The organism is Janthinobacterium sp. 1L-D-8-B-C4 (assembly GCF_057291295.1).
In genome coordinates, this window is sequence record NZ_JBXAVX010000007.1 from 168992 (window position 1) to 334317 (window position 165326).

Sequence of the window (165326 nt, forward strand, 5' to 3'; positions counted from 1 at the left end):
GGGCGTGCCGGTGCCCCAGTCCTTGAAGTGAATCACGGTGCCGTCCTTGACGGTGATGCTGTTGACGGTCTTGCCAGCAGCGGCGGCAGTAGCAGCAGGCTTGGCGGCGGCAGCAGCACCGCCGGTGGCCAGCAGGCCTGCGCCGGCGGCAACGCCAGCCACGCTCACCAACAGTTTGCGGCGCGAGGTGATTTCTTCGGCTTCGATTTTCTTGGACATGATGTTTCCTTCAGAATGGGGTGGGGGACAACATGGACCAGTGTAGTCAGGCGCATGCTGAAATGCTCCTGCCAAAAGGCCAGTCGGCACGCTTTTTTCACCTCCGGCGCTGGCCTTTTGGCAGGGGCAGGAGGCGCGGCTGCTGCCTATGATGGGCAGTCATGGCGCGTGGCGCCTTTCCTGGAGCAAGACGATGAAACAATCTCGGTGGCTATCCAAGCTGATCGGCCCTTTTACCCCTGACGCCGGCCTGCTGTTTGCCCGCGTGACGGGCGCGCTGCTGGTGCTGCACGTGCATGGGCTGCCCAAGCTGCTGCACTTTTCCGATGAACTGGCGCATATCGACGATCCACTGCACCTGGGCCGCGCGCTGACCCTGTACTGCGCACTGTTCGCCGAGCTGGTGTGCCCGGTGCTGATCGCGGTCGGCCTGCTGACGCGCCTGGCCGCCTTGCCCTTTTTGTTCCTGCTGCTGGTGTCGATGCTGCTGGTGCACCCTGACTGGAGCATCGCCGACGGCCAGTTCGGCTGGCTTTTGATCATCGTCTTCGGCACCATCGCCATCAGCGGCGCGGGCAAGTATTCTGTCGATGCGCACTGGCGCGGGATGTAAACCCGGAGGAAAAAGCAGCCAGCCGCCCATGCCAGCGTGGGCGGCGCCTATCCGCGAAAATCCCTGCAAGCCGAGATTGTTTTCTCCCATGCTGCGCACTGTGCTTGCCAGCGCCGCCAGCCTGGCGCTGGCCGATATGGCGCGCAAGGGGCCGCTCACCGACGCCGAGGCGCTCGCCTCAGCTAACTATTTCCCCCCGGAATCTTACTGTTGTCCACTAGGTGAGGCAGCGCACGGTTATTGCTACAGGAAGGCGTTAATGTAGCAACAACAGCTCGCTGCTGATGAGGTTGATACGCATCAGCCCGGCAGCGTTTAGTCGCCTCGGCTTGACAAGAGGCGAGGAAAATCATGATTCGGTCAGGCATCGAGCATGGTTGGATTTTATTGACCTTTAAAAGGAAACCATCATGAACGCAAACGCAATCGACAAAGCCGCCAACGACATCAACAACACCGCCCAGGATGCCCGCAAGGATGCGCATGCCGCCGTCGACAAGGTGGCCGACAAAGCCCAGCCCGTAATCGACAAGGTCGCATCGAGCGTACATAGCGGCGTCGACCAGGTCGGCGAAAAAATCAATGCCGCCAGCGCTTCGATCGGCTCGGCATCGGAAAAACTGATGGAACGCAGCAAGGAGTGGGGCGCCGCTTGCCAGCGCGCCGGCGAAACGGGCCGCACCTATGTGCGCGAACGTCCCGCCACTTCGCTGCTGGTCGCCCTGGCAGCCGGCTACGGCCTGTCGAAACTGCTCGGTGCGCGTAAATAAGCGTCGTTACTGACGCAGTGCAGGCAGCAGTCTGTCATGGGCGCTGGCCCGGCTTGCCTTCGTGGCGAGCTGGTCCGGCGCCCATTGCTATTGAACGCAGTATTCGTGCGTAGTGAAACTGTTGGTTTTGTTCATTATTTTTGCTTTTATCTATCACAGGAGATGTATGGCTACCAATCAAAACGCCCCATCGGTCGATGGCGCAGGTTCCGTCTTGAGCAGCTCGGGCGGCCCGTCCGACCCGACCCCGCCGCAAAGCCTGGGCAGCAGCAATGACGCGGCAGACACCTTGTTGCGCAAGGTTGCCGCCAGCCAAGCCTTGTCCGACGCCATGCCGGAAAACCCGAATGTCGCCGGCCAGTATGGCGAGGCGGCGCGCAGCCCGGAAGAAGGCGTGCATGTGTCCGCCAGCGACCCGGCCGCCACCGGCAGCACCACCGGCGAAACCACGGCCTCGCCGAAAACCGGCAGCGGCCAGCCTGCGCTGGGCGCCAATGCGGGCACGGCGCCACTGGACCGCGCGCGCGCCGATGACAGCGGCCGCGTGCTGACCACCAACCAGGGCGTGCCAGTGGGCGACAATCAGAACTCGCTGAAAGCCGGCCTGCGTGGCTACACCCTGATGGAAGACTTCATTCTGCGTGAAAAAATCACGCACTTCGACCATGAGCGCATCCCCGAGCGCGTGGTGCATGCGCGCGGTTCGGCCGCGCATGGCTACTTCGAATGCTACAAGGAACAAAGCGACCTGACGCGTGCCTCGCTGTTTGCCAAGGCCGGCAAGCGCACGCCGGTGTTCGTGCGCTTTTCCACCGTTGCCGGCGAGCGCGGTTCGACCGATACGGCGCGCGACGTGCGCGGCTTTGCAGTCAAGTTCTATACGGACGAAGGCAACTGGGACCTGGTCGGCAACAATATTCCCGTCTTCTTTATCCAGGACGCAATGAAGTTTCCCGACCTGGTGCATGCGGTCAAGCCCGAGCCGCACAACGGTATTCCACAGGCAGCCAGCGCGCACGACACCTTCTGGGACTTCGCTTCGCTGATGCCGGAAATCACGCACATGCTGATGTGGGTGATGTCCGACCGCGCGATTCCGCGCAGCTACCGCACCATGCAGGGTTTCGGCGTGCATACCTTCCGCCTGGTCAATGCCGAAGGCCAGTCCGTGTTCTGTAAATTCCACTGGTCGCCGATGGCCGGTACGCATTCGCTGGTATGGGACGAGGCCGTCAAGATCAGTGGCGCGGACCCCGATTTCCACCGCCGCGACCTGTGGGAAGCCATCGAATGCGGCGAGTATCCCGAGTATGAGCTGGCGCTCCAGGTCTTCACCGAAGAGCAGGCCGAAGCGTTCGACTTCGATGTGCTGGACCCGACCAAGCTGATCCCCGAGGAAATGATCCCCTTGACGCCGGTCGGCAAGATGGTACTGAACCGCAACCCGGACAATTTCTTTGCCGAGACCGAGCAGGTTGCCTTCTGTACCGCGCACATCGTGCCCGGCATTGATTTTTCCAACGATCCGCTGCTGCAGGGCCGCATCCACTCCTATGTGGACACGCAACTGACGCGCCTGGGTGGTCCCAATTTCCATGAGATCCCGATCAACTCGGCCATTGCCCCGGTGCACAACAATCAGCGCGACGGCTTTCACCGCCAGGCCATCAACCGTGGCCGCGTGGCCTATGAACCGAATTCGCTGGCCGGCGGCGCGCCGTTCCAGGCCGGCAGCAGGGGTTTCAACAGCTTTCCGCAGCCGAGCGACGGCGACAAGGTGCGCGGCAAGCCCGAGAAATTTGCCGAGCATTATGGCCAGGCGCGTTTGTTCTTCATCAGCCAGACGCCGCACGAGCAGGACCATATCGCCAACGCCTTCCGCTTCGAGCTGAGCAAGGTGCAGACGGTGGCCATCCGCAAGCGCATCGTGTCCATGCTGCGCAATGTCGATGAAACCCTGGCGCAGAAGGTGGCAGATGGCCTGGGCCTGGCCTTGCCGCCCGCCATGCCGGCGCTCGACCTGGTGCCGATTCCCGACTATGCGCCAGCGCCATCCTTGTCGCTGACCTTCCGTCCGGGCAAGACCGGCATCCATACGCGAAAAGTGGCGATTCTGGTGGGGCCGGGCAGTGATGCGGCGCAGGTGCGCGCCATCTACGGCTCGCTGCTGGCCGATGGCGCCGTGCCGCGCCTGGTGGGCAGCGCGCTGGGCCAGGTCGATACCAAGGCTGGCGCGCCGCTGGCGGTCGAAGTGACGCTGGAAACGGCGCCATCGGTGCTGTTCGACGCGGTCGTCATCCCCGATGGCGAAGCGGCCGCCCAGCAACTGGCGATGGACGCCAATGCGCTGGACTTCGTGCGCCAGCAATACCGCCACTGCAAGCCGATGCTGGTGATCGACGCCGGCAAGAGCCTGCTCGACAAGGCCGGCGTGCCCACCACCTTGCCGGACGGCAGTGACGACCCGGCCATCATCGTTGCCGCCGCTGGCGACGTGAAGGCGGTGGCCGCGTTCAAGCAGGCGCTGGCAGGGCACCGCGAGTATGCGCGCGAGACCGATCCGCCACGCGTGTAAGTTTTAAAACCCCAGAGCAAAGACTGGGGTCGGTTCCTTCGGAATCGGAATGCCTCCCACTGGGAGGCATTCCCCCTCAGGGTCCGACCCCGGCCCTTCGTGTTGGGTTCAAGTATTTTCTCGCATCAACTCCCCATCTCGCAACATAAACAATAAAAAATCCCTGCGGTGATATGCTGCTGCCTGTAGTGGTTGATGCGTGCAAACAGCCATGAACCGCTCAGCAAACACTATCAAGACAGCCGCATGGACAAGTACACACCACGAACCTGGAATCCGGGAGAACGCCCGACTTTGCCCGGTTCGCCATCGACGCCCGAACACTCGATGCCGAAACGCGTCGCGTACTTTATCGTCGGCCTGATCGTGGCGCTGACCGGTGGCCTGGGCAATGGCCTGGTGACGGCCAATATCCTGAACCTGCAAGGCTCGCTGGGCGCCTATGCCTACCAGATGCAGTGGTTGCCGGCCGCGTATGTGATGACGGCTGTTTCCATGAACCTGCTGCTGGTGAAGTTTCGCCAGCAGTTCGGCCTGCGCCTGTTTACGGAAGCGTTCCTGATCCTGTATGCGGTCGTCACGTTTGCCCACCTGTATGCCAATACCCTGTCCTCGGCGATCGCCGTGCGCGCCGCGCATGGCATGGTCGGCGGCGCGCTGGGGGTGCTGGGCCTGTATTACACCTTGCAGGCGTTTCCCGCCAGGCACCGCCTGAAGGGCGTGGTGCTGGGCCTGGGCTTTGCCCAGCTGGCGCTGCCGCTGGCGCGCATCTTTACCTCCGAACTGCTGGAACTGGGCGAGTGGCACGGCCTGTACCTGTTTGAACTGGGCCTTTGCCTGCTGGCGCTGGGCTGCGTGCTGGCGCTGAAACTGCCGCCGGGCGACCGCTTGCAGACCTTCGAGCCGCTCGACTTCCTGACCTTCATATTGTTTGCGCCGGGCGTGGCGCTGCTGTGCGCCGTGCTGGCGCAGGGCCGCACGGCGTGGTGGATGGAGTCCGAATGGGTGGGCCTGTGCCTGGCCGCGTCCATCGTGCTGATCACCGCCGCGCTGGCGATCGAGCACAACCGCATGCGCCCGCTGCTCAATACGCGCTGGCTATCAACCGGCAAGATCGCCAAGCTGTTCCTGTCGGTGCTGCTGTTTCGCATCGTGCTGTCCGAGTCCACCGGCGCCGTCGGCTTCTTGCAGGCGCTGGGCCTCAATACCGACCAGATGCAGAACCTGTTCGTGGTGGTGCTGCTGGGCAGCGTGGCCGGCCTGTCGCTGAGCGCGGTGATGATCAATCCGGCCAGGGTCAACCGCTCGCTGATGTTCGCGCTGCTGCTGATCGCGGCCGGCGCGATGATCGACGCGCACGCCACCAGCCAGACGCGGCCGGCCAATATGTACATCAGCCAGTTCCTGCTGGCCTTTGGCGGCACGTATTTCCTGGGGCCGACCATGGTGGCCGGCATGGGCGCCGTGATCGCCGAGCCGCGCAACCTGGTCAGCTTTTCCGTGATGTTTACCATGACGCAGAATATGGGCGGCCTGCTGGGGTCCGCGATCGTCGGCACCATCCAGACGGCGCGCGAAAAATACCATTCCAGCTACCTGGTTGAAAACCTGACCCTGCTCGACCCCAACGTGGCCGCGCGCGTGCAGTCGGGCGCGAATGCCTATGGCAGCGTGCTGACCGACCCGGTGCTGCGCAGTGCCGCCGGCGTGGCGCGCCTGGGTGCGGCCGCCACGCGCGAAGCCAATGTGCTGGCCTATAACGATGTTTTCCTGATGATCGCCGTGGTTGCCATCGTCACTTTCCTGTGGATGCTGGTGAGCCAGTTCTGGACCAGCATCACCACTGGCGCGCGGCGCCTGGTCGGCCCCGTGCGCGACGCGCAGACCGCCATGTCCATCGTCCCCATTACCAATTCGGAACCGAGCAATGACAGAAAATAACAATCCGCCGCCCGCCGCCACTGTTGCATCGACACCGTCGCCTGCGCCGGCCGCTTCCACGCCACCGCCGCCGGAGCGCCGCCTGCAGTGGCTCTCGACCATCGCCTTTGCCGCGGTGGCGCTGGTCGGCGTGCTGATCGTGCTGTATGCCTGGCGTTTGCCGCCATTCACAAGTCCCATCGTCACCACCGAAAACGCCACCGTGCGCGGCCAGGTAACGGTGATTGGCACGCAGTTGTCCGGCTATGTGGTGGAAGTGAATGTGCAGGACTTCATGGACGTCAAGGCGGGCCAGCTGCTGGTGCGCATCGACGACCGCATCTACCAGCAGCGCTACGAGCAGGCGCTGGCGCAACTGGCGGCACAGGAGGCGGCGCTGTCGAACTGGGCGCAGCAGCGCGCCAGCTCGGAAGCTGGTATCGCGGTCAGCCGCGCCGCGCTGGCGAACGCCGAGGCACAGGCGAAAAAGGCCAGCGCCGACCTCAATCGCGTCGAACAGCTGGTGGCCGACGGCTCGCTGTCGCAGCGCGAATTCGACCAGTCGCGCGCCACCCAGGCGCAGATGGTGGCTGCGCTGGCGCAGGCCAGGGCCAATGTCGATATTTCGCAGCAAAGCGTGCAGTCGGTGGTGGTCAACAAGCAGGCGCTGGCCGCCGCCGTGGCGAATGCGGAAGCGGCCGTGAAAGCAGCGAAAATCGATCTCGACAACACGCGCATCGTCGCGCCGTCGGACGGCCAGTTGGGCCAGGTGACGGTGCGCCAGGGCGCGTTTGTCAATTCCGGCTCGCAGCTGATGGCCGTGGTGCCGCGCCAACTATGGGTGATGGCCAACTTTAAGGAAACCCAGATGAACGGCGTGCAGGAAGGGCAGAGCGCCACCTTTCATGTCGACGCGCTCGACGGCGCCATGCTGACCGGCCAGGTCGAGCGCATTTCGCCGGCCACCGGTTCCGAGTTTTCCGTGCTGCCGGCCGATAACGCCACCGGCAACTACCTCAAGATCGCCCAGCGCATTCCGGTGCGCATCCGCATCGACACGGGCCAGGCAAATGCGCGCCGGCTGGTGCCCGGCATGTCGGTGGTGGTGAGCGTCGACACCTCGGCCGTGCTCAATGATTCGGCCGAAAACCCGGCGCCGCCGCCACCGCCGAAGAAGGCGAAGCCATGATGCGGCCATCTTTGCTCAGCGCTGCGATTTGCCTGGCGCTGGCCGGCTGCGCGGCCAAGGCGCCACCACAACCGGCCTCAAGCTTGCAGTTGCCGTCTGGCTGGCGCGCGCAGGCCGCCGGTGCGCCGGCGGCGGGCGCTCACGTCGAGCAACTGTGGTGGCAGGCCTTTGGCGACCCGGTATTGAGCAATCTGGTGGCCACCGCGCTGGCCCACAATGGTGATTTGCGCGTGGCGCGCGCCCGCGTCGAGGAATTTCGCGCGCGCCTGGCGCAGGCTGGCGCCAACCATGCGCCCACGCTGTCGTTTGACGGCTCGCCCACGCGCACGCACACCCTGGCCTCGAATGGCGTGCCGTATGTAACGAATGTGTTCCAGGCCGAGCTGCAGGCCAGCTATGAAATCGATGTGTGGGGGCGGCTCGGCAAGCTGACCGAAGCGGCTGGCGAAAGCTTTCGCGCCGAGCAGGCCAGCCTCGACGCGGCGGCGCTGTCGATTGCCGCCAGCGTGGCCACGGCCTACCTGAATTTGCGTGGCCTGGACGCCCAGCTGGAACTGACGCAGGCGACCCTGGCGCTGCGCGTGCAGTCGCGCGAACTGGCGCGCAAGCAGTACGAGGTGGGCTACAGCTCGCAGCTGGAATGGCAGCAGGCGCAGTCGGAATACCATGCGGCTGCCGAACAGATACCGCAGCTGCAGCGGCAGATATTTGAACAGGAAAACGCGCTGGCGCTGCTGGTCGGCGGCAATCCCGGTCCCATCGCGCGCGGCCTGCCGCTGCAGGACCTGACGCCGCCTTTGGTGCCGGCCGGCCTGCCGTCGGAACTGCTGCGGCGCCGCCCGGACATCGCACGCGCCGAACATAACCTGGCCGCTGCCAACGCCGGCCTGGCCGCCACGCGCGACCAGCTGCTGCCTTCGTTCAAGCTGACCGCCACCGGCGGCGGCCAGGCCACCACCCTGAGCGACTTTTTGCATGCACCGACGGCTTTGTGGCGCCTGACGGCGCTGGCGGCCGGCCCGCTGTTCGACGGCGGGCGCGTGCAGGCGCAAACCGATATCGCCGGCGCCCAGCGCGACGAGCTGGTCTACACCTATGAAAATGTGGTCAGGAACGCTTTTTCCGAAACCGAGAACAGCCTGGGCGCAATCTACCGGCTGCGCCAGCAGGCGGTGGAAAACGACGCGCGCCGCGCCACCTCGGCCGAGACGCTGCGCATCGCGCACAACCGCTACCGCAACGGTTATGCGTCCTACCTGGAAGAACTCGACGCCCAGCGCAGTTTGTACAACGCCGACGTCGGCTTGCTGCAACTCAAAACCCGCATGCTGGTCGCCTCGGTCGATTTGTATCGCGCCATGGGCGGCGGCTGGCAGCCGGCGCCTTAAGTTTCGGAGCATGGCTCAATGCCACACGCCGGTGTAACATCGGCAATCATGAACAGGAATGGAGAAAGAAGGGCATGGAGATTTTTGGCGTAGGCTTGCATATTCTGGTCGCATTGTTTTTCGCGGTGCATGCGGTGCGCAATGGGCAGCCTATCTACTGGCTGCTGATCTTGTTCATCTTCCCCCTGCTGGGCAGCCTGGTGTATTTTTTCGCCATTTTCCTGCCCAATTCACGCCTGCCGCAAGGCGCGCGCAAGGTGGCGTCAGTGGCGGTGCAGGTGCTGGACCCGAACCGCGAACTGCGCGAAGCGCGCGCCGCCTACGACTACACGCCGACGGCGCAAAACCAGATGCGCCTGGCCAGCGCGCAGCTGGAAGCGGGCGACCCGCAGGCCGCCGCCGGCACCTACGAGGCTTGCCTGCAGGGCGCGTTTGCGTCGGACCTGGAAATTCGCATGGGCGCCGCGCGCGCCTATCTTGAATCCGAGCGCGGCGCTGATGCGCTGACGCACCTGGAATTCATCCGCCGCAGCGACATCCATTTCCGTCCCGAGATCGTGTCATTGCTGACGGCGCGCGCGCTGGCGCAAAGCGGCCGCCAGGCCGAAGCAAAGGCGGAATTTGACGACGCGCTGACGCGCCACGGCAGCTTCGAGGCGCGCGCCGAATACGCGATCTGGGCGCTGCAGCAGGGCGATACCATTTTGTCGGAACGCCTGTGCAAGGATATCGACAGCGCCATGCAGCGCTGGAACAGCCATACGCGCGCTATGTATGCGCCGCTGCTGGCGCGGCTGGCAGCGGCGCGGAAGTAATTTATACGCCCGGCACGATATTCTTGCCTTCGACCAGTTTGTACTTCTTGCCGTCAAACGCATAGCGCGCCCGCCCGTTCATCTGCGTGACCAGGCGCGGCGGCTCTTCGTCTTCCTTCACCTTCACGCCCGGCTTGATCTTGCGTGAGGCGCCCGTGAAGTCGATCAGCAGGTCGTCGTAGGCGCCGCCATCGCGGGCGGCCGCAAAATGCCAGTTGCCGTCGACCATCCAGCAGTCCTGCGTCTCGGGGCCGCAGGCGCCTTCATTATCGGAATGCAGGTCGATGCCGCCATCGAGTTCGGTGACCTTGTCGGCGCCAAGCTCGAACAGCGCCAGCTGGGTGATGGTATAGCCCTGGCCCGTGTAGCCGTGACGAATCGCCATCCCCTGCTTGCCGGCGCCCAGCATCACCCAGTGCACTTCACCGAGCTGCCCGGAAGAACCCAGGGTGGCGATATTTTCCAGCCGCGTCACCACCTGCCATGCTTCGTCGCCGGGCTTGCCCTTGGGCGCCAGGTAGAACACATTGAGCAGGCCGGGCGAGGCGTGGCCCGACTCGGCCGAGCCTTCGGTGTTGGCCGTTTCCGCATTGGCGACCAGGATGGCACGCCCGTCCGGCAGCAGCTTGTGGCTGACGGCGCTGACCACGTAACTGAGCTTTTCGGCCCTGGCTTCCTTGCTGTCCGGGTCCGGCAGGTCGGCCAGCGCGTCGTCGCTGTCGGGACGGTAGTTCTTGCCGAAGATGGCCAGCATCATGGCCGCTTCGAGCTTGCTGTCGCGCGCACGCGCCTCCGGGGTTTTCATCTCGTCGTTTTTTGCGGCGACCGGTGCGTTGGCGGCAGGTGCTTCGGCCGGGGTGGCCGCAGGGGCGGCGGCAGGGGCTGGCACAGGCGCCGGAGCCGCTGGCGCGGTGGCGGTTTTGTCAGAACAGGCGCCCAGCAGCGAGCAGGCCAGCAGCAGGGACAGCGGAGTAGATACATTCATGGATGATGCCGATATGCGTAATGATCAATGGCCGCAGTATGCCAGATAGACAAAAGCGATGGCGCAGGCTCGCCGCCTGACCATCGCTTTTCTTGACTTGCAGTGTTGCTGCCTTAATGCTTGTCGAGCGCCACCTTGCCTTCAATCGACGGCGCCGGGTGGCGGCGCAGCTTGTCGCGGACACGCTTGAGCAAATGTTCCAGGTCGTCGATATAGGTGAATACGGCCGGCACTACCAGCAGGCTCAAAAGCGTCGAGGTGATCAGGCCACCGATTACCGTGATCGCCATCGGCGAGCGGAAGCTGGGATCGGCGCCCCAGCCCAGCGCCAGCGGCATCATGCCGGCGCCCATCGCAATCGTCGTCATCAGGATCGGCCGGCTACGCTTGTGGCAGGCGTCGACCAGCGCGTCGAAACGGTCCATGCCCGCTTCGCGCGCCAGGATCGCGTAGTCGACCAGCAGGATCGAGTTCTTGGTAACGATCCCCATCAGCATGATCAGGCCGATCATCGACGGCATCGACAGCGCGCTGCCGGTAATGAGCAGCGCGACAAAGGCGCCACCGATCGACAGCGGCAGCGCCGCCAGGATCGTTACCGGCTGCATGAAGTCCTTGAACAGCAGCACCAGCACGCAGTAGATGCACAGCACGCCGATCAGCATGGCCAGGCCAAAGCTGGCAAACAGCGATGCCATTTCCTGTGCATCGCCCAGTTCGGCGATTTTGACGGAAGCGGGCAGGTTCTTCATCGACGGCAGCGCGCGCGCTTCCTCGTTGAGTTCACCGAGGGTGCGTGAACCGAGTTCCACGTCCAGGGTCACGTTGCGGCTGCGGTTCAGGCGGTCGATCTGCGCCGGGCCGCTTTCCATGGTGACGGTCGCTACATTGGCCAGGCGCACCGGGCCATTCTTGCCAGGTACGGTCAGGCGCTCGATGGCGGCCAGGTCGGCGCGCACGCTGTTGGGCAGTTTCACGCGGATCGGCACCTGGCGTTCGGGCAGGTTCATTTTCGTCAGGTCGGTGTCGTAATCGCCGGCCGTGGCCACGCGTACGGTTTCGCCGATAGACGCCGCCGTCACGCCCAGGTCGGCTGCCTTGGCAAAGTCGGGCCGCACGATGATTTCAGGGCGCACCAGCGAGGCGCTGGAATTGACGTTGCCGATGCCGTGCAGGCCGCGCAGTTCGCGCTCGACCTTTTGCGCGGCCGCCATCAGCGCCACCGGGTCTTCCGAACGCAGCACCAGCTGCATCTTGACGCCGGTGTCGGGCGGGCCGACCGTAAAGCGCGCGCCGGGGATGCCATCGAGCTTGCTGCGCAATTGCGACTCCAGCCCCGCCATCGATTCCTTGCGGTCGGTGCGGTGCACGGTGGTCAAGGTCAGCACGGCGCGGCGCGCTTCGGCGGCCGCGCCCGGCGCGAACGCGTCGCCGCTGGAGCCGCCACCGATCGAGCTGAACACGCCCTTGATGCCGGGCACCTGCATGGCTGCGCTGCGCGCCTGCGCCGCCACGGCACGCGTTTCGGCCAGGGTGGAGCCGGGCGGCAGTTCCAGGTTGATCTGCGTCTGCGCGCGGTCGGCGGCCGGCACAAAGCCGGTCGGCAGCAGCGGCACCAGCATGATCGAGCAGACAAAGAACACCAGCGAGGCGAGCGCCGTGATGCCGCGATGATTCAGACACCAGCGCATGGTGGCCAGGTAGCGCGTCATCAGCCAGCCGTCCTGTTCTTCCTTGTGCGCCAGCGGCTTCAAAATATAAGCCGCCATCATCGGCGTCAGCAGGCGTGCCACCACCAGGGACGCCAGCACCGCCAGCACGGCAGTCCAGCCGAACTGCTTGAAGAACAGGCCGGGAATGCCGCTCATGAAGGCGGTCGGCAAAAACACCGCCACCAGCGCAAAGGTGGTGGCGATTACTGCCATGCCGATTTCATCGGCCGCTTCCATTGCCGCTTCCATCGGCGACTTGCCCATGCGCAGATGGCGCGAGATGTTTTCGATTTCCACGATGGCGTCGTCGACCAGCACGCCGACCACCAGCGCCAGCGACAGCAGGGTCACCGTATTGAGCGTATAGCCGAACCAGTAAATGCCCAGGAAAGCCGGCATCACCGACAGCGGCAGGGCGGCGGCGGCCACCAGGGTGGCGCGCCAGTCGCGCAGGAACCACCACACCACCAGCACGGCCAGCAAGGCGCCTTCGTACAGCAGCTCCATCGAGCCGTCGAAGTTTTCCTCGACCGGGAAGGCGTTGTCGATCGACTGCTGGATCACGATGCTGGGATTTTCCTTCTGCAGGTCCGCTACCGCGGCGCGCGCGCCATTGGCCACCGCCACTTCGCTGGCGCCCTTGGTGCGGAATACTTCAAACGCCACCACGGTCTTGCCGTCCTGCTCGGCCAGCGCGCGCGGTTCGGCGATGGTGTCGCGCACATTGGCCACCTGGTCTAGGCGCACATGGCGTCCGTCCGGCAGCGGAATATCCACGCGCGAGAGTTCTTCGGCCGTTTTCACGGTAGCGATGGTACGCACCGACTGTTCGGCGCCGCTGACGTCGCCACGGCCGCCCGGCGCTTCGCGCTGCACCAGGCGCAGCTGGCGCGACACGTCGAGCGCGGACACTTTCAGGGCCGCCATGCGGGCGTCGTCGAGTTCCACCTGGATTTCACGGTACACGCCGCCCAGGCGCGTGACGGCGCCCACTCCCGGCACCGTCAGCAAGCGCTTGGCAACCGTATTGTCGACATACCAGGACAGGTCGGGCGCGTCGAGCGGATTGTCGACGCCGGCCTTGGGCGAGGCGATAAAAGTGAGCACCACCCGGCCAGCGGTGGAGGCTTTGGTGACGGTCGGATCGCGCAATTCGGCCGGCATGTCGGCCTTGACGCGTGCCACCGCATCGCGCACGTCGTTGACGGCTTCGGCGATCTGCTTTTCCAGCACGAATTCGACGGTGACGGTGGCCACGCCGTCAAGCACCTTGGTATAGATGTTTTTCACGCCTTGCAAGGTGGCGACCGAGTCTTCGATCTTGCGCGCCACCTCGGTTTCCAGCTGGGCCGGCGCGGCGCCCGGCAGCGAGGCGCTGACGGTGACGATGGGCAGTTCGATGTCCGGGAAGTCCTGCACCGGATTGGCTTTGTACGCCAGCAGCCCGGCCAGGGTCAGCAGCGCGAACAGCATGATGGCCGGGATCGGGCTCTTGATCGACAAGGAGGAGAAATTCATGATTCTTCCTTATTTCCTGGCCGGCGTGGTCGCGGCGACCGGGGTTGCCACCGGGATGGCCACATTCTTGACCAAATCGCCGTCATTGAGGAAGCCGGCGCCATTGACCACAATCGTGGTATCGGCCGTGATGCCCGAGACGATCTCGATGCTGTCCGCCAGGCGCCGCCCTGGCTGTATCTTGATCTGGCTGACGCGCTGGTCGCGGTTCAGACGGAACACATAGCTGAAGCCATCGCGCACGGCAATTGCCTGTTGCGGCACGGTCAGCGCGCCCGAGGTGCCCAGTTCAAACGCGCCGCTGGCATACATGCCGGCCTTGAACGGCGCATTGCCGGCGGCGGTCGCCGGCAGGTCAACATAGACCAGCGCCGAGCGCGTTTGCGGGTCGACCGTGGGCGCGATCATGCGCACCTTGCCGGTCAATACGCTGCCGTTGGCGGCCTTCACTTCGGCCAGGGTGCCCGGTTTCAGATTGAGCAGTTCGGCCGCCGTCACTTCGGCGCGCCACTCCAGGCGGCCCTGGCGGATCATGCGGAACAGTTCCGTGCCGGCAGCCACCACCGAACCGACGGTGGCCGAGCGCGACGAGATCACGCCGCTGTCGGGTGCCACCACCTGCGTGTATTTCAGGCGCAGGTGCTGCGCCGCCAGCTGCGCCTTGGCCGACGCAATGCGGGCGTTCGCCGTCTGTTCGGCCGTCAGGTACTGGCTGATCTGCTGGGCGCTGATGGCGCCGGTGGTTTGCAGCGAGCGGGCGCGCGCCGCGTTGGCCGACGCTTCGGCCGCATTCGCTTCCGCTTCCAGTACTGCCGCCCTGGTTTGCGCCACGTCGGCGTTGACGGTGTCGCTGGAGAACACCGCCAGCACCTGCCCGGCGCGCACCACGTCGCCCACGTTGACGCGCACGTCGGTCAGGCGCAGGCCGTTCGATTCGCTGCCGATAATGGCTTCCTGCCAGGCGGCCACGTTGCCGTTGGCGGACAGCTTGATCGGCAGTCTGGATGTCTGCGGCCTGGCGGTGGTGACGGTCAGGGCCGGCTTTTGCACGGCGTTTTTTTCATCGGCGGCGGTGGAGGCGGGCGAATATAGCGACAGCGCCACGCCGGCGCCGGCCAGCACGCAAGCGGCCGCGATGGCCATGGTGATAGGTTTGAGTGTCATTTTTTTCATGTTCTTGTCCGTCGTGAGGGGAGGGCGGAAATCAGGGAGCCGTTGCGGCCTGGCTGGCGTTCCAGCCGCCGCCGGCTGCGCGGTACAGCGCCACCCAGGCGCTGCTGCGGTCGCGCTGCAGATTGACTACGGTGTTTTCGGCGGCCAGGCGCGTGCGGCGCGCATCCTCCAGTTCGATCAGGCTGGCCAGGCCATTTTTGTAGCGGTCTTCGGTGGCGACAAACGACACGCGGTAGCCTTCCAATGCCGTCTGCGCATGGCTGCTGCGCGCGTCCGTGCTTTGCAGGTTCAGCAGCGCTTCTTCCACTTCGCGCACGGCCTGGCGCACGCCGGCGCGGTACTTGACCACCGCTTCGTCATAGCGGGCCACGGCCGCGTCGACCTGGGCGCGGCGGCGCCCGCCGTCGAAGATCGGCAGGCTGACGGCCAGCGGGCCGATGCTCCAGGTGCTGCCGGTGATGCTCTCGCCGCCGGCGCGGATATTGCCTTTGCCGATGGAACCGGCCAGGCTCAAACGGGGGTAGCGCTGGGCTTTTGCGCCGCTCACTTCAAAGCTGGCGGCCGCCACTTCGCGCTCGGCGCTGAAGATGTCGGGCCGCTGGGCCAGGGTCTGCGCCGGCAGGGCGGCGATCGCCACCGGGGCCGGCGTGACCAGCGCGCTGGCGGCCAGTTTTGTCCGCAGTGTTTCTTCCGGCATGGCCGACAGGGCCACCAGCGCCTGCACGCCAATATCGCAGACTGCCCGCTGTTCGATGGCGCGGCTGGCGCCTTCGGCGGCGCTGGCGCGCGCCAGTGCGGCGCTGGCCGGTGGCTGGAAGCCGGCGTCGGCGCTCAATTGCGTCAGGCGCGCCGAGTCGCTGCGCGAGGCGGCGTCCTGTTCGGCCACGCTTTGCAGTGCACGGCAGGCGCGCAAGCTGTAGTACTGGTTCGCCACTTCGGCGGCGACCGATACGCGCGCGTCGTGCCAGCCGGCTTGCGCGCTGTCCAGCCGCTCTTGCGCGGCGTCGCGCGTGGCGCGGTTGGCGCCGAACACGTCGATTTCCCACGACGCCTGCAGCGCCGCCTGCGAGGTGGTGCCGCCAGGCTGGCTTGATTGCTGGCTGGTGCGCACCACGCTGCCGGTGGCGTCCAGCACGGGGCCGAGCGCCGCGCCGCTGGCGACGCGGTCCGCGCGCGACTGCACGATGCGCGTGCGGGCGGTGGCAATCGTCGGGCTGACCTGCTGCGCATCGGTGATCAGTTCGACCAGCAGCGGGTCGCCCTGCTGTTGCCACCAGTTGGCCAGGTCGACCATATTGCCGTTGTGCGGCAGCGGGGCATGCCAGTTGGCGGGGGCGCTCGCCGCCACCGAGGCGGGCGGCCCCTGCACGGCGCAACCTGCCAGCGCCAGCAGCATGCTGGCTGCCAGGGCGTATTCAGACTTCCTCATGCTGGTCCTTTTGCGGTATCAATGGTTGAAATGGAGTGCAATCGTGCGCGTTCAACTTCGGCCATGGCCAGCCCATAGTCGACCATGCGCCCCAGCCAGGTCTCGGCGGCCTGCGGCGTGGCCATCAGCTGCGGGCGCAGCACCTGGATCACGTCGGCGCCGACCATGTGCTGCAGCGCCAGCGAGGCGATCGAAAATGCCAGCCGGTGCATGTCGTCGCTGTCGGCATCGGCGCCCAGGTGGCGCGCCAGCACGCGCGCAAACGCCTCGTGCTCGGGGCGGATATTCTGGTCGATCTCGCGCGCCCACAGGCCCGTGGGTTCGAGCATTTCGCGGCACCACAGGCGCATGGCGTCGCGCGCCAGTTCGCCCTGCTGCATCGGCGCGAGCATTTGCGCATAAAAGCCCTGCAGGCTCTGGCGCAAGGTGAAGTGGGGCTGGTCGAACAGGGCGATATTGGTGTGCGGGTCGCTCGATTGCTCGGCAAAGGCGGCGCGGTACAGGCCCGCCTTGTCGCCGAAATAATAGCTGATGGCAGCGGCGTTGGCGCCGGCCGCCTGCGCCAGTTCGCGCGTGGAAGTGCGGGCATAGCCTTGTTCGGCAAACAGGCGGATGGCGCTGCGCAGCAGCCGCTCGCGCGACTGTTCGCCATCGGAGCGCGGCTTGCGCGCCACGCAGTGGCCGAACAGATTGCGCCAGCCAGGCTGGCACGCCGGCTCGTCCTTGGCCGTGGTTTGCGGCATTGGCGGTGGTGAAGGTTTTCTCATGCCGGGAATTAAATCACATAACTAAAACAAATGATATAACTTAATCGTTTGATTTAACTATGAGCAGAGAGAACAATTTGTTGGCGTCACGACGTCGAACAAAACCGTAGCGAGCGGCAGTGATTTGTGGCCGAGAAGCGCAGCCGTACTCAAGTACGGTGAGCATCGCCGGCCGCAAAGCGCGACGCGCAGTAGGTTTGGTTCGATGGCCAATGGACAAAAAAAAGCCCGCGAGTTGAATCGCGGGCTAAATCCAAATGTTCGGAGAACGACTTGGAGGAGACAAGTACACTATAGCGCTAAAAATGGTGCAGTGCAATACCGTAGAACTACGGTGACGATTCGACCATGTTATCGAAACGCTTGTATTGCGCCGCACATAGCGCTGCCCTCAGCTGCGCAGCGCCAGCGTGAAGGTACTGCCTTGTCCGTAGTCGCTGTTGAAAAACAGGGCGCCGCCGATGGCATTGGCCAGGTTCTGGCACAGGTACAGGCCCAGGCCCGCGCCTTCCACGTGGCGCGTGGAGGTCGAGTCGAGCTGGGAGAAGGCCTGGAACAGCCTGGCCTGGTCTTCTTGCTTGATGCCGGCGCCGCTGTCGGTAATGCTCATTTCGGTGACGCGCGCGCCGTCTTCCTCGCGTTGCGCCAGGCTGATGCGCACGCTGCCCTGGTCGGTGAACTTGATGGCGTTGTTGAGCAGGTTGATCAGGATTTGCGTCAGCGCGCGGCGGTCGGTGTCGATCACCACCGGTTGCTCGCCGGCGTCCACTTCCAGCACCAGCCCCTTTTGCTGGGCCAGCGGACGCAGGGTTTCGGCCACTTCGGCGATCAGCTGGTGGCACGCCACGGGCTCGATCGACAGGGTGAGTTTGCCCGCTTCGATCTTGGCCACGTCGAGGATGTCGTTGATCAGGGACAGCAGATGGCGCGCGCTGGCGCGGATGGTGGTCAGCTGCTTGTCCTGGTCGGCCGTCAGCGGGCCGGGCAGCTTCATCAGCAGGGCGCCGGTAAAACCGATGATGGCGTTCAGGGGCGTGCGCAGTTCGTGCGACATATTGGCGATAAAGGCCGACTTCATGCGGCTCGCTTCGGCCAGCTCCAGGTTCTTCAGGGCGATTTCGCGGTTGGTCGTTTCCAGCTCGGCCGCATGGTGGGCCAGGCGCATGTTCAGCTCGATCACCTGGCGCTCGCGCGCCTGCAGCTCGCCATTGACCTGCACTGCCTGTTCATAGGTCGAGATCAGCAGGTCGAGGATCTGCTGGCGCTCGGCATTGATGAAATGTTTCTGGTCGCCCAGGTACAGTGCAATGCCGATTTCAACGTTCTGGTTCTTGCGCAGCTTCTGGTTCATCAGCATGTGGCTGATGCGGTTGAGCAGATAGTCTTCCGCATACGGCTTGCGGATGAAGTTGTCGGCGCCGCACTCGATGCCGCGGATGATGTCCTTCGGGTCGTTGAGCGAGGTAACCAGGATCACAGGGATATCGCGCAGGGTCGGATCAGCCTTGATGGCGCGGCACAGGTCGTAGCCGTTCATTTCCGGCATGACGATATCGGACAGCACCAGGTGCGGCTTGCGCTCGCGGATGGCGGCCAGGGCCAGCTGGCCATTGGCGGCCACGCGCGCGTTGTAATGCAGCGACTGGATCAGGCGGCGTAATCGCTCGGCTTGGGTCGGGCTGTCTTCGACGATCAGGATTTCGATTTCGTCGGGTTTGATCTGGTTGTTGGAGTCCACGGACCTCTCCTCGCTTCAGTGTATTTGAATGCCAGGCGCGGTCGGCGCCCAGTATAGACATACTGTGACTATATCGGATTTAAGCGCTCAAAAGTAACTTCAAGGTAACTATTTCGGACGTCTTGCAGCAGGCGGCGGCCGCTCAGTTTTCGCCCTGGAACTGGCCTGCGCGGTAGGTCAGCACCAGCGTGTCGCGATGGCCGGCCGCGCCTATCGGCTGGATCGGCGTCGATTCGTGGATGACGGCGGCGTCGTCGAGCAGCAGCAGCGACCATGGCTCGGTCAGGGTAAAGCGCTTGCCGTTGGGACCAATCGCTTCGAAAATGCGCGTCTCGCCGCCCTTGATCGACTCGCGGCCCACCAGCAGCACGGCGACGAAATCGACGCCGTCGCGGTGCGCGCCTTCCGGCGTAGGGCGCCCGATGCCGTCGGTGGTGTCGATGCGGAACTGGTGCGCCTCGATGAACCACGGCTGCGCGCCCTTCACTTGCGAGCAAATGTCGCCGAGGGCGACGATCAACTGGCGCCAGGCCGCCTGCGCCACGACGGCCGGCTCGACCGGTTCGAACAGCCGATGCATGCCGCCGTGCAGGGCGTTGTACTCGACCGGCTGCCAGTGCGCGCGGTGCGGCGTTTGCGTCAGCGCGGCGCCGTCCTGCATGAAGCAGGAGTGGCGCCGGCGGCGGTAGCGCCCGCCATCCTTCAGGTAGTTGTCGAGCGCCAGGTCATCCCAGCTCGGTTCCAGCGCGCGCAGGTCCGGCAGGGTGCAGCCGGCCAGGGCCGCCACATCCTGCGGGCGAAGCACGGCATAGCCATCGTCGCGCAGTGCGCTGGCAAGGTGGGACGGGTCGTTGAAGATCGGTGCGGCAGTGCTCATGTCGGTGCCGGCCGCGGGGCGGCCGCTATCAGGTTGTCCAGGCAGGCATTCTAATACCTGGATGACAATCGTGTGCCGGCGGGCTTGCAAATGCTTTACCTGACCGGCAATTCCACGTTTTTCTGGTCAAAGAACAGCGTCTGGATCTTTTCGCCATCCTGCACATTGAGCGTATTGCGCTGGCTGGGCAAAAAATCGCTCAGTAGCTGGTTGTGGATGCGTGCGCCGGGTGCCAGGCGGGTGCGGGGGATCTCCTGGAAGATCACCACATTGTCGGCATTGACCTTGATGCCGACCCAGTCCAGGCGCAGGCGCTTGCCGTTGGCGCCGACGATATAAAACTGCTTTTCCACGTAGCGGCGCAGCGCCGCTTCGCTGTCTTTCTGGCCCAGGTCGAACTGGCGCTGGTAGACCTGGGTCAGCAACGCCTCGACGTCGTGGCCGGTGTAGGTATGGACGATCTCCGTGCTGCCGCTGGCCGCGTTGTAGCTGATGTCGGCGATGCCCATATGGTAGTTATGGGCGCCGGCCACGCTGCTGGCCAGGGCGAAGGTCAGGGCCAGCAGGCCAGCCTTGATCACGACTCGCTGTCCTTGTCGCCTGCTGCTCCCTTGCCTTTGAGCGGCGTATTAAAGTCGCGCATCAGGTTTTCCTTGGGCGACTTCTCGCTCTTGAACAGTTCCAGGCGCGACGGCGTCAGCTTGCGCGGCCAGCTGTTGTTGCTGGTGTCGATGTCGGCCGTTTCCCAGTACGGGTCCTGCACCAGGCCCACCATCGGCTCGTCCGTGATCAGCACCTTGGTGATTTTCTTCGGCGAGTAGCGCCACACTTCGGCCGGCACGCGCTCGATGTATTTCTTGCCGCTTTTCAGTTCGATTTCCAGGATCAAGGGCATCACCATGCCGCCCAGGTTTGACAAGTCGACCAGGTACAGATGCTTGCCCTGTTTCAGCAGCTCTTTTTCCCATGGCTCCAGGCTGGCCAGCGCTTCGGCGTAGGTGTTGCGGTCCTTGTTGGTGACGGTGTAGTCGTCGTGCTGGTTATAGAAATCCTTCAGCTCCGGATGCGCGTCGACACGGCGCGGCATGCCCTTGTTGGCGCGGTCGGTAACCGATTCGGGCTGCGCTGCTTTCTGTGTCTTTTTCCAGGCTTTTTCGGTTTCCGGGTTTTTCGAACTCACGCCATATTCGCTGATGTCGTCGATGCTGATGTCGACCGCATCGGTGGTGTAGAACCAGCCGCGCCAGAACCAGTCCAGGTCGGTGCCCGAGGCATCCTCCATGGTGCGGAAAAAGTCCGCCGGCGTGGGGCGCTTGAACTTCCAGCGCTGCGCATATTCCTTGAAGGCGTAGTCGAACAGCTCGCGGCCCAAAATGGTTTCGCGCAGGATGTTCAGGCCGGCCGCCGGCTTCGCGTAGGCGTTGTTGCCGAATTGCAGCAAGGATTCGGAATTGGTCATGATCGGTACCTGGTCGCGGCTACGCATGTAGTCGACGATCTCGCGCGGCTCGCCACGCGAGGCCGGATAATTTTCTTCCCATGCCTGCTGCGCCAAATACTGCACGAAGGTGTTCAGGCCCTCGTCCATCCAGGTCCACTGGCGCTCGTCCGAGTTGATGATCATCGGGTAGTAGTTGTGGCCCACTTCATGGATAATCACGCCGATCAGGCCATATTTGGTGCGCTTCGAATAGGTCAGCTCACCGGTTTTCTTGTCCTTCACCGGGCGCGGGCCGTTGAACGAGATCATCGGGTATTCCATGCCGCCCACCGGGCCGTTGACGGAAATGGCGGTCGGGTACGGGTAGTCGATGCTGTACTTGTTGTACTGTTCGATGGTGTGGACGATTGCTTGGGTGCTGTATTTTTCCCACAGCGGATTGCCTTCCTTCGGATAGTAGGACATGGCCATCACGTCGCTGCCGCCCTGCTTGTAGCCCTGCGCATCCCAGATGAACTTTCGGCTTGACGCCCACGCAAAGTCGCGCACATTGGCGGCCTTGAAGTGCCAGGTTTTCTGCGCGCGGCTGACCGATTTTTCGGCCGCTTCGGCTTCCTTCTGCGTGACGATGATCACCGGCTTGTCGCTGCTGCGGGCTTTTTCCAGGCGCTCGCGCTGGGCCGGCGTGAGAACATCTTGCGGATTTTGCAGCTCGCCCGTGGAGGCCACCACATGGTCGGCCGGTACCGTCAGCTGCACGTCGTAGTCGCCGAATTCCAGCGTGAATTCGCCCGATCCCAAGAACTGCTTGTGCTGCCAGCCGGCCGCGTCGTAATAGGCGACCATGCGCGGGAACCACTGGGCGACCTCGAACAGGGCGTTCTTGTCTTCGGCAAAATACTCGTAGCCGGCGCGCCCGCCCAGCACCTTCTGCTCGTTGATGCGGTAGTCCCACTCGATCTGGAACACGAAATCCTGGCCCGGTTTCAAGGGCTGCGGCAGGTCGATGCGCATCATGGTGCGGTTGATAACATGCTTCAAAGGCTGGCCGTCGGCCCCTTTCAATGCGCGGATATTGAAGCCGCCCTGGAAGTCGCCGCGCGCCAGGATGCCGCGCAGGCCTTCGAATTTCATGGTGTCTTCGCCGGCCGTCTTGGCCCAGGCCTGGCGCGACGGCGCGGTGGCCATGCGGCGCGCGTCGGAGTCCGGCTTGTAGATATTCTGGTCCAGCTGCACCCACAGGTAGCCGAGGGTATCTGGCGACTTGTTGTGATAGGTGACGGTGCCGCTGCCGGTGATTTCGCGTTTCGCTTCGTCGAGCGTGGCGCGGATCGTATAGTCGGCGCGCTGCTGCCAGTAGGCGTGGCCGGGCGCGCCGGAGGCGGTGCGGTAGGTGTTCGGGGTAGGCAGCAATTCTTCCAGCTGGCGGAATTTGTCGTCGAAGGGCTCGGCGGCAAAGGCGGAAACGGTAAAGCAAAGAGCCAGGCAGGCCGCAGAGCCGGAAAGAATGCGCATGTTCACCCTGATATTGTTGTAAAGAAATAGTGGGGACTATTCTAAACGCAGGGGAGGGTCTGGCTTGTATCGATTTGTAATAAAGAAAGGCGGATTTTGCGCCAGCTTTTGCCTGGCGCGGTACACGCCAGGATTCACCTTATTTTGCTCGGGAAAAGCGCTGATTTACTCACTTTTCATCAGGCTGGCACGCAGCTGGTCCAGCTGTTGTTTCATATCTACAACTTGCGCCACGCTGCACTGGCTGGCCGTCAGTATCGCTTCCGGCAGCAGCGCCGCCTGCTGGCGCAGTTCGCTGCCCGCTGGCGTCAGCGTAATGAGGACTTGCCGCTCGTCGCTGGCGGCGCGCGCGCGGTTCAGCAGGCCTGCCTGCTCCATGCGCTTGAGCAGGGGCGTCAGGGTGGCCGAGTCGAGGAACAGGCGCTCGCCCACCTCGGACACGCTCAGCCCGTCGCGTTCCCACAGCACCATCATTACCAGGTATTGCGAATAGGTCAGGCCCAGCTTGCGCAAAAGCTTGCGGTACAGCTTGTTCATCGCAAGCGAGGTCGAGTACAGCGCAAAGCACAGCTGGCTGTCCAGGCGTGGCACCTGGTGCAGAGGGTTGTTGGTATCCATCTGCACAGTATATATAGTGCGCTACTTACTTGCAAGCGAGTTACGAGCGGCCTGCGATCGACTCCAGCGCAGCCAATGCCGCAGCATCAAGCGTCAAGGCGCCAGCCGCCACATTCTCGCGCAAATGCGCCACCGACGAGGTGCCGGGGATCACCAGCATGTTCGGCGCGCGCTGCAGCAGCCAGGCCAGCGCCACTTGCAGCGGTGTCGCCTGCATGCTGGCCGCCACCTGGCTCAGGGCATCTGACTGCAGCGGCGAAAAACCACCGAGCGGGAAGAAGGGCACATAGGCGATGCCTTGCGCGGCCAGGGTGTCGATCAGCGCGTCGTCGACCCGGTGCGCCAGGTTGTACTGGTTCTGCACGCAGACAATCGGCGTGATTGCCTGCGCTTCGGCCACTTGCGCCGCATCGACATTGGACAGGCCGATATGGCGCACCAGCCCTTCCTGCTGCAGCTGCACCAGGGTCGCCAGCGATTCGGCAAGCGACGAGCCATCCGGGCCGGCAATGCCGGGTGCGCGCAGGTTGACCACGTCGAGCACATCGAGGCCCAGGTTGCGCAAGTTGTCGCGCACGGCGTCGCGCAACTGTTGCGGCGCGGCGGCGGGCTGCCAGGACTGGTCGTCACCACGCAGGAAGCCGATCTTGGTGACGATGGTGAGACCATCGCGGTAAGGGTGCAGCGCTTCGCGGATGATCTGATTGGTGACGTGCGGGCCGTAAAAGTCCGAGGTGTCGATATGGTTGATGCCCAGTTCGATGGCTTCGCGCAGCACCGCCACGGCGGCAGCGCGGTCTTTCGGCGGACCCCACACGTGCGGACCGGCCAGCTGCATGGCGCCGTAGCCGAGGCGATTGAAAACCAGGCTGCTGTGGGCGGGCGTGAATTGGTCACTGGCGGGGGAATAGGTGGTCATGAGAGCTCCTGTGTCATGGTTGGGGTACCGGAGCAGCCATGGTAGCGACGATTGCGCTGTATGATAATCGGGTCAATCCTGCACAGGCTGTGCAGCAATACGCACAATGAAAGTGACACGCATGAATCCAGCCAGCCCCTCCATGATGGACTTGTCCGCCTTTTCCCTGGTGGCGCAGCATAACGGCTTTCGCCAGGCCGCGCGCGCCAGCGGCCAGTCGGCGTCGGCGCTGAGCGAGGCATTGCGCCGGCTGGAGCAGCAACTGGGCATCCGCCTGCTGGAACGCACCACGCGCAGCGTGACGCCCACCGCTGCCGGTACGCTGTTGCTGGAGCGTTTGCGCCCGGCGCTCGATGAAGTTACCAGTGCGCTTGATGTGCTGAACGACCTGCGCGTCAGCCCGCGCGGCAGCTTGCGCCTGAACGTGCCGGTCAACGCGGCGCGCTTTTTTCTGCAGCCGATGGTCGACCAGTTCCTGCGCGCCTATCCGCACATCGTGCTGGAACTGGTGGTCGATAATAATTTCGTCGATATTGTCGCCAGCGGCTGCGACGCCGGCATCCGCTATGGCGAGCGGCTGGAACAGGACATGATCGCCATTCCGATCGGTCCGCGCACGCAGCGCTTCATGGTGGCGGGCGCGCCGTCGTACCTGGCGCAGCATGGCGTGCCGAAGCATCCGCATGAACTGCTGCAGCATGCCTGCCTGCGCGGAAAATTCCTCAGTGGCGCGATTCCGCCGTGGGAGTTCGAGCGTGATGGCGAGCGTGTCGACATGGAGCCGGGCGGCCCGCTGATCGTCACGCCGACGGCGGCCGACATCGCCGTCGCCATGGCCATCGCCGGCCATGGCCTGGTGTATCTGTTTGACGATTGGCTGCAGCCGTATGTCGCTGCGGGCCAGCTGCAACCGGTGCTGGAAGAGTGGGTGCTGCCTTTTCCTGGCCCATATTTATACTATTCGGGCCGGCGCCACCTGCCGGCGCCGCTGCGTGCCTTTATCGATTTCGTGCAGGCGAACTTTGCTCAGGCTTCGCAATAACGCGCGCGCAGCAGCTGCATCATCGCCACGTTCTGCTGCCATGCGTCGGCCACCGGCTGCTGCGTGTACGGCAGGGTTTGCAGGTAAGGCGCCGGGCCGAATTCGGGCGTAAACGTCAGCAGCTCGGCGCCGGCCGCGCGGCGCAGCGCCACCACCGCATCCCACCAGCCCAGGTGGGTGGCCAGCGCATCGCTGGCTTCAGGCGCGCGGAAGTCGGCCACTTGCGGCCCCTGTGCATGGCCCACGCGCGCATGGATATGGCGCACCTGGGGCAGGGTGCGGGCCAAAGTGCGAGGCTGATCCGCCAGCAAGGATTCGCAGGCGCAGCACCAGTGCGACAGGTCGGCCGTCAGCGGCAGGTCCGGATACTGGTCCAGGTAGGGCATCAGCAGCATCGGGTGGCCGCTGAACCGGCTGCGGTGGATTTCATGGACGATGGGCACGCCATGCTGCTGCGAAATGGCCGCTGCCAGTTCGATCAGTTCCGCGTTTTGCGCCTGGGTGTAGTAATCCTTGCCGGTATGCGTGTTGACCAGCACCGGGCGTGCCAGGCAGGCGTTCTCCAGCAACTCGCCGAGGGCGGCGCGGTGCTGCGCAAAATCGCTGTGGAACACGGTTTCCCATTGCGCCGCGATCAGCGCCAGTCCCGCGTCGGCGATGCGCCCGCGCCACTCCTCGCGCAGGGCCGCATCCTGCGGCAGCGACATTTCGATGCCGTCAAAACCGGCCGCCACCACCTTGTCGATAAAGACGGCGGCCGGCAACTCGTTATTGCCCCATTGCGGCGCAAAGACTTGAATCCGCATTATTCAAAACCCCGTACCGGAAAGGATGCGTCGCGCTGTATCCAGTTGTGCTTTGCATACTCGGTTTGCCCGTCGGTGGCGTGCAGGGTGTAGGCATGGCGCGACACGGGCGAGCGGTTCGGCGCGCTGTAATGCGGCAGCAGGCCGTGGAAGCAGACCAGGGCGCCGGCTTTGACTTCCAGCGGCACGGCGGTGCTGTCGTCGGGCCACGGCATGGCGTCGAGTTTTTCCACGCGCACGGCGTCGCCGTCGCGGATAAAGCGTTCGCGCAGCGGGCCGCGGTGGCCGCCCGGTTCGGCCCACAGGCAGCCGTTGTCCAGGGTTGCGTCTTCCAGCGCGAACCAGAAGGTGGTCACGCTGATCGGCGTGGTTTCAAAATAGGTGGCGTCCTGGTGCCAGCGCACTTCGCCGCCGATGCCGGGCTGCTTGAAGATATACATCGACTGCCATACCTGCGCCTCCATCAGTCCCAGGTCGCGCGCCACTTGCGCCAGTTTCGGGTCGGCGGAAAAGGCGCGGAACACCGGGTCCAGGTCGTGCATGGCGTGGCCGATCTTGTTGATCGACAGCGACTTGGCCTGCTTCAGCTGGCCGTCCGGGCCGAAGGCCTCTTCTTCAAAAAAGCAGCGGATGGTGTTGTCGGAGGCGAGGAAATAATCGTTGCTGTTCTTGACCTGGTCGCGCGTGGTGAAAATCGACTGGCTGGCGCCGGCATCGAATTGGTTGACAATCTCCTCGGCGCGCGCGCGCAGGGCGGCGATTTCATCGGCGCTCTTGAAACCGGGCAGCACCAGGTAGCCGTCGCGTTGGTATTGTTCTTGTTGTTGAGAGGTAAGCATGGCGGCGGCTCCGGACGGTGATGGAAGACGCCATTGTAGGTTGGGCGAGGGCGCCAAACAATCGATCATCAGTTGACAGATTGTCGCCAAAACGCAGACAATCTTTGACATGGATCAATTGCAAGCAATGGAAATTTTCGTGGAGGTGGCGCAGCAGCGCAGCTTCACCGTGGCCGGCCAGCGCCTGGGCCTGTCGCGCGCGATGGTCAGCAAGACCATCATGCAACTCGAAGAAAAGCTCAACGCCCGCCTGCTGCACCGCTCGACGCGCGAAGTGAGCCTGACGGACGCGGGCCGCGCCTATCTGGCGCCATGCATGGCCACCGTCAGCCAGGCGCAGGAAGCGGCCCGTTCGGTGGCGCAGGTGGTGCAAACGGGCGCGCCGCTGGCCGGACCCTTGCGCATCCAGGCGCCGTCCAGCTTTGGCAGCGCCTGGCTGGCCGACGCGGTGGCCCGTTTCAGCCTGCTGCACCCGCAGCTGCGGGCCGAACTGTTTGTCGACGACGCACTGCTCGATCCGATACGCCATGGCTTTGATTTGACCATCCGCGTCGGCGGCATTCCCGACAGCAGCGCGCTGGCCATGCGCCCGCTGGCGCCGTGCCGCGCCGTGCTGTGCGCCAGCCCGGCCTACCTGGCGCAACACGGCATGCCGCAAACGCCGCAGGATCTGTTAGATCACCAGTGCCTGCATTTCAGCCACCTGACCGATGGCACCAACTGGCATTTTCAACGGGGACAGGGAGCGGATCTGGAAGATGTGAGCGTGCGCGTGCAGGCCGGTTTTACGGCCAATAACGGCCTGGTGCTGCAGCAGGCCGCAAAGCAGGGCCTGGGCATCGTCTACAGCACTACCTTCCTGGCCTGGCGCGCCTTGCTCGACGGCAGCCTGGTGCCGGTGCTGGCCGGCTGGTCGCTGCCGCTGAACTACCTGAGCGCGCTGTACCCGGCCAGCCGGCAACTGTCGCCCAAGGTGCGCGCGCTGATCGACTTCCTGGTGCTGGAGTACCAGCCGGCGCCCAGCTGGGACCGCGAACTGGCGGCGGCCGGCATCCTGTAATTACGCTGCCAGGCGCTTGCGTGCAGCCTTCGGTGGCGCCAGGCGCTGCGTGGCGCCGGCCGTGGCGGCCATCTTGAACACCGCCATCGCCTGCGCCAGCGCACCGGCCTGCTGCTGCATGCTTTCGGCCGCCGCCGACGATTGCTCGACCAGCGCCGCGTTCTGCTGCGTCATCTGGTCCATCTGCGTGATGGCCATGTTGACCTGTTCGATGCCGGCGCTTTGCTCGGCGCTGGCGGCCGTGATTTCCGCCATGATGTCGGCCACCTGGCGCACGCTGGTGACGATTTCTTCCATGGTCTTGCCCGCCTCGTCGACCAGCGCGCCGCCCTGGTCGATCTGGCTGACGGAGTCGCCGATCAGGGTCTTGATTTCCTTGGCCGCACCGGCGCTGCGCTGGGCCAGGTTGCGCACTTCGTTGGCCACCACGGCAAAGCCGCGGCCCTGTTCGCCGGCGCGCGCCGCTTCCACGGCCGCATTCAGGGCCAGGATATTGGTCTGGAAGGCGATGCCGTCGATCACGCCGATAATGTCGGCGATCTTGCGCGAGCTGTCCTTGATGCCGTTCATGGTGGTCACTACCTGCTCGACCACGCTGCCGCCGCGCCCGGCCACGCCGCTGGCCGAAATCACCAGCTGATTGGCATGGCGCGCATTGTCGGCATTCTGGCGCACGGTGGAGGTCAGCTCTTCCATCGAACTGGCGGTTTCTTCCAGCGAACTGGCCTGCGATTCGGTGCGGTTCGACAGGTCGGCATTGCCGGCAGCGATTTCCTGCGAGGCCGTGTTGATGGTGTCGCTGGACTGGCGCACGCCGCTGACCATGCTTGAGAGCTTGCCATTCATGTCGCCCAGCGCGCGCAGCAACTGGCCCGCTTCGTCGCGTGCCGTGCTGGTGACGGTGGAAGTGAGGTCGCCATCGGCCACCTGGCGCGCCAGGTGCACCGCCTTGGCAAGCGGCACGGTGATCGAGCGCGCCAGCAGCGCGGCGCACATCAGCACGAACAGCACCATCAGCACCGTCAGGGCCAGCATCAGGTTGCGGCTGGTTTCATAGATCTGCTGGATCTCTTGCGCGCGGCGGTTGATATCGTCGCGTTCGTATTGCAGCAGTTCCTTGATCTTTTCGGCGTAGTTCTTTGCTACCGGAGAAAATCTGCTGTCGACCAGGCTTGAGGCTTTTTCCGATTCGCCCTGCTTTTTCAGCGCCAGCACTTCGTCGCGTGAAGACAGGTATTGCTTGCGCAGTTCGCTCAGCTCGCCCCATATCTTCTGTTCTTCCGGCGTATTGATGGACGGCTCGATCAGCTTTTGCAGTTCCGACGAGTTGCGCGTCGATTCGGCGATATCGGCAGCAAAGAATTCATTGAGCGAACCGTCACTGCTCTTGGCAATGGCCAGGCTGCGGCGCACGCCGGCAAACACATTGCGGTACCAGTCGCTGATATGGCGTTCGCTGGCCAGCGGTTCGTCCAGCAGTTGCCGGGTCGATTCGGCCACCGTGTGCAGGCGGGCAATGCCGATGCCGATCGCCAGCAGGGAGCACAGAAGTACGACGGCAAAACCCAGCAGCAAGCGCCTGCCGATGGGGAGGTTATTGAGAAAAGAACGCATTGCAGCTGACTCCAGAGATGAGTTTGTTCGGGATGCAGTGGGCCTGCCTGCTCCTGATGGGGGCTGGCGCTCGATTGACGGGGGTGGGGTCATCACTGCGGAGCGCAGAATATATATCAACTATTTTCCCTGCGGAAAATTTTATGTAATTAATTTCATTTTGATACGTATGTGTTGTATTAATGTTTAATATCGGCGCAGAAGAGAACTTTTCCCTGCCTTTTGGCAGGGAAAGCGGAAGAAAAATGGCGTGGCAGGAAGGGACGCGGTGCCGGCTCAGGCTTGCCAGGCACCGTCGGCGTAGACGCGCTCGTCATCGAGGTAGACCGCTTCGGTGACGGCAAAGATATCAACGTGATAGCGCGCGTCCTTGCGCTTGAATTGCGGCTTGGTGTAGACGCCATGCTTGGCGCCCAGCGACAAATGGATGCCGCACATGCGCTCGTAGGTGCCGATATCGTTGACCAGCTGTTCGCGCGTAAAGGCACGGTTCATGCCGAAGCCCAGTTCGCGCACCCACACTTCGCCTTCGTGGGCGCGGATGATCTCGAGCATGTCGAGGAACTCGGGCGTGGCGTTTTCGGTGCCGGCCACGCGGCCCTTTTCGATGATCAGGATGATCGGCGCAGCAGGGCGGTTGACCATGAACTTTGTATCGCCAAACACGAATATGCGCACGCGGCCGTTGACCGCTTCCAGGTCTTGCGCCTCGGTGAATACTTCGCCAAGCGGAAACTGGCCGCCGATATTGTTCATGCCGCTGTAGTCGCCGATATTGAGCTTGGCCGATTCGAACGGCGAGGCGAACACCAGCTGTTCGCCGCCGCTGTCGACCATGCCGTGGCGGGCGCGGTCGATGCGCGCCTTCAGGGCGTGGCCGACGCCACGGTAGTAAGCGGGGTCGTAGGCCAGCGAGGCAATATAGTGCAAGCCCTGCACGCCCGGCATGCGCGACAGATGCACGTGTTCGATCACTTTCAGGCCGCGCTTGAACAGTTCGATGCGAATGCGGAACGCTTCCAGGCGGAAGCTGGTCGACTGGATCAGCACCACCAGGCTGCCGGCCGGCAGCGCGGCAAACGCGGCCAGGACGGCCTCGGGCGTGACCTCGTCGAAATCGATCAGGGCCGCCTCCGGCAAGGCTTGCCGGTAGGCGTCGGTCAGCACGACATTGAGCCAGCTGCGCTTGTCGCAGACGATCAGCGCCGGTTCATCGGGCCGGTGGCAGATGGCCATGGCCAGCAGGTCGGCCACGTTTTGCGCGGCCACTTCGGTGGCGGCGGCGCTGATGGCGTCTAACCGGCTGGTGTCATTGTCTGGAAGCGTCATGGTGGGAACGTCGGGGCGGGTAGCTGGAACTGCGCATTATAAAGCGCAGGCTGCCAGCCTTGCCATTGGCCATCAGAACATGCCTGCCGCCTGATTACCTTGTGTAGTGCCTGGTGGCAATGTATTATTTGTGAAACAGCCTGCCGCCGACGGTGGCAGTGCGACATCAACAGAATAATGTTATGAGTGCTGCGATGAGCTTGATTGGACAAGATATCCCGATGGAACGGCCCGATACCGATGGCCGCGCTGCCCTGCTGGTGCCCGTCACCGGCGTCAAGGAAGATGTCCTGATGACGATACGCAAGGGTGCCGCCATTGTCGGCTTCGCCAATCACGACCGCACCCTTACCGTCTATTTCGAGAGCAACCGCTTCGACGATCCGGTGCTGGCCAAATGGGAGCACAAGGCGCGCAAAGCCTATGACCGCCTGGTCGAGAACGCGCCCACGGTATCGAAACTGACTGCCAGCCAGACCAATTTCGAGCAGATCGGCTATATCAACGGCAAGGGCATCACGATCCGCCGCATGGACAGCCTGAAGCGCTGGCTCGAGTATTCCGACGCGATGGCCTCGTGCCCGGAGACCGAGATTGTGCCGCGCACCGTTATTGCCAAGGTCGACGTCGTCAAAGCCTAAGGGCGGTTGATAAAAAGCCCATGGCGGCGTTGCGTTTGCCTCGCCGTACTGGCGTACTGTCTTCGGCGCCGCGCCTTGCCCTGAGCATTTTCTCAAGCGCCCTTGATAATGCCGCTTGGACCTCCCTATACAACAACGATACTGGCCTGCGCCTTGAGCGGGCAGGGCAGGCTGTCGTCGAAGGTCAGTTCGATGGCGCTGGCGACGAACATGCCGCCGATATGCTGGGCGGCGATTTCAGGCGGGGTGCCGGGCTTGGTCAGGTTGACGTCCTGGGCAAACACGAACACCCTCCAGGTGCCGTAGACCTGCTGGCCATACTTCAACAACAATCGATAGGCTTCTTTCAGGTTCAGGCTGGCGGCATAGACGCCATCGTTGGCGCCGGGATCGAAACCGAGCCCATCATCGGCCAGCGGCCGCACGAAATACAGGCCCTGCGGCGCCTGGAACAGGGCAAACGCGTACAGTTCATTGCCACGGAACAGATCGTCATTGTCGCGTCGGAAGCTGGCGCGCAGCCATAGCGGTTCGAACGCCTGCACCATCGCCGGCGTGTCGGTCTCCACCGGGCCGGCAACATGGATATTGACCTGGGTTTCGCTCACGCCATGCTGGTAGTTGCCGCCGCTGGTAAAGCGTTCATAGTCCCATTTGACGTCGGCCGTATAGGCCCGGCCAGCGTTCGGCGCTTCCGGCAGGACCCATTGCGCCACCACCCGCTCGCCCAGGGTCAGCTCGCCTGCGGCGGGAGGTGTCGCCTCCTGGCCACGCCAGAACGGGTCGGCCTGGTCCGACAGGGCCACCACGATGGCGCCCGAGGCAATTGCCGAAGCCACGCCGGCCACCGTGAACTCCGCTTCGCCAGGATTGGCGCCTTCCGGCGTGCAGCAGTTGACGCTGGGGTCGGTTTCCTCGAAGGTGCCGCCCACGTTGAAGCTGGCCTGGCCCGCGCCCTGGGCCGCCGCAATAATGGCTACCAAAGCGGCGATGATGGCGATGATAATGGCCAGCACCTTCCACCACGGATCGGAAAACGGCAGCTCGCCATGCGTGCCGGCATAGGCGGGGTTCGGCGTCCAGGCCAGGGTAAAGCCGGTGGGGATGACCGGTCCCAGGCCGGGCGGGCAGCGGCAGTCCTTGCCCTCGCCGGAGCTGCCCCACCCCTTGCCGGGCAGGTGGCCCTGCGGCTTCGACAGGCTCAAAGTGCCTTCCTCGATGGTGCAGGTATAGCTGTTGCTGGTGCTGTCGAAGCGGGTCTGCGACACGAAGATCTGCTGGATCGAGCGGCGCGGCGTGTGGCCGTCGGCTTTGGCGACAAAGCTGACCAGGCGCTTGCCGGGCGCCGCATGCTGGAAGTTGGCGTCCCACATCACCAGCATGGCGGCGCCAGCCGGGATACTGGCAAAGAAAAAGGTGCGCGCCACGGGCACGATGCCGGGGTCGCCCACGCTTTCCAGGTAGACGGTGACGTTGCTGAGCGCCGTGCCCGACATATTGGTGACGTGGGCGGCGATGCGCAGATGGTAGAGGGCATTGTCGAAGATGCCGTCTGGCATCATGATATTGGTGACGGGCTCGATCGCGAACGGCCGCGTCAACACCTGCATGGGCGTGTCGCTCATGATGCGTTCTCCTGGTTGCCATTATCGTCGGCAGCGACCAGCACAAAGCTGACGCCGCCCATCACCTTGCCTTCCACGGTTTCCAGCATGCGCAGCAGCACATAGTCGCCCTGCGCCAGTTCGCCGGCGCGCACGCTCAGGTAGACCGGCACGGCGCGGCCACGCGGCACTACCACTTCCAGCTTCTGCTCGCCTGCATGGCCGCCATCACAATACGGCGTGCGCACCAGGCCGGCCTCGACCTTGGCCGCTTTCGCAGGCCGCCACTTTTGCATTCCCAGGGTGGCCAGCAGGCGTTCGGGCAGCTCACCGCCCTGTTCCAGCTGCAGCACCACTTGTTTGCCCTGGCGCGGCATGGCCGCCACGCTAATGGCCAGCAACTGCGCGCGCCGCGCCGCCTGCACCACGGTAATGTTGCGCTGGGCGATCTGTTCATGCTGTGGCGGCTGGAAGGCAAAGCCGCTGGGCAAGGGATCGGCCAGCGGGTTGACGTCGCCCGGCCCGTGGGCCACGGCCAGCAGGCATTCATGGCCGCCATTGACGATGACGGGCAGCCAGGGCACCAGGCACAGCACGTCTTGCGTGGCGCCGGGCGCCAGGTCGGCAAACGCCGAGCCGATTCTGGTGGCAAAACCGACGGCGATCTGACCGGACGGATCGGCCCAGTAAAAATCCACGCGCACGCCGTTCGAGCTGTTGTTGCCCGTATTGTGCACGCGGCCCCACAGGAAGTTATTGGCGCCGGCCACCGGTGCGCCCGGCGCGCCGTTCGGGTCGTTGCCGGGCACGACCCAGATATCGGCGCTGTCCCACCACCAGGGCTGGCCGTCTTCAATGATCAGGTGGGCTGGCATGGCGTTCTCCGTTCTGTTCGTCCGAGTGCTACCAGCTTAGGCGGCAGCGCCAGGTGGCGATTGATCCGTGTCAAAGCTCGGGAAGCTACGGCGCTGGCGTCGCCGGCATGCCTGCGTAGGGTAATATTGCAAGGGAGCGCAGCCGGGATCTGGCGACAGTATTGGCCGCAGCGTTCGTCACGATGGATGTCTGAAAAGGTAGTAACGTGCTTGAACCCGTAAATGATCGTTGTATCAATGCCGCTTGCGGCAAGCAGTTGCCGCTGCGCGTGGCGTATTGCCCGTTTTGCGGCGCTTCCCAGTCAACGGCCGTGCCGGAACCGGTGGTGGCTGCGGCAGCCGTTGCGCCTGCCGTGATGCCGCCGCCGGTGCCGCCGCAATGGCGTCCGATGCCCCCTGCGGCCGCCGTGGCGCCGCCAGCCATGCCGGAATCTGCGCCGCAGCCGCCGAAGCCTGCCCCGCCAAAAGCCGCCGTGGCCCGCTCCGTGCCGCCGCCGCGCGCGCCGGTGCGCCTGCGCACCTGGCTGCTGGCAGTGGCCGCGCTGGCGGGTATCTGGTTTGTCAACAAGCCCGCCGACAAGCCGGCCAGCGTGGCCGAACAGGTGCAGGCAGCCACCGTGCTGGCGCAGCAGTGCGACCTGGACGGTGCGCGCAGCGCCCTGGCGCTGCTGAAAAGCGCCAGGGCGCCGGCGGCGCAAGTGAAGCGCTTGCAGGCCAGTATCACCGGTGCGGCGGCCACCTGCGACAAGCGGCAAAAGCGTGCGCTGGCGTGGGAACAGGTGGTGCTGGCCTCCGCTCAAGCCTTCGATGCAGGCAAGCCCGAGCAGGCGGCCACGCGGCTGGCAGCTTATGTAAAACGCTGGGGCGAGGATGCCGATACGATAGAACTCGATGCGCGCATCAAGGTGGCGCAGGCGAGCCGTGAACTTGATACGGCCGATGCCTGCCTGGCCAGGCGCGACCATGGCTGCATGGAAAAGAGCCTGCTGGCGGCCGAACGCTACAAGCGGCCTGAACTGGCAGCGCGTACCAGGACGCTGCGCTCTGCGCTGTCGCAGTTGCTGGAGCGCGCCCTGCTGGAAGGCGAAGCGCTGCCCTGAGCGTGTTTGACCTTTGAAACCATTGCTTACAACTGCATACCAAAAGGCGCATTCTTATGTGCGTTGGCGTACGCTGGAAAAAAATTCCCTGGGGTATATTGAACACTGACCTGTTTATTTTGATAACAACGAAAGGGAATATCATGAAAGCCACCAAACACCTGATGACACTGTGCGCCGCCGGCATGATGGTCGTGGCGCTGGCCGCTTGCCAGAAGAAGGATGACATGTCGACCAAGGGTCCTGCCGAAACGGCTGGCGCGCAAATCGACGCCACCGCCGCCAAGGCCGAGGCCGATATCAAGGCCGCTGCCGCCAATGCCGATGCCAAGATGAGCCAGGCCGCAGCGGACACCAACGCCAAGATGGACCAGGTTGGCGCCGACGCCAGCGCAAAAATGAATGAAGCGGCAGACGCGGTCGGCAAGAAAGTCGAACGCGCGGGCGAAAAGATGCAAGAGTCCGCCAAAAAATAAGCTTCTGCATGATGGCCGGCACGCCCGGCCATCATGAACGCACTCAGGCGACCGCGCGCGGCAGCCCGTTCTGCGGTCCCAGCACCACATTCAAATCGACCACGCCGTTGCGCCAGGCGCGTTCCAGGTCCTGCTCGACCATTTCCAGGGTCGTGCCTTCCATCTGTTGAAAACCCCGCACGCCGTAGGCGCGGTTGCGTCCGTGCGCCTTGGCCAGGTATAGCGCCATGTCGACCAGGTTGACACTGCGCTCCCAGGACAGCGGCTGCCCCAGCGGCGCCAGAGAGTAGGGCGCAAAGCCGATCGATACCTGCACATGGATGGCCTGGCCTTGATAAGTCACGCCTTGTGCAGCGATGCCGTCCAGCACTCTTGCCGCGATATGGTCCAGGCTGCCGCGCGTGACGGCCGGCAAAAAGGCGAGGAACTCTTCGCCGCCCCAGCGCACGATCATGTCGGTTTCGCGCAATACCTGATGCAAGGTGGCGGCGATGGTGATCAGCACCAGGTCGCCCGCCGCATGGCCGTACTGGTCATTGATCTGCTTGAAATGGTCGACGTCGAGCAGGAATAGGGCGCCCACCAGGTCACTGTCCTTCTGCACGCCCTCAGGCGGCAGGGTAACGGCGTGGCGGCGCATGAAGTCCTGGAAGTGGCGGCGGTTGTATAGTGCCGTGAGGGGATCGCGCGAGCTCTGGTGCGCCAGTTCCTGGTTCTTTTCCTTCAGTTGCACATTCGCGTGGCGCACCCTGCGGTACAGCAGGCCGACGATGACGGCCGCCAGCGCCATCACCAGTGCCAGCAGCCACCACACGCGCTGCTGCAGGCGGCGATTGTCCAGTTCTGCGCTCTTGACCTGGTTTTCACGGCTCAGCAGTTCAATCTGGCGCTGCTTCTTCTCTGTTTCGTATTTTTCCTGCAATTCGTACACGGCTTTTTGCCGCTGCTGTTCAAACAGCTGGCTGGAAATCTTGCGTTCGCGGTGATAGGCCGTCACGGCGCCCTTCATGTCGCCGGCCTTTTCCAGCGCCATGCCGTATTCCAGCAGCACCGCCTGCAGATCGGGTTTGTTGTCCATCAGGTCGTAATAGGCCAGCCCGGCTTCCACGCTGCGCTTGCCTTCCTCGTGGCGCCCCAGGCCGATCAGTGCCTGGCCGATATTGAGGCGCGCCGTCGCCTGCACATCGTCATTGCGCACCAGGCGCGCAGCGGCGATGGCCTCGCTGGCATAGCTCAGGGCGCGATGGAAATCGCCCTGCTTCAGGTAGCTGTCCGACAGGTTGACGAGGGTGGTGGCCACCATGCTCTTGGCGCCCAGCTGGCGCTCCAGGGCCAGCGCTTCGAGCAGGGCGCGCAAGCCGCGGCGTGGCTGGCTGGCGTCCAGCGCCAGCCCGTATTCGGTATTTTTTGCCTGCGCCAGGCGCCCCGGCGACTCCAGCTTGCCGGCCACGGCCAGCAATTCATCGAGTACCTTGAAGCCTTTTTCATAGTCGCGCATCTGCGTGTACAGCAAGGTCAAGGCATTCAGGGCCGCCGCCAGAGTGGCGGGCGACTTGCTCAGGCGCGCCAGGTCGACCGCGGTCTGCAACTTGGCCAGGGCGGGAGGAAAGTTGCCTTCCTCGGCCCAGGACTGGCCGGCGCTGATGGTGGCCTGCACGCGTACCTGCAAGTCGTCGGTACGGTTGGCGATGGTTTCCGCTTCGAAGGCGAACAAATGGGAGGCGCGGCGCTCGCTGAGGGCAAAACTGATATACGCCTTGCTGAGCATGGCCTTGGCCAGCGCCACGTCATTATGGTGTCTGGTGGCGTCAAGAATCAGGTCTTCGACCAGTTGCAGGGCGATATCGTTCTGCCCCAGGCGCATATGGGCGTTGCTCAGCTGGGTGATATATTCGGCGCGCAAGGTCAACGGCGCGCTGAAGGCCTCGATTTCGATCTCTTTCAGGTGCTGCAGGGCGCGTTCCGGCACGAAGCGGCCATCCTCGCGCAAGGCGTCCAGGCGCTGCTGCAACTGGGGACTGGCGCCAGCGGCCACGGGCAGCAGGCAGCCCAGCGCCAGCAGCCATCGTGCTGCGCGCCGACTACCTTGCCGTGCTGACCACTTCATTCTGCCTGCCAATGCGCCACTCCCGACTTGCATCTTGTTTGCAGGTGATTATATTCTGTTGCAATCAAGAAATTCCAAGCGGGTGCTGCATTTTCAGCAAAATGCACACTTTATTGTGCCAGTTGTTGCAACAAATAAAGACGCTGGTACAAGCCGCCGTCGATTTGCATCAGCTGTTCGTGCGGTCCCGCTTCCGTGATGCGGCCGTGGTTGAGCACGATGATGGTGTCGGCGTCGCGGATGGTCGACAGGCGGTGCGCAATGGCGATAATGGTGACCTTGCCGCGCAATTCGTTCAGCGCCAGCTGCACGATCTGCTCGGTCTGGCTGTCGATGCGCGAGGTCGCTTCGTCGAGCAGCAGGATACGCGGCTGGCCGGCCAGCGCGCGGGCGATCGCAATCAGCTGCTTCTGGCCAGACGACAGCCGCGAGCCGCCTTCGCCCAGTGGCGTGTCGTAGCCGTGTTCGAGCGCCGCGATAAAGTCGTGCGCATGCGCTGCGCGCGCTGCCTGCTCGATCTGCGCCTGGCTGTAGCCACGGCCCATGTCGATGTTTTCGCGCGCCGACGCCGCCAGCAGGAACGGGTCTTGCGGCACCAGGCCCACATCGGTGCGGAAGCGCTCGTTGTCGATGCTGTCAAGCAGCATGCCGTTGATGGCGATGCGGCCTTGCGCCACGGGATAAAAGCGCAGCAGCAGCGACAGCAGGGTCGACTTGCCGCTGCCGGTGTGCCCCACGATGCCGAAGAAGGCGCCTTGCGGAATGGTCAATGACAGGTCGTGCAGCACCGGCTGGTTTTCCACGTAGGCGAACGTCAGGTGTTCGATGGCCACCGCCGGCGTGCCGGCGGCAATCGCGCCTGCCGCTTCGGCGGCGGCCTTGCCCGGCGCGTGTTCCAGCGCCTGCGTTTCATCGAGCAGGGCCGAGACGCGCGCGGTGGCCACTACCGACTGCTGCAACTGGCTGAACTGCATGGTGATCTGGATCAGCGGCTCGATCACGCGCGCGATATAGCTGATGAACGCGTACAGCACGCCCACTTCGACGGCGCCCATCTCGCGCTGGCCGAAGCTGAAGATGACCACCGCCAACAGCACGATATTGAGCATGTCGAGCGCCGGGCGCAGCAGCCAGGCATTGGCGCGCAGTTCGTGCATGCGTGCCGCGTAATGGTCCTGGTTGATGCCGGCAAAGCGCTGGCCGAAGCGGCGCTCGGCATTGTTTGCCTGCAGCACGCTCATGCCGCCGATCGATTCGGCGACCTGGCCATTGATCTCGCTGCGCAGGGCGCGCGCGCGCGTCACGGCCGGCGCGCTCCAGCGCTGGTACAGGAACACGATCACCAGCACCGCCGGCAGCAGCGCCAGCACGATCAGCATCAAGCGCCAGTCGAGGAAAGCCATGGCGGCCATGGTGCCGATCAATACAATCGAGCTGTCGAGAATCACGAACAGCACCTGCACATACAGCGACTTGACCGCCTCGGTATCGTTGGTGACGCGGCTGACCAGCTGGCCAGTGATGGCGCGGTCAAAAAACGCCATCGGCAGGCGCAGCACGTGCTGGTACACGGTTTCGCGCAGCCGCTGCACCGAGCGCATCGCCAGGCCCGATAATCGCACCAGTTGCAGGTAGCGCAGGCCCGAAGCGATCCAGCCCGTCAGCAGGCAGCCGCCCAGCAGCAGCGACATGCGGGTCCAGTCCAGGTTGCGCGGCAGCAGGTGCTGGTCGATCAGTGCCTTGCCCAGGATCGGGCCCGTCACTTCGAGTGCGGCGGCGATGATCAGCCACAAGGTGGCCCAGTACAGGTGGCGCAGGTCGGGCGCGGCGGCGCGGCGCAAGAGGCCGATCGCCTGCATCGCCTGGCGGCGCACGGTTTGTGTATCCGCTTGCACGGTGTCAGTTGGCGTCAAGGCTGGCCTCCAGTTGTTGATAGCGCCACTGGCTGGCATACCAGCCATCGTGCTGCAGCAGTTGTTCGTGGTTGCCCGCTTCCGTGATGCGCCCGTCGCGCACGACCAGGATCAGGTCGGCGTTGACGACGGCGCTCAGGCGGTGGCTGGCGATAATGGCGCTGCGTCCGGGGCGCGCGCGCCGCAGTGTTTCCAGGTGCTGCAGGATGCGCGTTTCGGTGCCGGTGTCAACCGCCGACAGGGCGTCGTCCAGCAGCAGCAGGTCGTTGTCGGCCAGCAGGGCGCGGGCAATCGCCACGCGCTGGCGCTGGCCGCCCGACAGGGTGATGCCTTTTTCGCCGACATGGGTTTCATAGCCATCGGGGAACTGCAGGATGTCGGCATGGATGTCGGCCAGTTCGGCCGCATGTTCCACTTCCTGGCGCGTGGCGCCGGGCCGGGCCAGCGCGATATTGTCGGCAATCGTCGCCGAAAACAGGAACGACTCCTGCGGCACCCAACTGATCGCCGCGCGCAGTGCATGCAAGGTGTAGGCATCGAGCGGCTCGCCGCTCCAGCTGGCCTTGCCGGCTTGCGGCGTGACCTGGCGCAGCAGCACGCGCAGCAGTGTCGACTTGCCGCTGCCGGTCGGGCCCACCAGGCCCAGGGTCTGGCCCGGTTCCAGGCGCAGCGCGATATCCGCCAGCGCAGGCGTGCTCTGGCCCGCGTAGGCAAAGCGAACCTGGTCCAGCAGCAAGGGGCCGGGCGGCACTTCGGTAATCGTGCCATGGTCGTCGATGGCCAGCGGCGCGTCCAGCATCGGTTGCAGCCGCTGCCAGGCGGCGCGGCCCCGTTCGATCAATGACAGCACCCAGCCGGCGGCGAACATCGGCCAGATCAGCTGGCCCAGGTACATCGAAAAGCTGGTCAGCGCGCCGATGGTCAGCTGGTTATGCCACACCAGGTAGCCGCCCAGGCCCAGGGTCAATGCGGTAGCGGCCGTCAGGGTCAGGCCGACGGCCGGTTCATACGCCGCTTCCCAGCGCTGCGCCGTCAGGCTGGCGTCGGCCGCGTGGCCGGCCAGGGTCGAGAACTGCGCGCTGCTGCGCTGTTCCAGGCCCAGCGCGCGCAAGGTGCGCACGCCCGACAAGGACTCCTGCACATGGCCGTTCAGCGCCGAAAAGCGTTTCAGCGAATCGGTCGAGGCGGTATGGATATGGCTGGAAATGCGCCAGAAGGCCAGGCCCATCAGCGGAAAGGGCAACAGGGCGATGCAGGCCAGGCGCCAGTCCACGCCCAGCAGCATGATGCCCAGTACCATCAAGAGGGTCAGGGTACCGTCGAAGCCGGCCAGCATCGCTTCGCCGGCCGCCATTTCGATGGCGTCGATATCGTTGGTGGCCAGCGCCATCAGGTCGCCCGTGCGCTGGCCCTGGTAGAACGCCGCGCCCTGCTGCGACATGCGCGTGTAGAAACGCGTGCGCAGCATCACGCCCAGTTGATAGGCAGCCTTGAACAGGGTGATGCGCCAGCCGACGCGCAGGAAATAGATGGCCACGCCGACCGCGAGCAGGGTCAGCAATTCGAGCCACAGCTGTGACGTGCTCATGCGGTGAGCGGCCAGTGCGTCGATGATGGCGCCGATGCGGCGCGGTATCCACACGGTCAATGTGGCCACGCCGGTCAGCATGACGGCGGCGGTGGCGTAGGCCGGCCAATGCTGGCGCACGAAGCCGGCGATGAGCCTCGATAAACTCATGGTTACCTTTGTCTTGTGTTGGTTTGTTAGCGGGGTGTCGCGGGGCGGACGGAAGAGGCGCGCGGACGGAAAGTTCGCACAGGATACAACAAGGCAGGAAAACGCGCTGCACGCGCAGGGGTGAAAAGGGCGCAAAAAACGGGCCGTAGCCCGTTATGGTCTTGCCTCGGCTTGCCAGCTGGCGGCTATTTGCGCTTGCCTTTCGGAGCAGGCTGGGTCACGGCTTTGCTGGCCGTGGTGGGGCCCTGCTTGAGGGCCGGCTTGCTGGCAACCGGTGCCGCGGCCTTCGCTGGCGCTGTCACGGCTGCGGCCACGTTGGCCGGTGGCGGTGCAATCGCGGCCGGCGCCGAAGCGGCGATCGGCAAGGTGGCCACCAGGGGCAGCGGCGCTGGCGCAACGGGCTCCGCTTCGGCAAGCGGCGCCAGGACGGCGGCCGGGGCTGCCTCGGGCTTAGGTTCAGGCTCAGGTGCGATCGCAGGCGCAGCTGCGGGAATCTCGACGATGGCTTCCACCTCGACCGGCGCGCTCACGGGCGCGGCTGGCGCCGCGGCAGCCGGGCTGGCGGTGTCGAGCCTGGCCTTGGCCGCTTCCAGCAACTGCGCCTGGGTGCCCGAGGCAATGCCGAACAACTGGCGGCTGTAGGCCAGTACACTTTCTATGCCGGGCTGGGCCTGGCTGGTGCTGTAGCTGAGGAATTCACGCGCATCGTGCGCCGCCAGCAGGTGCTGCGCCGTGTCCGCCGTCCTGGCGATGGCGGCCTTGCTGGCATCGAGGTTGAGGGCGATGATTTTCTCGGCGCCATCGAAGACCTGATTGCTAAGGGTACTGAAAATCTGCAACTGGGTTTCCCATTGCGATTTCGCCGCGCTGGATAACTGTTCTGGAAGCGGAAACATATTTACTCCTTGGTCCGGATTAAAATGCTGGCAAAACGCTGGTCACATCCTGTCCGCGTTTTGTAGGGTTTTGAGCATGATCGAGCGTTGTGCCTGCCTGTTTTGATGCAACGCAATATGAATATTCTAGCGGTGATTCGTATTGGTTGAAAGCTATTTCGAACGGTGCGGTGGTCGTTCCACATGCCTGTTCTTCAGGTTTGCGCGTTTCAGGAGCTATTTGCGACCGCGCAAGATGCTTGTTTTATGTTTATGCTTGTAAAGAAATTTTACTTTATATTAGTGCAGTGCAACATTTTGCCACTCTCTTGCCAGGAACACCATGGACCTCGTTATCCGCAACGCCAGCCTGCCCGATGGGCGCACCGCTATCGATATCGCCATCGAACAGGGCCGCATCGCCGCCGTCGGCCCCGCCTTGCCCGTCACGGGCGCGCAGGAAATCGACGCCCAGGGCGACCTCGTCACGCCGCCGTTTGTCGACGCCCACTTTCATATGGACGCCACGCTCAGCTACGGCTTGCCGCGCGTCAACGCGTCCGGCACCTTGCTGGAAGGCATCGCGCTGTGGGGCGAGCTGAAACCCGACCTGACGCAGCAGGCGCTGGTCGAGCGCGCGCTGCAGTATTGCGACTGGGCCGTGGCGCGTGGCCTGCTGGCCATCCGCTCCCACGTCGATATCAGCGACCCCAGCCTGCTGGCGGTCGAAGCGCTGCTCGACGTCAAGCGGCAGGTGGCGCCCTATCTGGACTTGCAGCTGGTGGCGTTTCCGCAGGACGGCATCCTGCGCAGCGCCGGTGCTTTCGACAACCTGAAACGCGCCATCGCCATGGGCGTCGAGGTGGTCGGCGGCATCCCGCATTTCGAGCGCACCATGGCCGATGGCGCCGAATCGGTGCGCCTGCTGTGCGAATATGCCTGTGAACAGGGCTTGATGGTCGACATGCATTGCGACGAATCGGACGATCCGCTGTCGCGCCATATCGAAACGCTGGCCTTCCACGCGCAGCGTCTCGGCATGCAGGGCAGGGTGACCGGCTCGCACCTCACTTCCATGCACTCGATGGACAATTACTACGTGAGCAAACTGCTGCCCTTGATACGCGAAGCGGGCGTGGCGGCGATCGCCAATCCGCTCATCAACATCACCCTGCAGGGCCGCCACGATACCTATCCAAAACGGCGCGGCATGACGCGCGTGCCTGAAATGCTGGCCGCCGGCATTCCGGTCGCTTTCGGCCACGACTGCGTGATGGACCCGTGGTACAGCCTGGGCTCGGGCGACATGCTGGAAGTGGCGCACATGGGCTTGCACGTGGCGCAGATGACGGGCCAGCAGGCGATGCACGACTGCTTTTTGGCGGTAACCGAAACGCCGGCCGCCATTCTGGGCCTGGACGGCTATGGCATCGCACCGGGCTGCCACGCCGACCTGGTGATCCTCGATTGCGGCTCCACGGTGGAAGCGCTGCGCCTGCGCGCGGCACGCCGCCTGGTGCTGCGGCGAGGCAAGGTCATCAGCGAGTCGCCGCGCGCCGGCGCCCGATTGCAATTGCCGGGCCGGCCCGAAACGGTCAACTTTCGCCTGGGGCGCTGATACAATCAGCCACGACTTGTTATCGGGAGCTTCGCCTTGAAAGAAATTGAACTTCGCCCGGCCGTCGAGGCCGACTTCGACGCCATGTGGGCCATCTTCCAGGTCCTGGTGGCCGCTGGCGACACCTATGTATTTGACGCCGGCACCACGCGCGAAGACTGCCATGCCTACTGGTTCGGCCCCGGCGTGCAAAGCTTTGTTGCCGTGATGGGCAGCGAGCGCCTGCTGGGCATGTACAAGCTGATGGCCAACCAGGTCGGTCATGGCAACCATGTGTCCAATGCCTCCTTCATGGTCGACCCGGCCGCGCAGGGCGTGGGCGTGGGCCGCATGATGGGCGTGCACTGCATGGAAGAAGCACGGCGCGCGGGCTTCCTGGCGATGCAGTTCAACTTTGTCGTCAGCACCAACCTGGCCGCCGTCACCCTGTGGAAAAAACTGGGCTTTACCGTGGTCGGCACTTTGCCGATGGCGTATCGCCACGCGCAATTGGGCTATGTGGATGCCTATGTGATGTACCAGCTGCTCAGCGATCCGATGCAGTGGCCGGCATGACCGTGATTGAAACCCCGCGTTTGCGCCTGCGCACCGCCGGCGTCGATGACGCGGCATTTTTCCTCGGGCTGGTGAATGAGCCGACGTGGCTGGCCACCATCGGCGACCGCAACATCCATACCGTGGACGCGGCGCGCGCGGCGCTTGAAACAGGCCCGATTGCGCAGCAGCAGGAACTCGGCTACTCGTTTTATATCGTCGAACACCGCGCTGACAAGGTGGCGATCGGCATGTGCGGCCTGATCAAGCGCGCCACCATGCCCGGTCCCGACATCGGCTACGCTCTGCTGCCCGCGTATTGCGGCCAGGGCCTGGCTTGGGAAGCGGCAGCCAGCGTGCTGCACCATGCACGCGATGTGCTGGCGCTGCCGGCCGTGTATGGCCTGGTGTCGCCGCAGAACCAGCCGTCGATCAAGCTGATCAACAAGCTCGGTTTGCGCTTCGAGCGTTTTTCGCGCCAGCCTATCGTTGGCAAGGACATCAATGTCTATCGCAAGAGTTTTCTTCGTCTCTGTAGAAAACAAGGCCACAGAACCCTTACTTGAGGAACAGGTCGCGGTCCGGCGCGAAATGCGCGTACAGGGGCAGGAAGGCGCCGCCGACGGCGCGCGCGTCGGAGCCGACGGTGCCGCCGAGCACTTGCGGACGGGCGACGCCCTCCCAGCTGTAGCATTTCAGCGCGCGCTCGACTTCGGCCAGCAACTGATCGAGCAGGCCGCGGTCGAAGGAGCCGTCGATAATCACGCCCTCCAGGTCGAGCAGGCAGGTGGCGCTGTTGATGCTGAGCGCAATGGCCCGCGCTGCGTCGTCGAGCCAGGCCTCGGTGTGCGTGACGAACGGTTCCTGCAGCGCCCGTGCGTCGTGGGCGGCGGCCGGGTCCAGTCCGGCCAGCATGAATAATTGTTCGAGGTTGAACAGGGAGGCGTCGCCCAGCAACTGGCCCGGCGGGTGTTTGGCGCCGGGCGTGGCCATGCCGAGCGGCAAGGAGCCGACCGCGCCGGCGTTGCCGTGCAGGCCGCTGTGCAAATGGCTGTTGATGACCAGGCCGCCGCCGATGAAGATATCGACGAAGACGTACAGGAAGTTCTTGATGCTGCGCCCGCGCCCGAGCAGCAGCTCGGCAACGCAGGCGGCTGCCGTGTCCTTGGCGAATTCGACCGGCAAAGCCGTCATCGCCTGCACGCGCTGGCCGATATCGATGCGGTCCCACTCGTTGGCTTGCTCCGGCGCCATCTCGAGCAGATTCTGCCAGCCACCCAAGCCCAGCGGCGCGGCAATGCCGATGCCGCACAGGCGCGGCAACAACTTCGGTCCCAGCCGCACAGCCATGCTTTTCAGCGCCGACTCGATCTGGCCGAACACGGTGTCGGCGACGGGAAAGGGATAGGTCCAGGACATGCGCTCGCGCGTGTTGCCGACGAAATCGACCAGCAACACGTCGAGGCTGCGCCGGCCGATCTTGATGCCGATCGAGAAGGCGCCGTCCGGATTGAGCATGATCGGCACCGACGGCTGGCCGACCTTGCCGCGCACCGGCGCGCGCTTGCTGACCAGGCCTTCCTCGAGCAGCCGGTTGATGATCAGGGAAATCGTTTGCGTGCTCAGGTTGGTCAGCCGGGCCAGGTCGGCCTTCGGCATGCTGCCGTGCAAGCGCACCGCCTGCAGCACCACCCGTTCATTGAACTGGCTCATGCCCATCTGGTTCGAGCCGCGCGGCTGCAGCCATGGCACATCATTGATGGCCGCCTGCGGCGCGCCCGATTCTTCGGTAAAGCTGTCTGACATGGTGGGGCGGGTCCAATTTCTACAGGCGTAAAGAAGGACATTTTATTACATATCCGCCGCCCCACCAGTGTAGCTCCGCATGCACGGAGCTCCCGTGCCGCGTCAGCGCTTGGCCCAGATCGACTTCAACGGCCAGATGGTCAGCTCTTTCAGCGTTGCCGCGCCGCCCACGGCGAACAGCGCGACACCGTTGCTGGACGGTTGCGGGAAGATCTGGTCGGTCAGCACCACCTCGTTGCCCGCAAATACCATCACCGACGAAGTATCGACCACGATGCGCAGCTCCACCGTGCCGGTGCGCAGCGGCAGCGGGGCGGTATGGCGGGCGGCAAAGCTGCTGTTGAAACTGGCGTCGCCCGATTTGCTGCGGTCGATATACACCGTGCCGGCCACCGCGTCATAGCCGATGACGGTTTCTTCGCCATTCGCGCCGGTGCGCACCTTCAGGCCGAAACCGCTGGCGCTGCCGGGTTGAAGCTTGGCCACGATGTCCAGCGCCTGGCCCGGGGCGGGGGCGATATCGAGCTTTTGCACGCCGTCGGGCACCGCACGGTCCTTGACGCTGTACAGCGCCTTGTCGCGCAGCGTGCTGAAGTTGTCCACCGGCTGCTGCACCAGCCGCACCTGGCCGGCTATGGTGCGCAGCGTGAATTCCCGGGCGAAGGTCTGGGCGCTGCGCCATGGGGTGGTGGGCGTGTTGCCGGCGTAGTCCCAGTTGCTCATCCAGCCCAGGCCGATGCGCTTGCCATCGGGGATGCCGTTCCAGGTCACGGCGGCATAAAAGTCGGCGCCGTAGTCGAGCCAGTTGGCTTCTTCTTTCGCGCTGTCCGAAAAGACGATATGGTCGACCAGGATATGGCCCCAGCCGCCGGTGTTTTTGTCCACCACCTGGATCTGCGCGCTCTTGCCCCGGTAGGCGTCCACGTTCCAGTTGCGCCAGTTCAGGGTTTCGGCATTGGCGCCGGTCTCGCTCTTGACCACCTGGCCGTTCACCAGCAGGTTGACCGTCGTTTCATAGCTGACGGGTTTGGCCGGCTGGTCCGACGCCTCGAACACGTCGGCAACGATGTGTCCCCAGGCGCCGTCGTTGTCGTCGATGATGACAATCTGGGCCTGCTGTCCGGCGAACTCGCGCACGTCCCAGTTTGTCCAGTTCAGTTCGGAGTCCGCTCCGGTGGCGCTGCGCACCACCTTGCCATTGACCTTGAGCACCACCGCCGTGGGATTGGGGCTGCTGTAGGGATGGTTGCCGCCGCCGACGAGGAAGTTGATATAGGCCCTGGAGATGGTGAAGGTGGGCGACGTCAGGCTGCCCTTGGCCACGTCACCGGCGCCGATGAGGGAATTGAACACACCCGCGCCCAGCTTGCCGGCTGCCGCTTGCCGGTCGGCGTCGCTTCCGGCGGCAACCTTTTGCCCCACCACGTCGCCGGCAGGTATCCAGCCCAGGTCGGCGTAGGTGGCATTGGCCGGGCCTTCAAAACCGGCGCCCGGAAACAGCAAGGTTCCCGCCGGAACCGTGCCGTCGCCCGCATCGGGCACGCGTGGATGGCGCCCGCCGCCGACCATCAGATTGATGTACTTGCTCGATATGGTAAAGCCGGGCGAGGTGAGCGTGCCCATGGCGCCGTCATCTTTGCCCAGCCGGTAGGTGTCGAGCAACTGGCGGCCCTGGTTGTCGGCCACGCCATGCGAAGGGACCACCGGCGGCTTGCCGGCAAAGTCGCCCGTCGAGGTCCAGCCGGTGGCGTCGAAGCTGGCCGCTTCGAAGTCCTGGTAGACGGTGCCCGCAGGGGGCTTCTTGTCGATCACGCTGCTGGCGTCGGCCACGAATTGCTTGCCGTCGAATTGCCCCACAAAATAATGCGCTCCGGAACCGCCGGCCACCGAGCCGGGGTTGATGTTGATGTTCATCACCCATTTGCGTTTGCTGGCGTCGCCATCGACGGGCAGTTCGAACAGGTCGGGACATTCCCAGATGCCGCCGACCGCGTTGGCCGGGCCAAAGGCGCTCATGTAGGTCCAGTCGCGCAGGTTTTTTGACGAGAACAGCAGCGCCTGGTGTCGCTCCGAGGCCACGGCAACCATGACCCATTTTTGCTCCGGTGCATACCAGAAGACTTTTGGATCGCGGAAATTTTGCCCTTCGTTTTCAAACGGCGCCGGTGGCACGGCAATCACCGGGTTGGCGGCGTACTGGGTCCAGGTGCGTCCCCGGTCCAGGCTGTAGGCGATCGACTGGGCCTGGGCATTGGGGGCGAGCACTTGTCCGTTGGCCAGGGTTTTCCCTTGCGGATACACGCTGGTGTAGACGGCCACCATGGCAGGCTTGCCGGCGCTGCCAAGGCCGCTGGTATTGTTGGTGTCCACCACCACGCTGCCGGAGAAGAACATTTGCGTGAGCTTGCCGCCAGCGTCTTTTTCGGCCGCCAGGGCGACTGGCAGCTCGTTCCAGTGCAGCAGGTCGGTGCTGACGGCGTGGCCCCAGGACATGTCGCCCCAGGTATTGCCGTTCGGGTTGTACTGGTAGAACAGGTGGTATTCGCCGTCGTGGTAGACCAGTCCGTTCGGATCGTTCAGCCAGTTTTTGGCGGCGGTGTACGACAGCTGGGGGCGGTAGGTTTCAAGGTAGCTGGATTGGGCCGGTCCGCTGCTGCTGTCGTTGTCGTGGCCGCTGCTGCAGCCGACGAGCAGGGTGGCAAGGCAAGAGGCGAGAACAGGAAGTTGATACGACATGGTGTCTCCTTTATAGGCATGTTTTATTCAGGCGTGTGCACCCCCGCGCCGATACCGCCAGGCGCGTCCGAATCGGGGATGTGTTTCTTGCGGCTTGCTCAAGCTGCCAGCGGATCGCTGATCACACCCTTTTTGAACAGGAAATTGGCGTAAGGTTGCATTTCGCCGGTCTGCACGATGGCGTAGGCACCCTTGACGCGTTCGTAGAAGGCGAAGCGCTCGACGGCCTCGCATTGCTCGGGCGTGGCGGCGCCGGAGGCGGCGATCTGATCGAGCATGGTGCGCTGCACGGCCGACAGATAGCCGTCGGTGGTGTTGCATACCTTCATGAAGGCGACCGGCCGGTCCACCATGGCGTCGAGCGGAAACACCGACAGCAGCGCCGCGCTGGCGCGCTGCAGGTCGATGCCGGGCAGGCGCACCAGCGGCTTGCCCTGGCCCAGGGTCTGGCTGGTGAAGTTGGCGTCGACCAGCACGATTTCCTCGCCATGCCCCATTTCGCACAGGATCTTCAGCAATTCCGGGCTGAGCAGTGGATCGATTCCTTTAAGCATGAGCTTCCTCCGGAAAGTCTGCGGCGCTCTTCGCGCCCGTCATCACCGCCACGGTGTCGGACATGCTGATGTGCTTCGGGTTCAGCACGGCGACGCGCTTGCCCAGGCGCTGGACGTGGATGCGGTCGGCGATCTCGAACACGTGCGGCATGTTGTGGCTGATCAGAATCACCGGCAGGCCGCGGTCGCGCACATTGCGTATCAGTTCCAGTACCATATTGCCCTCCTTTACGCCGAGCGCGGCGGTTGGTTCGTCGAGAATGACGACGTGCTTGGCAAACGCCGTGCTGCGCGCCACCGCCACGCCCTGGCGCTGGCCGCCCGACAGGGTGCCAACGGCTTGCTTCATCGAACGGATGCCGATCTTCAGATCGCGCATATGGGCTTCGGCCTCGGCCAGCATGCTCTTCTTGTCGATCAGGCGCAAAAACCGCGACAGCATGCCCTTGCGCAGCAGTTCGCGGCCCAGGAACAGGTTCTCGGCGATCGTCATGGCCGGCGCCACCGCCAGGTCCTGGTACACGGTTTCGATGCCGTAGCGGCGGGCGTCGATCGGCGACTTGAGGTGGAGCGGCTTGCCATCGAGCAGCATCTCGCCCTCGTCCGGGACCACGGCGCCCGACAGGGCCTTGATCAGCGAGGACTTGCCGGCGCCGTTGTCGCCGATCACGGCGAGTATCTCGCCCGGCAACAAATCAAAATCGGTGCCGTCGAGGGCGGTCACGCTGCCGTAGCGCTTGACCAGGCCGCGGGCCTGGAATACGGCTTGTACATGGGTCGTCATGCTCGTCAACCTTTCTTGTGTGTCAGTTGATCGGTGGCCACTGCCAGGATCACCAGGATGCCCGTCACCAGGATCTGGTACACCGAGGACACGCCCATCAGGGTCAGGCCGTTGCGGAACACGCCGACGATCAGCACGCCGACCAGGGTGCCCATGATCGAGCCGCGCCCGCCAAACAGGCTGGTGCCGCCGAGCACGACCGCCGTGATGCTGTCGAGGTTGTCGGTCTGGCCGCCCTGCGGGTCGCCCACGCCCATGCGCGCCACCGACATCAGCGCGGCGATGCCGTAGCACATCCCGGCGATCATGTAGACGCCCAGCAAAACTTTATTCGTGGCGATGCCGGTCAGGCGCGCCGCCTCCGGATTGTTGCCGACGGCGTAGAGGTGGCGGCCGGGTGCGGTCTCGCGCAGGTACAGCCAGGTCAGCACATACATGCCCAGCATCAGCACGGTGCCAAAGGTGAAAGTCGCCTGGCCGAGCTGGAAAGTGGTGCCGAAAAAACCCATCGCTTCCGGCAGGCCGGTGACGGTCTGGGCCTGCGAGTACAACTGCGTGACGGCAAACGCAATGTTCATCGTGCCCAGCGTGACGATAAACGCCGGCAGCTTGATCGAGGTGACCAGCGCGCCGTTGATGAAGCCAATCAGCACGGTGACGGCGATGCCGCAGCCGATCGCGAGATACGGGTTCATGCCGAGGTCGACGGCGAATTTGGTCATGACGACCGAGCCCAGCGCCATCGCCATGCCGCAGGACAGGTCGATGCCGGCGGTCAGGATGATCAGGGTCTGGCCGATGGCAATAATGCCGACGACCATGACTTGCTGCAAAATCAGGGAAAAATTCTGGCTGCTGAGGAAGCGGTCGCTTTGCGACGCGAAGAATGCGCAGGCGGCGAGCAGGGCGATGACCGGGCCCAGTTTCGAGAGCGGCGGCATAAATGTCGGGACGGTGGAACTCATCTGTTATCCATATTCAAGAGGGGAAAAGGAGACGCGCAGGCGGCCGCGCGCCGGCAAGGCAGTCAGCCTCGCCGAACGCGTCCGCCTGGGTAGGCTTATTTACCCCAGCAAGCGTTCAGGCCGAACGCCGTGTCGCGGCTCTCGACGCCTGGCTGCTGCTTGTCGCTGATCAGGGTGACGCCGGTATCGACGTAGCCGCTGGCCTTCTTCCCGTTCTTGGCGTACTCGACGCCGGCTTCGACGCCCAGGCCCGCCATGTTCAGCGGATACTGCTGCGAGGTCGCCGCGATGACGCCGGCCTTGACGTCGCGCACGCCGGCGCAGCCGCCGTCGACCGAGACGATCATCACGTTCTTTTCCTTGCCCAGCGCCTTGAGCGCCTTGTAGGCACCGGCGGCGGCCGGCTCGTTGATGGTGTACACCAGGTTGATGTCGGGATTTTTCTGCAGGCAGTTTTCCATCGCCGTCTGGCCCTTGCCCTGGTCGCCGAAACTGTCGGCCATGCATACCACGTCGGCGGTTTTCGCCGGTGCTACCGTCTTGGCGCTGATGCCCGGCGCGCCGAAACCGGCCAGGAAACCGTTGTGGCGGGCAATCCCCACCGGATGGCCCGGGAACAAGTCCAGCATGGCGATCTTGGCAGGCTTGCCGGCGAAGGCGGCCTTGGCGTATTGGCCGATCAGGATGCCGGCCTTGTAGTTGTCGGTGGCGAACAGCGCGTCGGTCGCGTCCTGCGGCTCGGTCGGGCTGTCGAGGGCGATCACCAGCACGCCGGCGGCGCGCGCCTTCTTGATGGCCGGCACAATGGCTTTCGAATCGCTCGGCGTGATCATGATCGCCTTGGCGCCGGCGGCCACCATGTTTTCAATCGCCGTGACCTGGCCGGCGTTGTCGCCGTCGGCGCGCCCGGCCGCCGTCAACAGCTTGGCGCCCTTCAGTTTTGCGCGTTGCTGCGCGCCTTCTTTCATCTTCACGAAGAAGGGGTTGGTATCGGTCTTGGTGATCAGGCCGACGATCGGTTCCTCGGCCATGGCGACGCTGCCGGTTGCCGCAAGAATGGCCAGTGCGATGCATTGTTTGACGTTCATTGTGTTGTCTCCAGATCTATTTATTTTTTACCGGCAGGGCGTATGCCTCGGCCTGGGGGTGCCCGGCTATCGCGGTACCCGGGCCAAATATACTCCCGGAAAATTAATAAATCAAGCGGATTTATATATTGTTTTGGCCGAAAAATATCAGTACAGCGCGACCGGCATCGATGTGTTTTGCTGAAAAATAGTATTTGAAAACTGGCCGCTTTTGCAGTGGTGGCGGGTCGTCTTTGTTTCTATAGTGGCCTTACCGGTGGAAGACCGCCGGACTATAAAAATGGAGACGTGTTATGAAAATCATGACTGCTATTGCATGGGGCACCCTCATGTCCGCCGGGTTTGCCGACGCCTCGGCGCAAAGCTGCAAGGTGCCGGTACTGAAGGTGCTGGCGCAAAAAAGCCTGGGGCTGACGGTGATGGAAAAGACCCTGGCCGACTATGAAAAGGCCAGCGGCACCAAGGTGCAAATCAGCTATTTCGGCGAGAACGACCGCCGCTCCAAGGCCAGGCTCGACGCTTCCACCAAGGCCGGCTCGTACCAGGTCTATTACATCGACGAAGCCAACGTGGCCGAATTTGCCACCGCCGGCTGGGTCGTGCCACTGCTCAAATATTTGCCGAAAGAGGCCGACTACGACGACTTCCTGCCGGGCCGTCGCGCCGTCGCTTCGTACAATGGCGTGGCGTATTTTGCGCCGCTGATCGGCGGCAGCGACTTCCTGTTCTACCGCCGCGACCTGCTGGAAAAGGCCGGTGTGGCGGTCCCCAAGACGCTCGACGAACTGGTGGCGGCGGTGAAAAAAATGCACAGTCCACCGAACGTGTATGGCTGGGCGGCGCGTGGCCAGCGCGGCTCGGGCATGAATGTCTGGCGCTGGGCGCCGTTCATGCTGGCCGCCGGCGGCAAGTGGGAAAACAACGGCGTGCCAAGCTTCAATTCGGCGCAGGCCGTGAAAGCCACCACCCTGTACCGCGACCTGTTCAAGTACGCGCCGCCCGGTGGCGCCACCTACGACTGGAGCAATGCGCTCGAAGCGTTCAGGTCGGGCAAGGTCGCCTTCATGATCGAGTCGACGCCGTTTGCCGACTGGATGGAAGACCCGAAAAAATCCTCGGTGGTCGACAAGGTTGGCTATGTGCGCCCGCCAGCGCCGCTGGCCTCGGCCGCCTATGGCCACGGCCTGGCCATTTCCACCTCGGGCGCGAAAGACGAATGCACGCGCCAGGCGGCCGGCAAGTTCATCGCCTTTGCCACCGGCAAGGAGCAGGAACAGGCGCGCCTGAAGGACAACGTCTTCAGCGACTACAACCGCACCAGCACCATCAACAGCGACTACTTCCGCAAGCATGTCAAGCCGCAGATCCAGGCCGGCCTCACCGACACCACGCCGGTCTCGCGCGTGACCATCTGGCCTAGTCCCGAGTGGCCCGATATCGGCGACAACCTGGGCGTGGTACTGGAAGAGGTGTTTACCGGCACGCGCGGCGATGTGCAAAGCGCGCTCGATGAGGCCAATGAGTATGCGACCGATGTGATGGCGCGGGCGAAAAAACGTAAATAAGGCGGTAACACTAGCGATCCCCGCAGCTTAAATCAGGGGTCAGTCGCTTCGCGATCGGATTGCGCCCCACTGGGGCGCAATCCCCCGGCGGGTCTGACCCAGCTCTACGCTAACGTGCCTGAGAACCTTTCTATGCCGCATACCATCCGAAAAAAACGCCATACCTGGCTGCCAGCGGTATTCCTCACGCTGCCGCTGCTGGTATTGCTGGTGCTGGGCCTGGTGCCCAGCATCGCCGCCATCAACCTGGCCCTGCAAAACCGCGTGCTGCGCTACAGCGACAGCGAATACGTAGGGCTGGCCAATTTCATTCGCCTGTTTGGCGACCGCCGCTTCATGAACGCCGTGCAGGTCTCGGCCGTGTGGGAAGTGGTAACCGTGGCCGGCTCGCTGGTCGTCGGCGTGCTGCTGGCCGTATTCCTGTTCGAGAAAGTCAAGGGCCGCACGCGTGACGTCATCGCGCTGCTCTTGATCGTGCCGGTGCTGCTGCCGCGCGTGTCGGCGGCGTTTATCTGGAAGTTCATGTATTCGCCGCTGATGGGCATCCTCAACTGGATGCTCGAATGCGTGGGCCTGGGCGGCACGGCGCTGCTGTCCGACCCGGCCACGGCGCTGTATGCGGTGGCGCTGGTCGATATCTGGCAATGGGGCCTGTTCTTCGGCGCCGTGATATTGAAACTGCTCGAAACCCTGCCGCCCGAACCGCTGGAAGCGGCCCGCCTCGATTACGCCGGCACGGTGCAGGTGTATGCGTATATCGCGCTGCCGATGCTCAAGGTGCCGATCATGAGCCTGGTATTCATCAAGATGGTCGAGTCGCTGCGCTCGTTCGACCTGATCTACGTGATGACCAAGGGCGGTCCCGGCATCGCCACCGAAACGCTGGACATGTATGCGTATGCGCAGGGGATCGGCCTGATGGGCAAGATCTCGTATGCGTCCAGCATGGCCGTGCTGATGATGATCGCCACCACCATCATCTTTACCCTGCTCTGGAAGCGAGTCGCCAAATGGGAAAACTGACTTTGACACGCGGTGCGGACCGTGCCGCCACCACCGCCATCACCACCGCCATCGTGCTGGTGGCGCTGTTCCCGATCCTGTGGGCCGTGCTCAATTCCTTCAAGGAGCTGATGGACATCGTCACGCCGGTGCCGCGCTTTATCTTCAGCCCTACTTTGGCCAACTACCGGCAGGTGCTGGCCAGCCCCGAAGTATTGACGGGCCTGGGCAACAGCGTGGCCATTGTCGGCATTGCCGTGTTGCTGGGCGCCGTGCTGGGCGTGCCGGCCGCGTATGCGATTGCGCGCTATCCGGTGCCGGCCAAGAAGGATATCCAGTTCTTTTTGCTGTCGCTGCGCTTTTTGCCGCCGGTGGCCGTGGCGATTCCATTGATCTCGATCTGGATCGACCTGGGCCTGTACGACTCGCGCCTGTCGATGGTGGTGACGTATCTGCTGGTGACCCTGTCGACGATTATCTGGCTGTCGATTCCCGCCTTTGCGCGCATTCCGAAAGAGATCGAGGAAGCCGCTGCGCTCGATGGCTACGGCCCTTACCAGGTGTTCTGGAAGGTGGCCCTTCCTGTGGCCTCGAAAACCCTGATGGGCGGCATCGTCTTCAGCTTCGTGCTGGTCTGGAACGAACTGATGATCGCACTGGCGCTGACCTCGTCGAAAAGCGTGACCTTGCCGGTGATCGCCTCGGCCTTTACCTCGATGGGCCAGGAAGTGCCGTGGGGCGTGGTCAACGCCTCCACCGTGCTGCTGGCGCTGCCGCCGCTGCTGTTCGTCGGTATTTTGGGACGGCTGCTCAACTCCATGCTCAAACATAAATAAGGATTTATCATGCAAGCTCTCGTACTGGAACAAGCGCATTCCATCACCCTGCGCGACATCGATATCGCCCTCGCGGTCGGCCCACGCGACGTGAAAATCAAGATCCACACCGTCGGCATCTGCGGCAGCGACGTGCACTACTTCAAGCATGGAAAAATTGGCCCGTTCGCGGTCGAAGAGCCGATGGTGCTCGGTCATGAAGCGTCGGGCGTGGTGGCCGAAGTGGGTGCCGAGGTGACGCACCTGAAGGTGGGCGACCGCGTCTGCATGGAGCCTGGCGTGCCGCAGTTCGATTCGCCCGCCACCATGCGCGGCCTGTACAACCTCGACCCCGCCGTGCGCTTCTGGGCCACGCCGCCGATCCATGGTTGCCTCACGCCCTATGTGGTGCATCCGGCCGCGTTTACGTTCAAGCTGCCCGACAACGTCAGCTTCGGCGAAGGCGCGATTGTCGAACCCTTGGCGATTGGCCTGCAGGCGGCAAAAAAAGCCGCGATCAAGCCCGGCGACGTGGCGGTGGTGATCGGCGCCGGCACCATCGGCGCGATGAATGCGCTGGCCGCGCTGGCGGGCGGCTGCTCGCGCGTGATCCTGGCCGACCTGGTGGCCGAAAAGCTGGCGCTGTTTGCCGACAACCCGGCCGTCACCACGGTCGATATACGCCACGCGAATCTGGCTGACACCGTGCGCGAACTGACCGATGGCTGGGGTGCCGACATCGTCTTCGAAGCCAGCGGCAGCATGCGCGCCTACGACAATATCATCGACCTGCTGTGCCCCAACGGCTGCCTGGTGCTGGTCGGCATGCCGCCCGATAAAGTACCGTTCGATATTGTCGCCATCCAGGCCAAGGAAGTGCGCATCGAGTCGGTGTTCCGCTATGCGAACATCTTCCCGCGCGCGATCGCCTTGCTCGGTTCGGGCAAGATCGACGTGAAACCCTTCATTTCGCGCACCTTCGGCTTTGCCGATGGCGTGCAGGCCTTCGACGAGGCGGCCAAGGCCTTGCCCGGCGACGTCAAGATACAGATAGAACTGGCCTGAGCCAGTCATCAAGGAGACAACAAGATGGCCAATATCGCCTGCAGGCAGCTGTACAAGACCTATGACCACAAGACGGCCGTGCTGCAGCCGTTCGACCTGGAAATCGACGACGGCGAATTCATCGTCCTGCTGGGGCCTTCGGGCTGCGGCAAATCGACCCTGCTGCGCATGATCGCGGGCCTGGAAGACATCAGCGGCGGCGAGCTGCATATCGGCGGCGCGGTCGTCAACGACCTGCCGGCGCGTGCGCGCAACGTGGCGATGGTGTTCCAGAACTACGCGCTGTACCCGCACATGACGGTGTACGACAATATCGCCTTCGGCCTGCGCCGGCTGAAGGTGCCTGCCGGCGAGATCGAGCGCCGCGTGCGCGAGGTGGCGGCGATCCTCAGCCTCGACACTCTGCTGGAGCGCAAGCCGCGCGCCATGTCGGGCGGCCAGCAGCAGCGCACGGCGATTGCGCGCGCGATGATCAAGACGCCGCAAGTATTTTTGTTCGACGAGCCGCTGTCGAACCTGGACGCCAAGCTGCGCGCGCAGCTGCGCGCCGATATCAAGCGCTTGCACCGGCGCTTGCGCACCACCACCCTGTATGTCACGCACGACCAGCTCGAAGCGATGACCCTGGCCGACCGGGTAGTGCTGATGAAGGGCGGCCATATCGAGCAGATCGGCACGCCGGCGCAACTCTACAACCATCCGCGCACCCTGTTTGCGGCTGGCTTTATCGGCACGCCGGCCATGAATTTCATCGATGGCGTGATTGAACAGGAGGGGGATAAACCTGTGCTGGCGTGCGCCGGCCGGCGCTGGCGCCTGGCCTCCAGCCGTTTTGCATCTTTAGTGGCCGGCACCAGGGTGGTATTCGGCCTGCGCCCGAACCACTTGCGCACCGCCACTGCGCAGGACCGGCAGCAAGGCAGCAGCAGCCATGGCCTGGACTGCACCATCGACCTGGTGGAATTGCTGGGCGCCGAAGCGCTGACCAGCTTCCAGTGCGGCGACTTGAGCCTGTCGGCGCTGCTGCCGGCCAATGCCGCCAACAGCGTGGCGCAAATCGGACAGTCGCTGGCGCTGGCCTTCGATGAAGAGCATATCCACCTGTTCGACGCCGAAAGCGGTTTGGCCCTGGCGCCAAACCGTTAGAATACCGCCATCGAGACCGTGCAGGGGAAACGCCGTGACACCAGACCTGGAAGTGATCTACAAGCCATTGCACGAATCGTTTCGTGCGTGGGCGCACGGCTTTCCGCATACGGTGGCCAAATGGCATTTTCACCCCGAGTATGAGCTGCACTTCATTATCACCTCGACCGGCAAGTTCTTTATCGGCGACCATATCGGCAGCTACGGCCCGGGCAACCTGATACTGACCGGGCCGAACTTGCCGCACAACTGGGTCAGCGAACTGCCGGAAGGCATGGTGCTGCCCGAGCGCGACCTGGTGCTGCAGTTCTCCAGCGACTTCATCGAGCGCTGCACCTTGCTGTTTCCCGAGCTGGCGCCATTGAAGTCGCTGATGGGCGAGGCCTCGCGCGGCCTGCAGTTTCCCGATGCGCTGGGCCTGCGCCTGGTGCCGCTGATGCGCGAGCTGACGACGGCGCAGGGCCTGCGCCGGGTCGAGCTGTTCGCGCGCCTGTTCGGCACCCTGTGCGAGTGCCGCGAACGCCGTCCGCTGGCCAGCGTCACCTATATGGCGCAGGCGGGGCGCTACATGTCGTCCACCATCAACCAGGTGCTGGCGTATATCAAGCAGAATATCACCCTGGACTTTTGCGAGCAGGACGTGGCCGACGTGGCCGAGATGAACACGCTCAAGTTCACGCGTTTCTTCCGCAAGCACACCGGCACCTCGTTTATCCAGTACGTCAACCAGGAGCGCATTGCGCTGGCCTGCGAGCTGCTGATGAACACCGACCTGAAGGTGACCGATATCTGCTACCGCACGGGATTCAATAACCTGTCCAATTTCAACCGCCAGTTTTTGGCGCACAAGCAGATGTCGCCCTCGAAGTTTCGCTCCTGCCTGTTGATGAATATGTCCGAACCGTCAGCCTGACGGCCCCTACAATATTTTTTGGAATCACATGACTTATCTTGGTATCGATATAGGCACTTCCGAAGTCAAGGCCATCCTGCTTGACGACGCGCAAACCATCCTCGCCAGCAGCGGCGTGAGCCTGCGCGTGGCCAGCCCCCATGCGGGCTGGTCGGAGCAGAATCCCGAGGACTGGTGGCACGCCACGCTGGACGTCATCGCGGCCATCCGCGCTGCCCAGCCGGTGGCGTTTTCGGGGCTGCGCGGCATCGCGCTGTCGGGCCAGATGCATGGCGCGACCCTGCTCGACAAGCAGCAGCATGTGCTGCGCGCGGCCATTTTATGGAACGACACGCGTTCGTTTGCCGAATGCGTGGAACTCGAAGCGCTGGTGCCCGAATCGCGTGCCATCACCGGCAACCAGGCCATGCCGGGCTTTACCGCGCCAAAGTTGCTGTGGCTGCAAAAATACGAGCCGGCGCTGTTCCGCGCCACCGCCACCGTGCTGCTGCCCAAGGATTACGTGGCGCTGCGCCTGACGGGCGAATGCGTGTCCGACATGTCCGACGCTTCCGGCACCTTGTGGCTGGACGTGGCCAAACGCGACTGGTCCGACCGCATGCTGGCGGCCACCGGCCTTTCGCGCGAGCACATGCCGCGCCTGGTCGAAGGCAGCGCCGCTGCGGCCCAGGTGCGCAGCTCGCTGTGCCAGGAGTGGGGCATCAGCCACCCGGTGATATTGGCCGGCGGCGCCGGCGACAATGCGGCCGCAGCCGTCGGTCTGGGCGTGGTCGAGCCGGGCGCCGGCCTGCTGTCGCTGGGGACCTCGGGCGTGCTGTTTGCCGGCAGCGACGGCTATGCGCCCAATCCGGGCCAGGGCGTGCATGCGTTCTGCCACTGCCTGCCCGAGCGCTGGCACCAGATGAGCGTGATCCTCAGCGCGGCGTCCAGCCTGTCCTGGGTGGCGCAGCTGACGCAATCGAACGATATCGGCGAACTGGCCAGCCTGGCCGAAAAAGTCGACGCGCGCAAGGCGCCGATCTTCCTGCCTTACCTGAGCGGCGAGCGCACGCCGCACAACGACGCCACCGCGCGCGGCGTCTTTTTCGGTTTGTCGACGGAGCACGGCCGCGCCGACCTGGCCTATGCGGCGATGGAGGGCGTGGCTTTTGCCATGGCCGACGGCAACGAGGCGCTGCGCAGTGCCGGCACGCACCTGACGGAAGCGTCGTTTGTCGGCGGCGGCTCGCGCAGCCGCTTCTGGGCGCAGCTGTGCGCGAATGCCTCGGGTTTGAACGTGCTGCGCCACGACCACGGCGTGGCCGGCGGCACCATGGGCGCGGCGCGCCTGGCGCAGATGGCCGTTACCGGCCGCGCGCCAGCCGAGGTGTGCAGCCGCCCGGCGGTGCAGGAAACCATCGCGCCGCAGGCGTCCGCCATGCTGGCCGACCGCCTGGCGCGCTACCGCCGCCTGTATCCGCTGCTGCGCGAGGAGTTTGCGGGCGCGACGGCGGCGGCGCGCTGATAGTGGAAATGGCGCTGACAGCGCCTTTTTTTTAAAACGTATATTTCGCCGTCAGCACGGCGCTGCGCGGTTCGCCAAACGCATTGCCGCTGTCGATGCTGCTGATGGCCTGGTAGTAGCTGCGGTCAAACAGATTGGTCAGGCTCAGGCGCACGTCGAGCTGCTTGCTGACCTGCCAGCCCGCGTTCAGGTCGGCAATCGCATAGCCGCCCTGGCCGATGGGGGCGTTGGTCTTGTATATCCGGTTTTGCGCGCGCAACGCCGCACCGACGCGCCAGGCGCTCCATGCGCCCGGCAGGCGATAGCTGGTGGCCAGGCGCAACAGGCGGCTCGGGCGTTCGGCCGCATAGCGCGCGCCGGCCTGGTTGCTGCCCTGGGCCTTGGTGTATTCGGCCGTGTTGTAGGTCAGGCCCGCGCTGACCTGCCAGCGCGGCGTGATCGCCCCGGCGATGGTCAGCTCCACGCCCTGGCTGCGCACTTCGCCGGCCGCTTCCGAACACGACAGCAGGCCCGGGCTGCACTGCGTCAGCGGCAGCGAGGTGGCCAGGTTTTCCTGCACGATGCGAAACACGGCGGCCGACGCATTCAGCGCGCCGCCGAAGTATTCGCCTTTCACGCCCACTTCCATATTGGTGCCGGTGACCGGGTCGAGCAGCATGCCATTCTTGTCGAGCGCGCTTTGCGGATTGAAGATGCTGGTCCAGCTGCCGTACAGCGAGTGGTGGGCGTCAAGGTCGTACACCAGGCCCACATAGGGCGTCACTTCCTGGCTGACCTTGTAGCCAGAACGCACCTGTGTCAGCGGATTGAGGGCGCCGTATTCATACCAGTCGACGCGCCCGCCCAGCAGCAGGGCCAGCGGGTCGGCCAGGCTGAAGCGGGCCGTCGTGTAGACGCTTTTCTGGGTGACCTCGGTATTTTGCCCGTAGTAGAAAGTTCCGATCACGGGCTTGACGGGCGCCGCCGTATTCCAGCTGACAGGGTCGAACGTATAGCTGTAGTCGGGCACCGATTTGTAGCCCTTGTCTTCCGTGTCGCGCGTGCGGTAGTTGGCGCCGAAGACGATTTCATGGCGGCGGCCCAGCAGGCTGAATGGCCCGGACGCCTGCACGTCGAGGATGCGCTGCTGGCGGTCGTAGATAAAGGCGTTGGCCGCGCTCAGGCGGAACAGATTCGTGCGCGGCACGCGGGCCACGCCGGTGACGATGGAATCGAGTTCATCGTCGAGCGCCTGGGCGGCAATCTTGAGCTTCCAGCCGTTGCCCAGGCGGTGTTCCAGTTCGGCGAACAAACGCGTGTTCTTCTTGTTCCAGAAGGTCCAGTCGGGCGCATTGCTGGCCGAGCGGTCGAGCGGCAAAAAGCTGCCGTCGAGTGAGGTCGGCAAGCCATACCAGGTCGAACCGGGATTGCGCTCGTCGTTGACGTGGAAGCCCACGCTGAGGGTGGTGTCGCGCGTGATGTCGGCGTCGATGGTGGCGTACAGCAGGGCGCGCTTGTGGCCGTAGTTCGAAATGAAGGTGTCGCCATCCTGGTAGGCGGCCACCGCGCGTGCGCGCACGGAACCGTTGTCGTTGATCGCGCCGCGCGCATCGACTTCGCCGCGGTAGTCGTGGTAGCGCCCGACGCTGCCGGTAACCGAGACTTCACTCTCGGCGGTCGGGCGCTTGCGCACGAAATTCATGGTGCCGGAAGGGTTGCCCACCCCATTGAGCATGCCGGCAGCGCCGCGCAGCACCTCCACCCGGTCGTACATGGCCAGGGTGGCGAAACCGAGCGTGTCGCCGTCGCTCGACATGGTCAGCCCGTCTTCGGTGAAATTGCTGATGGCGAAACCGCGCGAATAGAAGCTGGCGCGTTCGGTGGCGCCCTTGTTCAGGCTCAAGCCCGGCGTGATGTTGACGATGTCTTCCACCGAGCCGATATTCATGTCATCCATCTGCTGGCGCGTGACGACGCTGACCGACTGCGGCGTTTCGCGCACCGACAGGTTCAGGCGCGTGGCCGCGTTCATGCTGCCGGTGGTATAGGAGCCGCTGCCTTCGGTGGTGGCGCCAGGCGCGGCCTGCGCGCTGACCTTGACTTCAGGCAGGCTCTGTTCTTGTGCCTGGGCCTGGACTGGGCCGCCAAAGGCGGAAAAAATGGCTACGGCCATGAGCTTTGGCGCCAGGCTGGCGCGTTTGTTCGTTATTGTCATTGGAACTTCCCCGTATCGCTGTATGAAAAGCAGGCGTGTGCCCGCCGCTGTCGTTTGCGTCGCTGGGGTGGTGCTGCGCCTGGCTAGCATGGCCATGCCGCTGTGTTCCCGGACCAGCCGTGGAAGCGCGGTAATGAACCGTCTCAATAATGAGAATCATTCGCATTTTAAGTGAATGCGGGTATTGCAGCAATTTTTGGTGGGATTTGGTGAGAATGCTGGCCTATCTTGTTGGGCGTTTACAACAAGCGTGGAGCGGATGAGCCGCTTGAGCGCCATCAAGCGCGGCGCCATCAGGCAAAAAAGCAGGGCGGATTCTTATATTATTTCCTTTAGGCATCTTTTTTACTCCATCCCGTCGCGAGGAAAGCCATGAGTTTCCCATCCTGTCCCGCTGGTGATCCATGATGGCGCTGCTGCTGGCGCTATGCCTGTTGCTGGTCGTGCTCAGTGCGCTGCTGGCCGGGCAGTGCTGGGGTGCGCGGCAATGGCGTGCCCGGCATGCGGCGGGTGAAGCGCAACTGGCGGCGCAGGCGCCCAGGCTGGCGCTGCTGCAGGCGCTGCCGGCGGCGGTGATCGGCACCGACCGCGATGGCGTGGTGCGCTACCTGAATGCGCGCGCGCTGGCCCTGGGCGGCATGCCGGCGGCGCACGGCGTGGGCGCCAGCGTGGCGCAGCTGCTGCCGCTGTTCCAGGACGGCGCCGCGATCGACGCGGCGCGCCAGGTACGCGACTGCGTGGCGCAGCAGGCCGTGCTGGAAGTGGCGCGCGGCGCGGTGCTGCTGCGCGAAAGCGACGGCAAGCGCATCGACGTGCACTACAGCTGCGCACCGCTGGCGCAGGATGGCGCGGTGCTGCTGCTGCACGATGTGTCGGCGCGTCGGCGCGCCGAGCAGCAGCTGGAATTCATCGCCCACCATGACGGTCTGACCGGCCTGCCGAACCGCCTGCATTTCCAGATCCGCTTCGAGCACGGCATCGCCTATGCGCGCCGCCACCAGGGCTTGCTGGCGGTGCTGTTTGTCGATATCGACCGTTTCAAGGCCATCAACGACCGCCTGGGCCACGACGTGGGCGATCAGGTGCTGGCCGAATTCGCGCGCCGGGTACAGCAGTGCGTACGCAAGGTCGACACGGTGGCGCGCCAGGGCGGCGATGAATTCATTGTCCTGCTGACCGAACTGCACGATCATCACGATGCGACGCGCGTGGCCGAGAAAATCATCGCCGCCATCGCCGCGCCCTTCGTGATTGACCAGTACAGCCTGTCGGTGGCCGCCAGCGTGGGCATGGCGCTGTATCCGGACGACGGCGACGATGTCGATGCACTCATCGAAAAGGCCGATCTCGCCATGTACGCGGCCAAGCGGCGCGCGCCCGGTACCTGTTTGCGCTACGCGCCGCGCATGCAGACGCAGTCGTATTCGCGCACCATCCTGGAAACGGCGCTGCGCCACGCGCTCGAGCGCAATGAATTCATGCTGCATTACCAGCCATGCATGGACCTTGCCACCGGTGCCATCACGGGAGTAAAGGCGCTGCTGCGCTGGAAGCACCCGGAACTGGGGCTGATGATGCCGCTGGACTTCTTGCCGGTGCTCGAAGAGAGTGCGTTGATCCTGCCGGTCGGCGCCTGGGTGCTGGCCACCGCCGTCGAGCAGGCGAAACTCTGGATCGCGCAGGGACTGAGCCTGACGATTACCGTCAGCCTGTCGGCGCGCCAGTTCTACCAGCGCGACATCGCGCGCAATGTCGGCGCCGCCTTGGCGACGGCCGGCGTGCCGGGGCACTGCATCGAACTGGAAATTGCCGCCGGCACGCTGATCGACCATAGCCACGATGGCGAGGCGATTTTGCGCCAGTTCCGCCAGCTGGGCATGGCCATCTGCCTCAGCGACTTCGGCACCGGCGACGGCCCGCTGCATTACCTCAAGCGCTTCCCGGTCGACGCCGTCAAGATCGAAAAATGCTTTATCGATGAATTGGGCGACGGCCAGGAAGACGGCGCCATGGTGCACGCGATGGTGGCGATGGCGCACACCTTGAAGCTGCGCGCGATCGCCGGCGGCGTGGAAAACGCGGGCCAGCTCGAAATGCTGGCCGCCATGGGCTGTGACGCTGCCTTCGGCTATCACCTGGGGCGCGCGATGGCGCCGGAAGGGGTGGAAGCGCTGCTTGGGCCAGGCTCAGGCCACGGCCTGGCGGGCGTGACGGCGAATCACGACCGTGCCGGCAAGCTTGTCGTGCCAGCCCTGCTTGCGGGCGTCAAGACCGATCCAGATAAAACCCAGGAACAGGGGCAGGGCTGACAGATAAGAGGCCAGGCTGCGGATGACGAACTGCCCGGCGGAAGGTTTGCCACCCGTGTGCGCATCGACAATGACCGCCTTGACGGCCATCTTGCCGGGCGTGGTAGCAAGCCAGATCCACAGCGCCAGTTGCAGCACGGTAGGCAGCACATAGGAAATCAACACATGGGCCGGCCCATGGATCCAGACATCCTCCGCCCAGTAGTAGCGGCCATAAACGGCCAGCATCAGCGGTGTCGTAATCAATAACAACAGCACGGTATCGATCAGGGTCGCGCCCAGGCGCGGCCAGAAGCCGACATATTCAATCTCGGTTGCGGGGTGCAGCATGTTTTCTCCCGGTTGAAAAAATCATGGCATGACCGCTTGCAGCTTGGCCAGGAAGCGCCGCAGATGGGGCTCGCTGCGCTCGAATGGCACTTCGTCAAACGCAAACCAGCGTATCGACAGGAATTCTGTTTCATCCCAGCTGATTTTTTGCCGGCGGTCGGCATGCACAACATACCACAGCGACACATCGGTGTGGCCTGCGGTCAAGCCCACGGTAGTGGTCACGGTCAGCATCAGCGGCGCTGCGATGGCATGCGCGGGCGCCAGGCCCAGTTCCTCGGCCAGTTCACGCATGACGGTGGTGCGTGGATGCTCGCCGGGATCGGCATGGCCGCCGGGCGGCAGCCACAGCTGGGCATTGCGATGGTCGACCAGCAGCACATGCCCGTCATCGACGACGACAAAGTAAGAGACCAAGTGTTTCGGTGGCGTGGCCGGCTTGGCCAGGCGGAACAGTTCGGCGCCGCTATCGATCCAGGTCAAGGTCTGTGCAAGCTGGGTGCGTTCGAGTTCGTCCAAGGGCACGATGGCGGAGACTTCTTCCCGGATTTGCTGGCGCATCTGCTATGCCTCTGACGAATGATATGCCGTGAGCGTAGCAGATGTCCTGGCAAAAAGTGCAGTTAGAACTTGTAGCGCAGCGACAGCATGGCGTTGCGCGGGTCGCCGAAATAGCCGCCCATGCCGGTCGAGTAGTAGCGCTTGTCGAACACGTTGTTGAGGTTCAGGGTCGCCACCAGGCGCGGATCGAACTGGTATTGCGCCATCAGACCGGCCACCGCGTAGCCGTCTTGCGTGAAGCGCTCGCCGTTCGGGCCGCGGTCGTCCATGTAGATGCCGCTCTGCCAGTTCACGCCGGCGCCCAGCACCAAGCCTGGCAGGCCTTGCGACAAGCGATAGGTGCTCCACAGCTTGGTCATCGCTTGCGGCTGGCTGGTCTGGATGCGCTCGCCGGCGGCGTTGCGGATGCGGCTGTATGCATAGCTTGCCGTCAGTTGCCAGTCCGGGCGCAGCTGGCCCGACACTTCAGCTTCGAAGCCGCGCGTGGTGGCGCCCTTCACGGTGTGATAAGCGTACGAGCCGCCGCCGGTGCCGATGATCCAGATATTGCCCGGATCGGCTTCGGCCAGGTTTTCCTGGCGCAGCTGGAACACGGCGGCGCTGGTGTTCAAGGCGCCGTTGAAAAATTCGCCCTTCACGCCGGCCTCGTAGTTCTTGCCTTCCAGCGGCGCCAGGAAGCGGCTGTTGACGTCGCGCTGGCTTTGCGGCGTGAAAATGCTGGTGTAGCTGGCGTAGGCCGACCAGTGCCGGCCCAGGTCGTAGACCAGGCCCGCATACGGCGTGATCTTGCCGCTCTCGCGCATGGCGTCGTACAGGTCGGTGTCGGCATCGTAATCGCTGCGGATATCGCGCTTCCAGTACGACAGGCGCGCGCCAAGGATCACCGACAGCGCGTCCGTCGGGCGCAGGCGCAAGGTCGAATACAGGCCGCTTTCGCGCTCCTTGTCGTACGACGTACCCAGCCGCGTGCCGCGATAGTCGGGCACCGGCATGGCGCCATTCCAGGCATTGATGTCGGGGATGCTGTAGTCGTAGCCGGCCAGGCGCCAGCTCGGGTAGATCGGGCTGTTGGTCTGCAGTTCGGAGGCGCTCACGCCGAATACCAGTTCATGTTTGCGGCCGAAGGCCTGGAACGGCCCGCTGACATACGCGTCGAGCGAGGTTTGCTGCGGCTTGCTGTGCCAGTTGGCCAGCCACAGTTTCAGGTTGGCGCCGCTGGCGCGGTCCGCATAGCCGTTGCCGGCAAAGCCCTGCAGCGCATCATACTGATTGCTGCTGCGGCTGACGGCCAGCTTGGCGATCCAGTCGTTGTCGAAATAATGATCGAGCGTGGCGAACAGCATGGTCTGCTCGCGGTCATACGTGCTCCACGCCGTGGTACCGTTCATCGAACGCTTGAAGTGGGTCAGCGAGCCGTCGCTGTAAAAGACCGGAAATTCGCGGCCCGCGCCGTTCAGCTTTTCCTTCTGGTAGTTCACGCCCGCGCTCAGTACCGTCGACGGCGACAGGTCGGCTTCGACGATGGCGTACAACACGTCCTTCTTCTGGCGGTAGCGCTCGATGAAGGAATGCTGGTCTTCATGCGCAGCCACCACCCTTGCGCGTACGCTGCCGTCCTGGTTCAGTGGTTTTGACAAGTCGCCGTCGATGCGGTAGCGGTCCCACGAGCCAGCCTGCACGCCGGCCGAGGCGGCGAACGTGCGGCCCGGGCGTTTGCGCACCAGGTTGACGGCGGCCGACGGGCTGCCGGTGCCGCTGATCAAACCGGTGGCGCCGCGGATGATTTCGACCCGGTCGTAGATGGCGGCGTCATAGGTGCGTGCTTCGAGGTTCTTGCTGGTCGGAATGCCGTCGAACATATACGACGTCACTTCAAAGCCGCGCGAGAACACCTGGTCGTATTCACGCGTGCTTGACGAGCGGTCGACCGTGATGCCGGGCGACTGCACCAGCACGTCCTGCAAGGTGCGCAGGCCCTGGTCTTCGATCTGCTGGCGCGTGATGACGCTGACCGCTTGCGGCGTTTCGCGCAGCGACAGGTTCAGCCGCGTGGCGCTGGTCAGGCCGGCGTAGCTGCGCTTGCCTTCGGTGGTGCCATCGCGCAGCGCGCTCGAGCTGACGGCCACTTCGCCAAGGGTGGCGGCAATTGGCGCACCGGCGCCGCTTTTGCGCAGCACATAGCTGTTTGCGCCACCCGGTACTGCTTCCAGTCCGGTGCCGGCCAGCAGTTGCGCCAGCGCCTGCGGCACCGTATAGCTGCCTTGCAGTCCAGGCGAGCGTACGCCTTGCAGCAGTTCGGCCGCCGCGCCCACGTTGACCCTGGCGTTGATGGCAAAGGCGGTGATCGCAGCAGACAGTTCGCCGGCCGGCACGCTGTAGTGGTTTTGGACGGCGCCGGCCGCAGCAGGCGCATCGGCCGCAATGGCCGGCGCATGCGCCAGCGACAGCAGCAACAGGGCGCCGCCAACGGCGCGGGCGAGGGGAGTCAGGTGCAAATGCTGCAGATGCATGATGGTGCCTTTCCGGTGAAGTTAAGTGACAGACATCCACAGGACAGGCAGGTCATGAAAAAGGGGCCAGAAAAAGCGGATTATTTTTTTGCCGCAGCGATGGTGACCCAGTAGCCGCTGCGATACAGCACGTCGACCGGCAGCATGCGCGCCAAGTCACCCAGCACCGTGTCGGTGTCGTCCAGACGGAAGGCGCCGGTCAGGCGCAGGCCCGCCACCTGCGGTTCGACGCGCAGCAGGCCGGGGCGGTAGCGCGCCAGTTCGGCGGCAAACGCGTCCAGGCGCATGTCCTGCGCCATCAGCATGCCTTGCGCCCAGGCGCCTGCCTGCGGCGTTGCCGCCACCGGCAGGCTGGCGTGGTCGGCGTCGAAGCGGCTTTGCCAGCCGGCCTCGATGCGGCGTACGGTGGCCGAGGGTGCGCGCGGCGCGATCTGCACCGCGTGTTCCAGCACCGTCACGCAACTTGCCTCGTCGTCCAGGCGCACGATAAAGCGCGTGCCAAGCGCGCGGATGCGGCCATGGGCAGTAGCGACGATAAAGGGGCGGTTCCTGGCAGAGTCGGGCCGGGTTTCCACCAGCAGCTCGCCGCGCCGCAGTATCAGCAGGCGCTCGTGCCCGGCATAGTCGACATCGACGGCGCTGTCGGTATTGAGCACCAGCCTGCCGCCATCGGGCAGGGTCAGCTCGCGGCGCTGGCCGATGGCGCTGCGGTAGTCGGCCAGCAACTCCTGGCGATACAGCATCCAGGCGCCCGGCACCGTCATCAACACCAGCAGCGCCTGCATGGCGGCGCGGCGCTGCGGACGGCGCAGCACCGGGGCTGCCACGCCTGGCGGCAGCAGGGCGGCGGCATGCTCAAACTGGCCGCTGACCTGCTGCACCTTGTGCCAGGCGCGCAAGTGTTCCGTGTCGCACGCGCGCCAGCGGGCGCTGGCCGCCAGCTCGGCTGGTGTGGCCTGGCCCGACTGTTCGATCAGGAACCATTCGACGGCCTGACGCGCGATCTTGCGTGACAATGGTGCCGGCAGGTCGGCGCTGCTCATGCCAGCAGCACGCATTCGGTCAGTGCCTCGGCCATGTAGCGCTTGACGGAGCGCTCGCCGATATCGAGCCGTGCGGCGATCTCGGCATAGGTATGGCCTTCGATCTGCGCCATGATGAAGACAGCGCGCACCTTCGGTTTCAGGCCGTCGAGCATGGCGTCTACCGCTTGCAGCGACTGCAGCATCTCGGCCTGCTGCTGCGCCGACGGCACATGCGGTTCAGGCAGGGCCGCCAGCGCTGCCAGCCAGGCGTGTTCCAGCGACTGGCGCCGCAGGTGATTGATCAGCAGGTGCTTGGCGATGGTAGCCAGGTAAGCCCTGGGCGCGCGCAGGGCCGGGGTTTGCGGCTGGGCCGGCGCGCCGGCCAGCAGGCGCGCAAAAGTGTCCTGCATCAGGTCGGCCGCATCGAAGCCATTGCCGAGGCGCCGTTGCAGCCAGTGCGCCAGCCAGCCGTGGTAGGCGCTGTAGCAGCTTTCCAGCTGCATTACAGTACGGCCAGCAGTAGCGCCGCCACCAGCGCCGCCGCGCCGATCACGCGCGCCAGGCGCATTGCCTGGTGCGGTGCATAAGGCAGCAGCCAGATCAGCAGCAGGCCGCAGCCGGTCAGGCTGCCGACCCAGAACACGCTGCCGTAGCCGGCGCCGGCGATGTGCATGGCCCAGGCCAGGGCGAACGCCAGCGCCAGAGCGCCGCCCCATTGCAGGCGGCGGCGCAGCTGCTGCGGCGGTTCTGCGCCACGTCCGTGCAGATCGGCGTAGTGGCGGTCCATCGCCAGGCACAGACATGACAGTCCCGCATAGCACAGGGCGAAGACGAGGAAGTTGGACAGGAACTCCATCATGCGGCTCCTTGCAGCGGGGTGTTGCTGGTGGCTGGCGCGGCTTTCTTTGCTTTTGCCGCCAATGGCTTCAGTTTCCAGGCCGCATAGCCCAGCAGCAGGCCCAGTGCCAGCACCACCAGATCAAAAGCGGCCACCGAGACCGGGCCACGGCCCAGGAACAGGGTCACGCCCAGGTGCGACTGCGTGGTGAACACGTTCAGCACCGGCAGGCCGGCCAGCAGGACCGCGCCGGCCGTCAGCTCGATACGCCACATGGCGCGCGTCGGGCGCAGCTGGGCAACGATGGCGGCCAGCGCCCAGGCGCCGAAGAAGCAGGCGATTTCTTCTTTCGGGCGCTCTTCCATCACCACCGGCAGCAGGCGGTTGGCCCAGAAATAGGCGCCAAACGCGATCGGGATGCCGGAGATGGCGCCGATATTGAGCGCTTCGACCAGGCGCAGGCCAAAGCTGGCGCGCTTGCCGGCGGCCAGCGCCTTGGCTTGCTTCTGGCGCGTCTTGACGGCCCACAGCAGGGCGCCGGTGGCGACCATGGCGCAGCCGGCCAGGCCGGACAGGAAGAACAGGGCGCGCAGCAGCGGCCCGCCGAAGTGGGCCACATGCAGGCCGACCATCACGCCTTGCGTGGCGGCCGCGCCGGGCACCGTTTCGCCATTCGACGACAGCAGCTTGCCGGTGACGCCGTCAAAGTCCATCGATGGCTGGCGGGTCGACATGTCGCGGCCCGAGGCACGGCTGAGGGTAATCACGGCGTTGGCGTCGCCGGGAGCGTTGACGGAGATGCGTTCGACCTTGCCGCCCCATTGCTGTTCGGCCTGGCGCACCAGCGGCGCGAATGGCGTCAGAGGTGCGGCCACCCCGGCCGCCTTGCGCTCTTGCGCGCGCGGGAACGCTTCGGCAAAGAAGGTGTCATTGTCGCCCTTGTAGGCGGCGGTGGCGCCGGACGGCATATACAGGAACATCAACGTGACCAGGCCGGTATAGGTGATCATCAGGTGGAAGGGCAGCGCCAGCACGGCCGTCACGTTGTGCGCGTCCAGCCACGAGCGCTGGCCTTTTTTCGGCCGGAAGGTGAACAGGTCCTTGAAGATGCGCTTGTGCGTAATGACGCCGCTGATGATGGAGACCAGCATGAACATGGCGCAAAAGCCGACGATCCAGCGGGCCCAGATGGCCGACATGTAGTGCAGGTCGAAATGCAGGCGGTACAAAAATTCGCCGCCGCGTGTCTCGCGCGGCCTGGACAGTACTTCGCCGGTCGCCGGGTCGGTCTTCTCGCTATGGAAGTTGCCGCGCCGACCCTTCTTCTTTTCGCCCGGTTTCGACGGCTTGCTCCAGCCCAGCTGCGTCGCTTGCGTGCGCTTGTCGGGCAGGCTGATGAACCAGCGCGTGGCACCGGCCGCGCGCTGGTTCATCGCCGCCTGGGCAGCGCTGGCGGCGACTTCGCTGCTGACCGGGTTGGCCGCCACGGCGTGCAGTTCGGGCTGCATCCACAAGGTGATTTCGCTGCGGTAGTAGCTGGCCGTGCCGCCGCAAAATACCAGCAGCAGCACCCAGCAGACCAGCAGGCCCGACCAGGTATGCAGCCATGCCATCGACTGGCGGAAACCTTCTTTCATGCGAGACTCCAGGATAGTACGTCCATCCATTGCAGGATGGCGGCGAGGACGGCGCACGGTATCAACAGGCCCAGCCAGGCGCGCAGGGCGCTGCCGGTGGCAAAGACCCACAGTACGGCGCAGGTGTAGATGGTGAATGACAGCAGGGTCGCCGTCGTGACGGCTTCCGAGCGCGCCATCGGCAGGCTCACCGACAGCAGCATGGTGACCAGCGCCGCCAGCACATAGCCGCCGACGATGGCGGCCACGGCGCGCGAGGCCACGCCGAGGCGGTAGAGTGCCCCGGCGGACAGCCGCAGGCGCGGCAGTGTGGATGTGATGGCGGGCGCTGGCATGATCAGCCGTGGTCCTTGCTTGGCGCCACGGGAGCTGGTGCCGGCAATGGCGCCACGCCTTGCGTCTGCACCAGGCTCAGGGTGGTGACGTAGCTGGCGTGGTCGTATTTCTTGCCATCGCGTTCGCCGCCGGTTTTGTCCTCATGGTGCACTTCCAGCACATAGCCGCCCTGCCATGGCAGCGGGAAGCTGACCAGGCCCTGCTCGTCGCTGTAGGCCTCGCGCATCCAGCCCGATTGCACCACCGCGCCGACCTTGGCTTTCGGCAGCGGCTTGCCCTGGTAGGTGACCTTGAACTGGCCCGGCGTGCCGGTTGGCAGCAGGTCCAGCGTCAGCGCCGGCGCCTGGGCGCTGTGGTCGGCAACGATGCGCGCGGCCGGGGTCCAGATCGAGAACAGCACCTTGCCGTCCTTCTTGCTCTCCCAGCCCGGATAGCTGTTTTCTTCGGCGATGATGGTTTCGCCCGGCGCCACTTTACCGTTCAGCACGAATGCGCCGGCCGTCTTGCTCGCCTGCAGCGGCTTCCTGGTGCCAGCCGAAATCCAGGTAACGTTTTTCAGGGTGAATTTGTCGAGCAGGCCCGGCGACGCTTCGCGCAGGTTGTCGCCGAATTCGCCGAAGTAGATGCTGGCGGCCTGGCCGTTCTGTTCCAGCCAGATCTGGTGGGCGCCAGCCGCGCCGGACAGCAGCGAGCCGGCCACGAGTGCCGTGGCAAGGGCGGACAAGCGCGCGATGGAAGTGATGGTCATGGTGTATCCCTTGGTGGTGTTGTTATTTGCTGTCGTGAAATGGACGCTGTTCCGGGTCAGAAGCTGAATGTAAATGAGAACGATTCTTATTATATTGCGACGTTGCGTGTCCTGCAAGAGTTCTATGGTGCAATTGCACACGGTGTTCGCACAAAAGCCGGCGATGCAGACAAGACTATGCGGGCTGGCACACTGTCACGGCTGTGCGCCACTTTCCCCGGCAGGCCTCTTCGGCTAACATGGCACGTTATTAAGGAGGCAAGATGACTATTCAACGGATCAATACGGCACCGATCGCCGGCCAGCAGCCGGGCACGTCGGGTTTGCGCAAGAAGGTGGGCGTGTTCAGCGAACCGCAGTACCTGGAAAATTTCGTGCAGAGCGTGTTCGACACCCTGGGCGACTGCCATGGGCAGACGCTGGTGCTGGGCGGCGATGGCCGCTATTACAACCGCACCGCGATCCAGTCGGTGCTGCGCATGGCGGCCGCGCACGGCTATGCGCGCGTGCTGCTGGGGCAGGGCGGCATATTGTCGACGCCAGCCGTCAGCTGCGTGATCCGCAAGCGCGGCGCTAGCGGCGGCCTGATCTTGTCGGCCAGCCATAATCCGGGCGGCCCTGACGGCGACTTCGGCATCAAGTACAACATCGCCAATGGCGGCCCGGCGCCCGAAAAAATCACCGACGCCATCTTCGCGCGCACGAAAGAACTCACCGAATACCGCATCAGCGATGCGGCCGACATCGATCTCGATACCCTGGGCGAAGTGCGCATCGAGCAGATGGTGGTCGAAGTGATCGACCCGGTCGCCGACTACGCCGAACTGATGCAGGAGCTGTTCGACTTCGACGCCATCCGCGCCCTGTTCACCGGTGGCCTGCGCATCTGCTTTGACGGCATGCATGCCGTCTCGGGACCGTACGCGACGGCCATCCTGGAAGGCCTGCTGGGCGCGCCGAAGGGCAGCGTCATCAACGGCTTGCCCCTGGAAGACTTCGGCGGCGGCCATCCGGACCCGAACCCGGTCAATGCACACGAACTGATCGCGCGCATGTCGCAGGACGACGCCCCCGACTTCGGCGCGGCATCGGACGGCGACGGCGACCGCAACATGATCGTCGGCCGGCGCTTCGACGTCACGCCGTCCGACAGCCTGGCGATCCTGGCCGCACACGCCACGGTGGCGCCTGGCTACCGCGCCGGCCTGACGGGCATTGCCCGTTCAATGCCGACCTCGGGCGCGGCCGACCGCGTGGCCGCCGCGCTGGGCATCCCCATCTTTGAAACGCCGACCGGCTGGAAGTTTTTCGGCAACCTGCTCGACGCCGGCATGGCCACCTTGTGCGGCGAAGAAAGCTATGGCACGGGCTCGAGCCACGTGCGCGAAAAAGACGGCCTGTGGGCCGTGCTGTTCTGGCTCAACCTGCTGGCCGCGAAACAGCAATCGGTGGAACAGATCGTGCGCGCGCACTGGGCCACGTATGGCCGCAACTACTATTCGCGCCACGACTACGAAGGCATCGACAGCGCCGCCGCCGCCGAACTGATGGACGCCGTGCGCGCCCAGCTGGCCGGCTTGCCGGGCCGGCAGCTGGGCGACTATACGGTGGCGCTGGCCGACGACTTCAGCTATACCGACCCGGTCGACGGTTCCGTGTCGCACAAGCAGGGCATCCGCGTCATCATGACGGACGGCTCGCGCATCGTGCTGCGCCTGTCGGGCACCGGCACCGAAGGCGCCACCCTGCGCCTGTACCTGGAGCGCTATGAGGCCGACACGGCCCAGCACGATATCCCGACCCAGCAGGCGCTGGCCGGGCTGATCGCGATTGCCGAGCAGCTGGCGCAGATCCGCAGCCGCACGGGGCGCGATGCGCCGACGGTGACGACGTAAAAAAAGGGCGCACAGTGTGCGCCCTTTCTTGTTGCGACTTTGTCAGGCTTTGCGGTAGTTGTCGACCATCTTGTAGTTCCTCGCATACAGCCCAAAGGCGAGCATGGCCACCGCGGCAAAGGCGGCGAAGAAGAACATCTGGAAGGCCGTCACGCTGATACCGCTTTCGGAAATCTTGCTGATCACGCCCGGGTTCATGACACTCTTGTTGACGATCAGCACCCACAGATTGCCGACCGTGGTCGACAGATTCCAGAAGCTCATGATGGCGCCTTTCATCGACGCCGGCGCCTGGCTGTAGGCAAACTCCAAGCCCGTGGCCGACACCAGTACTTCGCCCAGTGTCAGCAGCGCATAAGGCAGGATCTGCCAGAAGATCGATACCGAGTTGCCGCTGTCGAGCGCCAGTTGCAGCATGCCGATGACCACCCACGACAGCGAAGAAAAGCCGATGCCGGCCGTCATGCGGCGCAATGCCGTCGGTTGCCAGCCGAAACGCTGCAGCGAAGGGTAGAGTACCAAGTTGTTGAAAGGGATCAGCAGCATCACCAGCAGCGGATTGAGTGCCTGCATCTGCGATGGCAGGAAGTTTTCAGGCCGTGTCATCGATTCGGCCTGCACGATCCAGGTCGAGGCTTTCTGGTCGAACAGCGAGAAGAACGGTGTGACCAGGGCGAAGATAACGAGGATGCGCAGGACCGCGCGCACGCCTTCGACCGCTTCGTCAGGATGCGCGCCGCGTGCGCGCTCCAGTTGCATGGCCGTGCCGATACTGCCGAAAGCGAGCAACAGCACCAGCGCCAGGCAGGCTGAAATGACAAAGCCCAGGTCGGGCATGCGGTAGAACGCATAGATCGCGCCGATCACGCCGAAATAGGCCACGTACAGGCCTGGGCGCGAACCGCCGTTGACCTGCGCCAGCAGCGCGGTACGCGCCACGCGCGTGAACGAATGCGGGTTCGGCGGTGCCGGTGGCACGTGCACGTATTTCTTACTGCCCATCCAGAAAACGATGGTGGCGGCCAGCATCATGATGCCGGGAATGCCGAAGGCGACGGCCGGACCGTAGTCACGCAGGAACATAGGCATCAGCCACGAAGCAAAGAACGAGCCGAAGTTGATGATCCAGTAAAACAGTTCGAATACCACCTTGGCCTTGTGCTTGTTGGTCTGGTCGAACTGGTCGCCGACGAACGACGCCACCAGCGGCTTGATGCCGCCCGAGCCGAACGCGATCAGGAAAAGGCCGAAATAGAAGCCCTTGACATTGTTTTCAAAAATCGCCAGCGAGGCGTGACCGGCGCAGTAGACCAGGCTGAGCCACAAGATGGTGTTGTACTTGCCAAAGAAACGGTCGGCCAGCCAGCCGCCCAGCAAGGGGAAGAAATACACGCCAATGACAAACGTATGAAACACATGCTTGGCCTCGCCCGTGCGCTGTTCGGCCGGAAGTTGCAGCAGCAAGGTACTGATCAGGAATACGGTCAGAATATTGCGCATGCCATAAAAGCTGAAGCGTTCGCAGCCTTCGTTGGCGATGATGTACGGAATCTGCCGGGGCATCTTGCCCGTGGCGGTTTGTGTCTCGGCCGTTGACATTGGCTCTCCCAGGTAGTTTTTTTGTAAGCCGCGATGCTAAGGCCTGCCGCGTTTGCTGGCAACAGAAAAAACGGCTTCAGCCCTATTTCGCAGGTATTTGTAAAGGTTTGATTTTCAGAAAGACACTACTTTGTGGCACTTTCGCGGCAGGCATGGCAGGGCGCGGCAGCAGCAATTGAAGGTGCAGCATGTCGCCTTGCGGCACAGCACCATCGAGCACGAAACCGCACGCCAGGTAGAGCGTCAATGCTGCCTGGTTGTCCTGCGCCACGGCCAGCCGCACGGTGGCCAGCTCCGAGATGGCGCAGGCATGGGCTATGGCCGTCTGCACCAGTTGCCGGCCCAGTCCCTGGCCGCGCGCTGGTGGCGCCACGTACACGCCCCACAGGCTGGCCTTGTCGTGCACCACGGCGATCGCTTCCCGGCGCAGGCCCGCCATGGCGATCAACTGCACATCATCAAAAATGCCAAATATTATTTGGAGCGGGGTGGGCTGCAGGCGCTGGCGCATCTGCGCCATCGGCAAGCTGCTTTCCAGCGCATGCGTAGTGCAAAAGGCGGACGGCATTTCTGCGATGCCGGCCAGCCGCAACGCGCGGTAGGCGGGCGCGTCATCGGCAGCGAGCGGCCGGACAAGGGGATGGAAGGATGGCATGCGCCGAGTATCGGATGTTGTGGCCGTAAAGTAAACCTTGCGCTGGGCTCGCTGTTTCTCCAGGATATATCTTTTATGATATATCTGGATAATGGCATGACGCCTCTCCCTACCGCTGTATTGAGCCCGGCGCGCGAACGCTGGCTGTTGTGGCTGCTGGCGCTGACGCAATTTACGGTCATCATGGATTTCATGGTGATGATGCCGCTGGCGCCGCAGCTGATGCAGGCTTTCAAGATTGGCCCGGCCGCCGTCTCGGGCGCCGTGTCGGCCTATGCCTGGTGCGCCGGCCTGTCGGGCTTGTTGGCTGCTACCTATATCGACCGGTTTGACCGCAAGCGCCTGCTGCTGGTCATGTTCTGCCTGTTTACGGTGTCGAACCTGGCCTGCGCGCTGGCGCCGAACTTTCATGTGCTGCTATGGTCGCGTGCGTTTGCCGGCCTGACCGGCGGCGTGCTGGGCGCCATCACCATGGCCATTATCGGCGACGTGATTCCGGCCGAGCGGCGCGGCGCGGCCACGGGCGTGGTGATGACCTCGTTTGCCATGGCGGCCGTGGGCGGCGTGCCGCTCGGCGTGGTGCTGGCCGCGCATTTTGGTTGGGCTTCGCCATTCTTCTTGCTGGTGCTGCTGTCGCTGCTGGTCTGGCTGGGTGCGGCGCGCGTGCTGCCGTCCTTGCGGTCGCACCTGGCCGGCACGCCCACGCCGCTGCGCGAAGTGCTGCCGAACTTGCTGGCGCTGTTGCGTGAACCGCGCCATCTGCAGGCGTTTGCCTTATCGGTAGTGAACATGGCGGCCGGCATGCTGCTGATTCCGTTTGTCTCGCCGATGCTGGTGGGCAACCAGGGCCTGGCGCCGCTGGACGTCACCTGGGTCTACCTGGCGGGCGGCTGCGCCACTCTGGTGACGGCGCGCATGGTGGGGCGCTGGGCCGATCGGGCCGGCAAGCAAACTGTCTACCGCTGGATGGCGCTGTTTTCCATCGTGCCGATGCTGCTGATCACGCATCTGCCGCAGTTGCCCTTGGTGGCGCTGATGCTGGTGTTTCCGCTGTTTATGGTCTTCGTTTCCGGGCGTACCATCCCGCTGCAGGCGCTGCTGACAACCATCCCCGCGCCGCAGCAGCGCGGTGCATTCCTGAGCGCCAACTCGGCGCTGCAAAGCGTGGGCAATGGCCTGGGAGCCTGGCTGGGCGGACTGACCTTGCACACTGACGCCGCCGGCCATATCAGCGGCTATGGCGTCAATGGCTGGCTGGCGGCGGGCTTGTCGCTGCTGACGGTGTGGTGGGCCTCGCGCGTCAGCGGCGCTGTCCAGCCGCCGCTGCCGGCCAAGTTTTAATTTGGCACGCGTTTCATGGGAGCTTTTTCCTTGCGCCAGCGCTCCAGGCTCAGCAACTCGCCTTCGACATCATCCTCCACCAGGATGCGCTTGCCGTCGGGCGTGACCAGAAAGCTTTCCCAGCGGTGCGCCGCATCCGGGCCGTTCTCAAAAAAACTCAGTTGAAAATAGGCCTGGCCATCGACCAGGCGCTGTTCGGGCGTCGTTTCCATCACGGCGCCATGCGAACGTCCGCCCGAGGCCTTTTCGATATGCGCCGACCAGGCACGGATTTCCGGCAGCGCCAGCAGTGCATTGACCGCCTTGTCATCTTGCTGTGCGGCGGGGGCGTCCTGTGATGCCGGGCCTGTCGACGGCGGCTGGTACACATAATAAGCGCCCAGTGCGGCGGCCAGCAGGCCGGCCAGGATGCCGGCGGTAATGGCGGTTTTGGAAGACGAGGCGCGTGGCGGCATGGTGGCGTGCAGGAGGTGGATGATGGCGGCCATGCTAAAGCAAAATGCGGGCGCGGGCAATCGCCGTTGCGCTCTCTTGAGTATCCCCAACAGCAGGGAGAATACATGGAGTACGCTCGGCAAAGGACTGCTTCAACCAGCTGGCGGCAAGTCCAGAAACGCGAATGGCCCACCGAAGTGGGCCATTCTGACTCTCTTGTTCCCGGGGGGAGGCTTGCGCCAACAAGTCCCGAAACACACAAGGTGATTATATACCTTTCTTAAAAAAGTGCACCGCTTTCGAAGCTGACCTCATATGGCATTGTCACCACAACAAACCGCAGCCATTACCGTTGCCATTTCTCCGGCACGGCTGGGTACTTATATCAATGCTACCGGCTTCGGGCCTGGCGCGACGGCGCTGGACATTTATATCTGGAACGCCTTGGTATCGTGCGCGTTTTTTTCGGCGCTGCATATCTGCGAGGTTGTGATGCGCAACGCAGTCGCCCATGCATTCGAACTGAAATATGGCGCGAACTGGCCCTGGCATACGGGTTTTGAGCGCTCGTTGGCGAGCTGGGCCAAGGGCGAATTGCAGTCGGCCAGGCAAGGCAAACCGGTTGGATCGAGCGGTAAAGTCATTGCCGAATTGAAGTTTGCATTCTGGTGCAAAATGTTTACCGCAGGGCAGGACCAGCACATCTGGAACGCCCATCTGCATACCGTGTTTCCATGCCTTCCATTACCACTGACGGTAGCGTCCGCCCGGCAAATGATCTACGACGATATGGAGGCGCTGCGCAGCCTGCGCAATCGCATCGCCCATCATGAGCCGGTCATCGGCTATCCGCTGATGGCACAACAGTTTCGCATGCAACGTCTGCTCAAACTGCGCTGCGGGCATACCGAGGCCTGGATGTGCGAATGGGAGATCGTCAGCGCGGCGCTGGCGGCGCGGCCTTGAGCAGGGCAGTTTCATGTTGAACAGACGAAAAAAAGCCACCTTCCGTGGAAGATGGCTCTTTCGGGTTGCCGCAGATGACTGAACAGCTTTTGGCCTGCCCGTCATGCTGCGGCTTGTGCGGCCCGGCGACGCCGTCGCCTGCGCGCCGGGCCGCAGGACATTACATCATGCCGTCCATGCCACCCATGCCGCCCATGCCACCCATGCCGCCGCCCATGCCGCCGCCTGCTTTGTCGTCAGCGATTTCGCAGACCATGCAGTCGGTTGTCAGCATCAGCGAAGCGATCGAAGCGGCGTTTTGCAACGCCGAACGGGTCACTTTGGCTGGATCCAGCACGCCCATTTCAACCATGTCGCCATAGGTGCCGTTGGCAGCGTTGTAGCCGTAGTTGCCGGTGCCAGCCAGTACGGCTGCCACGACGACCGAAGCTTCTTCGCCGGCGTTTTGCACGATCATGCGCAGTGGCTCTTCCATCGCGCGCAGCACGATCTTGATACCTGCATCCTGGTCAGGATTGTCGCCCTTGACCGTGATGTTGGCGCGTGCGCGCAGCAGTGCTACGCCGCCGCCTGGCACGATGCCTTCTTCGACGGCAGCGCGGGTAGCGTGCAGTGCATCTTCAACGCGGGCTTTTTTCTCTTTCATTTCGACTTCGGTGGCAGCGCCAACCTTGATCACGGCAACGCCGCCGGCCAGTTTGGCCACGCGCTCTTGCAGTTTTTCACGGTCGTAGTCCGAGGTCGCTTCTTCGATCTGCACGCGCACTTGTTTCACGCGTGCTTCGATGTTGCTGGCTTCGCCGGCGCCGTCGATGACGATGGTGTTTTCCTTGCCCACTTCGATACGCTTGGCCTGGCCCAGCTCTTCGAGCGTGACTTTTTCCAAGGTCAGGCCGACTTCTTCGGCGATCACCTGGCCGCCGGTCAGGACAGCGATGTCTTCCAGCATGGCTTTGCGGCGGTCGCCGAAGCCTGGTGCTTTCACTGCGCAAGTTTTCAGGATGCCGCGGATGTTGTTCACAACCAGGGTAGCCAGCGCTTCGCCTTCGATGTCTTCTGCGATGATCAGAAGTGGACGGCCAGCTTTGGCAACTTGTTCCAGTACCGGCAGCAGGTCACGGATGTTCGAGATTTTCTTGTCGCACAGCAGGACGAATGGATTGTCCAGGATCGCAACTTGCTTTTCTTGATTGTTGACGAAGTATGGCGACAGGTAGCCGCGGTCGAACTGCATGCCTTCCACGATGTCGAGCTCGTCGTTCAGCGACTTGCCGTCTTCCACGGTGATCACGCCTTCTTTGCCGACTTTTTCCATCGCTTCAGCGATGCGCTCGCCGATCGAGTAGTCGGAGTTGGCCGAGATCGCGCCAACCTGGGCGATTTCCTTGGTGGTGGTGCAAGGACGGGCAATTTTCGCCAGTTCTTCCACGGTCGCGGCAACAGCCTTGTCAATACCGCGCTTCAGGTCCATCGGGTTCATGCCGGCGGCAACGAACTTCATGCCTTCGCGCACGATGGCTTGTGCCAGCACGGTCGCGGTGGTGGTGCCGTCACCGGCGTTGTCGCTGGTGCGGGAAGCAACTTCCTTGACCATTTGCGCGCCCATGTTCATGAGCTTGTCTTTGAGTTCGACTTCTTTTGCAACCGATACGCCGTCCTTGGTGACGGTAGGGGCGCCGAACGAGCGCTCCAGGACCACGTTGCGGCCTTTCGGGCCCAGGGTCACTTTGACTGCGTTGGCGAGAATGTTCACGCCTTCGACCATCTTGGCGCGCGCTGCGTCGCCGAATACTACTTCTTTAGCTGCCATGTTCAATTCTCCAGAAATTTCGGAATAGATTATTTAAAACGTGGAAACGAATTACTGAACGACGATCGCCATGATGTCTTCTTCGCGCATGACCATCAGTTCCTGGCCATCGACTTTGACGGTCTGGCCGGCATATTTGCCGAACAGCACGCGGTCGCCCACTTTGACATCCAGAGGACGGACTTTGCCGTCGTCGAGAATCTTGCCATTGCCTACGGCAAGGACTTCGCCTTGATCCGGTTTTTCAGCAGCTGCATCAGGAATGATGAGGCCGGACGCAGTCTTGGTTTCCTGGTCGAGGCGTTTGACGATGACGCGATCGTTCAATGGGCGCAGATTCATACAAAACTCCTTAAAGTTCAATGGATAAGTGTTGCTCGATCCTCGCCAGCCCGGCATCGCGCCAGGCCCGCTGTCGACCGACCGCCGTATCGAGGAATCAATAACGGCATGCAACGAATCAAGCAAGCCTCGTTCGTCCCGTGCTTGCCCGCGTTCGGCAGGAAGTGCGCTGCGGCGTCGCCCACCGCGCGTACTCCTTGCCAGAAAGCAGGCAAGCATCGATCTGTCATGAGGATTGCTACGAAAGAGTTTGTTAGCACTCTCTACTAACGAGTGCTAATTATAGGGACGGCAAGTGGCTTATTCAAGGGGAACATATATATACACGATCGGTGCAAGCGGCGGAGTGACGCGGGTTTGCGCTGGCGCAAGCCTGCTTCCCGGGCGTCAGCGGCGAATCCGACTCTAGCACGGCCTTGACAGCATGGCTGTTCCTGTACACACGGGAAACATTGCATATCGGCCAAATTTGCTAAGATAGTCAGTATTGCATATCAACAATTCTTCCACATCATGCCAAACCTGTTTTCACGCCATGCGCTGTCCCTCTCCCTGAGCGTTGCCAGCCTGGCCTTTTCCGGCGCTGCCGTCGCGCAAACTTTTCTCGACGAACTGAAGGTGGTCAGCCTGTCGCCGCAGGACAAGGAAGCCCTGATCAATGATCTTTCCAAGCACCTGAACAAGGACGACGATGACCAGGAAGCGCACGTGTGGGAGAACGACGGTGCCAAAGCCGTGTACAGCTTCAGCAATTCCGGTTTGACCGAGCAGAGCCTGAAGGCGCATATGTGCCGCGACCTGAAATTCGTCATCACCGCCGACGGCAAGACGCAGGACCTGAGTCGCCGCACATGCTCGCAAAACAGTGGACGCTGGGATATCCAGGGCAAGGATGCGCCGCCGGCCGTTTATCCGCCTTTCCTGTCCGACGTCACGGTGGCCAAGTTGAACGCGAAGGAAAAGAAGGACCTGCTGAACGCGGCCGTGCGCACCCTGAAAGACGAGGAAGACGGCAAGACCCGTGAATGGAGCAACAAGGGCATGGGCAACAGCGTGCCCTTGCGCGTGAGCTTGATGCCGTCCGAAACGGGAACCAAGCCCGGCAGTTTTACTACCTGCCGCGACCTGACGATGGTGTTCGATGGCAAAAATGGCAAGCAGGAATTACGCCGCCGTTCCTGCGAAAACCGGTATGGTGCGCTGGACATCGAACCGGACTACAAGGAATAGCGCTGGATCGCCGAAGATGTTAAAAAGCATCCATTTACCGGTAACTACACGGCATTGATGTAATTATGTGTGACAGCAACGCGATTCGATTGACGCCCGTGTGACCTGCGCCCTATAGTGGCGGCATGATTTCCGAATTCAACGAATTATCCGACAAAATCGGCCTGCTGGCCGAGATGACCCATGCGCTGCGTCGTGAAAACGCGCAACTGCGCAAGGACAATGCCGCCCTTGCTGCGGAGAACGCGCTGTACGTACAGCGCATGCGCGAGGCGCAGGAGCGGGTCGAGGCGCTGCTGGAAAAAATTCCGGAACTGGTGCAGGCGGGCCTGGAGCAAGCCGCATCCGAAGCCATGGCCCATGCGGCTGACAACGGGAAGGAAGCGTAATGCCGCGTGTCGATGTCAATATCATGGGCCAGTCGTACAGCATGGTCTGCCGCGATGGCGAAGAGCGCGCGCTGCGCGAAGCGGCCATCTATCTCGACAGCAAGATGAAAGCCATCCGCGACGCGGGCAAGGTCAAGGGCAATGACCGCATCGCCGTGCTGGCGGCGCTGGGTGTGGCGGCGGAATTTTTGTCCGTCAAGTCGCCGCAAGGACCGCTGTCCGAGCTGACCATCCTGGAAGTGAAGCAGAAAATCTCGGCCATGCACATGGTGCTCGACAGCGCGCTGACGCCCCAGGAAAATTTATTTTAAGCAGCGCTTAAGTGCCCGGGCCGCATTTTCTGTACGAATTCCCTTTGCGATGCGGACATGAAGGAGTAAACTTCTGCCTACCCTGCGGTGTTCGCGATTGTCATATATTCCTTGAACCATTTATGCGCATCGGTTGCGAATTTTGTTTGATGGGAGTGAGCGTCGCTCGTTCGACGAACCCGAAATTGAACTAACGTGACCACCTTGAACCGTTTGGTTCGGGATGCCGGCATAGCGGCACAGGCGGGGCCTAACACTAGAGAAACGCAAGAACGGTTGCAGCATGGCATGCGCAACCGTTTTTTTACGCCTGCAGCATTGATCCGGGGAAAACATGAAGCAATACTGGTTGATGAAATCCGAACCCACCGAAGTGAGCATCGATGACCTGATGGCAGCGCCGCAGCACACCATGCCCTGGTTTGGCGTGCGCAACTACCAGGCGCGCAATTTCATGCGTGACGGCATGCGTGAAGGCGACGGCGTGCTGTTTTATCACTCCAGTTGCCCGCAGCCGGGCGTGGTGGGGGTGGCCGAAGTGGCCAGCACGGCCTACCCGGACCACAGCCAGTTCGACAAAAACAGCCATTATTTTGATCCGAAAGCTACCCAGGAACAGCCGCGCTGGGTCAGCGTCGATGTGCGCGGGCTGAAAAAGACGGCGCTGCTGCCGTTGTCCGAACTGCGCCAGATGCCGGTGCTGGAAGACATGCTGTTGCTGAAACGCGGTAGCCGCCTGTCGATCACGCCGGTCACGCCGGCGCAGTGGAAAGCGATCAACGCGCGGCTGACCGATTAATCAGGCGCCTGCGTGCCGACTTCCTCAATATCGATTTCCATGCGGTAGGCCAGCGCGATGAACAGCGCCTGGCAAAGGCAGATGGTGCCGGTCAGCGAGCGGAAGGCAAACGCGCTGCCTTCGGTCACCGTCAAGAGGGCGTCGGCGCTGCGCGCCAGCGGCGCCAGTTTGCTGTCGGTAATCACCAGCGTTTTTGCGCCATTGTCATGCGCCATGCGCGCGCATTCCAAGGTTTCCTTGCCATACGGCGCGAAGCTGATGGCAATGGCCACGTCGCCTTCGCGCACGCTGCGCATCTGGTCGCGGTGGCCGCCACCGAGGCCCGTCACCAGGTGCACGCGCTTGCTGGTGTGCTGCAGCGCGTAGGCGATATACGACGCGACGGGAAATGCGCGCCGCACGCCTACCACGTAGATATTGTCGGCCTGCTGCAGCAAGGTGACGGCCGCTTCGAGCTGCTCGTCGTCGAGGCCGGCTGCCAGTTCATCGAGGCCGCTGCGGCTGGCGCCGATGAATTCGCGCGTCAGGTCCCCCGTGCGCACCTTGCTGTCGCGCGAAGAAATCAGTTTGCGGATGCGCTGGCGATAGTTCGGCGCGGCGCGCGCCTGGTCGGTATAGGCTTGGCGGAACACGTCCTGCATTTCGCTGAAGCCGGAAAAGCCGAAGCGCTGGGCGAAGCGCACGATGGCCGACGGCTGCACGTCGCAGGCAGCGGCGATGTCGCTGATGCGCTCAAGCATCAGGCTGGCGCGATTTTGTTCGATATGCTTGGCGATCAGTTTCAACTGGCGCGACAGGCTGTCGTACTCATCGACGATTTGCTGCATTAACTGGTCGATCGCGGCGGGTTGTGCCATCTCTTGTGCTCTCTTGTATGGGCTGTGGGCAAGCCATGGCTGGCGCCATGCTGGCGCTCTCTTTAATGGATAAATTATAGAATCGAATCCCAAAAATAGAAAGAAATTTCGATTTTATTCATTTTGTAAAAAATAATTTCAGTATTGGCTGTCGCAGCTGCGCTGGTCGGCCGGGACGCGACCACGCCGGCGCGCCGCGCCGGGTGGTGCAAAGATTCACAAGGGAAGAAGGACGGCGGAGATCAAGCGTCGGCGATGCGCGCCCTGGTCGGTGGAGTGGCCATGATGCGGCTCTTGTAGGACCAGACCAGCAAGGCAATCGCGCCGACGATCATCGGCAGCGACAGCATCTGGCCCGAGGTGATCGGCACGCCGAACCACACGACTTCCCAGTCCGGCGTGCGGAAGTATTCGGTAAAGAAGCGCGCGCAGCCATACAACAGGGTGAACATGGCGCCGACCGCCACCCGCGGATGTGGCTTGCGCGCAAACAGCCACAGGATGATGAACACCAGAATGCCGTCGACCAGCATCTGGTAGATCGGCGACGGGTGCACGGGGTAGGGAATGCCCGGCCACTGCATGGCCCACGGCAGGCTTTCCGGGGCGATGCGGCCCGGCAGTTCGGCATTGATGAAGTTGCCCAAGCGGCCGGCGGCGTAGCCCAGCGGCACCAGCGGCGCGATAAAGTCCAGCACGTCGAACAGGTTGCGGCCCGCCTTGCGGCCCCACAGGTACATGGCCAGGATCACGCCCAAAAATCCCCCGTGGAAGGACATGCCGCCATGCCAGACCATGAAGATTTCCAGCGGATTGTGGAAAAAGTACTCGGGGCGGTAGAACAGCACTTCGCCCAGGCGTCCGCCGATCACCACCCCCAGCATGCCATAGAACAGCATGTCGTCGAGGTCCTCCTTCTTCCAGTCCAGTGCGGCGATATGCGGCTGTTTGATGCGTACGCGGCCCAGCGCAATGAACAGGGCAAAGGCCAGCACATACATCAGGCCATACCAGTGTACGGCCAGCGGGCCGATCTGGATGGCGATCGGGTTGGGCATCGGGTGGATCAGCATCGGTATTCCTTCTAAAAATCAGGCAGGGTGCCGCGCAGCAGGGTCAGAAAACCCTGCAGCACGGGCGAGGTATTGTCGCGGCGCCAGGCAAGCCCCGTTTCCACCAGAGGGGTAGGGTCTTGCAGCGGCCTGTATTCTACGCCGGGGCGCATCAGATTCGATACCGATTGTGGCACAAGCGCGATGCCCATGCCAGCCGAGACCAGGCTGACGATGGTTTGCATCTGGATCGCCTGCTGGCCGATCAAGGGCGTCACGCCGGCGGCGCGAAAGACGCCCAGGATGGCGTCGTGCAGCGCCGGCGATATCGCGCGCGGGAAAATGATCAAAGGCAGCGCCGGCACGTCCTGCAGTCGCACGGGGCCGGGCGTGTCCAGGATGACCAAGCCGGCCGGCGCCGCCAGCACCAGGGGCTCGGCCAGCACCGGCAGGTAGTCGAGCGCCAGTTTTGCCTTGTCGGGCAAGGGCGGGATCAGCAGGCCGGCGTCGACCCGGCCCGCCAGCAGTTCTTCCAGTTGCAAGTCCGAGGTCGCCTCCTGCAGCTGGATCTGCACCTGCGGGTAGGCCGTTTGATAGGCGCGCAGCAGCGGCGGCAGCACGCTGTAGTCGGCTGACGACACAAACGCCAGGCTCAAGCGGCCCGCCTCGCCTTGCGCTGCGCGCTGCACCAGCGTCGGCAGTTCCTGCGCCTGGGCCAGCAGGCGCCGCGCTTCGGGCAGCAGGGCGGTGCCGGCCGGCGTCAGCTGCACTTCGCGCCGGGTGCGCACAAACAGCGGCGCGCCCAGCAGTTCTTCGAGCGCCATGATGGTTTGCGATAGTGGCGGCTGCGTCATGTGCAGGCGCAGCGCGGCGCGGCCGAAATGCAGTTCCTCGGCAACGGTGACGAAATAGCGCAGCTGGCGCAATTCAAGCGGCATGATTGATATGTATTTCCATGTTGAACAATTGCTGTGATATCTATTGCGACTCACAGATGCGTGCATCATATATTTGACAGGCAGGCGTGCGCAAGGCAATCTGGCGTACCCCCACTGCGCACAGGGTCTTGACCCTGCAAGCCCGGCAGTCAGGCAACTCTTTTGAAAGACCATCATGCCGCAATACCGCTCACGCACCACCACCCACGGCCGCAACATGGCCGGCGCCCGCGCCCTGTGGCGCGCCACCGGCATGAAGGACGGCGACTTCGACAAGCCGATCGTGGCGGTCGTCAATTCGTTTACCCAGTTCGTGCCCGGCCATGTGCACCTGAAGGACCTGGGCCAGATGGTGGCGCGCGAGATCGAAGCGGCCGGCGGCGTGGCCAAGGAATTCAACACCATCGCCGTCGATGACGGCATCGCCATGGGCCACGGCGGCATGCTGTATTCCTTGCCGTCGCGCGACCTGATCGCCGACTCGGTCGAATACATGGTCAATGCCCATTGCGCCGACGCCATGGTCTGCATCTCGAACTGCGACAAGATCACGCCGGGCATGCTGATGGCCGCCATGCGCATCAATATCCCGGTGGTGTTCATTTCCGGCGGGCCGATGGAAGCGGGCAAGGTGATCAAGGTGGTCAATGGTGCGCAGAAGATCATCAAGCTCGACCTGGTCGACGCCATGATCAAGGCCGGCGACAGCAGCGTGTCCGATGCCGACGTGGCCGAAATCGAACGCTCGGCCTGTCCGACCTGCGGTTCCTGTTCCGGCATGTTTACCGCCAACTCGATGAACTGTTTGACCGAAGCGCTGGGCCTGGCCCTGCCCGGCAACGGCACCATCCTGGCGACTCACTCGGACCGCCAGCAGCTGTTCCTGCGCGCCGGCCGTTTGATCGTTGAACTGGCCAAGCGCCACTACGAGCAGGACGATTATTCGGTGCTGCCGCGCTCGATCGCCACCAAGGCCGCGTTTGAAAACGCCATGGCGCTCGACGTCTCGATGGGCGGCTCGACCAATACCGTGCTGCACCTCTTGGCCGCCGCCCACGAAGCGGAAGTGGAATTTACCATGGCCGACATCGACCGCATTTCGCGCAAGGTGCCATGCCTGTGCAAGGTTGCGCCGATGACCGACAAATACCATATCGAAGACGTGCACCGCGCCGGCGGCATCGTCGGCATTTTGGGTGAGCTGGCGCGCGCCGGTTTGCTCAACACCACCTTGCCGACCATCCACGCGCCGACCATGGCCGATGCCATCGCGCAAAACGACATCAAGTGCACCGACGATCCGGCCGTGCACCAGCTGTTCCGCGCCGCGCCCGGCGGCGTGCCGACGCAGACGGCGTTTTCGCAATCGGAACGTTTCGCCAGCGTCGACACCGACCGCGCCACCGGCTGCATCCGCGACAAGGCGCACGCCTATTCGCAGGACGGCGGCCTGGCCGTGTTGTACGGTAACCTGGCCGAGAAGGGCTGCATCGTCAAGACGGCCGGCGTCGATGAAAGCATTCTCAAATTTTCCGGCAAGGCGCGCGTATTCGAAAGCCAGGATTCGGCCGTCGCTGCCATCCTGGAAGACACCGTGCATGAAGGCGACGTCGTCATCATCCGCTACGAAGGCCCGAAAGGCGGCCCCGGCATGCAGGAAATGCTGTACCCGACCTCGTATATCAAGTCAAAAGGCTTGGGCAAGGCCTGCGCGCTGTTCACCGATGGCCGCTTCTCGGGCGGTTCCTCGGGCCTGGTGATCGGCCACGCCTCGCCGGAAGCGGCCGAAGGCGGCGCCATCGGCCTGGTGGAAGAGGGCGACTTCATCGATATCGATATCCCGGAGCGCACCATCAACCTGCGCGTCACGCCGGCCGAACTGGCCGCGCGCCGCGCCGCCATGGAAGCGAAGGGCGAAGCGGCCTGGCTGCCGGTCAACCGCGAGCGTTATGTATCGCAGGCGCTGCAGGCCTACGCGGCCCTGACCACCTCGGCCGACCGTGGCGCCGTGCGCGACTTGTCGCAGCTGAAAAAGCGCTGATCGTTGTAAAAATGCAGCACCGGCCGCGCCGCTTTCAGGGGCGGCATTGCGGCGGGTTACATCGCCTTACAAACAACATGGGAATTGGCGCGCGCTTGGGGCAAAATAGCCTTACCCCAAGCGTTTTACTATTTGAATCGCTTGATCTGGGCTCGTGGTGAACCTGCTGAAACACGGTAGAATGCCGGCAGGAAGTTACTCTGGAGAAAAGACAATGAAACGTTCCATGATGTTGGTAGGTGTGTTGGCTGTGTCGGCGTTGACCTCGCAAGTGGCGCTGGCCAATCCTGACCTGGCGAAAGCAAAGAATTGCATGGCTTGCCACGCGGTTGGCAGCAAGCTGGTCGGCCCTGCGTACAAGGACGTGGCCGCCAAGTACGCCGGTCAGAAAGACGCGGAAAACAAGCTGGTGGCAAAAGTCATGAAGGGCGGCTCCGGTACCTGGGGCGCGATCCCGATGCCAGCGAACCCGCAGGTGAGCGAAGCGGAAGCACGCACCCTGGTGAAATGGGTGCTGGCACAGAAATAATCTGTGCCCTCAAACCCAGCACGACAATCAGCGCGCCGGCATCCCCGGCGCGTTTTTTTTACAGGTTGCCCATCCCCTTTAACGTGGCCCTCACCGCCAGCTCCAGCGGCGTATGCGGCTCCTGCCCCAGCACGGCCAACAGCTTTGCGTTTTCCATGCGCACCGGCGTCTGCCACAAATAACGCATTTCACGCAGCTCGCGCAAGGTCGCCACGAACGGCGCGGCCAATGCCATCAGCCACCACGGAAACGCTGTCACGCGCGGCGTGCGGCCCGTGGCCTGCTCTACCACGCGCGCTATCGCGTCCGTCATCTGCCGTCCATCGTGATCCCAGTGCCCCGCCAGGTGAAAACGCGCAAAGGGTGGCAGGCGTTCGCGCAGTGCCAGCAGTGCGACCATGGTGCGCGCCACGTCTGGCAAATACGACCATTGATGCCCGATGCCTTCCTTGCCCGGATAGGCGATTGCGCGCACCGGCTGGCCCGGCTTGACCAGGCCCTGCGCAAACCAGCTGTTGCCAGCGCCGGGACCAAAGAAGTCGCCGGCCCGTACGATCAGCACCCGCGCGCCGCCCCCTGAAGCACGTTCCAGCCGCGCTTCCAGTTCGACCCGGATCGCGCCCTTGCGCGTGGCCGGCAGCTGCGGCGCGTCCTCCTTCAATATGGGAAAGGCGTCGGCGCCATAGTTGTAGACCGTGCCGGGCAGCACGATGGTCGCGCCTTGCTGCTGCGCTGCGGCGATGGTGTTGTCCAGCATCGGCAGCACCAGCTTGTCCCAGTCGCGGTAGCCGGGCGGATTGACGGCGTGCACGATCACGCCACAGCCTGCGCTGGCCGCCAGCACATCGGCGCGCAGCATGGCGTCGCCGCGCAGCCATGTGACGCCGTCGTTGCGTGGCGATGGCAGTTCGCCGCGCGTCATGGCGCGCACCTGCCAGCCCGCCGCCAGCAGCTGGCGCACCATTTCCCCGCCGATGCCACCCGTGGCGCCCAGTACCAATGCCGTGTTATTCATCATGCTGTTCTCCCTGTGGTTGATGGACCCAGTATCGGCGTTGACTGGCTAGTTGGGAATTGACGAACATCACCTATCAGCTATACATTCATGCATGACCAAACCGATCGCATGGGAATACTACCGTTCGCTGCTGGCCGTGCTGACCCACGGCTCGCTGTCTGCCGCCGCGCGCGCCCTGGGCATCACGCAGCCCACTGTCGGCCGGCATATCGCCGCGCTGGAAAAGGAACTGGGCGTGGCGCTGTTTACTCGCTCGCAGCAGGGCTTGCTGGCTACCGATATCGCGCTGGCCCTGCAGCCGCATGCACAGGCGATGGCGCAGACGGCCGCGCTGATGGCGCGCGCGGCTGGCAGCGAAGGGCCTGGCGTGGCCGGCGTAGTGCGCATCTCTGCCAGCGAAGTGGTGGGCGTGGAAGTGCTGCCGCCGATATTGGCACGCCTGCGCGAGCGCCATCCGGCGCTGGTGGTGGAACTGGTACTCAGCAACCAGGTGCAGGACCTGCTGCGGCGTGAAGCTGATATCGCGGTGCGCATGGTGCCGCCGCAGCAAGAGCGGCTGGTGATGCGCAAGGTGGGGGTGATCGAAGTAGGCCTGTTTGCTCACCGCGACTATCTGGCACGCCATGGCGAACCGGTGGAGGTGGCGGACCTGGCCAGCCATGCGCTGATCGGCTACGACGTGCCCGGTCCGATGGTGCGCAGCATCGGCGGCGCCTGGCAGGCGTATTCACGCGACCGTTTTGCGCTGTGCTGCGACAGCGACCTGGCGCAGATGGCCCTGATACGCGCCGGCGCTGGCATCGGCGGCTGCCAGGCGTTGCTGGCGGCGCGCCATCCCGATCTGCAGCGGGTACTGCCGCAGGCATTTTCAATACCGATGGAAACCTGGATCACCATGCATGAAGACCTGCGCGCCAGCCTGGGTTGCCGCGCGGTCTTCGATGCACTGGTGGAGGGCTTGCAGTTCTATACGGCTGGCTGATTACTTGATGACTTCCATCTTGGTCTTCTTGCCGTCACGGTAGGTGAACAGGGTCAGCGCGCCGTCCTTGATGTCGCCATTCGCGTCAAACGCGATCGGACCGGTCACGCCCTGGTATTTGACTTTTGCCAGGAACGGCAGGTAGACCGAAGGCTTCGACGATTTGGCGTCGGCCATGGCGGTGGCCATGGTCATCACGGCGTCGTACACATACGGTGCGTACAGCTGCACTTCCATATTGTATTTCTGCTTGTAGCGGGCGCGGAAATCGTCCATGCCTTTCTGCTGCTCGCCCGTCACGCCGCCCGCTTCCGCGCAGGTGACCAGGTTTTCGCCGATGGCGTCGCCGGCCAGCTTGCCCAGCGGCTCCGTGCACAGGCCGTCGCCGCCCATGAACTTGGCCTTGATGCCCAGCGCCTTCATCTGGCGCAGCATCGGGCCGCCCACCGAATCCATGCCGCCAAAGAAGACCAGGTCCGGATTTTTCGACTTGATGCTGGTCAGAATCGCGTTGAAGTCGGTTGCATTCGCATTTGTAAATTCCTTGCCAACGATCTGCACGCCCGGCAGCGCTTTTTTCGCACCCTTGACGAACTGCTCCGCCACGCCCTGGCCGTAGGCCGTGCGGTCGTCGATCACGGCGATCTTTTTCGCTTGCAGCTTGCCAACAGCATAGGCGCCCAAAGTACCGCCCAATTTATTGTCATTGGCCACCACGCGGAAGGCCGTATTGAATTTCTGCTGGGTGTAGGTCGGGTTGGTGGCAGCCGGCGAAATCTGCGGAATGCCGGCATTGAAGTAAATCCGCGAAGCGGGAATCGTGGTGCCGGAATTGAGGTGGCCGATCACGCCATTGACCTTGGCGTCGACCAGCTTTTGCGCCACGGCCGTGCCCTGTTTCGGATCGCCCGCGTCATCCTCGCCCACCAGCACGAATTTCACGGCCTTGCCATCGATCTTGAAGCCCTTGGCGTTCAGGTCATCGATCGCCATCTTGGCCGCGTTTTCATTGTCCTTGCCCAAGTGGGCGCTGGTGCCCGAGACCGGAGCGACGTGGCCTATCTTGATGATTTCCTGCGCCCCCGCAGTGCCGGCAAAGGCGAACGCGATGGCGAGGGAAACGGTGGTGGTCTTGAGCAGCATGAAATTCTCCAATGAATAGGTAAGGCGGCGTCTCGTGAAAACCGCTACGTGCGGCGGTGCGTGTGGAGAACGGTACAATAAAAATCAGGCCACGCAAAGCCGCAAATGCGCCTTTTCGCATTTTGTCGCGACAATCACCAAAGTGAGGCGCGATGCACCGATTTCGCTGGTGTAAGCGCACCAAAGAATGGCGTTGGGAAGGAGATGGGTGTAGGAGAGGCCGGATTCAAAATGCAATGAAAGTTACAACACCTGACAAAACCTTAGCGATGCGCAGCAGGTTTTGACAGGTGTCTTATCGCGGCGGATGCAAATGCCCCAGCTCATGACTGACCGCATTGGCCACGATCTGTTCCAGCGACTGCTGCAAGTCTTCGCGCAGGGCGCCGCGCATGCCGATCAGGGCGTTTTGCAGCGCCGTTTGCAGTACGTGGGCGATGCGCTCTTCCAGCAGGTGGTCGATCTTGCCCTGCACCTGGTGCAGGATGCGCTGGGTCAGGCGTTCTTCGATGGCGTCCCAGTCGGGCTGGGCAATCGCGGGAACAGGGTCAGTCTCAATCTGTGCGATGTCGGCCACGTCGATAATGTCGACGGTGCCGATGGTCGGCGGCTCTTCCGGCTCGGCCGTTGTTTCATGCAGGGCCTCTGGCCCCGACAGTACTTCCGTCAGCAGCGGGATGCTCTGGTCGAATGGTTGCTGGTTCATGTTTTCACTCATGCCTTGCCCGCCACGAAATGAGTCGGCTGCAGGTTTTGCTTGCGATAGTGCATGAAGCGCTGACGGCCGGCCTGGGCGTCCTGTTCATCCATCGAGACGATTTCAAACACGCGCTGGAACTGCGCGTAGCTGGCGGGCGGCACCTGCGACAGGTTGACCAGAATATCGTGGTGCGGCAGCGCCACGTCTTCGCGGTCGGTCAGCACGATGGGGGTCTGCGCGGCCAGCGGGTCGCCGGCCAACACGTGCGGCACGAAGTCGGTTGGCGAGAGGGTCCACATGGCCGCGTTCAGCGCGTCGAGCTGGGCAGCGTCCGCTGCCAGCACCACGATCTGGTTGCCGGCCAGATAGGCCTTGCGCGCCAGGCGGCAGGCGTAGGCCAGCTTGTCCGGCACGTTGGTATGAAAGTCGACGCGCGTCATGTCACCCTTCAGGCCGCCATGCCGCTGTGGCGCAGCAGGGCATCGATCGATGGCTCGCGGCCGCGGAAGGCGGTAAACGATTCCAGCGCCGGGCGCGAACCGCCGACCGACAGAATCTCTTGCAGATAGCGCTTGCCGGTTTCGGTGCTCGCATCTGGCCCAAGCGCCTTGGCTTCCTCGAACGCCGCATAGGCGTCGGCGGACAGTACTTCGGCCCATTTGTAACTGTAGTAGCCGGCCGCGTAGCCGCCGGCAAAGATATGGCCGAACGAGTTCTGGAAGCGGTTGAACGATGGCGGCACGATCAGCGCGAACTTGGCGCGTACGCCGTCGATCAGTTGCTGCACGCTCTGGCCGCTGGCGGGGTCGTAGTCATAGTGCAAGTGCATGTCGAGCAGCGAGAACTCGACCTGGCGCAGGGTCTGCAGGCCGGACTGGAAGTTCTTTGCCGCCAGCATCTTGTCGTACAGCGCGCGCGGCAGCGGCTCGCCGGTGACGGCATGCGCCGTCATATGTTCCAGCACTTCCCATTCCCAGCAGAAGTTTTCCATGAATTGCGACGGCAGTTCCACGGCATCCCATTCGACGCCGGCGATACCCGACACGCCCAGTTCATCGACGGCGGTCAGCATATGGTGCAGGCCGTGGCCGAATTCGTGGAACAGGGTGATCACTTCATCGTGGGTAAACAGCGCCGGCTGGGCCTGGCCATCGACCACCGCCGGTTCCGTGAAATTGCAGGTCAGGTAGGCGATCGGCGTTTGCACGTGGTTGGCGTCGGCGCGGCGGCCGCGTGCGTCGTCCATCCAGGCGCCGCCGCTTTTGCCGGCGCGCGCATACAGGTCCAGGTAGAACTGGCCGACCAGCTTGCCATCGCGTTCGATGCGGTAGAAACGCACATCCTTGTGCCATACCGATGCGGTGTCAATCTTGATCTCGACCGCAAACAGATTCTGGATCTGACGGAACAGGCCGTCGATCACCTTGGGTTCGGGGAAATACTGTTTCACTTCCTGCGCCGAGAACGCATAGCGGCGCTCCTGCAGCTTTTCGGACGCATACGGCACGTCCCAGGCTTGCAGGTCGGCTATGCCCAGCTCTTCCTGTGCATACTGTTTCAGTTCCGCCAGGTCTTTCTCGGCGTACGGACGGGCGCGGCGGGCCAGGTCTTCCAGGAAGGTGATCACCTGGTCGGGCGAGGTCGCCATTTTCGACACCAGTGACACTTCGGCGAAATTGGCGTAGCCCAGCAGCTTGGCTTCTTCGTCGCGCAGCTTCAACAGGGTGACGATGTTTTGCGTATTGTCCCAGTCTTCCTTCTTGCTGAAGACAGTGCCCTGGTCCGATGCCTTGGTGGCGTTGGCGCGGTAGATGGTTTCGCGCAGTTCGCGCTTGTCGGCGAATTGCAGGATAGGGAAGTACGACGGGAAATGGAGCGAGAACTCAAAGCCCTGCTTGCCGGCTTTTTCGGCGGCGGCGCGCGCGGCAGCCTTCACGTCGTCGGGCAGGCCGGCCAGGTCAGCTTCGTTCTCGACCAGCAGCTTGTAGTCATTGGTGGCGTCAAGCACGTTTTCGGAAAAGCGCGTGGAAACAGCCGCGTGTTCTTCCTGGATCGCGCCGAATCGCTCTTTCTTGTCGTCGGGCAGTTCGGCGCCACCGAGGCGGAAGTCGCGTACGGCGTTGTCGACGATGCGGCGGCGCGCCGGCGACAGGCTGGCAAAGGCAGCGCTGGCCTGCAACTGCTTGTATTTGCCGAACAGAATTTCATTCTGGCCCAGCTCGGTCCAGAACTCCGTCACCTTGGGCTGGTTCGCGTTGTAGGCGGCGCGCAGTTCGGGCGTGTCGACCACGCTGTTGAGGTGGTTGACGATGCTCCAGGCGCGGCCCAGGGTCTCGCCGATCTGGTCCAGCGGCGTGACGAAGTTGTCCCAGCTGACTTCATCGGCCGGTGCTTCGAGCTGCGCCACGGTGGCGCGCGCCTGGGCCAACAGGGTGTCGATGGCAGGCGTGACATGCTCGTGCGTGATCGCGTCGAAGCGTGGCAGGCCGGAAAAATCAAGCAAAGGATTGGTCGTCATCAGGCAGCTCCATATTCAATAAAAAGGGCGGTCATGCCGCCCCGGTGATTCTTATGCGCGTCTTAGATGCGCTCGGCAGCTTCCACGGTATTCATCAGCAGCATCGTGATCGTCATCGGACCGACGCCGCCAGGTACCGGCGTGATATGCGAAGCGATCTCTCGCACACCGGCAAAGTCCACGTCGCCGCACAGCTTGCCGTTGTCGTCGCGGTTCATGCCCACGTCGATCACGATGGCGCCCGGGCGGACCATGTCGGCCGTCAGGGTATTGCGGCGGCCGACGGCGGCGACGACGATGTCGGCGTTGCGCGTGTGGTGGCCCAGGTCCGGTGTTGCACTATGACAGATGGTGACGGTAGCGTTCGCTTGCAAGAGCAGCAGCGCCATCGGCTTGCCGACCGTGTTGCTGCGGCCAATCACGACCGCGTGCTTGCCGCGCAAATCGACGCCGGTGCTTTCAATCAGCTTCATGCAGCCGTACGGCGTGCATGGGCGGAAACCTGGCAGGCCGGTCAGCAGTTCGCCCGCGCTCAGCACCGAGTAGCCGTCGACATCTTTGGTGGTGGCGATCGCTTCGATCACCTTGTGCGGGTTGATATGTTTTGGCAGCGGCATCTGCACCAGGATACCGTGGATGGCCGGGTCGGCGTTCAGGCTGGCGATGCGTGCCAGCAAATCTGCTTCCGACAGGTCCGCCTCATACTTTTCCAGCACCGAATGAAAACCGACGTCGCCGCAGGCCTTGACCTTGTTGCGCACATACACCTGGCTGGCCGGATCTTCGCCGACCAGGATCACGGCCAGGCCGGGCTGGGTGCCTTTGGCGGTGAGGGCGGCGGCGCGGGTGGCGATTTCGCTGCGCAGTTTTTGGGAGAGGGCGGTTCCGTCGATCAGTTGTGCTGGCATAGTGGTGGCTGAGAGCTGTGGCAGGGAAAACCAGATTATAAAGCCGGGCGGCGCAAAGGGGCGGTTTTGGTGCCGCCAGGTTGCTGTGCCAGCCGTTTGAAAGCGCAAGGCGTAAAAGCGGCGGGCCGGAGACGCGGGCCCGAGAAAATGCCGATGGCGGCGTTGCAGCTTCCTTGCCGTACTGGCGTACTGTCTGCGTCGCTGCGCCTTGCCCTCGACATTTTTCAGGCCCGCTTGGCCCGGAGCGCCTGGGCGGGCGACTGGGGCGTTAATGCGTTTTGCTGGTGTGCTGTTGGAGCAAGGGTGTGCAAGGGAGCGCAGGGCCTGCGAGTTTTTGGTGTCACCTTTGGTACTTTGATCACGCTAATTTCTGGTCAGAATTTGCGGCACTGCAGCATATTCTACGAGGGAAATTTCACAATATGAAATACTATATCGTAATTTGAAAAATACAAAATACACTGTTAGAATCCCCACACTTATCGACCTTAATAGTAAATAATCAGCGAAATACCGTCCGACAGCGATCCGGAAAATCGGCGTGGGGCGCTCACAAAAGGAGACTCAACAGATGTCAGATCAACTGAACCAGGTAACGACACAGATCGGCGCCGACCCGGATATGCAGGAAACCAAGGAGTGGCTGGATGCGCTCGAAGCCGTACTGGAAAATGAAGGTCCGGAACGCGCGCATTACCTGATGGAACGCCTGGTCGACCTGGCCCGCCGCCGCGGCGCCCAGATTCCTTTCTCCAGCACCACCGCCTACGTCAACACCATCCCCACCAAACAAGAAGCACACTGCCCTGGCAACCTCGAATACGAAGAGCGCCTGCGTTCGTGGATGCGCTGGAACGCCATGGCCATGGTGGTCAAGGCCAACCGCGCCGACGGCGACTTGGGCGGCCACCTGTCGTCGTTCGCTTCGCTGGCGAACATGCTGGGTATCGGCTTCAACCACTTCTGGCACGCGCCAACGGCCGACCACGGCGGCGACCTGCTGTACATCCAGGGCCACTCTTCGCCGGGCGTCTACGCACGCGCCTTCCTCGAAGGCCGCCTCTCCGAAGAGCAGATGCTGAACTTCCGCAAGGAAGTCGACGGCAAGGGCCTGTCCTCGTATCCGCATCCGAAACTGATGCCTGACTTCTGGCAGTTCCCGACCGTGTCGATGGGCCTGGGCCCGCACATGGCGATCTACCAGGCGCGCTTCCTGAAATACCTGCACGCACGCGGCATTGCCAAGACCGACAACCGCAAGGTGTGGGCTTTCTGCGGCGACGGCGAAATGGACGAGCCGGAATCCCTGGGCGCGATCGGCCTGGCCGCACGCGACATGCTCGACAACCTGGTCATCGTGGTCAACTGCAACCTGCAGCGCCTGGACGGTCCGGTACGCGGCAACACCAAGATCATCCAGGAACTGGAAGGCGAATTCCGTGGCGCCGGCTGGAACGTCGTCAAGGTCATCTGGGGTCCGGGCTGGGACGCCCTGCTGGCGCAGGACAAGGAAGGCATCCTGCAGCGCGTGATGATGGAAACCGTCGACGGCGAATACCAGAACTACAAGGCAAAAGACGGCGCCTATGTGCGCAAGCACTTCTTCGGCAAGCATCCGAAGCTGCTGGAAATGGTTGCCAACATGACCGACGACGACATCTGGCGCCTGACCCGTGGCGGCCACGATCCGCACAAGATCTACGCGGCATTCAAGATCGCCCAGGAACACAAGGGCCAGCCGACCGTCCTGCTGGTAAAAACCATCAAGGGCTACGGCATGGGCAAGTCCGGCGAAGCGCGCAACACGGCGCACCAGACCAAAAAATTGGACGACGAAGCCATCAAGGAAATGCGCGACCGCTTCTCGTTGCCGATCCCGGACGACCAACTGGCCGATATTCCTTTCTTCAAGCCAGCCGACGATGCGCCGGAAATGGTCTACCTGCACGAGCGCCGCAAGGCCCTGGGTGGCTACCTGCCGCAGCGCCGCCGACAAGCCGAAGAAACCCTGCCGGTGCCAGCGCTGGACGCCTTCAAGAACGTGCTCGACGCGACCCCTGAAGGCCGTGAAATCTCGACCACGCAAGCCTTCGTGCGCGTCATTTCCACCCTGCTGAAAGACCCGACTCTGGGCCAGCGCGTGGTGCCTATCCTGGTCGATGAATCGCGTACCTTCGGCATGGAAGGCCTGTTCCGCCAGATCGGCATCTACAATCCGAAAGGCCAGCTGTACGAGCCGGTCGACAAGGACCAGGTGATGTACTACCGCGAAGACAAGGCCGGCCAGATCCTGCAAGAGGGCATCAACGAAGCGGGCGGCATGAGCTCGTGGATCGCCGCGGCGACGTCGTACTCGACCAACGACCGCATCATGATTCCGTTCTACACCTTCTACTCGATGTTCGGCTTCCAGCGCATCGGCGACCAGGTGTGGGCATCGGCCGACATGCGCGCCCGTGGCTTCCTGATGGGCGGCACCGCCGGCCGCACCACCCTGAACGGCGAAGGCCTGCAGCACGAAGATGGCCACAGCCATATTTTTGCCGCCACCATCCCGACCTGCATGCCGTATGATCCGACCTTCAGCCATGAAGTCGCCGTCATCATCCAGGACGGCCTGCGCCGCATGATCGCCAACCAGGAAGATGTGTTCTACTACATCACGATCATGAACGAGAACTACGCCCAGCCAGGCCTGAAGCCAGGACAGGAAGAAGGCATCCTGAAAGGCATGTACAAGCTGCAGGAAGGCGCGGCGGACGCCAAGCTGCGCGTGCAGCTGATCGGTTGCGGCACCATCCTGCGCGAATCGATCTTCGCCGCCGAATTGCTCCAGAACGACTGGGGCGTGGCGGCCGATGTGTGGTCGGCACCGTCGCTGACGCTGGTGGCCCGCGATGGCCAGGATGCCGAGCGCTGGAACATGGTCAACCCGTCGAAAGAGCAGCGCGTGCCGTACGTGACGTCGCTGTTGAAAGATACCGACGGCCCGATCGTCGCCACCACCGACTACATGCGCGCCTTTGCAGAACAGATCCGCGCCTTCATGCCGAAGGACCGCACCTACAAAGTGCTCGGTACCGATGGTTTTGGCCGCTCGGACAGCCGCGCCAAGCTGCGCGAGTTCTTCGAAGTGAACCGTTATTATGTCACCGTGGCTGCGCTCAAATCGCTGGCTGACGAAGGCAAGATCGACGTGTCGGTAGTGGAGCAGGCGATCGCCAAGTATGGGATCGACGCCAACAAACCGAATCCGGTGACCCAGTAATCGTTGCGGACCCGGTCAGCCAGGGCGGTGCGAAAGCGCCGCCCTGGCATGTGTACGGGTCCATCTGACAAATAAAATAACGGAGCAAGCTATGAGCATTGTGGAAGTCAAAGTCCCGGATATCGGCGATTTCAAGGAAGTCGAGATTATCGAACTGATGGTCAAGCCAGGTGACACGGTCAAGGTTGACCAGTCCCTGATCACGGTCGAGTCCGACAAGGCCAGCATGGAAATTCCATCGAGCCACGCCGGTGTCGTCAAGGAATTGAAGGTCAATGTCGGCGACAAGATCGCCGAAGGTTCGCTGGTACTGCTGCTGGAAGTGGCCGATGATGCGTCCGCGTCCGCGTCCGCGCCGGCACCTGCTGCTGCCGCGCCTGCACCGGCTGCCGAAGCTGCCCCTGCCCCTGCCGCTGCTGCGCCAGCTGCCGTCGCTCCTGCACCAGCCGCCGCCGGCGGTCTGGTCGAAGTGACCGTGCCCGATATCGGCGACTTCAAGGAAGTCGAAGTCATTGAGTTGATGGTCAAGGTTGGCGACACCATCGCCGTTGACCAGTCGCTGCTGACGGTTGAATCGGACAAGGCCAGCATGGAAATTCCATCGAGCCACGCCGGTGTCGTGAAAGAATTGAAAGTCAAGGTAGGCGACAAGGTTGCCAAGGGTAGTCTGGTACTGGTGGTGGAAGCGGCCGGTGGCGCTGCCGCTGCTGCTCCTGCTGCAGCCGCTCCTGCACCGGCACAAGCCGCCGCCGCGCCAGCCGCTGCTGCCGCTTCGGCGCCTGCGCCTGCCGCTGCTCCAGCCGCCGCCCCTGCCGCATCTGCAGCGAATGGCAAGCTGGCGCACGCCTCGCCATCGATCCGCAAGTTCGCGCGCGAACTGGGCGTGGAACTGGCGCGCGTCGGCGGTTCCGGTCCGAAAGGCCGCATTACCCAGGAAGACGTGCAGAACTTCGTCAAGGGCGTGATGTCGGGCGCGGTGGCCGCGCCAAATGCACCGGTTGCCGCAGCCAAGGGCGGTTCGGGCGTCGGCCTGGATCTGCTGCCATGGCCGTCGCTGGACTTTGCCAAGTTCGGCGCCACCGAACTGCTGCCGCTGTCGCGCATCAAGAAAATCTCGGGTCCGAACCTGCACCGCAACTGGGTCATGATCCCGCACGTCACGCAGTTCGACGAAGCGGACGTCACCGACCTCGAAGCGTTCCGCGTCGACACCAACGCCGCCAATGCGAAGAACAAGGATGCAGCCAAGCTGACCATGCTGGCCTTCGTCATCAAGGCCTGCGTCGCGGCGCTGAAGAAATTCCCGGCGTTTAACTCGTCGCTGGACGCCAAGGGCGAAAACCTGATCCTCAAGCAGTACTACAACATCGGCTTTGCGGCGGACACGCCGAATGGCCTGGTGGTACCGGTGATCAAGAACGCCGACCAGAAATCGGTCTCGCAGATCGCCAAGGAGATGACCGACCTGTCGCTGCAGGCGCGCGAAGGCAAGCTGAAACCGGCCGACATGCAGGGCGCCAGCTTCACCATTTCGTCGCTGGGCGGCATCGGCGGCACGCACTTTACGCCTATCGTCAATGCGCCTGAAGTGGCGATCCTGGGCCTGTCGAAAGCCTCGATCAAGCCGGTATGGGACGGCAAGGCCTTCCAGCCACGCCTGATGATGGGCACCTCGCTGTCGTACGACCACCGCGTGGTCGACGGCGCAATGGGCGCGCGATTCTCGGTGTACCTCGGCGAAGTGCTGGCCGACATGCGCAAAATTCTGCTGTAAGGAGCGATACATGAGCACAGTAGAGGTAAAAGTACCGAATATCGGCGACTTCAAGGAAGTCGAAGTCATTGAACTGATGGTCAAGGTCGGCGACACCATCAAGGTGGACCAGTCCTTGATTACAGTTGAATCGGACAAGGCCAGCATGGAGATTCCTTCGACCCACGCCGGCGTGGTCAAGGAAATCAAGGTCAAGGTTGGCGACAAGATCGCCGAAGGCAGCGCGCTGCTGGTGGTGGAAGCAACTGATGGCGCCGCTGCTGCTGCGCCGGCGGCTGCGGCTCCTGCTCCTGCAGCCGCACCGACTGCGGCTCCGGCTGCAGCTCCGGCCGCAGTTGCACCTGCAGCGGCGGTGGCCGCGATCCCGGCCGGCAGCTACTCGGGCCAGGTCGATATCACCGTTGACATGATGGTACTGGGCGGCGGTCCTGGCGGCTATTCGGCGGCCTTCCGCGCGGCCGACCTGGGCATGAGCACTGCCATCGTCGAGCGTTATGCGACCCTGGGCGGCGTGTGCCTGAACGTCGGCTGCATCCCGTCGAAAGCGCTGCTGCACGTCGCTTCCGTGATCGACGAGACGGCCCACATGGGCAATACCGGCGTGACGTTTGCCAAGCCGACCATCGATATCGACCAGGTGCGCGCGTACAAGGAAGGCGTGATCAAGAACATGACGGGCGGCCTGGCCGGCATGGCCAAGGCACGCAAGACGCAAGTCGTCACCGGCGTGGGCCAGTTCCTGTCTGCCAACCACATTGAAGTGACCGGCACCGATGGCACGAAAAAAGTGGTGCAGTTCAAGCAGGCCATCATCGCTGCCGGCTCGTCGGTGGTGAAGCTGCCGTTCGTGCCGGAAGATCCGCGCATCGTCGATTCGACCGGTGCTTTGGAACTGCGCCAGATCCCGAAACGCATGCTGGTCATCGGCGGCGGCATTATCGGCCTGGAAATGGCCACCGTGTATTCCACTTTTGGCGCGCGCATCGACGTGGTTGAAATGATGGATGGCCTGATGCAGGGCGCCGACCGCGACGCCGTCAAGGTGTGGCAGAAGTTCAACGAGAAGCGCTTCGACAACATCATGACCAAGACCAAGACGGTCGCGGTGGAAGCGCTGCCGGAAGGCATCAAGGTCACGTTCGAAGCAGCCGAAGCCGGTGCTGCCGCGCCGGCGCCGCAGATCTATGACCTGGTGCTGGTGGCCGTCGGCCGCAGCCCGAACGGCAAGAAGATCGCCGCCGACAAGGCCGGCGTGAACGTTACCGATCGCGGCTTCATCGAAGTCGACAGCCAGATGCGCACCAACGTGCCGAACATCTTCGCCATTGGCGATCTGGTCGGCCAGCCGATGCTGGCGCACAAGGCCGTGCATGAAGGCCACGTGGCGGCCGAAGCCGCCGCCGGCCAGAAGTCGCACTTCGACGTCAAGGTGATTCCATCGGTTGCCTACACGGATCCGGAAGTGGCATGGGCCGGCATTACCGAAGACGAAGCGAAAGCCAAGGGCATCAAGGTCGAGAAGGGCCACTTTCCGTGGGCCGCTTCGGGCCGCGCCGTGGCCAATGGCCGCGCCGAAGGCTTCACCAAGCTGCTGTTCGACGCTGAAACCCACCGCATCATCGGCGGCACCATCGTCGGCACGCATGCAGGTGACATGATCGGCGAGATCGCCCTGGCGATCGAAATGGGCTGCGACGGCACCGATATCGGCAAGACCATCCATCCTCACCCGACCCTGGGCGAATCGATCGGCATGGCGGCAGAGGTCTATGAAGGTGTCTGCACCGACTTGCCGCCACCGCGCAAGCGTTGATCGCAAGCTGCTAACGTCAAAAAAAACCCCGCAAGCGATTGCGGGGTTTTTTTTATTGTCGTTCTTCGCTTTCGCTGACTTCGCGCAGCGACGCCGACGCCGAGCCGACCAACAAGATGACATACGCGTTTATCTCCAGCAGTTCTTCGATAAAGCCCGAATCCTGTTCCGAGATCGAGTGGAATTTCTTCTTGTCGAAAGGCCAGCCGGACGCCATCAGCACGGCCCCGCACAGGGCGGTAATGATGACGGGGGTGGCCAGCAGCTGCCAGCGCAGCGCCCAGATGCGCTTGACGCGCGAAGCGAAGGCCACCAGGTAGATCACCCAGCAGCTCCAGCCAATGCCGCGCAGGATATGCTCGGTCCAGGGCCAGAACTGGTTGCCCGGTGCGCCGAAGTCGCGGATGACCACTTCGCGCAGGAAGAAGGAATACATCAGCAGCGACAGGCCGGCGTGCAGCATGAAGCCCACGCTTTTCTTGTCGAGCTTGCTGGCGCGCCAGCCATGCACCAGGCAGGCCAGCAGCAGGGCGACGGCCTGGATGTTTTCCATCAGGTGGTTTTCATCGGCCAGGTGCGGGTCGACGCCGTAGCCGACCCAGCAGGCGAGCGACAGGGTGGCCAGAAAGGCGAGCAGGGTGGCCACGCTGCGGCCGGGGTGGCTGGCGGGAATGCCGATGGTGTTGAGTAGCATTTTTTTGTTTTGCAATATTGGGGAGCAGGCAACTATACACGCGATCTTGCCTGTGCATATGTCAGCAGTGAAAATTGGAGAGTATTGCCCCAGGGAAAAAATGGCACAATAGGGGTCCAAAGCGATGTTTCGCTCTGCCTGGCCAGACAGCGTGATTTTTTCTTGCACGTCGCCGGTCAAGCCAGGCTGTGCCGAGAAAGAAGTGCAACGATGAAAAAATTTACCGCTATCCATCTCGCCGACGTGCGCCTGTGCCGTGGCGATGAGCAAGCCCAGGCACCGGTGCTGCATGCCTTGCTCCAGGAGCTCGCTGCCTTGCGCGATGCGGGCACGCAACTCGACGCGATCTTCTTTACGGGCGAGCTGGTGGCGCCTGACGCTTGCGCCGATACCACGCCTGCCTATATCTATGAATACCTGCTGCGGCCCTTGCTGCAGGCGGCCAGCTTGCCGGGTGCGCGTTTTTACCTGGTACCGGGCAGCCGCGCCCATGCAGGCACGGCGCTTGCCACCGGCCGCGCCGGGTTCAGCTTTTTTTCCGCCGGCGAACACGCCACGGCCGAACAGCGTGGACTGTACAAGAATATTCACGCTGTGTTTCACGGCAACGGCCATACGGGCGACAGCAGTTCCTTGATGAAGTCGCTGGGCATCCTGTTCAAGAGCAGTCCTGCCAGTCTGTATGGCGGTCCGGTACAACGCGCGGCCTATGCCCTGCTGGAATACGATGCCGAGGCGGCCAGCGCGCAGTGGACGGTGGCCCTGCGCGAATTTGACGAGGCCGGCAAGACCTTCGGCCTGTCCGTGCTGTACACGCCGAATGGCCAGGATACGGCCCAACGCGATGCCGAATATGTATTTTCCACCTTGCTGCCGCAGCTGGCCCAGGATGGCGCCTACCTCGACGGCTTGCTGGGAAAGCGTGAGCTGGTGCGGCAAGCCCTGCCGGACGAGCCGCTGGCGGCGCGCGAGTTCCTGATCGAGCTGGCTTTTGTGCTGTTTGAGGCCAGGAGCTTGTTCTTGCAGCAGGATGAACTGGAACGCTTTGCCAGCGACTATTGCGCTGTCAAGGGCTTTGATATCTCGGCGCGCCAATGGCTGGCCCCGTTGTATGCGAAGGGCTTGCTGATGCAGGCCGAAGGGCAGGTGGTGTTTGCCTACGATTATTTCCGTACGTATTTCCTGGCGCAGCGCTTCGAGACCTCGTTCGGCCTGATGCCGTACGCCCCCGAGCGGCGCGATGGCACGACAGCCTTGCCGCTTGCGCACGGCCTGCCTGGGGCGCTGCCTTTCCTCAAGACCCTCGGCCTCGATGGCGAGCGCCAGGCGCCGGCACAGGAAGCCTGCAGCCGCTCCTGATCAGGCTGGCGCGTCCTGCAAGGTGCCGCGCAAGAACATGTCGAGCCTGACGGCCACCAGTTTGCGCAGTTGCGCCACGTCGGGCTGGGTGTCCGGCGGGAACAGCAAACGCGACATCTGGTCGCCCAGCAGGCAGTTCAGCAAATGCATGGACAGCAGTTCCGGCGTGAGCGCAGCGCGAAACAGCGGTGCGATATCGGGCCGGCCGAAAAAGCGGGTCAGCATCTCGCGCGTCTGTCCAGGCCCTACCTTGTAGAACGTTTCGGCCAGTTCCGGATGGGTGGCCGCCTCGGCGATCACCATGCGGTTCAGGCGGATTGCCGCCGGCATGGTAATCAATTGCATGAACAGTACACCGAACTCGGCCAGTATGGTGTGCAGCGGACGCATGTCCGTCTGCAGCGCCGGCATGGTGGAAAAGTACGCCGCGCGCTTCTGTTCCACCACCGCATTGAACAAGCCCGACTTGCCGCCAAACTTCACATAGATGGTGCGCACGGCAACATGCGCCTCGCGCGCGATCATCTCCAGGCTGACCTTGCTGTATCCCTTGTCCAGAAACAGGTGGCCTGCCGTATGCAGCAGGTTTTCCGCGCGCGCCTCCATGTCGGCGGCGCGCGGCCGGCCGGCGCTCTTGCCGCAACAGCCGAACTCCATGCTGTTCTGGTCGGCGGAATCGATGGGAAGCGTGTCGCTGAGGCCTGGCTCGGACATGGTCTGGGTCTCGTGGAAGGTAAGTAATGGCTCACACTGTAGTGCAAATTAAAATGAAATGCAATCGTTTCATTTCTTGACAAGCGGATTTGTTTGTCCAATAATGAACCTATATCATTTCATTTTGGAGCGCAGCATGCCCACCCCGTCCAGTTCCGCCGAGCAATCCGGCGTCCCACCAGCAGGCCCAGTGGCCGCCCGCATCGCTCCCGCGCCGGCTGCCGCCCCCGCCGCGCCGAATCACCGCGTGAAAATCATTGCCGGCCTGATCGTGCTGGTGGCCTTGGGCGCCGGTGCCCGCATGTGGTACCGCAGCCACTATTTCGTCGAAACGGAAAACGCCTATGTGGCCGGCCACGTGCACCCGGTATCGTCGCGCATTGCCGGCGTCGTCACCAAGGTCTTTATCGATGACAACCAGATCGTGAAAGAGGGCGATGTGATCGCCGAACTCGATCCGTTCGACCAGCGCGTGAAGACCGAACAGATCGCCGCCCAGATCGCCAGCGCCGAGCAGCAGGTGCTGCAGGCCGACGCGCAGATCGCGCAAGTCAAGGCGCAAGCGAGCGCAGCCCAGGCCCAGGTGGCCCAGGCCGATGCCCAGCTGCTGCGCACGAAACAGGATGCCGAGCGTTTCGGCCAGCTGTACACCAGCCAGATGAAAGCCGTGTCGAAAGCGGAACTGGACGCGGCCAACGCCGCCCGTTCCGGCGCCGTGGCCGACCTGGCCGCCCGTCGCGACAGCGTCGTCGCTGCCAAGGCCCAGATTGGCGCCGCGCAAGCTGCGCGCGACGTGGCCAAGGCGCAAGTCGATGTGCTGCGCGTGCAGTTGAAGGACGCCGAACAGCAGCTGCAATACAACAAGATCCTGGCCCCGGTTGCCGGCCGCATCGGCAAGCGCAATGTGGAAACCGGCATGCGCGTGCAGCCCGGCCAGCAATTGACGGCCATCGTGCAGAATAATGTGTGGGTCACCGCCAACTTCAAGGAAACCCAGCTGGCCGACCTGCGCCCTGGCCAGAGCGTGCATGTGTCGGTCGATGCCATGCCGGGCAAGAAACTGGTCGGTACCGTGGACAGCTTTGCGCCAGCCTCGGGCGCCCAGTTCGCGCTGCTGCCGGCCGATAACGCCACCGGCAATTTCACCAAGATCGTGCAGCGCGTGCCGGTCAAGATCGTGTTCCAGCCGAAGGATATCGCTGCCATGAACGGCCGCCTGGTGCCGGGCATGTCGGTGATCGCCGAAGTGGAAATCAACCAGCCTGACAATCAGCCTGCGCGCCACGCCGCCGCTCCTGCCAACGCACCGGCCGCCAACGCCGCCCGCTAAATTCCCATGAGCAGCCCCACAACCACGCTGGCGAAACCGCCAGCCTTCCCCGTGCTTGACGACAAAGTCTCCGGGCGCACCTGGCTGGCGGTCGCCGCCGGCATGCTGGGCGCCTTCATGGCGGTGCTCGACATCCAGATCACCAACTCTTCGCTGAAGGATATCCTGGGTTCGCTGTCGGCTACCCAGGAAGAAGGTTCGTGGATTTCCACTGCCTATCTGGTGGCCGAAATCATCGTCATTCCGCTCACCGCGCTGCTGGCACGCGTGTTCAGCCTGCGCGGCTACATGATCGGCACCACCTCGTTCTTCCTGCTGTTTTCCACCCTGTGCGGCACCGCCTGGAACCTGGAAAGCATGATCGTGTTCCGCATGCTGCAGGGCTTCACGGGCGGCGCCCTGATCCCGATGGCGTTCACGCTGGTGATGCTCAAGCTGCCGCCGTCGAAGCGCGCCACCGGCATGGCGATTTTCGGCCTGACGGCCACTCTGGCGCCGGCCATGGGCCCGACCCTGGGCGGCTACCTGAGCGAACTGTATGGCTGGCCATCGATCTTCTATATCAACTGGGTGCCGGGCGCGCTGCTGATCGTCGGCATGATCTATGGCCTTGACCGCGAGCCGACCAACCTGAAGCTGTTCTGGAAGGCCGACTGGCTAGGCATCTTCTTCATGGCGCTGGGCCTCGGTTGCCTGACGATTTTCCTGGAAGAGGGCAACTCGAAAGACTGGTTCGATTCCGGCTTCATCATCACCTTTGCCGCGCTGGCGATCACGGGCCTCCTGGGCTGGGTGGTCACCAGCGCGACGCGCGCCGAACCGTTCGTCAACCTGGGCCTGTACAGCCAGCGCAATTTCCTCGTCGCGACCCTGCTGTCGGCGGTGACGGGCATGGGCCTGTACGGCTCGGCCTTTTTGCTGCCGCTGTTCCTGGGCCAGATCGCCGGCTATTCGCCGATGCAGATCGGTGAAGTCATCATGTGGGTGGGCTTGCCGCAGCTGTTCATCATGCCGTTCGTGGCGAAATTATCGTCGGTGGTCGACAACCGCATCCTGTGTTCGTTCGGCCTCTTGCTGTTCGGCGGCTCGTGCCTGATGAACGCCTATATGGATGCCAGTACCGGTTATGACCAGCTGCTGTGGTCGCAGGTGGTGCGCGCGCTGGGCCAGCCTTTCGTGATGCTGACCCTGTCGAACTTCGCCATGAAGGGCATCGCGCCGAAAGACATGGCGTCGGCCTCCAGCCTGTTCAACATGACGCGCAACCTGGGCGGCTCGATCGGCATCGCGCTGCTGGCCACGGCGCTCAGCACCCGCGAGCATTTTCATTCGCAGCGCCTGGGCGAAGCGATCAACGCGTTTTCCAGCGCCACGCAGTTGCGCATCGACCAGCTGACGTCATCGTTCATGGCCAAGGGTTTCGATCCGGTCACGGCCGGCAACCAGGCCTTGCAGGCGATCGACGGCATCGTGCGCCGCGAAGCGTATGTGATGGCCTACAACGACGGCTTTTTCCTGGTCGGCGTGATACTGATCGCTTGCATCGTGCCGCTGTGGCTGGCCGACAAACTCAAAGCTCCCGGTGGCGGTGGCGGCGGTCATTGATCGTTTGCGCAAGCTCCTCAAGAACAAGAAGGTACACATCATGAATACAGTTATGAGCAAAATCGCCGCCGCAGCCTCGCTGGCCGTGCTGCTTTCCGCCTGCGGCACCGTGGGCCAGGACTTCAAGGCGCCCGCCAACGTGGCCGGCATCGATACGGCCACGTTCCGCCATGGCGCTGGCACGGCAGACGCCGCGCAACTGCCGGCCGACTGGTGGAGCGTGTTCGGCGACGACACCCTGAACCGGCTGGAACAAAGCGCGCTGCGCGACAACCCCAGCGTGAGAGCGGCCGGCGAACGATTGCTGCAGGCGCTGGCGCAAAGCGGCACGGCGCGCGCCAACCAGGGCGTGAACGTGAACCTGAGCACCGGCATTTCGAACTCGCGCACCTCGGCCAATACCTCGCAGGGTCTGGCGCTGGGCAACCGCTCGATCAGCGGCAACAACTTTTCCGTCGGCGGCTCGCTGTCATATGAAATCGATTTGCTGGGCCGCGTGAAACGCATGGTCGAAGCGGCCGACGCGCAAGTGCTGGCCTCGCAGGCCGACCGCGACGGCGTGCTGCAGATGCTGTCGGCGCAAGTGGCCAGCAACTACTGGCAGCTGCGTGGCCTGGACGCGGAAATGACGATACTGAACGGTGCGTTGGACACCCGCCGCGAATCGCTGCAATTGGTCGAGGCGCGCTTCAACGCAGGCCTGACCAATGAGCTGGACCTGGCGCGCGCAAAAGTCGAACTGCAGAACGCCCAGGCCGACCTGCACGAAGTCAAACGCCAGCGCAACCAGCTGGAAAACAGCCTGGCCACCTTGACCGGCAAGGCGCCGGCGGCAATGCAATTGCCATCGGCCAGCGATCCGGCCGCCTTGCCGCAGCCGCCGATGATCCCGGTCGGCCTGCCGGCGAGCCTGCTGTCGCACCGTCCGGACCTGGTCTCCAGCGTGGCCGGCCTGCGCGCCTTCAATGCGCAAGTGGGCGTGGCCGAAGGCGCGTTCTATCCGTCGCTGCAACTGACGGGCAATTTCGGCTTTGCCTCGGAAAAGCTGCGTGACCTGGCGCAGGGCGGTTCGCGCCAGTTCAGCGTGGGGCCATTGGCGCTGTCGCTGCCGATCTTTGACGGTGGCCGCAACCAGGCCAACCTCGATTTGTCGAAAGCGCGCTACAACGAAGCGCTGGCCAACCATGAAACAAAATTGCTGACGGCCCTGCGCGAAGTGGAAGACGCCTTGTCGGACGTCGAGCAGCGCCAGTTGCAGGGTGACGCCCAGGCGCTGTCGCAAGAAGCGGCGGCGCGCGCCTACCTGGTGGCGCGCACGCGCTACGAGCGCGGCGTGTCGAACTACCTCGACGTCACCGACGCCCAGCGCAGCTCGCTGGCGGCCGACCGCGCCGCCGTGCAGATCAAGACCCAGCGCCTGCTGGCGACCGTCGCCGTGGCCCGCACGCTGGGCGCCGGCTGGCAGCCGCAGGGCGACCTGGCCAAGGTTGTCAGTAACTGAGGCCGACTGTTTACGTGAGCGTGGCCGGCGGCGGTGTCGCCGCCGGCCCGTAGCGTTGCAAAACAAGTTCAATCAAGGTTGTCAGCTTCGGCGTCGGCTGGCGGTCGCGCGGATACAGCAAATGCATGGGCCGCGCCGGCGGCACATAGCCGGCCAGGATCGGCAGCAGCCGTCCGGCGGCGATATCGCCAGCCATCAAAATCTCTGCCTGCATGACGATGCCGAAGCCATGCAGGGCCGCCACGCGCAGCGCCTGGCCGTTGTTCGAGCGGAAGCGGCTTTCCTCCCTGGCGCCTTCTTTTCCATTCAAGCGCCAGCGCAGATGGCGCGCCCACTGCATGAAGTCCAGGCATTCATGCCGCGCCAGGTCGTCCGGCGTGTGCGGCACGCCATGCTTTTCCAGGTAGGCGGGCGCGGCGCAGATCACCATCGCATATGGCCGCAAGGGCCGCGCCACCATGTTCGAATCGTCCAGCTTGCCGATGCGGATGGCCGCGTCTACCCCTTCTTCCAGCAAGTCGACCAGGCGGTCGTTCAGGTTCAGCTCCAGGCTCACTTCCGGATAAGTGTCCAGGTAGTCGGCCAGCAGCGGCGCCAGGCATTCGCTGCCGAACGACACGGGCGCCGTGATCTTCAGCTTGCCGCGCGGCGCCGCGCGCATGGCTTCGGCACCTGTTTCGGCGGCCTGCACCTGCGCCAGGATCTGCCGGCACTGTTCCAGGTACTGCGCACCGATTTCCGTCAGGTGCTGGCGCCGCGTGGTGCGCACCAGCAGCTTTGCGCCCAGCAGCGCTTCCAGGTAGCTGACATGTTTGCCCACCATCACGGGCGAGATGCGAAATGCCTCGGCGGCCGCGCTCAGGCTGCCTGCATCGACCACGGCGACAAACACCTCCATGCTGCGCAGCTTGTCCATTGATTGCAAACCCTGAGTTCTTGATCCTGTAAATGGTAGCGTATTTATCGTGCGGCAAGTGCGGCGCATACTGGCTGTATTCCAACCAGCCAGGACAGCATCATGAAAATCATCATTATCGGCGCCAGCGGCACCATCGGTTCGGCCGTCGTCAGCGAACTCGGCCAGAATCACGAGATCATCGAAGTGGGCAGCCGCAGCGGCGCCCATCAGGCCGACATGGGCGATATCGCCCAGGTGCGCGAGTTGTTCGCGCGCATCGGCAAGGTCGACGCGGTGGTGGTGACGGCAGGCAAGCTGCATTTCGGTCCGCTGGCCGGGCTGACACCGGAACAGTTTCAAGTGGGTCTGGCAAGCAAGCTGATGGGACAAGTCAACGTGGCCCTGGTGGCGCAGCAATATTTGAACGATGGCGGCTCGATCACGCTCACCAGCGGCATCGTGGCCGAGCAGCCCATCCGCAACGGCGCGGCCGCCAGCATGACCAACGCGGCAGTGGAAGGCTTTGTGCGCGGCGCCGCCATCGAACTGGCGCGCGGCATGCGCATCAACGTGGTCAGCCCCACCGTGCTGCAGGAATCGCTGGCCGCCTACGGCTCGTTTTTCCCGGGCTTCGAGCCGGCCGCCGCCAGCCGGGTGGCGCTGGCCTACCGGCGCAGCGTGGAGGGCGCGCAGACGGGCCAGGTCTACCGTGTGTGGTAGGGTTCAGACGTAAAAGCGGCTGCTTTTGAGCGGCCTCAGGCAGGCTGGCGCCATTCATGATAAATTAACTTTTATTTCCAAATGTCAACATCATGGTGATGATGAGTTTGGACACTTTCATGGATGAATGGATATGCAAAGCACCAAAATCAGCACACGGCTTTATACGGGATTTGGCCTGGTCCTGCTGCTGCTGATCATCGTTACCGCACTCGGCATCAACCGGGTGCAAAAGATCGACGCCATTCTCACCAGTATCAGCGACGTCAACAACGTCAAGCAGCGCCATGCGATCAATTTCCGCGGCAGCGTGCATGACCGCGCAATCGCCCTGCGCGACGTGGTGCTGGCGGCCGACGCCGCTGCAGCCAGGACGGAAGTTGCGCGCATCGAAACGCTGGCCGCCAATTACGCCCAGGCCGCCACGCCGCTCGATCAGATCATCGGCAGCGGCAAGGATGTGACCGAAGCGGAGCGCACGGCGCTGGCTGGCATCAAGGCCAGCGAAGCGAAGGCCCAGCCGATTATCGCCAAGGTGATTCAATTGCGCCTGGCCGACGATGTGGCCGGCGCCACCGCCTTGCTGCAGCAGCAGGGGGCCGTCGCCTTTACTGGCTGGCTCGCTTCGGTCAACCAGCTGATCGACCTGGAAGAAAAGATGAGCCGCGAACAGGCCGACAGCGCCAGCACCGTGGCGCGCAGCTTTTTCTTCTTCATGGTGCTGCTGTGCCTGGGGGCGATCGCCATCGGCACGGTCGCCGCCTGGCGCATCAGCCATGGCCTGCTGCGCCAGCTCGGTGGCGAGCCGGACTACGCGGCCGCCATCGCCGGCGAAATTGCCGCCGGTAACCTGGCAGTGACCATCACGACGCAGCCGAACGACCGCGCCAGCCTGCTGTACGCCATGCGCGGCATGCGCGACAGCCTGGTGGCCATCGTCAGCCAGGTACGTACCGGCACGCAGACCATCGCCACCAATTCGCGCGAAATCGCCGCCGGCAACCTCGATTTGTCGAACCGCACCGAGCAGCAAGCCGGCTCGATCGAGGAAACCGCCACCTCGATGGAGCAACTGACCGGCACCGTCAAGCAGAACGCCGAGCACGCCATCGAGGCTAACCAGCTGGCGATGTCGGCATCAAGCGTGGCGGTCAAGGGCGGCGCCGTGGTGGCGCAGGTGGTGCAGACCATGGCCGCCATCAATGAGTCGTCGAAAAAGATTGTCGACATTATCGGCGTGATCGACGGCATTGCCTTCCAGACGAATATCCTGGCGCTGAACGCGGCCGTCGAAGCGGCGCGCGCTGGCGAGCAGGGCCGCGGCTTTGCCGTCGTCGCTACCGAAGTGCGCAGCCTGGCCCAGCGTTCCAGCCAGGCCGCCAAGGAAATCAAGTCGCTGATCGATGACTCGGTCGAGAGAGTCGACACGGGCGCGCGCCTGGTCGATGAAGCGGGTGCGACCATGCAGGACATCGTCGACAGCGTCAAGCGCGTGACCGACATCATGGGCGAGATCAGCGTGGCCACGCGCGAGCAGTCGTCCGGCATCGAGCAGGTGAACCAGGCGATCGGCCTGATGGACCAAGTGGTGCAGCAGAATGCGGCGCTGGTGGAAGAGTCGGCCTCGGCCGCCGCTTCGCTGGAAGAGCAGGCCGGCAGCCTGTCGCAGGTAGTCAGCATCTTCAAGCTTGATGATGCCCAGGTGCCGATGCCGGCAGCGCAGCCAGTGCGCAAGGCTGTGGTGGCGGCCAGCAAGCCGCAAGTGAGGCCGGCAGCCAAGCCGGCAGCGAAAAAGCTGGCTTCGAAGGCGTCGGCAGACGAGGCCTGGGAAGAATTTTAAGCGGCGCTCGCATACAATGTGGGCCTCACAATAGTCTTGCCGAGGTTCACATGAAACACATTCTGTTCCCGCTGCTGATGGCCGTTGCCGTCGGCAGCGCCTGCGCCGCCACCCCAGCCACTGTCACGCAACTGTCCGCCATGAGCGCGCGCTATGCGCCGGTCGCGCTGACGGCCGATACCAGTCATTTGTCGGCCGGCGACCGCCAGGCCATCGCCAGGCTGGTCGAATCAGCCAAACTGGTCGACGTGCTGCAGCTGCGCCAGCGCTGGTCCGGCAATGAAGCGCTGTGGGCGGCGTTAAAAAAAGACAAGTCCGCGCTGGGCCAGGCCCGCCTGAACTATTTCTGGATCAACAAGGGACCCTGGTCGGTGCTCGACGGCCATGCCTCGTTCATGCCAGCAAACTATGCCGGCATCGCGATTCCGGCCCATAAACCCGAAGCGGGCAATTTCTATCCGCAGGGCGCCACCAAGGCCTCGCTGGAAAGCTGGATGAACGGCTTGTCGCCTGATGAAAAACAGCAGGCGCAATGGTTCTTCACGACCATACGCGCCGGCAAGGACGGCAAGTACGCCACCGTCAAGTATTCGGACGAGTACAAAGTCGAGCTGACCCAGCTGGCCAAGCTGCTGGACCAAGCGGCGGCCGCCACCGACAACGCGTCGTTGAAAAAATTCCTCACCCTGCGCGCCAAGGCATTTCTTGACAACGACTACCTGCCGTCCGACTTTGCCTGGATGGACCTCGATTCGCCGGTCGACATCACCATCGGCCCGTACGAAACCTATAACGACGAGCTGTTCGGCTACAAGGCCGCGTTTGAAGCGTATGTGAATATCCGCGACCAGGCCGAAACGCAGAAGCTGAACTTTTTTGCCCGGCACATGCAGGAGCTGGAAGACAACCTGCCGCTGGACGCGCAATACCGCAACCCCAAGGTAGGCGCGCTGGCGCCGATGGTGGTGGTCAACCAGGTGTATGGCGCCGGCGACGGCAATATGGCGGTGCAGACGGCAGCCTACAACCTGCCGAACGACGAGCGCATCATCAGCGCGCGCGGCTCGAAGCGCGTGATGCTGAAAAACGTGCAGGAAGCCAAGTTCCAGGCCACCCTGACGCCGATCTCGAAGCTGGTGCTGGCACCCGAAGCGCAGCAGGACGTCGACTTCAATTCCTTCTTCACGCATATTCTCGCGCATGAAATCATGCATGGCCTGGGCCCGCATGCTACCAAAATCGATGGCAAGGCCTCGACGCCGCGCCAGGACCTGAAGGAAACCTATTCCACCATCGAGGAAGCCAAGGCCGATATCACCGGCCTGTTTGCGCTGCGCTACATGATGGACAAGGGGCAGCTGAACGACACGCTGGGGCAGGGCGAACTGGCCGAGCGCAAGCTGTACAACACTTTCCTGGCCTCGGGTTTTCGCACCCTGCATTTCGGTCTGACCGATTCGCATGCGCGCGGCATGGCGATCCAGATGAACTACATCCTCGACAAGGGCGGATTTGTGTCCCTGGGTGACGGCAGGTTCGGCGTGGATTTTGGCAAGATCAAGCAGGCCGTGATCGACCTGGACCGTGAATTTCTGACCATCGAGGCAACCGGCGACTATGCACGCGCGAAAGCCCTGATGGCGAAATACGTGGTGATACGGCCGGAAGTACAGGTGGCACTGGACAAGATGAAAGCCGTGCCCAACGATATCCGTCCCGAGTTCGTCACCGCGCGTGCGCTCGATCAGGCAGCCAGGGCCAAACAATAAACAGTTGCAGCGCGAACTGTAGTCAGTATCTGAAGCCGGCCATCGCGCCGGCTTTTTTTCGTGTTTTTTTCCGGGAAAGTTGCTACTTTTTCCTTGTGGAAATATTTTTTTGTTTTACTCTGCAGTTTCAATCTCCCGCCTTGATGACTGTACAGCCCATGTTGAAATTGCTTCCGTTGCTGAGTCTGCTGCTATCTGCCCCCGCCCTTGCTTCTTCTGCCCTGAGTCCGCTGGAAACGCGCTGGCTGAAAGCGGCCGCGCCCGTGGTCCACTATGCGCGCGAGCAAGGCTTGCCGCTCGATATCGTGGTCCAGCCGCAGGACGCGCAGGGCAGCGTGCCGCTGGCGCTTGGTTTCGAGGGTGGGCGCTGCAAGCTGGTGCTGTCGATGCGTGGCAATGCGCAGGTCGAAGCGGTGCTGCAGGGCGTGCCAGCGCAGCGCCACGGCCTGATGATCGAAGCGATGGCGGCGCACGAGATCGGCCACTGCCAGCGCTATGTGCAGGGAGACTGGCATGCCTTGCCACGCGGTTTTGTCGAGCGCGGCAGTACCCGCAGCGATCTGCGCGAACAAACCGAAACGCGCCGCGAAGAAGGCTATGCCGATCTGGTGGCGCTGGCCTGGATGCACGCGCGCCACCGTGACCATTACCCGGAGGTGCTGGGCTGGATGCGTTCGGTGCGCCAGGCAGGCGGCTCGCATGACACCCGGGCCTGGCTGGCGCTGGCGGGTGAGCGCGCCGCTTTTGCAGTGGACGCCACGCCGTTCGAGCAGGCCGGAGTGCTGTGGCGCCAGGGCCTGGCAGCTCGCTAGTTTCTCATCGGTAAGCCTGAACAGGGTGCGTTGTCGCACAGAGGTTTGTGCGCGACAGGGATTTAATCGGGGCATCAACCAAACCGAGAGGACCCATCATGAACAAAATGCTCTCCTTCGTGCTGGCCGCCAGCGCCAGTGCCCTGCTTGCCGCCGCACCGGCGTATGCACAAGATACCTCCTATAAATCGCTGACCGACCAGGCGGCGGCCACCTACAAGCAGGCCAAGGCTGCCTGTGACGCGCAGTCCGGCAATGCCAAAAAAGTCTGCGTGGAAGAAGCCAAGGTGGCGCGCGCCAAGGCCGAATCTGACGCCGTGGCCCAGCACCGCAACACGCCGCGCGAACTGGGCAAGGCCCGCAAGGACGTGGCCGATGCCGAATATGACTTGGCCAAGGCCCGCTGCGGCGACCGCACCGGCGCCGACAAAACCAGTTGCATGACCGACGCCAGGTCGAAACAGCGCGCCTCCCTGGCCGACGCCAATACGGGCGCGGCAGCCGGCACCAACGTGGCGCAGAACGCTGCGCCTGCCAACCGCGAAAACTGCGACAACATGGATGCTGGCGACAAGACCGCTTGCGTGGCGCGCAACGCCGCCGGCAGCACCAAGAACGTGGTGGCCGACACGGTCATCACCACCAAGATCAAGGCCGACCTGGTGCGCGATGATGACCTCAAAGCGATGGACGTGCACGTGGAAACCGTCAACGGCGTCGTCTCGCTGAGCGGCTTCGTGCCGTCGCAGGCGCAAGTGCAGAAAGCGGCCGACATGGCGCGCAGCGTGGAAGGCGTGACGGATGTGAAGAATGGCTTGAAAGTGAAGTAACCAAGTTGCAGCGAAAGTCCGGGGTCAGTCGCTGCGCGATCGTAATACGTCCCATTGGGACGTATTACCCCGCCGGGACTAGGCGTCCCCGTCTGACCCCAGGTTTCCGCTGTGTACTCCGGCGCCTGAAGTGGCGCTTTTATTTTGATTGTATAAATTACGATCGTCATATATCATGAAATCCACCTACCATCCGGCGCCCTGTATTTCATGAGGTCCACATGCTTTCCCTTCCAGTATCGCAATGGCTGGCGCGGCGCGGCATCCACTTTGCGTGGGTGATCGTTGCCATTACTTTTCTGACCGCCCTGACTTCGTCCGCCGCGCTGGGCCTGCCCGGTGCACTGCTGCAACCCTTGAGCCGCGAATTCGGCTGGGACGTGGAACAGATATCGTCGGCGCTGGCGGTGCGCTTCGTGCTGTTTGGCCTGATGGGGCCGTTCGCGGCCATCCTGATGGAGCGCTTTGGCCTGCGCAATATCATCTGCGTGGCGCTGGGCCTGATCGCTTGCGGCATGCTGCTGGCCACGCGCATGACGCAGTTCTGGCACCTGGTGGCGCTGTGGGGCATCTTGCTGGGCCTGGGTTCGGGCATGACGGCGCTGGTGCTGAGCGCGGTGGTGGCCAACCGCTGGTTTGACACCCACCGCGGGCTGGTGGTGGGCGTGCTGACTGCCAGCTCGGCCACCGGGCAATTGCTGTTCCTGCCGGTCGGCGCCTGGCTGATCGAACACATGGGCTGGCGCATGGCCGTCCTGCCGGTGTTTGCCAGCTGCGCGTTGGTGGCCGTGCTGGCGTTTTTCTGCATGCGCAACCGTCCGCAAGACGTCGGCTTGCGCGCTTATGGTGCCGATCCGGCTAGCCCGTTGGCTGCGCCGGCGACGGCGAAAATGACCTTTGCCACGCCATTTCTGATCCTGCGCAGCGTGGCCGGCCACCGTACCTTCTGGATACTGTTCGCCACCTTCTTTATCTGCGGCCTGAGCACCAACGGCCTGATCCAGACGCACTTCATTTCCCTTTGCGGCGACTCGGGGCTGTCCGCCGTGCCGGCCGCGTCCGTGCTGGCCATGATGGGGGCGTTCGACCTGTTCGGCACCATATTGTCCGGCTGGCTGTCGGACCGCTATGACAACCGCAAGCTGCTGTTCTGGTACTACGGCCTGCGCGGCCTGTCGCTGTTCTGGCTGCCGTATTCGGAGTTCACCCTGTACGGCCTGTCGCTGTTTGCCATGTTCTATGGCCTGGACTGGATCGCCACCGTGCCGCCGACCGTGAAACTGGTGGGCGCCACGTTTGGCAAGGAGCGCGCGGGCATGGTGTTCGGCTGGATCTTCGCCGGCCACCAGCTGGGCGCCGCCGTGGCCGCTTATGGCGCCGGCCGCATCCGCACCCTGATGCTGACCTACAACCCGGCCCTGTTCGCGGCTGGCGCCGCCTGCCTGGTGGCGGCATTGATGGTGCTGGCGATTGCGCGCCAGCGGGCAGTACTGGCGGACGTAAAAAAAGCCAGCCCTGCATAAGCGGCTGGCTTGCGATAAAGCGGCTGGCGATCAGTTCAGGTATTTCGACAGCCAGCCTTCGACTTCACTGTAGAAGAAGCGGCTGTTCTCGCCCTTCATGATCCAGTGGTTTTCGTCCGGGAACACCAGCAGCTTGGCTGGCACGTTCAGGCGCTGTTGCACGGCAAAGTTCATCAGCGCATTATTGGCCGGCACGCGGTAGTCGAGTTCGCCCACGCTGATCAGGATGGGCGTCTTGAAGCCCGTGCCTTTTTCATGATTGCCAGCTTGCATGATCGGGCTTTGATCGCGCCACACAGGCAGGTCGGACCAGACCGGGCCGCCAGCATTGACTTCACGGCCAAAGCCGCCGTCGCTGGTGCCCCATTGCATGATCAGGTCCATTTCGCCCGCATGCGAGACGATCGCCTTGTAGCGGGTGGTGGTGGCCTGCAGCCAGTTGGCCAGGTGGCCGCCGTAGCTGGCGCCGCCGGCCGCCAGTTTCGTGCTGTCGATAAACGGGTATTTCTTGATCGCCTCATCGACGCCCTGGTTGATCTCGTCGGCCGGCCCTTTCAATGGGTCGAACTGGATCGAACGGGCAAACTCCTCGCCGTAGCCGGTGGAACCCTTGTAGTCGGTCAGCAGCACGATATAGCCAGGCTTGGCCAGCAGGTGATAGTTCCAGCGCAGCACGAATTGGTCGCGCCACATGCTCGCTGCGCCGCCGTGAATCACGGTAAACAGCGGGTACTTCCTGGCCGGATCGAAATCGGCCGGCTTGACGATCATATTGTGGATCTGGCGGCCATCGGCCGTCTTGAACCAGAAGTGCTCGGGCGCCTGCCAATCGATCTTGCCGGCTTTTTCGGTATTGAAGGCGGTCAGCCGTTTCGGCTGCTTGCCATTGAAAGCATAGATTTCCGGCGGGTTGATGCTGGACTCCCACACGCCGACCAGCGCCTTGCCGCCGCTGCTGAGCGAGCTGATGCTGCCCGTCGCCAAGGATGGCTCGTCGCGCACGTCGCCGCCTTTCACGTCCATCGAATACAGTTTTTCCAGGCCCGCATGTTCGTAGCTGAAAATGACCCGCTTGCCGCCGTCGGGCAGCACGAAGCGCGAGATCGAACGGTCCAGCTTGTCTGTCAAAATTGCCGGTGCCGGATTGACCAGCGGCCAGGCAAAGCTGGCCAGGCGTTTCACGTCGTAGACCTTGCCCGGCGTTTCGGCATCGGTCAGGGTGAACAGGGTCTTGCCGTCGGCGGAAAATTTCAGCGAGCCATAGCTGCGCTGGTCCTGCGTCAACTTCTGCGGCTCGCCGCCTGCCGCCGGCACCAGGTACAGCTGGGAATAGGTGGCGGCGCGCTGGGCCGCATCGCGGTTGGTGGCGGCGTTGAAGACCACGCCTTTGCCGTCCGGTGTCCAGATGGCGTCGAGCGACTGGCCTTCATCGCCCTGGCCACCGCCAAAGCCGGGCAGGGTGACCAGTTGCGAGCCAGAAAGAATGTCACGCGGGGTAGTGGCTGCCTCGGTATCGATCACAAACAGGCGCACCTGCTTGTCGGTCAGCCATTTGTCGAAATAGCGCGGCGCCGTGGTTTCATACGAGCGCGCGCTGTACTTGCGTTCCTTGCGTTCTTTCGCGCTTTGCTTCACGTCCGCTTCGCTCTTGTTGCCGGGATAGATATCGCTGATGAACAGCAACTGCTTGCCGTCCGGACTCCATTTCGGCATGCGCGCGCCCATCGTCAAGCTCGTCAGGCGCTGTGCCTCGCCGCCGGCCACCACGTCCAGGCGATAGAGTTGGCCGGCCTCGTCGCCATCGCGGCGCGCCACGAACACCAGCTGGCGGCTGTCCGGCGACCAGGCCACCGCGCTTTCGCCACCCTTGGAAAAGGTCAGGCGGCGCGGCGCGCTGTCGTCGGTCAGCGACTTGATCCACAGGTCCGACCATTGCTCCTTGCTGTCGTAGGCGGCATCGACCACGGCAAACACGGCCCACTTGCCATCGGGACTGGCAACCGGTGCGCCGAGCCGTTTCATCAGCCATACGTCTTCATGCGTGATGGCGTGTTTGGCCGATTGGGTGGCTGCGGCCGGGGCGGCAGCCGCTGGTGCGGCGGCGTGGGCAAGCGAGGCACAGGCCGCTGCGATCAGCAGGGAGGCGAGGGAACGGCGAAGACGGGGTGATGTCATGAGCGGGATCCTGGGTTGAAAGTTACGACGAGCAATATTATTGCCCATCGGTTTGCTGTATGCCAAGCAGATGAACCGTTACTTACCATGGCTGTGGTGCGCGACCATGGCGGACGATGGGCTAAACTTGCCGCTTTATAATTGCCTGCCGCGCTCGCTCATGAAAATTAATCTATCCTTGTTGAAAACGGTATTGCTGGCCTCGCTGGCGCTGCCAGCCGGCCAGGCCAGCGCTGCCGATACGGCGCCGTATCCGAATACCAGCGCGATGGGCGTGGGCCAGGCGGAAACCACCACCTGGCATGCCGCCTGCATGAAGGTCGCCAAGGCCGCGCCGCCACCGGCCGACCTGCCCGCGCCCGGCGCCATGGCCTCCTTGCAGCAATGCAAGGCCAGCGAGCTGTATTACGATACCAAGAGTATGTCTGCGCCCAAGCCCGACGACTGGCGCCAGGTACGCCATTGCGCCGTGGCGACGAACAACAGCGAAGTGTTGATGATGTTGTACCAGAACGGCCAGGGCGTGACGAAAGCGCCGCCGCTGGCCTTGAAATACGCGTGCAGCATCGCTGCCGCGCCGGCCGAAATGGCCGGCAGGGTCGAGCATCTGCAAAAACTGGCCGCCAGTGGCCAGGGCAATATCGACCTGTGCGACGACATTACCAGCGGCTACATGATGGGCGTTTGCAGCGCCATCGACGCGCGCCAGAAAAACCGCGTGCGCAGCCAGGCCAGCGGCAAGGCGACCCAAGCGTGGCCGGCTGCCGTGCAAGCGTCCTGGCAGAAGCTGGAAGCGGCCACCGCCAAATTTGCCGACGCCCGCGCTGGCAAGGAAACCGACTTGAGCGGCAGCGCGCGCGCCGCCATGAGCATCGCCGCGCGCACGGCCGAACTGGAACTGCTGGCGCAAGACGTCAAGCAATACGAGGCGGGCAAGCTGCCGGCGGCCATGACGCAAGCCCAGGCGCAGGCGCTCGACAAGCAGTTGAACGGAATCTACGGCAAGCTGATGAAGCAGCCCAAGCCGGACTACGCGGGCGCTGTCGAAAAAGACGGCATCCGCGACACCCAGCGCCTGTGGCTCAAGTATCGCGATGCCTGGATCGCTTTTGGTGCCGCACATTACCCGTCCGTTACCAGCGATACCTGGGCAGCAGTATTGACGGCGCGCCGCAATGCGCAGCTGGAAGCGTTGCTGGAACCATGATGCGCGAGGCTTATTTTCACGAGGACGATGAGGGCCAGGTCCAACTGCTGCCGCTCGACAATCTGCAACACTGCTTGCAGCAGATGGGCCAGCAGCAGGCCTTTGCCGACGCCCATCAAAGCGGCGCCGGCTGGACCGAGATGTATATGCGCGAGGCGGCGCCGTCAAAGCTCGGCGCGCTGGGCATCACGGCGCAGCAGTTGCGGCTGGCAGTGATGGCGGTGCTGCCGCCTTACGACGCCGTCTTTACCGGCTACGCCAGCTATCGCGTGGAGTGCAAAAACGTGCTGGCGTTTGGCGGCGAGCACACGGAAACCCTGTTTGCCGGCCTGGACGAACACGGTATCGTGGTGGAACTATGGTGCAGCGACGGCATGCCGGAACTGCTGCGCTTGCCGCTGCCCGAGCAATTGCTGCTGGCCGACTGGAACGCGGGCCTGGCCTGCCCACTGTCGGACCGGGCACTGTTTGCGCGCTATCTGCAGGAATACGAGCTGGATTAAAACTATTCGCAGGCGATGGCGTTCGGCTGCGCTACCTTATCCACCGATGCCAGGCGCGCCATGTCGTTGCCGTCGCCTTCTTGCAGATAGGGCTGGTAAGTATCGATGATGATGCGCGCGCGCGCCTGCCAGCCACAGTTATCAAGCTGGCGCGCGGGCACGCGCAGCAGCTTGCGCGCTTCGGCATCATTGGAAAAGCAGAACCAGGCATCGTGCGTGGCTGCCGGGCGCGGCAGGCGGCCCCACTGGGCTTTATCTGGCGCGAAGCAGACACGGTCGCCGACGACCTGCAAGCTCATCTCGTCAGAGCGCTGGCTGTACTGGCCGTCGAGCACGATGGGCTTTTCCGACGGTGTGTACAGTTGAGTAGCGCCGAGCAGAAACAGGAGGGCAAGATTCACGATGGCCTTTGTGGTGGAGGGTAGGTGGAACATGGTATCACCGCGCCGGCCGCGCCACGGTTAACGAAAAAAGCCCATCCGTGTGGATGGGCTTTTCTGTACTGCGCATTCGTGGTAGGCCGTGCGGGATTCGAACCTGCGACCAACGGATTAAAAGTCCGCTGCTCTACCAGCTGAGCTAACGACCCGAAAGAGGCCGCATTATATATGGGTTTTGACAGAATGCAAAACCTTTTTACCGCCCATGTTCAACTCAATGCAGCGCCGCCGTGATCTTCAGCACTTCCTCGATGGTGGTCAGGCCCGCGATGATCTGTTGCGCGCCGGCCAGGCGCAGCGGCGTCATGCCGTCCGCCACGCTCTGGCGGCGCAGCGCATGCAGGTCGGCGCCTTCGCGGATGAGCTGGCCAAAGCGTTCGGTCACGCTCAGCAGTTCATAGATGCCGGTGCGGCCCCGGTAGCCGCTTTGCCGGCAATTTGAACAGCCGACCGGGCGATAGCAGGCGTCAGGCTGCGCCAGCTGGCCGCCAGCCAGGCTGTGCCATTGCGCTGCACCGGGTGCTTCCGCCAGTTGCTTGCATTCAAGGCACAGGCGGCGCAGCAGGCGCTGGGCCAGCACGCCGATCAGGCTCGCTTCCAGCAGGTAGCTTGGCACGCCCAGTTCCAGCAGCCGCATCACGGCCGAGGGCGCGTCGTTGGTGTGCAGGGTCGATAGCACGAGATGGCCGGTCAGCGCCGCCTGGATCGCCATTTCGGCGGTGGCCAGGTCGCGGATTTCGCCGACCATGATGATATCCGGGTCCTGCCGCAGCAGTGCGCGCACGCCGTCGGCAAACGACAGTTCGGGCTGCACCTGGACCTGGTTGAAGGCGGGCTCGACCATTTCGATCGGGTCTTCCACCGTGCACACATTGACTTCGCTGCCGGCCAGCGCTTTCAGGGTGCTGTATAAAGTGGTGGTCTTGCCCGAACCGGTCGGGCCGGTCACCAGCACGATGCCATGCGTGCGCGCCGTCAGGGCCTGCCAGCGCAGGGCGTCTGCCGGCGGAAAGCCCAGCTGGTCCAGGCTTTTCAGCACCACTTCGGGGTCAAAAATGCGCATTACCAGCTTTTCGCCAAAGGCGGTCGGCAAGGTCGACAGGCGCAGCTCGATTTCCTGGCCCTGGGCGTTGCGCGTCTTGATGCGGCCATCTTGGGGCCGGCGCTTTTCCACCACGTCCATGCGGCCCAGCAATTTGATGCGCGCCGTCATGGCCAGCATCACCACCGGCGGCACCTGGTAAGCCTGGTGCAGCAGGCCGTCGATGCGCAGGCGCACCAGGCCCACGTCGCGTTTCGGTTCCAGGTGAATGTCGGAGGCGCGCTGGGCAAAGGCGTATTGCCACAGCCAGTCGACGATGCGCACCACGTGCTGGTCGTTGGCGTCCAGGCTGCTCTTGCCGCGGCCCAGTTCGACCAGTTGCTCGAAGTTATGGCGCAGCGACAAGTCCTGGGTCGACGATTGCCGCGCCACCTTGACGGAACCGGCCAGGCTGAAAAACTGCGCAATATAGTCAGCGATCAAGACAGGATTGGCGATCACCAGGCTCAGTTTGCGTGGCGCCAGCCGCCCCAGTTCCGCCTGCCAGGCCAGCGCATAAGGCTGGGCGGTGGCGATCACAATGCGCTCGGGATTGCTTTCGACGGGCAGGATATTGAAGCGCGCCGCATAGCTGGCCGTCATCACGTCGGCCACCTGGCTGAAGTCGATGGTCAAGGGATCGATGCGCAGAAAGGGCAGGTGAGCGCGGCCGGCCAGCCAGGCGCACAGGGTGTCGAGGGTGAGCGGCGCATGCGGCGCGCTGGCCGAGCGCAGCTGGCAGTCGGCCACGGCGCATAGTGGATGGATGGGCTTGCTGTGCTGCAAGCAGGTTTGTGCGCGGGTGCGGATCTCGGCGATATTGTCTGCGGCCAGATGGCCATCGGCCAGCAGCCAGGAGATGATTTCCTGCAGGTCCAGCGGGGCGGAAGATGGGGGCATGGCCGGCGCCTTTCATGGCCGCCGGCACAAGCAACAGCGGCAGCTTACAGCGTGCTCTGGATGCCCTTGAGCCAGGTCTTGGCGGGCAGCTTGGTGTCGGCAACGATCTGTTTCGCACGTACGAGCAATGCGGCCTGTGCATCGGCATCGAGTGCCACCCTGGTCTTGAAAGCGATCGCCACCACGTTTCCATCATGGACTTCAGGCAGGCAGATCACCTGTTCGAACGCAAATTTCATCGCCTTGAGGTTTTTCGCGTAGCTCGGGTGGTCGCCGAACAGGTTGACCGTCATGATGCCGTGCGGCGCCAGGCAGGCGCAGCAGGCGCTGTAGAATTCGGCGCTGTCGAGCACCGGGCCGCGCGCGGTGGCGTCGTACAGGTCGACCTGCAAGGCGTCCAGCGTGCCGTGGTGGGCTTCGTCGTTGACATAGTCGAGCGCATCCATTTCGCGCACGTGCAGGCGCTCGTCGTTCGGCGGCAGCTTGAACATCGACTCGCAGATGGTAATCACGGACGGATTGAGTTCGATCGCCTCGACCTGCGCCTGCGGAAACTGGCGGTAGCAGAACTTGGTCAGCGCCGCCGTGCCCAGGCCCAGCTGGGCCACGCGCTGCGGTTGCGCTATCCACAGCATCCAGGCCATCATCTGCTGCGCGTATTCCAGCTCCGGCCAGTCGGGCTTGCGGATACGCATCGCGCCCTGCACCCACTCGGTACCGAAATGCAGATAGCGCACGCCATCCATTTCAGACAGGGTGACGGGTGCATAGCGCGGCTTGCGCGCAGGGCGCGAGGATTCGATTTGTTCGATGGATTTTCGTTTGATAAGCATAAGGCGGGCCTGGAAGTGTGCCGCATTATAGCGTGCCATAAAAAAATGCCGGCCCCCGGGGGCCGGCATTCACAGCGCGTCGATGCAGGCGCTTATTGCTGTGCCGGCTCAATTGACACCCTGAGGCGGATGCGCTCGCCCGGGTCATACGACGTGATGCTGGTGTAGTTGCGGCCGCGGTAGTCATACGTGACCTGGTAGCCATTGTTGCGCGACTCCCAATGATCGACCTGACGGCATTGCTTGACGGCTTGTTCCTGCGTGCCGCCCTGGTAATTGTTCTGGTTGTCGACCCGGTCGCCGACGACGGCGCCGGCAATCGCGCCAGCGGCGGCGGCGGCCGTACGGCCATTGCCGCTACCGACCTGGCTGCCCAGCAGGGCGCCGGCGATACCGCCGACGATCGAGCCGCCGGCGCTGCGCTGTTGCGGCGGTGCCTGGACCTGCATGTATTCCGTGCGGCATTCCTGGCGTGGACGGTTGACCTGTTCCACTTGCGGCACGACGCGCACGACCTTGCCGAAATCTTCAAAGTCGGCAGCCTGGGCGAGTGGCAAAGCACCGATACAAAGGGCTGACATGATCAATTTGGCTTGCAGGTTCATTTCTTACCTCGTTATGTGGAGTATCTTCAGGGTCTGGCGTCTGGATGTTGTCTTGATTTGATTTGCAACATGAATCCAGTGTAATCGGCCTGCGCCCGCGAGTGTCATACCGCTGGCAACAAAATGTAACAGCAAAAGCACCTTTCCCCTCAGTCTGTAACATGCACTTTCAATCGATACAAAAGATTGAAACTCCGTTGAAACTCGTGGTTTGTAACAAATCTTGCGTTTGATATCATATTCGGGTTGATTCACAGAGGACAACACGTTACCCTAATACGCGTATGGCTTTAAAAACGCAGTCTGCCGCCGCAGCATGATGGCGACCGATATGCCGCGTGCGTATTGACCCGCAGGCGCCAAATGCAACAAACACAACAGATCCATACATAACAGGTCGATTTGAGGGAAAAATGAGTTTGTTAATAACCGTGCCGCCCAACCTTGTCCAGTCCATCCGCGCCTTCCGAGTGACCGAGTTACAAGACGAGGCGGCTCGTCTCGGGCAGCACTTTTTATATGCTTACTGCAACACCGGCCTGACCAAGCAGCAAGTCATCGGCCTGATCGCGGAAGCGTTCCTGTTTCCCAAGAGCCTGGCCAAGAATTTCGATGCCTTGCGCCTGTGCCTGACCGACACCATGTTCAAGGCCGGCCCCCAGGCAGGTTTCCTGGTGGTGCTGGAGCAATTGCCCAATACCCAGAAATTCGACAAGGAAGCGCGCGAAACCCTGCTCGACGTGTTCCGCGATGCGGCCGAATACTGGGCCGAGAAAAAAGTCCCGTTCCGCGTCTTTTACTCCTTCGAATAGCGCTGCCGCCGCCCATGCAGGCGCATGCTGCGCCGCAACAATAATGCCGGCCTTTCTAGATTCACGTCGCCATAGCGGGTACAATGCGCGCTATGAAAAATATCGTTATCCTTATTTCCGGACGTGGCAGCAATATGGAAGCGGTCGTGCGCGCGGCAAAAGCCGAGCAATGGCCTGCCCGTATCGCCGCCGTGATCAGCAACCGGGCCGATGCCCAGGGCCTGGTATTTGCTGCGGAACACGGGATAGCGACCGCAGTCGTTGCCAACAAGGATTACGCCAGCCGCGCCGAATTTGACGCAGCCCTGCAGCTGGTCATCGATGGTTTTTCGCCCGACCTGGTGGTACTGGCCGGTTTCATGCGTATCCTGACCGAACCGTTTGTCGAGCACTATGCGGGGCGCATGCTCAATATCCACCCGTCGCTGTTGCCGCTGTTCCCGGGCATGGCGACGCACCGGCAGGCGCTTGAGGCTGGCGTGACGGAACATGGCGCAACCGTGCACTTCGTCACGGCCGAACTCGATCATGGTCCGGCCGTGGCCAGCGCCACAGTTCCGGTGTTGCCGGGCGACACAGAAGACAGCTTATCGGCGCGCGTGCTGGTACAGGAACATCTGCTTTACCCGCGCGCCATCCGCCTGTTCATTGACGATAAACTGTCGGTAGAGCATGGCCAGGTCCGCGTGGACCCTCAATAAAATATTACAGGAAGAATAACAATGAGATTGCCACCAGCGATACTTGCCAATGCTGAAGAAGTATTGCGCGAAATTTTACGTTTCACGGCGCCCGCCGATACCACCCTGTCGCGCTATTTCCGCGACCATCCGCGCTTGGGTTCGCGCGAGCGCGGCGCCATCGCCGAAGGCATTTATGCCGTACTGCGCAACAAATCGTTCTTTACCGATTTTGCCGAAGCGGGCAATGGCCCGACCATGCGCCGCCTGACCATCCTCGGCTTGGCCGAAGCGATGGGCGCCGATTCGCTGGGCGGCCTGACGGAAGAAGAAGTGGAATGGCTCGAACGCATCAAGCAGATCGACCGCAACCTGATGCCGGCCAATATGCGTTCGAACATGCCGAAATGGCTGTTCGACAAGTTGATCGCCCAGTTCGGCGAAGCCGAAACCATGCAGCTGACCGATGCGCTCAATGCGCCGGCGCCACTGGACCTGCGCGTCAACTCGCTCAAGTCCACGCGTGAAGACGTGATGCTGGCGCTGGCCGAAGCGCCGATCCTGAGCACGCCGACGCCCTATGCGCCGCTGGGTCTGCGCGTGCTGAAAAAGCCATCCTTGCAAAACATGCCCTTGTTCCAGAGTGGCGCCATTGAAGTACAGGACGAAGGCAGCCAGATCCTGTCGCAGATCGTCGGCGCCAAGCGCGGCGAGATGGTGGTCGACTTCTGTGCCGGCGCGGGCGGCAAGACCCTGGCACTGGGCGCGCTGATGCGCAACACCGGCCGCCTGTACGCCTTCGACGTGTCGGAAAAGCGTTTGGCCAAGCTGAAGCCGCGCATGGCCCGCAGCGGCCTGTCGAACGTGCATCCGGTGCAGATCGCGCATGAACGCGACGCCAAGATCAAGCGCCTGGCCGGCAAGATCGACCGCGTGCTGGTCGACGCGCCATGTAGCGGCCTGGGTACCCTGCGCCGCAATCCGGACGTCAAATGGCGCCAGCAGCCGAACTCCATCGTCGAGTTGCAAGCGAAACAAGCTGCGATCCTGGCTGGCGCCGCGCGCCTGGTCAAGGGCGGCGGCCGCCTGGTGTACGCCACCTGCAGTTTCCTGAACGAAGAAAACGATGCGATCGCCGAGCAGTTCCTGGCAGCGAATCCCGACTTCACCCTGGTGCCGATGAGCAAGGTGCTGGCCGAACAGAAGATCGAACTGGACATGGGCGACTACCTGAAACTGCTGCCGCACCTGCACCAGACCGACGGCTTCTTTGCCGCCGTGTTCGAACGCAAGGTGATGCCGAAGAAAGTCTACGCCGACGAAAAAGCAGCCAACGACGCTGACGCAGCCGACGCCGACGCATAACAAGGCTTTACTGGCGGCCGCTGCACTCGCAGCGGCCGCCTTGTTTCATCCGCCAGCTTGCCTGGCATGAGCGTCCTGCTCGTCAGTATCATCCTCATGTTCCATCCACCATGACCAAAACCCCGCTGCTCAACCTGATCGCCGACTTTGTCGATGATTTCCGCCAGCCTGCCATCTTGTGGCAGGCGCTCGTCATCATTGCCTGCCTGGCGTTGAGCTGGGTCTTCGTGCGCCAGCTGCGCGCCGTGCTGGCCAGGCGCGCCGATGCTTTTGTTCCGCCTGTCAGCGCAGAAGTGCGTGCTCGCACCGAAAGTTTCATCCGCATCCTGACGCCGGTGCTCACCGCCTTGCTGCTGGGCGTGTCGCAGCATTTCCTGGCCAGGTTCCAGAGCGTCAACCTGCTCAGCATTGCCGTGCCCCTGTGTACCTCGATGGCGCTGGTGCGCTTCGGCTTTTATGTGCTGCGCCGCATCTTTGCCCGCCATGGCGAGATCAGCCCCACCATGTTGCTGCTGGAAAAAGTATTCACTATCGTCGTCTGGTTGGGCATGGCCCTGTATATCACTGGTCTGTGGCCGGAATTGCATGAATTCCTGGAAAGCATCGTGGTGCCGCTGGGCCGCAACAAGGTCTCGGTGGCTGCCATCTTGCAAGCCGCTATTTCAGTCGCCGTACTGATGGTGCTGGCGATGTGGGCCGGTACCGCGCTGGACGATCGGCTGATGAAAATGCAGGGCCTGCATTCCTCGCTGAAGGTGGTGGTCTCGCGCATGGGGCGCGCCGTGCTGATCCTCGTTTCCGTGCTGGTCAGCCTGTCGCTGGTGGGCATCGACCTGACGGTCTTGTCGGTGTTCGGTGGCGCTTTCGGCGTGGCGCTCGGTTTCGGCCTGCAGAAGATTGCCGCCAACTTCGTTTCCGGTTTCATCATCCTGCTCGACCGCAGCCTGACCATCGGCGACATGATCACGGTGGGGCAGTTCAGCGGTAAAGTCACGCAGATCAATACGCGCTATACTGTGCTGTTGGGCGGCGATGGCGTTGAATCCATCGTGCCCAATGAAATGCTGATCTCGGGCGGCGTGCAGAACATGTCGCTCAGCAATCGCATGGTGTGGCTGTCGGCCACCGTATCGGTCGGCTATGAAACCGATATCGACGTCATCTTCCCGCTGCTGGAAGAAGCGGCGGCCAACGTGCCGCGGGTGTCAAAAAGCAAGCCACCGTCGGCGACCCTGGTGCGTTTCGGCGCTGATGGCCTCGACCTGCAGATCGGCTTCTGGATCTCGGACCCTGAAAACGGCACCGGTGGCGTAAAATCGAATGTGAACCGTGCGATTTGGCGGACGTTACAGCAACATAAGGTATCGGTGCCGTTTCCGCAGCGTGAATTGCGGATTATCGGTACGCCACCCGCCGCGCTGGCGGATGAAACAGAAGGGGCGCCCACGCCCCCCGGCACGCAGCCCTGACCTCGCTGCTGCTTTCAAAATTGCCTGATCGCACCCGTTAGGGCGTACAATTACGCCTAAAATTGACGATGCCGGACCGCCTGCACCTTGCTGGCGCGACCGTGAACAAGCCCCATCCACCTGGAGTAGTAATGACATTGAGTTCTGTTTTACACGACGTTCTGCAGTTCATGGCAACCGGTATTACCGATCTGTCCGCATGGCAGGTCTTTTTGTACACCATGGTGGTAACCCATATCACCATCGCCAGCGTCACGATTTACCTGCATCGCCACCAGGCGCACCGCGCCCTGGAATTGCACGCCATTCCCAGCCATTTCTTCCGCTTCTGGCTGTGGCTGACGACCGGCCAGGTGACCAAGGAGTGGGCGGCGATCCACCGCAAGCATCACGCCAAGTGTGATACCGAAGAAGATCCGCACAGCCCCGTCACGCGCGGCATCAAGAAAGTCTTCTGGGAAGGCGCCGAGCTGTACCGCGCCGAGTCGAAAAACCTGGAAACCATGGCCAAATACGGCCATGGCACGCCAACCGACTGGATCGAGCGCAATCTGTACACCAAATACAGCTGGCTGGGCGTGGTCTCGCTGCTCTTCATTAACTTCGCGTTGTTCGGCGTGATCGGCATTTCCGTGTGGGCGGTGCAGATGATGTGGATACCCGTCACGGCGGCCGGCATCATCAACGGCATCGGCCACTACTGGGGCTACCGCAACTACGACTGCGCCGACGCAGCCACCAACATCATTCCTTTCGGCATCCTGATCGGTGGCGAAGAACTCCATAACAACCACCATACGTATGCAACGTCGGCCAAGCTGTCGTCAAAATGGTATGAGTTCGATATCGGCTGGGCGTATATCCGCTCCCTGGAAATGCTCGGCCTGGCCAAAGTGAAAAAGCTGGCGCCGGAACCGAAGTTTTCTCACGGCAAGCTGGAAGCCGACTTCGATACCTTGCAGTCGGTCATCGCCAACCGCTATGACGTGATGGCCAAGTATGCCAAATCGATCAAGTCGGCCTGGAAGGAAGAGCTGGAACATCTGAAGGACAAGGCCGAACTGGAAAAACGCTTCCTGAAATCGTCGCGCAAGCTGCTGCAGCGCGAACCGGGCAAGCTGGCCGATGCGCACCATGAGCAACTGTCCGAATTATTCCAGCACAGCAAGTCGCTGGAAACCATGCACCATATGCGCGTGGAACTGGGCGCCATCTGGGAGCGTTCGCACTTTACGCGCGAACAATTGCTGCACAAGCTGCAAGACTGGTGCGTGCGCGCCGAAGCGTCGGGCATCAAGTCGCTGCAAGAGTTCTCGTTGCGCCTGCGCAGCTACGCTTAAGCCCTTCGTTAGTTTCCGAGGCTCCGCATCGCGGGGCCTTTTTTTCGTGCCTCCATCTTTGGATATGAAACGCGGGACGAAAAAAAACCGCTCGGAAGCGGCTTTTTCGCAGAAGCAAAGATCGATTACTTGATCTTGGTTTCTTTGTACGTCACGTGCTTGCGTGCTTTAGGATCAAATTTCATGATCTCCATTTTCGCAGGCGTCGTACGCTTGTTTTTGGTGGTCGTGTAGAAGTGACCCGTACCGGCGGTCGATTCTAACTTGATTTTGTCGCGGCCTGATTTTGCCATGATAGCTCCCTTGTTCTGCTAATTAGACTTTTTCGCCACGAGCGCGCATGTCGACCAATACGGCGTCGATGCCGACTTTATCGATGACGCGCAGACCGGCGTTGGACAAACGCAGGGAGACCCAGCGGTTTTCAGATTCAACAAAAATACGACGATTTTGCAAGTTAGGCAAAAAACGACGTTTGGTTTTGTTGTTTGCATGGGAAACATTGTTGCCGACCATCGGCTTCTTCCCAGTGACTTGGCAAACACGTGCCATGGCGCACTCCTTAAAGACATTCCAAATTGGAAAAACGAGAGTATATCCAAAAAAATCAGATTTATCAATGACTTGCGAAAAACAATTGTGTATTGTTGTATTGAATTAATTTAACAATTTGAGATCTCGGCATTTTCGCCTTGAAAAACCTTGTAAACCTGCTTGTTTACTGCTATGCAAGCATTGCTGTGGCGGCGCGTATGTCCTTGTTTACACAGGTAAACTGGCGCAAACGCGCATAGATGCTAGAGTTGCCCGTGTTCGGCGAAGGAATGAACATGCCTTCCAGCCACCACAAAATGGTCGAGTATGCGCACATCGACCAGGGACAGCGCCTGCACCAGCGAACGCGTCAGCAGCAGATCCGATTCGCTGGGGTCCGGCGTGCCGGAAGGGTGGTTGTGCGCCAGGATCACGCTGGCCGCATTGTATTGCAGCGCCTGTTTCACCACTTCGCGCGGGTAGACGCTGGTATGCGTCAGGGTGCCCCTGAACATTTCCTTGGCGGCGATCAGGCGGTTCTTCACATCAAGAAACAGCACGTAGAACGATTCGTGCCCTAGGTTGCCCATGGTCATGCGCAGGTAGTCCTTGACCGCATGCGGTGAACTCAGGGCCTGGCCCGACTGCAGATCTTCGACAATCGCGCGCCGCGCCAACTCCATTACCGCCTGCAGCTGGGCGAACTTGGCGCTGCCCATGCCGTGCACGGCGGAAAAATTGACCAGGCTGGCGCCAAACAGGCCGCGCAGCGAACCGAAGTGCTCGACCGTGTCGCGCGCCAGCTGTACCGCGCTCTTGCCGCGCACGCCAGTACGCAGGAACACGGCCAGCAGTTCGGCGTCCGACAGCGTATGGGCGCCATCCTCGATCAGCCGTTCCCGGGGCCGCTCGCGGGCGGGCCAGTCCTTGATACCCATGGTCGTCTCCTGCATGGCAGTGGCTGCCTAGTCCCTGATTATCTGCCTGCCGGCCAACCACTTGCTGATCTGCTCGAAGCATTGTGCGAAAAGACGGGGAAAACTTGTTGTTAATATAGCTGACAGAGAAATATTATTTCCAAGGGGTAATTATTTGCATGTACAATTTTCAACTTGATTGAAAGACTGGCTAGCCGGCACGGCAACATCGTGCGGCATTTTTACGTTCTTACCATACAGATGATGAAGAAAACCATTGCGTTGTTCCTTGCTGCAGGCTTGCTGTCAGCTTTGCCCCTGCAAGCCCAAGATATCAATAACCTGACGCCGGAACAGCAAAAGCAACTGCTGACCCTGCTGCTCAAGCAACAACTGGGCGGTGCCCAGCAGCAGGGCGCGGCCCTGCCATTGCCACTGGCGGCAAACAATGCCGTGCCACAACGCACGGAAGCGAGCCTGGCCGCCGACTTCAGGCAGTTTCCCATCCTGACCCAGGGCGTGCAGTTTGAGCGCTTCCGCGACGGCTTTGCCATCAATGGCCAGCGCTATATCGATGCGGAAGGCAAGATCACGTCTTACGCTTTTGATGCGCAATCGGGCGATTTCACCTATCTGGCGGAAACGCATCCCGGAGAATATGTGCTCAAGGCGGGCCGCGCCATGACGCAGAGCGAGCCGATCACGATTGCCACGGTGCAGAAACAGGGCATGATCTGGCAAGTCACGGCAGCGACCGGCAAGAAGTTCACCGGCTACCGCCTAATTCCATCGTCGCGCGGTTTCGTGATTGCGCGCGACAACACCGGTTTCCGTTATGTACCGGGTAGCGGCACCACCAATATCGTCGCGCCAGAAGCGTTTTCGATTGCCGCCCTGCAAAATGGTGATATTGCCAATACCGGCTATATTTTGCTGGAACGCACGCCGACCTCGAACGGCACGCAGCCCGGCAATTCGCTCGGTGCGCTGTTCAGCGCCGTGCAGTCGCTGGGCAGCGTGGTGGGTGTCGGCAAGAAGGAAGACTACGCCTTGCTGAACATGGACAATGGCCGCGTGGTGCCAGTCAACATTTCGCTGGAAAGCAAGCAGGTGCAAGTGATGAGCGCGTGCAAGCAAAAGAATTTCCTGATTGCCAAATGTGCGCAGATGGAATCGTTTGAAAGCGCTTTCGAGCCGAACGGCACGCGCAACATGAGCCATTATTTCTGGCGTATCAACTGGTTCAATGTCCCGGGCCGGCCGGTGCTGGTATCGCAGGAGGGCGGCTTGGGCAAGGTAACGGCCACCGACCTCAATAGCGGCAAGAAAGTGGTGCTGTTCGAGCGCGCGCTCGGCATCGCCAGTTTTGCCGCCATCCAGGATGCGAACGGCAAGATCAATGTCACGGCGCAGATGGGATTTTCCAGTGAAACGCGCCAGGATGTGCTGGCCTTGCTCGACAGCCTGCCGAACGTGGCCGAGACCGTCGCGGCGAACTAAGTCCTGAAGTTTCTTGCAGCAACGGGCGGGCGCCATGGGGCGCCTGCCCGGCCCCGCCTTCTTTCCCTTGCTTTGCCGCCACTCCCGCTTCTTTGACGATGCGATGGGGCGGGCGCGGCCAGTGTGGCTTACAATATCGTTTTGCATCAGTTATCTGAAAACATCACTATGTCCAACCAGCAACCAGCAGTCGTCACCAAAGAAGCCTACCTCACCCTGCATTATCGTCTTGCCACCCTGGACGGTACTGATATTGTCACTACCTTCAATGGCAATCCGGCGACCCTGATGCTGGGACAGAACCAGCTGGCGCCGTTCCTGGAACAGCGTTTGCTGGGCTTGCCCGAAGGCACGCACACCACCTTCGAGCTGGCCGCCAGCGAAGGCTTCGGCGAGCGCCACCCGGACCTGGTGCAATCGGTATCGCGCGCCACGCTCGATGAAAACTCGGTGCCCGGCGCCGACTACAAGATCGGCGACCTGGTCGACTTTGCCGCTCCCGGCGGCGGCCGCTTTGCCGGTGTCCTGCGCGAAATGCGCGAGGACTCCGCCTTGTTTGACTTCAATCACCCGCTGGCCGGACAGCCGCTGCGTTTTGAAGTCAAACTGATTTCCGTGCTGTAAGGAGATGACCATGGACAAGGAACTGTTACTGGCCCAGCCACGCGGTTTTTGCGCCGGCGTCGACCGGGCAATCGAAATCGTCGAGCGCGCGCTGCAACAATTTGGTGCGCCTATCTATGTACGCCATGAAATCGTTCACAACGCCTATGTGGTGGCCGATTTGCGCAACAAGGGCGCGATCTTCATCGATGACCTCGATGATGTGCCTTCTGGCAATACGCTCGTGTTTTCCGCCCATGGCGTGTCGAAAGCCGTGCGCGCCGAGGCCGAATCGCGGGGCTTGAGCATCTTTGACGCTACTTGCCCGCTGGTCACCAAAGTGCACATGGAAGTGGCCAAGATGCGCCGCGAGGGCCGCGAAATCATCATGATCGGCCACGACGGCCATCCTGAAGTGGAAGGCACCATGGGGCAGGCCGAGCAGGGCATGCATCTGGTGGAAACACTCGATGATGTGGCGTCCTTGCAAGTGGCCAATCCCGACAGCCTGGCCTATGTTTCCCAAACAACGTTGTCAGTTGACGACACCAGCGACATTATTGCGGCGCTGAAAGAAAAATATCCGAATATTTCCGAGCCTAAAAAAGGCGACATTTGCTACGCCACCACCAATCGCCAGGAAGCCGTGAAATTCATGGCGCCACAGGTGGAACTGGTGATCGTGGTCGGCAGCCCGAACAGCTCGAATTCGAACCGCTTGCGCGAAGTGGCCGACAAAATGGGCACGCCTGCCTATATGGTCGATAACGCCTCGCAGATCGACCCTGCCTGGCTGGACGGCAAGCTGCGCGTGGGTGTGACGGCCGGTGCCTCGGCGCCCGAGGTGCTGGTGCAAGCGGTGATTGACCGCCTGAAAGAGTGTGGCGTGAAGAGCGTGCGGCCACTCGACGGCGTGCAGGAAGCCGTGACCTTCCCGATGCCGAAGGGGCTCGATGGCGTGAAAAGAGTGGTGGAACAAGTGAGCTTTGGAGATGCGCCCGTCTAAAAACTGAATTTAATTTGTTGATTACGATATTATTCCAAGCTAAGTTTTTGCAAAAGATCGTTATGATGGTCGCAAGCTTGAATATGTTGTCGTTATGACTAAGCAAGTGCGCGCACGTTTTCAGTGCGTGCACCACGCTGGTGAGAACGGTCCGGGGATGGCACTGCAGGAATTTTTCCTTCGGTGCCGTTTTTTTATCGGCGGCGGCATGGCGAGCGCAAGGTGTTCCCGAAAAATGCAACTCGACAGGGCAATCTGACATGGATACATTCATCCAGCAAATCATTAACGGCTTGGTGCTGGGCAGCATGTATGCCCTGGTCGCCCTCGGTTATACGATGGTGTACGGCGTCCTGAACCTGATTAACTTCGCCCACGGCGACGTGCTCATGATAGGCGCCATGGTGGGCCTCTCCATCCTCAAGCTGCTGGGCATTTACGTGCCGGACTGGCCCGGCTACCTGAAACTGGCTACCGCCATCCTCGGCGCGATTCCCGCCTGCATGCTCATCAATATCATTATCGAACGCGTCGCCTACCGCCGCCTGCGCAACGCCCCCCGCCTCGCTCCCCTGATTACCGCCATCGGCGTCTCGATCCTGCTGCAAACCTTTGCCATGATGATCTGGACCCGCAATCCGCTGCCGTTCCCGCAATTGCTGTCGACCGACCCGATCAATATCGGCGGCGCCGTCATTTCGCAAACACAGGTGCTGCTGCTGGCCCTGGCCGCCATTTCGATGGGCTCGCTGGTGATCCTGGTGGAAAAAACCAAAATGGGCCGCGCCATGCGGGCCACGGCTGAGAATCCGCGCGTGGCCGGCCTGATGGGGGTCGATTCCGACAAGGTGATTGTCGCCACCTTTGCCATCGGCGCCGCACTGGCCGCCATCGCCGGCGTGATGTGGGGCGCCAATTATGCATCCATCCAGTTTTCCATGGGCGCCATCCCCGGCCTGAAGGCGTTTTGCGCGGCTGTGCTGGGCGGCATCGGCAATATCTACGGCGCCATGATAGGCGGCATTCTGCTGGGCATTATCGAAAGCCTGGGCGCCGGCTATATCGGCGACCTTACCGGCGGCTTCCTCGGCAGCCACTACCAGGATATCTTTGCCTTTATCGTGCTGATCATCGTGTTGACCCTGCGCCCGTCCGGCATCATGGGCGAACGCGTGGCCGACCGCGCCTGACGTCATTAGGAGACAGAAAATGGCACTACTCGATTTCGACGTCAAGAAGAACCCGACCAAAGCCTATGCCGGCATGGTGGGCCTGGCCGCGCTGCTGATGATCTTCCCGTTCTTTGCCGCCCAGTTCGGCAACTCGTGGGTGCGCATCATCGACATGGCGCTGCTTTACATCATGCTGGCCCTGGGCTTGAATATCGTGGTCGGCTTTGCCGGCCTGCTCGACCTCGGCTATATCGCCTTCTACGCGGTGGGCGCCTATCTGACGGCGCTGCTCGCTTCGCCGCAGTTCGCCATCCTGCTCGAATCGGTGATCAATCAATATCCTGTATTTGGCGAATCGCTGGTGCAACTGATGGGGCCGCAGATCCGCGAGAACGGCATCCATTTGTCGGTGTGGGTGATCGTGCCGCTGGCCGCCGCGGTCGCCGGCCTGTTCGGCGCGCTGCTGGGCGCGCCGACCTTGAAGTTGCGCGGCGACTACCTGGCCATCGTCACGCTGGGCTTTGGCGAGATCATCCGCATTTTCATGAACAACCTGAACGACCCGATCAATTTCACCAACGGGCCGCAGGGCATCAACCTGATCGATCCGATCCGCGTGTTCGGCGTCAACCTGGCCGGCGAGGCGGGCACCAACAGCACCGTGGTGGTGGGCGGCTTTTCCATGCCGTCCGTAAATGCCTATTACTTTTTGTTCCTGTTCCTGTGCATCGCCGTGGTGTTCATCACCAAGCGCCTGCAGCATTCGCGCCTGGGCCGCGCCTGGGTCGCCATCCGCGAGGACGAGATCGCCGCGAAAGCCATGGGCATCAATACGCGCAATGTCAAACTGCTGGCGTTTTCGATGGGTGCCTCGTTTGGCGGCGTGGCCGGCGCCATGTTTGCGTCGTTCCAGGGTTTTGTGTCGCCGGAATCGTTTTCCCTGACCGAATCGATCGCCGTGCTGGCGATGGTGGTGCTGGGCGGCATCGGCCATATCCCCGGCGTAATTCTTGGTGGCGTGATCCTGGCGTCGATTCCCGAACTGTTGCGCCATGTGGTCGAGCCGGCCCAGCAGGCGCTGTTCGGCAAGGTGGTGATCGAAGCGGAGGTGCTGCGCCAGTTGCTGTACGGCCTGGCCATGGTATTGATCATGCTCAACCGCCCGGCCGGCCTGTGGCCGTCGCCAAAGAGCGAAGACCGGCCCGACCATGATGTCGACCAGCCCAACAAATCGACCGATGTCGTGTCGGCTTAAGGAGAACGGCTTGAGCGAACAGATCATTCTCAATATCGCCGGCGTGAACAAGCGTTTTGGCGGCCTGCAGGCGCTGACCGATGTCGGCATTACCATCAAGCAAGGCCAGATCTACGGCCTGATCGGCCCCAACGGCGCCGGCAAGACGACGTTTTTCAATGTGATTACCGGCCTGTACCAGCCCGACACCGGCACCTTCGAACTGGCCGGCAAGCCGTACTCGCCGTCGGCGCCGCACAAGGTGGCCAAGGCCGGGATTGCCCGCACGTTCCAGAATATCCGGCTGTTCGGCGACATGACGGCGCTGGAAAACGTGATGGTGGGGCGCCATGTGCGCTCGCACCAGGGCGTGTTCGGCACCATCTTCCGCCACAAGGCGGCGCGCGAGGAAGAAGCGTCGATACGCCGGCGTGCCATGGAGCTGCTGGAGTTTGTCGGCATTGCCCAGTTCGCCAACCGCACGGCGCGCTTTTTGTCGTACGGCGACCAGCGCCGCCTGGAAATCGCCCGCGCGCTGGCCACCGACCCGCAACTGCTGGCGCTGGACGAACCGGCGGCCGGCATGAACGCCACCGAAAAGCTGGCCCTGCGCGAACTGCTGGTGAAAATCAAGGCCGAGGGCAAGACCGTGCTGCTGATCGAGCACGACGTGAAACTGATGATGGGCCTGTGCGACCGCATCACGGTACTTGAATACGGCAAGCGCATCGCCGAAGGCTTGCCAGCCGAAATACAACAAAACCAGGCCGTCATCGAGGCTTACCTGGGAGGATCGCACGCATGAGCAATGTTTTGAAAGTAGCCGGCCTGAGCGTGGCCTACGGCGGTATCAAGGCTGTCAAGGGCATCGACCTGGAAGTCAATCAGGGCGAGCTGATCGCGCTGATCGGTGCCAATGGCGCCGGCAAGACGACCACCCTGAAAGCCATCACCGGCACTTTGCCTGCGTGCAAGGTCGAAGGCACGATCACCTATATGGGCGAGTCGCTCAAGGGCAGCAAGTCGTTTCACCTTGTGGAAAAGAAGCTGGCGATGGTGCCGGAAGGGCGCGGCGTATTTACCCGCATGTCGATCCGTGAAAACCTGATGATGGGCGCCTACACCCGTACTGACGCGGCCGGCGTCGAAGCCGATATCGGCAAATGGTTCGATGTGTTTCCACGGCTGAAGGAAAGGGCGGCGCAGATGGCCGGCACCCTGTCGGGCGGCGAGCAGCAGATGCTGGCGATGGCGCGCGCGCTGATGAGTCATCCGAAGCTGCTGCTGCTCGATGAGCCGTCGATGGGCCTGTCGCCGATCATGGTCGAGAAGATTTTCGAAGTCATCCGCAAGGTATCGAGCGAAGGCATCACCATCTTGCTGGTCGAACAGAATGCCCGCCTGGCGCTGCAGGCGGCGCACCGCGGCTATGTAATGGATTCGGGCCTGATGACCATGAGCGGCAATGCGGCCGACATGCTCGATGATCCGCGCGTGAAGGCGGCGTATTTGGGAGAGTAAAGCGTGGCGATTAGTGTTTCCCCATAAAAAATGCCCCGGGTTGACCGGGGCATAATGGCATCCGTGGGGAAGAACGGGTGGATGCCGGGAGGAGCTGGTTCAGCTGGACCGCCTGGGGCGGTCTTGAGTCATGCAGCAATCAGGCAGCGTGCGGTGCGGCTTTGGCTGCAGCTTGCGTGAACTGGCTGACGGCCGATGCCAGGTTCGCTTCGATGGTTTCTACGGCTTGCTTGCTGCTTTTCGTGAACTGCTCGTAGCCAGCATTGGCGTTGCCGATGGCGCTTTTGAAGATGGCGACAGCGTTTTCCGAGCCGGCTGGCGCATTCTTGGTGACTTCTTCGACCAGCGAGATGACCTTGCGGTTCGTTTCGGCGATTTGCGATTCAGCAGCTTTGCTGAATTCGGCTTGGGCGCCGGAGGTAATGGCAGCCAGATGACGGCCATAAGCGATGGCTTTTTCAGCGGTTGGCTGAGCCTGGGCGGCGGTCAACGAGAAGAATTCTTGTGGATCTTTGGCAGCCAGCAATTGCTTGGTGGTCGCGGTCGACTCTTCCAGGGTTGCCTTGGCGGCGGTCAGGTTCAGCTCGACGATTTTTTCGATGCTTTCGAATGCCTTGCCCGTCAGCGACGAGAACAGGGCGAATTGGGCTTCCAGGTTGGATTTGGTAGCGGACGAGAATTGCTCAGGGATTGAAAACATTGTGAATCTCCAAAATATTGAAATCTGGTTAATTTGATGCTGCGTTTACCGTAAAGGGGGAAGCAGTTGACTCTGTTTTATCTAGCTGAACAAGCAATTGTGCAACGCAACAAACCCTATTCTACGGTGAAAAAAAGTTAAGTCAAGCGAATCTTGTGCAATGCAACAATTGAATAGATTCAGGTCAAAAGTCATTGTTTCTAAAGAATAATATTGATTCCATGGTGTTAATTATTCAGTTGTAAATCGGTTTTTAGATCCGTTCCGGACCCGTCGCGACACCGCATGCTAGACTTGCCTTCCGCACTGGCGCCAGCCGATGGTGCCGCCACGTTTTCCGAGCCTGTCCATGTCCAATATTCCCGCCGCGCCCAGTGCCGGCAACAAGAGCGCCTTTTCCGCCAGCCTGGCGCCGATGGCCTTGCCCGCTTTCTTCGTGCTGTTATGGAGCACCGGCTTTATCGTTGCCAAGTTCGGCCTGCCGTATGCGCCGCCGCTGACCTTCCTGCTGCTGCGTTTCCTGGGCGTGCTGGTGATCCTGCTGCCGCTGGTACTGGTGTTGCGTGCGCCCTGGCCGGTGGGGCAGTTGCGCCAGATCGCCGTGGCCGGCATCCTGATGCAGGCCGGCTACCTGGCAGGCGTCTGGTGTGCCATCAAGCTGGGCATGCCGGCCGGCCTGTCTGCTCTGATCGTCGGCATGCAGCCGGTGCTGACGGCCTGCGCTGCACCCTTGATCGGCGAATCGGTGCGGCCGCGCCAGTGGCTGGGCCTGTTTTTCGGCCTGCTGGGGGTGGCGCTGGTGGTTTACGCCAAGATCGACCTGGTGGGGCTGACCCTGGAAAGCGTGCTGCTGTGCGTGTTCGCGCTGCTGTCGATGACGGCCGGCACCATGGTTCAGAAACGCCATTGCCCGCAGTTCGACTTGCGCACCGGCACGGTGGTGCAATTTGCCGCCTCGATCGTGGTGGTGCTGCCGTTTGCCCTGTATTACGAAGGCCTGGATTTTGCTTTGAGTCAGGTGCAATGGACCAGCAACTTTATCGGCGCCTTGCTGTGGTCGGTATTGGTGCTGTCGATCGGTGCCATCTTCCTGTTGTTTGCACTGATACGGCGCAGCGACGCCACCAAGGTCACGGGCTTGCTGTACCTGACGCCACCGACCACGGCCGTGATGGCCTGGCTGATGTTTGGCGAAGCATTTAACATGTTGGGCATTGCCGGCATGCTGGTGGCCGTGATTGGCGTGGTGTTTGTCGTCAAGAAATGACACCCATCACGGTTCAGGCAATGAATCACATGATGAAATGGAAATTCGTTTGCCCATTGTTAATGCTTTGTGTTTCATTGCCGCAATAAATACTGTCTCAACTGTTAAATAGGCTTGCGATTACTCTGCATTTCGCTACACTGCAATAATGCAACAGCTTCACGGGGAAATATTGAATGGCTAAGTTTAAACTCGCGCTGGGCTTACTGGCTTCCCTGCTGTTCGCGCTGGCACCGGCTGCGGCCGTGCAGGCCAAGGAAGCAAACAGTAAATCTTCAGCCGCCAAGAAACAAAATACCAAGAAAGTCAAGGTCGTGCTGCGCAAGGGCGCTCGTGCCACGGGCGATCGTGCCATGGGCACGCGCGCGACTGCCGCGCCGCGCGAGAAAGCCGTGCGACGCGTGGTTACCGTGCGCGGCAAGCGCAAGGTCATCTATCAACGAGTGACCAGCGCCGCCGTGCCGATGGCCGCGCCGATGCCGACCATGGGTGACCTGGCCGGCCTGAACCTGACACGCGATCCGCTCGACCTGAAGTCCAGCGTGGCGCTGGTGCTTGACCAGAGCAATGCGGAAGTCCTGTTCGAAAAGAACTCCAATGTGGCCCTGCCGATCGCCTCGATTACCAAGATGATGACGGGCCTGGTAGTGGTCGAAGCAGGGCAGGACATGGAAGAAGTGCTGACGATCACGGATGACGACGTCGACCGCGCCAAGTTCAGCAGCTCGCGCCTGAAAGTCGGTTCACAATTGACACGCGCCAACATGCTGCATATCGCGCTGATGAGTTCGGAGAACCGCGCCGCCTCGGCCTTGGGCCGCAATTATCCGGGTGGACTGCCGGCCTTTGTCAGCGCCATGAACGCCAAGGCGCGCAAACTCGGCATGAACGATACGCGCTATGTCGATTCGAGCGGCCTGTCGAAAATGAATGTGGCCAGCGCGCATGACCTGGCCAAGCTGGCCATGGCCGCCTTCCAGCAGCCGCTGCTGCGCCAGTTTTCAACCGATCCGAAAGCCATCGTCGAAGCCAGCGGCCACCCCATGCAATTCGGTAACACGAATCACCTGGTGGCCAATCCGGGCTGGGATATCGGCTTGCAAAAAACCGGCTTTATCAACGAGGCCGGGCGTTGCTTGCTGATGCAGGCGGTGATCGAAGGGCGTTCCGTGATTATGGTATTTCTCGATTCCAAGGGCAAGCAGTCGCGTACGGCCGATGCCGGGCGGATGCGCAAGTGGTTGGAGGCTTTGAAGCCAGGTAATCTGGTTTTACCCGGCGGTTGATCAAAAAAGCAGTTTTCGCTGTAATGCCATTTACTCAAGCCGTCGACGGATGAAACGTACAAGGCGTTGAAACGGCGGGCCGGAGACGCCCGCTTGGCCCGGTGGGCCTGTGCGGGCGACTGTGGCTTATGGCGCAGGGACGCTGACTTATTACATGGCAGTTTTCACTGCCTTTTTTAATTCTGCGGCATGAAACCGAGGGTCACGGAAATCTGATTGGCCGTATCCACCAGGTCTTCCAGCCACTCATCCTGCAGGCGGTCGGCCGGCGCCGAGATCGACAGGCCGGCAATCAGCTTGCCGGAATCGTCGCGGATGCCGGCGGCCATGCAGCGCACGCCCAGTTCCAGCTCTTCATTGTCGCGCGCATAGCCGTTCTCGCGCACCTGGCTCAGTTCGCGTTCGAGCTTGAGCAGATCCGTGATCGAATTCTTGTTGTGACCGGCCAGGCCGGTGCGCGTGGCATAGGCGCGGATTGCCTTTGGTTCATCGACCGACAGGAACAGCTTGCCGGTCGAGGTCAGGTGCAGCGGACCGCGTCCGCCAATGGCGCGCACCACCTGCATGCCGGAACGCTCGGAAAACGCGCGGTCGATATACACGATCTCGTCACCCTGGCGTACCGACAGATTGATGGTTTGCTGGGTTTTCTTGTGGAGCTGGCGCATGAAGTCGAGCGCTGCTTCGCGTACGCTCAAGCGGCTTTTCACCACATTGCCCAGTTCCAGGAGGCGCATGCCCAGCCGGTAGGTACCCGGCTCGATGCGGTCGACAAAGCGCGTCAGCACCATGTCGTTCAGGATGCGGTGGGCGGTGGACGGGTGCAGGCCCGAGACTTTGGATAATTCCTTCAGGCTGACCGGGTCGGTATATTTGGCCAACGCGTCGAGCAGGGCGACCATGCGCTCGATCACCTGTATCGTCGTCTTGGGCGCCGCGACGGGTTCAATTTTCATGATGGATTTGGTGCGATGCAGTATTCATGCCGTACTTTATACCATGATGTGAAAGAGGGGAATGCCCCCTGTGGCTTTGCAGTAAAAATTGTCACATTCCTACTGTGCCAAGGCATAATCAAACTCCTACATTGGCCTCGACACAAAAATCCATGCAACCAGTAAACGAATTCAAAAGCAAAAGCGGCTTGAAACGTATCTTTTCTGCCTTTTTCTATTCCATCGACGGCCTGAAGTCGGCCTGGCGTGGCGAGCATGCGTTCCGCCAGGAACTGGGCCTGTTCGTGGTTGGCACCATCATTGCTTTGCTGCTGCGTGTCTCCGCATTTGAAAAGCTGGTGCTGATCGGTGTGCTGCTGCTGGTACTAATTGTCGAACTGATCAATTCCGCGCTGGAAGCGGTAGTCGACCGCATATCGCTGGAGCGCCACGAGCTGTCGAAGAACGCCAAGGATTTCGGCAGCGCGGCCGTGCTGCTGACCTGCCTGCTGGCCTTCGCCACCTGGGCGGTGGTGCTGTTCAACCGTTTTTATTGACCGCGATATCCCCGTTCAATACCATCCATATGCGAAAATCGCATATCAAATGGTGAAACGCTTCGTTCTCTTTATGAGGCGGTAGCCGTAATCTGGTGGCTCTGAAAGCTTAACCACACGGGGATCTTCGATGTTGTCGAAAAAAATAATTATTGCTGCCGCCATCAGCGCCTTTGCCATCCTGCAAACCGCGCAAGCTGCCGATATCACTCTGCTCAACGTGTCGTATGACCCGACCCGCGAGCTGTACCAGGACGTGAACACGGCGTTTGCCAAGGAATGGAAAGGCAAGACGGGCGACAACGTCAAGATCAAGCAATCGCATGGCGGTTCCGGCAAGCAGGCACGCGCCGTGCTCGATGGCCTGGAAGCGGACGTGGTGACCCTGGCGCTGGCGTATGACATCGACGCCCTGGCCGAGCGCAAGCTGCTGGCCGCCGACTGGCAGAAGCGCTTGCAGCACAACAGCTCGCCTTATACCTCGACCATCGTGTTCCTGGTGCGCAAGGGCAATCCGAAAGGCATCAAGGACTGGAACGACCTGATCAAGCCTGGCGTGTCCGTCATCACGCCGAATCCGAAAACCTCGGGCGGCGCGCGCTGGAATCACCTGGCAGCCTGGGGCTATGCGCTGCGCCAGCCGGGCGGCAACGAAGCCAAGGCGAAGGAATTCCTCGGCAAACTGTATAAAAACGTGCCGGTGCTCGATTCCGGTGCCCGTGGCGCCACCACCACCTTCGTTGAACGCGGCATCGGCGATGTGCTGATCGCCTGGGAAAACGAAGCCTACCTGGCCGTCAAGGAACTGGGTCCGACCAAGTTCGACATCATCACGCCGTCGATCAGCATCCTGGCCGAGCCGCCGGTCGCCGTGGTCGACAAGGTGGTCGACAAGCACGGCACGCGCAAGGTAGCGGAAGCCTACCTGCAATACCTGTACACCGATGAAGCGCAAGACATTATCGCCAAGAATTACTACCGCCCGGCGACTGCCAAGGCGGCGCAGAAATATGCCAGCCAGTTTGCCAAGGTCAATCTGTTCACCATCGACCAGGTCGGTGGCTGGACGGCGGCGCAAAAAGCGCACTTTGCCGACGGCGGCATCTTTGACCAGATCTACCAACCGAAGTAATCGCGACAGGCAGGCGCAAGCCTGCCCACTTGGATTGCATTGATCGCAAGGGAACCATCATGGCGCTGCGCAGCTTTTCAGATTACCGGGTACTGATCGTGCCGGGCTTGCATAACAGCGGTCCCGAGCATTGGCAGAGCCGCTGGCAGCGCCTGTATCCGCAGTTCGAGCGGGTAGAACAGGACAACTGGGAACAGCCCGACTTGGCGGCCTGGTCTGCAAAGCTCGATCGCGCACGCCGTGAAGAAAGCCGTCCGACACTGATCGTTGCACACAGCTTCGGTTGCCTGGCGACGGCCCACAGCCTGGCGCGCGATCCGCATGGCGTGGCCGGCGTGCTGCTGGTGGGGCCGGCCGACCCCGATAAATTCGGTGTCGCCGACAGCTTGCCGCACAAGCGCCTGCCTTGCCCCGGTATCCTGATCGCCAGCCAGACCGACCCGTGGATGAAGGCTGAACATGCGGCGCAGTGGGCGCGGCGCTGGAATTGCAAGTATATTGATGGCGGTGCGCTGGGCCATATCAACGCCGAGTCCGGTTTGGGTGACTGGGTGTATGGCCAGGCGCAACTGCAAACGCTGTTTGACCTGGCGCAAAATGAACGCCGCCACCGTCACGCAGCCTGATTGTCCAACCCTAAAACCTGTTGAGGAGATCACGATGACTTTACGCCTGGGCGATACCGCCCCCGACTTTGAACAAGACAGCTCGATCGGCCCGATCAAGTTCCACGAGTGGGCTGGCGACTCCTGGGTGGTGCTGTTTTCCCACCCGGCCGACTTCACCCCTGTCTGCACCACCGAACTGGGCCTGACCGCCAAGCTGAAACCGGAATTCGACAAGCGCAACGTGAAAGCCGTGGCCTTGTCGGTCGATGCGGCCGAATCGCACAAAAGCTGGATCAAGGATATCGAAGAGACGCAAAACACGGTGGTGGGCTTTCCCATCATCGCCGACGTCGACAAGAAGGTATCGGTGCTGTACGACATGATCCACCCGGAACAGTCGGTTACCGCCACCGTGCGCTCGGTGTTCGTCATCGACCCGAACAAGAAAGTGCGCCTGATTCTCACGTATCCGCTCAGCACCGGCCGCAATTTCGATGAAATTCTGCGCGTCATCGATGCCCTGCAGCTGACGGACGGCTACACGGTGGCCACCCCCGGCAACTGGAAAGATGGCGACGACGTCATCATCCCGCTGCCGGTGCAGGACCCGGAAGTGATCAAGCAGAAATACCCGAAAGGCTTTACGGCCGCCAAGCCCTACCTGCGCCTGACACCTCAGCCAAACAAGTAATCGGTTTTTTACACAAAAACGCACCTTGCAGGTGCGTTTTTTTTCGTCCATCGCTTTCCATGCTTATGTATGCATTTTGCATCTAAGCAAATGAGAAATGGTTAGTTCTTTTTATAACGATTGCATGTGAATATGGCGCCCTGTTACTCGAAAATGTAATAAGAAGGGGATTCCATGTCTGAAGCAACACTAGCACCGGTGAAGGCGCGCGGCGCGCCGTTCCGGGTCATGCCGGGTTTCAAGCTGTCATTGGGCTTTACGCTGTTCTACCTGGCGCTGATCGTGCTGATCCCGCTGTCAGCGGTGTTTCTGAAGACGTTCACCATGACGTGGGACGCGTTTTTCACGGCCGTCACCTCGCAGCGCGTGATGGCCTCGTACCGCCTGACGTTTGGCGCCTCGCTGATCGCTGCCTTGCTCAACGTGATTTTTGGCGGCATCCTCGCCTGGGTGCTGGTGCGCTACAAGTTTCCCGGCAAGCGCATTATCGACGCGCTGGTCGACTTGCCGTTTGCGCTGCCAACCGCGGTGGCCGGCATTACCCTGACTGCCCTGTATTCCTCGAATGGCTGGTTTGGCCAGTTCATCGAAGGCGTGCTTGGCATCAAGGTGGCGTTTACGCCGCTGGGCGTGGTGGTGGCGCTGACCTTTATCGGCCTGCCGTTTGTGGTGCGCACGGTGCAGCCGGTGCTGGAAGATGCGGAAAAAGAGCTTGAAGAAGCGGCCGCCAGCCTGGGCGCCAATTCCCTGCAGACTTTTACGCGCGTGATTTTCCCGACCATCCTGCCATCGCTGCTGACCGGCTTTGCGCTGGCCTTTGCCCGCGCCACCGGCGAATACGGTTCCGTCATTTTTATCGCCGGCAATATGCCGATGGTGTCGGAAATCACGCCGTTGTTCATTATTACCAAGCTGGAACAATACGATTACGCGGGCGCCACGGCGATTGCCGTCGTGATGCTGGTGATCTCGTTCCTGCTGTTGTTGACGATTAACCTGCTGCAAGCGTGGACACGCGGAAAGGGCAAGAAATAATGACGACCAAAGTCTCCGCTGTCGCCACCGTGGAAGATGCGTTGCCGAAAGCACGCCGCATCGAACCCGCCGCCGGCCCCGTCGTGCTCGAACCGTTGTGGGTACGCACCGTCCTGATCACGGTGGCGCTGCTGTTCCTCACCGCTTTCCTGATCGTGCCGCTGGTGGCGGTGTTTGCCGAAGCGTTCAAGAAGGGCTGGGAAGCCTACATAGCTGCCATTATCGACCCCGATGCGATTTCCGCCATCAAGCTGACATTGATCACGGCAGCGATTGCCGTGCCGCTGAACCTGGTGTTCGGCGTGGCCGCATCGTGGTGCATTGCCAAGTTCGAGTTCCGTGGCAAAAGCATTTTGCTGACCCTGATCGACCTGCCGTTTTCGGTCTCGCCGGTGATTTCCGGCCTGATCTATGTGCTGATGTTCGGCGCCCAGGGCTGGTTCGGTCCGTGGCTGCAGGAACACGACATCAAGATTTTGTTTGCCGTGCCCGGCATCGTGCTGGCAACCATCTTCATTACCTTCCCGTTTGTCGCGCGCGAGCTGATTCCGCTGATGCAGTCGCAGGGCAGCGAAGAGGAAGAGGCGGCGCTGGTGCTGGGCGCCTCGGGCTGGAATACCTTCCGCCGCGTGACCTTGCCGAACATCAAGTGGGGCCTGCTGTATGGCGTGATTTTGTGCAATGCGCGCGCCATGGGCGAGTTTGGCGCGGTGTCGGTGGTGTCCGGCCATATCCGCGGCGAAACCAACACCATGCCGCTGCAGGTGGAGATTCTGTACAACGAGTACAACTTCGCCGCCGCCTTTGCCGTGGCCTCGCTGCTGGCCCTGCTGGCCTTGGTGACCCTGGCCCTGAAAGCCTTTATTGAGTGGCGTTTGAACGAGAGCGACGCCGACGATTCCGCCTTACGTTCCACGGAGCACTGACATGACCATCGCAGTTAAAAACATCAACAAGCGTTTCGGCGATTTCGTCGCCCTCGACAATATCTCGCTGGACTTTCCTGCCGGCGAACTGACGGCGCTGCTGGGCCCGTCCGGTTGCGGCAAGACCACCTTGCTGCGCATTATTGCCGGCCTCGAACATCCGGACAGCGGCCAGGTGCTGCTCGACGCCGAAGACGCCTCGAACCGCCATGTGCGCGAGCGCCAGGTCGGCTTCGTGTTCCAGCACTATGCGCTGTTCAAGCACATGACGGTATTTGAAAACGTGGCCTTTGGCCTGCGCGTCAAGTCGCGCGCCGAGCGCCCGTCCGAAGACCAGATCCGCCGCAAGGTGAAAGACTTGCTGGAGCTGGTGCAGCTGGACTGGCTGGCCGACCGTTATCCGCCGCAGTTGTCCGGCGGCCAGCGCCAGCGTATCGCGCTGGCCCGCGCGCTGGCGGTGGAGCCGCGCGTGCTGCTGCTTGACGAGCCGTTCGGCGCGCTCGACGCCAAGGTACGCAAGGAATTGCGCCGCTGGCTGCGCCGCCTGCATGACGACCTGCACGTGACCAGCATTTTCGTCACGCACGACCAGGAAGAGGCGCTGGAAGTGGCCGACCAGGTGGTGCTGATGAACAAGGGCACGGTCGAGCAGCTCGGTTCGCCCGAGCAGGTCTACAACCATCCTGCGTCACCGTTTGTGTATGGCTTCCTCGGCAACGTCAACCTGTTCCATGGCCGTGTGCACGATGGCGTGATGGCCACCGGCGACGCCAGTTTCGACGTGCCCGATTACGCGGGCGTGAGCGACAGCAAAGGCACCGCCTATGTGCGGCCGCACGACCTGGAAATCGACCGCTACACGCCGGGCGCCGACGGCATCGTGGTGAAACTGAGCCGCGCCCATGCGATCGGTCCGCTGGCCCAGCTGGACTTGCAGCGCGTCGATAACAGCGAACTGATCGAAGCGGTGATGTCGAACGAACGCTTCAGCCATCTGCAGCTGAAAGAAGGCGAGACCTTGGTCGTGCGACCGAAGCGCCTGCATGTATTTGTCGAACCGACACGAACTTGATTGGAATGACATGAACTTTCAACAATTGCGCTCGATACGCGAGGCAGCGCGCCGCGGTTATAACCTGACGGAAGTGGCGAATGCCCTGTTTACCTCGCAGCCTGGCGTGAGCCGGCAGATCCGCGAACTGGAAGACGAGCTGGGCGTGGTCATTTTCGAGCGCAACGGCAAGCGGTTGACGGGCCTGACCGAGCCGGGCAAGGGCATCCTGAAGATCGTTGACCGCCTGTTGATCGAAGCGGAAAACCTGCAGCAGGCCAGCCTGGAATACAGCGGCCAGACCAGCGGTACCTTGTCGGTGGCGGCCACCCACACCCAGGCCCGCTATGCGCTGCCGAAAGTGGTGCAGGGCTTTCGCGCGGCCTTTCCCGATGTGCGCATCGCGCTGCAGCAAAGCGCGCCCGAGCACATCGCCGAATGGGTGCTGTCGGGCAAGACCGATATCGGCATCGCCACCGAGGGCCTGAGCCAGTTCCCCGACCTGGTGTCGTTCCCGTGCTACCGCTGGAGCCATCTGATCGTGGTGCCGGACGGCCACCCGCTGCTGGAACACTCGCCGATTCGCCTGGAAGACCTGGCCAAATACCCGTTGATCACCTACGACAAGGGCTTTACGGGCCGCGGCCATATCGACGATGCGTTTGCCAAGGCCGGCGTGACCACCGACATCATTTTGACCGCCATGGATTCGGACGTCATCAAGCAATACGTGGCGCTGGGCATGGGCGTGGGCATCGTCGCCTCGATGGCCTTCGACCATGGCCGCGACAAGGGCTTGCGCGCGGTGGAAGCGTCGCACCTGTTCGCTACCAATACCACCCGCCTGGCCGTGCGCCGCGGCGCCTATCTGCGCGCCTATGCGTATGAATTCATTTTGCAACTGGCACCGGACCTGACGCGCGAGGATATCGACCGCGCCATGAGTGGCGAAGAAGCGCTGTAAGCGATTTTCTTCAGGCCGCCTTGCGGCTGACCAGCCTGGCCGCCAGCAGCACGCCGGCCACGCCCAGCATCCAGGCGGTGCTGCTGCCGGAAAAGCCGATGGCGGTATTGGCGGCGATCTTGCCGGCCTGCGGCTTGAGCAGCGCCAGGCGGCGCTTGCTCATCTGCACGCCCAGCGCACCGAGGCGTTCGCTGTCGAGCAAGGTTTCCGCTTGCGGCAGCAGCACGGTTTCCTCGTCGGCCACATGATGCATCACGTCGCGCATCAGTTCGTGCAGCAGGGCGTCGTGGCGTGCGCTCGATGCGTCGCAGGCGCGCAACTCGGCGATCAGGCGGCGCATCTCCTGGTGCTCGGGCACGCTTTTTTGCAGCACCGGCAAGGCCGGGTTCAGCTGGCGCAATCGCGGATAGAAAATTTCTTCTTCCAGGGTGGCATGAATTTCCAGTGCGCTGCAAATGGTTTCGGCCAGCGCCTTCTTGACGGCGGGTTTCTTGCTGGTCGTGTACTGGTGAAACGTCAGCAGCACATGCGAATGGTCGAAGCGGATCATGTCGGTAATCGACGGGCTCAGTTTGCTCAATGACAGCATGGCTTTCTCCGTGAGGGATGACCATTGATGATAGTGCAGGCCGATGCCCGCACCGCAGGCAGACGGCCTTGGTTTGCGCTGGCGCAAAACCTGGCCGCGCCGCACGGCAGGAAGCACGCTGCGCCTTCAGCCTTTATGATGATCGTTCCCGCTCACCACAAAGGACAGACATGACGGCTGCGATCCCCCATTTGACCCTCAACGATGGCCAGCGCCTGGCGCAGATCGGCTTTGGCACCTGGCCGCTGGACGACGCGCAAGCGCAAACGGCAGTGCAGGCGGCGCTGGGCTGTGGCTATCGCCTGATCGACACGGCGGCCCGTTACGGTAATGAAACCGGCGTCGGGCGCGGCATCGTCGCCAGCGGCGTGGCGCGTGACCAGGTGCAGCTGACCAGCAAGCTGCGTGGCAGCGAACACGGCTTTGACAGCACCTTGCGCGCGTTTGACGCCACCCTGGCGGCATTGAAAACCGATTACCTCGACCTGTACCTGATCCACTGGCCGCTGCCGATGCGCGACCTGTATGTCGACACCTGGCGCGCTTTCATCCGCCTGCGCGAGGAAGGGCGCATCCGCTCGATCGGCGTCTCGAACTTCCAGCCGGCCCATATCGACCGGCTGCTGGCGGAAACCGGCGTGCTGCCGGCCGTCAACCAGATCGAGCTGCACCCGGACTTCACGCAAGCGGCGCTGCGCGCCTGGCATGCGCGCCAGGGCATCGTGATCGAGAGCTGGAGTCCGCTGGGGCGCGGCGAAGTATTGAAGGACGCCACGGTGGCGCGCATCGCGCAAAAACATGGCCGCCCGGCCGCGCAGATACTGCTGCGCTGGCATGTGCAGCACGGCCTGGTGGCGATCCCGAAATCACAGGACCCCGGGCGCATGCGGCAGAACCTGGCCGTGTTCGACTTTGCGCTCGACGCGGACGACCTGGCGGCGCTGGCGCTGCTTGATGGCGAGCATCGGCAGGGTGGGGATCCGGATACCAACGACGAACGGTAAGTTAGCGTCAACAATGTTGTCGGATTACGGCCCTGCGGGCCTAATCCGACCTACGATCTTGTCGGGGCAGTAGGTCGGATTAGCGTAGCGTAATCCGACAACCGCCCCATCAGCATTACCAGCTATACCCAGCCTTCGCATAGTAATAACGGCCATTGAAACCGTTCGGCGCGAAGATGCTGTACGGCTGGGTGCCGGCCACGTTCAGGTTGCCGGCGCTGGTCACTTTCGCCGGGTAGCGGTTTGTGACGTTGTCGATGCCGGCGGCCAGGCGCCAGTTCTTGCCCAGCTTGACGCTGCCCGACAAATCGAGCACCCACTGCGGATCGTAGTTCTGGTCCAGCGTCACATTGTTTTGCGGCACCGTAAAGCTGCCGTAGCGCGTGACCACGCCGTGCGCGTTCCAGTTGCCGAAGCCATAGTCGGCGGCCAGGCTGAACTTGTCCTTCGGCGAGGCGACCGTGGCGCGGGCAATGGTCTGGCGGTCGATCAGCAGCAGGTTGTTGGCGGTCAGGACGGCTGGATTGTCGGCGATTTTTTGTACCGAGCTCTTGTTGTGGTTGTAGGCCACGGTAAAGTCCAGCCGGTCTTTTTCCTGCAGCTCGATGCGGTAGGTGCTGACGATATCGACGCCCTTGGTGCGGGTGTCGACCGCATTGGTGAAGTAGCGCGCCGCGCCGACGGCCGTGCCCTGCGCCGCCAGTTGCGCCTGCAGTGCGCTGTTCAGCGCCAGATTGGCCGAGAACAGGATGCGGTTGTCGATGTCGATGCGGTAGGCGTCGATCGAGGTGGTGAAGTTGCGGTTCGGCTGGAATTGCAGGCCCAGGCTGTAGTTGCGGGCTTTTTCCGGCTTCAGGTCTTGCGCACCCAAGGCGCGTGCCTGTGGCGTATTGACGGCAAAGGTGCCCGTCTCGATCGGCGTATTGGTGCCGTTGATGACCTGGAAGTTGGTGGTGGTAATGGTGTAGTACTGCTGCGCCAGCGATGGCGCGCGGAAGCCGCTCGAGGCCGTGCCGCGCAACGACAGCGCGTCGGTAAAGGCATAGCGCGCCGAACCCTTGGCCGAGGTGGTGTTGCCAAAGTCGCTGTAGCGCTCATGGCGCAGCGCCACGCCGCCCGACAGTTTTTTCGTTACTTCCGCTTCCAGGTTCACATAGACCGATTCATTATGGCGCGAGTGGCTGCCGGCGTTGGCTGGACGAAAACCTGCAAAGCCCTGCGAACCGCTGCCCGAGTATGACGCTTCGTCACCGGCGCCGATGCTGTATTTTTCATGGCGCGCCTCAACACCGGCGGCCACCGTCAGCGGCCCGGTAAAGGCGGGCACGGCAAATTCGCGCGCGGCGTCGAGGTTGAACACGGTCTGTTCGTTTTTCAGCGAACCGGCATAAAAATGCGTGGGACTGTTGATGCCCAGCGGGCCGATCGACAGGTTGATGGTGTTGTCCAGGTCCAGTTCGAACTTGTTGCTGCCGTAGTTCAGGCTGGCGTCCCAGCGCCAGCCGGCCGCTTCGCCGCGCAAGCCGGTCACCAGCGACTGGTCTGTCAGGGTGCTGTTTTGCAGCGGCAAGAAGCCTTCCGGGTACACCGGCGTGCGCAGCGCGGTACCGTTGTAGGCGGTGCGCCAGGTGGCGGCGGCCGAGGTGTCGCGCTTGCCGTAGTTGCCGAAGGCATACCAGTCGATATTGTCGTTGATGTGGTATTCGCTGTTGAAGAAGACGGTGGCCGGCTGGCTTTCGGCGTCGCCGTAGCGCTGGTTGACCTGGCCGTAGCGCGGTTCCAGCGGATTGCGCAAATCCGCGCCGGCGCGGTTGGTCGGATCGCGGTCGGCCACTTCGGCCGACAGGCGCAGCCAGCCGTCCTCGCCGAGCGCAAAGCCGGCCGAACCCTTGATTGACTTCTGCTTGCCGTCGCGTTCCTGGGTCTGGCCATAGCCCACTTCCACGTCGCCGCCGGCCGCGCCTTTTTTCAGGATGATATTGATCACGCCGGCGATCGCGTCCGAACCATACTGGGCGGCGGCGCCATCGCGCAGCACTTCCACGTGGTCGATGGCGGCCAGCGGAATCGCGTTCAGGTCGACCGGCGCCGAGCCGCGGCCCAGCGAGCCGTTGACATTGACCACGGCGGACGTATAACGGCGCTTGCCGTTGACCAGCACCAGCGTCTGGTCGGGCGACAGGCCGCGCAGCTGGGCCGGACGCACGGCGTCGCTGGCGTCGGCGCCGGTGGCGCGCGCGAAGTTCAGCGACGGCAGCAGGCGCGCCAGCACGGTGGCCAGTTCGCCCGAACCGGTGCTTTGCAGGTCGCGCGAGGTCAGGATGTCGATCGGCGATTCGGAATCGATGGTGCGGCGGTTTTTCGCAAAGGTGCCGGTCACGACCACCGATTGCAGTTCGCCATCGGCCGGCAGTTCCTGCTGGGCGTGTGCGGGCAGGGCGAAACAGGCCACCAGGCTGGCGGCGATGACGGTCTTGACGGGGAGGGCGCGGACGGCGCTACGGGCTTGTGGGGAACTCATCGACTATATCTCTTCGGTTAGTGATTCAGGTGACGCGGACCGTGGAGGTCCTGCGATGTCATCAGATTAACAGTGGGCGCGTGGCGCGCTACGAATGCTTCTGTGTATCGTTATGCGATAAACGGATAATGCGCGGGCAATTTGCAGGAGTAGCGCATATCGCCTTGCTATCCAGCATACGACCGGGCATGGCGGCACCGCAATGGTGCACTGCAAGGGAATGGTGCTTGTTGTATAAAAACGACTGCCGGCGGCGTTGCGCCACCGGCAGGGAGCGGCTTTACTGACCGGGGTTGGTCAGCGTGGCGTGAATGGCGTCAACCGCCGCGATGATTTCCGGCGACAGCGTGATGCTGTAGGCGTCGATATTGTGAGCCAGCTGCTCCAGGCTGGTCGCGCCGATAATGGTTGAAGCGATAAACCAGCGCGAGTAGCACCAGGCCAGCGCCAGTTGGGTTGGCGTCAGGCCATGCTCGCGCGCCAGCACCGCGTACTGGCGGGCCGCTTCGATCGTCGCTGGGCGGATATAGCGCGGGCTCCAGCCGGGCGGGAAAATCGTCAGGCGGCCGCGCGCCTGCGGATCGTCGAGGTATTTGGCCGTCAGCTGACCGAACGCCAGCGGGCTGTAGGCCAGCAGGCCCACGTTTTCGCGGTGGCAGGTTTCGTCCAGCAGGCCGGTCTCGAACTGGCGCGCCGTCAGGTTGTACAGGTTCTGGATCGATGCGATGCGCGGCAGGCCTTTCAGTTCGGCCTGCTTGATATATTCGCATACGCCCCACGACGATTCGTTCGACACGCCGATATGGCCGATCTTGCCTTCGTCGACCAGCTTGCCCAGGATCGCCAGCGTGTCTTCGATGGCGACCGACTCGCGTTCATGCTGCGGATTAAAACTGTTGGCGCCGAAGATGGGCACATTGCGGCTGGGCCAGTGCAGCTGGTACAGATCGATATGCTCGGTCTGCAAACGGCGCAGGCTGTCTTCGACGGCGGCGCGGATATTTACCGCGTCGAGGTTGTTCTTGCCGCCGCGTATCCAGTGCATGCGGCTGTTCGGCCCGGCGACCTTGCTGGCCAAAACGATGCCGCTGCGCTTGCCGCTTTTTTTCAGCCAGCTGCCGATATAACGCTCGGTATTGCCCTGCGTTTCCGGGCTGGCCATCACCGGATACATCTCGGCCGTATCGATGAAATTGATGCCGCGCTCGAGCGCGTAATCGAGCTGGCTGTGCGCTTCGGCTTCGCTGTTCTGCTCGCCAAACGTCATGCTGCCCAGGCAGATTTTGCTGACCAGCAGGCTGCTCGAACCGAGTGTGATCTTGTCCATGCCGTCTCCTTAGTGTGACCTGGCCTGCTTGCCGCGCAGCGCGCGCGCGCAGTCGCCGACCAGCGCCGGGCCGGCATAAATCAGGCCGCTGTACAGCTGCACCAGCTGCGCGCCCGCTTCGAACTTGGCCACCGCATCCTGGCCCTGCATGATGCCGCCCACGCCGATGATCGGCAGCGCATCACCCAGTTCCGCCCGCAGCAGACGGATCACGGTGTTCGACAGTTCGAACACGGGCGCGCCCGACAGGCCACCGGCTTCCGCGCCATGCTCCATGCCTTCCACGGCGCTGCGCGAGAGCGTGGTATTGGTGGCGATCACGCCGTCGATGCCGTGGCGCGTGAGGGATTCGGCGATGCTTTTTACCTGTTCTCCATCCATGTCCGGCGCGATTTTCAGGGCCAGCGGCACATAGCGCTTGTGCTGGTCGGCCAGGCGCGCCTGCGCCGCTTTTAATTGCGAAAGCAGGGCGTCGAGTTCGGATGCGCCCTGCAGCTGGCGCAGGTTTTTCGTATTTGGCGACGAGATATTCACCGTCACATAGCTGGCATACGGATAGACTTTTTCCAGGCACAGCAGGTAATCCTCGGCTGCTTTCTCGATCGGCGTATCGGCGTTCTTGCCGATGTTCAGGCCCAGCACGCCAGCACGCTCCTGATAAAACTTCGAGGCCTGCACATTGGCGACAAAGGCGTCCACGCCGCCATTGTTGAAACCCATGCGGTTGATGATGCCCTGCGCCTGCGGCAGGCGGAACATGCGCGGCTTCGGATTGCCGGCCTGCGCGCGCGGCGTGACGGTGCCGACTTCGATCGAGCCAAAGCCCATGTCGGCCAGCGCATCGATAAACGCGCCATCCTTGTCCAGCCCGGCGGCCAGGCCGACCGGATTGGGGAAGGTGATGCCCATTACCGTGCGCGGGTCGGCGGCCGGTTTGCCGGCCAGTTTCGTCAGGCCCAGCGCGGCCGCGCGTTTCAATGCAGGCAGGGTGAAATGGTGGGCCGCTTCGGCATCCATGGAAAACAGCAGCGGGCGGGCGAGGGAGTACAGGAATTTTTTGGACATGGGTTTTTCGAAGATTGCGCGGGGCGTGATGCGGTGATTGGGTCTGTCTATGGGTGGCGTATTTTACCGTGTTCCCCGGCGCTGCCGGGTGTATAGTTCTTGTTGGCCTAATGCAATTGTTGATTCATTACCAAGCTGCATGGGCGCCGTGTACCTTCCTGCTTCCTTACATTATCAGCGAGACACAGATTGAACAAGACACCGATTTTGACGGCCATCGCCGCCGCTGCCGCACTGCTGCTGGGCCACCCCGCCACCGCCTTTGCATTACCCAATACCACCGACACCCGCATGCTGAGCGAGCCGGCCGTCTCGAACCAGCATATCGCCTTTGTCTACGCCGGTGATTTGTGGCTGAGCAATCGCGATGGCGGCGGCGCACGGCGATTGACGTCCGACCTGGGCGACAAATCGAACCCGGTGTTTTCGCCTGATGGCAGCCTGATCGCGTACAGCGCCAATATCGACGGCAATATCGACGTGTATGTGATTGCGGCTGCCGGTGGCGTGCCGCGCCGCCTCACTTTCCACCCCGGCGCTGACCTGGCGCAGGCGTTCACGCCGGATGGCAAGTCGGTGATGTTCACCTCGCCACGCGCCGCCTTCAACAACCGCTTCCAGAAGCTGTTTACGGTGCCGGTAACGGGCGGCGTGGAAACCCAGCTGGAAATCCCAAACGCCTCGCGCGCCACGTATTCGCCAGACGGCCAGCGCATCGCCTACAACCCCCTGATGCCGGCGTTCAAGCAGTGGAAACGCTACCGGGGCGGCACCAATTCCTGGCTGTGGCTGTTTTCGTCCGCCGACAAGTCGATCGAAAAAATCCCGCAGCCGAGCACCCGCTCGAACGACGTCGATCCGATCTGGCTGGGCGATACCGTCTACTTCAGGTCGGACCGCAATGGCGAATTCAATCTGTATGCCTACGATGTAAAAAGCAAGGCGGTGCGCCAGCTGACGCAGCATATGGACTTCCCGGTGCTGAACGCCTCGGCCGCCAACGGCGCCATCGTCTACGAGCAGGCCGGCTATCTGCATAGCCTGGACCTGGCCAGCGGCCAGTCGAAAAAGCTGGTGATCGGCGTTGCCAGCGACCTGGGGCAAACGCGGCCGCGCTGGGTCAAGGGCGCGAAATATATCCGTGACGCCTCGATCTCGCCGTCGGGCGCGCGTGTGGCGTTTGAATACCGGGGCGAGATCGTCACCATCCCGGCCGACAAGGGCGATGTGCGCAACCTGACGCAAACGCCGGGTGCCAACGAGCGCACCCCAATCTGGTCACCCGATGGCCGCTCGGTGGCGTATTTTTCGGACGAGTCGGGCGAGTACGAACTGCATGTGCGGGCTCAGGATGGCAAGGGTGCGGTACGCAAGTTCAAGCTCAACGGCAGCGGCTTCTACGACAGCGCCGTCTGGTCGCCCGACAGCAAAAAGATCGCCTTTGCCGACAACGGCTGGAGCATGTATGTGATCGATGTCAGTTCTGGCAAGGTGCAGAAGATCGCCACCGAGCCGATGTATGGCGTCGACAAGAGCATGCGCGCTTCGTGGGCGCCCGATTCGCGCTGGCTGGCCTACACGCTCAATTCAGCCACCTATACGCGCAGCGCGTATATCTATTCGGTCGAGCAGAACAAGTCGATGCCGGTGACCGATGGTTTGTCCGACGTGGCCGAACCGGTGTTCGACAAGAATGGCAAATACCTGTATTTCTTTGCTTCGACCAATGCCGGCCCCAGCAACAACTGGTTCTCGCAGCAGAACGAAGACAACCTGGTGACGCGCACGGTGTGGATGGCGGTGCTGAGGAATGATTTGCCGTCGCCATTGATCAAGGAAAGCGACGAGGAAAAAGCCGCCGGCACGGAGCCGAAGAAGGACGCCGCCAAGGCCGACAGCGAAGCGAAAAACGAGCCGAAGATCGATCCGAAGACGGGCCGCGACGATCCGAAAGTGAATGTGGCGCCGGTGGCGCCGATCCGCATCGATTTCGACGGCATTGCCACCCGTATCGTCGACCTGCCGATGCCTGCCGCGCAGTTTTCCAGCCTGTCGGCCGGCGGCGATGGCCAGATCTTTTTCCTGCGCGAGAACGACGGCAAGAAGGCGGTGCAGCGCTTCGACCTGAAGGATCGCAAGGCCGACACCGTGGTGGCGGAAGCCGATGATTTCGAGGTCTCGGCTGACGGCAAGAAGCTGCTGTACCGGCAGAAGGACAACTGGGCCATGGGTTCGGCCACCGGGAAGGTGCTGGCGCCTGCTGAAGGCAAGATCAAGATCGATGCGATCGAAGTGAAGGCCGATCCGCGCGCCGAGTGGACGCAGATTTTCAATGAGGTATGGCGCATCAACCGCGATTATTTCTATGATCCGGCCATGCATGGCGTGGACTGGAAAGCCATGCGCGACAAGTACGCGGCCTTTTTGCCTGAACTGTCGAGCCGCGCCGACCTGAACCGTTTGATACAGTGGATGTGCAGCGAGCTGGCTGTCGGCCACCATCGCGGTGGCGGTGGCGACGACTTTATCGACGCCAAAAAAGTGCCGGGCGGCCTCTTGGGCGCCGACTACGAAGTGAGCAACGGCCACTATCGCTTCAAGAAGGTGTACGGCGGCCTGAACTGGAACCCTACCTTGCGCGCGCCGCTGACCGAGCCGGGCCTGAACGTCAAGGCCGGCGAATACCTGCTGGCCGTCGACAGCCGCCCGGTGGCGCCGCCCACCAATCTGTATAGCGCGTTTGAAAACACGGCAGGCAAGGCCATCGACCTGACCATCGGGCCGTCGGCTGATGGCAAGGGCGCGCGCACCATCACGGTGGTGCCGGTGCCGACGGAGGATGCTTTACGCAACCGCGACTGGATCGAGGGCAACATGCGCAAGGTGAACGCGGCCACCGGCGGCAAGGTGGCCTATGTTTATGTGCCCAATACGGCGGGCCTGGGCCACACCTACTTCAAGCGCTATTTCTTCCCGCAGGCCGACAAACAGGCCATTATCGTTGACGAGCGCTTCAACGGCGGCGGCAGCGTGGCCGACTATTACATTGAAATTTTGCAGAAGAAAGAGATCGCCTGGTGGGCCATGCGCTATGGCGCCGACATGAAGACGCCGTCGGCCTCGATCCAGGGCCCGCGCGCCATGCTGATCGACGAGACGGCCGGCTCGGGCGGCGACCTGCTGCCGTGGATGTTCCGCAAGAACAACATGGGCCCGCTGATCGGCAAGGCCACCTGGGGCGGCCTGGTCGGCATCCTCGGCTTCCCCGTGCTGATGGACGGCGGCACCATTACCGCGCCCAACCTGGCGTTCTGGACCCGTGAAAACGGCTGGGGCGTGGAAAACGAAGGCGTGCCGCCCGATATCGAAGTCGAGCAAACACCGGCCGACGTGATCGCCGGCCGTGATCCGCAACTGGAAAAAGCCATCGAGGTGATACAGGCCGAGCTGGCCAAAAATCCACCGGTGCGGCCGATACGGCCGGCGTATCCGGACAAGAGCAAATAAGTGAAAAGGGGCGCAAGCCCCTTTTTTACATCACCACCCACTGTCCTTTGATTCTGGCTTCCAGCGGCTTGAAGTTGATTTTATAAGCCATCTTCGGGCTCTGGGCGATCCAGTAGCCCAAGTACACGTATGGCAGCCCCAGCTCGCGCGCCTGGGCGATCTGCCACAGCACGTTGTAGGTGCCGTAGGAGGCGCCCGGCACATCCGGATCGAAAAAGGTGTAGACGGAAGACAGGCCATCGGCCAGCACGTCGATGATGCTGACCATGCGCAGCACGCCGTCGGGGTCGCGGAATTCCACCAGACGCGTGTTGACCCGGCTTTGCAGCAGGAACTGGGCGTACTGGTCGCGGCTGTCCTGGTCCATGCCGCCGCCTGCGTGGCGCGTGCTCTGGTAGCGCAGGTACAGCTCGTAATGTTCGTCAAGAAAGGACAGGGTGGCCACGCCGGCCTGCAGCTGCGCATGGCGGCTCCAGGCGCGGCGCTGGTTGCGGCTGGCGGCAAAATCCTGCGCGGCCACCCGCACCGGGATGCAGGCCTGGCAGCCGTCGCAATACGGGCGGTAGGTAAAGATGCCGCTGCGCCGGAAGCCGTTGCGCACCAGTTCGGAATACACATCGCTGTTGATCAGGTGCGAGGGCGTGGCCACCTGCGAGCGCGCCTGGCGCTCTTCCAGGTAGCTGCAGGGGTAGGGCGCCGTCGTATAGAACTGCAGGGTGGCAAACGGTAGTTCGTTCAGGTGCGTCATGGTGGTCCAGTATGAGGCAGCGGTGTTGCCTGCAACGATAGCATAGCTACGCCCTGGCCGCAGTGTGCCAGTCGGTGATTTGTGCTTCTTCAATTGCGCCGCGCAGATGGGCCAGGAAGCGCGCGCGCGAAATCGGCGCCGCGCCCAGCGAGGCCAGGTGGCGCGTCTCCTGCTGGCAGTCGATCATCTTCACGCCGCGTTCTTTCAAAAAGCGCACCAGCTGGGCCAGCGCGATTTTCGAGCCATCCGTTACGCGCGCGAACATCGACTCGCCGTAGAACATGCGCCCGATCGACACGCCATAGGCGCCGCCCACCAGTTCGCCGTCGAGCCACAATTCCGACGAGTGTGCATAGCCGAGCTTGTGCAGGCCCGTATAGCCGTCGATGATTTCGTCCGAGATCCACGTGCCGGGGCCATCCTTGCGTGGCGCGGCGCAGGCGCGCATGACGCCCTCGAAGTCGCCGTCGAAGCGCAACTGCCAGCGCCCGTCGGTGGCGGCGCTGCGCTCGACCTTGCGGATGGTTTTCTGCAGGCTGTCGGAGACTTTGAAGTTTTCTGTCATCAGCACCATGCGCGGATCGGTGCTCCACCACAGTATCGGCTGGCCTTCGGAAAACCAGGGAAAGATGCCGTGCCGGTAGGCGTCGAGCAGGCGCCGCGGCGACAGGTCGGCGCCGGCCGCCAGCAGGCCAGGCGCTTCGCCCGTCAGCGCGCGCGACACGTCGGGAAACGGGGTATGGAGATCGAGCCAGGGGATCATGCAGTATCGAGTAGCAGGGTTGAGGGCGGCTCAGTCGGCCGGCATGGCCATCGGGCGGTTGATGTCGCCCGTATGGAAACCGTAGCTGCCGCCTTCGCGGATCTTCACGCGGTCGGCAAAGAACAGTTCGAGCGTGGTGCGGATGGTGGGGAAAGCCAGGTCGTCCCAGGGGATCTGGCTTTCCGTAAACAGCTGCACTTCCAGGCTTTCGATGCCGGGCGCAAAATCGAGATCGCGCAGGCGCGCCAGATAAAACAGGTGCACCTGGTGCACGCGCTGCACGTTCAGCAGCGAAAACAACTTGCCCAGTTCGATATTCGCGCCCGCTTCCTCCACCGTTTCGCGCTCGGCCGCATCCGATGTGGTTTCATCGTTTTCCATGAAACCGGCCGGCAGGGTCCAGTAGCCAAGGCGCGGCTCGATGGCGCGCTTGCACAGCAGCACCTGCAACTGGCCATCCTGCTCCCATACCGGTATCGAGCCGACCACCATCTTCGGGTTCTGGTAATGAATGGTGCTGCAATTGGGGCAGACATAACGCAGGCGGTTGTCGCCATCCGGTATCGACAGGCTGACGGGATGGGCGCATTCGGAGCAGAATTTCATGGGCAGGCTGTAAGGTAAAAGATGGCAGGGGCTATGCGATAGTGTAACGCTTACTGTACACCGATTGCGTGCGCCGTGGCGTGCCGGGCAGACCGGGCATGCGCCGACTTTTTCTATTGAATGGCTCTATTACAGTCGATTTTAGAATAGCTATTGCCTAAGCCACCCGTTTGCGCTTATAATTCTTGTGCGGGGTGGAGCAGTCTGGCAGCTCGTCGGGCTCATAACCCGAAGGTCACAGGTTCAAATCCTGTCCCCGCAACCAATTCGAAGCCGCTGATTCCTTGCAAGAGGATCAGCGGTTTTTTCATGGCCGGGCGATATGTCAACGCCGCCCTTTACGCCGCTTAACAATCTGGTATATAATTCTTGTGCGGGGTGGAGCAGTCTGGCAGCTCGTCGGGCTCATAACCCGAAGGTCACAGGTTCAAATCCTGTCCCCGCAACCAATTCGAA

The 165326-nt window shown here is 62.7% G+C and carries 142 protein-coding genes, 3 tRNA genes, 1 other RNA gene and 2 pseudogenes (1 of these 148 cut by a window edge); 75 read left to right on the forward strand and 73 right to left on the reverse strand.

What is annotated here, in order from left to right:
• Positions 1 to 219: the 5' end (the start) of an alpha/beta fold hydrolase gene (locus AC0Z42_RS14395; RefSeq protein ID WP_485468891.1), read on the reverse strand. The gene continues 756 nt to the left of window position 1, outside the view; the window shows 219 of its 975 coding nt (coding positions 1-219); the start codon lies at positions 217 to 219; its stop codon lies off the left edge, out of view.
• 193 nt (positions 220 to 412) lie between these two features.
• On the opposite strand from AC0Z42_RS14395, the gene AC0Z42_RS14400 reads away from it, so the two are divergent.
• The 7 genes from AC0Z42_RS14400 (at position 413) to AC0Z42_RS14430 (ending at position 9489) form a co-directional block, all read left to right on the forward strand.
• Positions 413 to 832, forward strand: a complete 420-nt coding sequence (locus tag AC0Z42_RS14400) for a DoxX family protein (protein WP_485468892.1) — start codon at positions 413 to 415, stop codon at positions 830 to 832.
• Positions 833 to 1242: 410 nt separating this feature from the next.
• Complete coding sequence (locus AC0Z42_RS14405; protein WP_485468893.1) at positions 1243 to 1602, forward strand: hypothetical protein; 360 nt, start codon at positions 1243 to 1245, stop codon at positions 1600 to 1602.
• Positions 1603 to 1768: 166 nt separating this feature from the next.
• Positions 1769 to 4177, forward strand: coding sequence for a catalase (locus AC0Z42_RS14410; RefSeq protein ID WP_485468894.1), 2409 nt, complete (start codon positions 1769 to 1771; stop codon positions 4175 to 4177).
• Between the two features lie 246 nt (positions 4178 to 4423).
• Positions 4424 to 6118: an MFS transporter gene (locus tag AC0Z42_RS14415; protein WP_485468895.1), complete on the forward strand. Its 1695-nt coding sequence runs from the start codon at positions 4424 to 4426 to the stop codon at positions 6116 to 6118.
• On the forward strand, positions 6105 to 7286 hold the full coding sequence (locus AC0Z42_RS14420) for an HlyD family secretion protein (RefSeq protein ID WP_485468896.1): 1182 nt from the start codon (positions 6105 to 6107) through the stop codon (positions 7284 to 7286). The genes AC0Z42_RS14415 and AC0Z42_RS14420 overlap by 14 nt, the downstream gene beginning before the upstream one ends.
• The gene (locus AC0Z42_RS14425) at positions 7283 to 8674 is read left to right on the forward strand and encodes an efflux transporter outer membrane subunit (RefSeq protein WP_485468897.1); all 1392 of its coding nucleotides are present in this window, start codon (positions 7283 to 7285) and stop codon (positions 8672 to 8674) included. The genes AC0Z42_RS14420 and AC0Z42_RS14425 overlap by 4 nt, the downstream gene beginning before the upstream one ends.
• A gap of 74 nt (positions 8675 to 8748) precedes the next feature.
• Positions 8749 to 9489 (forward strand): hypothetical protein, encoded by a 741-nt coding sequence (locus AC0Z42_RS14430; protein WP_485468898.1) that lies wholly within the window; start codon positions 8749 to 8751, stop codon positions 9487 to 9489.
• A gap of 1 nt (position 9490) precedes the next feature.
• Here AC0Z42_RS14430 and AC0Z42_RS14435 read toward each other — a convergent pair whose 3' ends face one another.
• From AC0Z42_RS14435 to AC0Z42_RS14485, 11 genes are all read right to left on the reverse strand, one after another.
• On the reverse strand, positions 9491 to 10474 hold the full coding sequence (locus tag AC0Z42_RS14435) for a hypothetical protein (protein WP_485468899.1): 984 nt from the start codon (positions 10472 to 10474) through the stop codon (positions 9491 to 9493).
• Between the two features lie 113 nt (positions 10475 to 10587).
• Positions 10588 to 13704 (reverse strand): efflux RND transporter permease subunit, encoded by a 3117-nt coding sequence (locus AC0Z42_RS14440; protein WP_485468900.1) that lies wholly within the window; start codon positions 13702 to 13704, stop codon positions 10588 to 10590.
• Positions 13705 to 13713: 9 nt separating this feature from the next.
• On the reverse strand, positions 13714 to 14877 hold the full coding sequence (locus AC0Z42_RS14445) for an efflux RND transporter periplasmic adaptor subunit (RefSeq protein ID WP_485468901.1): 1164 nt from the start codon (positions 14875 to 14877) through the stop codon (positions 13714 to 13716).
• Between the two features lie 31 nt (positions 14878 to 14908).
• Positions 14909 to 16306: an efflux transporter outer membrane subunit gene (locus AC0Z42_RS14450; RefSeq protein WP_485468902.1), complete on the reverse strand. Its 1398-nt coding sequence runs from the start codon at positions 16304 to 16306 to the stop codon at positions 14909 to 14911.
• Positions 16303 to 17073 carry a CerR family C-terminal domain-containing protein gene (locus AC0Z42_RS14455; RefSeq protein WP_485468903.1) on the reverse strand — a complete coding sequence of 257 codons (771 nt, stop codon included), beginning with the start codon at positions 17071 to 17073 and terminating at the stop codon, positions 16303 to 16305. The genes AC0Z42_RS14450 and AC0Z42_RS14455 overlap by 4 nt, the downstream gene beginning before the upstream one ends.
• Positions 17074 to 17464: 391 nt before the next feature.
• The gene (locus AC0Z42_RS14460; protein WP_485468904.1) at positions 17465 to 18811 is read right to left on the reverse strand and encodes a hybrid sensor histidine kinase/response regulator; all 1347 of its coding nucleotides are present in this window, start codon (positions 18809 to 18811) and stop codon (positions 17465 to 17467) included.
• Positions 18812 to 18953: 142 nt separating this feature from the next.
• Positions 18954 to 19688 (reverse strand): 2OG-Fe dioxygenase family protein, encoded by a 735-nt coding sequence (locus AC0Z42_RS14465; RefSeq protein WP_485468905.1) that lies wholly within the window; start codon positions 19686 to 19688, stop codon positions 18954 to 18956.
• A gap of 95 nt (positions 19689 to 19783) precedes the next feature.
• Positions 19784 to 20269, reverse strand: a complete 486-nt coding sequence (locus AC0Z42_RS14470; RefSeq protein WP_485468906.1) for a DUF6702 family protein — start codon at positions 20267 to 20269, stop codon at positions 19784 to 19786.
• Positions 20266 to 22644 carry a M1 family metallopeptidase gene (locus AC0Z42_RS14475; protein ID WP_485468907.1) on the reverse strand — a complete coding sequence of 793 codons (2379 nt, stop codon included), beginning with the start codon at positions 22642 to 22644 and terminating at the stop codon, positions 20266 to 20268. Before AC0Z42_RS14475 ends, AC0Z42_RS14470 begins: the two co-directional genes overlap by 4 nt.
• 165 nt (positions 22645 to 22809) lie before the next feature.
• Entirely contained in the window at positions 22810 to 23262 is a 453-nt protein-coding gene (locus AC0Z42_RS14480; RefSeq protein WP_485468908.1) for a MarR family winged helix-turn-helix transcriptional regulator, read from the reverse strand.
• A gap of 40 nt (positions 23263 to 23302) precedes the next feature.
• Entirely contained in the window at positions 23303 to 24181 is an 879-nt protein-coding gene (locus AC0Z42_RS14485) for an oxidoreductase (RefSeq protein WP_485468909.1), read from the reverse strand.
• 121 nt (positions 24182 to 24302) lie between these two features.
• Here AC0Z42_RS14485 and AC0Z42_RS14490 point away from each other — a divergent pair, with 121 nt between their 5' ends.
• A complete protein-coding gene (locus AC0Z42_RS14490) occupies positions 24303 to 25223 on the forward strand; it encodes a LysR family transcriptional regulator (RefSeq protein ID WP_485468910.1) in 921 nt (306 codons plus the stop codon).
• Here the strand turns inward: AC0Z42_RS14490 and AC0Z42_RS14495 are convergent.
• Together AC0Z42_RS14495 and AC0Z42_RS14500 are read right to left on the reverse strand one after the other, a co-directional pair.
• Positions 25208 to 26029 (reverse strand): sugar phosphate isomerase/epimerase family protein, encoded by an 822-nt coding sequence (locus AC0Z42_RS14495; protein ID WP_485468911.1) that lies wholly within the window; start codon positions 26027 to 26029, stop codon positions 25208 to 25210. The two genes, AC0Z42_RS14490 and AC0Z42_RS14495, sit on opposite strands and share 16 nt — an antisense overlap.
• Complete coding sequence (locus tag AC0Z42_RS14500; RefSeq protein WP_485468912.1) at positions 26029 to 26868, reverse strand: phytanoyl-CoA dioxygenase family protein; 840 nt, start codon at positions 26866 to 26868, stop codon at positions 26029 to 26031. Before AC0Z42_RS14500 ends, AC0Z42_RS14495 begins: the two co-directional genes overlap by 1 nt.
• 109 nt (positions 26869 to 26977) lie before the next feature.
• Between AC0Z42_RS14500 and AC0Z42_RS14505 the strand changes: the two genes are divergently transcribed.
• Positions 26978 to 27928, forward strand: a complete 951-nt coding sequence (locus tag AC0Z42_RS14505; protein ID WP_485468913.1) for a LysR family transcriptional regulator — start codon at positions 26978 to 26980, stop codon at positions 27926 to 27928.
• On the opposite strand, the gene AC0Z42_RS14510 is transcribed toward AC0Z42_RS14505, so the two are convergent.
• Together AC0Z42_RS14510 and AC0Z42_RS14515 are read right to left on the reverse strand one after the other, a co-directional pair.
• Positions 27929 to 29542 (reverse strand): methyl-accepting chemotaxis protein, encoded by a 1614-nt coding sequence (locus AC0Z42_RS14510; RefSeq protein ID WP_485468914.1) that lies wholly within the window; start codon positions 29540 to 29542, stop codon positions 27929 to 27931. It abuts the gene before it with no gap.
• A 276-nt stretch (positions 29543 to 29818) separates the two neighbouring features.
• A complete protein-coding gene (locus AC0Z42_RS14515; protein ID WP_485468915.1) occupies positions 29819 to 30871 on the reverse strand; it encodes a hypothetical protein in 1053 nt (350 codons plus the stop codon).
• Positions 30872 to 31092: 221 nt separating this feature from the next.
• On the opposite strand from AC0Z42_RS14515, the gene AC0Z42_RS14520 reads away from it, so the two are divergent.
• Entirely contained in the window at positions 31093 to 31512 is a 420-nt protein-coding gene (locus AC0Z42_RS14520; RefSeq protein WP_485469029.1) for a hypothetical protein, read from the forward strand.
• Between the two features lie 125 nt (positions 31513 to 31637).
• On the opposite strand, the gene AC0Z42_RS14525 is transcribed toward AC0Z42_RS14520, so the two are convergent.
• Together AC0Z42_RS14525 and AC0Z42_RS14530 are read right to left on the reverse strand one after the other, a co-directional pair.
• A complete protein-coding gene (locus tag AC0Z42_RS14525) occupies positions 31638 to 33137 on the reverse strand; it encodes a choice-of-anchor X domain-containing protein (RefSeq protein ID WP_485468916.1) in 1500 nt (499 codons plus the stop codon).
• Complete coding sequence (locus tag AC0Z42_RS14530; protein WP_485468917.1) at positions 33134 to 33991, reverse strand: hypothetical protein; 858 nt, start codon at positions 33989 to 33991, stop codon at positions 33134 to 33136. The genes AC0Z42_RS14525 and AC0Z42_RS14530 overlap by 4 nt, the downstream gene beginning before the upstream one ends.
• Positions 33992 to 34197: 206 nt before the next feature.
• On the opposite strand from AC0Z42_RS14530, the gene AC0Z42_RS14535 reads away from it, so the two are divergent.
• Both AC0Z42_RS14535 and AC0Z42_RS14540 read left to right on the forward strand, forming a co-directional pair.
• Positions 34198 to 35091 (forward strand): hypothetical protein, encoded by an 894-nt coding sequence (locus tag AC0Z42_RS14535; RefSeq protein ID WP_485468918.1) that lies wholly within the window; start codon positions 34198 to 34200, stop codon positions 35089 to 35091.
• Between the two features lie 143 nt (positions 35092 to 35234).
• Positions 35235 to 35567, forward strand: a complete 333-nt coding sequence (locus AC0Z42_RS14540; protein ID WP_485468919.1) for an apolipophorin — start codon at positions 35235 to 35237, stop codon at positions 35565 to 35567.
• A 43-nt stretch (positions 35568 to 35610) separates the two neighbouring features.
• Here AC0Z42_RS14540 and AC0Z42_RS14545 read toward each other — a convergent pair whose 3' ends face one another.
• From AC0Z42_RS14545 to AC0Z42_RS14560, 4 genes are all read right to left on the reverse strand, one after another.
• Positions 35611 to 37674 carry a tetratricopeptide repeat-containing diguanylate cyclase gene (locus tag AC0Z42_RS14545; protein ID WP_485468920.1) on the reverse strand — a complete coding sequence of 688 codons (2064 nt, stop codon included), beginning with the start codon at positions 37672 to 37674 and terminating at the stop codon, positions 35611 to 35613.
• 110 nt (positions 37675 to 37784) lie between these two features.
• Entirely contained in the window at positions 37785 to 39533 is a 1749-nt protein-coding gene (locus AC0Z42_RS14550; protein ID WP_485469030.1) for an ABC transporter ATP-binding protein, read from the reverse strand.
• A 40-nt stretch (positions 39534 to 39573) separates the two neighbouring features.
• Positions 39574 to 41325 (reverse strand): ATP-binding cassette domain-containing protein, encoded by a 1752-nt coding sequence (locus tag AC0Z42_RS14555; RefSeq protein ID WP_485468921.1) that lies wholly within the window; start codon positions 41323 to 41325, stop codon positions 39574 to 39576.
• Positions 41326 to 41510: 185 nt separating this feature from the next.
• On the reverse strand, positions 41511 to 42221 hold the full coding sequence (locus AC0Z42_RS14560) for a phasin family protein (protein WP_485468922.1): 711 nt from the start codon (positions 42219 to 42221) through the stop codon (positions 41511 to 41513).
• Positions 42222 to 42543: 322 nt separating this feature from the next.
• Here AC0Z42_RS14560 and AC0Z42_RS14565 point away from each other — a divergent pair, with 322 nt between their 5' ends.
• From AC0Z42_RS14565 to AC0Z42_RS14575, 3 genes are read left to right on the forward strand one after another with little or no spacing between them, the layout of a single operon-like run.
• Positions 42544 to 43818, forward strand: a complete 1275-nt coding sequence (locus tag AC0Z42_RS14565) for an amidohydrolase family protein (protein ID WP_485468923.1) — start codon at positions 42544 to 42546, stop codon at positions 43816 to 43818.
• Positions 43819 to 43854: 36 nt separating this feature from the next.
• Positions 43855 to 44373, forward strand: a complete 519-nt coding sequence (locus tag AC0Z42_RS14570; protein ID WP_485468924.1) for a GNAT family N-acetyltransferase — start codon at positions 43855 to 43857, stop codon at positions 44371 to 44373.
• Positions 44370 to 44918, forward strand: coding sequence for a GNAT family N-acetyltransferase (locus AC0Z42_RS14575; protein ID WP_485468925.1), 549 nt, complete (start codon positions 44370 to 44372; stop codon positions 44916 to 44918). Before AC0Z42_RS14570 ends, AC0Z42_RS14575 begins: the two co-directional genes overlap by 4 nt.
• Here AC0Z42_RS14575 and AC0Z42_RS14580 read toward each other — a convergent pair.
• From AC0Z42_RS14580 to AC0Z42_RS14605, 6 genes are all read right to left on the reverse strand, one after another.
• Positions 44911 to 46158: an ROK family transcriptional regulator gene (locus tag AC0Z42_RS14580; RefSeq protein ID WP_485468926.1), complete on the reverse strand. Its 1248-nt coding sequence runs from the start codon at positions 46156 to 46158 to the stop codon at positions 44911 to 44913. The two genes, AC0Z42_RS14575 and AC0Z42_RS14580, sit on opposite strands and share 8 nt — an antisense overlap.
• A gap of 102 nt (positions 46159 to 46260) precedes the next feature.
• A complete protein-coding gene (locus AC0Z42_RS14585) occupies positions 46261 to 48894 on the reverse strand; it encodes a GH32 C-terminal domain-containing protein (RefSeq protein ID WP_485468927.1) in 2634 nt (877 codons plus the stop codon).
• A 98-nt stretch (positions 48895 to 48992) separates the two neighbouring features.
• Complete coding sequence (locus AC0Z42_RS14590) at positions 48993 to 49448, reverse strand: RbsD/FucU family protein (RefSeq protein ID WP_485468928.1); 456 nt, start codon at positions 49446 to 49448, stop codon at positions 48993 to 48995.
• A complete protein-coding gene (locus AC0Z42_RS14595) occupies positions 49441 to 50232 on the reverse strand; it encodes an ATP-binding cassette domain-containing protein (protein WP_485468929.1) in 792 nt (263 codons plus the stop codon). The genes AC0Z42_RS14590 and AC0Z42_RS14595 overlap by 8 nt, the downstream gene beginning before the upstream one ends.
• A 5-nt stretch (positions 50233 to 50237) precedes the next feature.
• Entirely contained in the window at positions 50238 to 51197 is a 960-nt protein-coding gene (locus tag AC0Z42_RS14600) for an ABC transporter permease (RefSeq protein ID WP_485468930.1), read from the reverse strand.
• Between the two features lie 95 nt (positions 51198 to 51292).
• Positions 51293 to 52285, reverse strand: coding sequence for a substrate-binding domain-containing protein (locus AC0Z42_RS14605; protein ID WP_485468931.1), 993 nt, complete (start codon positions 52283 to 52285; stop codon positions 51293 to 51295).
• Positions 52286 to 52587: 302 nt separating this feature from the next.
• On the opposite strand from AC0Z42_RS14605, the gene AC0Z42_RS14610 reads away from it, so the two are divergent.
• The 7 genes and pseudogenes from AC0Z42_RS14610 (at position 52588) to xylB (ending at position 60295) form a co-directional block, all read left to right on the forward strand.
• The gene (locus AC0Z42_RS14610) at positions 52588 to 53850 is read left to right on the forward strand and encodes an ABC transporter substrate-binding protein (RefSeq protein WP_485468932.1); all 1263 of its coding nucleotides are present in this window, start codon (positions 52588 to 52590) and stop codon (positions 53848 to 53850) included.
• A gap of 132 nt (positions 53851 to 53982) precedes the next feature.
• Complete coding sequence (locus AC0Z42_RS14615; RefSeq protein ID WP_485468933.1) at positions 53983 to 54873, forward strand: carbohydrate ABC transporter permease; 891 nt, start codon at positions 53983 to 53985, stop codon at positions 54871 to 54873.
• Positions 54861 to 55688: a carbohydrate ABC transporter permease gene (locus tag AC0Z42_RS14620; protein WP_485468934.1), complete on the forward strand. Its 828-nt coding sequence runs from the start codon at positions 54861 to 54863 to the stop codon at positions 55686 to 55688. Before AC0Z42_RS14615 ends, AC0Z42_RS14620 begins: the two co-directional genes overlap by 13 nt.
• Before the next feature lie 9 nt (positions 55689 to 55697).
• On the forward strand, positions 55698 to 56732 hold the full coding sequence (locus AC0Z42_RS14625; RefSeq protein ID WP_485468935.1) for an NAD(P)-dependent alcohol dehydrogenase: 1035 nt from the start codon (positions 55698 to 55700) through the stop codon (positions 56730 to 56732).
• Between the two features lie 24 nt (positions 56733 to 56756).
• Positions 56757 to 57854 (forward strand): annotated as a pseudogene (locus AC0Z42_RS14630) (ABC transporter ATP-binding protein); the annotation flags it as partial.
• Between the two features lie 58 nt (positions 57855 to 57912).
• Positions 57913 to 58791: an AraC family transcriptional regulator gene (locus AC0Z42_RS14635; protein WP_485468936.1), complete on the forward strand. Its 879-nt coding sequence runs from the start codon at positions 57913 to 57915 to the stop codon at positions 58789 to 58791.
• Between the two features lie 28 nt (positions 58792 to 58819).
• Entirely contained in the window at positions 58820 to 60295 is a 1476-nt protein-coding gene (gene xylB, locus AC0Z42_RS14640) for a xylulokinase (RefSeq protein ID WP_485468937.1), read from the forward strand.
• A 31-nt stretch (positions 60296 to 60326) separates the two neighbouring features.
• Here xylB and AC0Z42_RS14645 read toward each other — a convergent pair whose 3' ends face one another.
• Positions 60327 to 62447 carry a TonB-dependent siderophore receptor gene (locus AC0Z42_RS14645; protein ID WP_485468938.1) on the reverse strand — a complete coding sequence of 707 codons (2121 nt, stop codon included), beginning with the start codon at positions 62445 to 62447 and terminating at the stop codon, positions 60327 to 60329.
• A 449-nt stretch (positions 62448 to 62896) separates the two neighbouring features.
• Here AC0Z42_RS14645 and AC0Z42_RS14650 point away from each other — a divergent pair.
• A pseudogene (locus tag AC0Z42_RS14650) lies at positions 62897 to 64621 on the forward strand (putative bifunctional diguanylate cyclase/phosphodiesterase); the annotation flags it as partial.
• Between the two features lie 54 nt (positions 64622 to 64675).
• Here AC0Z42_RS14650 and AC0Z42_RS14655 read toward each other — a convergent pair.
• The 9 genes from AC0Z42_RS14655 to AC0Z42_RS14695 all read right to left on the reverse strand — a co-directional run bounded on the left by AC0Z42_RS14655 (position 64676) and on the right by AC0Z42_RS14695 (position 72783).
• Positions 64676 to 65128, reverse strand: coding sequence for an RDD family protein (locus AC0Z42_RS14655; RefSeq protein ID WP_485468939.1), 453 nt, complete (start codon positions 65126 to 65128; stop codon positions 64676 to 64678).
• A gap of 21 nt (positions 65129 to 65149) precedes the next feature.
• Positions 65150 to 65689 carry an NUDIX hydrolase gene (locus AC0Z42_RS14660; RefSeq protein ID WP_485468940.1) on the reverse strand — a complete coding sequence of 180 codons (540 nt, stop codon included), beginning with the start codon at positions 65687 to 65689 and terminating at the stop codon, positions 65150 to 65152.
• 62 nt (positions 65690 to 65751) lie between these two features.
• On the reverse strand, positions 65752 to 68199 hold the full coding sequence (locus AC0Z42_RS14665) for a TonB-dependent siderophore receptor (RefSeq protein ID WP_485468941.1): 2448 nt from the start codon (positions 68197 to 68199) through the stop codon (positions 65752 to 65754).
• A gap of 80 nt (positions 68200 to 68279) precedes the next feature.
• A complete protein-coding gene (locus tag AC0Z42_RS14670) occupies positions 68280 to 69242 on the reverse strand; it encodes a FecR domain-containing protein (RefSeq protein ID WP_485468942.1) in 963 nt (320 codons plus the stop codon).
• Positions 69239 to 69727, reverse strand: a complete 489-nt coding sequence (locus tag AC0Z42_RS14675) for a sigma-70 family RNA polymerase sigma factor (protein WP_485468943.1) — start codon at positions 69725 to 69727, stop codon at positions 69239 to 69241. Before AC0Z42_RS14675 ends, AC0Z42_RS14670 begins: the two co-directional genes overlap by 4 nt.
• A complete protein-coding gene (locus tag AC0Z42_RS14680; protein ID WP_485468944.1) occupies positions 69727 to 70083 on the reverse strand; it encodes a DUF3325 domain-containing protein in 357 nt (118 codons plus the stop codon). Before AC0Z42_RS14680 ends, AC0Z42_RS14675 begins: the two co-directional genes overlap by 1 nt.
• Entirely contained in the window at positions 70080 to 71699 is a 1620-nt protein-coding gene (locus tag AC0Z42_RS14685) for a PepSY-associated TM helix domain-containing protein (RefSeq protein ID WP_485468945.1), read from the reverse strand. Before AC0Z42_RS14685 ends, AC0Z42_RS14680 begins: the two co-directional genes overlap by 4 nt.
• Complete coding sequence (locus AC0Z42_RS14690) at positions 71696 to 72034, reverse strand: DUF3649 domain-containing protein (protein WP_485468946.1); 339 nt, start codon at positions 72032 to 72034, stop codon at positions 71696 to 71698. Before AC0Z42_RS14690 ends, AC0Z42_RS14685 begins: the two co-directional genes overlap by 4 nt.
• 2 nt (positions 72035 to 72036) lie before the next feature.
• On the reverse strand, positions 72037 to 72783 hold the full coding sequence (locus AC0Z42_RS14695; RefSeq protein ID WP_485468947.1) for a DUF4198 domain-containing protein: 747 nt from the start codon (positions 72781 to 72783) through the stop codon (positions 72037 to 72039).
• Positions 72784 to 73046: 263 nt separating this feature from the next.
• On the opposite strand from AC0Z42_RS14695, the gene AC0Z42_RS14700 reads away from it, so the two are divergent.
• On the forward strand, positions 73047 to 74678 hold the full coding sequence (locus AC0Z42_RS14700) for an alpha-D-glucose phosphate-specific phosphoglucomutase (protein WP_485468948.1): 1632 nt from the start codon (positions 73047 to 73049) through the stop codon (positions 74676 to 74678).
• A 42-nt stretch (positions 74679 to 74720) separates the two neighbouring features.
• Here AC0Z42_RS14700 and AC0Z42_RS14705 read toward each other — a convergent pair whose 3' ends face one another.
• Both AC0Z42_RS14705 and AC0Z42_RS14710 read right to left on the reverse strand, forming a co-directional pair.
• Positions 74721 to 76277 (reverse strand): POT-type proton-dependent oligopeptide transporter, encoded by a 1557-nt coding sequence (locus tag AC0Z42_RS14705; RefSeq protein WP_485468949.1) that lies wholly within the window; start codon positions 76275 to 76277, stop codon positions 74721 to 74723.
• Positions 76278 to 76359: 82 nt separating this feature from the next.
• Positions 76360 to 76932 carry a GNAT family N-acetyltransferase gene (locus AC0Z42_RS14710; protein WP_485468950.1) on the reverse strand — a complete coding sequence of 191 codons (573 nt, stop codon included), beginning with the start codon at positions 76930 to 76932 and terminating at the stop codon, positions 76360 to 76362.
• Between the two features lie 96 nt (positions 76933 to 77028).
• Here AC0Z42_RS14710 and AC0Z42_RS14715 point away from each other — a divergent pair, with 96 nt between their 5' ends.
• Positions 77029 to 78273, forward strand: a complete 1245-nt coding sequence (locus AC0Z42_RS14715; protein ID WP_485468951.1) for an MFS transporter — start codon at positions 77029 to 77031, stop codon at positions 78271 to 78273.
• Here AC0Z42_RS14715 and AC0Z42_RS14720 read toward each other — a convergent pair.
• Positions 78270 to 78761: a hypothetical protein gene (locus tag AC0Z42_RS14720; protein WP_485468952.1), complete on the reverse strand. Its 492-nt coding sequence runs from the start codon at positions 78759 to 78761 to the stop codon at positions 78270 to 78272. The two genes, AC0Z42_RS14715 and AC0Z42_RS14720, sit on opposite strands and share 4 nt — an antisense overlap.
• A gap of 262 nt (positions 78762 to 79023) precedes the next feature.
• Between AC0Z42_RS14720 and AC0Z42_RS14725 the strand changes: the two genes are divergently transcribed.
• Positions 79024 to 79674: a hypothetical protein gene (locus AC0Z42_RS14725; protein WP_485468953.1), complete on the forward strand. Its 651-nt coding sequence runs from the start codon at positions 79024 to 79026 to the stop codon at positions 79672 to 79674.
• A 160-nt stretch (positions 79675 to 79834) separates the two neighbouring features.
• On the opposite strand, the gene groL is transcribed toward AC0Z42_RS14725, so the two are convergent.
• A complete protein-coding gene (groL, locus tag AC0Z42_RS14730) occupies positions 79835 to 81484 on the reverse strand; it encodes a chaperonin GroEL (protein ID WP_485468954.1) in 1650 nt (549 codons plus the stop codon).
• 51 nt (positions 81485 to 81535) lie between these two features.
• Positions 81536 to 81826, reverse strand: coding sequence for a co-chaperone GroES (gene groES / locus AC0Z42_RS14735; RefSeq protein ID WP_065307519.1), 291 nt, complete (start codon positions 81824 to 81826; stop codon positions 81536 to 81538).
• 513 nt (positions 81827 to 82339) lie between these two features.
• Between groES and AC0Z42_RS14740 the strand changes: the two genes are divergently transcribed.
• The 5 genes from AC0Z42_RS14740 to AC0Z42_RS14760 all read left to right on the forward strand — a co-directional run bounded on the left by AC0Z42_RS14740 (position 82340) and on the right by AC0Z42_RS14760 (position 84555).
• Positions 82340 to 83056, forward strand: a complete 717-nt coding sequence (locus AC0Z42_RS14740; protein ID WP_485468955.1) for a hypothetical protein — start codon at positions 82340 to 82342, stop codon at positions 83054 to 83056.
• A gap of 125 nt (positions 83057 to 83181) precedes the next feature.
• A complete protein-coding gene (locus AC0Z42_RS14745; protein ID WP_485468956.1) occupies positions 83182 to 83445 on the forward strand; it encodes a DUF904 domain-containing protein in 264 nt (87 codons plus the stop codon).
• Complete coding sequence (locus AC0Z42_RS14750; protein WP_485468957.1) at positions 83445 to 83756, forward strand: cell division protein ZapA; 312 nt, start codon at positions 83445 to 83447, stop codon at positions 83754 to 83756. Before AC0Z42_RS14745 ends, AC0Z42_RS14750 begins: the two co-directional genes overlap by 1 nt.
• Positions 83757 to 83832: 76 nt before the next feature.
• A non-coding RNA gene (gene ssrS / locus AC0Z42_RS14755) (6S RNA) lies at positions 83833 to 84010 on the forward strand.
• 80 nt (positions 84011 to 84090) lie between these two features.
• The gene (locus AC0Z42_RS14760; RefSeq protein WP_485468958.1) at positions 84091 to 84555 is read left to right on the forward strand and encodes an EVE domain-containing protein; all 465 of its coding nucleotides are present in this window, start codon (positions 84091 to 84093) and stop codon (positions 84553 to 84555) included.
• Here the strand turns inward: AC0Z42_RS14760 and AC0Z42_RS14765 are convergent.
• The 3 genes from AC0Z42_RS14765 to AC0Z42_RS14775 form a co-directional block, all read right to left on the reverse strand.
• Positions 84552 to 85412, reverse strand: coding sequence for a MurR/RpiR family transcriptional regulator (locus AC0Z42_RS14765; RefSeq protein WP_485468959.1), 861 nt, complete (start codon positions 85410 to 85412; stop codon positions 84552 to 84554). The genes AC0Z42_RS14760 and AC0Z42_RS14765 overlap by 4 nt on opposite strands.
• Before the next feature lie 242 nt (positions 85413 to 85654).
• A complete protein-coding gene (lgt, locus tag AC0Z42_RS14770; RefSeq protein WP_485468960.1) occupies positions 85655 to 86485 on the reverse strand; it encodes a prolipoprotein diacylglyceryl transferase in 831 nt (276 codons plus the stop codon).
• Positions 86486 to 86496: 11 nt separating this feature from the next.
• Positions 86497 to 87402 carry a LysR family transcriptional regulator gene (locus tag AC0Z42_RS14775; RefSeq protein WP_485468961.1) on the reverse strand — a complete coding sequence of 302 codons (906 nt, stop codon included), beginning with the start codon at positions 87400 to 87402 and terminating at the stop codon, positions 86497 to 86499.
• A 175-nt stretch (positions 87403 to 87577) separates the two neighbouring features.
• Here AC0Z42_RS14775 and ilvD point away from each other — a divergent pair, with 175 nt between their 5' ends.
• Together ilvD and AC0Z42_RS14785 are read left to right on the forward strand one after the other, a co-directional pair.
• Positions 87578 to 89443 carry a dihydroxy-acid dehydratase gene (ilvD, locus tag AC0Z42_RS14780; protein ID WP_485468962.1) on the forward strand — a complete coding sequence of 622 codons (1866 nt, stop codon included), beginning with the start codon at positions 87578 to 87580 and terminating at the stop codon, positions 89441 to 89443.
• A 214-nt stretch (positions 89444 to 89657) separates the two neighbouring features.
• Entirely contained in the window at positions 89658 to 89972 is a 315-nt protein-coding gene (locus AC0Z42_RS14785; RefSeq protein ID WP_485468963.1) for a c-type cytochrome, read from the forward strand.
• 58 nt (positions 89973 to 90030) lie between these two features.
• Here the strand turns inward: AC0Z42_RS14785 and AC0Z42_RS14790 are convergent, their stop codons facing one another.
• On the reverse strand, positions 90031 to 90990 hold the full coding sequence (locus tag AC0Z42_RS14790) for an NAD(P)H-binding protein (RefSeq protein ID WP_485468964.1): 960 nt from the start codon (positions 90988 to 90990) through the stop codon (positions 90031 to 90033).
• A gap of 91 nt (positions 90991 to 91081) precedes the next feature.
• Here AC0Z42_RS14790 and AC0Z42_RS14795 point away from each other — a divergent pair, with 91 nt between their 5' ends.
• Positions 91082 to 91972: a LysR family transcriptional regulator gene (locus AC0Z42_RS14795; RefSeq protein WP_485468965.1), complete on the forward strand. Its 891-nt coding sequence runs from the start codon at positions 91082 to 91084 to the stop codon at positions 91970 to 91972.
• Here AC0Z42_RS14795 and AC0Z42_RS14800 read toward each other — a convergent pair whose 3' ends face one another.
• From AC0Z42_RS14800 to folD, 5 genes are all read right to left on the reverse strand, one after another.
• Positions 91973 to 93115, reverse strand: a complete 1143-nt coding sequence (locus tag AC0Z42_RS14800; RefSeq protein WP_485468966.1) for a branched-chain amino acid ABC transporter substrate-binding protein — start codon at positions 93113 to 93115, stop codon at positions 91973 to 91975.
• Between the two features lie 295 nt (positions 93116 to 93410).
• Positions 93411 to 93821: a hypothetical protein gene (locus tag AC0Z42_RS14805; protein WP_485468967.1), complete on the reverse strand. Its 411-nt coding sequence runs from the start codon at positions 93819 to 93821 to the stop codon at positions 93411 to 93413.
• An 8-nt stretch (positions 93822 to 93829) separates the two neighbouring features.
• On the reverse strand, positions 93830 to 94255 hold the full coding sequence (locus AC0Z42_RS14810; protein WP_485468968.1) for a DNA polymerase III subunit chi: 426 nt from the start codon (positions 94253 to 94255) through the stop codon (positions 93830 to 93832).
• 8 nt (positions 94256 to 94263) lie between these two features.
• Complete coding sequence (locus AC0Z42_RS14815; RefSeq protein ID WP_485468969.1) at positions 94264 to 96333, reverse strand: M3 family metallopeptidase; 2070 nt, start codon at positions 96331 to 96333, stop codon at positions 94264 to 94266.
• A gap of 62 nt (positions 96334 to 96395) precedes the next feature.
• Positions 96396 to 97241, reverse strand: coding sequence for a bifunctional methylenetetrahydrofolate dehydrogenase/methenyltetrahydrofolate cyclohydrolase FolD (folD, locus tag AC0Z42_RS14820; RefSeq protein WP_485468970.1), 846 nt, complete (start codon positions 97239 to 97241; stop codon positions 96396 to 96398).
• Positions 97242 to 97812: 571 nt separating this feature from the next.
• On the opposite strand from folD, the gene aceE reads away from it, so the two are divergent.
• The 3 genes from aceE (at position 97813) to lpdA (ending at position 104096) form a co-directional block, all read left to right on the forward strand.
• Positions 97813 to 100509, forward strand: coding sequence for a pyruvate dehydrogenase (acetyl-transferring), homodimeric type (aceE, locus tag AC0Z42_RS14825; RefSeq protein WP_485468971.1), 2697 nt, complete (start codon positions 97813 to 97815; stop codon positions 100507 to 100509).
• Positions 100510 to 100600: 91 nt separating this feature from the next.
• Positions 100601 to 102283, forward strand: coding sequence for a dihydrolipoyllysine-residue acetyltransferase (gene aceF / locus AC0Z42_RS14830; protein ID WP_485468972.1), 1683 nt, complete (start codon positions 100601 to 100603; stop codon positions 102281 to 102283).
• 10 nt (positions 102284 to 102293) lie between these two features.
• Positions 102294 to 104096: a dihydrolipoyl dehydrogenase gene (lpdA, locus tag AC0Z42_RS14835; protein ID WP_485468973.1), complete on the forward strand. Its 1803-nt coding sequence runs from the start codon at positions 102294 to 102296 to the stop codon at positions 104094 to 104096.
• A 52-nt stretch (positions 104097 to 104148) separates the two neighbouring features.
• Here lpdA and AC0Z42_RS14840 read toward each other — a convergent pair whose 3' ends face one another.
• Entirely contained in the window at positions 104149 to 104790 is a 642-nt protein-coding gene (locus AC0Z42_RS14840) for a hypothetical protein (protein WP_485468974.1), read from the reverse strand.
• A gap of 210 nt (positions 104791 to 105000) precedes the next feature.
• Between AC0Z42_RS14840 and AC0Z42_RS14845 the strand changes: the two genes are divergently transcribed.
• Positions 105001 to 106149: an STAND family AAA ATPase gene (locus AC0Z42_RS14845; RefSeq protein ID WP_485468975.1), complete on the forward strand. Its 1149-nt coding sequence runs from the start codon at positions 105001 to 105003 to the stop codon at positions 106147 to 106149.
• Here AC0Z42_RS14845 and AC0Z42_RS14850 read toward each other — a convergent pair whose 3' ends face one another.
• Complete coding sequence (locus AC0Z42_RS14850) at positions 106150 to 106863, reverse strand: TetR/AcrR family transcriptional regulator (protein ID WP_485468976.1); 714 nt, start codon at positions 106861 to 106863, stop codon at positions 106150 to 106152.
• 136 nt (positions 106864 to 106999) lie between these two features.
• Here AC0Z42_RS14850 and AC0Z42_RS14855 point away from each other — a divergent pair, with 136 nt between their 5' ends.
• The 3 genes from AC0Z42_RS14855 to AC0Z42_RS14865 are packed head-to-tail and all read left to right on the forward strand — an operon-like array spanning position 107000 to position 111299.
• Entirely contained in the window at positions 107000 to 108193 is a 1194-nt protein-coding gene (locus AC0Z42_RS14855; RefSeq protein ID WP_485468977.1) for an HlyD family secretion protein, read from the forward strand.
• Positions 108194 to 108199: 6 nt separating this feature from the next.
• Complete coding sequence (locus tag AC0Z42_RS14860) at positions 108200 to 109798, forward strand: DHA2 family efflux MFS transporter permease subunit (protein ID WP_485468978.1); 1599 nt, start codon at positions 108200 to 108202, stop codon at positions 109796 to 109798.
• A 40-nt stretch (positions 109799 to 109838) separates the two neighbouring features.
• Complete coding sequence (locus AC0Z42_RS14865) at positions 109839 to 111299, forward strand: efflux transporter outer membrane subunit (protein WP_485468979.1); 1461 nt, start codon at positions 109839 to 109841, stop codon at positions 111297 to 111299.
• 10 nt (positions 111300 to 111309) lie between these two features.
• On the opposite strand, the gene AC0Z42_RS14870 is transcribed toward AC0Z42_RS14865, so the two are convergent.
• On the reverse strand, positions 111310 to 112215 hold the full coding sequence (locus AC0Z42_RS14870) for a LysR family transcriptional regulator (protein ID WP_485468980.1): 906 nt from the start codon (positions 112213 to 112215) through the stop codon (positions 111310 to 111312).
• Positions 112216 to 112317: 102 nt separating this feature from the next.
• Here AC0Z42_RS14870 and AC0Z42_RS14875 point away from each other — a divergent pair, with 102 nt between their 5' ends.
• From AC0Z42_RS14875 to AC0Z42_RS14900, 6 genes are all read left to right on the forward strand, one after another.
• Positions 112318 to 112917, forward strand: coding sequence for a short chain dehydrogenase (locus AC0Z42_RS14875; protein WP_485468981.1), 600 nt, complete (start codon positions 112318 to 112320; stop codon positions 112915 to 112917).
• 127 nt (positions 112918 to 113044) lie between these two features.
• A complete protein-coding gene (locus tag AC0Z42_RS14880; RefSeq protein ID WP_485468982.1) occupies positions 113045 to 114757 on the forward strand; it encodes a methyl-accepting chemotaxis protein in 1713 nt (570 codons plus the stop codon).
• A 50-nt stretch (positions 114758 to 114807) separates the two neighbouring features.
• Positions 114808 to 116526 (forward strand): dipeptidyl-peptidase 3 family protein, encoded by a 1719-nt coding sequence (locus AC0Z42_RS14885; protein ID WP_485468983.1) that lies wholly within the window; start codon positions 114808 to 114810, stop codon positions 116524 to 116526.
• A 158-nt stretch (positions 116527 to 116684) separates the two neighbouring features.
• Entirely contained in the window at positions 116685 to 117338 is a 654-nt protein-coding gene (locus AC0Z42_RS14890; protein WP_485468984.1) for a hypothetical protein, read from the forward strand.
• A gap of 98 nt (positions 117339 to 117436) precedes the next feature.
• Positions 117437 to 118168 carry a BON domain-containing protein gene (locus AC0Z42_RS14895; protein ID WP_485468985.1) on the forward strand — a complete coding sequence of 244 codons (732 nt, stop codon included), beginning with the start codon at positions 117437 to 117439 and terminating at the stop codon, positions 118166 to 118168.
• Between the two features lie 221 nt (positions 118169 to 118389).
• Entirely contained in the window at positions 118390 to 119691 is a 1302-nt protein-coding gene (locus AC0Z42_RS14900; protein WP_485468986.1) for an MFS transporter, read from the forward strand.
• Between the two features lie 30 nt (positions 119692 to 119721).
• On the opposite strand, the gene AC0Z42_RS14905 is transcribed toward AC0Z42_RS14900, so the two are convergent.
• Positions 119722 to 121866: a dipeptidyl-peptidase 5 gene (locus AC0Z42_RS14905; protein ID WP_485468987.1), complete on the reverse strand. Its 2145-nt coding sequence runs from the start codon at positions 121864 to 121866 to the stop codon at positions 119722 to 119724.
• A gap of 160 nt (positions 121867 to 122026) precedes the next feature.
• Between AC0Z42_RS14905 and AC0Z42_RS14910 the strand changes: the two genes are divergently transcribed.
• Positions 122027 to 123073, forward strand: coding sequence for a lysozyme inhibitor LprI family protein (locus AC0Z42_RS14910; protein WP_485468988.1), 1047 nt, complete (start codon positions 122027 to 122029; stop codon positions 123071 to 123073).
• Positions 123070 to 123576, forward strand: coding sequence for a hypothetical protein (locus tag AC0Z42_RS14915; protein ID WP_485468989.1), 507 nt, complete (start codon positions 123070 to 123072; stop codon positions 123574 to 123576). Before AC0Z42_RS14910 ends, AC0Z42_RS14915 begins: the two co-directional genes overlap by 4 nt.
• A 2-nt stretch (positions 123577 to 123578) precedes the next feature.
• Here the strand turns inward: AC0Z42_RS14915 and AC0Z42_RS14920 are convergent, their stop codons facing one another.
• The 5 genes from AC0Z42_RS14920 to AC0Z42_RS14940 all read right to left on the reverse strand — a co-directional run bounded on the left by AC0Z42_RS14920 (position 123579) and on the right by AC0Z42_RS14940 (position 127435).
• Complete coding sequence (locus AC0Z42_RS14920; protein WP_485468990.1) at positions 123579 to 123977, reverse strand: hypothetical protein; 399 nt, start codon at positions 123975 to 123977, stop codon at positions 123579 to 123581.
• A 112-nt stretch (positions 123978 to 124089) separates the two neighbouring features.
• Positions 124090 to 124165 (reverse strand) — tRNA-Lys (locus AC0Z42_RS14925).
• A 65-nt stretch (positions 124166 to 124230) separates the two neighbouring features.
• Positions 124231 to 125997 carry a GspE/PulE family protein gene (locus AC0Z42_RS14930; protein WP_485468991.1) on the reverse strand — a complete coding sequence of 589 codons (1767 nt, stop codon included), beginning with the start codon at positions 125995 to 125997 and terminating at the stop codon, positions 124231 to 124233.
• A 44-nt stretch (positions 125998 to 126041) separates the two neighbouring features.
• The gene (locus AC0Z42_RS14935) at positions 126042 to 126830 is read right to left on the reverse strand and encodes a class I SAM-dependent methyltransferase (RefSeq protein ID WP_485468992.1); all 789 of its coding nucleotides are present in this window, start codon (positions 126828 to 126830) and stop codon (positions 126042 to 126044) included.
• Between the two features lie 92 nt (positions 126831 to 126922).
• Positions 126923 to 127435: a glycine zipper 2TM domain-containing protein gene (locus AC0Z42_RS14940; RefSeq protein ID WP_485468993.1), complete on the reverse strand. Its 513-nt coding sequence runs from the start codon at positions 127433 to 127435 to the stop codon at positions 126923 to 126925.
• A gap of 344 nt (positions 127436 to 127779) precedes the next feature.
• On the opposite strand from AC0Z42_RS14940, the gene AC0Z42_RS14945 reads away from it, so the two are divergent.
• The 5 genes from AC0Z42_RS14945 (at position 127780) to AC0Z42_RS14965 (ending at position 133101) form a co-directional block, all read left to right on the forward strand.
• Positions 127780 to 128247 (forward strand): barstar family protein, encoded by a 468-nt coding sequence (locus tag AC0Z42_RS14945; protein WP_485469031.1) that lies wholly within the window; start codon positions 127780 to 127782, stop codon positions 128245 to 128247.
• A 92-nt stretch (positions 128248 to 128339) separates the two neighbouring features.
• Entirely contained in the window at positions 128340 to 128948 is a 609-nt protein-coding gene (purN, locus tag AC0Z42_RS14950; RefSeq protein ID WP_426077775.1) for a phosphoribosylglycinamide formyltransferase, read from the forward strand.
• 21 nt (positions 128949 to 128969) lie between these two features.
• The gene (locus AC0Z42_RS14955) at positions 128970 to 130292 is read left to right on the forward strand and encodes an RsmB/NOP family class I SAM-dependent RNA methyltransferase (protein WP_485468994.1); all 1323 of its coding nucleotides are present in this window, start codon (positions 128970 to 128972) and stop codon (positions 130290 to 130292) included.
• A gap of 110 nt (positions 130293 to 130402) precedes the next feature.
• Positions 130403 to 131761, forward strand: a complete 1359-nt coding sequence (locus AC0Z42_RS14960; protein WP_485468995.1) for a mechanosensitive ion channel family protein — start codon at positions 130403 to 130405, stop codon at positions 131759 to 131761.
• Positions 131762 to 131892: 131 nt separating this feature from the next.
• Complete coding sequence (locus tag AC0Z42_RS14965; RefSeq protein WP_485468996.1) at positions 131893 to 133101, forward strand: DesA family fatty acid desaturase; 1209 nt, start codon at positions 131893 to 131895, stop codon at positions 133099 to 133101.
• Between the two features lie 125 nt (positions 133102 to 133226).
• Here AC0Z42_RS14965 and rpmG read toward each other — a convergent pair whose 3' ends face one another.
• The 3 genes from rpmG to radC all read right to left on the reverse strand — a co-directional run bounded on the left by rpmG (position 133227) and on the right by radC (position 134573).
• Entirely contained in the window at positions 133227 to 133394 is a 168-nt protein-coding gene (rpmG, locus tag AC0Z42_RS14970) for a 50S ribosomal protein L33 (protein ID WP_010400929.1), read from the reverse strand.
• A 22-nt stretch (positions 133395 to 133416) separates the two neighbouring features.
• On the reverse strand, positions 133417 to 133653 hold the full coding sequence (rpmB, locus tag AC0Z42_RS14975; protein WP_010400928.1) for a 50S ribosomal protein L28: 237 nt from the start codon (positions 133651 to 133653) through the stop codon (positions 133417 to 133419).
• Positions 133654 to 133898: 245 nt separating this feature from the next.
• Positions 133899 to 134573, reverse strand: a complete 675-nt coding sequence (gene radC / locus AC0Z42_RS14980) for a RadC family protein (protein ID WP_485468997.1) — start codon at positions 134571 to 134573, stop codon at positions 133899 to 133901.
• A gap of 240 nt (positions 134574 to 134813) precedes the next feature.
• Between radC and AC0Z42_RS14985 the strand changes: the two genes are divergently transcribed.
• The 7 genes from AC0Z42_RS14985 (at position 134814) to AC0Z42_RS15015 (ending at position 141588) form a co-directional block, all read left to right on the forward strand.
• Positions 134814 to 136052, forward strand: coding sequence for a hypothetical protein (locus AC0Z42_RS14985; RefSeq protein WP_485468998.1), 1239 nt, complete (start codon positions 134814 to 134816; stop codon positions 136050 to 136052).
• Between the two features lie 168 nt (positions 136053 to 136220).
• On the forward strand, positions 136221 to 136676 hold the full coding sequence (locus AC0Z42_RS14990; RefSeq protein ID WP_485468999.1) for an FKBP-type peptidyl-prolyl cis-trans isomerase: 456 nt from the start codon (positions 136221 to 136223) through the stop codon (positions 136674 to 136676).
• Positions 136677 to 136686: 10 nt separating this feature from the next.
• A complete protein-coding gene (ispH, locus tag AC0Z42_RS14995; RefSeq protein ID WP_485469000.1) occupies positions 136687 to 137661 on the forward strand; it encodes a 4-hydroxy-3-methylbut-2-enyl diphosphate reductase in 975 nt (324 codons plus the stop codon).
• 260 nt (positions 137662 to 137921) lie between these two features.
• The gene (locus AC0Z42_RS15000; protein WP_485469001.1) at positions 137922 to 138851 is read left to right on the forward strand and encodes a branched-chain amino acid ABC transporter permease; all 930 of its coding nucleotides are present in this window, start codon (positions 137922 to 137924) and stop codon (positions 138849 to 138851) included.
• Positions 138852 to 138870: 19 nt separating this feature from the next.
• Positions 138871 to 140088 carry an ABC transporter permease subunit gene (locus AC0Z42_RS15005; RefSeq protein ID WP_485469002.1) on the forward strand — a complete coding sequence of 406 codons (1218 nt, stop codon included), beginning with the start codon at positions 138871 to 138873 and terminating at the stop codon, positions 140086 to 140088.
• Between the two features lie 10 nt (positions 140089 to 140098).
• On the forward strand, positions 140099 to 140872 hold the full coding sequence (locus tag AC0Z42_RS15010) for an ABC transporter ATP-binding protein (RefSeq protein WP_485469003.1): 774 nt from the start codon (positions 140099 to 140101) through the stop codon (positions 140870 to 140872).
• Positions 140869 to 141588 carry an ABC transporter ATP-binding protein gene (locus AC0Z42_RS15015; RefSeq protein ID WP_485469004.1) on the forward strand — a complete coding sequence of 240 codons (720 nt, stop codon included), beginning with the start codon at positions 140869 to 140871 and terminating at the stop codon, positions 141586 to 141588. Before AC0Z42_RS15010 ends, AC0Z42_RS15015 begins: the two co-directional genes overlap by 4 nt.
• A gap of 139 nt (positions 141589 to 141727) precedes the next feature.
• Here AC0Z42_RS15015 and AC0Z42_RS15020 read toward each other — a convergent pair whose 3' ends face one another.
• Positions 141728 to 142288, reverse strand: a complete 561-nt coding sequence (locus AC0Z42_RS15020; protein WP_485469005.1) for a phasin family protein — start codon at positions 142286 to 142288, stop codon at positions 141728 to 141730.
• A gap of 349 nt (positions 142289 to 142637) precedes the next feature.
• Here AC0Z42_RS15020 and AC0Z42_RS15025 point away from each other — a divergent pair, with 349 nt between their 5' ends.
• Both AC0Z42_RS15025 and pbpG read left to right on the forward strand, forming a co-directional pair.
• Positions 142638 to 143555, forward strand: coding sequence for a DMT family transporter (locus tag AC0Z42_RS15025; protein ID WP_485469006.1), 918 nt, complete (start codon positions 142638 to 142640; stop codon positions 143553 to 143555).
• Between the two features lie 176 nt (positions 143556 to 143731).
• On the forward strand, positions 143732 to 144841 hold the full coding sequence (gene pbpG / locus AC0Z42_RS15030; protein WP_485469007.1) for a D-alanyl-D-alanine endopeptidase: 1110 nt from the start codon (positions 143732 to 143734) through the stop codon (positions 144839 to 144841).
• 176 nt (positions 144842 to 145017) lie between these two features.
• On the opposite strand, the gene AC0Z42_RS15035 is transcribed toward pbpG, so the two are convergent.
• Positions 145018 to 145797, reverse strand: coding sequence for an IclR family transcriptional regulator (locus AC0Z42_RS15035; protein ID WP_485469008.1), 780 nt, complete (start codon positions 145795 to 145797; stop codon positions 145018 to 145020).
• Between the two features lie 152 nt (positions 145798 to 145949).
• Between AC0Z42_RS15035 and AC0Z42_RS15040 the strand changes: the two genes are divergently transcribed.
• The 8 genes from AC0Z42_RS15040 to AC0Z42_RS15075 all read left to right on the forward strand — a co-directional run bounded on the left by AC0Z42_RS15040 (position 145950) and on the right by AC0Z42_RS15075 (position 152740).
• The gene (locus AC0Z42_RS15040; RefSeq protein WP_485469009.1) at positions 145950 to 146333 is read left to right on the forward strand and encodes a diacylglycerol kinase; all 384 of its coding nucleotides are present in this window, start codon (positions 145950 to 145952) and stop codon (positions 146331 to 146333) included.
• Positions 146334 to 146463: 130 nt separating this feature from the next.
• Positions 146464 to 147465, forward strand: a complete 1002-nt coding sequence (locus tag AC0Z42_RS15045) for a sulfate ABC transporter substrate-binding protein (RefSeq protein WP_485469010.1) — start codon at positions 146464 to 146466, stop codon at positions 147463 to 147465.
• A 59-nt stretch (positions 147466 to 147524) separates the two neighbouring features.
• Entirely contained in the window at positions 147525 to 148091 is a 567-nt protein-coding gene (locus tag AC0Z42_RS15050) for an RBBP9/YdeN family alpha/beta hydrolase (protein WP_485469011.1), read from the forward strand.
• A 34-nt stretch (positions 148092 to 148125) separates the two neighbouring features.
• Positions 148126 to 148764, forward strand: a complete 639-nt coding sequence (locus tag AC0Z42_RS15055) for a peroxiredoxin (protein WP_485469012.1) — start codon at positions 148126 to 148128, stop codon at positions 148762 to 148764.
• A 228-nt stretch (positions 148765 to 148992) separates the two neighbouring features.
• A complete protein-coding gene (gene cysT / locus AC0Z42_RS15060) occupies positions 148993 to 149799 on the forward strand; it encodes a sulfate ABC transporter permease subunit CysT (RefSeq protein ID WP_485469032.1) in 807 nt (268 codons plus the stop codon).
• The gene (gene cysW / locus AC0Z42_RS15065; protein ID WP_485469013.1) at positions 149799 to 150725 is read left to right on the forward strand and encodes a sulfate ABC transporter permease subunit CysW; all 927 of its coding nucleotides are present in this window, start codon (positions 149799 to 149801) and stop codon (positions 150723 to 150725) included. The genes cysT and cysW overlap by 1 nt, the downstream gene beginning before the upstream one ends.
• A 1-nt stretch (position 150726) precedes the next feature.
• Entirely contained in the window at positions 150727 to 151797 is a 1071-nt protein-coding gene (locus AC0Z42_RS15070) for a sulfate/molybdate ABC transporter ATP-binding protein (protein WP_485469014.1), read from the forward strand.
• A 10-nt stretch (positions 151798 to 151807) separates the two neighbouring features.
• Positions 151808 to 152740: a CysB family HTH-type transcriptional regulator gene (locus AC0Z42_RS15075; protein WP_485469015.1), complete on the forward strand. Its 933-nt coding sequence runs from the start codon at positions 151808 to 151810 to the stop codon at positions 152738 to 152740.
• Positions 152741 to 152750: 10 nt separating this feature from the next.
• On the opposite strand, the gene AC0Z42_RS15080 is transcribed toward AC0Z42_RS15075, so the two are convergent.
• Positions 152751 to 153329: a hemerythrin domain-containing protein gene (locus AC0Z42_RS15080; RefSeq protein WP_485469016.1), complete on the reverse strand. Its 579-nt coding sequence runs from the start codon at positions 153327 to 153329 to the stop codon at positions 152751 to 152753.
• A gap of 170 nt (positions 153330 to 153499) precedes the next feature.
• On the opposite strand from AC0Z42_RS15080, the gene AC0Z42_RS15085 reads away from it, so the two are divergent.
• The gene (locus AC0Z42_RS15085; RefSeq protein ID WP_485469017.1) at positions 153500 to 154333 is read left to right on the forward strand and encodes an aldo/keto reductase; all 834 of its coding nucleotides are present in this window, start codon (positions 153500 to 153502) and stop codon (positions 154331 to 154333) included.
• 115 nt (positions 154334 to 154448) lie between these two features.
• On the opposite strand, the gene AC0Z42_RS15090 is transcribed toward AC0Z42_RS15085, so the two are convergent.
• The 3 genes from AC0Z42_RS15090 to AC0Z42_RS15100 all read right to left on the reverse strand — a co-directional run bounded on the left by AC0Z42_RS15090 (position 154449) and on the right by AC0Z42_RS15100 (position 159246).
• Positions 154449 to 156854, reverse strand: a complete 2406-nt coding sequence (locus AC0Z42_RS15090; protein ID WP_485469018.1) for a TonB-dependent receptor plug domain-containing protein — start codon at positions 156852 to 156854, stop codon at positions 154449 to 154451.
• A 280-nt stretch (positions 156855 to 157134) separates the two neighbouring features.
• Positions 157135 to 158181, reverse strand: coding sequence for an aldo/keto reductase (locus tag AC0Z42_RS15095; RefSeq protein ID WP_485469019.1), 1047 nt, complete (start codon positions 158179 to 158181; stop codon positions 157135 to 157137).
• 9 nt (positions 158182 to 158190) lie between these two features.
• Positions 158191 to 159246, reverse strand: coding sequence for a quinone-dependent dihydroorotate dehydrogenase (locus AC0Z42_RS15100; RefSeq protein ID WP_485469020.1), 1056 nt, complete (start codon positions 159244 to 159246; stop codon positions 158191 to 158193).
• 189 nt (positions 159247 to 159435) lie between these two features.
• Between AC0Z42_RS15100 and AC0Z42_RS15105 the strand changes: the two genes are divergently transcribed.
• Positions 159436 to 162753 (forward strand): S41 family peptidase, encoded by a 3318-nt coding sequence (locus tag AC0Z42_RS15105; protein WP_485469021.1) that lies wholly within the window; start codon positions 159436 to 159438, stop codon positions 162751 to 162753.
• Positions 162754 to 162778: 25 nt separating this feature from the next.
• Here AC0Z42_RS15105 and AC0Z42_RS15110 read toward each other — a convergent pair whose 3' ends face one another.
• Genes AC0Z42_RS15110 through AC0Z42_RS15120 form a run of 3 tightly spaced genes read right to left on the reverse strand, consistent with a single transcriptional unit; the run spans position 162779 to position 164870 of the window.
• Positions 162779 to 163501, reverse strand: a complete 723-nt coding sequence (locus tag AC0Z42_RS15110) for an arginyltransferase (RefSeq protein WP_485469022.1) — start codon at positions 163499 to 163501, stop codon at positions 162779 to 162781.
• 46 nt (positions 163502 to 163547) lie between these two features.
• Complete coding sequence (aat, locus tag AC0Z42_RS15115) at positions 163548 to 164264, reverse strand: leucyl/phenylalanyl-tRNA--protein transferase (protein ID WP_485469023.1); 717 nt, start codon at positions 164262 to 164264, stop codon at positions 163548 to 163550.
• A 30-nt stretch (positions 164265 to 164294) separates the two neighbouring features.
• On the reverse strand, positions 164295 to 164870 hold the full coding sequence (locus tag AC0Z42_RS15120) for an NUDIX hydrolase (protein WP_485469024.1): 576 nt from the start codon (positions 164868 to 164870) through the stop codon (positions 164295 to 164297).
• 188 nt (positions 164871 to 165058) lie between these two features.
• Here AC0Z42_RS15120 and AC0Z42_RS15125 point away from each other — a divergent pair.
• Both AC0Z42_RS15125 and AC0Z42_RS15130 read left to right on the forward strand, forming a co-directional pair.
• A tRNA-Met gene (locus tag AC0Z42_RS15125) sits at positions 165059 to 165135 on the forward strand.
• Between the two features lie 107 nt (positions 165136 to 165242).
• Positions 165243 to 165319, forward strand: a tRNA-Met gene (locus AC0Z42_RS15130).
• The last annotated feature ends 7 nt before the right edge of the window (positions 165320 to 165326 follow it).

Excerpts from the sequence above, each read along its gene's own strand:
- AC0Z42_RS14810 (WP_485468968.1), bottom strand. The coding sequence starts at position 94,255 with ATGACGCGCGTCGACTTTCATACCAACGTGCCGGACAAGCTGGCCTAC.
- AC0Z42_RS14615 (WP_485468933.1), top strand. The coding sequence starts at position 53,983 with ATGCCGCATACCATCCGAAAAAAACGCCATACCTGGCTGCCAGCGGTA.
- cysW (WP_485469013.1), top strand. The coding sequence starts at position 149,799 with ATGACGACCAAAGTCTCCGCTGTCGCCACCGTGGAAGATGCGTTGCCG.
- AC0Z42_RS14540 (WP_485468919.1), top strand. The coding sequence starts at position 35,235 with ATGAAAGCCACCAAACACCTGATGACACTGTGCGCCGCCGGCATGATG.
- AC0Z42_RS14700 (WP_485468948.1), top strand. The coding sequence starts at position 73,047 with ATGACTATTCAACGGATCAATACGGCACCGATCGCCGGCCAGCAGCCG.
- AC0Z42_RS14400 (WP_485468892.1), top strand. The coding sequence starts at position 413 with ATGAAACAATCTCGGTGGCTATCCAAGCTGATCGGCCCTTTTACCCCT.
- AC0Z42_RS14850 (WP_485468976.1), bottom strand. The coding sequence starts at position 106,863 with ATGTCCGAGCCAGGCCTCAGCGACACGCTTCCCATCGATTCCGCCGAC.
- AC0Z42_RS14910 (WP_485468988.1), top strand. The coding sequence starts at position 122,027 with ATGAAAATTAATCTATCCTTGTTGAAAACGGTATTGCTGGCCTCGCTG.
- ispH (WP_485469000.1), top strand. The coding sequence starts at position 136,687 with ATGGACAAGGAACTGTTACTGGCCCAGCCACGCGGTTTTTGCGCCGGC.
- AC0Z42_RS14475 (WP_485468907.1), bottom strand. The coding sequence starts at position 22,644 with ATGCGCATTCTTTCCGGCTCTGCGGCCTGCCTGGCTCTTTGCTTTACC.
- AC0Z42_RS15035 (WP_485469008.1), bottom strand. The coding sequence starts at position 145,797 with ATGAAAATTGAACCCGTCGCGGCGCCCAAGACGACGATACAGGTGATC.
- AC0Z42_RS14745 (WP_485468956.1), top strand. The coding sequence starts at position 83,182 with ATGATTTCCGAATTCAACGAATTATCCGACAAAATCGGCCTGCTGGCC.
- AC0Z42_RS14860 (WP_485468978.1), top strand. The coding sequence starts at position 108,200 with ATGAGCAGCCCCACAACCACGCTGGCGAAACCGCCAGCCTTCCCCGTG.
- AC0Z42_RS14865 (WP_485468979.1), top strand. The coding sequence starts at position 109,839 with ATGAATACAGTTATGAGCAAAATCGCCGCCGCAGCCTCGCTGGCCGTG.
- AC0Z42_RS15070 (WP_485469014.1), top strand. The coding sequence starts at position 150,727 with ATGACCATCGCAGTTAAAAACATCAACAAGCGTTTCGGCGATTTCGTC.
- AC0Z42_RS14515 (WP_485468915.1), bottom strand. The coding sequence starts at position 30,871 with ATGACGCTTCCAGACAATGACACCAGCCGGTTAGACGCCATCAGCGCC.
- AC0Z42_RS14505 (WP_485468913.1), top strand. The coding sequence starts at position 26,978 with ATGGATCAATTGCAAGCAATGGAAATTTTCGTGGAGGTGGCGCAGCAG.
- cysT (WP_485469032.1), top strand. The coding sequence starts at position 148,993 with ATGCCGGGTTTCAAGCTGTCATTGGGCTTTACGCTGTTCTACCTGGCG.
- ilvD (WP_485468962.1), top strand. The coding sequence starts at position 87,578 with ATGCCGCAATACCGCTCACGCACCACCACCCACGGCCGCAACATGGCC.
- AC0Z42_RS14610 (WP_485468932.1), top strand. The coding sequence starts at position 52,588 with ATGACTGCTATTGCATGGGGCACCCTCATGTCCGCCGGGTTTGCCGAC.
- AC0Z42_RS14415 (WP_485468895.1), top strand. The coding sequence starts at position 4,424 with ATGGACAAGTACACACCACGAACCTGGAATCCGGGAGAACGCCCGACT.
- aceE (WP_485468971.1), top strand. The coding sequence starts at position 97,813 with ATGTCAGATCAACTGAACCAGGTAACGACACAGATCGGCGCCGACCCG.
- AC0Z42_RS14740 (WP_485468955.1), top strand. The coding sequence starts at position 82,340 with ATGCCAAACCTGTTTTCACGCCATGCGCTGTCCCTCTCCCTGAGCGTT.
- AC0Z42_RS15110 (WP_485469022.1), bottom strand. The coding sequence starts at position 163,501 with ATGACGCACCTGAACGAACTACCGTTTGCCACCCTGCAGTTCTATACG.
- AC0Z42_RS14760 (WP_485468958.1), top strand. The coding sequence starts at position 84,091 with ATGAAGCAATACTGGTTGATGAAATCCGAACCCACCGAAGTGAGCATC.
- AC0Z42_RS14885 (WP_485468983.1), top strand. The coding sequence starts at position 114,808 with ATGAAACACATTCTGTTCCCGCTGCTGATGGCCGTTGCCGTCGGCAGC.
- lgt (WP_485468960.1), bottom strand. The coding sequence starts at position 86,485 with ATGCTGATCCACCCGATGCCCAACCCGATCGCCATCCAGATCGGCCCG.
- AC0Z42_RS14960 (WP_485468995.1), top strand. The coding sequence starts at position 130,403 with ATGACCAAAACCCCGCTGCTCAACCTGATCGCCGACTTTGTCGATGAT.
- AC0Z42_RS14530 (WP_485468917.1), bottom strand. The coding sequence starts at position 33,991 with ATGCCAGCCCACCTGATCATTGAAGACGGCCAGCCCTGGTGGTGGGAC.
- aat (WP_485469023.1), bottom strand. The coding sequence starts at position 164,264 with ATGATCCCCTGGCTCGATCTCCATACCCCGTTTCCCGACGTGTCGCGC.
- xylB (WP_485468937.1), top strand. The coding sequence starts at position 58,820 with ATGACTTATCTTGGTATCGATATAGGCACTTCCGAAGTCAAGGCCATC.
- AC0Z42_RS14765 (WP_485468959.1), bottom strand. The coding sequence starts at position 85,412 with ATGGCACAACCCGCCGCGATCGACCAGTTAATGCAGCAAATCGTCGAT.
- AC0Z42_RS15050 (WP_485469011.1), top strand. The coding sequence starts at position 147,525 with ATGGCGCTGCGCAGCTTTTCAGATTACCGGGTACTGATCGTGCCGGGC.
- AC0Z42_RS14935 (WP_485468992.1), bottom strand. The coding sequence starts at position 126,830 with ATGCTTATCAAACGAAAATCCATCGAACAAATCGAATCCTCGCGCCCT.
- AC0Z42_RS14785 (WP_485468963.1), top strand. The coding sequence starts at position 89,658 with ATGAAACGTTCCATGATGTTGGTAGGTGTGTTGGCTGTGTCGGCGTTG.
- AC0Z42_RS15090 (WP_485469018.1), bottom strand. The coding sequence starts at position 156,854 with ATGAGTTCCCCACAAGCCCGTAGCGCCGTCCGCGCCCTCCCCGTCAAG.
- AC0Z42_RS14990 (WP_485468999.1), top strand. The coding sequence starts at position 136,221 with ATGTCCAACCAGCAACCAGCAGTCGTCACCAAAGAAGCCTACCTCACC.
- AC0Z42_RS15085 (WP_485469017.1), top strand. The coding sequence starts at position 153,500 with ATGACGGCTGCGATCCCCCATTTGACCCTCAACGATGGCCAGCGCCTG.
- AC0Z42_RS14725 (WP_485468953.1), top strand. The coding sequence starts at position 79,024 with ATGGCATTGTCACCACAACAAACCGCAGCCATTACCGTTGCCATTTCT.
- AC0Z42_RS14440 (WP_485468900.1), bottom strand. The coding sequence starts at position 13,704 with ATGAATTTCTCCTCCTTGTCGATCAAGAGCCCGATCCCGGCCATCATG.
- AC0Z42_RS14790 (WP_485468964.1), bottom strand. The coding sequence starts at position 90,990 with ATGATGAATAACACGGCATTGGTACTGGGCGCCACGGGTGGCATCGGC.
- AC0Z42_RS15120 (WP_485469024.1), bottom strand. The coding sequence starts at position 164,870 with ATGAAATTCTGCTCCGAATGCGCCCATCCCGTCAGCCTGTCGATACCG.
- AC0Z42_RS14425 (WP_485468897.1), top strand. The coding sequence starts at position 7,283 with ATGATGCGGCCATCTTTGCTCAGCGCTGCGATTTGCCTGGCGCTGGCC.
- AC0Z42_RS14450 (WP_485468902.1), bottom strand. The coding sequence starts at position 16,306 with ATGAGGAAGTCTGAATACGCCCTGGCAGCCAGCATGCTGCTGGCGCTG.
- AC0Z42_RS14715 (WP_485468951.1), top strand. The coding sequence starts at position 77,029 with ATGACGCCTCTCCCTACCGCTGTATTGAGCCCGGCGCGCGAACGCTGG.
- AC0Z42_RS14445 (WP_485468901.1), bottom strand. The coding sequence starts at position 14,877 with ATGAAAAAAATGACACTCAAACCTATCACCATGGCCATCGCGGCCGCT.
- AC0Z42_RS14915 (WP_485468989.1), top strand. The coding sequence starts at position 123,070 with ATGATGCGCGAGGCTTATTTTCACGAGGACGATGAGGGCCAGGTCCAA.
- AC0Z42_RS15100 (WP_485469020.1), bottom strand. The coding sequence starts at position 159,246 with ATGTCCAAAAAATTCCTGTACTCCCTCGCCCGCCCGCTGCTGTTTTCC.
- AC0Z42_RS15045 (WP_485469010.1), top strand. The coding sequence starts at position 146,464 with ATGTTGTCGAAAAAAATAATTATTGCTGCCGCCATCAGCGCCTTTGCC.
- AC0Z42_RS14855 (WP_485468977.1), top strand. The coding sequence starts at position 107,000 with ATGCCCACCCCGTCCAGTTCCGCCGAGCAATCCGGCGTCCCACCAGCA.
- AC0Z42_RS14930 (WP_485468991.1), bottom strand. The coding sequence starts at position 125,997 with ATGCCCCCATCTTCCGCCCCGCTGGACCTGCAGGAAATCATCTCCTGG.
- AC0Z42_RS14670 (WP_485468942.1), bottom strand. The coding sequence starts at position 69,242 with ATGAGCAGCGCCGACCTGCCGGCACCATTGTCACGCAAGATCGCGCGT.
- AC0Z42_RS14495 (WP_485468911.1), bottom strand. The coding sequence starts at position 26,029 with ATGCGGATTCAAGTCTTTGCGCCGCAATGGGGCAATAACGAGTTGCCG.
- AC0Z42_RS15015 (WP_485469004.1), top strand. The coding sequence starts at position 140,869 with ATGAGCAATGTTTTGAAAGTAGCCGGCCTGAGCGTGGCCTACGGCGGT.
- AC0Z42_RS14480 (WP_485468908.1), bottom strand. The coding sequence starts at position 23,262 with ATGGATACCAACAACCCTCTGCACCAGGTGCCACGCCTGGACAGCCAG.
- AC0Z42_RS14605 (WP_485468931.1), bottom strand. The coding sequence starts at position 52,285 with ATGAACGTCAAACAATGCATCGCACTGGCCATTCTTGCGGCAACCGGC.
- AC0Z42_RS14520 (WP_485469029.1), top strand. The coding sequence starts at position 31,093 with ATGGAACGGCCCGATACCGATGGCCGCGCTGCCCTGCTGGTGCCCGTC.
- AC0Z42_RS14420 (WP_485468896.1), top strand. The coding sequence starts at position 6,105 with ATGACAGAAAATAACAATCCGCCGCCCGCCGCCACTGTTGCATCGACA.
- groL (WP_485468954.1), bottom strand. The coding sequence starts at position 81,484 with ATGGCAGCTAAAGAAGTAGTATTCGGCGACGCAGCGCGCGCCAAGATG.
- AC0Z42_RS14545 (WP_485468920.1), bottom strand. The coding sequence starts at position 37,674 with ATGAAGTGGTCAGCACGGCAAGGTAGTCGGCGCGCAGCACGATGGCTG.
- AC0Z42_RS14465 (WP_485468905.1), bottom strand. The coding sequence starts at position 19,688 with ATGAGCACTGCCGCACCGATCTTCAACGACCCGTCCCACCTTGCCAGC.
- purN (WP_426077775.1), top strand. The coding sequence starts at position 128,340 with ATGAAAAATATCGTTATCCTTATTTCCGGACGTGGCAGCAATATGGAA.
- AC0Z42_RS14485 (WP_485468909.1), bottom strand. The coding sequence starts at position 24,181 with ATGACCACCTATTCCCCCGCCAGTGACCAATTCACGCCCGCCCACAGC.
- AC0Z42_RS14965 (WP_485468996.1), top strand. The coding sequence starts at position 131,893 with ATGACATTGAGTTCTGTTTTACACGACGTTCTGCAGTTCATGGCAACC.
- radC (WP_485468997.1), bottom strand. The coding sequence starts at position 134,573 with ATGGGTATCAAGGACTGGCCCGCCCGCGAGCGGCCCCGGGAACGGCTG.
- AC0Z42_RS14890 (WP_485468984.1), top strand. The coding sequence starts at position 116,685 with ATGTTGAAATTGCTTCCGTTGCTGAGTCTGCTGCTATCTGCCCCCGCC.
- AC0Z42_RS14620 (WP_485468934.1), top strand. The coding sequence starts at position 54,861 with ATGGGAAAACTGACTTTGACACGCGGTGCGGACCGTGCCGCCACCACC.
- AC0Z42_RS15055 (WP_485469012.1), top strand. The coding sequence starts at position 148,126 with ATGACTTTACGCCTGGGCGATACCGCCCCCGACTTTGAACAAGACAGC.
- AC0Z42_RS14510 (WP_485468914.1), bottom strand. The coding sequence starts at position 29,542 with ATGCGTTCTTTTCTCAATAACCTCCCCATCGGCAGGCGCTTGCTGCTG.
- AC0Z42_RS14590 (WP_485468928.1), bottom strand. The coding sequence starts at position 49,448 with ATGCTTAAAGGAATCGATCCACTGCTCAGCCCGGAATTGCTGAAGATC.
- AC0Z42_RS14685 (WP_485468945.1), bottom strand. The coding sequence starts at position 71,699 with ATGAAAGAAGGTTTCCGCCAGTCGATGGCATGGCTGCATACCTGGTCG.
- AC0Z42_RS14500 (WP_485468912.1), bottom strand. The coding sequence starts at position 26,868 with ATGCTTACCTCTCAACAACAAGAACAATACCAACGCGACGGCTACCTG.
- AC0Z42_RS15040 (WP_485469009.1), top strand. The coding sequence starts at position 145,950 with ATGCAACCAGTAAACGAATTCAAAAGCAAAAGCGGCTTGAAACGTATC.
- AC0Z42_RS14405 (WP_485468893.1), top strand. The coding sequence starts at position 1,243 with ATGAACGCAAACGCAATCGACAAAGCCGCCAACGACATCAACAACACC.
- AC0Z42_RS14705 (WP_485468949.1), bottom strand. The coding sequence starts at position 76,277 with ATGTCAACGGCCGAGACACAAACCGCCACGGGCAAGATGCCCCGGCAG.
- AC0Z42_RS14690 (WP_485468946.1), bottom strand. The coding sequence starts at position 72,034 with ATGCCAGCGCCCGCCATCACATCCACACTGCCGCGCCTGCGGCTGTCC.
- AC0Z42_RS14900 (WP_485468986.1), top strand. The coding sequence starts at position 118,390 with ATGCTTTCCCTTCCAGTATCGCAATGGCTGGCGCGGCGCGGCATCCAC.
- AC0Z42_RS14490 (WP_485468910.1), top strand. The coding sequence starts at position 24,303 with ATGAATCCAGCCAGCCCCTCCATGATGGACTTGTCCGCCTTTTCCCTG.
- AC0Z42_RS15005 (WP_485469002.1), top strand. The coding sequence starts at position 138,871 with ATGGCACTACTCGATTTCGACGTCAAGAAGAACCCGACCAAAGCCTAT.
- AC0Z42_RS14955 (WP_485468994.1), top strand. The coding sequence starts at position 128,970 with ATGAGATTGCCACCAGCGATACTTGCCAATGCTGAAGAAGTATTGCGC.
- AC0Z42_RS14645 (WP_485468938.1), bottom strand. The coding sequence starts at position 62,447 with ATGGCCGTAGCCATTTTTTCCGCCTTTGGCGGCCCAGTCCAGGCCCAG.
- AC0Z42_RS14880 (WP_485468982.1), top strand. The coding sequence starts at position 113,045 with ATGGATATGCAAAGCACCAAAATCAGCACACGGCTTTATACGGGATTT.
- AC0Z42_RS14845 (WP_485468975.1), top strand. The coding sequence starts at position 105,001 with ATGAAAAAATTTACCGCTATCCATCTCGCCGACGTGCGCCTGTGCCGT.
- AC0Z42_RS14940 (WP_485468993.1), bottom strand. The coding sequence starts at position 127,435 with ATGAACCTGCAAGCCAAATTGATCATGTCAGCCCTTTGTATCGGTGCT.
- AC0Z42_RS14675 (WP_485468943.1), bottom strand. The coding sequence starts at position 69,727 with ATGCAGCTGGAAAGCTGCTACAGCGCCTACCACGGCTGGCTGGCGCAC.
- AC0Z42_RS14660 (WP_485468940.1), bottom strand. The coding sequence starts at position 65,689 with ATGCGCCAGCAAATCCGGGAAGAAGTCTCCGCCATCGTGCCCTTGGAC.
- AC0Z42_RS15075 (WP_485469015.1), top strand. The coding sequence starts at position 151,808 with ATGAACTTTCAACAATTGCGCTCGATACGCGAGGCAGCGCGCCGCGGT.
- folD (WP_485468970.1), bottom strand. The coding sequence starts at position 97,241 with ATGCCAGCACAACTGATCGACGGAACCGCCCTCTCCCAAAAACTGCGC.
- AC0Z42_RS14750 (WP_485468957.1), top strand. The coding sequence starts at position 83,445 with ATGCCGCGTGTCGATGTCAATATCATGGGCCAGTCGTACAGCATGGTC.
- AC0Z42_RS14430 (WP_485468898.1), top strand. The coding sequence starts at position 8,749 with ATGGAGATTTTTGGCGTAGGCTTGCATATTCTGGTCGCATTGTTTTTC.
- rpmG (WP_010400929.1), bottom strand. The coding sequence starts at position 133,394 with ATGGCAAAATCAGGCCGCGACAAAATCAAGTTAGAATCGACCGCCGGT.
- AC0Z42_RS14625 (WP_485468935.1), top strand. The coding sequence starts at position 55,698 with ATGCAAGCTCTCGTACTGGAACAAGCGCATTCCATCACCCTGCGCGAC.
- AC0Z42_RS14720 (WP_485468952.1), bottom strand. The coding sequence starts at position 78,761 with ATGGCCGCCATCATCCACCTCCTGCACGCCACCATGCCGCCACGCGCC.
- AC0Z42_RS15020 (WP_485469005.1), bottom strand. The coding sequence starts at position 142,288 with ATGTTTTCAATCCCTGAGCAATTCTCGTCCGCTACCAAATCCAACCTG.
- AC0Z42_RS14680 (WP_485468944.1), bottom strand. The coding sequence starts at position 70,083 with ATGATGGAGTTCCTGTCCAACTTCCTCGTCTTCGCCCTGTGCTATGCG.
- AC0Z42_RS14775 (WP_485468961.1), bottom strand. The coding sequence starts at position 87,402 with ATGCCGCTTGAATTGCGCCAGCTGCGCTATTTCGTCACCGTTGCCGAG.
- AC0Z42_RS15080 (WP_485469016.1), bottom strand. The coding sequence starts at position 153,329 with ATGCTGTCATTGAGCAAACTGAGCCCGTCGATTACCGACATGATCCGC.
- AC0Z42_RS14550 (WP_485469030.1), bottom strand. The coding sequence starts at position 39,533 with ATGCAGGCGATCGGCCTCTTGCGCCGCGCCGCCGCGCCCGACCTGCGC.
- AC0Z42_RS14585 (WP_485468927.1), bottom strand. The coding sequence starts at position 48,894 with ATGTCGTATCAACTTCCTGTTCTCGCCTCTTGCCTTGCCACCCTGCTC.
- pbpG (WP_485469007.1), top strand. The coding sequence starts at position 143,732 with ATGGCTAAGTTTAAACTCGCGCTGGGCTTACTGGCTTCCCTGCTGTTC.
- AC0Z42_RS14840 (WP_485468974.1), bottom strand. The coding sequence starts at position 104,790 with ATGCTACTCAACACCATCGGCATTCCCGCCAGCCACCCCGGCCGCAGC.
- AC0Z42_RS14600 (WP_485468930.1), bottom strand. The coding sequence starts at position 51,197 with ATGAGTTCCACCGTCCCGACATTTATGCCGCCGCTCTCGAAACTGGGC.
- AC0Z42_RS14565 (WP_485468923.1), top strand. The coding sequence starts at position 42,544 with ATGGACCTCGTTATCCGCAACGCCAGCCTGCCCGATGGGCGCACCGCT.
- AC0Z42_RS14435 (WP_485468899.1), bottom strand. The coding sequence starts at position 10,474 with ATGAATGTATCTACTCCGCTGTCCCTGCTGCTGGCCTGCTCGCTGCTG.
- AC0Z42_RS14580 (WP_485468926.1), bottom strand. The coding sequence starts at position 46,158 with ATGTCAGACAGCTTTACCGAAGAATCGGGCGCGCCGCAGGCGGCCATC.
- AC0Z42_RS14800 (WP_485468966.1), bottom strand. The coding sequence starts at position 93,115 with ATGCTGCTCAAGACCACCACCGTTTCCCTCGCCATCGCGTTCGCCTTT.
- AC0Z42_RS14665 (WP_485468941.1), bottom strand. The coding sequence starts at position 68,199 with ATGCATCTGCAGCATTTGCACCTGACTCCCCTCGCCCGCGCCGTTGGC.
- AC0Z42_RS15095 (WP_485469019.1), bottom strand. The coding sequence starts at position 158,181 with ATGGACAAGATCACACTCGGTTCGAGCAGCCTGCTGGTCAGCAAAATC.
- AC0Z42_RS14455 (WP_485468903.1), bottom strand. The coding sequence starts at position 17,073 with ATGAGAAAACCTTCACCACCGCCAATGCCGCAAACCACGGCCAAGGAC.
- AC0Z42_RS14905 (WP_485468987.1), bottom strand. The coding sequence starts at position 121,866 with ATGACATCACCCCGTCTTCGCCGTTCCCTCGCCTCCCTGCTGATCGCA.
- AC0Z42_RS14410 (WP_485468894.1), top strand. The coding sequence starts at position 1,769 with ATGGCTACCAATCAAAACGCCCCATCGGTCGATGGCGCAGGTTCCGTC.
- AC0Z42_RS14695 (WP_485468947.1), bottom strand. The coding sequence starts at position 72,783 with ATGACCATCACTTCCATCGCGCGCTTGTCCGCCCTTGCCACGGCACTC.
- AC0Z42_RS15025 (WP_485469006.1), top strand. The coding sequence starts at position 142,638 with ATGTCCAATATTCCCGCCGCGCCCAGTGCCGGCAACAAGAGCGCCTTT.
- groES (WP_065307519.1), bottom strand. The coding sequence starts at position 81,826 with ATGAATCTGCGCCCATTGAACGATCGCGTCATCGTCAAACGCCTCGAC.
- AC0Z42_RS14875 (WP_485468981.1), top strand. The coding sequence starts at position 112,318 with ATGAAAATCATCATTATCGGCGCCAGCGGCACCATCGGTTCGGCCGTC.
- AC0Z42_RS14575 (WP_485468925.1), top strand. The coding sequence starts at position 44,370 with ATGACCGTGATTGAAACCCCGCGTTTGCGCCTGCGCACCGCCGGCGTC.
- lpdA (WP_485468973.1), top strand. The coding sequence starts at position 102,294 with ATGAGCACAGTAGAGGTAAAAGTACCGAATATCGGCGACTTCAAGGAA.
- AC0Z42_RS14555 (WP_485468921.1), bottom strand. The coding sequence starts at position 41,325 with ATGAGTTTATCGAGGCTCATCGCCGGCTTCGTGCGCCAGCATTGGCCG.
- AC0Z42_RS14795 (WP_485468965.1), top strand. The coding sequence starts at position 91,082 with ATGACCAAACCGATCGCATGGGAATACTACCGTTCGCTGCTGGCCGTG.
- AC0Z42_RS14655 (WP_485468939.1), bottom strand. The coding sequence starts at position 65,128 with ATGCTGCACCCCGCAACCGAGATTGAATATGTCGGCTTCTGGCCGCGC.
- AC0Z42_RS14560 (WP_485468922.1), bottom strand. The coding sequence starts at position 42,221 with ATGTTTCCGCTTCCAGAACAGTTATCCAGCGCGGCGAAATCGCAATGG.
- rpmB (WP_010400928.1), bottom strand. The coding sequence starts at position 133,653 with ATGGCACGTGTTTGCCAAGTCACTGGGAAGAAGCCGATGGTCGGCAAC.
- AC0Z42_RS14985 (WP_485468998.1), top strand. The coding sequence starts at position 134,814 with ATGATGAAGAAAACCATTGCGTTGTTCCTTGCTGCAGGCTTGCTGTCA.
- AC0Z42_RS14595 (WP_485468929.1), bottom strand. The coding sequence starts at position 50,232 with ATGACGACCCATGTACAAGCCGTATTCCAGGCCCGCGGCCTGGTCAAG.
- AC0Z42_RS14525 (WP_485468916.1), bottom strand. The coding sequence starts at position 33,137 with ATGAGCGACACGCCCATGCAGGTGTTGACGCGGCCGTTCGCGATCGAG.
- aceF (WP_485468972.1), top strand. The coding sequence starts at position 100,601 with ATGAGCATTGTGGAAGTCAAAGTCCCGGATATCGGCGATTTCAAGGAA.
- AC0Z42_RS14895 (WP_485468985.1), top strand. The coding sequence starts at position 117,437 with ATGAACAAAATGCTCTCCTTCGTGCTGGCCGCCAGCGCCAGTGCCCTG.
- AC0Z42_RS14710 (WP_485468950.1), bottom strand. The coding sequence starts at position 76,932 with ATGCCATCCTTCCATCCCCTTGTCCGGCCGCTCGCTGCCGATGACGCG.
- AC0Z42_RS15000 (WP_485469001.1), top strand. The coding sequence starts at position 137,922 with ATGGATACATTCATCCAGCAAATCATTAACGGCTTGGTGCTGGGCAGC.
- AC0Z42_RS14805 (WP_485468967.1), bottom strand. The coding sequence starts at position 93,821 with ATGAACCAGCAACCATTCGACCAGAGCATCCCGCTGCTGACGGAAGTA.
- AC0Z42_RS14870 (WP_485468980.1), bottom strand. The coding sequence starts at position 112,215 with ATGGACAAGCTGCGCAGCATGGAGGTGTTTGTCGCCGTGGTCGATGCA.
- AC0Z42_RS14815 (WP_485468969.1), bottom strand. The coding sequence starts at position 96,333 with ATGACGACCAATCCTTTGCTTGATTTTTCCGGCCTGCCACGCTTCGAC.